Origin of the sequence: Pseudobacillus wudalianchiensis, assembly GCF_001685015.1 — a bacterium.
GTDB classification, from domain to species: domain Bacteria; phylum Bacillota; class Bacilli; order Bacillales; family Domibacillaceae; genus Pseudobacillus; species Pseudobacillus wudalianchiensis.
In genome coordinates, this window is record NZ_MAYT01000023.1 from 1 (window position 1) to 230,686 (window position 230,686).

Genomic DNA, 230,686 nt, shown 5'->3' on the forward strand with positions numbered 1-230,686 from the left:
TTCTCGCTTTGACTTTATCTCCAAACATATCCAAATGCCGGGAAGTAGGGCCGATAAAAATAATGCCTTCTTCCTCACAGCGTTTAGCAAATTCGATATTTTCTGATAAAAAACCATACCCTGGGTGAATCGCATCAACTTCTGCCTGTTTAGCAATCTCGATAATGTTTTCAATATCAAGATAAGCGTCAATCGGCTTCTTGCCTTTCCCCACAAGATAGGCTTCGTCCGCTTTGTAGCGGTGATAGGACCCTGAATCTTCCTTGGAATAAATCGCTACTGTCCGGATATGGAGCTCCGTACAGGCACGAAATACACGGATGGCAATTTCTCCCCTGTTAGCAACCAGCACTTTACTGATTTTTCGCATTTTCATCTCTCCCCTGTTGTACGAGTAAATATATATAAAAAGGTTCAGTTAACTGAACCTTTTTATGACTAAAGTAAGCATTACTTTTTGTACAGCTGTTCATATTTGGCAAACATAGAGATGTTAACAAGAATGCCAAGCGAAATAGCTAACAAAATGAGTGACGATCCTCCATAGCTAATGAACGGCAATGGAACCCCCGTGATTGGAATTAACCCTGTTACCCCGCCAAGGTTAATAGCTGACTGAATAGCAATCATGCTTGCAATCCCAACAGCCATCATCGTTCCAAACGGATCTCGACACTTGATCGCAATGTAAATGCCTCTTAAAACAATAAAGCATAGGCCTCCTACTACAATCGTGACCCCAAAGACACCTAGTTCTTCTGAAATAACCGAGATGATAAAATCTGTGTGCGGCTCTGGTAAATACCCCAATTTTTGCACGCTTTGCCCTAATCCTCTTCCTAAAACACCGCCTGAACCAATGGCTAGGTAGGAATTTACGAGTTGATATCCATCGCCTTCTTGATGTTCAAAAGGATCCAAATAGCCATTGATGCGGCTCATCTTTCCTTCCGTGAAAATGTCGTCTTTTTTATAAAGAATAAGCGGCGATAAAATTAAAGCAGCCATCATACCAAGAACGACAAGTTTCCACATGCTTTTAAATTTCATACCGGAAGAAATAATAATTGTACAGCCAATAAGAAAGATAATAAATGCTGTACCAAAGTCCGGCTCACTAGCGATGATCATACATAAAAAAACTAGTAAGATAACCGGCGGCGTAACCCCTTTATTGAATGAGTTAATATATTTTTGCTTTTTAGCATAGATAGCTGACATATAAATAATAATCACAAGCTTAGCAAATTCTGACGGTTGAAGTGAAAAACCTCCAATACGAATCCAGCTTCTTGCGTTATTTGAAATCGTTCCATAAAAAGATAGAATACCTAAAAGAGCAACAATACCTGCTACCATAAAAAATAAAAATTTACTATTTTTATAAGCCTTATACGGAAAGATAGCCGCTACGATGAAGAAAAAAGAGGCTATCATAATATGAATCTTTTGCTTGTTGTAAAAGTAATCGCTTGCTACTTCATAGCGTTGTACTGCTGTTACAGAGCTGGCACTGTAAACCATCATCAACCCAAACAAGCAAAGCAGAAAGAAAGCTGCTATGAGTGAGTAGTCGTATGATCTAATTATTTTTTTCCACATATTAATCTTCCTATCTCTTACATCTCAGTGCAAGCTAAATTTGGATCATTTTATGTAAAAAAAACTCAAACATCGATATAAGGTGTTTGAGTTTTTTGCCGTTTATTTTCGAGTAGACGCTTCATGGAGAGCTGATAATTCCCGTTCAAGCGAATCAATCAGTTCCTTTCCATCTTTTTCATCAACCAATCCTAAACGAATCGCAAAATCTATTTCACGGGATAAGCCAAACATCTGGGTGTCCAGCACCTCTTCATACAGAGGACACTGGGGCATCGTTAAGTTGTCCATTTGAACTTTTATGAGCCGCAAGATCTTTCCCGCATCTGCTTCTAATAGAGAGTAGGCTTTTTCCCTGTGATTGACTTTTAATTCAGATGCCATATCTAACTCCCCCTGTTCAGCGCAATAAATTGACTGTATCTTATAAAATTTTATCGTTAATTTGACTAATTTGCAAGGGATTTCGAATTTATCCCCTGACAAGAGAAGGTTCTAGCGTTATAATCTATTTGGAACATCAAATTAACTAAGGGGGAACCCCTATGAATACAACAATGTCTATCAAAGGAAACGTTAAGTTTCCCATCACTTTAGATTCAGGAGTTTGGATCTTTGATGACCGTCGCATTGACTTGGATACATACTTTGATATCGAGGAAGACAACAGCTTACATGCAGACGAGGAATATACAAAGAATGTATCTAAGTTTTGGGATAAAGAAATCCGCGAGGGAGCTGTATTCCCACCGACTATTAAATCTGAAAAAAAATATGAAAAGGAAAAAGTACTGACCGGTACATTTGGCATACCTTTTGATCCATTTTTAAAAAATGCCGAGCCCGCCGCAAATGCTCAATCTCTCGTGATCGAAACAACGGCTGAAGAGATCACACTGCCCCTAGAGAAAGCTAGCGAAATCATCCTCGCTTTCTCCAAAAAAGGTAAGCCTCTTCGTGAAGACGGGCCCGTCCACGTTCTTTTCAAAGATGGATCAAATCGGGAAAATCCGATTAAACACGTTGCCTCATTCCGAGTTGAATAGGCTCATCCCTTTCATAAGCTGAACAGCCAGACACCTTTAACGCAAACAAGGTGTCTGGCTTTTTTTCTTGAATTAGATCTTATTACAATATATCAGCCGCTAACTGAGCAAGCCCTGACCGCTCGCCTTTCAGCAATTTAATATGCCCTGCAACAGTCTGGTCTTTAAATTTTTCAATAGCGTATGTTAATCCGTTATTGTATTCATCTAAATACGGATGATCAATTTGGGCTGTATCTCCCATTAACACAATCTTGCTCCGTTCCCCCACTCTCGTAAGAATCGTTTTTACTTCATGCTTCGTTAAATTTTGGGCTTCATCAATGATAATATATTGTTCAGGAATGCTTCTTCCTCGTATATAAGTAAGAGCTTCAACTTCCACCGAGTGAAGTCCCGCTAGAATTTGGTCAATCTCCCCCGGCTTTTTCGTATTAAATAAGTATTCCAAATTATCATAGATTGGCTGGACCCATGGACGTAATTTTTCTTGCTTTTCACCGGGCAAATAACCAAGATCTTTTCCGACCGGAACAATCGGGCGGGCGACAAGCAGTTTTTTAAAGAGCTGCAAATCTTCTGTTTGCAAAAGCCCCGCCGCAAGTGCAATGAGCGTCTTCCCTGTCCCTGCTTTTCCTGCCATGGTTACAAGCGGAATATCGGGCCTCATTAAAAGTTCAATAGCCATCATTTGCTGGACATTTCTTGGCTTAATTCCCCAAATGATCTCTTCATTATATAAAAGCTTTTTCAAGCATTTCCCGCGCGTATCTACTATACCAACCGCAGATGCGGAACTGCCAAGGGCGTCTTTTAATACGAGGAATTGATTCGGATAAAAAGGATGATGGGCAATTTCCGAAAGTGGAAGCTCCCCTTTTTGATAAAACAAGTCAAGCGCTTGTTTGGATACATATATTTTCAAAAAGCCTTTATAGATATCACTCATTTCAATAACGCGGTCGCTTAAGAAGTCCTCCGCCTGTAATCCGAGTGCATCAGCCTTTACTCGTACAAGTGTATCCTTGCTTACCAAAATGACCGCATGGCCGTCCGCTTTCGCTTCTTCCTCAAGAGATAAATTCTTGGCTACCGCTAAAATACGGTTATCATTCGTATTCTCAACAAATATATCTTGAAGCTTTTGAAAAGAACGGTGATTCAGTTCAATTCTTAAACTTCCTCCGTTCTCTAATTTAACCCCCTCATGCAGCTTTCCGGTTTCCCGCATCTTATCGATTAACTTTGACACAAGCCTGGCGTTTCTTCCGATTTCATCCATATATCGTTTCTTTGAATCCAACTCTTCAAGTACTACTGCTGGGATGACAACTTCATTTTCTTCGAAGGAAAAAATAGCGTATGGATCCTGCAACAAGACATTGGTATCCAGCACATAAATTTTACTCAACGATACGCCTCCTGCTTTGTTCATCTTTTTTTATTATATGAGAATAAATGGTGCTGCGTTCAACGATTGAGCAAAGGCTGTTAAAAATATATGCCTGCATGAATAAGATTAGAAGAGAATCGCAAAATATAGAGAGCCATCTTATCCATTAATTAAAGAGGTGACAAACATGAAACCGATTCTCCCCTTCCTGGCGATTTTTCTTCTCTTTGGCTGTGCTCAAAAAGAAGGCGCAGGGGTAAATACAACAAGAAACACGAACGATGAAACTCCTTATAAGGCACAAGTAAATAATAGTGAACCAAATAACAGAGAACGTATTTCCATGAGAGAAGCTTCCCGCCGACTGGCAGCTACGGCACGTACGATGCCGGGAGTGAACGACGCAACAGCTGTAGCTTGGGGACGATACGCGATTGTCGGGATTGACGTAGATGCCGATTTAGATCGTTCTGAGGTTGGTTCAATCAAGTATACAGTCGCTGAAGGTCTCAAACACCAGCCATACGGAGCAGAGTCTATTGTCGTAGCGGACCCTGACTTATATGCTCGTCTAAAAGAAGTTGGCCAGGATATCGAAAATGGCCGGCCACTACAAGGTCTTGCTAACGAATTGGCCGATATTACTGGCCGGGCTATGCCTGAATTCCCTGGTCATTTAATAGAACCAGATCGCAACAAACCAACAGAACAACCAAAGAAAAACTTATCTCCATCTGAATCCCGTAATTTAGAAAAACAACAGGAAGAACAATCGAATCATCAAAAATAAAATGGATCATCTAAATAAAAACAGATCATCAAGTCCATATGCCTATTTTTAAAAAGGAGGCTGCCTATACATTAGCCTCCTTTTCTCAATGCTTCTAACACTTGACGATCCAGATTTTTAGCTGCTTGTTCATCATATGTTTTTTCATGCTTTGGTTCCGAAGTAATTTTCGACCCGTAAAACATCACATCCCGAATCTCCGTTACATGAATTTCGATGATCGCTGTTTGCACAGGTACATCAGCCGCTCTTTCAGTGAGGATTCTTCCGATACCAGATATCGAGTAAGCCGATTCATTTGCCAATAAGTGAATCGCTACTGCAGGGTTATGCTTCAGGTTTTCTACCATGCGCGACCGGCTATGGACGGCAATGCGCAGCAGTTTCTCATCCAATGCCCGTATCCAAGAAATGGCGTGAATAGCAGGGTTCCCGGATTCCCCATCAATCGTCGCAATCGTAACAAGACGATCCTCCTGCAAAGCTTCAAACAAAGCCGGTATTAAGTAAGTCTCTACTCTGTTAGCCAAATTCATCCCCTCCTTCTGTCTTTATTATACATAATCGAACGAGACCTGCCGAATTTGTAACTCTCCTTTTTCTCTCTGAGGAGACGCTATCCGATGATCCATGATATAATTGACAAAAAAGCTGGAGGTAGCTGAAGTGAGAGTTAAATGTATTTTATGCGAAAAAATTGAAAAAATTGATGATCAGCTCCCCATTGCCAAACGGTTAAGAAACAGACCAATTCACACGTATATGTGCGCTGATTGTAATGAAAGAATCGCTGAAAAAACAAAAGAGCGAATTGCTACCGGCAAGTTTCATATTTATCGTTCAGGCAAGGAGCAGGAAATTTTATAGCTGCAGATTTCAACACAAACAACTAAAAAGAACCGCTTAAGTAAATGGCACCTCTATTATGAAATAGAGGTGCCATTCATCTAGGCGGTTCTTTTAATTTTGATTCTCTTCCTTATGCATCTTGAGCCTGAATTTATATACACCGAGTACAAGCGCGGCTACAATCAAACTCTCTACAACAGGCAGCTGGTAAGACAGGATAAGCAAAAGCAGCGACCCAACAATGAGCGATACATAGACAACAATGTTTTTTCCTAAAGATAATTTCTTAGCAAAGCCGAGGTTGTAGACAAGAACACAAAGCAGTATAATGGCCAGCCAATAAATTCTTACCGCCCAATAGGCTCCTCCAACTCCCTTAATTAAGGCTCCTAGCAGCGGGCTGACGTGTTCTAATCCTTCCACTCCCTATCTCTCCCTTACAAGTTAAATTTCTTCATTTTTCTTCTTTTTGGCTGCCCGCTCCCGTTCATTTTTATCAAGAATTTTTTTGCGTAAACGAATAGACTGTGGTGTTAACTCGCAGTATTCATCATCATTTAAATACTCAAGCGCTTCTTCAAGCGACATAATGCGCGGTTTTTTCATCGTTGTCGTTTGATCTTTTGTGGCAGATCGCACGTTCGTAGCTTGTTTCACTTTTGTAATATTCACTGTCAAATCATTTTCACGCGTATGCTCCCCAACAATCATGCCACCATAAATTTCTGTTCCAGGCTCGACAAAAATCGTTCCACGGTCTTCTACTTGCATAATTCCGTACTGAGAAGCTTTTCCGGTTTCTATAGACACAAGCACACCTTGACGGCGGCCGCCTACACGCCCTGGCTGCATTGGTTGGTAGCTGTCAAATGTATGATTAATAATTCCGTAACCACGGGTCATCGTCAAGAATTCCGTAGTGTAGCCAATTAATCCACGGGCAGGAACCATGAAGATCAAACGTACTTGGCCGTTTCCATTATTAATCATATCAAGCATTTCACCTTTACGCGAGCCTAATGATTCAATAATAGCTCCTGTGTACTCTTCAGGCACGTCAATTTGTACACGTTCCACCGGTTCACAACGTACTCCATCGATTTCTTTCACAATAACTTGTGGTTTAGAAACTTGAATTTCAAAACCTTCACGACGCATATTTTCTAACAAAATCGATAAATGCAATTCACCGCGTCCGGAAACAATCCAGGCATCCGGCGAATCGGTATCCTCTACCCGAAGACTTACATCTGTTTCTAACTGAGCTTCAAGACGCTCTTGGATTTTTCTCGCTGTTACAAACTTTCCTTCACGACCGGCAAACGGACTATTATTCACGAGGAAAGTCATTTGTAAAGTCGGCTCGTCAATATGGAGAATCGGAAGAGCCTCTTGATAATCAACTGGACATACCGTTTCACCAACGTTAATGTCCTCCATCCCAGAAACGGCAATTAAGTCCCCAGCGCTCGCCTCTTGAATCTCAATTCTCTTCAATCCCATGAAACCAAATAGCTTCGTTACGCGAAATTGTTTAACTGTTCCATCTACTTTCATTAACGCTACTTGTTCGCCGACTTTAATCGCACCGCGAAATACACGTCCGATCCCGATACGGCCAACGTAGTCATTATAATCAAGCAGGGCCACTTGGAATTGAAGCGGTTCGCTGCTGTTGTCAATTGGTGCAGGAATATGCTCAATAATAGCATCAAACAAAGATTCCATATTCTCATCCTGCTTGTCAGGAGTTGTACTGGCTGTTCCGTTAATACCTGAAGCGTAAATAACCGGAAATTCAAGCTGTTCATCGTTCGCATCAAGCTCGATAAAAAGCTCAAGCACCTCATCTACTACTTCTTCTGGACGCGCGAAATCACGGTCAATCTTGTTCACCACAACGATTGGACGCAAATTTTGTTCAAGGGCTTTTTTCAACACGAACCTTGTTTGCGGCATACACCCTTCGTAAGCATCTACAACAAGCAAAACGCCGTCGACCATTTTCATAATACGTTCTACTTCACCGCCAAAATCCGCATGTCCTGGCGTGTCAAGAATGTTGATTTTTGTATCTTTATATTGAATGGCTGTATTTTTGGCTAAGATGGTAATACCACGTTCTCTCTCGATATCACCTGAATCCATCGCCCGTTCTTCTACATGCTCATTGCTTCTGAAGCTCCCTGATTGTTTGAGCAGCTGATCAACGAGAGTTGTTTTCCCGTGGTCAACGTGAGCGATGATCGCAATGTTTCTTAAATCATTTCTTGTATTCAAATTAGTTCCTCCTGACTAATAAAAAACCTCAAATCCATAAAATTCGCTTTTGTAACTGGATTATTATATCATAAGTTGGATTGAAATTCTAATTGATATTAAAGGTTTCTCTGTCTTTAAAAATCTTGTACAATAGAAAAAAAGGAGGCTCTTGTTGTGAAAGAAATTAAGTGGATTTTTGTACTCTTTGCTGTTGCTGCTGCTGCGTGCATGATTGGCATGGGAATTGCTATAGGAGAGCAAAGTATATTAGGCCTTATTTTATGTATTGTAGCTCTTATTGCTGTTATGGGATTCGGTTTCTCTACAAAAGCAAAAATGAGAAGAGCCGGAAAGCTATAGATCAAACTCACAATATGAAAATTGTTTTTCCATATATGTTTACAATGCCCTTAGGCTGATTGACATCTAGGTGCCAAACTCAACGAAGAGCAGACTAACCAATAGCTCTAAGCAACATGGTCAGACAAGCCATCCAGAAAGCGAGCACTTGTCAACAGCCTGAATCAAAAAAGGATGCGAATATACTCGCATCCTTTTTCATTTTCACTTTCTTACTAAAAAATCGTTTAATATTTGCCCATGAAGGACAGGAGCCCCAGCAAAAATGCTGTTCGTTTTCAGCAGATCCAATTCTTCTCCTGCTAAATTCGTCATAATGCCTCCTACTTCTTCCACTAAAATTTTTCCAGCAGCGAAATCCCACGGAGACAGCCTCATGGATAAATAACAATCTAATCGGCCTGATGCCACATAAGCAAGCTCGATTGCAGCCGAGCCATATGAACGGGTACCTCTTGCTCTTATCGCTAAGTCGACTAGCTTCTTTTCATCAAAATATTTGTTTTTTACCAGCCATGTAGCATTAACCGCAACGAGTGCCTTTTCTAGTCTAACCTCGGTTAAGGAAGGCAGCCTCACCCCGTTCATGTACGCCCCGTTCCCCCGTTCAGCATAGTATAACTCATCATGAGCCACGTCATAAACATAGCCTAGGCGCCCGACTCCATTTTCATAAATGCCAATCGAAATAGCAAAATGGCGCTGCTGATGAACAAAATTCATCGTTCCATCGATAGGATCGATCATCCATACGATTCCTTTAAGTGAAGTAAGGTCATCTCCCTGCCCTTCTTCCCCTAATATACTATGGCCGGGATATGCCTTTCGAATATTAGAAATAAAAAACCGCTCTGTTTCTTCGTCAATATTCGTTACTAAATCATTGGGGTTTGATTTTGTGTGAATGCTGAGGGAATGCTTAAAAGATTCACGAATAGAATCTCCTGCTTCCATAATCCACGTCTTTACTTGCTGATCTATTTCCGTCCAATTTGCCATAACTATTCCTCCACCGTGGAAAATTATGTAATATCCATCCATCTACATCAAATTATAGTATATCTATCTCTTTTTGCAAAATAAAAACGGCCCCGCTCCATATCGACAGCGAGCCCGTTCTTTATTCATCGTTCGTGTCCATCCCTTTCTTACTATTCTTCATTACGCTTCCATTTTCAGCATTTGTTCACGCAGAATATTGAGCTTCTCTTTAGATCTCTTCATCTGGGCATCATTCTTTTCCTTCATTGCTTCATAGAGTACCGCTAATTCATAATCCAGTTCTAAACGGATAACAGCCAATTTCTCCTTTGATGGCGTTTGTGTATACATTCCATTCATTACTTGTTTCATTCGTGAGCACTCCTTTTATTTTTCTAATTTTGGAATTATGGTGAACCTTAACCTCTCATTGAATGGGACTAGTTTGCTTTATTTGTTTCTACTGCATAGTATTTCTATTTACATATTTTTTTATGATAAACTATCCTCAAGTAAGAATTGGGAGGATACTTTATGAACTTTAATGGCTTTACTCAAGCTGATTTCGATGTTTTCCGAATCGACGGTTTAGATGAAAGAATGACCGCTTTGAAAGCATTGATTCGGCCAAAATTAGAATTTTTAGGCGATCATTTCGCCGGGGAGCTAAGCGTTTTAGCAGGAAATGAAATGTTTCCACATGTAGCTAAGCATGCCCGCCGGACAGTGAATCCGCCAAATGATACATGGGTTGCCTTTGCTGATAACAAACGCGGGTACAAAAAACACCCTCACTTTCAAATCGGATTATGGGAATCGCATTTGTTTATTTGGTATGCCGTGATAGATGAAGCTCCGAATAAAGCAGTTATTGGTTCTTTCCTCGAGAAAAAGATACCTTATTTGCGAAAAAACATCCCTAGCGAGTTCCTTTGGTCCGATGATCATAGAAAACCGGAAGCGACCAAGATGAAAGATTTGTCTGATGAGCAATTACTTCATTTGTTCCAGCGCCTCCAATCCGTAAAAAAATCGGAAATTCTTTGTGGTGTTCACTTACCGAGAGAAAAAGCCATCCAGCTAAATGGTCCCGATTTAGTGACGTTTATTTATGATGCGTTTGTAAAATTAATACCCCTATATAAATTGTCTTAAACAAAATAGCCCTTCCAAAATATGCTTTTGGAAGGGCTATTTTGTTTGGCTCTTTTCTGTTGTCCTGCTATCTTATTTCACTCTTATTTTTTCACCAGCAATGGTAGACTTCATCTGCTGTATCGCACGATAAGAAGAGTATCCACTTACTTCTTCAAATTCATTGCATAGCCGCTTTTCCTCTGATTTGCTCGGCACAATTTCTTTGAATCGCCGGTAAATGGCCATTAATTCCTCCCTATTTACTCCAGCTTCATATGCTCGCTCAATCGCTTCAAAAAATTTAATGACATCAATAACTTCTTCTGTTGACCAGTCTGGCGAAAAAGGGTATGAGTATTCCATCGGTTATCCTCCTCTTTTCATTCTGATTGCATATTACTTCGTGTGCTAGGCAAAGCTTTATGAACATGCTATAATTTCTTGTGTTTCTAAAGCTCTTGCACAAATAGATACGTTATATTAAATGAGGTGAAATGTAAATTGTCACAATTTGATACACCATTGTTCACTGGCTTAAAGGCCCATGCAGCAAAAAATCCGGTGCAATTTCATATTCCAGGCCACAAAAAAGGCAGCGGAATGGACCCTGAGTTTCGCCAATTCATTGGAGAAAATGCTCTTTCTATCGATCTAATTAATATATTGCCGCTCGATGACCTCCATCATCCTCAAGGTATGATCCAGCAGGCTCAAGATTTGGCGGCAGAGGCATTTGGAGCAGATCATACATTCTTCTCTGTTCAAGGCACAAGCGGAGCCATCATGACGATGGTGATGACGGTCTGCGGACCTGGAGATAAAGTTATCGTGCCCCGAAACGTCCACAAGTCTGTCATGACAGCCATTGTCTTTTCTGGTGCAGTACCCATTTTTATCCACCCCGAAATTGACCCAGAACTTGGGATTTCCCACGGTATTACGACAGATGCCGTTAGCCGGGCATTAAACGAACATCCAGATGCTAAAGGATTGCTCGTTATTAACCCAACCTATTTTGGTATTTCCGGCGATTTAAAACAAATTGTTGAAATCGCTCATTCATTTAATGTACCTGTTCTTGTTGATGAAGCACATGGTGTTCATATTCACTTTCACGGTGAACTTCCGATGTCTGCAATGCAAGCAGGAGCAGATATGGCAGCAACGAGTGTGCATAAGCTTGGCGGCTCTTTAACTCAAAGCTCAGTTCTAAATATGAAAGAGGGACTGATTTCACCAAAGCGCGTGCAAACTATCTTGAGTATGTTAACAACAACTTCTACCTCTTATCTTTTGCTTGCTTCTCTTGACGCTGCAAGAAGACGCCTTGCTATCGAGGGAGAGAAATTAATCGGAGAAGCTCTTTCACTTGCCCGCTCTATGCGTGAACAAATTAATGAAATTCCGAATCTTTACTGTGTGGGCCGAGAAATACTCGGTTCAAAAGCGACATATGACTACGATCCGACTAAACTAATTATTTCTGTAAAACAATTGGGGATTACAGGGCATGAGGCGGAAAATTGGCTAAGAGAAAATTATAATATTGAAGTAGAGCTTTCAGACTTATATAACATTCTCTGTATTGTGACACCAGGAGATACCGAAAGAGAGGCTGACCTTTTAATCCGCGCTCTTGCCCACATGGCGGATATGTTCGAAGGATCGGAAGCAAAGCTTCATAAAGAAGTGCTCCTCCCGGATATTCCACTGTTGGCGTTATCACCGCGAGATGCATTTTACGCTGATACAGAAGTGGTACCATTCGAAGAATCAGCAGGCCGAATTATTGCTGAATTCGTCATGGTATACCCGCCAGGCATTCCAATCTTTATTCCTGGAGAAATTATTACCGAAGAGAACCTCCTATACATTCAGAAAAACCAGGAAGCAGGATTGCCGGTCCAAGGACCGGAGGACTTTGAATTGAAGACATTAAGAGTAATCAAAGAACGAAAAGCGATTATATAATCTAACAAGAAACCCGGAAGCAGCCGCTTCCGGGTTTCTTGTATCTGCCATATGTTTATTTAATCAGTCGTCCAACTCAGTTTCTTCTTCACAGCCGCAATGTGAATAAGCAACAGAAACTTTTTCGTCCTCAAAATACTCAATTGTGTTCATACATGATTTACAAATAATTGTGCCCACATTACACATCCCTTTCCAATGATTTGTAAACGTTTTTATTATTTAATTATATAATAATATAACATAATTAGATTTTCAAGCTCTTATTGTATGACACATTTACCCTTTTTATAAAATTTAAGTTATCTTTCTCAAAGAAGAAAACAACTATTGTACAATTTCTAAGAATGACACTAGGATAAAACTTAAGGCTTACTATCATTTCTTAACTCCGAATAAATGAGAATATACTTTAGTTGTTTTGTCCAAATACATATTCAAACAGAATGAAAATACATTAGTTAAGAGTATATAAAATTACTTATATTTGAAATGAGGGAGAGTATGATACAGCTAGCAGGAGTCCCTTTTCAACAAAGTAGTATGTGGCCAATCGGCGGAGTCGAAGACATCATTGTTCAACGTATGAATGAAACTCCCGTTGTGTATTCTTACGACTCTATTGAGGAGTTAATCTTTGAGGTTACGTTACGAAAAAATATTATAGCCAGTGCACGAATGATGAACGAAGGAAATGCGCGCTTTGAAACGTTTGAAAAGTCCCGTTGCAACCCGCAATACTGGCAATTAACAAGAATCGGCGGCTTCCGGCTGAAACCTAATGTCCCCCCGTCCGAGGCGATCGAAGATATTTTTGAAAATAGCTCCATGTACGCATTTGAATGTGCAACTGCAAAAATAATTATCTATTATCATGCCGTTCTAAATAGTCTCGGTAAATATGTGTTTAATCGCTTATTCCAAAACCTTTATTTATACAGCTGGCATTTTGATCCTGATCTCGGCATTCACACGGTTGAGACAAACTATTTCTTGCCTGGAGATGTTGTTTATTTTGATAATCCTGACTTTAATCCTGACACCTCCTGGTGGAGAGGAGAAAATGCGGTTGTTCTTGAAGACGGGACCTATTTCGGACACGGAATAGGAATAGAGACCGCCCAACAAATCATTGTACATTTAAATAGAAGAAGAAAGCCCGGAGGTTATCGATCAGCCTATCTAAAAAATTCAGCTGCCCGACTAGATTTTAAACATTTGGCAAAACTCTCGGTCTTAACAAGAAGTTACCCGACTTATAAGCCGCGCCACTTTGTCATACGCCATAATAAGAGTTCCATTTCATTTAAGCAGTATGTTTTTTATTTATATAAGGTTTACACTCAAATGCACAGTTAAACCCATTCTCCATATGGAGAATGGGTTTAGTCATTTGGTGATAGAGTGTAATCGTCAAGGCCGACTGCACTTCCCTTCATTTTATTTGAATCGTCTTCGGGTCAATAATCTCATACCCTTTCCCACGAATTCCGCTCACGATATCACTTAAAGCTTCTTTCGTCCATTGTCTGTCGTGCATTAATAAACTGGCGCCGTTGATGAGGAATGGGGTATTCACCATTACATCGGATAAGCTTTCCTTCTTCTGATATTCCTTCTCCCAATCGTACCCGTATGTCCAATTCATAGGAATCATTTTCTCTTCTAAAATAACCTGTTTAGAGAAATCTGTGTAATGTCCAAACGGGGCACGGAAAAAGACAGGACGCTTGCCTGTGACTTTTTCCACCATTTCATTTACCTTTAAAATTTCTTCCTTCTGCTCCGCCTCTGGCAGGCTCTTTAAATCTTTGTGAGAATAAGTGTGATTGCCGATCTCAAACCCCATGTGGGCTATTTCTTCTAACATTCTTTTGTTGTCATCTTCCTCTAAAAATTTTCCATTAACGAAGAAAATAGCGGAAGCCTTTTCTTTTTTAAGTATTTTGGCCATTTCTAATGCATACTTTTCAGGCGCATCATCAATCGTGAGCAACACCGCTGCAGGATTGGCTTTTCCAATGGGTTCTATCGACCAATTCCTCTGGTTCACTCGATAAAGAGGAGCCTTTCTTTCTTTATCAGCCAATCTGTCGCCTTCCCCCTTATCCGTCTGTTGATTCAATGCTTTCTTTTCCGCTGGAGGGGCTGTCTCCTTTTTTTGTTCCTGAACGCCTTGATTACTGCAGCCGATCAAAAGTAAGAGCGTGAATAAAATGGTTAGTTTTCTCATCCTTTCCCTTCTTTCCACTTGTTTCTTCCAGTGTAACAAAGCTCAAAAGGAAGTAGAAAAGATATGAAACAGCTGATCAATAGCCAGCTTGCCTGTCCAATAAAAGATCAGAGTAGAAACCGTCATAAAAAAACCTTTCCGCTGTGAATGCAGTATCTTTTCAGCCGCTGTCATGCAAAGGTAGAAAAAAACAATAAATAAAAGTCCTCGAAACGTTTTCGAATCTCCATTTGACAGCCAGGCTGCCAGCGTATAAAAGCTCCAAATCATTAAGTGAAAGATAAACACAATATAATAGCTCATAGCTCCTCCGCCCATTCTTTTTGTTTGCTACTTTAGTTTATGGCTGTGGAGGATGATTCTTAACCAAATACAGCTAAAAAAGAGACTTTGTCTACACTCTCAAAAAAAAATAGAACTGCCCTTTGGACAGTTCTATTTTGGTTATTATTTTACAATATGGATAGGCGTGCCAAGAGCTACTTCAGCAGCTTCCATAGCAATTTCGCCTAATGTTGGATGGGCATGGATGGTCATCGCAATATCTTCTGCTGTCATGCCTGCTTCAATAGCAAGTCCAAGTTCAGCAATCATGTCAGATGCGCCAGATCCAGCAATTTGCGCACCAACAAGCAATCCGTCTTCCTTGCGTGTAACAAGCTTAACGAAGCCGTCTGTACTGTTAAGTGCTAATGCACGGCCGTTAGCTGCAAACGGGAATTTCGCTGCGATTACTTCGATTCCCTCTTCTTTCGCTTCTGCCTCTGTGTAGCCGACAACTGCTAATTCAGGCTCAGTGAAACACACAGCTGGGATTGCCATGTAATCAATTTCAGAACGCTCGCCTGCGATAGCTTCTGCTGCTATTTTTCCTTCATAAGAAGCTTTATGAGCCAATGGAGGACCTTGTACAATATCTCCAATAGCATAAATGTTAGATACACTTGTACGGCACTGTTTATCAATTTCAATTAAGCCGCGGTCTGTGATTTTCACGCCAGCCTGCTCAAGGCCTAATTCTTGTGTATTTGGCTTACGGCCAACCGTAACAAGTACATAATCCGCTTCGACTTTTTCTTCTTTGCCGTCTACTTCATAAGTAACTGTTACGCCGTTTTCTGTTTCCTCAGCAGCTTTTGCCATTGCCTTCGTAACAATTTTCACGCCTTTTTTCTTCAAGTTACGTTTAACAAGAGCAGACATTTGCTTTTCAAAACCATTTAAGATTTCGCTGGCACCTTCAAGAATCGTTACTTCTGTTCCGAAGTTTGCATAAGCTGTAGATAACTCAGCGCCAATATATCCGCCGCCAACTACTACCATTTTAGCTGGAACTTCTTTCAGTGCTAAAGCGCCTGTTGAGTTGATAACCCGCTCAGAAAATTTAAAGTTAGGAATTTCGATTGGATGAGAACCTGTTGCGACAATTGCATTTTTAAATTTATACGTTTGTGCAGAATTTTCATCCATTACACGGAGTGTATTCGCATCAGCAAAGTAAGCTTCACCACGAACAATTTCTACCTTATTTCCTTTTAAAAGTCCTTCTACTCCGCCAGTAAGCTTGTTAACAACACTAGCTTTCCATTCTTGAACTTTGTCAAAGTTAACTGTAACGTTTTCAGCTACAATTCCGATATCATCTGAATGTTTAGCTTGCTCATAACGATGAGCAGCTGTAATTAATGCCTTAGAAGGAATACAACCAACGTTTAAGCAGACACCGCCTAGTTCTCCTTTTTCAACGATGGTTACTTTTTGTCCAAGCTGCGCAGCACGGATTGCTGCTACATATCCACCTGGTCCTGCTCCGACGACAATCGTACCTGTTTCGATTGCGAAATCTCCTACTACCATTGCATTACGCCTCCATTAATAAAAGTTCTGGATCATTTAATAAACGCTTAATGTGATTAAGCGCATTTTGAGCTGTAGCACCGTCGATCATTCGATGGTCAAAGCTCAATGATAATGCTAACACAGGTGCGGCTATAATTTCACCATTTTTTACGATTGGTTTTTCTGCAATTCGACCAATGCCCAAAATAGCTACTTCCGGATGGTTAATAACCGGTGTGAACCATTGACCGCCGGCAGAGCCGATGTTTGTAATCGTGCAAGATGCGCCCTTCATTTCCGCCGGGGAAAGCTTGCCATCGCGCGCTTTATTTGCCAGTTCGTTAATTTCATTTGAGATGGCAAACATTGATTTACGGTCCGCATTTTTTACAACAGGAACAAGAAGGCCCTTGTCTGTGTCTGCAGCGATCCCAATATTGTAGTAATGCTTATGAATAATTTCGTCTGTATTATCGTCAAGCGATGTATTTAAAGCTGGATATTCGCGAAGGGCACTTGTTAATGCTTTTACCACATAAGGAAGGAAAGTTAACTTAATACCTTTTTCTTCAGCGACAGCTTTGAATTTTTTACGATGTGCCCAAAGTTTAGTTACCTCTACTTCATCCATCAATGTAACGTGCGGTGCTGTATGCTTAGAATTTACCATAGCCTTAGCGATAGCTTTGCGGATACCGCTCATTTTTTCGCGAGTTTCTGGGAATTCTCCTTCTGGAATAACAGGTGCAGCTGCACTTTCTGCTTTCTGTGCTGCCTGCCCTACAGCTGTTTCTTCCTGTTTAGCCGCTGGCTCTTCTGCTGCTTTCTGACCTCCCGTCATAAAGCTGTCAACGTCTTCTTTTAGTACGCGGCCATTCTTACCTGAACCAGCTACTTGACGAATATCCACTCCATTATCACGCGCATATTTACGAACAGACGGCATAGCTATAATACGGCGGTTTGGATCAACGTTCGTTTCTTGAACCGCCGGCTGTTCACCTGCTCCCGTTGCTCCTTCCGCCTTCTGCATAGGCGCCTCTTCTTTTTTGACGTCCTGGCCTGCTTCGGCTGTTGATTGTACTTGCGCCTCAGTTTTTTCTTCGCCGTCTCCATGTCCTTTAAACTGTAGATCTTCGTAGCCTGGAGCATCAATTCTAACAAGCACATCTCCTACGACAGCCACTGTTCCTTCGCTCACTAAAACCTCTTCTACCGTTCCTGTAACAGGAGAAGGAATTTCGACAACTGCTTTATCATTTTGCACTTCACAGAGGATATCATCCTCTTCAATTTTGTCGCCTGGCTTTACGAACCATTTTACGATTTCGCCTTCATGAATACCTTCACCGATATCCGGTAATCTAAATTCAAATGCCAAAGTCTTCACCCTCCTAATGTAAAAGTTCATCATCTTAAACAAGCGGTATATTAGGAGAGATCTCAGACCTATTCAACATAGGCCTGAGACCGTCTGCCTTATACTCTGCTTATTATTAAAAATCGAGTACTTTTTTCGCCGTTTCAATAACGTCCTTAAAGTTTGGAAGCCAAACAGGCTCTGCTTGCGAGAATGGGTACACTGTATCTGGAGCCGCTACACGCAATACCGGGGCATCCAGGCTCAAAATAGCGCGCTCATTAATTTCTGCTACGACATTAGCTGCAATTCCCGCTTGCTTTTGAGCTTCCTGAACAACAATCGCACGTCCTGTTTTTTCTACAGAAGCAATAATAGTGTCTATATCTAATGGCTGAATGGTACGAAGGTCAATCACTTCTACGGAATGTCCTTCTTTCTCCAACTCTTCGGCCGCCTTAATGGACTCATGAACCATTGCACCATAAGTAATGATAGAAAGGTCTGTTCCTTCACGTTTTACTTCTGCTTTTCCAAGAGGGATAGTATATTCTTCTTCCGGCACTTCTTGACGGAAAGAACGATATAATTTCATATGCTCTAGGAAAATAACTGGGTCATTGTCACGAATTGCAGAGATTAACAATCCTTTTGCATCATAAGGTGAAGATGGGATAACGACTTTCAAGCCTGGCTGCTGAGCAACAAGCCCTTCTAAGCTATCCGCATGCAGTTCTGGTGTATACACACCACCGCCAAACGGAGAGCGGATCGTTACCGGTGCAGAATAGCTGCCGCCTGAACGATAACGGAGACGGGCTAATTGACCACTGATAGAATCCATTACTTCATAAACGAAACCAAAAAATTGAATTTCAGGAACCGGACGGAATCCTTCGAGAGCAAGTCCCACAGCAAGCCCGCCGATTCCGGATTCAGCAAGCGGTGTATCAAATACACGGTCTTCACCAAATTCTTTTTGGAGACCTTCCGTCGCCCGGAAAACCCCTCCATTCACTCCAACGTCTTCCCCAAAGACCAATACATTTTCATCGTTCTTTAGTTCTGTGCGCAGAGCGTCCGTAATAGCTTGGATCATTGTCATTTGCGCCATGGCTTACTTCGACTCCTTCTCTTTGTAAATTTCATATTGCTCTTTTAAATTCGCAGGCATTTCTTCGTACATATGAGCCATTAAATCCGTCACCTTTTGCTTCGGTGTTTCGTCTGCTTTTTTAATTGCTTGTTTAATCTCTTCTTTTGCCCGTTCAATGACAGCTGTTTCCTTCTCTTCATTCCACAACCCTTTAGCCTCAAGGTACTTACGGAAACGAACAAGCGGATCTTTCTTTTCCCATTCATTGTCCATGTCGTTTGTACGATAACGCGTTGGATCGTCTCCTGCCATCGTATGCGGACCATAACGGTAACACATTGTTTCGATTAAAGTTGGACCTTCTCCATTTAGAGCACGCTCACGAGCTTGACGAGTAACCGCATAAACAGCTAATGGATCCATTCCGTCTACTAATACACTCGGCAGGCCAGCTGCCACCCCTTTTTGAGCAATTGTTTTGGCCGCTGTTTGTTTTTCACGCGGTGTTGAAATGGCGAACTGGTTATTTTGCACAATGAAAATAGCAGGAGCATTAAATGCACCAGCAAAGTTAATTCCTTCGTAGAAATCTCCCTGTGAAGAACCACCGTCTCCTGTGTATGTAACCGCTACCGCTTTTTTGTCACGTTTTTTCAAACCAAGTGCTACACCGGCATTTTGAATGTATTGTGCTCCAATAATAATCTGTGGCGCTAATACATTTAAGCCCTCAGGTACTTGATTTCCATGATAATGGCCACGCGAGAATAAAAAGGCTTGATATAAAGGAAGGCCATGCCAAACGATTTGTGGGACATCACGATAACCTGGCAAAATCCAATCTTCTTTTTCCAAAGCAAAGTGAGAAGCAATTTGAGAAGCTTCCTGTCCTGCTGTTGGTGCGTAGAAACCTAAGCGCCCTTGACGGTTTAAAGAGATAGAACGCTGGTCAAGAATACGCGTATACACCATACGAGTCATTAACTCTTCCAACTGTTCATCTGTTAATTCAGGCATTGCCTCTTCATTAACGACCTCGCCCTCTTCGTTTAAAATCTGAACCATTGTAAATTGGTCTTCAATCAATTCAAGTGTCTTTTTTGCATCGAACTGTGCCTTCTTTTTAGCACTCATGAAAGCCACCTATCCTTTCTTTTTTGTTGTGCGTAATCTTCCTACTTAATAAGCCATCCTTCAGTCTTCTGCCTTGCACATATTCTCCAGATGGAGTGATTTATCTTCAGCTCTGTACTACTATAAATATCATCTATACTAGTACAATCACTTGTTTACAGACATAAGTCTATAATAATGATTAGCCGAAAGTCAAATAAAATTAGCCTATCTAAAAGGGAGTTGTTGATTTTCCTCAATTCCCTCCATTAAAACTGTATTACTCCACGAAAAGTATCTGTACTATAAAAAAACTAATTTCTTTCAACTGTTATAGAGTAGTTTTGCACCGGGTAAATTTCCCTTTCTTGAATACATGTATATCCTTTCCCTTTGAAAAAGAAAAAAACCGGGTATTTTAGGTATCCCAGCTGCTTCTCTGCGATGAGGTAAAGGACGAACAAGCAACGCTAAAGTGTTTTTCCTAACGAAACGGCCTTTTATTTATTTCCCATTTATCAATTTCTCTAATAATTTTTTTTGTTTGTTCACCGTTTGTGTTAATTGGTTAAAGCGTTTATTAGCTGTTTTTAGCTTCTCACTATCTTGATTAATGTTAGTAATCCGCTCTTCAACTTTCCCTAAATTTGTTTTTTCCTTCCCAAGTATCGTATAAAGTTTTTTATTCTCCGCTAAAATCTTGTAATAAAGCTTTCCTATTTTCTGATGCTCTTCGTACCTCGCCTCCATGGTCCGAATCAATTCATTAAGCTGGCTCCTTACGCGTTTATTGTCCACTTGTTTTTTCAGCTCACGTATTTTGGAAAACTCATCTGCGGCGTTCTTCATGGCTTCCTGTTCTGCTGAAACTTTTTCTTTTCGCTCTTCCAAATTCTTTTTAGCTTTCTTTGTTAAAATCCCCCATTGCTTTTTATCTTTCTTACTAGGGGCCATCATTTCTTCATATATCTTTAACTCTTTGTTCTCAAGTTTTTTCAAGGGCTCCTGCTGTTTCACTGACTCCTCTTCTGTTTTTGCCGTTTTCTCAAAGATCGTGATCGCCTTTTCTTCAGGTGAGCCTCCACAGCCTGTTAACAAAACCGACACTGTCATAAAAGAGACAATCGACTTTTTCTTCATTTCTCCCTCCCTCTGCATTCACACTCTGCCTTTATGTATTACTCATCTGTTTTTCTTACATAGCCTAATTTGTCTCCGTTAAAACATTAGCCTGTTTCATTAACAACGACCTGTTTTTTTGATAAACTATTTCGTAGAGATTGTCTTAAAGAAAGAAGGTACGTATGATGATTACGATGAAAGATATTGTTCGGGAAGGTCATCCAGCTTTAAGGGAAAAAGCAGTGAATGTGGCTTTGCCGCCAAGTGAAGAAGATAAAAAGACCGCTAAACAATTACTCGAATATGTACAAAATAGCCAAGATCCGGAAACAGCCAAAAAATTCGGTTTACGGCCTGGTGTTGGACTGGCAGCTCCACAGATTGGCCTGACAAAACGCATCATTGCCATTCAAGTCCACGATGAACAAGGGAAACTGATCAGTCACGCTTTAATTAACCCAAAAATTGTAAGTCACTCTGTAGAAAAAGCTTATTTACTCTCTGGTGAAGGCTGTTTATCAGTAGATCGCGATGTTCCCGGATATGTACACAGATATGCGAGAGTAACGATAAAAGCCATTGATCTTGAAGGAAAAGAAATAAAGCTTCGCTTAAAGGGGATGCCCGCTATTGTAGCTCAACATGAAATTGACCATTTAAATGGCATTATGTTTTACGATCATATCGATCCGAAAAATCCTTTTTCAGTCGTTGAAGGCTCCGTGCCGATTGAACGTTAAAAGCCGGACCTATCTCTGTGCTTGAATGTCAATAAACCGCTAGCCGCAGGCCGTTGAACAACTAACGGCCTGCGGCTATGTGTGATAAAAGGTTATACTCTATAGAAGCTCCAGCTTTTTAAGAGCGAGGTAAATGCCGTCTTCCGCTACATCTGCTGTCACCATGTCTGCTGCTTCCTTTACAGGCGGAAGTGCATTGCCCATAGCTACCCCAGTACCTACAAGCTTTAGCATTTCAATGTCATTTAATCCGTCACCGAATGCATACACATCCTCCATCTTAAAATCAAGACGTTCCATCATTTTTTTTATTCCTTCTGCTTTCGATCCTCCTGCTGGAAGAATATCAAGAGAATAAGGATGCCAACGAATAAACGTGAATTCAGGGAAATCCTTCCGATACCTTTCTTCCTCTGCTTCTTCACAAAAAATGAGCGTTTGGTATAAATCATTTTCTTTGTGAAAATCCGGGCTGATCCCTGGATAAGGAAATTTCAACGTGGAGAGACTTTCCTTTACATATGTATCATCGGGACGATTTGCTTTCATCGCTTCTTCCGTCATATAAACAAGAGAATGCCCCTGCTCGCCTGCATATTGATTTAACCGGTCAAGTGAGTCAGCAGCCAGCGGATTCAGATAAATCACTTGATCTTCAAACACCACGTATTGGCCATTGAAACTAACGAATGAATGAATATCAAGCTCCTTCCGCAAATCCTCAAACATAAACGGTGCTCGTCCAGTAGCGATCGCTGTGTAAACCCCTTTATCTCTTAACTGTTGAACTGCTTCCTTTGTCTTTGCCGGCAACTGTTTATCATGATCCAGCAAGGTTCCATCTATATCAAAAAACACTATTTTTGTCATGCAAACAGCTCCTCGTCATATATTTTCCCCTCTCCACGCTACCTTAACTCCTTATCAAAGTCAACGAACCGGTATCTTTGGAGTTTATTACCACTCCTAATCAATGATCATTCTACCCATACTAACGAATAGGTGACGGACGGCTTCCCATTTCTCTTTTTATTTAAACAAATGTATGATAAAATAACCGTAAGGAGTGATCCACTATGTTAAAAAAGCTAAAAAAGAAGCTTGCCAAACAGTGGAGAGACATGCTCAGAAGAAAATCAATCGCATAATAAAGAATGGTGTAGCCCTTCCTTTATGAAGGGCTGTCTTTGTGTATAAATACGAAAATTTTCGTCTATTCCTATCTAAATAGAAGCAGGAATATGAAAAACATGAAAAAAAATCAAACATTCTTTATAATAAAGAAAAGCGGAAGGCGCTCGTCCAGCGCGATAGCGGATTGGGGCTCTGGACGAGAAGTCGTTTTTCAGACTTCGACAGAGAGAGCGAAATCAGCGTACGTGCTAGCGCCTGCAGCTAGACTTGAAAAGCGGAGCTAACTGCTCTGCCCCGACAAGCATAAGACGAAATGGAGAAGTGGCGTTTTCGGCTACACAGCCAGATCGGCTTATGACCTCGAGGGGCAAGGAGGCGGAGCTAGACATGAAAAGCGGAAGGCGCTCGCCCAGCGCGATAGGAGGTTGGAGGGCTCGACAAGGAGTCGTTCTTTGACTCCGACAAAGAGACCGGAACCGCCGTACGGGCTGGCCGTTGCAACGAAACATCAAAAGCGAAACAAACTGCCCAAAAGTGGTACTAAAAATGAGAGGAGCTGCCCTAGAATCTTTCTAGGTGTGCAGTTTTGATATATTAATCGGACAAGGAGAGAAACAAATGATTTTTAAAGTGTATTATCAAGAAAACAGAAGTGAAGTAACAATACGTGAAAACACGAAAACTCTTTACACAGAAGCTGCTTCAGAACGGGAAGTGCGTCAGTCACTGAAAAACCGCCCTTATAATATCGAATACGTCCAAGCAATTGAAGGACCGTACCTAGCTTATGAACAACAGTCGCCAAATTACCGATTGGAGAAGCTTTAATTTATGAAATCCGTTAAAAATGATCAAACAGCTGTTTTTGCCCTTGGCGGTTTGGGTGAAATCGGAAAAAACACCTATGCAGTACAATTTCAGGATGAGATCATTTTAATCGATGCCGGCATTAAATTCCCTGAAGACGAATTGCTTGGTATCGACTACGTCATTCCCGATTACACGTATTTAGAGAAAAACGCTGACAAAATCAAAGGATTATTTATTACCCATGGGCATGAAGACCATATCGGTGGTATTCCCTATCTACTTCGTCAAGTGAACGTTCCAATCTATGGTGGAAAATTGGCACTGGGCTTAATTAAAAACAAATTGGAAGAACATGGTTTATTGCGTCAAACGAGGATGCATGAAATTCATGAAGATGACGTCATCAAATTTAGAAAAACATCGGTCACTTTCTTCCGTACAACGCACAGTATTCCAGATTCCTATGGCATTGTCGTGAAGACACCTCCGGGAAACATTGTACACACGGGTGACTTTAAATTTGATTTTACACCGGTTGGAGAACCGGCTAACTTAACTAAAATGGCTGAAATCGGCAAGGAAGGCGTGCTTTGCCTCCTATCCGACAGCACAAATAGTGAAGTACCGAACTTTACAATGTCTGAACGCCGGGTCGGTGACAGCATTCAAGACATTTTCCGAAAAGTAGAAGGACGGATTATTTTCGCTACGTTTGCTTCTAACATTCATCGATTGCAGCAAGTGGTAGAAGCAGCTGTAGAAAATGGCCGGAAGGTAGCCGTATTTGGCCGAAGCATGGAAGCAGCCATTAATATCGGACAAGACTTAGGCTACATTCGCTGTCCAAAAGATACTTTCGTTGATAACCAGCAGCTCAACCGACTACCCGCTGATCAAGTAACCATTCTTTGTACAGGAAGTCAAGGAGAACCAATGGCTGCCCTGTCTAGGATCGCTAACGGTACTCACCGGCAAATTCAAATTCAGCCAGGCGATACAGTTGTATTTTCATCTTCGCCTATTCCCGGCAACACCATCAGTGTAAACCGGACCATTAACGCGCTTTTCCGTGCAGGGGCTGATGTTATTCACGGTTCATTAAGCAATATTCATACATCCGGCCATGGAAGCCAAGAAGAACAAAAACTTATGCTGCGCTTAATCAAACCTAAGTTTTTCATGCCGATTCACGGAGAATACAGAATGCAGAAAATGCACGCTCAACTCGCTGTTGACTGCGACGTCCCTGAAGATCACTGTTTTATTATGGACAATGGAGAAGTGTTGGCTCTTAGCAAAGATTCTGCTCAGCTCGCTGGCAAAATCCCTTCTGGTTCCGTCTATATTGATGGAAGCGGTATTGGCGATATCGGCAACATTGTTTTACGTGACCGCCGTATTCTATCCGAAGAAGGGCTCGTTATCGTTGTAGTGAGCATTAACATGGAAACCTATAAAGTAGAAGCAGGACCTGATATCATTTCACGCGGTTTCGTCTATATGCGCGAATCAGGCGATTTAATTTACGAGGCGCAAAGCATGTTAAACAAACACATCCATCGTATTCTCAGCCAGAAAACGACTCAATGGTCGGAGATTAAAAATGAAATCATCGACACACTCGCTCCTTTCCTTTACGAAAAAACAAAGCGTCGCCCGATGATCCTTCCAATCATTATGGAAGTTTAATTCAATCATCCACCGTCCAAGGCTGTCTCTCAAAGTGTGTCATACACGAGAGGCAGCCTTTTTATTTTTCCTATAAAAAAGATGCAGTACGCAGCTGCATCTTTAGGTTTCATCCAGGCTGAATAGCCGGAAGTTCTCTATAGGTAATATAATTTATACAAATGTAACGATTATATCGATACTTCTATTAAGCATTCATTACTTTTTGTTCGAAACGATTAATATCTGAGTCAGCACCGATGACGATCAAGATGTCTCCCTCGGCTATCTTTTCATCTGCTTGCGGAGACACAAAGATCTCTCTTCCTCTTTTAATCGCGACAATGTTAATGCCATATCGTGCACGGATATCTAAATCGATTAGCGAGTTTCCTGCCAACACTTTATTCGCTACAATTTCCATAATAGAATGCTCATCCGACAGCTCTAAGTAATCAAGTACATTATTAGAAATCATATTATGGGCAATTCTCCGCCCCATATCCCGCTCTGGATGGACAACGTGATCTGCTCCAATTTTTCTAAGTACTTTTTCGTGGTAATCATTTTGCGCTTTTGCGGTAACCTTTTTCACCCCAATTTCTTTTAACATTAACGTTGTTAAAATACTGGACTGAATATCATCACCAATCGCTACGATGACGTGATCAAAATTACGGATGCCAAGACTTTTTAACACCGATTCATCCGTTGTATCCGCTACAACGGCATGTGAGGCAATAGCAGCAAATTCATTGACTCGGTCCTCATCCACATCGATCGCCATTACTTCCATTCCTTGCTCTGAAAGCGCCCGGCATATGCTGCCGCCAAAACGACCGAGACCTATTACGACAAATTCTTTTTTCACGTACATTCCCCCACTAATTCATCGAAGTTTCATTACTTGACCATTCTAACATAGAAGATAACGCTATACGATACCTCTATTTATTGTTTTTTTCCTTTTATATAGTCCGCATCAAACAGGAATAGCTTCATCAACAAATAAAGAGATGGAATTAGCAGCAAGAGCCCTAATATGAAGACGATCACAAGCGCCATCGCCATTGTTTCGTTTGTGACACTCTCATGCAAGATAACATGCGGATATAAAATATAAGGCAAATGAGACGCACCATAACCAAAAAAAGCAAAGAAAAACTGCAGCATCACCATAATAAAAGCCGTCCCAAAATGTTTTCTTATATAAATTAAGTACGACGCCATCATAAAGCAAACAAGAGACATAGCGAACATCCACCAATACTCACTAACAGCCTTTTGAAAATGCTCAGGATTATGTTCCCGGAGCGACACAAATACGAGTAGACTCGCCAAGATTGTTGGAGGACTCCATAATAAAGCAAATTTACGAAGAATAGCTCTCGCTCCCCTATCGTTTGCCCGATCTGCGTAGTAAGTTAAGAAAGCGGCGCTAATAAACAGAACAGACACAATAGACAGCGCGACTACACTCCAAGAATAAGGGCTTGTAAACAGCTCCTTTGCCAAAAAGGTAACCTTGTTGCCTTCAACGTTTAGAAATCCACCTTCAGAAATTGTTAAGGCGGTCGAAAGCGAGGCGGGAATCAATAAACCCGTCGCTCCATATAAAAATAAGTAAACAATATTATTTTTCGAACCGTAATTGTTAAAAGCGTAGAAAGACCCGCGTATAGCCAGCAAAATGATCGCTATACTACCAGGAATAAGCAGGGCCGTTCCGAAATAATAGGCTGTACTAGGAAAAAAGCCAACTATTCCGACAAAGAAAAAGACAAAAAAGACGTTTGTTACTTCCCAGACCGGTGATAAATATCTGGAGATTAAGTCATTAATTAAATGGTCTTTTTTCGTTATTTTCCCATAATAAGCGAAAAAGCCAGCACCGAAATCAATGGACGCAACGATTAGATAACCATATAGAAACGTCCAGAGAACTGTAATGCCGAGAAGTTCTAAATTCATGCCTCTTATCCTCCTCTATTTACTCAAGGGTTTGGGAAACGTTTTTCCAGTTCAGCTTCTGCCGGCGTATTTTTAAACATCCGAATTAGTACGATGACACAAAGCACTCCAAGCACTAGATAAAGAAGAGCAAACAAAATAAACGTAAGCCCGACTCCGTCACCAGTCGTGGCCGCTTCCGATACTTTCATATATCCTCTCAATATCCATGGCTGACGTCCTACTTCCGCATAGATCCAACCGAATTCAATCGCAAGCATTGCAAGCGGGCCAGAGGCGGTAATCATCCATAGCAACGGTTTGTTTAACTCGTTAAACCGTTTAATTTTATCCATTAGAATATAAATACCTGAAACGGCGAGAACGAAGAAACCGATTGAAACCATCAGATCAAACATATAATGAATCCATAATGGCGGACGCTCATCTTCTGGAAATTCATTTAATCCAATGACTTTCGTATCGAACGAGCTGCCAGCTAAAAAGCTCAAAAATCCCGGGAGACGAATTTCATTTTTTATTTCATTGTTTTCGTCAAGCGTACCGAACAAAATTAAGTCGGCATTTTTTTCTGTCTCGAAATGCCATTCTGCAGCTGCCAGCTTCTCAGGCTGTTTTTCGGCCAAAAACTTAGCTGATATATCTCCAGCAACAGCAGTCAAGATAGAAAAGATAAAGGTACAAATCATCGTCAGCCGTAAAGCTTTTCTTTCATACTGACTGCGTTTTCCTTTCATAATAGCAAAAGCAGCAATGGCTGCCAGCACAGCAGCAGCAGTCATGTAAGACGTAGTTAATACGTGAAATACTTTAGATGGAGTAGCAGGATTAAACATTGCAGCAATCGGATCAATATTAACCGCTTTTCCACTTTTCAATTCAAATCCTTGGGGCGTGTTCATGAATGAGTTTACTGTCGTAATAAACAAAGCTGACGCAGAAGAGCCGATCATTACGGGAATCGTTAAAACCCAATGTGTCATACGGTTTTTAAACCGATCCCATGTGTACAAATAAATGCCAAGAAAGATCGCTTCAAAGAAAAAAGCGAATGTTTCCATAAATAAAGGCAAAGCAATGACCTGTCCAGCCACTTCCATGAAACTCGGCCAAAGGAGCGATAATTGAAGGCCAATAGCCGTTCCCGTTACAACGCCTACAGCGACTGTTATCGTGAAGCCCCGGGCCCAGCGCCGTGCTAACAATAAGTAATACGGGTCGTTTCTTTTGATCCCAATAAATTCAGCGATCGAAATCATGATCGGAACCCCTACACCAATCGTAGCGAAAATAATGTGAAATGCTAATGTCATTGAAGTCAACATCCGGCTGAGCATGACACTATCCAGTTCCATACAGAGCCCTCCTTATTTTTACATCTTCAGTTTATTTTTCCTATTCACTCTATTCTAAACGCTTGGCACGAGGAAAAGTCCCTTTCTTGATGAAGATTTTGTGACTTTTTTCACAAACTCACTTAATAAAAAAACCAGCTCATTAGCTGGCTTCTTTTATTATTGGGCATTTTTCTCCATTTCATCTAACACGCGATTTACACGTTTTTCGAGCATTTTCATGCCGCTGCCTCCAGCTTGGAAATGACGAAGATTGCCATCTTTATCAAATACGTAATAAGCAGGAACATACTGATTCTCAAATGCTTCTGTTAATTTATGCTCGCTGTCTACGAAAATTGGCTGTGTAATTTCATGTTCTGCTGCCACTGACTTAATTTCTTCTAAATTAAGGTCATCTTCAGAACGAGGCATATGTACAGCTACGACATTAAGCTTGTCACTGTATTCATCACGGAATTCATTTACTTTTGGCATTGCTTCTTTACATAGATGACAGCTGATAGACCAAAAATGGATAAGTGTTGGCTTTTCTCCGACTAGCTCATCCTTCGTTACTTCACCGTTCAACCAAGCAGTTGCACCTTGTAATTCTGGCATCGGTTCTCTAAGTTTCATTTGAATAGCCTCCTTATTTCTAAAAAAGGCCTAACAAGTAAGTTAGGCCTCTAGATTTGTTATGCTTAATGAAGTCTTCACAAAGAAAGATTATAGAGTTTTTTGGCCTGGCTTCCAGTTTGCAGGGCAAAGTCCGCCTGTTTGAAGCGCTTGAAGAACACGAAGTGTTTCATCTACATCACGGCCGATATTGTTGTGGTTTACTACTTGGTATTGAAGCTCGCCTTCTGGATTGATGATGAATAATCCACGAAGTGCAACTCCTTCTTCTTCAATCAATACGCCATATTCACGAGCTACAACATGATTTGTGTCAGCAGCTAATGGATATTTAAGATCGCCAAGACCGTTGTCTTTGCGGTCAGTGTTAATCCATGCTAAGTGAGTGTGAATAGTATCTGTAGAAACGCCGATTACTTCTGCATCAAGATCTTCGAACTCATCATAACGATCAGATAAAGCAGTAATTTCTGTTGGACATACGAAAGTAAAGTCCATTGGATAGAAGAATAATACTGTCCACTTGTCGTTTTTCATGTTTTCTTCAAGACTTACTTTTCCAAACTCCTTATTAGCCAATACTGCTTCCATTTCAAAACGTGGAGCTTGTTTTCCTACCATGCGTTCTGCCATCGCTAAAATCCCTCCAAAATTAAAATTCATTATAAATGAGAAAGTAAATGATTATTCTCAATTACTCCCCTGATCACAATTATTATTATAATAGATACAAGCATTATCGTCAACAGTTGTTTATAATAATTTTAAAAAAGAAATTAATACAAACGTTTAGTTGCCCTCACTTAAAAATGCCCTTTACTGTTATTCCCTGCTGTTCTATTTTTAAACGCTATCATTTATATCCAGTGTAACATGATCTTTCCGGACAACCAAATAATAACTTCTGCAGCTGCTTTGAAAGGAAAGAACTGTTCTGATTTTTCCAAAAGCAAGCAGCAGGTGAAATAAAACCGCTTACTTCCAGCCAGTTAAGAAAGTGTATGAAAATACCTCGTCAGCGCTTCAATGCCGACTGTAATCGCTTCTTCATTTGGATTTAGCTTAGCATGATGAAGACCATAATCAGAACCTACCCCAAGCCAAAACATTAACCCAGGGATTTCTTTTAGCATATAGCCAAAGTCTTCTCCCGTCATCGCTTCTTTGCAAATAACGAGCTGAATGTCTTCTTGATGCTCCATAAAAGATATAAAACGTTCTGAAACAGCAGGATCGTTATTTACTTGATAGTAATTACAGCCATAATCAATGGCAGCCGTGCATTCAAAGCCGACTTCAATCCCTTTTACAAGCGCTTCAATACGCTTTTTCACTTTTAACATAGATTCTGCAGATAACGTCCGAATCGTTCCTTCAAGGCGAGCGGTTTCAGCGATAATATTTTGAACCGTCCCTCCTGTTAGCTTGCCAATCGTGACAACTGCACTATCCAGCGGATTCGTATTTCGAGATACAACCGTTTGCAGCTGAGTAATTAAATGAGCAGCCACAACGACCATATCCTTTGTCTCGTGAGGAAAAGCCGCATGGCCTCCTTTTCCTGTTAAGTCAATAAATAATTCGGAGGTGTTAGCAAACAACATGCCTTCTTTTGTGGCAATCGTTCCTGCTGGATATTCAGGAGCAATATGCAGTGCGTATATTTCATCCGGCAACCACTCACTCATCTCTTTACTCTCTATCATCGGTTGTGCTCCGCCAGGCCCTTCTTCAGCCGGCTGAAAAATAAAAAGCAAATCGGGATCAATTTCATGATGGACAAAATGAGTCAGCACCCCTAAAGCGATGCTCATATGGACATCGTGACCACAGGCATGCATGAAGCCTGGATGGGAGGATTGAAAATCGAGGCCTGTCTGTTCCTCAATCGGCAGTCCGTCCATATCAGCACGATAGCCGATCGTACGCTGCCCTGTTTTGCCTTTTATTTTGACTAGAATGCCTGTTCTCCACGTTTTGACTTCCAATCGTTCCTGAGGAAGAGAACGCAAATATTCCAAAATATAGCTTTGTGTCTTATACTCTTTAAATCCAAGCTCAGGAATTTGATGAAGGTCTCTTCGGATACTTATAAACGGACTGTATTCCACTTTTCCCACTCACTTTCTTTAATAAAGAAGCACGGGCTGCAGCCCGTGCTTCTTTCGGTTTCTCTTCCATGCTGCTTACAGCTTGCGTAATTCCTGCATGATTTCTGTTTTTGACTTTGTCTTATCGTCAATTTGCTTAATCACTCTTGCTGGTGCCCCTACTGCTACTGAAAACGGCGGAATATCCTCTGTGACGATTGCACCTGCTGCCACGACAGATCCTTGTCCGATTCTTACCCCTTCTAATACGACAGCATTTGCACCGATTAACACATCATCTTCAAGAACAACCGGTTGTGCAGAAGGCGGCTCAATTACTCCCGCTAATACTGCGCCAGCGCCAACGTGGCAGTTTTTCCCTACTGTTGCGCGTCCTCCGAGCACAGCGTTCATATCAATCATCGTTCCTTCACCAATAACAGAACCAATGTTAATCGAAGCCCCCATCATGATGACAGCATTATCACCAATTTCTACTTGGTCACGAATAATCGCACCTGGCTCAATACGTGCCTTAATTCCTTTTAAATCAAGCAAAGGAATCGCTGAATTGCGACGATCGTTCTCTACAACATACTCTTCAATTTTGCCTTCGTTTTGTTTGATCGCTTCAGAAATTTCTGACCACTCGCCAAAGACAACACCTGAACGGCCTTCAATAAATGTTTTAGCAGAAGCGCCAAAATCAATTCCTTCAAGTTCACCTTTTACGTATACTTTAACTGGTGTTGATTTCGTGCTATTGCTAATAAAAGAAATAATTTCATGTGCATCCATCATTTTCATGCTATGTATTCCTCCCACTCTTCATCTATACTGCGAAAAGCTAAAAATTTTACTTCGCATTTCTTCTTAATTTATCAGAGTAAAGAACATTTCACAAGAATATTTTATCTTTACTTGCACTCTTCCACTACTTCAAGAAATGCCTGAACCTGCCTTAATTCAAAGGCAGAATCATATCCAAGGAGCCATGTATCCCGGCGAAGAGGACGCTGTTCCTCATCAAGCAAAGGCAGCTTATATACATCTCCCTCTACTTCATCCAGCGTGATGGCCGGCAAAATGGCATACCCAATTCCATTAAAAGCCATTTGTTTACACGTTTCTATTTGGTCAACAATAATAGACTGTTTAGGTGCCATTTGAAATTGCCGGTGCCACCATTCCTGTATTTCTTGAAAATAAGTGGAATCGCTCTTAAATTGAATAAATGGCTTGTCGGTTGTCAGGATTTCTTCAACATTCCGGATTTCTCTGTCTACTAAATAGAGACTATCTTCAAAAAGATGAATTTTCCGTCCTTTCCACTCTGGCATTCCGCGGATAATGCCAATATGCACTTCCCCCTCATAAAGTGCTTTAGAAATTTCACTGCTCCACCCCGTCATTAAGGATATTTTGGCGTAAGGATACTTTTTCACGAAGCGCTTTAATACTTTTGGCAGCCACTTTTGCCCGACAATGGAGGCACAGGCGATCTTTAATGTACCGTATACCTCTGATTCAAGAGCTTGAATATTTTCCTGTACCTTTTCTCTTTTTTCGACGACCTCTGCAGCAAACTGCACGATCATTTCTCCCGGCGGCGTTAAAGATAACCCTTTTGTCGACCTATTGAAAATCTTTGTGCCCCATTCTTTTTCAATTGTTTGTAGCCGCTGTGACAGTGCCGGCTGTGAAACGAACAGACGCTGAGCTGCTTTTCTCATATTCATTTCTTCCGCTAAAACCTTTAATAGTTGAAATTCCGAAAATATCATACCGCTTCCCTCCAAACTACGAGTGAATCACTCACCCTTTTTTAACAGTAATAGGAAGAGAAAAGAAAACACAGCGAAAATAAGCACCACTACATAAACGGAATGCAGTGAACTCGATAAGCCTTCCTGTAAAATATGAAACATCTCATCCGAAAGCTTGCTGCCTTCCCCGCCAAGCAGCTTATTAATCGAATCAATGGACAAAGACTGGATTTCTTCATTAGGCTGCCTGTCCAAGAAAGCCTGCAGCCGGCCATTTAAAACACCGCCAAGCAAAGCAGCCCCTACTGTGTTTCCTAAGTTTCTCATAAACATATTAGCCGCAGTCGCCGCCCCCCGCTGATTCCATTCTACCGAGTTTTGAATTGAAACGATGAAAGCAGTCGAAGTAAGACCCATACCGACACCGACGAAAAAGGAAGAAATAGCCGCCCACCAGGGTCCACTTTCCGCATTCATCAACACGAACAACGCACTGCCAAGAATCAGAGATATGCCGCCAATTATTGTCGTTTTGCGATAACCGATAGACAAAAGCATTTTCCCTGAAAGCGTTGAAGCAATAGGCCATCCGATTGACATAGCGGTTAGTGTAAATCCAGCAATCGTCGCATTCTCTTCCATTACGCCTTGTACATAAGTCGGTAAAAAACTCGAAATCCCGATCAGCATAACACCCGTTGTAAAAGACACGATATTAGCGATCAAGATAGAACGAACTTTCCAAAGATCAAAAGGCATCATAGGAGATGCAGTTCGCTTTTCTATCCAAATAAAAGAAATAAAAGCGATAGCTGTTGCAGCAAACAAAAGGGCGCTCTTCCCAGATAACCAAGGAAATTTTACTCCGCCCTCCACTAATAAAAACATGAGGCAAGAAATAGAAATTAAAAATACGAAAGTACCAGCATAGTCGATTTCCGGTTTTTTCTTTTCAATATTTTCATGTAAAAATAATAGTAAACCGGCAATAGCTAATAGACCTAGCGGTAAATTAATCCAAAACACAAAACGCCAACTGACGAATTCTACAAGCAATCCACCAAGAGCAGGACCCGTCACTGCTGAGATTCCCCAAACACTTGAAAGATATCCCTGTACTTTCGCCCGCTCTTCTGTCGTATAAATATCGCCTACAATCGTGCTGGCAATCGGCATTACAGCCCCTGCACCAAGACCTTGAATCAGACGGAAGAAAATGAGCTGTTCCATAGAAGTGGCCAGCCCGCACAAAAAGGAACCGATAAGAAAAATTAAAATGCCGATAATCAGCACAGGCTTGCGCCCAAAAATATCAGATAGCTTTCCGTAGATTAATACAGTGGCTGCATTCATTAATAAATATGAAGAAAATACCCAGCTATAAAGAGAAAAGCCGCCCAAATCTGCTACGATAGCAGGCATCGCCGTAGAAACGATCGTTGCTTCAATCGCCCCTATAAACATGGCCAGAATAACAGCGGCTAACACAAATGGGCGCTTCGTCACTTTCCTTTCCTTGTGAAGTGCATCGTTCAACTTCTATTTCCTCCCTGCAGACTACAAAAAAACCGGTCCATCATTAAAAGAAGCTCTCATCTTTCCCATGCTTCTCTTAATGAAGGGAATCCGGCCAAAAGTAAAAATTGTAGTTTATTTAAGCTGATCTACGTGATAGTTCAAATGTTTAAGAATGACTCTTCTCGTCAATATACCTTGAAATACACCTTCTTCATCTGTTACACACAAAAAAGGATGATTGATTAACAATCCGAGCGCTTTTCGAAAATGGTCATGGATCGTAAGCCATGGCTTATCAGTCGCCATCACTTCTTCCACTTTCATATGCTCTAGCTTTTCAAACTCAATTCTCTCTAATCCAAGAATCGCTTCCGTAATCATCGGTGAGCTAATTAATCCTTGAAGCCTGTATTTGGCATCTAATACTGGAATAGCTGTATATCCGCTCTTCGTTAAAATTAACAAAGCATGCTCTAAATTATTCCCTGGCTGCACGTGGGCAACTTTCTCGGCAGGAATAATATAATCCATAATATTCGTATGAAGGACATCTTTACTCTCGAAAGAAATCATCTGACTACTACCCCTTTACACTTTTCTGAGCGCTTTCTTCTTGTGGTTAGGCATCTCGCACTCCCCATTGTCTAAGGTACTTTCTTTGATTATAGCAAATCTTCCCCATACATTTCCATGACTCCCCAAAAGCCCCGCTTACGCTTCGTTGTAAGCAGGGCTAGAATATCATTATTACTGCTGTTTTTCTTCTTGAAGAAGTTCGAAGATTTCAATGGCAGTCATATCGATGTCATCGAAAGGATACTTATTGCCCTTTCCATCTTTATCGTATACTTCCAACTCAAATGTATCTTTTCCTGGAAAGAACTTAACCTGGCACAGCGTCTTGCCGTTTACTTCAAACAAGCGTTGCTGAACCTCTCCGTTTTCTCCGCCTTCTTGTAATGATTTCAATCGCTGAATAATGCCTGCTAATTGTGACATAAAATGATTGGCTCCTTTCACCTTGCTAATTCGATATTTATTTTGGTTTTGACTGTCCCGTATCTGTTTGTTATAAAATAAATAGGCAAAAGAAATATACCATACATCTATTTTATATCCAACTATTTTATTTTTTATATTATATTCAAGAAGAACAAAGGAGAAACCCAATGATGCCTGTTATTTTATATACCCAGCCTGAATGCCCCCCATGCCAAATCGTTAAACTATTTTTAAATGACCGCGGTGTTCGCTATGAAGAGAAAAATATTGCAGAGGACGAATCCGCAAAGCAAGAATGGAGAAATAAATGGAATGCTTCTTCTACTCCAACAGTAGTCGTTCAAGATGAAGCGGTGAGAGGCTTCGATCTTGAAGCTTTAATGAATTATTACAAAAAAATGGAATGTAGAACCGAAAGGATGGGCCATAAGATCTTTCTCTTCCATCCTTTTTTCTTGCCGTTACACAGCTGGCAGATAAGGTAAGGACAAAAGGTGAAATCAGGAAAACGCACTTTAAAGCAGGAACGATTAACCTGATGAGCCAATACAAAACAATTTATAAATATCTCTGTTTCCATTACTATTGATAATGTCCAACCCTATTTGAAAGAGTGAAAAATATGAAAGAAAAACTTTCTCGCCGGTCGTTTTTAAAACAATCCCTCACGTTCTTGCTTTCTCTTCTCGGACTGGCAGGAGGAGGGTATTCTTATGCGAGGTTCATTGAGCCAAAGCGCCTGCAAATCAATGAAGTGGCCGTTACGCATGAATTAATTCCACGCGCTTTTCATAATAAACGAATCGTTCAATTTAGTGATACTCATTTAGGTTTTCAATATACAGTAAAACAATTAAATGAACATGTGGAAAAGATCCATTCGCTTCGTCCAGATTTCATCTTCTTCACCGGTGACTTGCTGGATAGACCAGACACATATAGTCCAGCAGAAACAAAGACGGTTACCTCTATTCTCCAAAAATTGCAAGCTCCTTTAGGGAAATTCGCTGTTTATGGCAATCACGACCACGGCGGTTACGGAACAGACCTTTATAAATTTATTATGCAGGAATCTGGATTTCAACTTTTAAAAAACAAATCAGTTGAATTAAGACATTTGAACGAATCTATTTATTTGCTCGGTATTGATGATGCCTCACTCGGACAGCCTAGTTTCAGCCAGACTAAAAAGAAAGTAAAAGAAGGGCATTACCTTATCCTGCTTTCCCATGCACCTGATCTAGCAAAAGAGGCCGCAAATGCCGGTATTCATTTACAATTAAGCGGGCATTCCCATGGCGGCCAAATCCAACTCCCCTGGTATGGAGCCCTGTACACGCCACCCTATGCCGAAATCTATAAAGAGGGACAATATATAGTAGATGGAGAAACAAGATTAGCTCTTTATGTGAATCGCGGACTTGGCACAACAAGGCTGCCTTTTCGCTTTTTGTCCATTCCTGAAATCACGGTTTTTACGTTAAAATCTCCAAGCTAAGGAGAAAAGCGGCTTGAATAGATTCACCTGCCTTTTTAGAAAGGCTGTCTCAGCAGCCTTCTTTTTCGTTAGGTTTGTTACATTTGATTGTTGATTTTTGTTGCAGTCAGATACTTTTCACTCTAATTCCCTTATTAAACACCCATTCATCATTTAACAAAGCATTTAGTTAAAAAATTAAAATAATTCAGATACTTTTCAATCAACTAAAAAAAGGTTATAATGGGTTAAAATTAGTCTGAAAGGAGTCCTTTAATTGAGTACGCATAAAGAATCTCCTGCCCATTCTCCATCTACTTCAAACCTCGCTAAAGCAATCTTTACTGTCAATCGGCATGCTAAGACGGCTACGAATCCTAAATACCTTTATTTATTAAAAAAGAAAGCACTTTTGAAGATGATCCAGGAAGGACGGGCAGAAAAAGCCGGCCTTCACTTTTCGAATAATCCAAAGAACAGTCAGCAACAATCAGATGTTCTCGTCGTGTGCGGCGAGTACACTTTTCATATTCCGCCCTGTAAAGAAGACTTTGCCACGCTCCCTCATTTTGGCAGCTTAGATCAAAAAAAGCGAAATCCAAAGACATACATGAATTTAACTGAAGCAAAACGAATTTTACAATTATATACCGGATTTATTGAAAAGAGTGAACGTACTTTCCCTCAGAAAAAGCAATATCAAAAACCGGTATTTAAACCGCTCGGCCAATCCTATTAAAATAGATCGTTTCTCTTCTTAAGTCAGCTTTTTAAAGAGAATTTTTAAAAAACTGACTTGATTGGAATAACACTCTTTATAAAACTCTATAATTTGATCGTGCAAACAAAAAAAACACCGGTGCTTCCGGTGTTTTTTCGTTATGATCTTAGAGGACAAATTGATCAATATGCTTAATAAGCTCGGCAATCTCCGGCTTACTAACTTGAGCATTGGCTCCTACTTCATCCCCTTTGTGGCGTAGATCCTCCGTAATTAACGAGGAAAAGATCACAACTGGAAGATTCTTCAGTAAAGCATGTTCCTTTACTCGTTTCGTCAAATGATGTCCGTCCATCTGCGGCATTTCAATATCCGTGATTAAAAGCTGTGCTCCCTTTCCAGCTGCGACTTCGTCGGCCTGGTTTTCTAAGAACTCGAGCGCTTGTTTGCCATTCTCAAAGAATTCTACTGCATCGTAGCCCGCTTCCGCGAGTGTATCGCTAATTAATTTTCTTAACAGCGGAGAATCTTCGGCAACGATAAGACGCTTTTCTGACCGCTCTCTTTTGCCAAGCTGTTTAATTTGTCCTATGTGGATACCTGATTCGGGATTAATATCAACAATTACCTTTTCAAAGTCGAGCAGCAAAATCATTTCTCCGTTTATTTTAATTACTCCGATGACTTGACTGCTGCCTCCCTGGTACATATCAGATGGCTTTTCAATATCTTCCCAGGAAATTCGATGAATTCGTGTAACATTCTGAACGTGGAAAACGACCTTTTGTTTGTTAAACTCCGTAACGATGTATTTATCCGTCTCTCCTGTTTTGCCTCCTGGCAAGCCCAGCACCTTCGCCATATCCACTAATGGCAACACTTCCCCGCGCAACTGGATAATCCCTTCAATATGCTCATGAGCGTGCGGGATAAACGTGACAGCGACCGGCTGAATAATTTCTTTTACTTTAATAACATTAATTCCGTACTTGTTGCCACACACCTCGAATTCCACAATTTCTAATTCATTTGTTCCACTTTCCAGTAAGATCCCGTTATCATTATTCATTCATTTGTCCCCTTATCGATTCTATTTACCCTATCATTAATAATGTCGGTCTTTTTTAGAGAATATTTAGACTCGCTAGCATAACATGTTCATTTAGAATAAAGTTTCCTCCAAATATTAGCGTTCCCCTTCATTTATTGATAAATAGAAAGACTATATCGTGAAAAATGCTTAATCAATTTACTAAGCCTTCTTATTAAACATACCCGTCAGACTAATGAGAATATTTTTAAAAAACATCATTTTTATGTTCAATCAATAAGACGATTCCTATATAATACACTGTAAGAATTATTGATACAGAACTTATGTTAATGAGAAGGTGATCATAAAATGGAAAACTTTTATCTGTTTGTCCTTATGTGTGTTTTTTTTATTATTTTACCAGGCCCCGATACTGCCATTACTACAAAAAATACGATCACTGCTGGGAAGTCCGGGGGGCTTAAAACCGTTCTCGGCATTTGCTGTGCCCTTTCTATCCATACTTCTGCTGCCGTATTTGGACTCTCAGCTATCATTGTAAAATCAGCGTTATTATTTTCTGTCTTTAAATATGTAGGCGCTGTTTACTTACTTTACTTGGGGGTTAAGACATTATGGTCTTTAAAGAAAAAAGAAGAAGCAGCAAGCATTCAGGCAAACACAAAAAGCAAGTTTGGAAGCACCTCTTGCTTTAAACAAGGATTCTTTACAAACCTTCTGAACCCTAAAGTCGCGATTTTGTTCTTAACCTTTTTCCCTCAGTTCGTTGACCCTGGCAGTCATACTTTTTTACCGTTTCTCATGATGGGGATGACTTATACCGCACTGACTATCATATGGTCTTTGCTTTATGTTTATTTGATTCATCATATTAGTGCTTTTATGAAAAAACCTAAAACACAAAATATGATTGAAGGAATCACCGGAACCATCCTGATAGGATTTGGTGTAAAGCTAGTTCTTGAAAAGGCTCCTAATTAGATTATTCTTATGTATTAGGCAAGCCCCTTCGATTTCCCTAAATCGAAGGGGCTTATTTTTATAGCTATGTTCAACGAAAGTCCCTCACTGAAAGAAGCTAAAACCCCTTATTTCACTCCTGCTTTTTCTTATTGCGAAGCTGGAGCCAGCCTGCTTTTACAAACATAAAGAACATCCCGACGGCAATAACTGCCATCACAGCAAGAACAAGAAAATAGCCGTAAGAAGTGTGCAATTCCGGCATGTTATCGAAATTCATGCCATAGATTCCAGCAATAAACGTTAACGGCATAAAAATAGTGGTAATAATCGTTAACGTCATCATAATATTGTTCATTTTATCTGAGCTGACCGATAAGTAGCTATCACGGACATCTGAAGAAAATTCGCGATAGGATTCCAGCATTTCTACTAATTTCAATAGGTGGTCATGAATATCACCAAAATAAATATGGCGGTCTTCTATATATTCTAACCGGGTCGAATTCAACAGCCGGTAGAGCAGGTCTCTCATTGGGATAATGGTTCTTCTTAATTTAGACATATGGTGGCGGATATCAAATAGGCGGTCAATTAAGTTGTTTCGCGGATTTGTATCCAGTTCCTCGTCTATGCTGTTTAATGCATCCTCCACATGATAAACTAACGGAAAATACTCATCCACGAACCTGTCAATCAATCTATGTAAAATAGAAGCCGGACCTTGGCGCAGTCTTTCATTTTCTACTATACTTCTCCATACTTCATCTAATTCATTTACAGGCCGCTGATGAACTGTGACGATCATTTCTTTATTCATAAACACACCTACTTCTTTTCCTTCAAACTCCTTTTTATCAAGCGCATGAACAAGAAAAAAAGCATAATTCTCATAAAAATCCAGCTTAGGCCGGCCGCTTTGGTTATCAAGACAATCCTCTACCGCCAAAGGATGAAAATGAAAAAAACGCTTTAACAGCTTTGCCTCTTCTTCTTTCGGATTGAAGAAATCAACCCAGTACCATAGCGTATCTTTTGCTTTTGTCTCTTCTAAAGGAGCATCAAAAACTAATTGGCCATTTGTTTTTAACATGCAAATTTTAATCATTTTTTTCTCCATTGTTCTTCATTTTCACTACTGTCTGTCTATTTCAATGCTACAATATATCATATCCATATAGAAAGGCGGCAAACTCATTGGAACACTTGATCAATGAACAGGTAAAAAATATTCAGATTTCTGGTATTCGTAAATTTTTTAATCTAGTCGGCGGGATTGACGATATGGTCTCTCTTACAATCGGGCAGCCCGACTTCCTCACACCCGAGCATGTCAAAGAAGCAGGCAAAGAAGCGATTGAAAACAATTATACAACCTATACCCATAACGCTGGCTTCCTTGAACTGCGGAAAGCGGCGGCTGATTATGTACATACAAAATATCATTTAACATACTCTCCGGAGTCAGAAGTAATCGTAACAGTCGGAGCCAGCCAGGCCATTGACATTACCCTGCGCACACTTTTGTCACCAGGGGATGAAGTTATTTTACCAGGACCCGTGTATCCTGGCTATGAACCCATTATCCAAATGTGCCAGGCTAACGTACGTACCGTCGATACACGGACAAATGGATTTAAGCTGACAGCAGAATTAATCAGCGATGCGTTAACAGACAAAACGAAAGCTGTTATTTTGCCTTACCCGTCCAATCCAACAGGCGTCAGTCTGACAGAAGCTGAACTAAAAGCGATTGCGGACCTGTTAAAGGGAAAAGACGTCTTCGTGATCGCTGATGAAATCTATAGTGAACTGACGTTTGATGCGCCTCATGTATCGATTGCTTCCTTTCTCAGAGAGCAGACAATTGTCTTAAATGGCCTGTCTAAATCACATGCGATGACAGGATGGCGAATCGGCTTCTTATTTGCTCCTGAAACGATCGCCCAGCACATTTTAAAAGTACATCAATATAACGTGTCGTGCGCTTCTTCTGTTTCACAAATGGCGGCGTTAGAAGCTGTGTCAGCCGGTATAGATGACGCCCTTCCGATGCAAAGGGAATATAAGAAGCGACGGGATTATGTATTTGAGCGACTGTCTGCTATGGAAGCGGACGTAGTAAAACCAGACGGCGCCTTTTACTTCTTTGTAGCGATTCCCAACTGGGTTCACGAATCCTCTTTTGACTTCTGCTACAAACTTGCGATGGAACAGCGGGTAGCCGTCGTTCCTGGCAGCGCTTTTTCTGAATTTGGCGAAGGATATTTTCGACTTTCTTTTGCCTACTCCATGGAAGAGTTGCGCAAAGGGCTTGATCGCATTGAAAAGTTTTTAACTACTATGAAAAAGTAAAAGCACTTGGAGCCGGTTCAATCCAGCCGACTCCGAGCGCTTTTTTGTTTACTTCTCTTTTTGATTTTTGTCTGTATTGCGTTGTAAGATAGCACCTGCTATTGATATTCCGATTAAATAAGGAACAATAAGCATGCCATAACCTGTACCATACTCTGTAATGTCAGAAGTAAAATGGAGATACACTCCCCAGAGGATATAGACGCTATACCCTATGATGACCGTGATTAACCATTTCCACTTTTTAGTGAGAAGTGGAAAAAGCAGCGGGCCGCCGATGAAGATAAGTAAAATGATGATTTGCGAAAAACTAGTGGCCACCATATAGCCTCTTTCTAAACGTCCTATCTTGGGCGCTGCTTTGTAAACCCATGACCTTTCCTACCCCCATCTGAATCTTCCATTTATAACTAAGTTTTTAATATAATAATAAACTCAACACTCTTCTTTAGAAGAGCCTTCTTTAAAGCTAATTCCAATAGTTAAACAAAGCTTGCGTACCGCTCTCTTCCTCTCCTCGTGCAGCGAGCTCTTCATACATCTTTTTTGCAAGAGATAGCCCTGGTAATTCCAATCCCATTTTTTCTGCTTCTTCAATGGCAATTTTCATATCCTTTATAAAATGTTTAACATAGAAGCCCGGAGCAAAGTCTCCTTGAATCATTCTTGGTGCCAAATTAGATAGAGACCAGCTTCCTGCTGCCCCTGTAGAGATGCTTTTTAGCACGTTGTCTAAATCTAGTCCCGCTTTTTGCGCATATAGCAGGGCTTCACAAACCCCAATCATATTCGTTGCGATGGCAATTTGATTGCTCATTTTTGTATGCTGTCCTGCTCCGGCTTCTCCTTGATAGACGATATTGCTGCCAATCGTTTCGAAAAGCGGCAAGGCTTTTTCAAATGCCGCTTTGCTGCCGCCCACCATAATAGCCAGCGTTCCGTTTTTCGCCCCTGTGTCTCCACCGGATACAGGAGCATCTAGCGCTTCTACTCCTTTTTCGCGTGCTTTTTCATAAATATTTCGAGCAAGGCTTGGCTGAGATGTCGTCATGTCAATCACCATTTGCCCCTCACTGCTGCCTGCCAAAATCCCTTCCGCTCCTAAGTAGACTTCCTCTACATCATGCGGCTCGCCAACAATGGTAAACACAACCTCTGTTTGACAGGCTACTTCAGCAGGTGTTTTGCACCATACAGCGCCTTTATTTAATAGCTCTTCTGCCTTCTCTTGCGTACGTGTATAAAGAAATAATTGATGTCCTGCTTTCTGCAGATGTCCCGCCATGCTTTTTCCCATTACTCCTGTACCGATAAATCCAATTTTCATTTCCTTCACTACCTTCCCCACTTATATATAAAATAAGTTACTTTCCTCCGAACCTTTATGCAAACGCTCACTGAAAAAATTAAAAATAGACTTTGATTCTCATCTTTATGCTCTATTATGGTTCGTGCACACAAAAAAAAGACCTGCTTATCGGCAGGCCTCAAGAAAAGGGGGTTGTGAGTGAGAATCTCCAATTGATCATGCTTGGTTATATACTTCCCACTCTCTTGCCGAATTAAACCATAAAAAGAAACTTTTTTGTTTTTTCTCTATCATACTTGATTGTTGGTATTCACCATAGGTGGACGCCTTCCGTGAGAATCAACGACTAAAAACATCCTTCTCTCTTAACAGAGCCTTGTTTTTAAATAGAACGAATCATTCCGCCATCTACTAGAAAGCTGCTGCCTGTCATATATGTATTAGCGTCAGAAGCTAAAAAAGCAACCACATTAGCGAATTCTTCCGGTTGCCCATAACGGCCAAGCGGGATTCTTTTTTTAATTTGTTCATCCAATTGTTCCATAGAAATCCCCTGCTTTTCAGCGTTTATTTTATCAAGATACTTCAAACGGTCTGTCGCAATACGGCCAGGAGCTACTGTATTAACTAGAATTCCATACCGGGCAAACTCTTCCGCCAACGTTTTGGAAAGACCGACAATTCCAGTACGGAACGTATTTGACAAAATTAATCCTGAAATGGGCTCTTTAATAGAAGAAGAAGCGATATTGATAATCTTGCCGCCTTGTTTTTTTAGATGGGGCAAAGCTTCTCTTATCGACCGAATATAAGATAATAAATTTAGTTCAAAGGCTTGCTGCCATTGTTCATCACTCATATCTTCAAATGATCCGGCAGGCGGTCCTCCTGCATTATTGATTAAAATATGAATGGCCCCGAACTTTTCCACAGTGTTATGGACGACTGCCTTGATATCTTCCAAATTTGTAATATCACAAGCTGTATAATCGACTCTTCCCTGATTCTCTCTCTCTAGCTCCTGCTTTACTTCTTCTAGCTTGCTGCTATTTCTGCTGGCAAGCATCACATTTGCCCCTCCTGCTGCCAGTTTAGCTGCAATCGCTTTTCCGAGCCCTTGACTTGAAGCAAGAACGACGGCTGTTTTTCCTTGAAAAGTTTGATCCACTTTAACAACCTCCTTTTCCTTTATCTGCATATTATTATAGTATATTTAGAATTTTCCTTCACTTTTTATTTCTCTGCTTACTTAAGAAGTGGTTGAAGCCGCTCCATAAATAAAGGGGCTCTTATACTTAATTGTTAACTTCCGCTCTAATCAATTATTCAAAAAACAACTTCATCCTTAACAAAACCTAAATAAAAAAATCCGGACGATCACCGTCCGGATTCAAGTGGGGGAAAAATGAGAATGAAAAGGCTTAAGTAAATCTCATCATGTACTGTTACTTATTATTTACCGATAATCCCTTATTTAAACATTTTTTCATATTTTTATTTAAACAGCTTATAAAAACCTGCCTTCTTCTGTAACCGAGCTATTTAATAAAGAAACGTTCATTAGCTTCTCGGTTCCGCCATATAGTGATAGATAACAGAGCCGCCTCGCTGGGCAATTCCTCTAAAATGTTTAAAATCTTCTCTTTTCACCAATTCACGTTGAAAAATGAGGAAATGCTCTTTACTAACGTGACACTCATTAATTTCACCGTTTTTCAGTTGGTTCATTAGATTTTCTGCATCAGCTGCCGTCATAGCTATCCTTCTTTCTGAATTTTTTATCTTATCGGGCAAATCACTTTACTCTTTTTCAAAAATAAGGCAAACTGTAAAGTAATTCATTTTACCATTTATTATAACGCAAAAATGTTTTAAATCGATTCCTGTTAGGCCTTACTTTCCAAAGCTTAATATAAAAGCAATAAAGAAACAACAAGTAAAGCTGTGTGAATTTAAACTATGGAGGAGAGAGAAAAATGACAAAAGCAGAAGTGGGGAATGTGATTAGATTTAAAGGTGGACTGCAAGGAATTGTTGAAAAAGTGAATGAAAACTCGGTCATCGTTGACCTAACCATTATGGAGAATTTTAGAGAGTTGCAAATAGAAGAAAAAACGGTCGTCAACCACAAAAACTATACTATTATTCAGCCTTCTATCAATGCATAGTTTCATTACTCTAAAACTGCCGTGTATAAACCTCCTTTATACGCGGCAGTTTTTAATAGTTTGAGCATGTTACCTTCTCTGTTACAGCTTTGCTCTCATTCCTATTCGCCTAGTATTCCCTCTTTTCCTCATTATTAAGGGATTTCCATTCTATTTTTAATAGGCTTTTGTTAAAATAAGTGCTGTAATGAAAGAAAGGAGTTCAGAAAGATGGCACTTATTAAGGATTGGCGGCTGATTTTAAGTATCATCCTGGCGCATGTATTGCTCTACATGACGTTTTCAGATCGCGATATTTTTTGGTATTTATACACAGCTGCAAACCTTTTCTTCATCAGCTTTGCTATTATTAGCGAAAAAATAGATGATAAGCAGAAGACACGAAGTTATTTAAAATATGGTGTTCTATCAGGATTACTCTTATATGCACTCTTTTTCGCGGGTCACCTTCTTCTCCCCATCCTGCCTTTTTCCCTGGAAAAAGAAGTAGCGAGCATTTATCGGTGGTACTCTCCACAGTTCTCCTGGCACTATATCGTTTTGATACTTGTTTTTATCCCCGGAGAAGAATTATTCTGGCGTGGATTTATCCAAAAACGCCTTTCCATCTATTTCAATGACTTAACAGCGATTATTGCCGCTTCCGTGTTATACGCCTCTATCTTCCTTTACTCAGACAAATTTATCTGGGTACTTGCTGCTTTTATCGCTGGCTTATTCTGGGGATCATTGTACGTATGGAAACGCAGTGTACCAATGCTCATTATTTCTCATCTCGTATTTGATGTACTCTTAATCGTCCTGCTTCCGCTTTTCTAGGAAAATAAAACGAACCGTTGCGGTTCGTTTTATTTTTTCCAAAGTAATAGGAGAAACAATAAACTAATCATTCCAAACAACGGATATAGGAAACCAAGCAGCGTGCCATAGGAAACTTGGCTTAATAAAAATCCAGCAGAGAAAATAAGAAGAAACAAAAGAGAAGCTGGCCAGCGGATATGATTCTCAAGCTGCTGCTTCAAGCCATAGGCGTTCCCAATCACTGATGTAAAGATCTCTCCATAAATAAGAAAAGCATAAATGAAATGAAAGGCAGGAATCAGTTTTTCCACAATCTGAGCCATTGGGATATCATATTTCGCAACATCTGCTAATTGAATTAAACTGACATGACTCGCGATCATCAGGCATGTTAATACGACTCCTCCTAAAAAAGCCCCTTTTTTAATCGTCTGCCGATCCTTTATTTCAAATGCAAGCGGGACTAATACAGCTTGTGCCAAAGCTAAATTAAAAGCTGCATAACTAAATGGCGAAGTCCAGACCTTCCATGTATGATGAGATGTTTCTTTCATAAAAAGATTTTCTAGAAAATCAGGCTGTGCTATCGCTTCACTCGCAGTATACAAATGAAACACAATCATAAGCGGAACAACGAAAACATTGACAGCCAGCAACCCTGTTACCCCTTTTTTCATCACTAAAAAACCGATCACAATTGTTAACAGGATGCCGGCATTTGCCGGAATATGAAATCTTTCTGAAAATAAGGCTCCCGTCCCCGAAAGCATAACACCAGTAACTCCAATCAACATAAAAAATTGAATAAACGTAGCCGCTAGACCAAACCTTTCACCAAAGAGGTACGCGTTAAATTCCTCAAAAGACTTTGCTTGTACATCCATTGCAACCAGCATGATTTTCGCTCCAAGAAAAATAAACAAACAACCACTTATAATGATTCCAAACAGTCCATAAAAGCCGAATTGTGAAAAAAACTGAACGATTTCTTTTCCGGTCGCAAAACCTGCACCAATGATAGTTCCAACATAAACAGCCGCTATTTGGCAGGCTCCACCCCATGTCTTCAAAGCCATCCCCCGCTTTATACGTGTTAGTTCACCTTATGCTTGTCTTTCACTTTCAAGAAGAAAAAAATTTTTTGATAAAACACTTGAAAGTCAAAGAAGGTCAGAGTATAATGAAATCAAAGGTCAAAGTTAGTCAAAGTCAAAACTTAACCTACTAAACTATTGAATCTCTAAACATGAACGGAAAGGAATGAAGTGTATGTTGTGTCAAAACTGCCATCAACATCAAGCTAATGTTCAATTCCGTATGAATATTAACGGAAAAACAAAACAGCTTTATCTATGTTCAAATTGTTATCAAAAAAATAAACAACCAATGGGAGATGGTGCGATGAACTTTCAACAATTTGGAGGATTTCCTTTTGATGACCTAATGAAAGGCTTCGGTTTTTCTAATATGAACGGCCAAGCAGCTCCTTCCCCTAAAATGCAGCCGCAGCAAAACGGCGGCAATGGTGGAAACGGCTTTCTTGATCAATTCGGCCGCAGCTTAACCAATATGGCAAAAGCCGGTTTAATTGATCCAGTCATCGGCCGAGACAAAGAGATCAGCCGTATTATTGAAGTATTGAATCGCCGCAATAAAAACAATCCTGTCTTGATTGGTGAACCTGGTACAGGTAAAACAGCGATTGCAGAAGGCCTCGCTCTCAAAATTGCGGAAGGCGATGTACCTGCTAAACTTAAAGAAAAAGAAGTATACTTGCTGGATGTGGCATCCCTTGTGGCAAACACCGGCATTCGTGGTCAATTTGAAGAAAGAATGAAACAATTAATTACCGAATTGCAGCAACGTAAAAACGTCTTATTGTTTATTGACGAAATCCACCTAATTGTTGGCGCTGGCTCTGCTGAAGGCTCAATGGATGCCGGCAACATTTTGAAACCAGCACTTGCTCGCGGTGAATTGCAATTGATTGGTGCGACAACTTTAAAAGAATACCGCCAAATTGAAAAAGACGCCGCGTTAGAACGACGCTTCCAGCCCGTTCAAGTAAGCGAACCAACAGTAGCAGCAACGATCCAAATTTTAGCTGGCTTGCAAAAACGCTATGAGGACTTCCACGAAGTAGCCTTTACAACAGAAGCGCTTGAAGCTTGTGCGAAATTGTCTCACCGTTACATTCAGGATCGCTTCCTGCCTGACAAAGCGATCGACTTGCTCGATGAAGCCGGATCAAAACTGAATTTAACAATCGATACACAAGATAAAGAATCCATTAACGAACGTCTTGCTCAAATTTCAAAAGAAAAAGAAACAGCCTTGCAAGAAGAAAACTATGAAAAAGCAGCCAAACTGCGTGATGAGGAACTAAAATTAGAAGAAAAACTGCAAGGAACAGAGGAAACTGTTGAGCGCCCAGTCGTAACAGCAGAGCACATTCAACAATTAATTGAGGAAAAAACAGGTATCCCTGTCGGCAAACTTCAAGAAGACGAACAACAAGCGATGAAACACCTAGAAGAGAACTTAGCGAAAAAAGTTATTGGACAAGCAGAAGCTGTTCAAAAAGTGGCTAAAGCGATCCGTCGCAGCCGCGCCGGCTTGAAATCAAAAAATCGTCCAATCGGTTCCTTCTTATTCGTCGGCCCAACTGGTGTAGGGAAAACAGAACTAACAAAATCACTCGCTGAAGAATTATTCGGCTCTAAAGATGCGATGGTGCGTCTTGACATGAGCGAATTTATGGAAAAACACAGCGTCTCTAAATTAATCGGTTCACCTCCTGGATATGTAGGCCACGAAGAAGCCGGACAGCTAACAGAAAAAGTACGCCGCAATCCGTACAGCATTATTCTGCTTGATGAAATCGAAAAAGCCCATCCAGATGTGCAGCATATGTTTTTGCAAATTCTTGAAGATGGCCGTCTTACTGACAGTCAAGGACGGACAGTCAGCTTCAAAGACACCGTCATCATCATGACAAGCAATGCCGGAACAGCTACTAAAACGATTACTGTCGGTTTTGAGAAAAATAATGCTATCAAAGAAAGCTCTATCTTAGATTCTCTCGGCAGCTTCTTTAAGCCAGAATTCTTGAACCGCTTTGACAACATCATTGAATTTAAATCGCTCGAAAAAGCGGACTTACAGCAAATCGTTGAATTAATGCTTGCTGAATTGAATCACACTCTTACGGAGCAATCGATTGCACTTCACGTAACAGATAAAGTCAAAGAACGATTGGGTGAACTCGGCTACCATCCAGAATTCGGTGCCCGTCCGCTCCGCCGTGTTATTCAAGAACAGCTCGAGGATGGCATCGCTGACTTTATCCTCGATCACCCAGAAACAAAGCAATTAAAAGCTGTGTTAAAAGACAACGATATTCAGATTGTAGCTGCCTAACCATAATCCAGCGTCTGAACGCTTAGATTATAGAAAAAGTCTGCCTTATATATCATCAACGTTTGTCAACAGCCTGAAGCGTCTGAGAATAACTCAGACGCTTCTTTTTTATATTAATTTGCTTCCCGCTTGATCCAGCCACTGTTCAATCGGTTCAATGACCTTTCCAATGCAGTCTTCTGCAAATGGGGAAGCTAATCCAGCCAGCTTAACAATGTCTGTGAAAGACAAACTGCCGCCAACCCGGCAGATTTTCACATAATCCTCCCAGGCTTTCTCCCGATTTTCCTGCATCCGTTTCCAGAACTGCAGGGCACATACTTGAGCGAGGGTATAATCAATATAATAAAATGGCACTTCATAAATGTGCCCCTGACGCTGCCAGAAGCCCCCTGCTTCTAAATATGGGATGCCGTCGTAATCACGGTGAGGCAAGTATGTTTTTTCGATCTCTTTCCACACGGCTTTTCTTTCTGCCGGGGTTAACTCGGGTTCTTCATACACCCGATGCTGAAACTCATCTACCGCGGCTCCGTATGGAAGAAACAAAATGGCCTCGCTTAAGTGAGCATACTTGTATTTATCTGTATCCTCTTTAAAGAATAGCTCCATCCACGGCCACGTAAAAAACTCCATGCTCATCGAATGAATTTCGCACGCTTCATACGTCGGCCATAGATATTCAGGAACCGTGAAATCCCGGCTTGAGTACACTTGAAAGGCGTGCCCCGCTTCATGTGTGAGCACATCAATATCTCCTGATGTCCCGTTAAAATTAGAAAAGATAAATGGGGAACGGTATCCAGAAAGGTACGTGCAGTATCCCCCGCCTGCTTTTCCTTTTTTTGCTGTAAGGTCCATCAATTCGTGGTCAAGCATAAATTGAAAAAACTCGTTCGTTTCCTGGGAAAGCTCTTTATACATCTTCTGCCCATTTTCCACGATCCACTCTGCCGGCCCTTTCGGCTTCGCGTTGCCCGTCGTAAATTGATAGCCCTCGTCGTAAAACTTTAATTCCTGCAATCCAATTCGCTCTGCTTGAGTCTTTCTGAGCTTAGTCGCAAGCGGAACAATGTATTTCTTTATTTGTTCTCTGTATCCTTTGACCATCTTCGCATTATAATCCACCCGGTTTAAACGGCCATAACCAAGCTCAACAAAGTTTTGAAATCCGAGCTTACGGGCGATATCTGTACGAACTTTTACTAATTCATCATAAATAGCATCAAATTGTTCTTCGTGACGAGCAAAAAAAGCAAAGCGCGCTTCGGTTGCTTCCTTCCGTACAGAGCGGTCTGCCGACTCCGTGAAAGGCTCAATTTGAGCAAGCGTCAGCATTTCTCCCTGAAACTCAATTTGAGCAGAAGCCACGAGCTGTGTATATTGTGAGGAGAGCTTGTTTTCTTTCTCAAGCAGCGGCAGCACTTCTGGTGAAAAAGTTTTCACTTGAGCTTCCGCTAAGAGGAACAGCTGTGTGCCGAAATTCTTTTCAAGCTCCTCCCGAAAAGAAGAAGCTAACAGCGCTTCGTTGATCTGTGAAGCGATCCCTTCCATCCTTGGGGAAACTTCGTCCATGTAATCCTGCTCCTGCTTGTAAAACGAGTCATTCGTATCGATTGTATGCCGGATATGGCAAAGGTCCATCATCGTGCTTATCTGGCTGCGAATGTCATTCATCCTATTTAATGCATCCACTTGCTTTTCTACGCAATCCGCTTCCTTAAACTGCTTCAAACTTTGGCTAATCTCTCTTTCAGCCCGTTCTACATCCGGGCGCTCATACTTATATTCACTAAATTTCATTTAGATTCTCCTTTCTATCGGTTCACTCTTTTAATGTGATTCTGTTCACCATAAGGATTGGTTTTTCCTTCGGCCGCTTCTCTTTCCTTAAGTATTCGGCTTCCACTCCAATCCATCGCCCCAAATTTAATATATCACCTTCCAATTGTGATTAACCTCTGCTTTAACCGTTCCCTGTTTCTTTATGTAATCAGCGAGCAGTTCCGACATATCCGTCTGTATTTCTTTTATCACTTTCTTCCCTTTAAACATTAAGTAATCTCCCCCGCCTCCTGCACGGTAGTTATTTAACACAACCTGATAGAGACGTTTAGCTTCAACCGGTTCCCCATGATAGGTTAATTGCTCAATCCGGCTGCCTGGTGCCTTTTGAAGATTAATTGTATACTCAATCCCTTCCCACATATCATAGTTATAATGCTGGGGTTTAGGATAAGAAAACTTAGGGCTGACGCCGGGTCTTCCGTCTGGAAGCAGCGTAAAATAAGAGGCTGAACGCTCTAATGCCTTTTTCATTTCCTCGCCCGTAATTTCAATAACAGCTAATGAATTAGGATAGATATAGTTAGATACGATATCCCGCATCGTCACTTCAGCAGGGAGACCGCGCGAGCCGTTATGAAAAAGCGCTGTACAAGAAATGTCTGTCTGGGATGCTTCCATCTGTACTCGATTAATGAGTTCGATAAGCGGATGTTCTGTTAACCTGACTTGAAAAGGATCATTGATCTCCATATTTCCCTCTATCGTCCCAATGACTTCATCCAGCCATTTTTGCGTTTGCAGCTCTTCTTCTTTGACTAATTCAAGAATTTCTTTATCAGCTGTAAAGTGTTTAGCCTCTATTATGTCAACAGAAAGCTCACTCAGCTTCACCGACTCTTCTGACAAAGTAAACTCTGCTGTCACTTGTCCCATAGCTGCTCCGCTGAATCCAGGCTGAACAACGGCTACACCGTTTATAAACTCTGCTGCTATTCGGTGCTGGTGCCCAGTAAGCAGCACATCAATGCCTTCTACTTCCGTACATATCCGATAAGCTTGATTTTCCCCTTTTTCTTTTGTTTCGATTCTTTCTCCATTGGCGAGGTCAATTTCAAATCCACCATGATAAGAAACAATCATAATATCTGGTTTTTCTACTTCTCTAATGTAATGGACCCACCTTTGAGCCGCAGCGACCACATCGGTAAAAGACAATCCGTAAATATATTCCGGCTTTTCCCAGTTAGGAATGTAACTCGTCGTGATGCCAAGCACAGCAGCTTTAATTCCAGAAGTAAAATTCTTTATAAAGTAAGGACGTCCGAAATAAGGGGATTTTGATTCCTTATGTAGAATGTTGGCGCTTAAAAAGGGGAAATGAGCATCTTGTTCGGCTTTATTTAACATCTCCATTCCGTAATTAAATTCATGATTGCCAAGCACAGCCGCATCATATTGTAAATAGTTCATCGCTTTGATCATCGGATGGACGCCTTGACGGAGGGAGCGGTAATAAAAGCTCGCTAACGGTGTGCCTTGGAGAAAATCTCCATTGTCTACTAACAAGACATGATCATTCTCTTTCCGCACTTGTTTAATAGCCGTTGAAAGCCGAGCGAGACCATGATCAGCCGTCTTGTTCGTTCCGTAATGAATAGGAAATATCGCTCCGTGCACATCACTCGTTTCAAGGATGTTCAGCTTAATTTTTTTCATTCTTATCCCCCTATGCCAGTTATTAATTCTTTTTATTCAACTTACCACGTTTTTCCTCTGTTTTAAAAGAGCTTATCCAATGAAATTTTTCCTAAGTATACATACAAGGGAGAGAAAATAATAATAGTTTGCTATAATGAAACAGCAATGAATTTTTTAAAAGGACGAAACTAGATGAATAAACGTGAACGAGCGATCTATTTTTTCATTGTCGTGCTCCCTGCCATTCTAGCTATTTTTGGCTGTTATCATTTTCTTGCTGATCGTGCCGATGAACAGCAGCGTGAAAAATTAGAATGGGCAGCGACTCTTCATCGCAATCAATTAGATCAATTTATTAATGAAACAAAAGTCAGTATGGATATTCTAGCTGTAAGCACGGAAGAAGAAGTGCAAAGCTTGGGTAAAGATGGACACATCCCCAATGAAGTTCAGGCCATATTAAAAAAAATGGCCGGAAAAGATCCACGCTACGGGGGGATTTATATCCTCGACTTTGAAGGCAACTTACTTACCGGCACGAATGACTTATTGAAACAATATAACCTTAGAAACAAGCCCTATATTAAGGAAGCTCTCTTAACGAAAGACACAGCTGTTTCCGATGAAGCTGAAACATTATCTAACAATCAACCTGTTATAGCGATCGCTACACCTGTAATGAAAGATGAACATGTGGAAGCTGTTATCGTTTCACATATTCGATTAGATTACATGAAAAATATTATGAGGATGCTGACACCCGAATATTCTATCTCAGTTGAAAATGCCAAGCAGATACCGATTTTTTCTGTTAATGAAAAAGTAGACGCCGAAGAGAACCGGCATACTGTTGAATATCCTCTAGCTCAGCTTCCATGGAATTTAATCGTTACGGCTAGGCAATCCAGCCAAAATCATCTGCTTGCCCTTACCTTACTGTTTGGTATAGCTATTATTGTCCTTCTTCACATCGTTTTTCTACTCGTTAAATATATGATGCTAAAGAGGCAAACAAAGCTGGAGAGAATGCAGCAGGAGGCTCAAAAGCTTGAACTCATCGGAACGTTAGCCGCAAGTACAGCCCACGAAATACGCAACCCGCTAACCGGAATAAAGGGACTCGTCCAGCTATTAAATGAAAAATACAATCACCCGGAAGATAAATTTTATTTTAGTGTCATCAATAAAGAAATTGGACGTATCAATCAAATTGTTAGTGAATTTTTGATTTTAGGAAAACCGACTGCTCAAAAAATCCAAACGGTTGATATACGTGAAATTGTCTTTGATTTAAATCCGCTCATTCGTTCCGAAGCTAATTTATATTCTATTGAATATGAATTAACCCTTCCTGAACAAGAGATATGGGTTCGTGTCAACACCGATCAAATGAAACAAGTTTTATTAAACCTGACAAAAAATGCTTTCGAAGCGATGTGTGATGGCGGACAATTAAGCTTAAATGTTTTAAAAGGCGAAGAAAATTGTTATATTACCATTGCTGATACTGGCCCCGGCATCAAGAAAGAAGATCTGGACTTGATTTTCAAGCCATTCTTTACTTCCAAAGAACATGGAACGGGCCTTGGTCTAGTAGTATGCAAAAGAATTATAGAATCATTCGACGGCTCCATCGAAATAGATAGTGAACATGGTTTTGGTACTGTCGTCAGCATTACCCTTCCTCTTCAATTTCATGAGCCCGTTGAATAAATAGCAAAGACTGCTGTGAGCGCTCCTATATGTGCGTCTGCAGCAGTCTTTTATGATTGAATTCAGTTTTTAGGTTTAGTTTCTCCTTAAATAGGTTATATAACAGGAGGATGTCGTCTTTAGAAAAACAACTAGAGAGAAATAAAGGAGAAAGAAACATGGCTGATACAGTATGGAATGAAGCGGCACTAGAATGGCATACAGACTTTTTAAAAATTTATGATCCGTCTACTCGCACATATAGAAAAATAGCCTCTCTTACTGAGGCAAAAAGATTAATCAAACAATCATCAGAACCTTTTATTCGTACAGCCGCAGCTATTTATGCATTTTCATTGACTGCTGTACGCTCTCCCTATACAGAAATACAGATTTTTATCGCAAAACTCGAAAAAGAATCACGTCAGTTAAAACAATTGCTGGCCTATTCTCCGTTTTCCAAGGAATTGCTTGATCATCTATTGGAAGCCGGAAAAAAATCGCAGTCGATCAACGGGATCAAAACAGATATTTATCATGAAGCAATTCGCCTATCCATCAAAATTGAAGATTATTTCAATATAGGAGAAAGCTTAAAACGCCGGGCTTGACAGCCGGCGTTTTTTTAAAAAAATCTATAAGCGACGCACTTTACGCATCCCATTTTTACATAGAATCATGTTTTCCAGACGACGCTTCCTATTTTTGTATAATGGCGAGGTTGGCGGTTTTCCTGTATAATGTCATGTTGTGTTTAAAATAATACTGCAGCCAGTTGCTACATCATACTTTTAAGGTGAGGGTTTATGTCTAAAAGAGATTATTATTTTGATAACGCAAAGTTTATTTTAATTGTTTTCGTTGTATTCGGTCATTTTATTCGCTCGTATATCGGTGATAACCCTGTTATCTTTGCCTTGTATACAACCATTTACTTGTTTCATATGCCAGGGTTTATTTTAGTATCAGGTTTTTTTGCCAAAAGCTTTTATAAAAAAGGATACGTTAAAAAAACGGCTCAGAAAATTTTGCTGCCATTCTTTATTTTCCAAATTATTTATTCCTTTTTTTATTTTTATTTGTATGAAGATCAAGCACTGCATCTTGACTTGCTCGTGCCCCAATGGTCATTATGGTTTTTGCTCAGCTTGTTCTTCTGGAACTTATTGCTGGTCATTTCGGTTAAATGGCTAAAACTCAAACCAGTTGTCTTACTGACTGTTTCTTTCGCTATTGGAATTGCGATTGGCTGTATCGATCGTCAGTTAGATGTGTTAAGCTTTGCTCGTACGTTTATTTTCTTCCCATTTTTCTTAATTGGATATTATTTAAAAAAAGAGCATTTCAATTTGCTTGCTCATAAAACCGTTCGTATCGTCTTGTTCTTTAGCGCACTTGCTGTCTTTTACACGGCACTTAGCTTCCCTGATTTTGACCAGAGATGGCTGCTTGGCTCTTTCTCTTTTGCAGACTTAGGGGCTTCAAACTTCTCAGGAATAATCCACCGCACGGGCATTTATATGGTAAGCTTTATGATGATTGCTGCTTTTTTTGCTTTTGTACCGAAGAAAAAGTTCTTTTTTACCGATTGGGGCAGAAATACATTGTACGTTTATTTACTGCACGGCTTTGTCATTAAAACCTTCCGTGAAAGTGAAGTGAAAGACTCAGCTGAGTCAATTCTTCTCTTGTTGATTGCATCTTTATTTTTAACGATGATTCTTTCTTCGACGGTAGTGACAACGGTGGCTCAACCGTTCATCGAGACGAAATGGTCCAAGCTTAAAAAGCTCTTTTCCAATCGATATGAACAAGGCAAAATATCAGAAAAGCTATAAGGAGAAGTTGATTCATGAACGTCGTTCTCAGCACATTAAACGCTAAATATATTCATACCAATTTGGCTATCCGTTACTTAAGGGCTTTTGCAGAGCCGGATTATCAAGTAGACCTGGCCGAATATACGATTAAAGATCCTGCTATTAATATTGTAACGGACCTCTATAAACGCCAGCCAAATATACTAGGATTCAGCTGCTACATTTGGAATATCGAAGAAACACTTGCTGTCGTTAAAATGATGAAAAAGGTTCTTCCCGAAACAATCATTGTTCTCGGTGGCCCAGAAGTGACTTATGACGTTCCTTATTGGCTTGAACGAATTCCAGAGGCGGACTTTATCGTAATCGGCGAAGGAGAAGAAACGTTCAAGCAGCTGCTTGATGAAATAAAGGGTGAGCAGGATTGGAATAAAGTAAGCGGCATTGGTTATTTAGAAAATGGAAAGCCAAAAATCAACCCGCAACGAAACAAGTTAGACTTGCGCGAGCTGCCTTCGCCATTTCGATTTGATGAAGACAAAGCCCATTTGTCTAAAAGAATCACCTATATCGAAACGAGCCGCGGCTGTCCGTTCCGTTGTCAATTTTGCCTTTCTTCCATTGAGGTCGGTGTCCGCTACTTTAACCGGGAAGCCATTAAAGAAGATATCCGCTATCTAATGGCAAACGGTGCCAAGACGATTAAGTTTGTCGATCGGACGTTTAATATTAGCCGCAGCTATGCAATGGAAATGTTTCAATTTCTCATTGATGAGCACGTTCCTGGAACGGTTTTTCAATTTGAAATTACCGCGGACATCATGCGGCCGGAAGTTATTGATTTTCTCAACAAAAATGCACCTAAAGGATTGTTCCGCTTCGAAATTGGCGTACAATCAACAAATGACACGACAAATGAACTCGTTATGCGGAAACAAAATTGGTCGAAGCTTGTACGTACCGTTACAATGGTCAAGGAAGGCGGAAAAATCGATCAGCACCTTGATTTAATTGCCGGCTTACCGGAAGAGGATTATCATTCCTTCCGCAAAACGTTCAATGATGTTTTTGCGCTCCGTCCGGAAGAGCTTCAGCTTGGCTTTTTAAAAATGCTTCGCGGCACCGGCTTGCGTATACGTGCAGCGGAACATGACTACGTGTACATGGACCATGCACCGTACGAGATTTTAGGGAATAACCTTTTACCTTTTGCCGACATCGTAAAAATCAAACAAGTTGAAGATGTGCTTGAAAAGTATTGGAATGACCATCGGATGAATGAAACGATTGAATACATTGTCACTCATTGCTTTGAAACACCGTTTGACTTTTTCCAATCGTTCGGAGCTTATTGGGAAGAACAAGGCTGGGGCAGAATTGGTCATCAATTAGAGGACTTATTCAAACGTCTGCGAGAATTTTTACTTGCAGTCCGTCCTCATCAGTATCCAGAGATTGAAAGCATTATGAAGTACGATTATTTGCTGAATCAGCGGTACAAGCCGCGGAAGCCTTGGTGGGAACCTGTACTTACTAGACAAGAACGCTCTTCTTTATACCAAAACATTTTACAAAACCCTCTCCTTCTTGGTCAGGACTTTGTCAATCTTGGATTAACAGAAAGAGACGTCTATAAACACACGATGATCGAGCCATTAACGATGTCGTTTATAGAAGGCAGTTGGTTGAAACGCCCTACTTATCTTGTCGCCTACTTTGAGCCGGCAAGCGGGCATCCTACTTTCTTTTTCATGGAAAGTGAAGCAGCCGCAAACGCCATGTAACCTAAATACAAATAGGCTGATTTGTCCCTTAGCGGACGAATCAGCCTATTTTGATTTCTTCAAGAAGAGCCAACAATCTTTTTCCCTCTTGGCGCAGTGCTATACGGATCAGGCTCCACTGTAATGCCAATTTGATCGAATTGCGTATCGTGTGCAAGCTCGTACGTTAATGCTCCCTCGCCGCTTTTATTCGGTTTAAATATCCCGGCATTTTCTCTCTTTCCATTTCTTAACAACCACACTTGATAGACCTCCGAACCGTTCAGCTCCGGCAAATCATCTACTTGGACAACTAACCTTTTTTCTTCTCCTTGCTGCAACACAATCGCAGAGCCATCTGTATTTAAAGGATTCCCTAGCTCTGCAGCCTGCAAGGAAAAAGTGGAGACTACTTCGACAGGAAGGTTCCCTTGGATAGTTTCATGCCTCAGTTGATTATTAGAGATGGTTAAAGCGACCGAAACAACCATCAATAACAAAACCGTTATGCTCGCTACAGGAGAAAACTGTCTCGAAAGCCATCCCATCCATTGGCTGATACGAGCCAGCCAGGATGTCTTTTCGTATTTTTCCTGATCGTCAAAAACAAATGCCATCACTTCCGATTTTAACGTTTCCGGTACTTCTTTTTCTTCTATATCTAAGTATAAGGAATGCCAGATATCCGTCATAATTTTATACTCCTTTGAACAGTCAGGGCAATGATGTAAATGCTGTTCGAATTTCTTTTTAGCCCTTTGGTCTAAGTCATCCGCCATAAATGAAAGCAGGTGATCACATTCCCTGTCCATTTACAAATCCTCCACTTCTAAATACTTTTTTAATTGTTTTAAGGATTGATGCAGCCTGCTTTTCACTGTGCCTACTGGCTCATTCTCTATTTCAGCAATTTCTGTTAGAGAAAACCCTTTCCAATAAAATAAATCAATCAATCTCTTTTGTGCAGTACTTAACTTGCTTTTAGCAGCCAATACCGCATTAAGTGTTAACCTCTGTTCAATTTCGTCCACTGGATTGGTCAATTCAGCAGAAGCATGCTCCTGGATTTGTTCAGTATGTTTTACATGGAGACTATTTTTTCGAATATAATCCAAGCACACGTTTCGAGTAATGGTCAAAAGCCAATTAACAAATTTTCCTTTTGAAGAGTCATAGGAGCTTTTCGTTGTCCATAGTTTCAAAAACACTAACTGAACCATTTCCTTCGTTGAGTCTGCATCACCGTTTGCAAATTTAAAGGCAAAGCTATAAATCAATTTTATATAACGGTCATATAACTCTTCCAGGGCAGACCGGTGTTTTTTCATCACTAGTATGATTAACTCTTCATCACTTTTTTCCTTCAAACAGACCCGCCCTCCTTGCTATGATAATCCTTACATTTTAAGCTCTGTTATAGTTGATGATTGAAAAACAGCCTTCACCTTTAATGAAGCCAAATTCTATTCATTCCATAATAAAGAACCGCCACTATGGCGGTCGCAGAGTTATAGATAAAGTCTATAGTCTATTCCTCAGGCTAGTTGAAAACGGTTATCTTTCGAGGAGCGGAGTGACCATCAGGGTCATGAGCAACGAAGAAAGCGAGCGTTTCTCAACAGCCTGGGACCGCCACCATGGCGGTCGTTCCCTAAAAGAGTGATTTATTGAAAGGTTGTATTTTTATTTATAATATACCAAACACTTTTCACCCCTTGTCCCTTTAGATCCCCTTCTTGTTTATCACCGGCAAAGTAATACAGCGGATAACCCTTATACGTAACTTGTTGCTGGCCATTATCTTCCCTTGTAATGGTCCCAAAATCTTCTTTCTCGAATCCTGCTGGCACCTCAAAATTACTTTCTGTAAATGGAGGCCATTTCTCCAGGCATTCACCGCTGCAATGACTCTTTTCCTCTTCATCCTTCTTAAAATAATAAAGGGTCATTCCTTTAGAATCAGCAAGATATTCACCTGCTGATTGATCTTTGAGCAACTGCAAGTTCTGAGTTTCTTCAGCAGCGGTCTCGACCGCCGCATCCTTGCCTTTATCACTTGTCGGTTCAGCGGCATTGTCGCTCTTTCCACAGGCAGCTAAAAGAATAAGAGCTGAAAATAGAAAGACCATCCATCGTTTTTTATTCATCTTTGCTCACTCCCTTTTAAATCTATTGCCAACCCCATTTTTGAAACACTTGATGAGAGGTTCTCTTCTTCAAATATTGGATAAACATTTTTGCTTCTTTCTTGTTATCAGAATTGTTCGTTATACTAATCGGTGTGCCTCTGTACAGCTTGTCCTGAACGGGCAGCTGTACTAAATCCGTTACATCAGGCAGCCGATAATGCCACGACTCATAAGTAATCCAAGCATCATATTTAGAGTTCTTTTTCCAAAGATCAATGGCTTCGGCACTCGTTTTAACGGATAGGGCGATATTTCTTTCAATACCGGGAATCAGCCCTTTTCTTCCCGCTAGATCTTCCCACATTCCAAGCTGGCCTGCTCCATTTACATCAATAATCTTCACACCTTTTTTCGTTAAGTCCCCGAGCGATTGAATGTGTTTAGGGTTTCCTTTTCTAACTAGAATCCCCACTGGCCGCGCGTAAAGCTCAGTTCGTGTTTTTTCGTTAATGATCCCCGGATGTTGGATCGTAAAATTGGTCAGCATATACTCGGAACCGCCATAAATAAGATCAGCATCTTCTTTTGCTTGGGTAATCCATTTTTCTTCCGGTCCGCCTGTTACTTCCACTTTTATCCCTGTTTCTCTCGTGAACTGTTCCGCCAGCTCGTTCATTGGGGCAAGAGGGCCGCCGGGACCGTAAACCTTAATAGTGTCATCAGGATTCATCGCCTCCCCCTTCTGCAAAAAAACAGATGACAGCCCTCCAAATAACGCGACAATCATCACGAAGACTGCGGTTAACATTGTTTTCTTCTTCAATCCTCTTCACTCTCCTTGCTTTTTCACTCCGTCTATATTAAATAACGAACTCAACAAAGGAACGGTTTGAATCTTTTTACTTTTCTTTCTCTTCTGTACAAATGCCCCTCTAGCCCTATAGTCCGACAAGGGCAGTCATTCGCTTATATGATTCGCTTCTTATTCATACAATACGATAAAAACTTCTTATTTAAGCTCGTCAAAACACATTGATCTTTGGCAAAAAATAGCTATTATTAAATCTATGAGACTATTTTTGTGGAGGAGTTCATGAACGAACAACTTATTTTAATTGTAGAAGATGAAGTATCCATCCGGAAATTTATCGCTTTAAATTTAAAGAGGGCCAACTTTTCTACAAAGGAAGCTCCGAACGGAAAAGAGGCTTTATCGATCATTGATAAGGAAAGAATCAGCTTAGTCATTTTGGATTTAAATTTACCTGACATAGACGGTCTTGAAGTATGTGAAAAGCTGCGGGCTGCCCACCCCCATCTTCCTGTCATCATCTTATCTGCTCGCGGGCAGGATATGGATCGGATTACAGGCCTTGAACTTGGGGCTGATGACTATATTGTTAAGCCCTTTAATCCGCTTGAACTTGTGGCACGGATTCGTTCTGTTCTCAGACGTACAGAAAGTATACGAGAGCCTGAACCACTCTTAACATCGGGTCCCCTTGAGCTCAATTTAAAAGAGCAAACGCTCACCAAACATCAACAGCCTATTAAACTGACGATGCGGGAATTTCATTTACTAAAATTGTTCTTTTCAAAAATAAATGAACCGATCAGCAGAGATGAATTGCTAAATGAGGTGTGGGGCGAAAACTATTTTGGTGACACCAAAACAGTAGATGTTCATATTAGACGGCTCAGAGAAAAAATTGAAGATGATCCCTCCCATCCTGTTTTCATTGAAACCATTTGGGGCTGCGGCTATCGTTTTAAAAGGATCTATACATGAAACAAGGGATTAAAAGGAGGCTTACCTTAAGCTATTTCTTCATGATTCTCTTGACGGTCTTTATTTTTGAGGCCATTATTATTTTCTCCCTGCACTTCTACTATACGGACAGCGTGGAGCAAACATTAAGTGATCAAGGCATCGTATTTTCCAACTTTTATGACGATTATTTAGAAAGTCATAAGCTAGAAGATCATGCTCAAGAAATGCTTGACACGTATAACTTTCTTGTGAGTACAAGAACCCAAATCATTGGGCTGAACGGTCAAGTCCTGGCCGATAACTATGAACCCTCAGCCCAATGGATTCAGGATCCAGATGTCACAGCGGCGAAGAATGGACAAATTGGAGTATGGAAGACAAAACAAAATAAAGAAGCGATCATGTCTGTTTCGCAGCCGCTTAAAAAAAATGGACAAGCCGTCGGTATCATCAGGTTCACAACATCCTTAGAGCCTATGAAACACATCTTTTATAAAAACGTAGGCTTTCTTTCTCTTATCGGTGCCGTCGTTGTAGCGGTCTCTGCGGGGATTAGCTATTTTTTAGCAGGCTCTATTAAACGGCCGATCACGGAAATCACGTTAGCGGCTGAACAGATGGCGAGCGGTCGATTTTCCACAAGGGTTCATAAAAGGCAGGATGATGAAATCGGCAAGTTAGCCGATACACTAAATTACATGGCGAGCGAAGTAGAAAGACACGAACAGTTGAAAAATGAATTTATTGCTTCGATTTCACATGAGCTGCGTACTCCCCTGACTTCGATTAAAGGATGGGCGGTGACGCTCCAGGAGATCACAGATGATATAACAACAAAAGAAGGTCTTGAAATCATTTCAGCTGAGAGCGACCGGCTCACTCATCTCGTCGGCGATTTATTAGATTTATCCAGCCTGACATCAGGAAAAATCAAACTGACGATCGAACAAGCTTCTCTCGTTGACATTTGCCGGCAAGTGGTCCAACAAATGCAGCCTCGTGGAGAACGGCAGATGATCCAGCTGCAGCTTACTTATGAATCTTCTATTCCAAATAGTTCTCTAGATAAAAATCGAATGAAGCAAGTGCTGATCAACCTATTAGACAATTCATTTAAATTCACACCGCAAGGAGGAACGATCTCTGTTCACATCGGAATAGAGGATCAAAACATTAAAATCAGTGTTTCTGATACAGGATCGGGAATTTCTGCAGAAGAATTGGAATGGGTAAAAGATAAATTTTATAAAGGGCATTCAAAATCAGCTGGCAGCGGTCTCGGTTTAGCTATTTGCCAGGAAATTCTTCACTTACACGGCGGAGAAATAGAAATTGAAAGCAGACAAGTACAAGGAACGACAGTCCATTTGTTTCTTCCCTTGTAACGATTACGTAACTATTTTTAACCTTTTTATAACTATTTTTTCCTTTTTATGCGCTATAGTAAGAACATAAAGAAGCACCAAAAAAAGGAGGTGAGTGCCATTGATTATAAAAAAATAGCAAGCCTGTTCGTTCTCGCGGCTCTTCTTCTAAGCGGATGCAATCTCTTGCCTGATCCGGCCAGCCTGATTCAGGCACCGCAAGTTGCTAAAGCAGCAGAAGCTAATGAAAAAAATTTCTTTTCAATTGTAAAGCCCTTTTTACCCTCTGGAGCCGTTATTGTTACACCAACGGAGCCCGTGGGAAGCAAAGCGATTCAAACAATTGATATTGACAGAGACGGGACAGATGAGCTATTTGTTTTTTATAAATCAAAGTCCTCTCTTCCTTACTTGCTAGTGTTGCAGAAAAAGAATCATCGTTGGGAAAAGTTATGGGAAAAGAAAGGAAACGGCTATACGGTCAGCTGGGCCGCCGCCGCTGATGTAAATGGAGACGGGCAGGCTGAGCTGCTGGCAGGCTGGAAGATCGGTGAGTCAGCAGGAAACATTTTAGAAGTATACTCTTTTAAAAAGAAGGCTTTTTATAAAATGGGTTCCCTCAATTTCCATGAGCTCGATTTAATTACAACCAATGAACAGCATAAAAATAAAATTTATCTCGCTCTTTGGCAAAGACAAATGGCTGATATCTACCAAGTCACCATCCAAAGATGGCATCAGTCACACTTTGCGCCTGACAGCTCCATTGATCAGGAATACTTTCCGAGAGTGGCAGCTTACTATCAAGAGCGGGCTACAGAAGTTCCCAATGCTGCTTATTACTGGTTTTATTTAGCCGACTCTTTATTAAAATCAGGCAAAAGCCCTGAAGCCTTAAAAGCTATTAATAAAGGAATTGAAGCTCAGCCTGTTGAGCCAAGAATTGAGCATTTTGAAAAGCTCAAAAAAGAGATTGAGGAAAGCATCAAGAACAAACAAGAGCCTGCTTTCGAGTACTACAACAAAGCATTAGATTTTTCATTAAGCATCCCGCAAAAGCTTGAAGGAAAGATCGTTGCCGACGAGAATGAGGGGCTGACAGCGGAAAAACAAGTCAACATTTATGCTACTGCCGATCATATCCAGAAAGGTTTGCTATTTGCGATCGAAGTGTATCCGAAGGAAACCTGGCTGGGCTTAGGAAAAGATGCTCCTTTAATGAAACTGGCAGAGAAAGATGGCTTAGTCTATGCAGCAAGATTAACGAATGAACATCCTTTTTCCTCACAGCCGGATAGCACTTCTTATCAAGTCTACAATGAGTGTCTGGCTTATATGGATGAAATGATACAAAGCTTTGCTTTCGGCAAACAGGAAAAAGAGCTATCAAGCTTAAAAGAAGAAATGGTTAGAAAAAGCATGCAAGAGGCCAAGCGAAAATATTGGTATGTTATGGCTGGTGGAGAACCTGAAGCTTCTGAGGAACCAATCTATTCCTTCACCTATCATAACACTGATTATCGTTATTTAGGAAAAGATCTTGATACACAAAAAAAGCTTTTCTCCTACCTCGAAACTGATTTCACTTCAGAGGCGGTCAGCCAAATGATTGAGCGAGCCAGAATTGTTGAATATCACGGACGACTCGCTCAGCCAAACGCAGATAGCGGATCTTTAGCTAACTATAGTAAAGCGAGAATACAGTTAACAAAAGAATCAGAGACCGAGAAGGAATATGACGCCTATGTGCCTATAGGAGAAGGCCCAAACGTTGAAGTTGTTCATATTGTCTATAAAAAAACAAATAGTGGCTGGAAAATTCATACGGAGCCACAATTATTTTAAAATGGAGGAATTACAATGAAAAAGAAATTAATGGGATTAGGATTAGCAGCAATGATGGTATGCTCTGCAGGGACTTCTGTATTGGCGAAAGCTCCTGCTGCTCCGGTAAAACAAACAGCTCCACAACTTACGCCAGAGCAACAAATTAAAAACATTACAGATTATGCTCTCAAGCTCAAAGGTGTACCTTTTAAAGTTGGCGGAACGACTATTAAAGGATTTGATGCTTCTGGATATGTTCAACACGTATTTGGAAAATATGGCGTAAAGCTGCCACGCAACTCAGCCGAAATTTATAAAAAAGGTGTACCGGTTGCTAAAGATAAACTTAAAAAAGGCGACTTGGTTTTCTATAATACAACAGGCAAAAAAGGCAATACAGTCAGCTTTGTAGCGATCTATTTAGATAAAAACCAAATGATCGGCGTCTCTACAAAAAGCGGTGTCACGATTATTGATATGAACAATAACTATTGGAAAACAAAATTTGTAGGTGCGAAAAGAATCGTCAAGTAATTTAAAAAGCGCAGCAATCTGCTGCGCTTTTTGTATTATTCTGCCGGTACATTAACCGGCCCTTTTTTTCTAGCAAATAGGTAACCGCCAAGAGCAATAGCGACAAGCACAATCCAGAATGTTAATTTCCATGGTGTCGATTCAGGGAAATGCTCATCCAGAATATGAACTTTCGGGTGCGATAAAGTAAATACCGCTAATTTAACACCAACCCAACCGACAATCAGGAAGGCGGCTGTTTCTAAAGTTGGATAGCTTTGCAGCAATTTAACGAACCAAGTAGCAGCAAAACGCATGATGACAACACCAATTAATCCACCAAGGAACATAACGAGAAACTGGCCAGCGTCAATACCGCCGATATGGAACCAGCCGCTTGGCTGCAATGTAACCGCTAAAGCGACAGCTGCAAGCATCGAATCAATAGCAAAAGCGATATCCGCTATTTCTACCTTTAATACAGTCACCCAGAAAGAAGAGCCTTTCGATTCTTTGACTTCATGCTCCTCTACTCCATCATTTCCTTTATTCTTCCATGTTTTGTAAAGATGGTTAAACGAGATGAAGAATAAGTAAAGAGCGCCAATCGCTTGGACCTGCCACACTTTCACTAAAAACGTAATAAGGAACAAAGCGATAAAACGGAAAATAAAGGCCCCAAGCAATCCATAAAATAAAGCTTTCTTTTGTTGTTCTTTTGGCAAGTGCTTCACCATCACTGCCATAACGACGGCATTGTCAGCGGCAAGAATGCCCTCAAGTGCAATTAGCACGAGCAGCACCCAGCCATACTCTAGTAACATTGCTGCATCCATAAGTAAATCCCCTCCTGTAATCCTTTAGTATTTTTCTCCAAACTTACCAAATTTAAACAACAAAAAAGACCTCTGCCTATAATAGGCAAAGGTCTTGCTGGACATGCTTACACTCATGTCAACAAAGCCGATGGATACGATCCATGAATTGACGACTTTGTTTTAGGTAAAATACCTAACGCTACTCCCCTTTGACTTTCGTCATTGAAGATTCTGTTGTTTGTATCTTTAGTATAAATCTTCCTGCCCAGCTTGTAAACAATTTTTATCTACTTATTTACCTTTTTATTTATCTTTCGTGTCTCTTTATCAAAGAAGCTGTAGACGACAGGAATGACAAACAGCGTTAGAAACGTACTTGACAGCAGCCCGCCGATCACGGTGATCCCCATCGGCTGGTTAATTTCTGTTCCACCGCCAATACCGGCTGCGAGCGGTACGAGACCAAGAATGGTCGTTAAAGCGGTCATTAAAATGGGGCGAGCCCTGTCTTTAGCTGATTCGATGATCGCCTCATAACTGCTTAGACCGCTCCGTTTTCTTTGGATAATGTAATCCACGATCACGATCGCATTATTCACAACAATACCAGCAAGGATAAGGATACCGATTACAGCCGGTATGCTAATAGGCGTTCTCGTAATCGTCAGTGCAATTGCGACGCCGACGACCATCAATGGAACGGTGAACATAATGACAAATGGATATTTAAACGATTCATATTGAGCAGCCATCACAATATAAATCAAGACGATAGCCAAAACGAGCGCCAACATCATATCATCAATAGAGCTTTCCAGCAATTCCCGGTCGCCGCCAAACGTGATGGTCGTTTCCTCAGGCAAGTCGAGCGCAGCAAGCTTTTCATCTACCTTGTCAGAAACGGCTCCTAAATTCGTGTCGGATAGGTATTTTGTTGAGAACTGGACAGCTTCCTGTTGATTAATACGCTGAATAATGATCGGTCCTTGTTTCACTTCAATATCTGCCAATTGCTCAAGTGGATAAAAGTTGCCGGCCGGCGTTTTTATAAGTAATTTCTTTAATGCTTCTATCTTTTTTGTTACTCGTTCATCATAACGGACAACAACAGTTTGGACGGCTGAATTTTGACTAATAATTTGGGTAGCAGGCACCCCTCTTGTTGCATCGTTCACAATAGAAGCTACCTGCGCTGGAGCAAGACCGGCCGCGAGTGCTTGATCTCGTTTTACCTTTATTTGTACTTCTTTTACCGTTTCCTCTCTATTCGTTGACACCTCTGTTATTTCATCTATATCCTTAACTGCTTTCTCGACCTCTTGAACGATTTTATCCAAGCGTTCCGGATTAGCATCCCGTACGTTAAACGTTAACGTTTGTGGACTGGATCCAGAAGCTGACTGCATATTGAAGGTGACTTCCGCCGTAGGATTCACCTGATGGGCTGCCTTTTCGACATCCGGCTTTACATCATCAACAAACGCAAAGACAGAACGATTTCTCTTTTCAAGCGGCTTCAGCTTTACATATAACTCTGCTTTATTAGACGACCCGGTGCCTCTAAACGAATCTTCTTGAGTCGAACCGACAAGACTGACATATACATCTACGTCTTTTTCCTTTCTAAGCTCTTTCTCTACTGCTTTTACGACTTTATTCGTTTCCTTTAAAGAAGTACCGTGCTCGACGTCCAATCTAATGTTAAAAAAACCTTCATCGGTTGCTGGCAGAAATTGAGATCCAACCGTTGTCAATCCCCATCCCCCAGCAATCAGCATAACAAGGGATACGACAATAACGAGCGGCCGGTGATGCAATGACCAGCGGATCGCTGATTCATAACGCTGAGCAATCTTTGATTCTTTCTTTGCATGTCTTTGAGATTCAGGGAGTTTCAGCCAGCGGCTTGCCATCATCGGAATAACAGTTAAAGCAACGATTAAAGAAGCCGCGAGACTAAAAGAAATCGTTAAAGCGAATTCTTTAAATATTTGTCCGAGAATCCCCGAAATGAAGACAACCGGCAAAAAGACGGCTACTGTCGTTAAGGTGGAAGCGGTGATGGCTGCTCCTACTTCCTTGGCACCGTCTCGGGCTGCCTGCCGGGAATCTTTTCCCATCGATAAGTGACGGTAAATATTTTCAATGACGACGATCGCATTATCTACAAGCATTCCGATCCCTAATGCCAGCGCTCCGAGCGTCATAATATTTAAGTTAAAGTCAGCGAAATACATTAGTACAAACGTGACAATGACCGAATAAGGAATGGCGACCCCAATAATAAGAGGGCTTTTTACATTCCTTAAAAAGGCAAATAACACAAGCATCGCTAACAATCCGCCAAGAAGGAGCGAGCTGCCGATATTTCCAATCGCAAGACGAACGTAGTCCCCTTGGTCAAACAGAATATCTGACTGGATACTCTCATAGCGCTTTTCTTTCATCAATTCATCTAACTTCTTTTGAAACTGCTTGGACACTTCCGCGGTATTAGCATCCGCCTGCTGTAAGACACTCAAGAGAACAGCTGGACGCTCATTAGCCCTTGTTAAACTGCCGGTGTCTTTTCTTTTCGACTCCACTGCAGCTACATCGCCAATGATAATTTCTTCTCCGGTAAGCGGATTAACCGTCACTACTAGTTTCTTCACATTCTCTATACTTGTCAGCTGACTGACAATTCTCGTCGTTAAGGACATGCCGTCCGATTCAACAGGGCTTCCCGGAAGCGAAATATTGTTAGCCTGGACCAGTTGTACAATATCTGACTGGGCTAAGTTATACTGCTCCATCTTTTTCTCGTCAAGCTGAATCACAATTTCTTCTTCCAGCGTGCCGGAAACATTTACACTGGCGACTCCTTCTACCGTCATAAGATCTTTTTCTAATTGATCGGCTAACTTTTGTAATTCGCCTTCATTTTTAACAGACTGCAAAGACAATTGAATAATGGGGAATTGGGACGGATCAAACTTCAGAAATTGCGGCTTGCGTACATCCTTCGGAAGAGGTGTTTGATCAATTCGCTGGAGAACATCTGATTGAATATCATCAATTTTGGTACTCCAGGAAAATTCCATCAAAATGAAATTAGAGCCTTCCCTTGTTGTTGATGTAATATTTTTGATTCCTGGAAGCGTAGATAAACTTTCTTCTAGAGGTTTTGTTACTTTTTCAACGATCTCAACCGGACTAGCCCCTTCGTAAGAAGTGACAACAACAGCAACCGGGGGATTAATATCCGGTATCAATTTTAGCGGTATTTTTAATAAAGAGACCACACCGAGAATAATAACTAAAAACATCACCACTGTTGTAAAAACAGGCCTCTTAATAGAAAAGTTACTGATTCTCAAAATAAATCTCCTTTCACGGTTTTCTTCGCTTTGTTTACAGCTACCCTTTTAACTATAATGCACCGCTATGCGCTGTTCAACTTTAAACGGCAGAAAAAGGATTCCCTTCAAAGATCATAAAAAACTGCACCCAACTGTTGTGTCGGGTGCAGTTCATTCCATTGCATGCTCTTTTCCATAAAACTATTCTTTTTTCGTTAATGTCCACCCTGTTACTCCATATAAAATGGTGAGCAGCGGGCTTAGCAAACAGAAAAAGGCAAATGGCACATAAGCGATCGTGGCCACGCCAAGCATTTTTGTGATAAATACACCGCATACTCCCCAAGGAACGAGCGGGTTAATCACTGTACCAGCATCTTCTAGTGTTCTAGATAAATTTTTTCGAGCTAACCCGACTTTTTCAAACTGCCGCTGAAAAGCCTCTCCTGTCAGCAAGATCGATAAGTACTGTTCACCAATAACAAAATTAATGCCAATGGCGGAGAGGGCGGCGGCGGCTACAGTGCTGGCGACTTTTCTTAAATAATGTTCAATCGCTTCAAAAAGACGGGGCACGATACCAAGGGAGAATAGCAATCCACCGAGACCCAAAGATAACAAAACGAGTGAAACAGTAAACATCATGCTGTCCATTCCGCCCCTTGTGAGCAAAGCATCAACATCTGCGTTGCCTGTCTTAGAAACAAAGCCGGAAAACAAGATATTCCATATTTCAGCGAGCGTTCTATCAGAATGAAAAAAGGACAAAAGAACACCAAAGGCTGAACTTAAGGCAAGTGTCACAATCGGCGATACCTTCTTTATAGATAAGAAGAAAAGCAGCACGAGCGGCAGCCATGCATCCCAGTGAATTAAGTTCATTTCACTTAATGCGGCTTTAATCGCTTCTACTTTTGGAAACTGTGTCTGTTCAACTTCTGGCGAAACAATCCCGAATAAGACGAGCGTAATCAGAAAAGCCGGAACGGTTGTCCAACACATATTTCGAATATGTGTAAATAAATCAACGCCCACGATCGAAGCCGCCAGATTTGTTGTGTCTGACAACGGGGACATTTTATCACCGAAGAAAGCTCCAGACACAATCGCTCCGGCTGTAATAGCAGCTGAAGCGTCCACTGCCTGGCTTACCCCGATAAAAGCCACCCCTATCGTCGCCACCGTTGTTAAAGAGCTTCCAATCCCAAGTCCAACAATAGCCGTCACGATAAAAACAATGCTATAAAAAAAATTCGGTGTGACGAGACTGAAAGCAGTATAAATCATTGTAGGAATGGTTCCCGATATGATCCAGCTGCTAATCAATACGCCAATAAGAAAAAAGATGAAAACAGCCCCCATCCCACTTTTTGCCCCTTCAATCATTCCCTCTTCCATTGTCTTTAACGGAATTTTTTTCAGAGCACCGAATGATAACAGAACAAATATAGACAGCAAAATAGGAATATGGGGCACCGATTCGAGCTTTACAATTGAGAAGCTAATCAAGGCCACAATAACAGCTGTTAAAAAGAGTGCCGCTGGCAAAGAAGGCCTCACTCTTGGTTGAATCTTAAACATTATGTCCACCTCAATGTTGTCACTAACTTTTTTGCTTGAACGCTTTTATGCGTTGAAGTAACACTATTCATTATTAACGACGATGATTTTACTGTCAATCATTTTTTTAACATAACAACTTTTAGAAAAAACCAGTCTGTCCTAAAGACAAACTGGTTTTTAATAAAACGTTATAATTAATATGATTTTTCATCTAGTGGATGATAAAGTTTAATGTGTTCATTCTTATCCTGGAACCAGCGGAGCGCAAAGTCATTTTCAAATAAAAAGACGAGCTTTCCGTGCCGGTCTTTCACGAGCAAGCTGCGCGAGCTTGACAGGCTTTCCTTAACGTCCTCTTCATTCTCAATCCAACGGGCAATTTTAGAGCCCATCGGCTCCATAACGACTTCAGAATTATATTCACCTTTCATCCGATGTTCAAATACTTCAAACTGCAGCTGGCCAACTGCGCCGAGAATATAATTTTCCGTATGCAGCGTCTTGTATAGTTGGATGGCTCCCTCTTGCACTAATTGTTCAATTCCTTTATGAAAGCTTTTTTGCTTCATCACATTTTTAGCGCTCACTTTAACGAACAGCTCAGGGGCGAATTGCGGAAGCTTTTCATATTGAAAAAGTGGTTTTCCGCCTACAAGCGTGTCGCCAATCTGATAATTTCCTGTATCGTATAAACCAATGATGTCCCCACTAACCGCTTCATTTACCGTGCTGCGGTCGTCTGCTAAAAACTGTGTTGATTGAGATACTTTTGATGTTTTGCCCGTTCTTGTCAGCGTGACGCTCATGCCCCGTTCAAATTTTCCAGAGCAAATCCTGAAGAAGGCAATCCGGTCACGGTGAGCAGGATTCATGTTCGCTTGGATCTTAAAGATAAATCCAGAAAATTGTTCATTAACAGGATCAATTTCTCCTTGATCCGACTGTCGCGGCTGAGGAGGAGGAGCAAATTGCAAATACGTCTCTAAAAACGTCTGAACACCGAAGTTTGTCAACGCACTTCCAAAGAAGACAGGGGTCAACTCCCCTTCCGCAATTCTCTCTTTAGAAAATTCATTGCCTGCTTCCTCTAGCAGCATGATTTCCTCAAGCATCTGATCATACAAAGCAGATTTTTTAATCTCATGATTAACCGCTAATTCTCCCTCTTCATTAAGCGGAAGAAAGCGGTCTTCTTCTTTTTCCGTACGGAACTGTTCGATCCGTTCATTAAAACGGTCATAAATACCGAAAAACTCTTTTCCCATCCCAATCGGCCAGTTCATCGGATAAGATTCAATACCGAGCACTTCTTCAAGCTCAGCTAATAACTCAAGCGGCGGCTTTGCTTGACGGTCTAATTTATTAATAAACGTAAAAATCGGGATTCCTCGCATTTTACATACTTTAAATAATTTCTTTGTCTGTGCCTCGATCCCTTTTGCCGCATCAATGATCATGACGGCACTGTCTACCGCCATTAATGTCCGGTACGTATCTTCACTGAAATCCTCATGCCCTGGTGTGTCAAGGATATTAACGTGACAATCATGATAATGGAATTGCATAACAGAAGAGGTAACCGAAATCCCCCGTTGTTTTTCAATTTCCATCCAGTCTGATGTAGCGAACTTGCCAGTTTTTTTCCCTTTTACTGTACCCGCATCACGAATTGCTCCTCCGAATAGGAGAAGCTTCTCCGTTAATGTTGTTTTCCCCGCATCCGGGTGGGAGATAATTGCAAATGTTCTCCTGGAGAGAACCTCTTCTTTTAATGAAGCCATATGGCAGCCAATCCTTTCAAAAATAAAATCCGTTCGCCTGTCGTTTCACTTCCTCCAAGAAATTAATATAACGGAAAAAGTGCTATACGTCCATTACATTTCACATGTCCACTGATAGATACGATGAGCCATTTCAGAGGCAGCTTGTTCGTCCAAAGCTGTTCCATTCAAAGAAGCAGCCAGACGATCGATCAGCTTTTCTCCTGTCTCCTCATAAGTAAAAGAATTGGACCATTCAATAGAAGGAACTGCGACTACAAATGTTTCCTCCTTTTTATTTTCATAAATAAATACTTTGGTTTCCTCACCATCTGAATAGCTTTTTCTGATTTTCATGTTTAACCACCCTCAAGTAAGACTCTGCCCTATAGATTATATATAAGAAACTTAATGTTTTGACGGGCAAGTAAATTGCTGTTCATTCATTATTTCATTATAAACTATACACTTGCAGGGCTGACAAGAAAAGATGGCGGAAAAATAAATGATCCTCATGGTATTTTTTGGCATCCGTATTTCCTTCCAAAATGATCCGATCTGTATGATATACTCGGGTATACGAAAGAAATGAAAGAATACAGGTGTTTTTATGCATATTTTCCGACTTCCCGGCAGCCGGATCATTAAAACAGGGGCAGCTGTTTTCATTACTGCTCTCTTATGCGAAGCACTCGGCTGGCCGCCCGTTTTTGCCGTTATTACGGCAATCGTCACGATTGAGCCAACAGCAGCTGCTTCGATTCAAAAAGGCTTGATTCGCTTTCCCGCTTCTATTATTGGAGCCGGTTACGCTATGTTATTTACATACTTATTCGGGCATAGCGCTCTCACCTTTACATTAGCAGCCGTATTAACCATTTTTACGTGTTCAAAACTAAAACTGGACGCTGGTCTGCTTGTCGCTACCTTGTCAGCCATTGCAATGATTGAAGTAACAGAGGCCCACTTTGCCCATGCTTTCTTCACAAGATTAGGCACAACAAGTATTGGTCTGATCGTTTCTACGCTCGTAAATTTATTGATCATGCCGCCTAATTATTCAACAGAAATTGCAAAAAAGGTGGATATGCTCCATACGAGAACAGCACAGCTTTTAATAGATGTAACTCGTGCTCTTTTAGAGGAAAAAAGTGCCGATCAATTTAAGTTCATCTATCAGTCGGATCAGCATTTATTCGAAAAAGCAGAAACACTGTGCCACTTTCAAAGAGAAGAGTGGCGCTATCATCGTTTCACGCAGGAAGACAGGCGTAACGTTCATTTTAACTTCAAAAAACTGGAAACATTACAGCAAATTCATTTTCATCTGGGGAACATGATCTCTTTGGAGCCTGATCCTCTCTTTTGGAGTCCAGAGCAAAGAGATCGTATTCGACAATCTATACGGATGTTAGCTTCTTTTATTGAACATCCTGATAAAAAGGCGGACACCTCTTTACATGAAAGCATGAACCCTATTATGGAAGAATTTTGGTATGCGAAGGCAGAGGCAGGTATGGAATCCGGGGAAATGAACCGGCTTTTTTCTATTGAAATTTCTCTTCTTTATGAATGGCTCTCGATTTTTGAATTGGCAGAAGAATTACAATCTCATTCTACTTTCTTGCAAAAGCAGTCATCTCCTCCGTTATACGATTATAGAAAATAAATCCGTTGTTTCTTCCCACTTTGTGAAATAATAAACCATTTTTGGAAAAGTTTTTTATTTTTTTAGTTGACTTTCTGTGTTTTATATGCATCTATTCGGGAATAAATAAACCAAGCACGGAATAATAAAAAAAGTAAGGAGGAAACAAAATGGGCTTTATAATGTTTTTAATCGTTGGAGGAATTATCGGCTGGTTAGCCGGTCTAATCTTAGGTAAGGATATTCCTGGAGGTATTATTGGTAATATTATTGCTGGTATTATCGGTGCTTGGATCGGTGGTGCGCTTCTTGGCGATTGGGGTCCAGATATCGGCGGTATGGCGATTATCCCAGCGTTAATTGGTGCAATCATCCTTGTGTTTATTGTTAGCTTTATTATGAGAAGTATGAGCCGCGACCGTGCTTAATAATGTTAATAAAGTAAGGAGGAAACAAAATGGGCTTTATAATGTTTTTAATCGTTGGAGGAATTATCGGCTGGTTAGCTGGTCTAATCTTAGGTAAGGATATTCCTGGAGGTATTATTGGTAATATTATTGCTGGTATTATCGGTGCTTGGATCGGTGGTGCGCTTCTTGGCGATTGGGGTCCAGATATCGGCGGTATGGCGATTATCCCAGCGTTAATTGGTGCAATCATCCTTGTGTTTATTGTTAGCTTTATTATGAGAAGTATGAGCCGCGACCGTGCTTAATAATGTTAATAAAGTAAGGAGGAAACAAAATGGGCTTTATAATGTTTTTAATCGTTGGAGGAATTATCGGCTGGTTAGCTGGTCTAATCTTAGGTAAGGATATTCCTGGAGGTATTATTGGTAATATTATTGCTGGTATTATCGGTGCTTGGATCGGTGGTGCACTTCTTGGCGACTGGGGTCCAGATATCGGCGGTATGGCGATTATCCCAGCATTAATCGGTGCGATTATCCTTGTGTTTGTTGTTAGCTTTATTATGAGAAGTATGAGCCGTGACCGTGCTTAATGATTATAATAGAAAAAACCGGAAAGCCGATGCTTTCCGGTTTTTTCTATTATAACGAAACAGGTGATTCCACGGCTTTAAAGGCTTCTTCGAAATCAGCGATTAAATCTTCCACCGATTCCAAACCGACTGACAGCCTTAACAAGCCATCCGTAATTCCTCTTTTATATCGCTCTTCTCTTGGCATAGCCGCATGGGACATTTTTGCCGGATAAGATAAGATTGACTCTACCGCCCCGAGGCTCACCGCAAACACCGGGATTTTCACATGATTAACAAACTTCCGTACAGCCTCTTCGTCCTTTAATTCAAAGGAAAGGACAGCTCCCGGTCCAGTGGATTGATAGGAATGAACAACATGCCCTTCATGATCAGACAATCCAGGGTAATACACTTTTTCTACTAGCTCATGCTGTTGTAAAAATTCGGCCAAGACTTGTGCTGATTTAGAAGATTGCTCAAGACGCACGTGGAGAGTTTTTAATCCCCGAAGCACGAGCCAAGCATCTTGGACACCAAGTACAGCACCGAATGAGTTTTGCAAAGCGTACAAGCGGTCACCAAGCTCTTTATCCTTTGTGACGGCAAGCCCAGCTAGTACATCACTATGACCCGATAAGAACTTCGTCGCACTATGCAGAACAAGATCAACACCAAGATCAAGCGGACGCTGTAAAGCTGGTGTCAAAAATGTATTATCGACAAATGTCAGACAGTTGTTTGCTTTTGCCAATTTAACAATTCCTTTGATGTCCGTCACTTTTAACAAAGGGTTAGACGGTGTTTCCATGTAAATTAATTTTGTGTTTTCTTTTATATTGGAGGCGACTTCATGTAAATTGGTCATATCCACAAATGTATGGTCAATCCCAAAACGGTTGAGTACAGTTGTAACCATGCGATACGTACCGCCATACACATCCTCCGTAATCAATATATGATCTCCTTTAGAAAGCAAAAGGAAAGCGGTAGAAATCGCTGCCATGCCTGATGAAAAAGCAAATCCGCGCGTGCCGCCCTCTAGTTCAGCGATCGCTGTTTCCAGTGCTTCTCTTGTCGGGTTCCCAGAACGGCTGTAATCATAGCTGCCGAACCGATCGAAATCCTTTTGGTGAAAGGTAGAAGCATGCTGAATGGGTACACTAACCGCTCCCGTTCCTTCATCAAATTTATGGCTGTTGTGTAATAGTTTCGTTTGAAAAGAATACTGCTCACTCATCATCTTCACCCCTTCATTTTGTTAAACGCTTGTGTTAAATCAGCAATTAAATCCTCTGCATGTTCAATTCCTACTGAAAAACGAAGCAGCCGGTTACAGACACCGTTTTGAATCCGCACCTCTTCCGGGACATCCATGTGTGTCTGTGTCGCTGGATACGTAATAAAGCTCTCTACTCCACCGAGGCTTTCAGCAAACGTAATCAGATTCAAGCTTCTTAAAAAGTCATCCACCCACGCTTCCGACTCTAAGCGGAATGACAGCATTCCTCCTCGTCCTGGATAGAGAACATCTGTCACTTCCGGACAACATCGCAGAAATTCTGAGACCTGTTTTGCGTTCTGCTCGTGCTGCTTCATACGCAGGCTCAGTGTTTTCATACCGCGGATTAACAGCCAGGAATCAAGCGGTGCTAAAACAGCTCCAATAGCATTCTGCATTTCTCCTACCGACAAGGCCAGCTTTTCTCCTTTCACTGCAATCAAGCCGGCCAGCACATCATTGTGGCCGCCTAAATATTTCGTCGCACTGTGGATGACAATGTCAGCTCCTTGCGTTAACGGACGCTGCAAATATGGAGTGTAAAACGTATTATCCACAATGAGCAACAGCCCATGCTCTTTCGCTAATCCTGCCACTAACTCGATCTCTACCTCCTGCATGAGCGGATTAGTAGGTGTTTCAAGAAAGATGACTTTTGTCTTTTCTGTTATTTTCTTCCTCGCTTCGTTAATATCTTGAAAGCTGTCATAGACAAATGACAGTCCAAACTTTTTCCACCCTTTCTCAAATAAGCGATACGTCCCGCCATATAAATCGGCGGAAACAAGCCACTCATCCCCAGGTTCAGCCAATGCCAGCAGAGTTTGGATCGCCGCCATCCCCGATGAAAAAGCAAACCCAGCATCGCCGCCTTCCAAATCTGCAATGGCTTGCTCTACAATTTGCCGTGTTGGATTTCCTGTACGAATATAATCATAACCCGTTGAACGTCCAATTCCCTCATGACGGTAAGCTGTTGAAAAGTAAACGGGTGCATTGACTGTTCCTGTTGCTGTTTCACTGCGGTTTCCAATTTGTGCTAGCACTGTATCGATGTGTGTACGTGACATGTTCTTCTCTCCTTTATGTATGCCTAAAAATAAAAAGCCTTCTTAAGAAGAAGGCTTTTTAATATCTTCCTCTCATCTTTCGGGATGGATCCCGCTGGAATTAGCACCTTGACTTTACGCAGCCGGTTGCTGAAGCATCATCGGGCCAGTCCCTCCGCTTCTCTTGATAAGAACTTATAAAATTTTGACTTTTTTTAAATGTACAGTAAAAAGATCGAAATGACAAGAGTTTTTCTAATATTTTATTTTTTCGCAAATTGTTTATCGATCAATGCCGCGAAATCAGGCTGCTCTTTCAAGAATTTCAAGTCATAAGAAGAGTTAGCAAACTCTTGCACAACTTTTTCATTCACATCTGCTGTGTACGTAATTCTTTCCCATGCGCTATCGACAACGTCTTTTGCCAGTTCTTGCTTCGTATCCTTTTTAATCGCTGCAATCGTTAGCTTCTTCGCTTCTTCAGGATTGCTGTTAATAAAATCGATCGCTTTTTTATGAGCATCTACAATGTGCTGCACAAGCTCTGGATCCTCTTTAATTAATTTGCCGCTTGTCACAAGTACAGAGTTAGGCAGTGTTGTACCAAAAGAAATTTCGTCGCTATCTACAATAATTTTTGCTCCTTCTTCTTTCACGAGCAAAGAGCCCCAAGGTTCAGGAACAGCCGCAAGATCGACTTTACCTGATTCAAATAAACCGGCATATTGAGCTGGTTTTCCAGTCGTGTGCTTTAAGCTGCCGCCAATGCGATTTGATTCAAGCCCAAAATCTTTTATAAATGTTTCCATTTGCACGTCATGTGTACAACCAACACCAGGAGTGATAAATGTTTTACCGGCAAAGTCTTTAACTGAATTAATGCCGCTGTCTTTACGAGCAACGATGACCGTACCGCCTGAAGAGCTGCCAGCCACAATTTTCACGTCAGCTCCATTCGTAAAGTTATTCATAACCGGACCAGGCCCAACAAGCCCTGCCTGAACGTCTCCTGTTTTCAATGCCACCATAAAGGCTCCGCCATCTGGAAAAGATTTATATTCAACATCCACGTCTTTGCCAAGCGCTTCTTCGTAGTACCCTTTTTCTCTGGCGATCATAGCCGGTACATGGTCAAGGTTTGGAAAATAACCGATGACCACTTTCTTTTTGCCTTCTGATTTTCCCTCTTCTGCCGAGTTGCAGCCGGCTAATACGCCAACTAGCAAAAGCATAATGAAGCCAATATAGCCAAGCTTCTTCTTCATGTTGTTTCCCCCATTAACTAAAGATATTAATTTGTTTCAAGTCCCCAGCGCCGCATAACATTTTTCTCCACTCTTTGGAAAAATGCATAATCGACGATGCTTCCAATGACGCCAATTAAAATCATGACAGCGATCACGAGGCTCATGTCCCCGAAGTCAGAGGCATACTTTAACGTATAGCCTAGTCCTGGCCCTGTACTTAAAATTTCAGCAGCCATCAACGCCCGCCACGCAAATGCCCAGGCCAGCCTTATTCCAGTGACAGCATAAGGAATAGACGCCGGGAAGATCACTCTCATGAACAAGTCAATTCCGCGTGATCCCATCGTCTGCGCCGCCCGAATATAAAGCGGAGCTACACTCTTAATGCCCATTCGCATATTGATCGTCATCACGAGTGTACCGCCAAGAACGACAATGAAAATAACTGATTTTTCATTTAAGCCAAACCACATAATAGCAAGCGGCAGCCATACGATGCTCGGTACGCTTTGGAGAGCCAAAATAAGTGAACCAAGTGTTTCATCGGCGGTTTTTGATTTAGCTAATAAAATGCCGATGCCAATTCCCAATACGAGAGAAATAAGCAGCCCGACAAATAGACGCTCAAAGCTTGCTATTAAGTCATAAATTAATGTTTTGTCTTCAAATCCGCGAACGAGTGCCTGCCAAACATCTGTCGGCTTTGGCATGACATCCGGCGTCCAGCCGCCTGCCCGCACGATTCCTTCCCAAGCAATTAATAAAACGATAAAGAAAACAAGTTGTTTAATGATTCGCTGCATAGGCTAGTTCCTCTTTTACTACTTTGTCAATTTCATTTTTCAATAGCAAGCTGATTTTCTTTTCAAGCTGGATCACTTCTTTTTGATCAAACCTTCTCGGTCTTGGGATATCTACTGGAATATCCGCAATGGTTGTTCCTGGCTGTGTACCCATGACGATGATTCGGTCTGATAACTTAATAGACTCCGAGATGCTATGAGTAACAAATAAAATCGTTTTTCGTGTCTCAATCCAAATTTTTTCAAGCTCTGCATGCATGCGCGCCCGTGTCTGCTCATCTAATGCACCAAATGGTTCATCCATTAACAGTACCTTTGGGTTCATTGCCAGCGCTCTGGCAATGGCTACACGCTGCTGCATTCCTCCTGACAGCTCATGAGGATAATGGCCGGCGTAATGAGAAAGCTGCACCATTTGTAAAAATTTACGCGCCGTTTCTTTCGCCTCTTTTTTGCTCATTTCCTTTTTTAAAGGAAACATGACATTTTCTTCGACGTTCAGCCATGGGAATAAGGCGGCTTGTTGAAACACCATCCCCCGGTCTTTCCCCGGCTTTTTAATTGCTTTCCCTTCGAGCTTAATTTCACCGGAAGTCGCTTCACTTAAGCCCGCTACCATCGATAACAACGTTGACTTCCCACAGCCTGAAGGACCAAGTATCGAGACGAACTCCCCTTCATCTATCGTAGTGTTTACATCAACCAGTACATCATTAACTACTTTATTATTAACAAACTGCTTATTAATACCATCTATGTGTAAAAACATAAGATCACCGTCTTTTTAAATTAATCATATTTAACTAATCGGATTTATTTGTATTATATACTGTATGCATAGAAAGTCAATTGTTTACTAAAAATTTTTTACATTTAATTAAATTTTCTGATTTTTCCGTTGATTATCCTTTCGGGATGTTATAGAATAAAACACATTACTTCTTGAAACGAACTGAAAAACATCACGGCTTATTAATTAAGGAGAAGAGGAGATTATGAGAAATTTAAAAGAAGAAGCACTAGAAATTCATCGAAGCCATCAGGGAAAGCTGGAAACGAAGGCTAAATTAAACGTTAAAAATTTAAAGGATTTGAGCCTCGTTTATTCCCCTGGAGTCGCCGAGCCCTGTCTTGCCATTCAAACTAACAGCGAAACAATTTACGATTACACAATGAAAGCGAACACTGTTGCTGTAATTTCTGACGGTACTTCTGTATTGGGGCTTGGAGATATCGGAGCAGATGCTTCTTTGCCAGTTATGGAAGGAAAAGCCATTCTTCTAAAAAACTTTGCTGGTGTGGATGCCTTTCCTCTGTGCCTTGACACGCGCGACCCTGAAGAGTTCATTAAGGCAGTGAAGCTGCTCACCTCATCTTTTGGCGGAATTAACCTTGAAGATATAAAAGCACCTAACTGCTTTTTCATTGAACAGCGCTTGAAAGAAGAGTTGAACATTCCTGTGTTTCATGACGATCAGCACGGTACGGCCATTGTTACACTCGCTGGCTTGATTAATTCACTTAAACTCATTAACAAGTCTTTTAATGAGATTAAAGTGGTTATTAATGGAGCAGGCGCAGCTGGGATTGCTATTACCAAGCTGTTAAACAATTTCGGGGTAAAAGAAATCATCATGTGTGATACGAAAGGAGCCATTTATAAAGGACGCCCGTACGGAATGAATCCAATCAAAGAAGACGTAGCCGCCTTTACGAATCCTGACCGGACAGAGGGTACTTTAGAGGAAGTAGTGAAAAACAGTGATGTCTTTATCGGCGTTTCTGCCCCAGGAGTATTAACTCCTGACATGATTCGTACGATGAAAAGAGATCCAATTGTCTTTGCGATGGCGAATCCGAACCCAGAGATTACACCTGATGAAGCGAAGGCAGCGGGTGTAAAAGTGATTGGTACAGGCCGGTCAGACTTTCCGAATCAAGTAAACAATGTCCTTGCCTTCCCAGGCATTTTCAGAGGAGCACTTGATACGCGTGCCTCCGACATTAATGAAGAGATGAAAGTAGCGGCAGCCTATGCTATTGCCTCACTTATTTCTGACAATGAGTTGGCAGCAGATTATATTATTCCATCTGCTTTTGATGCCCGTGTTGCTCCTGAAGTAGCAGCGGCTGTGGCACGTGCCGCGATCGAATCAGGCGTTGCCCGCAAAAATATTGATATTGATTCCTTACGCACGAAAACGTATCAGCTTTCTGCTATTCAAGTTCAGCCAGCTGAAGTTGTTTTTTAATGGAACAAAGAAGCAGCCACAGTTCTGTTAGGTACAGAGCGCGGGCTGCTTCTTTTTTATCAATTTGCTGGCGGGCCAAACTTCCCTTCTTGATAATCCTGAAAAGCCTGACGAATTTCTTCGCGGGAATTCATCACGAATGGCCCATGTGCTACAATAGGATCACCATGTGCCTGACCAGAATAAAGAAGGACTCTCGTTCGCTCTAAAGCTTCTATTCGAAAAGCTGTTCCTTTTGTTAAATTAGCTGCTTGTCCTTGTTTGAGAATCACTTTTGTTTCGCCAAATGATGCCTGTCCCCCCAGCACGTATAGGAAAGCCGTGTCTTCATTCGGCAGCTCATGGGTATACGTTTCATTGGCGGGGAGGTTGATTTCCACCATAGAAAAAGGAACGAGCGGCTTCATTGGGCCTCCTTCTCCAGAAAAAAGACGAACAGCGGCAGATCCTATCTTTTTTACTGGCACGTCTTCTGCATAAATATCCTGATAGAATGGTTTCGACTCTTTCAGTTCAGCCGGCAAGTTCAGCCACAATTGCAGGGAATGAACAATATCGTCACCGACCGCTTCTTCAGCGTGCCGTGCTCCGGCCCCTGCATTCATATATTGAACATCACCCGGTCCAAGGATGCCTCTTCCACCTTTGTTATCAATATGTTCTAGCCGGCCATCGATCACATATGTCACCGTTTGAAACCCTTTATGTGGATGATCAGAGAATGTTCCTCTCTTAAACCAATCTTCAGCCAGCATAATAAAAGGATCCATTTCATACATTTTATCCGGCGGCAGAACGAAGGCCTGTTGAATATGCGGAAACCCTCTTTCGTTAAACTTTACCTTCCATGATTCAAATATATTGCGCATTGTATGCTCCTCCCTTCCTTTCTTTTAATATAAGGAGTTTGCTGGACTACCTTAAATAGTCGGCAATCAATCCTGCCAGCGTGTCCCCGCCATCCATTGCTTGAACAACCGCCTCTATGATCGCCACGCGAGGCTCTAGGCTGCCTATTTCATTTTGTACAAAAGTCAGCAGTTCACTTTGTTTCGGGGCAGCTTCCTTTTGCATCGAGCTGATTTGCTTCATAATGGCTCTCTTCTTTTTTTCCTTAGAAAGCGTGGATTCAGGAAACCATTTCTCAATGAAATGGATGCCAATCAAAATATCTTCATTCCTTTGCACGTCTTCTATTACTGTATCCATCCGACGCAATCCATAAGCGATAATCTCCCTGAGATCAATTAACTCATTCTTCGTGACCATCGATAAATGAATAATCTGCTGGATCATTCCTAAAAAAACAAGTGTAAGATCTAGAGAATACGGCTTCACTGCCTCACCGTAAAGCTCAATTACACGGCCTTGCATCCACTTCAATTCTTCTAAATAATGGCGCTTCACAAATTGTTTTAGCTCTTCCTCTTGAGAAGCGAACACCCCTTGATATAGGGCAAATAAATTATTCCGCTTATTTACTTCCATCGTAACAGCAAGTTGATCGCTGAACCCTTTACAGTCTGACACCGGCCGCCCCGCAAGTATGGCCATCCGGCGCTTTCTTATTTCGATTTTAATATTTTCAAAAATATCAATTAACAACTCACTTTTAGAAGTGAAATAATTGTAAAAAGTACCCTTGGATATATGACTTTCATCTAAAATGTCTTGAATAGAAGTAGCATTAAACCCTTTTTCTACAAAAAGTGCGTGAGCCGCTATCATAACTTGACGCTTACGATCATTCATTTCATCACCTGAATTTCTTTAGTTGTACTACCTGTATAATTCCATCGTATCTTATATGAATAAAAGAATCAAACCCTCTAATAAAGCAATATTTTTTATTGATTTTTTTGGACTATCGGTATATGATTGAAATCTGTTAGAACTATAGTTCAAAAATTATACACCTTGTATGGGAGGAAAATGTATGAATACACAAGGAGCCGTGGAAAAGCCTCCGTATGGCGTGATTGCCATTTTGTTTGTTGGTGCGTTCGTCTCTATTTTAAACGAGACTCTTTTGAACGTCGCGCTTCCATCTATTATGAAGGAGTTTGATGCATCAGCCTCAGCTGTTCAATGGCTGTCAACCGGTTACATGCTAGTGAACGGTGTCCTCATTCCAGCCAGTGCTTTTTTTGTTCAAAAATTTACAAATAGAAAACTCTTCATTTTAGCGATGAGCTTGTTTACAGTTGGAACCGTGCTTGCCTCTTTTGCTCCTTCGCTCGGCGTATTACTTGCCGCTAGAATGATTCAAGCATCGGGATCTGCCATCATGATGCCATTGTTAATGAATGTTATGCTGTTTAGTTTCCCTGTTGAACGCCGCGGAGCCGCTATGGGACTATTCGGACTTGTGATGATTACAGCACCAGCTATCGGCCCTACCTTGTCAGGCTGGCTGATTGAACACTATTCATGGCGCACCTTGTTTGATGTTGTCATCCCAATCGCAGCCATCACCCTATTGTTTTCTATCTTTAAATTGAAAAATGTTACTCCCCAGCGAAACATTAAACTTGATATTCTTTCATTAATTTTATCAAGTATTGGCTTTGGCGGACTATTGTATGGCTTTAGCTCCGCCGGGGAAAAAGGATGGGACTCTGTCTATGTTGACATTCCTATTGCTGTCGGTCTTATCGGCTTATTGCTGTTCATCTTCCGTCAGCTTCGCCTAGATGAACCGCTTTTGGAGTTTCGAATTTATCGCTATCCTATGTTTGCCCTTTCTTCAGCGATATCGGTCGTGCTATCCATGGCGATGTTCTCGGCCATGCTGTTAATGCCTATTTATGTACAGACATTGCGTGGAATCTCTCCGCTTCACTCTGGCATGCTTATGCTGCCGGGGGCGCTTGTGATGGGACTCATGTCTCCTATTACCGGTAAACTTTTTGATAAGTTTGGTGCGCGTATCTTAGCGGTATCCGGACTCATTGTCACAATTTACACCACTCACTTGTTCAGCAATCTAACTCTTGATACGTCCTATAGCTATTTAATGATACTCTACACGTTGCGGATGTTCGGTATGTCGATGGTAATGATGCCTGTCATGACGAATGGCTTAAATCAGCTTCCACAAAGTATGAATCCGCACGGCACAGCGATGAATAACACGCTTCAACAAGTTTCCGGTGCGGTAGGCTCCGCTTTTCTCGTCACACTGATGCAAAACCGAACGGAGTCAGAAGCTGAAAAGTTAGCTGAAGCAGCGATGAAAGAAATGCCTGCTGGGACCCAGCCAGATCCTGCTCAAATGGCTGAAATGAAAGCACACATTATGAATGAAGCGATGCTTCACGGCATTAACTTTTCTTTCACGATTTCCGTGTATATCGCTCTCGCGGCGCTCATTCTTGCCTTCTTTATGAAGCGTGTCAAACCAACAAAAGAGCCTCATAAAGAGCATTCTCTTGAAATGTAATAGAAACATAAAAAAGCATCCAGAAACCCTAACTTCTGGATGCTTTTTTATCGATTAATGTTAATAGCCAAGCCGTTTGGAAATCGCTTCTCCAGCCTGGATCATCCGCTTACTTAAAACTCCCAGTCTTTCATCTGTCATTCGCAGTGTCGGACCGGAAATACTGACAGCTGCTGCTACACTTCCTGTATGATCAAAAACAGGGGCTGCTATACAGCGAATGCCGATTTCATTCTCTTCCAGATCAAGCGCATATCCTCTTTCTTTCACCTTTGCCAGCTCATTTAAAAAAACTTCCTTTTCGACAATAGTGTGAGAAGTATGTGCCGGCAATCCTTTTCTCTCAATCGTAGACAGCACATCAGCCATTGGCAAATGAGAAAGGATAGCCTTGCCAACTGAAGTACAATGAACAGGTGCCCTCTTACCGACCTTAGAATGCATGCGTAGCGTTTCGTTACCATCCAGCTTCTCGATATATACCACTTCTCCCTGATCATATACAACTAGATGCACCACTTCATTTGTCTCCAGTTCAAGCTCCTTTAGTATAGGTTGTGCCTCAGCTCGGACATCAAGCGAGTCAAGCAATCTTGAACTGATATCAAGAAATTTATAACCAAGCCGGTATCTTCCGGTTTCCTCATTTTGTTCTATATAACCATACTGGCTTAAAGTCGCTAACGTACGAAAAACAGAGCTCTTATTAATATCGATTTGTTTGGAGATTTCTGTCACACCAAGCCCCTGTTTTGATCGACCTACAAGTTCGATAATATCAAGTGCCCGTGCAACCGACTTTACTACATTTTCTCTTTCCAATTGACAGGCTCCTTTCAATAAAAATAAAAAATGTTAATAACCCACTTTTATTCGCCAAAGAGGCTGGCCTCCAACAGGCCAGCCCCTTCTTATTATCTCTTATTCTTCCTAAATAATAAACCCTGCATACAGGAGATTTTATTGAGTAACACTATATTTCTCTTTTGCCTCAAGGCGACGCTGATGCAGGATAGGCTCTGTGTATCCATTCGGTTGCTCACAGCCTTTAAATACAAGATCGCATGCCGCCTGGAATGCTACGGACTCTTCGTAATTTGGCGCCATTGGACGGTAACTGGCATCTCCCTCGTTTTGCTTATCAACAACAAGGGCCATTCTCTTCATCGTTTCCATCACCTGCTCTTCTGTACAGATGCCATGACGCAGCCAGTTAGCAATATGCTGGCTGGAAATGCGGAGCGTAGCCCGGTCTTCCATTAAGCCAATATTATTAATATCCGGCACTTTCGAACAACCAATCCCTTGTTCAACCCAGCGGACTACGTAACCAAGAATGCCTTGTGCATTATTATCAATCTCTCGTTGAATCTCTTCTTTGCTCCAGCTTGGATTTTTCTCAAGCGGAATTTGTAGAATGTCATCTGTGTAATCTTGCTTCGTTTGTTTTACTTCATCTTGAACTTGTTTTACGTTGACTTGATGATAATGCAAGGCATGTAGTACAGCGGCTGTTGGCGAAGGAACCCATGCTGTATTGGCTCCTGCTTTTACATGGCTGATTTTTTGCTCCAGCATAGCAGCCATCATATCCGGCATAGCCCACATGCCTTTGCCAATCTGAGCATGGTTTTGCAAGCCTACTGCAAGCCCTTCAGCAACGTTGGACTTCTCATAAGCCGAAAGCCAGACAGAAGATTTAATATCTCCTTTGCAAATGACTGGTCCCGCTTCCATGGAAGTATGAATCTCATCTCCTGTTCGATCAAGGAAGCCTGTATTTATGAAAGCAATTCGGTCTTTAGATGCCCGAATACAGTTTCTCAAGTTCAGAGACGTCCGTCTCTCCTCGTCCATTACGCCGATTTTTAATGTGTTTCTTTCTAAGTCTAATAAATCTTCAATTCGATCGAATAATTCACAGGCAAACGCTACTTCCTCGGATCCATGCATTTTTGGCTTAACGATATAAATAGAGCCTTTGCGAGAATTGATTAACTTGGCGTTACCGCAAATAGAATGCTTAGCGATTGCACTTGTCACGATTCCGTCAAGAATGCCTTCAAATACTTCGTTGCCATTTTCATCAAGTACAGCATTAATCGTCATTAAGTGGCCGACATTGCGGACAAACATTAATGAACGGCCCGGAAGCTTGAAGGTACTTCCGTCTACTGCTGTATAACAACGGTCTTCATTCATTTGACGCGTCATGCTCTTGCCATTTTTCTCAAATGAAGTACTTAAATCACCTTTGGCTAACCCAAGCCAGTTACGATACACAAGCACTTTATCTTCTGCATCAACCGCCGTCACCGAATCTTCACAGTCCATAATAGTTGAAAGGGCCGCCTCCATGAGAATATCTTTTACGCCTGCTGCATCGGTTTTCCCAATCGGGTGATGTTGATCAATTTGAATTTCAAAATGAAGACCGTTATTTTTTAAGAGTACAGCAGAAGGAGCATCCGTTTGTCCACGGAAGCCTTGCAGTTGCTCCTTATTTTTTAATTTCGTTTCACTGCCGTCTTTTAACGTGATTACTAGCTCTCCATCTGTAATTGCATACTTAGCAGCTTCTTTATGGGAATTGCCCTCAAGCGGTGCGGCGTTGTCAAGAAAATCACGTGCAAATGCAATGACTCTTTCTCCTCTTACCGGATTGTAATTTCCTTTTTTCTCAGCGCCATCTTCCTCGGAGATCGCATCTGTTCCGTACAACGCATCGTATAAGCTTCCCCAACGAGCGTTGGCTGCATTAATCGCATAGCGGGCATTGTTCACGGGTACAACAAGCTGCGGTCCAGCCTGGAGAGCGATTTCTTCATCAACATTTTCTGTTGTTACTTGAAAATCCTCCCCATCTGGCTCAATGTAGCCAACTTCTTTTAAGAAAGCCTTATATTGATCTGACTGAAATGAATGGTCTTTATGCCACTGGTCAATTTTTCTCTGTAATTCATCTCGTTTCTCCAATAGCACCTGATTTTTTGGTGTTAGCTCAGCTACAATTTTACTGAAACCTTCCCAAAACTCTCCTGTTTCTACCCCTGTTCCTGGCAGTACCTCATTATTAATAAAGTGAAGCAACTGTTGATCAACTTGCAAGGACCCAACTTTTACGTAACTCATTTTCACACCGCTCCTNTATATTGATCTGACTGAAATGAATGGTCTTTATGCCACTGGTCAATTTTTCTCTGTAATTCATCTCGTTTCTCCAATAGCACCTGATTTTTTGGTGTTAGCTCAGCTACAATTTTACTGAAACCTTCCCAAAACTCTCCTGTTTCTACCCCTGTTCCTGGCAGTACCTCATTATTAATAAAGTGAAGCAACTGTTGATCAACTTGCAAGGACCCAACTTTTACGTAACTCATTTTCACACCGCTCCTTTGTTTCTTATTACGCAACAGCGTTTCTATAATTTTCTTTAAAGAAAGATTAGCATAGAAGTCTGAAAATTACAACTAGTTTTCTATAAACAGTGACTAAATAATCTGGAAAAGCCTGCCTCTGCCTTTCCATACCTCTTAATCAACAAAAATAGAAATTAAGCAAGAGATGAACAATAAAAACATAAAAAAAAGAAGCCACCCTTTTACAGGATAGCTTCCAACCAAAAACCTTATCGTACTCCTATCTTACCCATTGCTAAGCTAATTGAAACACCTTCCCGAAACCGACCAGTTGGTTTCTATGCAAAAACAATTTCTTTCGTCAACCTAAAGTCTCTTGGCGTTGCTCCAACAAACTTTTTAAATGTTGAACTAAAATAATTAGGTGTATTAAATCCCGTCATGTCGGCAATTTCCTCTATTGTATAACCTGTTTGTCTGAGCATTCGCACTCCGTTTCTTAATCTAACAAACGTAACATATTCTGAAAAATTATTTCCTGTTTCTTTTTTAAACAATCGGATAAAGTGGGAGTAGCTTAAATTTACGTGTCTTGCTACATCCCTTGCTGTCATTTCTTCACCAAAATGAGTATGAATAAAAACTGTGCTTTTTTTGATGTCCGGTTCCTTAGAAATTTCTTCGTAATAACGAAGGGAGACCTCATGGAAGGGCGGCAAGCTCCTGGCAATTTCCGCTTCTTTAAAAGAATGGTGAAGAAGATGAGGATCATTGTAAAGGGAACCGACACCTATATAAATTTGGATCCGATGCTTTGTTAATAGAATTTCTATAATTCTTTCGAATAACTTTCTTCCTTCCTGCCAGCCTTTTAAGGAACAAATGCTTTCGGGCTGCCGAAACAATACAAGCATAGATTTACGGAGGGGAATAAAATATAAACGCGATACTTTTCCAGTAAAAGCCTGATTGAAATAGGAGCAAATTAACTGACTAGAATGATTTTCATCAGCGGGGTCACAGTCTAAATGAGCAAAGCCCTCCACATAGCAGACAGCATTAGGAAATGTATTCTTCTTAAAAATAGAGAGGGCATCCATCATGACATTCTCAGATTGAATATTTTGATGTAAAAGCTGTCTCAGAACATAGTTCTCCAGCGGTTCATTTTCTACTGTATGACCTGCGGAAATGATTTTTTCTCCCTCTAATTGAAAATGTACAGCCGGCTTTTTCTTCAGCAGCTTTAATACATCATCCATGCTCCGAATAAAAGCTGATTTTTTTACGGGATTGAATACGAGAGAATGTGCTTGCAGCCGGATGGCTAATGGTGAAGTGTGCTGCCATCTTTGATCTAGTAATAGTATGTAAAAACAATTTTGCCGCTTCATTAGGCGATATACCTTCAGCCAATCGTTTAACTCGCTTATTTGGAAGATTTTAATATGTGTTGCTTTGCCGCTATAAGAGTCCGTCTGAATAAAAAATTGCTGTTCGTATTTTTCCTTAAGCCATTTTTTTAACAAAGGATAAGATGTTGAATCGACATTTTCAAGACAAACCGTGTATTTCATTCGCTATCTCCCTTCTCCCCCCACATTCTAGCATCCAATTTTATCAAGAACAAGCAATTTTTTATAATATTCAGACAACAAATTGTAAGGGGTTACATCCTTCTCCTTAGTATACTAATGGCAAGGAGGGATGCGTTTTGAATAAAGAATATGAAATGACAGATCAGCCGCTGGGAACAATGGATGCAGATAGCCTGCCGCCGCTTGATAAGGAAACGCGTCATATTATGAAGTCTGAACTTCGAACGGGAATCGGCCTTTCAACGATTTACTATGTGTTTATTTTTTTCATCCCCATCATTAACTGGTATTTAAAAGATTTTGCTTTTAGCCAGTTTTGGGGCGGCATGTCGGTTACGTGGTTTTTAACTACGATCGTCGGAATGGTGATGGCCTTTTTAATTGCTTATATTCATACAAAACGCTATGAAAAGAGACTCGCTCTTTACGATGCAGCTTCTCATCTAGAGGAGCCGGCAAACAATAGAGGAGGTACTAGCGCATGATATCGACTTTTCTGGAGCCAAAGTATTTTTTCACCTTCCTCTTAATGGGGACCATTGTGTACATTACCTACCTATCGAAGAAGAATTCAAGTGCCAGCGACTTTTTCGTCGGCGGCCGTTCCTTTGGCTGGTTCACAAATGGTTCGGCTATCGCCGGAGATTATTTAAGTGCCGCGACTTTCTTGGGGCTTGCCGGCTTAACCTTTTCCATCGGATATGATGGGGCTTTTTATACGTTCAGTTTTTCAATCGGTTTAACTCTTCTCGCTATTTTTGTTGCCGGACCGCTTAGACGATTTGGCGCTTACACAGTAGCCGATTTTGTTGCTTACCGTTTCCATAGTAAGCGCGCTCGGTTAGTAGCTGTTCTTGTTGTCCTGTCTATTTCTGGCTTTTATGCTGCTCCTCAGCTGCTTGGCGCTGCTCAAATTTTAAGCATGTTTTTTGGGACTTCCTATGAATTTGGCATTATTTTCACCTGCTCTGTAATGATCTTGTATGTCGGAGTCGGCGGAATGAAAGGAACAACTTTAAACCAGGCTCTCGAGCTGTGGATTCGTCTTGGCGCCTTTATTTTAATGGTCGGTGCAGCCATTTACGGAGGATTGCACTATGATAAAATCTTGTCTGCCATTACTAATTTCACCGGTTCAGTCGCTAACACAGCGGCTTTTACCGAAGATGGGAAAGACATAGCAGCAAACGGTCAGGCTTGGGCTACTTCCGGTGTATTAACACCTAACTTTCTGCATACGGTCTCTCTCATTATTGGTCTGTCGCTTGGAACGATTGGTCTTCCGCATATTTTATTGCGCTTCTACACAAACCCTAGTGCGAAAGCAGCGCGTAAATCCGCTCTCATGGCGATCGGGATTGCCAGTGTCTTCTTTTTATTTGCTGTTTATTTAGGTGTTGTCGGACGCGCGCTTTTCTTGGAAGGAAACTTAAATCCAGAAGTGATGAAAAACCTCGTAACAGGCGGCGACAACATGGTTGTACCGTCCATTGCCGAGGTGCTCGGCGGCAAGTGGCTGCTCGGTCTCGTTATTGCTGGCGCATTTGCAGCTATTTTCTCAAATCTTTCTGGATTATTTATCGCTAGTTCAGGTGCTCTGGCCCATGACTTATATGCTTCCTTTTCTAAAAAAGAATTAACACAAAAGCAGCGTGTCGCTGCCGGAAAAATGGCTATTTTAGTGTTAGGGGTTTTATACGGATTACTCGGCTTGCTAGTAAAAGAAGCTTCTATCGGACATCTTGTTGCTCTTGCCTTCACGGTAGCAGCTAGTACATTTACACCGATCTTTTTATTTGGCATTTGGTGGAGGGGAATGACAGAAAAAGGAGCGATTGCTGGACTTCTTGTCGGGCTTATAGTTTCCATGTTCATGATTTTCTTTGCCTCTTTCCTTCCGCCGGCCCTCCAATTTAAAGTACCTGGTATCATTACAGTACCAGTTGGCTTTCTAACCGTATACATTGTCTCGAAGCTTGATCGGAAAGTGCCAGCAGACGTAAATGCTTTTATGAAAAAAGTGCATTCTAAGGAAAGTGAAGTGGCTTAAGTTACATCATAAAAAAGGACTGTCCAACATCATCTATTTCGATGCTGTTGGCCTAGTCCTTTCTTGTTATCTTTTGAGCTCTCTGCCTGTAGCGCCTGGTGATATGTCCGTGTTGCCCTGGCCATTCGCCTGTTCATCGTTGATAGCCGGGCTTTCTTTTGTACTTCCTACGTATACTGATTTATGTTTTGCCTGCTGTTTTCTAAATGAATCAAAATTCCAATTAACCACTATTCTCGCCTCTCTCTTTCTTCTACGTAAGGGTCATGCTCAAATGCCGGCAAATCGCCAAAGGTCGTCATAATGTCTTCTTCATCTAGCTCTTCTTCATATTTTTCATGTTGTTCGTTTGGATAGACGGTAATATTTTTCCCCTCAATATCGACTCCAACGAAGTTTTCATAGTCTTCCACGTAGCCAATGTTTTCGTCTGATTCAATATACATGTCATTATAATGATCAGGCGGATCGATAAAATCGGATGGAGATTCAGATGTTCCCCATCTGGCTACTTCCTGCCACGAATCTTCTGCATCGAAAGCGACAGATTCATCGGCACTGTCGTCAAAATCAAACTTGCCAAACGGCGGCATAAGTACCCCTTCTTCTACCGGACGATCATGAGAGATGATTTTGTTCTGTGAATGATCAATACAGTAAGCGGTCGTAGGGATTGCTTCAAGACGCTCTAACGGGATTTCTTTTCCACAAACTTCACACTTTCCATATTCCCCTCGATCCATCGCTTCAAGTGCCCGCACAATGTTCTTTAATTGATTTTCCTCATGCTCATTTAGTGCTAGGTCTTTTCCTCTTTCATATAGCTCCGTTCCTTCATCAGCCGGATGATTATCATAGGATGACAACTCTCCCATTGATTCGTGAAAGTGGGCTCTTTCAAAACCAAAATGTTCATTGGTTGCAAAGCGTTCCTCCAGCTCTTGTTTTTCTCTTTCGAGCTGAAGACGCAGCTTAGATAACTGTTCTGCTGTCAGCATGTCGTACCCCCTTCTATAAAATGCTGATTCATTATGTAGTATGAGTAAAATTGATTTACTTCATCCTAAACGTTGAAGGAGAACAAAAAGGAAATAGCGTTTCAAAAAATCGGCACTGGGGCAAGAATAAAGATAAAACGTTCGTTCACTGAAAGGAGCATTCCGGATGCATGAAGCTTTCCTCCATTTGAAACACCGGCCGTTTCCGCTTCCTTCTTCTCCTTGGGTCATGACGCAAACGTGGGCTGATTTGCTGTTTATGCACTGGCCGATTCATCCTGAGGCTCTAAAACCCTTTCTTCCTGCCTCTCTGCAAATTGATGTATATGAGAGAAAAGCTTGGCTGGGGATTGTTCCGTTTACTGTATCCGATATGCGTTTTCGGGGATTGCCATCCCTTCCATTCTTACGCTCATTTCTTCAATTAAATGTTCGAACATATGTTATCTATAAGGGTGTTCCAGGTGTTTATTTTTTTAATCTAGATGTGAACCATTTGCCATCTGTTTTGGGTGCCCGGCTTTTTTATTCTTTACCTTTTCGCCAAACAAATATGGCAGCTGTCATGGATACCAGCTGCCACTTTCAGAGTTCTTATTCTTTTGGACAAAATCAAGAAGAATTAGATGTAGCTTACAAACCATCTTCCCTTCCGTATTTAGCAGATAGGGGAACGTTTGAGTATTGGGCAGCAGAGCGCTACTGCCTCTTTACTGAGAGGAGAAAAAAATTATACCGGGGAGATATTCACCATACGAAATGGGCATTACAAAAAGCAGAAGCCGTTATTTTTCATCATACAACAGCCGCTTTTCTGTCACGCGCTTATTTTCAACAAGAGCCAATTCTTCATTTTTCAAAAGAAAAACAGGCATTCTTTTGGCCGCTGCAAGAAATGTGAAAAAATAAAAAGGCGGAAGCCTTTATTCAGGCCCCTATTTATTGATCACTATGAGAAAACGGCAGAATTACGGTAGCAGTTGTGCCTTCTCCTTCCGTACTTGCAAATTGAATCGTGCCTTGGTGATTTTCAATGATTTTATAACACATCATTAAGCCCAGCCCTGTCCCTTTTTCTTTGTTTGAGTAAAACGGCTCACCTAGACGCTCTAATCGCTCAGTTGACATACCAGCTCCCTCATCTCTCACTTCAATAGCCGCTTGTTCATTATCAATCATGCCTGTCTTTAAGTAAATATTCCCTCCTGCAGACATCGCGTCAATCGCATTCTTTATTAAATTAATAATCACCTGCTTAATCTGCTTAGATTCACAATACACTAAAGGCAGAGACTCATCAAAATGCATATGAATATCGACACCGTATAAAAGTGCTTCCGGCCTCATAAACTCTACAATTTCCCTTAGCACTTCATTCATATTGCTTAGCTTCATCTGTATATCCTGGTGTGGTTTGGCCAGCACTAGAAATTCATTCATAATAAACTCGATTCTTTCCAATTCTGATAAAATAATATCCGTGTATTTATTATTCGTTTCCTGGGCTAGGAGCTGCATAAATCCTTTCACTGACGTAAGAGGATTTCTAACTTCATGGGCAATCCCTGCTGCTAATTGGCCAACAGCACTTAACTTATCCCACTTTCTGATCATGAGTTCTCTTTTCTTTAAGTCTGTGACATCTCTGCTGATGTTAATCCAGCGACTGATCGTTCCATCTTCATCCCAAATCGGGGTGATTTTAGTATGTAACCATCCTGGCTCTCCCTCTTTATTCCGTAATACTCGATATTCAAGCTCTTTTACTTCATTGGTCGGCTGACAGAGGAACTTCACCACCCCCTCATAGTCCTCCGGATGACAATTTTCCAGAATGATTCCAGGATTCTCATATAACTTTTTGAGAGGCGTATTAAAAAACCGTTCATAGGACGGGCTGATGTAAAGAAATTTATTCAATTTCAAATCAAACAGACTAATCATTTCTGTAATGTTTTCTGTAATATCTAACAACAGTTTTTCTCGCTCAGCAATTACTTTATTTTGTTGTTCGACTAAAAGTTTTGTTTCGAAATATTCAGTTAAATCTTTCGTTAAAGCTAGACATAAGAAAACGCGGCCAGTTCGCTCGTAAATAGGAGATAATGTGACAGATACTGGAAAGGTAGTTCCATCTCTTTTTGTCCTTATCGTTTGAAACGTAATAGGCTTTTTGCTTTGGCATACGCTTTCAATCTTATCAAACCATTCTTGTCTGCACTCATCCGGTACAATCGGAGAAATTTTGCCAATTACATCATTCTTCTTCCACCCATATAACTGTTCAAATGATTCATTTATGAGGATAACTCGTCCGCGTAAATCAACTATATATCCCGGATCTTCGGTATGATTCGCGATAAAATGCAACCAGCTTCCTTCCTTCTGGCAGTCTCTGTTGTTTTCTTGAATTGACTCAGCCATCACTTGTATCCATCCTTCTTTTGTTTTTTCAGCTTGTTGCCAAAATAAATGTCCGTATCTTCCACTATCACGGCGAAGTCGGCTCGTAAATGGTGCAAACGGCAAATCTTCATCAAAAAGCAAAAGGCGCTTTCTCACCTCTTCTTTATCTTCCTCGTGGATAAAATGAAAAAGAGACTGGTCGGTGTGAGTGGCATAAGGAATTGTCATAAGCTGTCTAAAAACTCGATTGGCGTACTTTATCTTCCCCTGTTCATCTAATAGCAGCAATATCGTTCTTGCCTTATCCGCAAACCACTTCGCGGCAGCCTGTTCCGCACACATTTCAACCATCACCGTTCCCTTTTTTCTTTATTATGTAGGAGTTGGTATCTGATATCAGCAAAAATTATTCGACAAAATTATACATAGGCGTCGAGCCTCTCCTAAAAAAAACTGCTTTGAATAAGGAAAACTCTTTACTCAAAGCAGTGATATGATTTATTTACTTTTTTCTAAAACAACTTTTTTTAGTTGTGCTGCTACCTCTTTTGGAGATACCGCTTGGCTAATCGCTGTAATAATAGACACGCCGTCCGCTCCACTTTCGATTACCTTCGCAGCGTTTCCTGCATGAATACCTCCAATTCCAACAATTGGAATGGATAGAGAGGTTGACCTGATTTCCTCGACTAGTTTTGTTCCCTGTACGGGCTTCGTATCTGTTTTAGTTAAAGTCGGAAAGATAGGTCCGATTCCTACATAATCAGCCCCTTCTCGGATTGCCGTTTTCACTTCTTCCATCGTGTGGGCTGATAGGCCAATAATCTTTCCAGGCATTTTTTCACGAACGACACGGAGAGCTTCATCATCTTGACCAATATGTACACCGTCTGCTTCTAATTTGATGGCTAATTCTATATCGTCATTTACGATAAACGGGATCGAATGATCACGGCAAATCTCTTGAAGTTCGGAAGCCAGCTTTGTTTTTTCCTCGCCCTTCAAAGCACCAGTGCCTTTTTCCCGAAACTGAAAAAATGTAATACCACCTGCAATTGCTTCTTCAAGAGTGAGAATGGGATCTTTTAAACAATTAGGACTTCCCATAATGAAATACACTTGCAGCAGTTCTTTTAGTTTTTTTTCATTTGTATATGGCATCAGCTGCTGCCTCTTTTCTTTTAAATGCCCAATGATTTGTAGGGCCGTGTCCCTTTCCGATCTGTAGATCCATTTCAATCGCCGCATGTACATAGTTTACTGCCAATTCGACCGCCTCCTTCACACCCTGCCCTTTAGCCAGCTCAGCTGTGACAGCAGCAGCGAATGTACAGCCTGTTCCGTGGGTATTTTTAGTCGGAATTCTTCTGCTCGTGAAATAAAGAAAGTCTCTTCCATCGTAAAGCAAGTCGATCAATGTCTCCTCATTATCAGAATGGCCTCCTTTAATGACGACATTCTTCACACCTAGCTCATATAATTTCTTGGCTGCACGTTTACGATCATCAATTGATTGAATAAGCATGTTTGTCAGCACTTCTGCCTCAGGAATATTAGGGGTAATGACCATCGCTAGCGGCAGTAAAAATTCTTTCATCGCTCTAATCGCTTCTTCCCGGAGCAATGAAGCGCCGCCTTTAGCAACCATCACAGGATCAATGACAACCTTTTTCCAGCCAAATTCTTCAATTTTTTTCGCTACAGACTGTATAATCTCCCCACTAAACAACATACCTGTTTTTAAAGCATCCGTTCCCATATCTTGTCCAATTGCTTCTATTTGTGCCTCCACGGCTGCGGCAGTCATGGGATAGACTCCATGCACACCAAGTGTATTCTGAGCTGTTACAGCTGTTAGAGCGGACATTCCAAATACACCAAGCTCCTGAAAAGTTTTTAAATCTGCTTGAATTCCGGCCCCTCCGCCGCTGTCGGAACCGGCAATCGTCAACGCCTTCCTTACTTTCATTTTCTCCACCTCCATTAATTAAATGTTTCTACCCTAGCAAAGGCTTCAATATTCCTGGCGTCTACTTTGGACAACTGATTTAGAAACTCTACTTGAAAGCTGCCCGGTCCCTCCTCACCGCTCATTTTCATGGCAGCCTCTGCTGCTATGCCGTAAACTGCTGCCGCACTTGCTGCTGCTAGTACCGTATTTTGTTCTATTGCACAAAACGCACCGATGACGGCACTTAATAAACAACCAGTCCCTGTCACTTTTGTCAGCATCGGATGGCCATTGTGAATAAGGATCAATGAATCTTCACTAGCAATGACATCCTCTTCGCCCGTAATAACGGTCGTCATTTGTCCTCTCCTAGCTGCTTCTTTTGCGAGTTCTCTCGTATTTCCGGCGCCGCTTCCAGCGTCTACCCCTTTAATCTCCCATTGCTTTCCAGTTACATTGGCTATTTCCGCAGCGTTTCCTCTCAATACGTCAACCTTCACTTCGTTCATAATTCTAGCGGCGGCCTCTGTCCGGTAAGCTGTTGCCCCCGCGCCAACCGGATCAAAGATCACTGGCACTCCCGCCTCATTAGCCGCTTTTCCTGCTAAAATCATAGAGGTTACTTTTTCCTCGTCTAACGTGCCAATATTTAATACGAGCGCTCCCGCAATCCTGGCCATGTCTGCCACTTCTTCTTTTGCGTAAGCCATAACGGGGGAAGCACCTAGCGCAAGCAATCCGTTTGCTGTAAAATTAGTAACAACCACGTTGGTAATATTGTGTACAAGCGGACGCTGTCTTCTTACTTGTATAAGTGTTTGAGTAATCGTTTCGGTATTCATTTCCTCCACTCCTTTCAAAATAGCCTCCTTAAAAATACATAAAAGAGCACGGGACCGGCGCACGTGCTCTTTTCATCGTCACATTCCCTGCGCTGGCATTATCCAACAGGTTCGCACGGTCTGCAGCGGCATTGCTGCACTCTCAGCCGACATCCGCCAGCTCCCGATTTATCATCTATTTTTAGTTACTTTTCACTTTGATAATACTTGGATAACTCCATAATCATCGCACCCATTCTCTCAAGCTCTGGTATGATCATTCGGGTAACCCCTTCTTCTGTCAGCGCCTCGGCTGTTACCTTCCCTACTGCACCAGCTACCGTATTGGAGGCAAAGGCAGCGAGAAGTTCTTCCTGACGATTTTCTTTTCTCGCATACTCAAATAGTGAACGAACCTGGATGGCTGTTGTAAAGCACACAGCGTCTACTTCTTTGTTCACCATTTCATCTAGTAATGTTTCTACCATTGCTTCATCTGGTGCATGGTGGCGATAAGGCAGCAAGTAGTGGATACTAGCTCCTTTTTCGTTTAGAAACGCTGTTAACGCCGGAGCCTTTTCCCCATGAAGCTGTATCGCTACTCGTTTATTGATAAAGCTCTCTTTTTCTAACGCCCGAATCAGGCCAGCCGTCGTGCCATCATCATCCACAGCGTCGGGAGTGATGCCCAGCTTCTTTAAAGCAGCGATGGTTTTATACCCTCTAACGGCTATCTTGGCTTGCTCGATAACTTGCAAAAATTCTTTCTTTATTTCAAGTTCCTCGGCAGCATTTACTAACGCTTCTGTCCCAATCCCAGTCGTGAAAATCATCCAATCAACCGGCTGGCTAATCAGCTCTTTTATCTCGGCTCCGACTTCTTCTTCCGCTAAAAATACTGTTCCCTGGAGCGGACGAACAAGTGGCAGCCCGCCTTGTTTTTCAATAATCAAGCTCATTTCTTCTGTTTTTCTAGAGCCTGCAATCACGATGCGTTTGCCTTCTAACCCTTTTCCCACTTCATATTCCCCTTTCAAACTTGCCATTTTCTTTATCCTAACATAAAAAACCCACTAAATCGCTAGACTTTTATGTTTTTAGGGGAAGGCTTTGATTAGTCAGCAATATTGACAAACACCTCTTCTAGTTTAGGCTCTTTCTTAATGAGTCCTGAAGCCTTCATCCACTCGGCTGTTTCTATCCACGATTCTTTCGTTTGGCTGCCGAACCCTTTCTCTGACTTCATTTTCGGAAGAAGAATGTCCAGACTTTGTTTCTCTACCTCCTCTATCAGTGGAAAATTCGCTTCATCTTGCTTGCTTAATAAGATGCTTAACGCTTCATCAGGGTGTTGTTCCGTGAAATCAAAGCCTTTTTCTGCAGCCCGCCAAAATGCTTTAATCGTATCCTGCTGCTTTTCCCACGTTTCATCACTTGTCACCGCTACCAGTTCATAGAAATTAGGTACACCATATTTTGTTGGATCAAAATTACGCGTTTCATGGCCTTCATGTTTTAACAGCGGGACTTCATGATTAATATAAGCTCCGACGACAGCATCTGCCTTTTTCGTTACGACAGCTGAATTTAATTCAAATCCTACGTCAATCATATTTACCTTTTTGGGATTTCCTTTATCTTTGGCGACCATCGTTTCAATAATTGCTTCATTTAACGGAATTCCAGTAAAACCAACTGTTTTTCCTTCTAAATCTTTAGGTCTTTGAATAGGGCTGTCCTTTAAAAACATGACTCGATTTAATGGAGAGCGAACAATGGCTCCTACCGATTTCACTTTTACTCCCTGGTCCGTTCGTGCCATAATGACATCGGGCTGATAAGAAATTCCTAATGTCACTTTTCCAGCAGCAGCAAGCTGAATCGGATCAGTCGGATTTGCTGGAAACTGAATGTCCACATCGATTCCTTCAGCATCAAAATAGCCTTTTTCCTCCGCTACGTACAGGAAGCTATGGACAGCATTGGGATACCAATCGAGCATAATCGTCACTTTTTCTTTCTTCTTTTCTTTCCCTTCTGCCGTCTGCGCTTTTTCGCTGGCACTATTTGTATTACAGCCCGCAAGTAGCAGAGCAAGCAATAGGAATAACCATTTCTTCATGATGACTTCCTCCATTTTAATGATTTATTTTCGATCCATTTTACAATCACAAATAAGATGATTCCGATCAGCGACAACAACACAATCGGGGCAAAAACGGCCGCTCCATCAAATTGAGTCATCATGCGCCTGCTAAAATAACCGAGACCGGCCTGTGCGCCAAGCCATTCACCAATGGCCGCTCCAATGACACTTAACGTAACCGCCACTTTCAATCCTGAATAAAAATGGGGCAAGGCGGAGGGAACGAGCAGCTTAAAAAAGATTTCCTTTTTCCCCGCCCCCATCGTGAGCATCAGCTCTTTCAATTCCTGGCTGCCCGATCGCAGCCCGTCATATGTATTCACCGTAATGGGGAAGAACGTAATTAAAACTGTCACAACAACCTTGCTCCAAATCGAATAACCGAACCAAAGAACAAAAATAGGTGCCAAAGCAATGATCGGGATCATTTGCGAAGAAATAATAATCGGATAAATGGCTTTTTCAGCAGAAGGACTTACACTCATCCAAACAGCGATTCCGACTCCTAATAAAATAGAAATGACTAAACCGATGATAATGGTGGACAAGGTTACAGGCAAATGTTCGATCAATAAAGGCCCTTTTAGTTCCCATAGCTTTTCGATAATACCGGTCGGCGGCGGCAGAATAAAGATCATATTAACGGCGCGCGCTGCCGCTTCCCAAATAATCAAGAAGGCTAAAATGAATAAGCCTGCTGAAAGCGATCCCTTGCGATTGTTCATCCCATCACCTTCCCTCTTAACTGTTCAAGCAACTGATCCTTTAATTCAATAAGAGAAGGTTGATTCAAGTCTTTTAAGCTCCTTGGCCTTCCAAGCGGCACATCCACTTCCTGCAGAGTGCGGATAGGCTTTTCCCCAAAAACAAAGATACGGTCAGACAAAAAAAGCGCCTCGTTCACATCGTGGGTAATGAACACCACAGTCGTTTTTTGTTTTTCCCACTGCTCCATTAGCCATTCCTGCATGGAAAGCCTTGTGATCGCATCAAGGGCACTAAAAGGTTCATCGAGCAGCAGGATGTTTGATCCGCTTAACGTGGCACGTAAGAAAGAAACCCGCTGCCTCATCCCGCCTGATAACTCATGGGGAAAACGGTTCTCCATTCCCTCGAGCCCAAACTCTTCGAGGAGAGGGAGAACCCGTTTATAGGCTTCTTCTTTTCGAACCCTTTTTAATTCAATAGGAAGAGCAGCATTCTCTTGAATGGTTCGCCAAGGCAGCAGTAAATCTTGCTGGGGCATGTAGCCTACCTTTCCGAGCCGATGTTCCTCTGCTTCTCCATTCAATAAAATATGACCCTCATCCGGATTTTCCAATCCTGTAATCAACCGAAAAAGCGTGCTTTTACCGGATCCGCTTGCCCCGATAATCGTAATAAACTCTCGTTCATAAATAGCCGTATTTACCCTTTGGAGAATAGGTGTAGATTCTGTTTGTTGTTTATCTTTATAAGAAAATGTCACATTTTGAAACTCTAGAACTTTTTTACGCTTCTCCTGGCCACATTTGCTCATTATATGCCATCTCCCAGAACATGTACTCGTAGCGGGTCGTATTTAAGAAAATCTCTTCCAATTTTGCAAGCTCTCTTTCACTTTTCTCGGCTGTGTGCTCATCTAAAAGGTCGATGCACCAAGTGGCGAGCTCGCCGAACTCTTTAGAAGAATACATTTTAATCCAGTCTCCATATAGTCCATGTTCACTGGCTCCTGGAATCTCATTTAATTCTTTGCCGATCTCCCAATAGCTCCATGCGCATGGGAGAAGGGCGGCAATCAGTTCTGCAAGCGTACCGTTCTGGCTGGCATGAAGCATGTAATGCGTATAAGCAAGTGTAATCGGGGAAGGCTTTGCTTGTTCCAGCTCCTCCTCTGAAATGCCGAAACGCGCTGCATACTGACGGTGAAGGGACATCTCAAAATTAAGTGTTTCATTCAGCAGCGAAGCGAATTTCCCCATCGTCTCCACATCATTTGCTTTTACAGCCCCGAGAGCAAATACCTTGGAATAATCGATTAAATACAAATAATCCTGAATCATGTAAAAGCGAAACTTTTGTTGATCTAACGTGCCATCCCCAATACCTCTAACAAAAGGATGATTATGATTTTCCCGCCAGATCGGCTGTAATTTTTCATATAACCTTTCGCTGAATTTCACTTTTATTCCACTCGTTTTCATGGATACATCACTCCTTAACAGATAGTAGACGCCTATTTCAATGGGCTGGCAGTTGTCGAGATTTCTAGAACATCTTTCACCACTTGCCCTTCATTGCTTGCATATTCTGATTTTGGTGTATGACACCAGCGATAGATAAAGGATAAAAGCACTTTTGTGTAACTTACGAGTTGTTCGATGGACAACTGCTCATTGACAGAATGGGCATTGTTTAAATCCCCCGGTCCATAAATAACAGTCGGAATGCCAGCGTCAGCGAGCCAGCCTCCGTCTGTCACGGTTGGCGATACGTCGACAACGGGCGGCTTGTGTAAAATAGTTGTGTGAGAATGAATAAGGGTCTGCACAGCAGCATGGTTTTCTTCCACCTCAAAGGAAGGAAAAATTTCTCCTTTATCCTCAATCATTGATGAGCCTCCCCAGTTAAACAGTGGCGGGTTGTTCCTTAGCCATATGTCTCCGTTCGCAATGCTACGGATATGCTCTTCTACCTCTTTCGCTGCCTGTTCATATGTTTCATTCGGATAATAATGCACCGTAATCCAAAGCCGGCATTCATCTGCAATGAAAGCCGCGTGTCTGCCGCCTTCAATTACAGCCGGATTAATCGTGTTCGTCCCCGGTAAAAATCCAGGGTAACATTTGGCGACGGCCCAGTGGCGCTCTAGTTCCTGCAGCCCTTCTATCACTTTCATCATCTTCTCGATGGCACTAGCTCCAAACAACTTTCCGCCTGCATGAATCATGTTTTTCCGCGTGGCATCGTGATATGTCTGGCTGCTCTTGATCGTGATCCATCCGGTAATCACTCCGCCTTGTCCTTGTATATGTAAATCGCTCGTATCTACTACTATCGCAAAATCTGCTTTATATCCCTGTCTGCAACATTCAAGCGTTCCGGCCTCCCCTACTTCTTCACCAATCACCGATTGAAAAATCACATCTCCTGGAAGGGAAATGCCTGCTTCATGGAGAAGCCGCAGCGCAAACAAAGCGCCAGCCAGTCCGCCCTTCATATCCGCTGCTCCACGGCCAATAATAGAACCGTTCTTTATAACAGCCTGAAACGGATCGATGTCCCACTTCTCGTCTTCCTGCACTTCCGCCACATCGATGTGCCCGTTAATAATTAAGCTTTGAAATGTCTCAGAATCCGTTCCACTCCATTTCCCGACCACATTTGGATCATTTGGATATACGTCCCACATATCAATAGAAAAACCTAGATCCTTTAAAAAATCCGCTACAAATGACTGAGCCTCTTTTGTATTCCGTGCAGGTGGAGCAGGTGTTTGAAAAGCAATGAGCTCTTTTACTAAATGAATGAGCTCCTCCTGCCGATGCTCTACTTCTTGCAAAATCGTATTCAATTCTTTGACCATCATCTTCTCCCTCCCTTAGTAGATACATGTAAAAAAGCCGCTTCTCCAAAGAGAAGCGGCTGTATAAGCTTTCATTTGGCTGCAATAATAAAAAAGATTGCAGCTTAGCACCATTATACGACCTCTTCCCTACGCTGGCATTATCCAGTTCAGGTGATAAGGGTTAAGGTAATCTACCTCTCTCAGCTTTTGCAAGCACCCCCAAGGACAAATTATTCAATTAGTCTTTCATTCTAGTTGTAACATACTTAGCAGAATTCAGCAATACAATTCAGAATTTTTAAACAAATATAATCCGGTATTTATTTTTTAAAAAACCGTATATTGATAAAAAGCTTCTATTTGGAAGGAGGAGAGCTGTCTTGTATCATCCTGACCCATTTAAACGGCTTTATGCTATTCCTCTTACTGGCTACCCATTCGTTCAGCCACAGGTTTTAACCCGGCCTCCGTCCTACAGGCCTTACCCTAAAGTGAACGTTACTTTATTTAAACAATCTGCTCAATCCATTAAACAGCTCGTACATGAGAGTAATTTGCTGCTCAATAAATTAACAGATAACAGCGACTTTGCCTTTCGATTAATGACGGCTGCCCAAGCGGCAAATCATCGGGAGGTAGAACGGCTTGTCCGATCAACGGGAATATCTGGAAAAGCGATTGTTTCCTTTACCCCTGATGTTTTTCGGATTGAACTGAGAACCACCACAGCAAATGCAGAGTGCTGCAAGCTCGCGATTTCGCTCCGCTGGCGTTAATGATCTAGACGGTATTTCCATGTTTTTAATTTAATAAGCCGTCTTACGAGCAGGAGACCGATGATGGATCCAGACAAGCTGCTAACGAGAAAAGCAGGCAAAAAGAAGAAAGCACCTGCAGCCGTCCCCATTAAAACTTTCGCATAAGGTACGGCTAATAAAGGAGCCACGATCCCCGAGCCTGCCACTTCTCCAATAGAAGCGCTCCACGAACGGCTCGTTTTTTGATACATATAACCAGCAAGAAAAGCGCCAATCATTCCTCCTGGAAACGCTAATAATGACCCTGTTCCCAATAAATTCCTTAGAAGTCCGGTCACAAACGCAATGACGACAGCCGGACCCGGGCCAAGCAGAACCCCAGCCATAACGTTCACGGCATGCTGAACAGGATACGCTTTTGCTGCCCCGGCAGGAAACCAGATCAGCGATGAGCCAAATGTTGCAACGGCTGTAAATAAAGCCATATACGCCAGCTTTTGTACTTGATTCATTTCCTCTTCCTCCAATGCAAAAAAGCCGAATCCTCATCTGGATACGGCTAATGTAAGTAAAATAGTCAATAAACGCTCTACTTTCCTACGCTGGTATCAACCAGATCAGGTTCAAAGAGTTGAAAAGCCCTGTGCTTTTCTCTCAGCCTGTAACAGGCACCTCTAGTAGCTTTTTATTAAATTTACTTTCCATTATAGAGGGAAACCGGTTAAATGGGAAGCACCTGTCTATGCAGCTTTTTACTCATTTGTTCCCCGCCAGACGAAATCCCTCTCCTTTTGCTTCTTGGAAACGTCTATTCACCTCATCCCAACAAACAATATTCCACCAATTATTAATATAATCTGCCCGCTTATTTTGATATTTTAAATAATAAGCGTGTTCCCATACATCAAGTACAAGCAGCGGTACAACATCCCACTGGCTTAAATTTTGATGCTTTTCCGCTTGTAATATTTCCAGCCGCTGGGCTTGAGGTGCCCATACAAGAATCGACCATCCTCCGCCCTCCACGTTCTCGGCTGCCTTTGAAAAATGGTTTTTAAACTGGTCGAAGCTGCCAAACGAACGTGCAATCTCACGGTTTAATTCTCCTGATGGTTTTCCCCCTCCGTGCGGACACATGACTTTCCAAAAGATAGAATGCAAATAATGACCGGCACCGTTAAAGGCAAGCTCTCTTTCCCAATGCTTTACGAGCCGAAAGTCATTGTTATTTCTTGCTTTTTGCAGTTCCAGCTCTGCCCTGTTCAATCCGTCTACATAACCTTTGTGATGCCGATCATGATGAAGCCTCATAGTGGCTTCGTCAATGTAAGGTTCCAATGCATTATACGCATAAGGAAGAGGCGGAAGCTGGTGTCCTCCAATTGGAACCTGCTCCGCTCTTTCCTGTTCACCCTCTTTCTCTTCTATGTTTTTTTCAGCAAACAAGCGCTCGTGAAGCTGCCACCACTCCTGATCCAATGCTTGAATCTCTTCCTGAATCGAGTGAACTTCCTCTTCATCTTCCACCTTTAATAGGCGGTTATTGATCCTTTCGACTCGTTCTTTCCACTTTTCTACTTGGTTAAGATCCAGGTTTTCATGCTGCAGCGCGCACAACGCGTCACACCATTTTTTTGCTTCTTTCAAATAGCTGAAATATTTCTCCATTCCCGCTCCCCCTTTCAGCTGCTCATTTCAACATATGCATGCTTTTGGTTTACGTTCTTATTCCAAACGCTCGTCTTATCACGTAAAAGAAAGAATAAAGAAGACAAGGATTAGATGAGATTAAAACGTTTTCGCTAGTTTGCTTACACAAAAAGGCTGTCCAGCAGCTAAAGTCTCCTTAACTGCTGAACAGCTCTCCTATCAACTAGATATTTCTATTCTGCTTTGGAGCGGCTTCTTAAACTTAAACCATGCCACAATTACGCCAATAATTAAAATTAAACCGAGATAACCTACAATTGGATAGAGAGTACCGACTAATTTGACAAACCCTACGAAGCTCGCAAGAAAAGCGACTAATGTAGAGACGATAACGGTTGGTGTAAAAGATTTGCCGCTTGCCGGAACGATTCTAGCCGCAAAAGCATAGATCATACCGACAGATGTATTGTAAATCATCGCCAACAAAACAAACGACATGAAGTATCCGGTAATCGGCGAAATTTCATTGGCAATGTGTACAATAGGCATAGCGGCTTGTTGACTAGCCTCAAAATCCAAAAGCATCGTAAGGTTAATGAATAAAATTAATAAGCCGAGACCGATTCCTCCTAAAATCCCTCCGAGGCCAGCTGTTTTTTCACTCTTCTCTGCTCCGCCCATTAAAGTTAAAATAGCTCCGCCGGCCGCAATATTGTAGGAGACATATAATATGGCCCCTATCAGCCAATGGGAGGCTGCCGTGTTTTCTGTCTTTCTTAGTTGTAAAATATCAGATAGGTTTCCTTCATATTGAACGACTGAATACATAAAGACAATAAAAATCATAAAAAATAAGAATGGTGTCATGAAACTAATTGCTGAAATCACTTTTTGAAAATTGAAACATAAAGTGACAGCCGTAAGGACAGTCATTACCATGCTTCCATATAAAGGCGCTATGCCAAATTGCTGCTCAAAAATGGACCCGCTGCCTGCAATCATAACGGCTGCTACTCCAAACAAGAAAAAAGTAATCAGTCCATCTACAAAAACCCCGACCCATTTTCCACAGATCAAATAAATAACATTTTTATGGGAATCTGTTTGAATGCGAGAACCAATTTGCAGCAACTGCATCCCTAAAAAAGCAAATAAAACAGTGGCTAGGCATGTCCCTACAATACTAAGCCAGCCAAAACTCGTAAAAAACTGAAGAATTTCCTGCCCAGAAGCAAATCCTGCTCCCACGATTACGCCAATATAAGCACCTGCAATTTGAAAAGCTTTTCTCATCATTTCTTCCTCTTCCGTTTGAATATTCTGAACTCATGATGTATAGGAGAGAAAACCCGATATTTCCGGGTTTTCTCTAAAACTGATATTGCTCTATTTACAATGAATACACTTTTTCTTTTAAAGTAAATTTCTTAACAGCTTCGAGATCGATATCGTAGCCGATTCCCGGTTTATCTGGAACTTGGATCACGCCATCCTGCACCGTTACTTCTGGTGTAATGATATCTTGCTCCCAATAACGCGAGGACGCAGCCGTATCACCTGGAAGCGTAAAGTTACTTAGCGTTGTTAAAGCAACATTATGGGCTCGTCCAACGCCTGCTTCAATCATTCCGCCGCACCAAACAGGGATATTGTGTTCCTTACATAAATCGTGAATTCGTTTAGATTCCGTTAATCCGCCGACGCGGCCAATTTTAATGTTAATGATTTTACAGCTGCCGAGCTGCAAAGCTTTTCGCGCGTCTTCATAAGAATGGATACTTTCATCTAAACAAACAGGTGTTTTCAATTCTTTTTGGATAACAGCATGGTCAACAATATCATCCGAGGCAAGCGGCTGTTCAATCATCGTTAAGTTGAATTCATCAAGCTTCTTTAACTGCGGAAGATCTTCTAAACGATAAGCTGAATTGGCATCCGCCATCAGCTGGATATCTGGGAAAGAACGGCGAATTTCTCTCATAACCTCAACATCCCAGCCCGGCTTGATTTTCACTTTGATTCGTTTATATCCTTCTTCGACATGCTTTTTGATAATGGCTAAAAGATCTTCTACTGTGTCTTGAATTCCAATGCTGATCCCGACATCAATAGTTGTATTTTCCCCACCAAGCGCCTGGTAGAGTGGCACTCCCTCCCGTTTCGCATATAAATCCCATACCGCTCCTTCAATCGCTGATTTTGCCATATTGTTTTTGCGAATCGGTTCAAATATAGCCGAAACGTCATCCGGATGAGTGATCTCTTTGCCTTTCAATAAAGGAATTAAGAAATCCTCTATCATATGCCAGTTTGTTTTTAATGTTTCTTCATTATAAGTGGGAGAGGTAAAAGCAACAGACTCTCCCCAGCCGGATCTTCCCTCTTCGTCCTTTACTTCTACTAAAATGAACTCTTTATCTTGGATCGTTCCGAAGCTAGTAGTGAATGGAAACTTCATTTTCATCTGCAAGTGCCGTAAAATAATTTCTTTCAATTTCATTCTTTCTCTTCCTTTCCTATATCGCTAATTGAGAGCTTTTAACAAACAAATAATGATTCGCTGGTTCATCGGGACGTTGAATCAGCTTAACAGCCGTATAACCATTCGTAAATAGCTGTAAAAAGATCGTGCGTATATCCATCCGCCAGTCTAAAGCTAAATTGAAGGAATACTTTTTTATCTCCTGAAATTTTTTAGGAACCGGAACAAGCAGCGCTTCTTCCCCCTCTAAATACTCTGAATGATGAAGAGATATCTTTGGAAACCCTTCTTTTGTCTTTTCATATTCTGCGAACACTTTTGCCTTCTCTTCTGAAAAGACGAAAGAATGGTTCACGTAGTCACTTTGAATCCACCAGTCTACTTTTAAACGGTCCGTTGGAAGGCCGGCATTTAACCCATCCTCCATTTTACCGTAACAGTTTACTTCATATGTGGAACAAACCGCTTTTAATTTTGTTAAATTCAAATAAGCATTGACACTTTCAAGCGGATCAAATGTCCATGTGACCTGCTCATAGCCAAGGCGTGCCGCTTCTTGCTTTTGAGCCTGTTTCAGCGCTTCACCAATTCCTTGCTTTTGATAGTCAGGATGAATGCCGAGCATGTGAGAACATAAATACGCAGATCCGTTCGCAAAGCCGGCAAACCCATAGCTAAATCCAATTAAGCGGCCTTCCTGGAAAGCCCCCAGCAATAAACCGCCATTTTTATGCGCAGTCAGTGTTTGGTGAATAGGGAGTGGCTCCATGCCCCACGTATCCTTTTCAAGCTGCTGCATTTTTTCAAAGTCTGTACGGTCGTTAAATAGCCGAATTTGATAATCGTGCACGCTGCCTCACCCTTTCCTCTGTTCAAATGTTTGGATAATGGTTTCTGTTAAAATTTCAATTCCTGAATAAAGCGCCTCTAATTGAAATGTCATGTCAGGATGGTGCAAGCCTGGCTTCAAATCGCAGCCAAGCCCAAGCATAGCCGCCTTCACTTTCGGTCTTTTTACTGTGTAAAAATGAAAATCCTCTCCGCCAGTTGTGACAATGGGTGAAACGACATGTTTTTCTCCCAATACTTTGCTGATAGCTGCTTTCATGATCGCAGAGGCTTCGTCTGAAATAATGGCGGCAGCTGTTTCAGCTTTTGTTTCAAGATGAACCGTTGCTCCGTGGATCATTTCAATTCCTTTGCACGCCTGCACAATTTTCTCCGTTAACGCCGTCATGACTTCGTTTGTTTGCGCCCGAACGTCAATTGAAAACGTTGCTTTTGCCGGAATAATATTGCTGGACTCCCCTCCACTTTGAAACTTCGTCATTTTCACTGAATAAGGAATTGATGGGTCCATATGGATTTGCTGCAAAGCTTGGATAAGAGACGACCCAATTTCAATCGCATTTTTACCAAGATGCGGCCTTGCTCCATGAGCTTCTTCTCCGATAATTTCTCCAGCGATAAACTTGGCTGCCCCATGCTGGATTCCTGCTGACGCTTGACCGAAGGAGAGTTCCTGAATAGGCCGTAAATGAACGCCATACAAAAAGTCCAAGTCGTCAATAATCCCTTTTTCGATCATTTTCAATGCGCCCGTTCCTTTTTCCTCAGCTGGCTGAAAAATAACCATTAACCGGCCCGGAAATTGATAACCTAAACTTTTTAATAACAGCAAAGTCCCAACAGCCATCGTCATATGAGCATCATGCCCACAAGAATGATTAGCTTGAAACTCACCGTTTACTTCTTGCCAAAGAGCGTCAATGTCACACCGCAATCCAACCGCTGGATCTCCCTCGCCCATTTCTACAATAAGTCCTGTACAATCGTCAAAGGTCTTAACCACAAATCCTTCTTCTGTTAAATAATTCGCTAAAAAAGCGGTCGTATTGACTTCCTGCCAGCTAATTTCAGGATGTGCGTGCAGATAATGATAAAGTTGCTGAATAGCTGGTTTCAATTGTTCAAGTTGCTTTTTCATGGAAAGACTTCCTTTCTGCCAAGATGCAAAACAATGAAGATTCTGTCTTTTTTACATATGTCGAATCATTAAAAATAAAACAAATGGTCCGCATTCACCTGTTCATATTGCTGCTGCCGCTCATTCACTTTCTCTGGATATTGAATATACAAGCTAGCCATCATCGCATTAAGCAAAGAAAAAAGCGGCGGAAAAACATCCAGTGTAGATTTCTCTTGACTGCCAATCGCAAAAGTAATATCACTATATTCCGTAATGGGGGCTAAAGGTGAATCGGTTAAACTAATAACAAAGGCACCTCGGTCCTTTGCCATTTTGGCAAGCTGTACAGTTTCTTTTACATATCGGTGGAATGTAATGGCAATAAAAACGGAGCTTTCATTTATATTTTGCAAAATAGCTACTAGGTCATCAATTCCTGGCTGTACTAATCTTACTTCGTTACGCACAAGTCCTAGTGTAAAAGCCAACCATTGAGCAGGGGCAAACGAAGTTCTCATTCCTGCTAAAAAAACGTTGTTTGCTTTCATCATTTTGTCTACAGTCTGCTGAAGATTCCCTTCATCGATCGTGTCAATGACCCGCTGAATATTCTCTGCATCTTTCTCCATTACTTGAGCAAAAAAATGTGGTTTCTGTGCCATTTCTATTTTAGAAGAGTAGTAACGATTCAAACTGCTTTTATGTTGAATTAAATATTCACGGATAATGGACTGCAAATGAGCATAGCCGTTTAATTCGAGCGAATAGCAAAAACGAATCACAGTCGTTTCACTTACTGAAATTTGTCTTCCCACTTCTCCCGCGGATAGCAGAGCGACCTTTTCAGGAAAGTCGAGAACATATTTCCCTACCCTTTGCTGCCCTTTTGATAATGAAGCATACTTTTCTTTTACTTTATCTAATAGTTCCATGTTTCTTTCTCCTTAATATGAAGTAAATACAACATATTACAATTAAATGAAGTTTCAACTTCATAATAGAATATAAATTATCATAATCTTTAATCATTAGCAAGATATTTTTTCTGACTATTCCGTAAAAAGCTATTTAATAAATGTAAATGCTAGAAGCTTAATTTTTCGCAATCGGGGAAAAGAAAGAGTAAGGAGCTTAGTTGGAAAGGAGAGAGACTATGCAATCAAAATGGGCTAAACTTGCAGCAGCTCCCTTTTTCGTTGCCATGATTCTTGGAGCATGTGCTAGTAATGACTCAGAGAAAGAGGAGAAACCCGTTATGGAGGAACCAACAGATAAAGTAAAGGAAGACGAAGATAATCAAGGTGGTTCCACAGAAAAAAATGCCGAAAATGATGGCAATCCTTCAGAAGAAAATAAAGAAGAAGACCCAGGCATTGATAAAGAAGATACTAAAATGGATAGCCAGTAATGTATAAAGCGTTGCACGATGTTTTCATAAAAACATCGTGCAGCGCTTTTTTAGTATAAAAAGGAGAAGGTAAGAAAAACTAGCCAAAAGATTTCCTACTAAATGACTCTAAAGGTGGTTCTATGCAAAAAGCCGATTCCATTACTCCTTTTCAACTTATTTTACTGGCCATGACGGCGATCGGTTTAAAGAATCATGTATTTGCTATTTCTCCTTTAATTCAAACAGCAGGCCGTGATGCCTGGATAGCTGTTCTAATTACGATGATACTGGCTTTTTTATGGATTCCGCTCTTTTTATACGTACAGAAAAAAACGAATAGGCAACCATTACTTCAGTGGTTAAGAGCGACAATTGGCGATAAAGCGACGATTGTTTTGGCATTTGTGTTGATCGGTTACTTAATCGTCATGGCAGCCGTAACTCTGCGAGAAACAATCACATGGGCCAATGTCATGTTTTTGCCGGAAACACCTGCTTTTTTTCTCGTCATTCTTTTTATCTTTGTTTGTTGGGTAATGGGGACGACTAATTTGAGAACATTAAGCATCCTTAATATCTTTTTATTGTTCTTCATCATTATTTTTGGGTTCTTTGTTGCTATCGCCAACATCCAATATAAAAATTATTTTTTATTGCTGCCAATTTTAGAGCACGGCTATGCTCCTATTATGAAAAGCCTCATCTTCCAAGCATCAGGGGTTGCTGAGATTTTTATTTTTTTATTGCTGCAGCATAAACTAGATGCCTCTCTCCGCGTACGCCATTATGCGGCCATGATTATCATCTTAACGGTGCTTACGACCGGACCGCTTATTGGGGCGATTGTTGAATTCGGCCCTATAGAGGCTGCGAAACAGCGATTTCCTGCCTATGAAGAATGGGGACTTGTATCCCTAGGCTCATTTATCGAACATCTGGATTTTTTATCGATCTACCAATGGATGTCTGGCGCGTTTATTCGGATATCGCTCATTTTAATTTTAATGAAAGAACTCCTGCTGATCAAAACAGAAAGAAAGAAAAATATAACGCTCACCTTTCTTTCTCTTGGTATTGCCGGTCTTGTGCTTATTCCTATCACTGATTTTACTTTTTCAAAGTGGCTGACGACCATCTTTTTACCAGCCAGTTTCTGGTTTTTTTCCGCAGCTATTATTTTGTTCGTCATACTTGCCATTTTTTATGGAAGAAAAAAACGGGGGTCTACGAATGAAAATAAAAAAGATCCAATTAAAGAAAGCTGAAAAATTAGAAAAACAGAAAAAAAGAACATCCTTAATTAAACGTTCTTCCCTGTCTATTGATGCTTTAAAAGATTTATTTCAAAAGAATGGAGACGTTCAATTCACGGAATTAGCATTTAACGATCATTTGATTACACTCGTTTATTGCAGCGGGTTAGTAAACGTTGACCTGCTTAAATCAACGATCCCGAAACGATTAGAAAAGTTTTTTCAAACTCATCATGAGGCAACAAAGGAAAACATCCTTTCTTTGCAAGTCCCTTCTCTACAATTGGTGACGAAAAAAGAAAAAGTGATAGAAGATATTTTTTCAGGGATGCTTGTTATCATTTTTCCTATTGAGAATATCGCTGTTTCTGTGGATATCGCGGACCGGCCGCAGCGTAAACCAGAAGAAACGAATACAGAAGTAAGCATCAAAGGGCCTAGAGATAACTTTATTGAAGACATTACTATTAATTATGCTTTAATCAGGAAAAGATTAAGAACCGTTTCGCTCGTAAGCGAGTCATTTGAAATTGGCAGAAGGTCCAAAACAAAAGTTGCCCTTTTGTATATGGAGGATATCTCCAATAAAGATACCTTAAAGCAAATCAAGCAACAGTTATCCACGATCGATATCGATGCCTTAATAAGCGGCACACAGCTTGGAGAGTTAATGACTGGAAGTCCTTATGCTATCTTTCCGCGCCACTCCTACACAGGAAGACCTGACTTTGCTGTTCAGTCCTTAATGCAAGGAAGGTTTATTATTTTAATTGACGGAGTCGCTTATGCCTACATCACACCAGTCAATTTGTTCTTTTTATTAAAAAGCGCAGAGGACAAAGAATATCCTTATGCTTTCAATTCATTTGAGCGGCTTATCAGGGTCGCTGGTATATCCATCGCTACCTTCCTGCCCGGTTTTTGGGTAGCTCTTACCGCCTTTCATCAAAACCAGCTTCCTTTAACACTATTGGCGACCGTCGTAGAGTCACGAAAAGGGGTGCCCTTTCCGACATCCTTGGAAGCCATTTTAATGATGCTCTTATTTGAATTATTCCGAGAAGCGGGCTTACGAATGCCCTTGGCGATCGGACAGACACTCAGCGTTGTCGGCGGCTTGATTATTGGGGATGCAGCCATTCGCGCGGGATTAACAAGCCCCTCCATGCTCGTGATTATCGCTGGCTCCTTTGTCGCCATGACTACGCTTGTGAATCAATCGTTTATGGGAGCTATATCACTTATTCGTTTCTTTGTTATTATCCTCGTTGCCCTATTCGGCTTCTTCGGTTTTTTTGCTTCTATCTTTCTTGTTGGGATTTCCGTCGCAAGAATTCGCATCTTTGGTGTCCCTTACTTAGAATTAGCGGCTCGTTTACATTGGGGGAACATTCTCAAAGCCGTGATCCGTTTGCCCGCTCAGAAAGAAACGAAACGGGCAAGTATGCTGAACCCAATCGATGGAACGAAAGAGGACAGATCAAAATGAACAAAAAAATAAAGTCTTTTTTCTGCGTCATAGTAATGGCCTTCCCTCTTCTTTTGCTTTCAGGCTGCTGGGATTCCTACGAGCCTGACCGCATGGTGTATGTACATGGGGTAGGGGTCGATTACAAGGATGGCTATTATACCGTTTATCTCCAGCTAATTAACTTAGGAATGCTCGCTAAACAAGAATCTGGAGGAGGAACAGAGGAAACAAAAGTAGAGGTTGGAAAAGCGTCTGGAAAAACAGTGGACGAGGCCATCTTTAATTTATATCGCTCTTCTCAGCGCCGGATTTTCTGGGGGCATTTAGCCATTATTATTTTCACGGAAGAAGCCCTGCGTGCCCAAGGCTTAAGCCATGCTGTTGATTTATTTGACAGATACCGCGAGACCCGCTATCGCATGTGGATGTATGCCACAAAAGAACCGCTCGACAAATTATTGACAGCTGTACCGGTGATGGAGCTTTCTACTGCCCTTTCTAGGTTAAGCGATCCCTATGCTACTTATGACCAGCGTTCCTTATTCAAACCAGTAGATCTGAGAGAGCTCCTCATATTTTTAAATGAACCGCCGCATGAAGCTGTTATTCCATTGGTCGGCATCGATGAAAAGGACTGGAGAACAAATAGCGGAAAACGAAATACAATCCAATGGAAAGGGGCAGCAGTTGTGACCGCAAATTCATTTAAACAACGCTTATCCCCTAAGGAGACAGCAGGTTTAAAATGGATAAACAAGGACTTAAACAGAGAAGATTTGCGGGTAAAAAAGGGGAAACACAAGGATACGAGTGTATTAATTTATGATCTGAATGTACATATTAAACCCATTGTCAGAAAAGAAGACATTCGTTTTGAAGTACAAGTAAAAGCAAAAGCCAGTTTGCGAGAGCTGAGCCACTCTGTCAATTTGAGAGAAATTTCTCAAGAAGCAGAAAAAATAATGGCACGAGAAATAGAGAACACCTTTAAAACAGGATTGAAGGCGAACGCAGATTTGCTGCGTTTATCAGAAACACTTTATCGCAAAAATGTACAAGCATGGAAAAAAGTCCAACAGCAAGGCTCCATTCCATTAACAGAACAATCACTTCAGACAGTAAATGTCCACGTTAAAATTGTTGAAGGAGAAAAGCAGCGAAAAGAGCCTACCTTGAATTAATATTTATTTGCTTAAGCAAAAAGCTGCTATAAAGCCAGAGATTAGCAAGCATTATAGCAGCCTTTTTGTTATTGTACCATTGATCCTTGTTGTCCTACTTCCTTAATTACAACACCCCTTTTTGCCATTTCTTGAATATAGAGATCACCAGGAACAATTTGCTCCGGCGGATAAACACCTGTTTGCCTAATCGTCCCATTTGCAATCATCTGTGCCACGACTGAAATTGTGTTCGCTGTCGCTCTCGCCATGGCCGTTACATGATGAATCGTATCTTTATAGGTGATCATTTCATATGCATAGCTTGCTTTACTTCCCGCTTTTTCCCCTTCTGTTTCTACTCTTAGCAGAACGACATCCTCTTTCTCTCTTAAGTCAACGATAGGATCAAGCGCTTTTAATAACACATCCCTCGGCCTTACCTGGACACCATTCACCTCAATAAAGTAATCAGAGCGGGTTAAGTTAAGATCGACAAGCAGCTTGAATTTTTCTGCATGGCCTGGATAACGAATGGTTTTATACTCCAGGCAATCAAGATCAGGATAAGAATACGAAAGCGTCGATGTTCCTCCTGCAGTATGGAAGGCTTCAAGCGGCCCGAATTTCTCAAAATGAATCGTTTCGATTTCTGATAAAGATGGGATTTCTTGTTTTTTCCCATTTCTAACAATAAAAGAAGGATCAGTATAATGATCAAACACGCCTTCCATTGAAAATACATGGTTATATTCAAGCGGCGGCTCCGGACGAAGCGGGATCCCCCCGACGTATAGCTTAATCGAATTTACTGTATCGAGTTTGCTTGCACCATGTCCCGCTAAAATATTAATCATGCCCGGCGCCACACCAAGATCAGGAATCAGTGTAACCTTTGCTTTCTTCGCTTCTTCCATCATTTCCAGCACTCGGTCCGTCGCCTGGCCAATATGGCCGCCAAGATCTACCGAGTGCACCCCCGCTGTAATAGCTGCTTTTGCGACAGCTACGTTAAATGAATAAAATAAGGCATTGATGACTACATCATGTTCTTTCATTAACTGAATAAGCTGCTCTTTATTGGAGGCGTCTACAAAAGCTGCGGTTAATTTTAAAGATTGTAAAATGTTACACGTCTGTTTTGCTTTTTTAAGATCATAATCAGCCAGTGTTACTTTCACGACCTCTTTACATTGTACCAAGTCCCTTGCCGCTTCTTTTCCCATTAGCCCAGACCCTAGTACTAAGACGCGCATGTTGCTTCCCTCCTCATTGTTTACTTTTACATAAAAGTATATGAGGCAAAAGCGGATTTCTTGATTTAAAACAACAGAATTATTCAACCATATCTGAGTTTATGACTCGATTATCTGCTGTGGTGATCTGGGGCTTTTGCTTTCTCAAAATAAGGACAAGGGCGAGCAACTCAACAGCAATCGTTAAGATTCCGAGAAAAACACTCTCTGTTAATCCAAGAACAACATACCAATTCCCGTAAAAACGGCCGCCAAAAGAGCATATGGCAGCTGTGTCATGACGTGATCAATATGATTGCAGCCTGCTCCTGTTGAAGAAAGAATCGTTGTATCAGATATAGGAGAACAATGGTCCCCAAACACTGCTCCGCCAAGTACAGCCGCCATCATAGGCAATAATAAATTAAGATCAGTGACTGCAGCTATTTCCCCGGCAATAGGCAGCAATATGCCAAAAGACCCCCAAAGTTCCTGTTGTATTCTCCGTTTTATAAGTAATCTGACGAAAAAAGAGAGCATGCTGTCATGCTCTCCATGCGTGTTCTATTTTTCAGGGGAAAGATCACAGCTTTCATCCGTACAAACGGCTTCATTCTTGTCCCCTTCGGATAATATCTTTACTACTGGACCGTCATTTTCCTCTTCCCATACTTTTTGCAAAGCGGCTGCGAAAGCTTCCACTGGCTGGGCTCCGGACACAGCATATTTGTTATTGAATACAAAGAACGGAACTCCTTGGACACCAATTTGACGCGCTTCTGCCTCATCCGCTCTCACTTCTTCAGTTAAACGGTTTTCTTTTAGAAACGACCGTACCTCTTCCTTGTTCAATCCGACTGTTCCGGCAATTTCTGTTAATGTATCAGCATCACTTATTGGCAATGAATCGGTGAAATATGCTTTCAACAACCTTTCCGTCAACTCTGCTCCCTTGCCTTTTTCGACAGCGAATTTAGCGAGACGATGAGCATCCAGCGTATTTGCCGGCTTCATATTTTCAAAATTGAATGTTAACCCGACAGTTTTTGCCTGTTCAGCGACGTTTGCGTTTGCGGCCTTCGCTTGTTGAATGCTCATTCCGTATTTTTCAGCAAGCGCTTCATGAATAGTTTTAGAGGTTTCTTTCGGTGCATCTGGTGCAAGCTCAAAGCTTTTAAAGCGAATCGTTACTTTCTCTTTATATGGAAACTTGTCCAAAGCTTCTTCCAATCGGCGTTTTCCAATATAACAAAACGGACAAACAAAATCTGACCATATGCTAATTTCCATTTTCCTCACTCCCTCTAGATCAGCTTTTCAGTCCCTATCATACCTAACAAATGTGACAATAAAAAGCGTAACCCTTTATTTTCCTCTATTTTTAATTTCTTCTTGGCAAACTGTAAAAAATCAATTATTATTTTATTTTGGAATTCTTCTACTAATCTCTTACTAAAAATGACAGTTAGAGTAAATCTTTTTATTTGCGTGGAACGAATTATTGATGTAACGCCCAACCTCAAAACGATGAATAAGAAATAGTTTGATTGGAATAGAAGAGCATAAATACTTCAGGCAGGCTAACAATGAAGACACTGATTTTTTCATCAACAACCTGAAAGAAGGAATTTTTTTAATGACATTATCTTTAAAAAGGTTAATCCTATTCGTTGCCCTTATCGCTGTACTGTTTACTCTTTCTATCAGCCTGTATGCCGGCTATCAAATGGAAAGAGAAACCCTGATGGAGAACACACTTGAAACGAACCGATCGTATGCTGAAAAGTTGGCAAGCACGACCGAAGACTATTTAAATTCTACTTTGCAAACTCTGCGTACTAGCGCTCAAACTGTCGCTCCTGCAATGAATACAAATGAAGAAGTGCTCCTAAACGAAGTTAATCGTTTAAAAAATCACTCAAATATATTTAACTCCGTCGCTGTAGTCGATCATACTGGAAAAATTTTGGCTGTTTCACCTGAACATCTCAATCTAAAAGATAAAATGTTTTCATCTTCAGGTTCGATTCAAGCATTGAAGGCGAAGAAGCCGCTTATTTCTAAACCGTTTATCTCTATTACTGGACGGCTCATCATTATGATTTCCTATCCCATTTTTAGTGAGCAAGATGAGTACCTTGGCTTTGTAGCTGGAACGATTTATTTAAGAGAAAGAAGCATCTTAAATCAGCTGCTAGGGGAACACTTTTACCATGATGGGTCCTATGTTTATGTTGTAGATGAAGATGGACGGATCATTTACCATCAATCCTCCAACCGGATTAACGACGTTGTTTCTGAGAATCCCGTCGTTCAAAAATTGATGAAAGGACAAAATGGAGCCCAACGCCTCATCAATACACAAGGAAAGGATATGCTGGCGGGATATGCTACAATTCCTGTGGCTCATTGGGGAGTTGTTTCACAACGCCCTACTTCTAACGCCCTTGCTCCTTCGAATGCGATGATCGAACGAATGCTTTGGACTTCTTTGCCGCTCATTCTTATTTCGTTCGTCATCATCTGGCTTATCTTAACAAAAATTACCCAGCCTTTACAGCAGCTTGCTCATTTAGCTGAGAATAGTTCAGAGAACAATCGGCAGCAAGATATTAAAAACATCCACGCTTGGTATTATGAAGCTATTCAGCTAAAAAAGGCCCTAATGACGAGCTTTCATATTCTTCATGAGCGAGTAAACGACTTTCAGCAGCAATCATCCACCGATCCGCTGACCGGGCTGCATAACCGCCGATCTATGAATGACTGTCTTGCACAGCTTGTTTCAAATGAGTCACCATTCTCTATCATTCTCTTTGATATCGATCATTTCAAAAAAGTGAATGACACGTATGGCCATGCAGCTGGAGATGAAGTCCTTATTTTTCTTGCCAATTTGATGGAAGAAACAACTCGAGAAGAAGACATTTGCTGCCGTTACGGCGGAGAAGAATTTCTAATTATTCTCCCGCAGGCTGAACTTCCATTAGCTCAACACATAGCCGAGAAATTAAGAAGGCGTTTAGAGAAAACAATAAGTCCCACTGGCAAAGCTATTACCATTTCCGCGGGGGCAGCCTCATTCCCTGATGATGCAGCTGTTTCAGATCAACTCCTTCATCTAGCTGACCAGTGTCTTTACAAAGCTAAACAAACAGGAAGAAATAAAGTAGTCATTTCTCATACACCGAGTTAAACAAAAGGAATTAGTCTGTAGATGAGGGTCTCTGTTTCTTTTTTCGCGATTCGGGTATACACAAAGCAACGATTATTTAGGAGGTGCTTTTTATGCCACATACAGGAGAAACACCAGGAAAAGGCGACTATAAATGTGAAGAATGCGGACAAGTTCTTACTCTTGATGAGGATAAAGATCGTCTTCCTCCTTGTCCGGAATGTCATAAGACTCAATACGAAGCCGTGTAAGCTTAAAAAGGGCGTTCTAAAATTTATATTTTTAGAACGCCCTTTTTCATATTGTTCTTATCGCTTTTTAAATACTTCTTATGCTTGCTTAGATTGAATCGGCGTTTTCACTTCCATTAGTTGATCAAGTGCTTGCTGTAAGTCTTCCCAAATGTCTTGTTTAGCCTCAAGTCCGACAGACAAGCGGATCAGCTTGTCTGAAATCCCCATTTGCACTCTTTTCTGCTCAGGAACGCCTGAATGAGTCATCGTTGCCGGATGCTGGATAAGCGTTTCCGCGTCACCAAGACTGACGGCAATTTTGATAAGCGATAGACGATTAAGAAGCTGCTGGGCATGTTGCTTGCTGCCATTAATTTCAAAGGAAATGAGCCCTCCGCCTTTTTTCATTTGCTTCTGCATGATCTCATAGTCCCCGCCTGTTGCGTCACCGGGATAAAACACTTGCTGCACAGCCGGATGTTGTTTCAATTGCTCCACAATATATTCTGCATTCTCACAATGACGATCCATGCGCACTGGAAGCGTTTTCATCCCTCGCAGCAATAACCATGCATCAAAAGGAGACATTACACCTCCGACATCCTTTAATGTCGTCATGGCAATCGTATGAATCAATTCTTTTTTTCCAGCTGCAAGTCCAGCAATAACATCTCCGTGCCCGCCGATATATTTGGTTGCACTATGGAGTACAATATCGCATCCGGCCTTTAAAGGCTGCTGCAAATAAGGGGATGAAAATGTATTATCCACAACAACCGGAATGCCATGTTTTTTAGCTATTTTAGCAACTAGTTCCAAATCAATTAATTTCATCGTTGGATTAATGGGCGTTTCCACATAAATACAGGCAGTCTCTGGACGAATCAATGTCTCTAGCTGCTCTTCTGTTTCCATGCTGCAAAAATCATGCGTGATTTGATATTTTTCCTCCATTAACTGCAGAAGACCAAACGTACACCCGTACACACCTTGTGAACATAAGATATGGTCACCGCTCTTTGTTAAAGCCATTAGTATAGCTGATACAGCAGCCATGCCTGAACCGAATGCAAGCCCAGCTTCTGCTCCTTCTAGTTCAGCAATCCTTTCTTCCAAAGCCTTTACCGTGGGGTTGCCAAGCCTTGAATAAATAAAACCATCCTCTTCTCCAGCAAAACGCCTCTCCCCTTGCTCAGCGCTTTCGAAGGTAAAAGTAGAAGTTTGAAAAATAGGGGTAGCTAAGCTGCCTAGATGCTCTTTTGCATCATAGCCTGAATGGATAACCGCTGTCTCCATGTTTGTAAACTTTTCCTTCACTTTTTCCACTCCCTTCATTACAATCGTATACTTTTTAAATGTCACTCCCTATTATTTTATAATAAATCAAGATTTTTGACAGCGATTTCCACATAATAAAAAGAGGAAGATTTCATTCAAACTATTTAAATAGAAAAGCAGCACATTGACTGTGCTGCTTACTGACTGGTCGCTTTTACTTTTTCCTGAACTTCTGCGATGTTTCTCATTTTATTGTCCCAGCAAGCCTGACTTAAATCCACGGGGTATTCTTCCGGATTGAGAGAACGTTTATGTTCTTTCCATAGAAGTTGAAGGTTTTCTTTAGCAAATGCCCGTATTTCCTGGACATCCGGCTGTGCGTAAACGAGCTTGCCTTCCTGGAAAATAGGTTCGTGCAGCTCGCGCGCTTCAAAATTAGTCACAAATTTACTGATGAACGTATGCACAGGATGAAACATTTTCAGCCGTTCTTCCTCTGCCGGATTTTCATACTCCATTGCTAAATAATCCCCTTCTGACTTGCCGTTTTGCTTGTTAATAATCCGATACAAGCGTTTCAAGCCGGGGGTTGTTACCTTTTCTGGGTTTCCTGAAATTTTAATGGTATCTTCCATGACACCTTCTTCATTTTCGATGGAAACAAGCTTATAGACAGCTCCTAAAGCAGCCTGGTCAAACGCAGTGATTAATTTTGTGCCAATGCCCCAGCTATCAATTTTAGCGCCTTGTGCTTTTAGATTCATGATCGTATATTCATCTAAATCATTTGATGCGATAATTTTTGTATCGTGGAATCCGGCCTCGTCCAGCATCTTTCTCGCTTTTTTTGATAAATAAGCCAAGTCGCCGCTATCAAGTCGGATACCGATAAAATTAATACGATCGCCTAGTTCCTTTGCTACTTTAATAGCTGTCGGCACCCCTGACTTGAGCGTATCATAGGTATCGACTAAAAACACACAGTTTTTATGGCGTTCAGCATATTTATGGAAAGCCGTATATTCATCTTTGTACGTCTGGACAAGTGAATGAGCATGCGTGCCGGAAACGGGAATACCGAATAATTTACCGGCTCGCACATTGCTTGTACTATCAAATCCCCCAATGTAAGCTGCTCTCGTTCCCCAAGTCGCAGCGTCTAGCTCATGAGCCCGCCGACCGCCAAATTCCATTGCTGGCTCTTCACCGACAACTTGTTTAATCCGAGAAGCTTTTGTCGCAATAAGGGTCTGGTAGTTAACAATGTTCAACAAAGCCGTTTCGACAATTTGTGCTTCCGCGAGCGGAGCCTCTAATCTTAAAATCGGCTCATTGCCAAAAACCACCTCTCCTTCACGCATTGCTTTCAACGTGCCGGTGAACGTCATTCCTTTTAAATAAGCTAGAAAGTCTTCTTTATATCCCAGCTCATGACGTAAATACTCAATATCACTTTCTGTGAATCGAAAGTTTTTTAGATAATCAATAATTCTTTCTAAGCCTGCGAAGATCGCATACCCATTGCCAAACGGAATTTTTCTAAAGTAAAGTTCAAAGACGGCTTTTTTGTTATGGATGCCATCATACCAATAGGTTTCAGCCATGTTAATTTGATAGAGATCTGTATGCAAGGCCATTCCATCATCTTCAAAACGCTTTTTCATGTCTGTTCGTTCCCTCCACAATTAAATCACTTTTGCAGCTAAGCAATCTTGAAAATGACGCAAGGCCCATTCATGCCCCGCCTGATTAAAGCTTGCAACCGCATTTTGGTGAATGACAATTGAATACCCCTTGTTATATGCATCAACAGCCGTATGCAATACACAAATGTCTGTGCAAACACCAACTAAGTGAATTTCAGTAATTCCTCGTTCCCGAAGTTTAATGTCCAGATCCGTTCCCGCAAAAGCGGAATAACGAGTTTTATCCATATAGTAAAGCTGCTCGTTTTCCTTATTTTGCTGATAAACCGTTTCGAGCCGCCCATACAGCCGCCTTCCTTCCGTTTCAGCAATATTATGAGGCGGAAATAATTTTGTTTCCGGATGATAAGGGTCCTCTTTCATATGTACATCAATAGCTAGTATAACGTAATCTCCGTTTTCCAGAAACTCCTCCGTTAACGAAGTGATAGCCTCTTCAATTTCGATTGCCGGCTCGCCAACAGGCAGTGCCCCATTCACAAAATCTATTGTGTAATCAACATTAATTAACGCTTTTTTGACCATGTTTCCTCATTCCTCCTCATGTGATATTTTTCACTTATAAATGCTCTTAATTGGATTGTAATCATTAAACCGATAAAGCGTTGTTTTGAACTTTGAATTTCTTTGTGTTGTTTTTGGACTACCATCTTCGTTAAGCGCTTTTTCAAGGAAAGGAAACTTTGGTGCTTTACGCCAAAAAAATGGTTCGGACTTCACAACCTCTTCGACTAAATCTCCTGATACACATAGAATGATATGCCTAAGCTCAGATAATGTAAATTCCTTTGGCAAAAATTCCTTCGCAAGTGTTGTCTGTAACATCTCAAGCTGAACTTTTCTCAACGCATCTTTAATTATTATTTTATGATCAAAAGCTAACGGCAATTCAAGGGCCTCTGTGACGTTGAATAATTGCACATCTATCGCATCATCACCGGCTTTTCTTTTTTCTAATAAATATTCAGGCACCGCAGCATAATAGGCATTCGAGATCATCCATCCTCTCGGGTCCCGGCCTTCTTTATCGTATACAGCGTAGTGCTTTAAATAAATGCTGCTTAAACCTGTTTCTTCTTCCAACTCTCTCATAGCTGCTTCATCAGCCGTTTCATGCGGTGCTACAAACCCACCGGGCAATGCCCACTTACCGCCTTCTACATTTGACTGGCCTTCGCTGTTTTTCATTGATCTTTTAATAAGAAGAAGATGAAGAGAGCCAGAAAATTCCGCTTTTTCGTCTTGTTTAATTGTAAAAATGACAATATCGCTCGTATAACCATCTGGAGTACGATACTTCTTACTATCATACTCCTCTAACGCCTCTTTGTGGGAAACAAATTTAACCACTCTCGCTTTTCACCCCGATAATAGTTTGCAAATTATTAATGATTAATTAATCGTTAATCAAAATATACACGAAATAAACAGCCGTCACAACCCTTATTTTCCTAAAAAGAACCAAAAAAAAACGAGGCTCTCCTGCCCCTGATATTGTCGTTTGCTTTATGCACCTTTTTTTACTTTCGGACGTTGACTGATAGCCTTTAATATAGACATCTTATCTTGAGCGGTTAACATTCTCCAACTTTTCACTTTTATTTTCATGTTGAATCCCACCTTTATATGATGTTAAATTATTTTTAACGTTCCATTAAGTACTCTCTGGCTACTCGACTATTATTTCATTCTCTTATTCTATAATTACCGTTTTTCAGTAAAAATAAAACAAAATTCGTTCCCCAAAAAATGACCAAAATCCGCAAAAAATTTATTTTTAAAATAGGTTTATAATAAAAAACACCGGGTAAATAAAAAACACAAGGCGGAACTACCAAAAGAAGGGACTGGTAAACATGCGTTTACAAGCGACTTCAAAGGATGAATTGCACGGCCTTGGCGGAAAATTTGCTTTACTGACGAAAGGCACACTCGTCGGGAACCGATATATTTAGGTTCCATTAGCAAGTGTTGAATCAGTAAGTGTAGTTTTTTGCGAAAGTGCAAGTGGAGTGCAGGTTAATGGGAATCCACCGAAGCGGATAGTAAACAACGGTTTGCAAACACCTTCACCGGATGAACAAACTGCATCGGTAATGTAAGTTGATCTGACGATGAGTCTTCTCGTCGGGATGAACAAATTTTAAAGACTGTTCAATGGATAAAATTTTCCGCGTGCAACTCCCTGTCATGGGGACGAGAAAAGCATGTTCCAAATGGGGCGTGCTTTTTTCGTTTGTCGATATTTGTAACTAATTAGAAGAATTTTTTGTAAATATTCCCCCTATATTCTCGTCTTCTCTCCCGCCCACTTGCCAATCATCATACTTTTTCTTTCTAACGCATAAGATAAGTCAAATTTTAAAATAGGAGGAGTGATTATGCCCTCTATTATTAATATTTACAGCTTAAAAATTAACAATGTTTCTAATAATGGCTCCATTAATATTGGCGATGCCCTCCATAACGCCCACACAGCTAACACAAAAGCGCAAGGATCAAATTCATCCTATGGCGACATTTCTCCTACAGAAGCTAACATGGAAAATGTCTTTATTGATCCTGATGTAAATGATATGGGAGATATTGCGAACCCAGCTAATGTTAATTCCGCTCAAATGTAAAAAATGGCCTTTAAATAGGAAAGCTTGCTGAAGTGACTAAAAAATCAAGCGTATGCCTATAATCTGTACCTCTTTCCGTTTTATCTCATATAGTATTTAGTAGAGCGCCAAAGGAGGAAAATCGATGCCTTTCGTTATTAACATCTTTAACATCAAAACAAACGGGGTAACTCAAAATGGCAATATTGATGTCGGCGGCGTTGTCCATAATAGCCATACGGCCAATACTAAATTTGTTGGCGGCAATATATCATTAGGCGATTTTTCACCTTCTTCTTCTTGCATGGGTAACGGGATGCTCGACAGTGATATAAGCGATCAAGATCAAATCGCCAACCCTTCCATGCCTGTGACGAATCAATTTTAATTAAAAGAAAGGGGTACGGCTATGTTTCCTTTTCAATCATCCTTCCCTTCTGTGAATGATTGGCAGAAATGGCTCAAGCATCTACACGAGCGCGACGTAGAGAAATATGTTCAAAACGTTTTATCATCTTCTTTGCCTCCATCATGGCAGATGAATGAAAACGAAGGTGATCGAGCAAAAAATGAACCTAGGCAACAGAATATCTCACCTCCAGTGGAAGAACCTGTTTCATTGCAGTCCTCTGTCTTTGAAACACATGAAGCCGTATATGTAAGGATTCCGATTTCCGATCCTTCTCTCTTTAAGAATTTAAAGGTTTTTCATACGTCCAACCAAGCTATATTGGAAGGCTTGCCCGGATCTGCGTCCGAAAAAGTCATCATTCTGCCAGCCATTGTAAAGAAAAAAGGAGCAACAGCCCATTATAAAGATGGGGTTTTACAAATTATGATTCCTAAAGAAGTTGACTTCCAATATACCGAGATCGACATTCGTCATTTAGATTAGCGTTCTCGTTTGATCCTTTATTTTAAACAAGGGGGAGGCTGCTTTGGATTTTGACAAATTTAAACAATGGATGGAATTTGCCCAAAATTATCAAACGGGAGAATTTTGGAATTCTGTTTTTGACCCGTCCAAGGCAGAATTGATGAACAGAGATCTTCCTGCGAAACAATCGAAACAGCCATTTCCGCCTGTTGACATGTTCATTGATGAATCTAGAGTGATATTGGTGATTGAACTGCCTGGATTTACAAAAGAAGAAGTACATTTGCTCGTTTCCGGAAATACACTTACGATTCAAGGGACTTCCTCTGCTCCTTTTGAGATGCAGCATACGATGAAAGAACGCTATTACGGTGAATTTAAAAGAACGATCCAGCTTCCTGAGCCAGTTGAAGGCAGAAATGTCTCTGCTAGATTTCATAACGGACTGCTTTTTCTAAGCTACTTTCGTGTCAAGATACAAGAAGAAAGAGTGTTTATTGAATAGTTACTTTTAATTAAGGAGCTTTTAAGATAGCTTTTACTATAAGAAAAGTGTGGGGATTCCATGTGACAAATATACCTCATGAACTTTCAACAATCATTAACTGGCTTGATCAACGAATACAGCATGTCACAAATCAAGTGAATAAGATCAAACAACAAACAACTGATCCAATTATTGTTTCCAACTCCCTTCCTGACGGCTGGGAAAAAATAGTTGCAGCTAGAATAGAAAATAGATTACTGGAAAAAAATCAGCTACTGATCCAACAGTTAAAAGAAGCCCAACAAAAATTAGAAGAATTAGAATCCGTAAAAATCCCCCACCTCCAAAATCAAATAAAGCAGCTGGAAGACAAAATTACCTTCCTTCAAAAACATGGTGTGCCAAACGTTCCTACCTCTCATCCCATCGTTTTCCAAGAGTTTTCTATTGAAAAGGTATTTTTAGATAAATATGAACAGACCACTAATTTGGGACAATTAGGAATTAAAGAGGTAACCGGCAAGCTACATATTGGCAATGCTTATACTACGGCTTCCGATCTTACACATTCTGAAGAAAAACCCAAAAATAGTGGACAATCTGAAGACCTACAAGAACACGAAGACCCTGAAAAATGACTGACCAGCCCCATTGCTTAGCTTAATTAAACAAATATCACTCTTCTAGGGCTGTAAAATAAGCTTTTCTTTCAATTCCTAGGCAGGACGATAAAGATATACTGTTTTATTTAAATGAAACAGGGTAATTTAATGATGACAAGAATTAAACTTATTTGCTAGTTCGGCAAATCGTATATCAACTATTAATAGGTAAGGAGCTTAAAGTTATGTCCCTCACACCCGAGCAGCGTGTTGAATTGCACGGTTTTAACAACTTAACGAAGACATTGAGCTTTAATATGTATGACATTTGTTACACCACTACAGAAGAAGAACGCAATGCTTACATTGAATATATTGATGAACAATATAATGCAGAGCGTTTAACGAATATTTTAAAAACGGTCGCCAATATGATCGGTGCCCACGTATTAAATATTGCCAAGCAAGATTATGTTCCTCAAGGAGCGAGCGTCACTTTGCTCGTCTCGGAAGGACCAGTCGTTGAAGTGCCGGCAGAATCACTCGATGAATCTCCGGGACCGCTGCCTAACTCTGTTGCTATGCATCTTGATAAAAGTCACATTACGGTGCACACTTATCCTGAATTTCACCCCTATGAAGGCATTAGTACATTTCGAGCGGATATTGATGTTTCTACATGCGGTGAGATTTCACCACTTAAAGCATTAAATTATTTAATTCATTCTTTTGATACAGACATCATGACGATTGATTACCGGGTGCGTGGTTTTACCCGTGATAAAAGTGGTCATAAACTATTCATTGACCATGATATTAACTCGATCCAAAATTATATCCCTGACGAAGTCAAACAACAATATGATATGATCGATGTGAACGTTTATCAGCAGAATATCTTCCATACAAAATGTAAACTGAGAGAGTTTGATTTAGACAATTATTTATTTGGACACTCTCCGGACGAACTTTCCAAACAGGAGATAAAAGAAATTACCGATAAGTTAAAGATTGAAATGGATGAAATCTTTTATGGGCAAAATATCCCCCAGCCATAATAAAAACAAGCCGCCACTTCTTAGAATGAAGCAGCGGCTTGTTTAATATGGAAGCACCTATTTACGTATATAACTTAAAAACAACCTGGCCTTTCACTACGATTTTCTCACCCTGATTAACGGCTATTACTTCAAAATACAGTTTATCCTGCACTCTCTTCAGTAATGTTGCTTTTAGTGTGAGAACATCGTCTAAACGTACAAGGTCTCTGAAGCGAATAGAATATTCCTCAATGAATCCTTCGTCGTAATAAGGGGTGAATAGCTTTGATAGGTTGCCCATCGTCCACATGCCGTGAGCAATAATACCGGGCAGCCCAGCTTTTTCTGCTTCTTCATCAATCGTATGAATCGGGTTAAAATCTCCTGAAGCACCGGCATACTGAATAAGGTCCAGCCTCGTAACAGGGGCGAGCTGTATATCTGTAAGATTCCCGTTAAGTGAATAATCAGCTATCGGTTTCAAGCGAGCATCTCCCTTCTGACAGCTTCATTAAGGATAATAATTTGTTTAGCGGAAAAAAGAAGCTTTCCAGAGGCATTTTCACCATGCTTCGTTAAAAATAAAAACCCTAGCTTTTCGTTATTCCCTCTTTTTTCTACATAGTTATTTACTTCCATCCAGCAATAGACTTCCTCATTCACAAGAAGCGGGCGTTCATAGCGAAAAGTTTGTTCTCCATGAATCAGCCCCTTATCAGGTAACCGTAAGTCGGCAATAGTTCCATAATCAAATGTGATAGGAAAAGTAGGAGGTGCTATATTTTCACGATACCTCGATTGCTTCCCGTATGCCTTATCCAGGTAAAGGGGATGCAAATCTTTGATCGCTTCAGCAAACTTTCTAACTGCTCCTCTTTCCACATAATTTTTTATCTTTTCTGACTGCTTGCCAATATATTCACGCAACATTCTGTTATCCCCTTTTTAATTTTTTGGTCCGCCCGCTACATAAAGCACTTGTCCGTTAATAAAGGAAGAACGCTCATCCGCAAAAAAAGTAACAGCGTGGGCAATGTCTTCGGGCTTTCCAATTCTGCCAACTGGAATTTGTTTGCTGGTGGCTTCCGCTAATTCTTCAAACGGAATTCCCATTCGATCGGCTGTTGCTTTTGTCATCGCGGTTTCCGTAAATCCTGGTGCTACTGCATTAGCTGTAATACCGAACTTTCCAAGCTCAATAGCCAATGTTTTGGTCAGCCCCTGAATTCCAGCTTTCGCCGTTGCATAGTTAGCCTGCCCCCTATTGCCGAGAGCAGAAGTAGAAGATATATTGACAATTCGTCCATAATGCTGCTCAACCATATACTTCTGGACAGCACGACAAGCGTAAAAGACCCCTTTCAAATGAACATCCATCACTGTCAGCCAATCGTCATCTGTCATTTTAAATAATAAATTGTCTCTAAGCACCCCCGCATTATTAACGAGAATATCAAGAGAGCCAAACGCTTCATAAGCCTCCTGCATAGCCTGCTCTAGTTGATCGCGTTCCGTCACGCTCCCTGCCTTTGCAAAAATAGGAAACCCTTGCTCTGTCAGATCGTTTTTTATTTCACTCACTGCTTGTTCATTCACGTCAATTATGGCAACATTGGCCCCTTCTTTTGCAAACTGCTGAACGATTTCTTTGCCAATTCCACGGCTTCCGCCGGTGATAAAAGCCGTTCTCCCTATAAATCTCCCTGTCATCTCTTCTCCCCCTTATCCGTATTAGCAGGATAAATCAACTTAAATGTCCCTGTTCCCTTTGCGACTAACTTTCCCTCTTGATCTGTAATTGTTCCTTCAACCAATGCTGTTTTGTACCCCTTTGATATAATCTCTGCTTCAGCAAACAGGACGCCTTCCGTTACCGGAGCTATATAGTGAACCGTCGAAGTAGTGGTTACACAACGAGTCTTCGTCACGGAACGCAACTGCATACTCTGAATAAAATCTAAAACAGCCGCATATACACCGCCGTGTAAAGTCTCATTTGTATTTAACAAGCAGCCTTTCATACTGAGTTTAATGCGAACGTCCCCTTCTTCGAATCGTATTACTTCTAACCCAAGATGGTGAAGAAAAGGGCATTCCTCAAACTCATTTACAATTTCCTCAAGCAGCAACCTGCTCCCCCCTTCATGAAATCTAGCAAAATAAAAAATTGACTATATTCTATTGACAGTACTTTGCTTTTCCTCCTCATAGTACCTGATTTTTCTGGAAATTAAAAACATCTAGCTGAATCTTAAGCAAATAAAAAACGTACCCTATCGCGAAACAGGATACGCTTTCTTTTAAAGTACTTTACTTAAAAATGCTTTCGTCCGCTCATGCTGCGGATTAGAAAACAACTCAACTGGTTCATTTTCTTCCACAATATAACCGTTATCCATAAAAATCACCCGGTCACCAACTTCACGGGCAAATCCCATTTCATGAGTCACCACAATCATCGTCATGCCATCTTTTGCCAACTGCTTCATCACTTCAAGAACTTCGCCGACCATTTCCGGATCGAGAGCGGATGTGGGCTCATCAAACAGCATGACTTTCGGTTCCATTGCTAAAGCACGGGCAATCGCCACCCGCTGCTTTTGACCGCCGGATAAAGAATCTGGATAAGCCTTAGCTTTATCAGCGAGACCGACCTTTTTCAAGAGCACCATTGCTTTTTCTTCGGCCTCTTGTTTCTTTATCCCTCTTACGTTCATCGGAGCAAGCGTTATGTTTTCAAGAATGGTCTTATGAGGAAATAAATTAAAATGCTGAAATACCATACCGACTTCTTTACGGATTTCATTAATGTTTGTTTTTTTGTCTGTTAAATCTTTTCCTGTTACATACACGTGACCGCCTGTAACAGATTCCAGCAGGTTCAAACAACGGATAAAAGTTGATTTCCCTGAACCGGATGGGCCAATGACGACTACCACTTCTTGGGGCTTTACTTCGAGAGAAATATCTTTCAATACTTCATTGTCACCAAATGACTTTTTAAGATTTTTGACGGAGATCATTCTGTTTTCATTCTCCTTTCAACGTAGTTCATTAAATAGGTTAGCGACAACGTTAAGACAAGATAAATAGCTGCCACCGTGATGTACGGCTCCCATACTCTAATATACTGCCCTTGAGCGGCACGGCCCCAATACATTAATTCTGGAGCGGCAATAATAGCAGCAAGAGATGAATCTTTTAATAAAACGATAAATTCATTGCCGAGCGGCGGGATCATCCGTTTTACAGCCTGTGGCAAAATAACGAGCTTCATAGCCTGAACGTGGCTCATACCGAGTGAACGTGCTGCCTCCATTTGTCCTTTATCAATGGATTGGATACCTGCTCGAAAAATTTCTGCAATGTAAGCAGATGCATTTAGTGAAAGGGCGATAATCGCCGATACAATCGGGTTAGATGGTGACATGAATAGCGGCACTATCCCAAAGTGAATGAGCAAAATCTGCACGAGTAACGGCGTTCCTCTGAAAAAGTTCACATACCAGACAAAGGGAAACCGCACTAACTTGTTTGTTGACATTTTCCCTAATCCAATTAGTAACCCCAAAATAAGTCCGATAAAAATTCCGGCTAGGGACAACCCTAGTGTTAAAAGGGTTCCTTTAATAAAAAATGGCATATAATCTACGATGATATCTGTACGAAAATCCAATTTATTTCCCCCTTTCTGGGACAAAAACGACTGTCCAGAGGCTCAGGCCTATGTGGACAGCCGCATTTTTCCTTATTGTTTAGCTGCTTCTTTTAATGTTTCTACGTTTGGCTCTTTACCAAACCACTTTTTATAAATTTCTGTATACTTGCCATTGTCATACAACTCATTCAATGCTTTATCAAAATCTTCTTTATACTTGCTGCCTTTAGGGAATACAATGCCGTAATACTCTGGCTTGAATTGCTTGTCATCCCCAACCGTTTTAATACCGCTATCCGGGTTATTCTTCACATATTCAAGAGCTACTGCAATATCGGTAACCGCTGTCTCTACATCACCGCTCTGTAAAGCCTGGAACATGAGTGCCGCTGTTTCATATTTAGAAATAGAAGATGAGTTCTTTCCAACAACCGCTTCCGCAGCGAATTGTCCAGTCGTTCCGTTTTGAACGCCGACTTTCTTGCCTTTTAAGTCTTCGGCACCTTTAATTTTTGTTCCTTCTTTAAAAGCAATCATGCTTGTAGATTCGAAATAAGGGACAGAGAAATCATAGGATTTCTTTCGCTCATCATTAATCGTTACCCCAGCCATACCAATATCGAGCTGTTTGCTTTGAAGTCCGGCAAACATAGCATCCCAGCCGGTATTTTCGATATTCACTTCATAACCAGCTTCTTCAGCCGTTGCATTTAAAAGATCCACATCAAAACCGCTTACCTTCCCTTTATCCATAAATTCAAACGGAGCAAAGGTTGCTTCTGTTCCTACTTGTAAAACCTTTTTGTCTTCTGATTTTTCTTTGCCAGCTGAATCTTCCTGTCCTCCTCCGCATGCGGATAATAAAAGTGCGCAACCCGCCACGACCGATAGAAGAGATTTTTTGAATGAAATTTCCATGTTGCCAACCCCCTGAGTCATTTTTCCTTTTTTTCTTTCAACAATAAACCAAAACTAGTATTTTACTCCGTCAACTTTCTCTTTATCTAGTAAAATAATAGCGTTTACAATGACAATTTTCAATCTATTTTTACATTTTCATTCTTTCTAATAATTATATTAACACAACTTAACGTATTTTTATACATTTTATTTAAATAATAATAATTTTGTATATTCAATTTCCTTTAGTAGATTATTGGATAAACAACTTCAAATAATCTTATATATGAATAATAATACAAATGTTTTTTCAATTTTTAATATTTTTTATTTTTTATCTCTTGCACAGTTTGTTGGAATTTGCTTAACGATTCGTTTGCACAGAAAGGTGCATGCCCGCTTACAAAATAATTCCACTAAAAAGAGACTACCCAACAAAATTGCGTAGTCTCTTCTTCATTACCTGTTTATACTTATAAAAAACGGGTTTTTACAAAATTCTCTACTTCCTCGGCTGTGTCCATGTATAATACTTGTTCGATGCTCTCGCTGAGTTCTTTTTTAGATAAACGGGAGATAATGCTTCTGGCTGGCAGAATAGAGGAAGCACTCATGCTAAATTCATCAAGGCCTAAACCGAGCAAAATCGGAATAGCCCCTTCCGTTCCTGCCATTTCTCCACACATTCCTGCCCATTTGCCTTCTTTGTGGGCCGCGTCAATCACCGTTTTAATCAAACGGAGGATCGCTGGGTTATAAGGTTGGTACAGATAAGATACTCGTTCATTCATTCTATCAGCTGCCAATGTGTACTGGATTAAGTCATTTGTTCCAATCGAAAAGAAATCGACTTCCTTGGCAAATGTATCTGCCATCACAGCAGATGACGGAATTTCAACCATCATTCCCACTTCAACGTTAGAAGAAACGGCTGCCCCCTCTTGCTGCAGCTTTTCTTTTTCTTCTAGTAAAATAGCTTTCGCCTGGCGAAATTCCTCTAGCGTCGCAATCATTGGAAACATGATTTTTAGATTGCCATAAGCACTTGCACGAAGCAGTGCGCGCAGCTGAGTGCGGAACATGTCCTGCATTTCGAGACATAAGCGAATGGCCCGAAAGCCTAAAAATGGATTCATTTCTTCTGGAAGAGTTAAATAAGGCAGCTTTTTATCCCCGCCGATATCAAGCGTCCGAACAACGACCGGTTTCCCTTCCATCCGTTCCAGCACTTTTTTGTAGGCTGCAAACTGTTCTTCTTCTGTTGGCAGCTGATCGCGGCCCATATAAAGAAACTCTGTACGGTACAGGCCAACGCCTTCACCGCCATTTTGAAGAACTCCCTCTACATCCTCAGGTGTACCGATATTAGCCACTAGCTCTACACGGCAACCATCTTCTGTAACCGTTGGCTTGTCTACAAGTTTAGCAAGCTCTGCCTTATGTGTTTCATAGGCGTCCTTTTTCTCCTCATATTCTTTCACAACAGCAGGCTCAGGATTCACAATGACTTTTCCCTCCTGACCGTCAATAATAAGAGGCACGCCATTTTCAATATCTTTTAATGCTGTTTTCGTGCCAACCACTGCCGGGATTTCCAAGGAACGTGCCATAATGGCCGAATGGGAAGTTCGCCCGCCAATGTTCGTTGTAAATCCCTTGACAAACCGTCGATTTAATTGAGCAGTATCTGAGGGTGTTAAATCTTCGGCGACAATGATCACTTCTTCGGAGATGAGACTCGGATTTGGTATGTCTACTCCAAGCAAGTGCCCAATCACTCGCTTCGTTACATCACGAATATCTGCCGCACGCTCCCTCATGTATTCATTATCCATTGATTCAAACATGGAAATAAACATATCTGCTACTTCTTTCATCGCAAATTCGGCGTTTGAGCCTTCTTGAATAATTTTATCCTTTACCGGATTAATGAGCTCAGGATCACTTAAAACGAGGGAGTGCGCTTCGAAAATAGCTGCTTTATCTTTGCCAAGCGCTTTTGCAGCATGTTCTTTAATTTTCTCGAGTTCCTCTGTTGATTGTTCAATTGCACGATCGAAGCGCTGATTTTCCGCCTCTCGATCAACTACCTCTTTCTTTTCAACTGTAAGATTGGGTTCTTCCAATCGAAAAGCCTTTGCAATCGCAATTCCTGCAGAGGCCCCGATTCCTGTCAATAGCTGACTCATTTAGCGAGTCCTTCTTTTTCCAATACTTCTGTTACTTTTTGGATTGCTTCATTTTCATCTTCACCAGATGCCGTTACTTTAATTTCAGCACCTGAAGGGATCCCAAGAGACATAATGCCTAAGATCGATTTTAAGTTAACTGTTTTACCTTTATATTCAAGATTGACATCTGCAGAGAATTTGCTGACCGCCTGGACTAAAATGCTGGCTGGACGAGCGTGAATTCCTGCTTCATCTATAATTGTGAATGTTTTTTCCATCATGTCATCAATCTCCTTTATACATATAATGTAACTTAAATCATATCACTTTTTATAGTTTGTCCAAACTATAAGCACTTGCGCAAAACCTTTTTCTCCGTTGTAAAAACTGCTTCTATATGTATTCCCTATCATCTAAAAATCATGCCGGATGGTCTGTTACCATCCGGCATGAGCCTACCTTTATTTTTGTTGTTCAGCTGTTACGATCGTAGACATTGTTCTCCGCCTGCGTCCGGGAGCCGGTTCATTTTGAATTAACTTCATCATTTCCTGTCCCAACACGGTCAGGAAATGTTTAAATTCTTCATCACTCGCATAAAACATTGCTTGCCGGTAACCCGCCCCGTCTTTTAAGAAATCGAATGAATCTTGGTTTACATAGCTCTCAAAGTCTGCCAGTACTGTTGCCATAAACTTAATAAAATAGCTTACGTGCTCTTCCTTGCTTAAGCTCAAGAATTCTTCTGGTGCCATCGCCTGCGAGGTTTCTGGAAGGGCATATACTTTCTCGACCGTGCCGCGCACTTGGTTTTCCTCTGCTATTATGACTAAATCTGCTTCAACTAGCTTTTTTAAATGCCTGTAAAGAGAAGCCTGAGGGACATCCGGCAGCTTCTCTCCCATTTGCTGTACCGTTAATTTCCGGCCATTAACAAGCGTTTGCACAATTTTCATACGAACTGGATGAAGCAGTACCTCCCCTTTCGATTCCTTCACGATCATTCATTCCTTTCTCATTTAAACCGCAATTTTAATTGTCGAATAATATAAATAGATAGCAAGGCGAATGCAGCTACAAACACTTCAATCACCCATAGGCTTTTAATCGTGCCAATTTGATAAAGCGCTGCGAAAAAATCCATCAAAAAGTGAAGACCGATCGCGTATAACACGTATTTGAACTTTCTGCTCCTCACTCCAAGCAGGACCATGACAGAAAACATCACCTGCATAATTATGGCTCCTGTTCGTTCGATTCCAGCCAGCAGATAAGAGCCGAAGCCGGATTCCATGATCCGTATTTTTAACTGGCTTACCTGTTCCGAAGGCAGAGCGCTAAGATTTGTTTCAAAGGTACCGTTGCGAATCATGATGGCGTACACCAAGATATTGACTGCTCCAAGCGCACCAACCAATATGGCCTCGATTCCTCCATGCCCAATGCCGAGCGACACGCCGTCGCCAAATTCCCGTCTGCGCTTCAATAATAACAAAAAAACAACATAACGGCCTAATTCTTCAAACAATGCAGCCGCCAGCGCTCCATACAACGCATAGGCTAAGAGATTATCGGTCATTTTTAATGATGGGCCTGCGGGATCAATCATGACAGCATGCAGTCCGCTCTCAAGCACTTGTGAAAACAAGATAAATACCCCGACTCCTGCCCAACATACTTTCCAAGAGAAATTCCCTTTCTTCCGCCAATAAATAATAGCAGCTACCGGCAGCAAGATTGAAATGAAAAACTGAAACCCCATCCCCGAAAACGCTGACGATTCAACCATTTATTCCACCCCTGTTTTATTATCATTATTGATAATGATAATAAAATAACTTTCTTGAAAAGTCAATCCTCTTTTTAACCTTAAAGAAACAGGCGCCTTCTTTAGCAGCGCCTGTTTCTTAATTACAATGATCTCCTTCACAAGGATAATCAGAAAAATCAATTTGAATCGTCGTATGTTCAATGTGAAACTCATCGTGCAGCTTTTTTTCAATCACTCTGAGCAGCTGTTGCCCATCTGTTTCTGGTTCAATGACGACATGGCAGCTTAACGCGGGAAAATCAGAAGTAATCGCCCACACGTGTAAGTCATGAACACCGTTCACACCAGGCAAACTTAGCAAGGCCTCCCGTACTCGTAAAACATTAATGTTCGCTGGCACTCCTTCCATCAGAATATGAAAAGAGTCTCTTGTCACCCGAATACCGCTAATAATAATCAAGATGGCTACGATCACACTAGCAATTGGATCCGCTAAATTCCAACCGAAAAACATGATCAGCAAGGCGGCTGCGATGGCTCCAACGGAACCGAGTAAATCACCGAGAACATGCAAAAAAGCGCTGCGGACATTTAAGTTTTCATCTTTATCTCCCCGCATTAAGATGTAAGCGGCCGCGACGTTAACGAGTAAACCAATAATCGAAACAGTCAGCATTCCGATACTCATTACTTCAGGGGGAGCCATGATCCTTCTGTACGCTTCTACAAAAATGTAAACGGAGATGGCGAGTAAAGTAAGTCCGTTAATAAAAGCAGCCAGGATTTCAAATCGTTTATAACCAAACGTTTTCGATAAAGTAGCTTCTTTTTCCCCAAAGCTTAAAGCAAAATAACTCAGACCAAGCGCTGCCGCATCACTTAGCATATGCCCCGCGTCCGACAGCAATGCCAAGCTGTTCGTTAAAATTCCGCCTACTACTTCTACGACCATATAAGTCGCAATTAAAATAAATGATAATTTTAGTGCTTGTTTGTTGCTCGAATGATGATGGTGGCCATGCCCGTGATCATGGCTGTGTGAATGTCCCATTGTCTCTTCTCCTTTATATGAATATATGCTCATATATTTATATTATTTCAGATGCTCCCCTTCTGTTCAAGTTTTTTTGTAAAAATATTCAAACACTTTTACACTATTTTTCCTCCCTTTCTTTTAGGAAAGTATTTTCCCCTCCGTGTCTCCTCCATAAACAGGGTTGAAGACGCTTTTTAAGGGAAGAATATACACTAAAAAGGAGGTTGGTTTCGTTGAAGGATGAAGACAAACAAACGTCAGAAGGGCTAAATCAAATTTTAGAAATTATTAATGCCAAAGGCGATGAAGGAGAATTAAAAAGAATCGTAAATCAGGGGCATGAAGACAGCTTAGTATGCAGCGATGAGCTGTTTCATAAAGATTTAAGAGCGATCGTTGATGATACGATGCGTGAAGAAGAATAAAGAAAAACCGGACACTGCACTAGCTGTCCGGACAAGAACATAAACAAAGTATATTCCTAATCCCCAGGTTCATTGAAAACGTGTGTCAATAGCCTGGGCCTCTTCCTTAACTGATTTGAAAACTGGACCCATCAATGATATCGATCCCCTCTTTTTCTTTTAATGTTTCCATTAAAGAGAATAACGCATCGTCCTTTCGTTTCGCTTCAATCATGATATCGATTTGCGGAACACTTCCGCTCACTTCCTTCAAAAACTTTAGCAATTCCTTTTCATCAATAAAATCGGCATGAGCCTTAAAGTCTTTCTCGGACCTCGGACTGGAAATATGCATTTTCAAAGGCAATTTTGCATTTATCCAAGTATGGATCACTCTTTGCCACTCTTCTTCCCAGCTTTCTCTTTCCTCGTGGTTAGCAAGGTAATGATGATAATCAAATACGAGCGGGATTCCTATTTTTTCGCAAAGATATAACGTGTCTTTTACAGTAAAAGTCGTATCGTCATTTTCCAGCATAATCATCTTCTGAAGCGCTTCGGGAATCAGCCCCCAATTCTGAATAAATTGCTCGAGTGCTTTTTCTTTGTCTTTATAGCCGCCTCCTACGTGAAGAACGCAGCGATGCTCAGGATCAATCCCCATTCCTTTTAATAATTTTTTATGCATCACAAGTGTCTTTAAAGCCATGTGGAAGGCTTCTGTATTGTGTGTATTTAACACAACAAAATGTTCGGGATGGAAGTCGACCCGCATAGATGGATGCTTTTCTAAATAAGCGCGGATGGCAGACAGTTCTTCTTTTAAAGGATCAATAAAATTCCAATCCGGTAATTCAGGGTGATTAGCAAGCGGGATTAATTTCGAGCTAAGCCGAAAGAAGTGGATGTCATGAGCGGCGTTATGCCGTAAAAGCCGCAAGCAATTTTTCAAGTTAGAAGCAGCAATTCTTTCGAGCTTTCTAATGGCTGCTTCCCTGTCTTTGATTTTTTCAAATTGCGTGTAGGTCATCGTTTGTGAAGGAGAGCCGTTTTTTACATTCATGCTCATCGCTGCATACCCAAGACGAATCAATGTCATTTGCTGCACCTCAACGTTTTAATATTTTGGATGTACTTTTCGTAAACTGAGCTGGAATGGTTGTTTTTATACTTCAATTTCCCGACTTTGGGTAACATACTTAATATAGTGAGGTGAAAGCAATGTACAAATTATTATCACATAATGATCTAGACGGTGTTAGCTGCGGCATTCTCGCTAAGCTTGCGCTTGGAAAGCAAGTACAGGTACGCTATAACTCCGTTTCTGGCCTTGATTATGAGGTCTCATGGTTTTTAGAAAATCAAGATAAAAAAACCACTTTATGGATCACTGATTTATCTGTTAATGACGAAAACAAAGAAAAACTCAACGAATTCCATCTTGCCGGCGGAAACGTGCAGCTGATTGACCATCACAAGACAGCTTTGCATTTTAACGACTATGAATGGGGACATGTCATTGTTGAAGACGAAGAAGGAAAGCTGACATCTGCCACTTCTTTGCTTTATGACTATTTGCTGACACAGGAATTAATTGAACCGTCTAATGCCATCGCTGAATTTGTAGAGCTTGTCAGGCAATATGATACGTGGGAATGGGAAAAAAATGATAACCAGGAAGCCCGCAGACTAAATGCCCTCTTCTTCTTAGTCTCAATAGAAGAGTTTGAAGAACGGATGATGAGTCGCCTTCGTTATCATGATCATTTCTTTTTCGATGAGTTAGAAGAGAAAATATTAGATATGGAAGATGATAAAATCGCCCGCTACATCCGGCGGAAAAGACGAGAGCTCGTACAGGCCAAAGTGGGCGAGCGATTAGCCGGAGTTGTCTATGCTGAATCTTATCATTCTGAGCTTGGCAATGAACTAGGGAAAGAAAACCCTCATCTTGACTATATCGCGATTTTGAATATTGGCGGGAAGCGCTTAGGATTCCGCACGATACATGATCATATAGATGTATCCGAGGTAGCCGCCTATTACGGCGGCGGCGGACATGCCAAAGCGGCTGGCGCCTCTATGACAGAAGATGCCTATCGACACTTTGTCACGGAAACGTTTCACTTAATGCCGCTGCAGGAGGATGCCAAAAGAAATCGCTATAACATGAAAGAATCCTCATTCGGCACGCTGTATCAAAATCGGTCAGGCGAAACCTTTCTTCTCTATTCGCCGACCGAAGAGCAATGGGCCGTTAACCGTAATAGCACCCTGCTGCCCGAGACGTTCTCAAGCTTTCAAGAAGGAGAAAACTTTCTGAAGAGAACCTTCGAGGCGGCGCTTGCTAAAGATGATATATTTGTTCGTTATCTGCAGGAATTAGTAGGAAAAATTAAATAAAATTGACGCAATGAACAAAGGAATAGTGGCTTTTCCTGTCATTTATGGTACGCTTTAAAGAAGAATAGGAGCGATTGCAAATGATAAAAATTGAAGTACCACAACCAGACCTTACGATTGTAAAAAAGAATGCAGAAGGAGATACGAGTGAAGCGGCCATTGCCAGACAATACGGCTTCATTGACTACCACAAAATTGCCCGCGATAAAGGCGGCATTTATATGTATTATGATGCTCATGATGAATTAATGTTCGTCGGGAAAGCGCGAAAATTAAGAATGCGCATCCGTAAAAGCTTTGAGGACGCTGCTTCCCCAATTAAGCTGTATCGGGATGATGTCTATAAGATTGAAGTCTGCTACGTCGAGGACCCAATGGAACGAGAAATTTATGAAACCTACATCATTAATAAATTCCAATCAAAGTATAATATCGACAAAGCATTTTTTAGATAATATTAACGAAAACAGCCATAGGCTTTAACCCCTATGGCTGTTTTCTTTGCGGCAGCTACCCAAGCCGCTCGTGTTTATGAATTTGCGGTCAGTATTCTAAAGTTTATGGCGAGTACATACTGCTTACTGGCGTGTATCATGAAGATTAGCTATTAATAATCTTTTTGATAGCCGGCAAGAGGATAGGCTGGAATTTCCTGCCAACGATTAGGATCTACACTGTTCACTTTCCCAGAGGCAATGCCTTCAAGAATAGCCTTTAATCCAAGATAATTTTGCTTTGTCAAATAGCCATTCGATTTTTGTCCAAGATTCCCTTCGCGTGTGTTTCCTTTTGTTTCAAAGAAAATCGCCGGATTGCTATGATGTGTCGGATTAAGATTGTTGTAATTCAAACCGAGCATCATGGCCGAAACAACTCCGCCTTTAATGTCAATTTCATACCTCTTCTCACCGCTTCCGACTTGGTAGCGGTCAATGTGCATATAGCCGTAGTCTTTTAATGCATCATAGACATATACTTGCATTTGACGGGTAACGTCATTGTAGTTTTTCACAGAAGGCAACGTTGGGCCGTTTGGAGCAAGTGAGACTCCAAGTGACATCGTAGTAGATTCATTCGTGCCGTATACTGTTTTAAAGCCTTGATGGTGCAGATCGACGGCATAATCAGGCTTTACATCAGCCCAGTACTTATAAAAAACAAGTGATTCTTTTGCTTTAAAGCCCTTCTCCGCCCAGTCGCGGTTTAAATCAATTGTTAACGACTTGCCGTTAGATCCAAGCTTTGGCTCTCCATTTTCATACAGTGTCGTTGATCTTGTATTCATAATGCTACCATCCGGATTATACATTGGGATCGCATAGATGGTTACATTCTTTAAAATAGCTTCTACATCTTTTGAGCCGCTGCTGCCAAATGTTTTCAGCAAGTCTAAAACAGCACGTGTTGTTAATTTTTCGTCTCCGTGAATTTGCGCTTGTATCCACACTTTAATTGGGCCTGTCCCAACCTTCGCTGCATAGAAGCTGCGATCCTGCTCGCTTTTCCCATATTGATCTAACGTGAAGACCTCAACCTTGCCTTTGCTCGTTTGCTCAATATCCTTCAACATTTTGATCATATCCTCATATGTAACAAGGCTGTCATAACTTAGCTGTCCATTTGTCGAAGGCCCTCCAGGTACCGTTTCAGCTGCCATTCCAGAAGTTGAAAAGCCTGCAGAAAACAACAAAGTGAAACCTAAAGCGCACGTAATGACTTTCTTCACACCCATCCCCCCAATTGTTATTTACATACGCTATCATTATAAATTGTTAGAATATTTAAATAAATAAGGCGAATAGCTGATTTATTCTTGCTTATTTGCTAAAAAAGATAGGAAAAAAGTTTGGAATGCTGTGAAACCGAAAGCTTTTTCGACAATTTCTTCTTTAAATATAACGACTTGGCGAATACTGTCGGCAAGTTATTCCCTCCTTTTGTTGCCTTCTTTTACAGCATCTGTTATCGTTAAGGAGAATTATTTTTGTTCGAAGAAAAAGATTAAGCGAAACTACCTTTCGTCTAATGGATTTGAGCAAGGATAGTACTATAAGTGTGCTGTGCACATAAGAGGAGGAAGTAAGATGGAACAAGGTAAAGTAAAATGGTTTAATGCAGAAAAAGGGTTCGGATTCATCGAGCGTGAAGGCGGAGATGACGTATTCGTTCACTTCTCAGCTATCCAAGGTGACGGCTATAAAACTTTAGACGAAGGTCAAAACGTTACATTCGAAACAGAACAAGGCCAACGCGGCTTGCAAGCAACTAACGTTCAAAAAGCATAATCATATAAAGAATGTAGATAAAGTTTAGCTCAGGGCTCTCAAGCTGATTGAAAAGGATGATCCTTCGAGATGCGAAGCCTGGTGAAGATCTGAATGACCGCGATCGTCATAAGCACTTCAGACAGGCGAACAACGAAGAAGTCCCGTGCTTGTCAACAGCCTATTATATAACACCACTAACTTAATGAAGTTGGGATAGCGAAGGCTATTCTAGACAAGCGGCAACTCACCTTCAACTTTCTATTGAACGTGCAGTTGCTTTTTTTGTGTGCTTCCGATAACTCTTCATTACTTTTTAAGAGGTGATCCATTTGTTTAATTTGATACTAATCGTTCATATTTTCACAGGCTTTATTTGTTTGATCACGGGACTGATTGCTGGCTTTTCCAAGAAGAAAAAAGGAAAGCACACACTCACAGGTCAAATATATTTCTGGTCTTATTCACTCGTTTTTCTTTCCGCTGTCATCATGGCTATTACACATTGGCAGGAAAGCGCCTATCTTTTTTATATCGCTCTTTTTTCTTTCGCCTTTGCTTTGCTCGGCTACGTGTCTGTAAAGAAAAAGAGAAAAAATTGGCTAAGTCAGCATATTGCAGGAATGCTCGGTTCTTATATTGGCATCGTCACAGCTACCCTTGTCGTGAATAGTCCGAAGATTCCACTTTTAAATGAGGTGCCTATACTCGCCATTTGGCTATTGCCGACCATTATCGGCACCCCGATCATCTTCAAAATCGGAAATAAATATGCTCCAAAACAAAAAAAGATAGCCAGTTAACGATGAACAGCCTTTCCCACTCGGGAAAGGCTGTCAATCTGTTATTGAGCGCTTATCGCTCCGCATGCAATACGTGATCCAGCGTCACCCGCTGGTTGAGATTTGCCATCATCTGCTTTTTCATGAATGACAAGAGCAGATCCATCTTGATCCAACAAAGAATGATCTTCCCCACTGTTAAGTGTGACCTCTTTTGCGATCATTTCCGCTTTAACTGTCCCATCTTTTCCTACGTTCAGGTTTGGCAAGTCACCAGCATGAGGACCTTTTTCATGGTTCATTCCATGGCTGGCATTCGTTGGATTAAAGTGACCACCTGCTGATTCAAAATCCGGCCCGTCACATTTTCCCGTTTCATGAATATGAAATCCATGCTCACCAGGCGGTAGTTCTAAAGCATCTACTTTAATGGCTACTCCTTCTGCTGTTTGTTTCAGTTCAGCTGTCCCCACTTTTTTACCTTCATCATTTTTTAAATCAATGACCGTAGCATCATTATCTTCTCCCTCTCCAGCAACTGGTGTATCTGGAGATGCAGGAGCCTGCTCCTCTGTTGAAGTTTCCTCACTTGGCTGTTTTTCTGTTGCTGTAGCATCGTTCTCAGCAGTCGTTTCTTTAGTTTTCTGTTCATCCGCTTCTTTGTTATCTCCGCCGCCACAAGCACTGATGACTAGCATTACAGCTAAGATAAATGTGAAAAATAATAGTTTTCTCATAATCATCCTCCCCTTCCAGAAATTATGTACATATACACTCACTTTACACCGTTCAAAACTTCTTTAAACACTTTTAGCGAATTTCACTTCATTCGACCTAGTGAAGCCATAAAAAAAGAAAGATTGCTTGCCCTCTATCCTAAATCCTTTCGCACATTTCCCGCTTCTATTTGCTAAGGGAACTGTCATCGCCTTGTTTGTAAAAGAAGAAATAAAAAAGTGCCGTTTACAAATTATTCATCCTCTTCTTTCAGCAGAGGTAATTCCCTTGTTAACGGCAACTATTCTATTTTTATTCTTTCATTAAAGAATATTTTTTCAAAAATAAGGTAAAGGTAACGTGAGGTGATAAAGCGTGCAGCAAACACAAAATTTAAGTGAGTTGACAGAGTTAGTGAAATCTGAAAAAGGAAACATACAATTATGTATCTCCCAACAGGAAAAGAGTTCCTCTGGCATATCACTTGGAGATGAAGATACAGGAGGAGCGGACCAGGAGATAGAAGTAAAAATCCTAATGGAAGCCGCTAAAAAAGCGATTGTCTTTGAGAAGGTGTATAATCAGTCAATCGAGTATGAAGAAGCTATTAAACAAATAAAAGCCTTGGAGCAAGCATTTCCATTACAAAAAATGAGTGTTGAAGAAATAGAGAAGAGAATACAAACGATCGATCAAGGCTAACTATAATAAATTGATGAAGTGTTTTACCCGATAGGAAAGAGGTTAAAGTAGAGAAAGAGAGAATTTTATATTATAAGAGATAAGGAGGACATCACATGCATCCTGTTGTTTTATTTGATGGTGAATGTAATTTTTGTGATTCAAGCGTTCAGTTTATTATAAAGAATGATCCTAAAGGAATGTTTCATTTTGCTTCTTTGCAAAGTGAAACGGGGCAGGAATTACTAAAGAAGCATCACGTTCCTTCGGATATCGACAGTATGATCTTGATTGAAGGCGATAAAGTGTATTATAAATCGGCGGCGGCCCTTCGAATTTGCAGGCATTTAAAAGGCGCTTGGAAATTACTATATGCTTTTATCATCGTTCCTCGCCCAATCCGAAACATCGCCTATGATTTCATTGCTAAAAATCGTTATAAGTGGTTTGGAAAAAAAGAAAGCTGTATGCTCCCATCGCCAAGCGTGCGAGCACGATTTATATAAAAAAGGAAAAGCACTTCTGCTTTTCCTTTTTTATTTGAAATTAGACACACGCCAAAATTGATCAGCCATAGTAGCAGACAACCATTCGAGACCCTTGCTTTCAGCCTGATGAATAGGCTGCCAAGAAGTATAATTATTCTTCAAATACACCTCTTGATGCGGAGATTGGTCATGCACTCCACTAATATCATAAAATCCATTCTTGTAAAGGCGGACATGCATTTTATAGTCGATGGCCGGTGAAGCAACGAGGGGATTTCCTACAGAATGGATAAGCTGAATGGAGGCTTCTTTATTTGTTACATTTGACTTCTTTAACTGAATTCCTTCCGCTGAGGCAGTCTCTTCTTCTTTAAATCTTCTTGTCCACCCGTAAGCTTTTGTTTTACCAACATCTTTCACTAAACGAACATTAGGGCTTCGCCCGTCAAAATTGATTAAGATATCTGCTCTCGTACGATAATTAGGGGCTTCTGGATCAAATCCCCGCCCATCTCCTTCAAAATAACGAAGAGTAGAAAAGAAGTTTGGATTCTTTAGCCACTTATTTGTTAAAAATGTAGTGTACCGAATCGCCCACTCTGTCCGGTCAGAAGTCTGCTCCCTTGGCCTTAACACACTTTCAACCATTCCAATTTGTTTAGTTAAGCTAAACCTCTCCAATACCGCTTCTTTCTCTGAGGTGTCCTTTTTAAAAAAGCCGATGATTCCCGCAATAGCAAACTTTTCCTCGCTCATTGTTTTTTCAGAGAGCGCAAGTGGACGAGTCGCCTTAATGGAATAATGATAGTCTTTGTCGCTCTCGATCATATCATCGATAAATTGGCAATCCTTGACCTTCGCTATTTTTTCTCCATTACGGTAAACTATATACTCTTTAACACCTTCAATAGGCTCCCATTCCATGCTGATCACTGAATGGGTTACAATCGTCGTAACAATTAAGTTTTGCAATACGTTCGCAGGGTTTTGATCCTTCGTTACAGTAGAGGTTTGTATTTTTATCGTATTAGCGAGTTGGTTGGCAGGACCCATCTTTTTCACTGTATATAGATAGGTTTTTCCCGGAACGAGTCCTGTATCCGTTATCTCTTGATCGGTTCCTGAATAAATCAGCTCATCCTCTCTGTATACTTTATAAGCTCCCTTCCCTTCCATCCAATGAAAGGTAATCTCATTTTCTTTCTGTTTAATGGATTTGATCATCAGGCTATTAATGCGGGCTAATCTCTGCTGTCGCCTTTTTCTCCAAGACAATAAAATGCTTCCCGCTAAACCCAATGCAGCTATAGAATAACGATACATCGCTTTTGCCACCCCGCTTTTTTACATTTAAAGAACTATTAGTACTAGGAAACACCTTTTGTTATACCCTGATCGGATATTTTCCACACCTTCTGCCAATCGTTCACAAATTGTCTTCATTCTTCATTAAAGTGGCGTATGACCTGGGTTTTCATACATTAGACAAGTTAGCATGAGTCATGATTACATAAAAAAGCCGTGCTAAAAGCAGCACGACCTACTGTTGTTCTACATCATATCCTTGTTCTTCAATTTCATCCGTAATATCTTTTATAGAGACAACGTTTGGATCAAAAGACACGTCCACCGTGTTTTCCTCTAAATGTACTTTCACAGATTCGACTCCATTTAATTTTCCAACGTTGCTTTCAACTGCATGAACACAATGATCGCAAGACATTCCTTGTACATACAATGTGACTTGTTCCATTGTCCTTCCTCCTCCATTTTATTGCTTTATGACGATCTACCTTGTTACAGGGATGGGATGTGCTGCTTCTTATTTATTCACTCTTCTTTATTGGAATAAACACACGCTTTATTCATATACAGGAAGAAGATCTTCTGCAAGGAATCAATGGGCGGAAAGAAAAAACATGGTCTAACCACGAAAGTCCCATAAAAAAGATCGCCTTCTCTGGCAGCTGCGATTAGGCTTTTTGATGAGTCTTTCCATGTTTATTTAAAAGTTCAGCTGTATCTGAAATTCTCTCTACCATTGAGTGGAACTCTTGAGTACTAGCCGATTGTTCTTCTGTTTGAGCGGCAATTTCCTGAATAGAGGCATTTATTTTTGAAATTTCTTTTTGTGTTAATTCCAGTTGCTGTTGAATATCCTCAGCGGCTGAATTACTATTTGCAGCCATTTTTCGGATTTCATTCGCTACAACTGAAAAGCCTCTTCCAAATTCTCCAGAGCGAGCAGCTTCGATCGAGGCATTTAATCCCAAAATATTCGATCTCGAGGAGATTTCCTTCACTTGTTGAATTATTCTTTCTACACTCTTCATATTATTCTTCATGGCCTCGGATTGCTGAGACAACTCTTGAAGCTTATCTGCTGAAGAATTGGTAATGGCAGCTATTTCTTCCGAGAAAGCCGTCATTTGACTAATAACGGAACTAAGCTTTTCTGCTCCTTTACGCAGGTCTTCCATCTTTTGATTGGAAACTACAGCGGCAAAGGCTCCAATAACTTGTCCGTTTTGCTTAATCGGTGTGCATGTGGATATATAAGGAACACCAAGCATATCAGCTGGTATTTCTTCACGAATTTTTTCCCCTGTCTGCAGGACTCTATAAGTAGCAGACTTTTTGTATTTTGACATGCTTTCTCCGACTTTTAATTTTAAGTCGATTGCTTCTCCTGGAAGATAGCCAATGATTTTTTCTTTGTCACTTAAAATTAAACATGTATCTTCCGGATAGGACTGTTGAATAATTGGCAAGTTTTCAGCTATCTCTCGTAATTGATGAGTCATTGCTCTCCCCCCTTGCTTATTATGTAAATATTATCACTATTCAACCAACAAATCTATGAAATTCGTTATAAGTAAATAGACCTATTTTTCAGCAAAAAGAAGATATAACCTTGATGTGTAAACAGCTCATGAGGCAAACGAAGAAAGGGATTAAATAGCATTAACTCCTTCATCCGTATGCCCAGCCACCTTTATGTACACTAAATAACACGACAACGGGCATTAGAACATTCTTTCAGTATTACAGTTACAAGTCGGACGTAAAAAAAAGCTTTTACTTACATAAAGCAAAGATACCCAATGATACCTGACAGCTCCCCCGCCGTAATGGCAGGGGAATTTATTTTAGCGCTTCGTGTTACTATGTTTTGCTCTCTCTTCAAGCTGTGATTTAGGGCTTGTATCTCCTTTGCCGCCCCCTGCATATCCTTGAGGATTGACCCCGCTAAACGCCTTATTGCCTCGATTTCGATTCTTGCTCATTTAAAACACCTCCTTTCTTTACTATTTGCGTAAAGAGCAAGCTGTAGTATGGAAAAATGTCACATGGCCACTTAATGCCTTTTCAAACTTTGGCTTTGATAATCGGAAATAAAAAAGGTAAAACTACAACCGACGACAAGTTTTTAATTATTGTCGCAAGGAGAGGATCGATATGGCAACAAGACAATCCGTTGATGAATGCTTGGAAAGATGCCAAAGTGCTATTAACCATGCGGAAGAACAATACAAGGAAGCAGCGAGACAAGAACATGATAACGACGGAAACTTTTCTGGGTCCCAATTCATGTTGGAAGATGCGTACAACGAGTTGGATAAGCTGCTGCTTAGCGCAAATGCCCAACAAAGAGAGCAGCTCCATCGCATGAGACTGCAGCTGCAGCAAGTACAAAACAGCATGATTTTATTAGACCATTAACACATAGCTGGCCCACCACAACTGGGCCAGCCCTTGAGGTGATGACGATGAATATAAACGAGATGATGGATCAGGCCAAACAGACAGTCGGACGGGCTACCGCCTATATCAAAGAAAAAACATTTAACTTATTAGGTACTCCTGCTGCTTCTATTACAGAATTAGCCGCCTTCATTCCGACTCATCATGATACAAAAAAAGCAACGAAAACTTTTTTAGGAAAAACTTTTACCTTTTATGACCTTGAAACGATGGGCATCCGTTACTATTTAGAAATGAAGGGCCCGCATATTTTGCAATTAGATGCCCAGACAAAAGACCGGAGTATCGTCGCTTATCGTTCCTATAGGGATCATCATAAATTAGACATTCCTATTCGGTTTCCTTAATCACCTCCTTTTTACAAGAAAAGACCATCGCTTCCCTTTAGAGGAATGATGGTCTTTTCTTAACCTATTGTATACTGCTTACTTCCTTTTCTACTCTTCTTTTTTCTTCCGGGATAACCAAGTTGAGAAGAACCGTTGCCAATGCCCCGACCGTAATGCCAGAAGACAAAATGTAGTTAGCCCAGTCAGGCACACTGCTTAATACTTCCTTCGGTAAAATAGTGACAGCAATAGTTAATAAAATTGGGATACCGATCACAATCATATTTCGATCATCAATAATAATGGGCTGAATCACCTTCATGCCATTTGTAACAATGGCGACACAAACGATACCAAAAATTCCGTTAATAACAGGCTCAGGGATACACGTAATCGCTGTGGATAATTTAGGAATTAGGCCAAGAAAGACAAGAATCAATCCGCTCGCCATAATGACCATTCTGCTTGCTACGCCAGTAATGGCTAAGAGGCCGGCATTCGATGAATAACCTGTCATCGGCGTGCTGCCAAACAAAGCTCCAATAAAACAGCCAAGTCCTTCTCCAACAGAGGCACGGTTCAAACGCTTTTCGTCCAATTCTTTCCCTGTTACTGTGGATACAACGAACCAGGTACCTGTTGTTTCCATTAAAATAATGAAATAGACAAACACCATCGTAACAATGGCACCGGCATCAAATACCGGCTTTCCAAATGGGAATACGGTTGGCAGTGCAAACCAGCTCGCTTCTTTTACTGGAGAAAAGTCAACTGTACCAAAAAAGCTGGCTGTGACTGTGCCGACGACAATCGCGATAATAACAGATACTAAGCGCAAAAACGTACTAAAACCATTCTTTTTGCGGCCAAGCAGCATACAAATAACGAGTACTAAAGCCGAGACAGCCGCGATCAGAATATTATTTCCAATGTTTCCTTCTGAAATAAATACGTTGTTCAGTCCAACAGGCATTAAAGCGATGCCGACAATAATGATAACAGTGCCGCCGACGAGCGGCGGAACAATCCTTCTGACCACTTTAGCAAACCATTTTAATGGATATCCAAGAAGAGCAATAATAAGAGCACCCGGGATGAGGCTGCCAGCGATCGCTCCAAGACCGAGCTTTCCGCCAATCGCCGCAATCGCACCAATTGGCACGTAAGAGGGACCTTGTACAACCGGAAGTTTAATCCCGGCACCTGTTTGAATCAATGTCGCGAGTCCTGTTGCTAAGAAGCACATTTGGATAAAGAAAGACGTATTTTCTGTACTCAGCGCAAGCAGGCCTGCGATAACGATGGGGGCAATATATAAGTCCATAGCCAGCACGTGCTGTAAGCCAAGGACGAACGCTTTACCAGGGCTGACCTTATCATCTACTCCAATAATAATGTTATTTCCTGACTTATTCTCCACTGCAACCCTTCCTTTTATTCGTATTTTCTTTGTTTTCAAGTGGATTATATATAAAAAAATCTTTTTTGTATATAAAAAACGAACATTTTTCTAAAATAATATATTTTAATTCGTATTTCTGTTGACCAACTGCCATCCTCTTATTAAAATAAAGACATGATATTGATTCGGAGGGATACAAACTATGATACGAGACGAAGTATTACAGCAAGATTGGATCGTGGCTTGTCGTTCAGAAGATGTAAAGGAAAAGCCCATTCAAGTTATTCTTATGGGAGAACGACTAGCTATTTTCAGAAATAGTGAGGGTGTACATGCTTTTAAAGATTTGTGTATTCATAGAGGAGCCGCTTTGTCACTTGGCGAAGTGAAAAATGACTGTCTCGTCTGCCCTTACCACGCTTGGGAATATAACGACAAAGGGGATTGCGTAAAGATCCCTCAGCTCCCAGAAGGAAGAGCTATTCCAAAGAAAGCAAAAGCAGCCTCCTATGCCTGTGTAGAAAAGTATGGTTTTATCTGGGTGAATTTAGCGAACAATCAACCGGAATTCTTTCGTTACGAAGAAATGGAAGGGACCGAATTTCATAATGTGATCTGGGGACCGCAAGAAGTACAAGCAAAACCGCCGCGTATCGTTGAAAACTTCCTGGACGTTGGCCATCTGGCTGTTGTGCATCAAGGCTATCTTGGATCAGAGGAACACCGCGAAATTGGGGATTATGCAGTTCATTGGGAAGATGGGCGCATCTATTCTGATGAGATCGCGATTTACCAGCCGGATCCTGATGGTTCTGGTGTACCAAAATATGTCTACTATACGTATGAAATCATTCGGCCATTAACTGTAAAATTCACGAAGAAAGATCGCGAAAATGATACATTGATGACCATTCTCTTAACAGTCCGTCCTGTTACTGAAACGACCTCCATTGCTTATGGCATTCTTTCCTTTAACTACGACACTGGACTAACAGACCAACAGCTGATTGAGTTCCAAGACGAAATTTTCTCTCAGGACAAACCGGTTGTTGAAAACCAAAAACCAGAAGAGCTGCCGCTTGATCTGCAGGTCGAGCTTTCCCTTATCTCTGACCGGGTGAGCATTGCCTATCGCCAATACTTGAAAAAACTCGGCGTGACGTTAGGAACATCTTAATAACCAACCAAAAAAATCGGGCGATTTGCCCGATTTTTTGTTTGGGTTGTTATATTACATTATACAGAGCGCAGTCTTACTGTATCCCTCTTCTAAAATCAACCCACTGTATGCCTTCACGATTTTCCATGCGGAATCCTTTCCACCCTTGCTTAAACAGCTCTTGCTGCCCAGTCGTATCGTCCATTCGGCTTGTTGCGAATTCCCACTCTTTTTCGGTGCGGTCTTCTCTTAGTTCCTTCACAAAAACATAACGAAGCCGACTGCCGTATTTTTCTTTTAACGTTGCCATTTCCATTCCTTGAGCAAATTTGTCTTTTAAACTTGGGATATTAAATGGTGCCACGGTGCAGCAAACATACTTATACTGTTGGTCAAGTGTCTCTAATTCTTTCATAATGCATTGAGCTAAAAGCTTTTGCAGGCCATTGCCGCGATAATGAGGGTGGACATTCGAAATTTCTTGGTAAATCACACTTGACAGTTCTTCCTCTGTTAAGCCAATATCTCTCCCTAAATGCTCTTCATCAAGAGGCGGCACCAGCAAAGCCCGGAAAGCGATGAGTTTTTTGTCTGCAAATGTCCCGACCATCAATCCTTTCCCCTCGAGAATATACTGAAATTCTTCATAGGAAAGCGGCTGTAATATGTCTTTATTTTCTAACGTTTCAATGACTACTTGCTGTAATTCTAGAATAAGATCGATATGCTCCATCGATAATCGTACAATAGTAAATGCTTGATTGTTCGTACTTAATCTTCCTTCATGAATGACTCTCATAAAAATTCTCCCTTCCGTTAACGGATGGCTGCTTCGAAAACTGTCAGCTCCGCCAATGTTTTTTCATCCACGTCTACACCAAGCCCCGGCTGTTCCGTTAATCTAATAAATGGAACGTCATAATGAAGGTTTCCAACGTCTTTTGAAAATTTTAAAGGTCCTGTTAATTCAACACTTGTGATGACTTTTTTTGAAAAAGCCACGTGGAATCCAGCAGCAGAACCAATAGACGATTCAACCATCGAACCAACTTGGCATTCAAGCCCTGCCATTTCCGCCTGATGAGCTAATTTTACCGCAGGATAAATCCCTCCGCACTTCATTAATTTAATATTCACTTTATCAGCGGCTTGTTTTTCGATGACTTCGCGCATTTCCCGAGGACCTTTTAATCCTTCATCGACCATTAAAGGAATGTCCGTCTTTGATCGAATAAATGCCATTCCATTTATATCGTCCGCCAATACCGGCTGCTCCAGCCAATCAAGATTGACTTCTCGAAGAGCCCGCAACGCCGTTAACGTTGTGGCGCTATTTGTCCATCCTTGATTGACGTCCACCCGAATCGCGATCCCCTCTCCTACTCTTGCCCGCACCGCTTTTATCCGTTCGACATCTTTTCTCACATCGTTGCCGACCTTCATTTTAAAGGAACGATAACCTTGATCGACCATAGTCGCAGCCTCTTCCGCCATATAGTCAGGTTCAGCAATGCTTAATACGTGTGTAATCGGAAATTCATCATGGTAACGGCCGCCGATCAGCTGGTAAACAGGCTGTTTCAGCTTTTTGCCGAGAATATCAAAACAGGCGATGTCGATAGCCGCTTTTGCAGCGGGTGCTCCATAAACGGCCTTATTCATGATATCGTGTATTTTTTCAATTTCTAATGGATTTTTTCCTAACACAGCAGGCGCTAGTGTATTCTTTAAAGTATAAAAAGCACCTTCCCATGTTTCACCTGTTACATGCTCATCGGCTACAGTTTCTCCATATCCGGTGATGCCTTCATCTGTTTCTACCTTTACAATAATAGATGGCATATAATCATACGTATGGTAACTTACAATAAACGGAGTGTGCAAAGGGAAATGTGCAGCGTATAAATGAATGGCTGTAATCTTCATCAATTTTTCTTCCTTTCAGTTTACAATTGTTTTTTATATTTGTTATAGTTATCGTTAAATAGTCGTTAAATAGCTAAACTTTTATCTTTGTATAGGAGCTGGAACCATGACCATTAAGATTGCTGTAATCGGTTCAGCGGATTTTATCCGTACGATTCTCTCTGTCGCACCTCAAGTCGGAGAAATTGACATTGAGCCTTATGTATATGATCGGCCGGAAGAAGCCGCCGAGCTGGTCAAACATTTAAAACCTTGCGATGTTTTGTTTTTTTCAGGAGCCTTACCTTACTATTTTTCTAAAGAAGTACATGAGCCAATGCCGATTCCCTCTCTTTATCTAGAACAGGATGAAACAGCGATTGCCATTTCTCTTCTTTCTCTTATTTCTCATCAACATATTCCATTAGAGCGGATTTCAATTGATTTGACTGAATCTTCATTTATTCAAAACATTCTTGCCGATATCGGCTTTCACGACGTCCCTCTTTATATAATGGATTACGCGGATAAATTGCCAAATAAATTTGATATTAATGGTATTGTTGATTTCCACTATTCTCTCTTTCAAGCAGGGAAAATTGATAGAGTGTTAACAAGTATCCATGCTGTGTATGACAAGCTTCAGCAGCTTGATGTTCCTGCCCAGAGGATGATCGATCCAGTCAAATCGTTGATACATGGCTTACAAGATGCAAAAGCACAAGCAGAACTAACGAAAAGCCACTCGGCTACAATCGCAGCCGGCTATATTTCTCTAAAGCAGACAGAAGCTATTCAGAAAGAGCATTTAAATACATTCGCCCGCAAAATGAACGCTACCATTCAGCAATCGTCGGAAACTGCTTTTTTACTGTACAGCACCCGTGGTGATATCGAAATCGTTATGAACAGTAATGATTTCCACGAGTTTCTTCTCCATTGGCAAGAGCCTGTTGCTGTCGGCTTTGGCTATGGATTTACCGCCGCCGAAGCCAATCAAAACGCGAAAATTGCAGGCAGTTTTGCGGCCCATCATGAACATGAAAGCTGCGGTTATATCTTAACAGAAGACAAAGAACTGCTCGGTCCTTTTCCAAAAGAAAAGAAAACACAACGGTTAAAAAATGATCATCCCGAATGGCTGCAAATTGCCAAAGAAACAAAGCTTAGCCCTGCAAATATATCAAAAATTATTCAATTTGGTAAGTCTCGGCAATCCCTTCAATTTACAGCTGTCGATCTCTCGGACTACTTGCAGGTCACACGCCGATCAACTGAGCGGATCTTAAAAAAGCTCGTCGATCATGGATTTGTTAAAATTGTTGGTGAAGAAATGACGTATCAACAAGGACGCCCTCGTTCTATTTATGAATTAAATATGCCTATTTACTAATGAGGAAAGAAAAAGTTCGCTTTACAGAACTTTTTCTTTCCTTTTTTAAAGTGTAGAGAGAGTCTTACTTGCCATGCACCAGGCCAAGCGAAAATATTTGCCTTACCTGTCCTTACTTCTTATTGATTTAATGTAGCTTCCTCTTGCTGTGCTAGTGCCAATCTTTCTTCGTCTGTCAGTTTTACAATAGAGAATCCAGTTAAGGCATAAATGATAGAAAGAATCGGCACGATGAAATTTAATACTGCATATGGAGCATAATCAAATGTATGAACACCGAGTGTTCCGAGTATAAACACTCCGCACGTATTCCATGGAACGAACACAGACGTTAATGTTCCTCCATCTTCAAGGGCACGAGACAGGTTTTTCGAATGAAGCCCCTTTTCCTGATAGGCTTTTGCATACATTCTCGACGGAATAACGATCGAAATGTATTGTTCTGAACAAGAAGCGTTTGTTGCAAAGCAAGAAACAACCGTTGAGGCAACGAGCGTTTTTCCTGTTCTCGCCAGCTTCAAAATTTGTTTGACAATCGCTTCCAGCATTCCCGTATACTCCAGAATGCCGCCAAAGGTCATTGCCACAATCGTCATGGAAACGGTATACATCATAGAATCCAAACCGCCGCGGTTAAATAAGTTATCAACCATTTCATTTCCTGTATCAATAACGAAGCCGCTTTGCAGAGCAGCAATCGCTCCTGTATAAGAGCCTCCTTGAATAAAGACCTGAGAGGCAAAGCCAAGAATAATTCCGATAATCAACGCCGGAATAGCCGGAACCTTTTTAGCTACTAACACGATGACCAGCAATGGAATAATCAGTAAAAATGGTGAGATTACAAAATTATCTTGCAGTACATTCATTGTTTGTTGAATGTCTGCCGTATCAATTCCGTTTTTGCCAAAGTCTTTTCCTAAAAACGCATATACAGCTAACGTAATGATTAATCCTGGGATCGTCGTATAGAGCATATGGCGAATATGGACAAATAAATCCGTATTTGTTAATCCTGCAGCCAAGTTCGTTGTATCTGAAAGCGGTGACATTTTATCCCCGAAATAAGAGCCTGAAATAACAGCCCCAGCAATCATCGGTGCAGGAATTCCCATGCTCATGCCAATTCCCATACCCGCTACCCCAATCGTCCCCATTGTAGACCAGGAGCTTCCGATCGCTAAAGATACGATAGCGCAAATGATCGTAATCGATACTAAGAATAATGACGGTGTAATAATTTCCAATCCATAATAGATCATCGTGGCGACAATGCCGCCGCCGATCCAAGCACCAATCGTTAAACCGACAAGCATAATAATAACGACAGCCGGAAGTGCGAGCCGTATCCCTTTATACATCGCCTCTTCAATTTCTTCCCACTTAAACCCTGAACGCCAGGCGACAAGTGCAGCTGCCGTTGTACCCACAATCAATGGAATGTGCGGTCCTTGCTCTAAAACTACTACAGTTACAGCCATGACAGCAATCATGACAGCCAGCGGAATAATGGCTACCCAAAAAGACATCTCTTTTTTCATTCTCTTACCCCATTCCTTCTTTTTTCGAAAACTTTTAATTGTCGCATAATGGACGTTAATAGGGTAATAATAACTGGTCAATGGCTGTACGTCAATCTGATCTTTTGCTTTTTTTGCAAAAAATTTTATCCTACTAAGCTCTTTTAAGCGCTTCTGCTAAAACTTTTGCACCCGTATTCAATACGGATTGGTTAAATGTCATATGGGGATGATGCAGTCCTGGCACTAAACCCGCTCCTACGCCGATCATTGTTGCTTTTACTTCCGGATGCTTAATCGTATAAAAATGAAAATCATCACTTCCAGAAGTAACAACCGACGGTGCAACAGCCTCTTCTCCTGCTACATAACGGATAGCTTCTTCGGCAACGGCGGCCGCTTCCTCTGATACTTCCGCTCCTGGAGTATAGTCAATCCAATTTAATTCTATCTCAACCCCGTAGAGATTCTTCAATCCTTCCAAGCCTTCTGTTAAACGTTCTTGCAGAACTCGCAATGTGTCATTTTTCTGAGCGCGTACATCGACAGAGAACTCAACTGTTCCTGGAATAATATTGACACTCTCTCCCCCAGCTAAAATTTTTGTCAGCTTAGCTGAATAGGTTTCGAATGGTGACAGATAAATTGACTTGATCCATTGGTGAAAAGCAACAATCACATCAATAGCATTTTTTCCTTGATGAGGACGTGCTCCATGGGCATCTACCCCTATAATTTTTCCTTCCAAGAAAATACCGGCTCCATGATGAATAGCTGGTGCAAAGTGTCCAAATGAAAGTTCTTCTTCCGGACGTACGTGCACACCAAAAAGATGGGTCACCCCTTCCATTGCCCCCCGTTCAATCATAGCGACCGAACCATTTCCTTTTTCCTCAGCCGGCTGAAAAATAAAGCGAACTTTCTTATTGAGTGGTTCATTTTGCAAATAAAGCAAGGCGCCTAACACTATCGACATGTGAGCATCATGACCACATGAATGATTGGCTTGGAACACCCCATCCACTTCCTGCCACAACGCATCAATATCGGCACGGACAGCCACTGTTTGATCGCCCTCGCCAATTTCCGCAATGACTCCCGTTACGTCAGGAAAGCGGCGATAAGAGACACCCAGCTCATCTAGGATTTCCGTAATTTTTTGCGTGGTCCCTTCCTCTTGCCAGCTCACTTCAGGGTGCTGGTGAAAATAATCAAACCATTGCAGCACTTGCTCTTCCACTTTTATTGTCATACAGAACTCTCCTTTTCCATGTCACTTTTACATAACTCAAAATCAACGCTTCTCAAAATGTATACTCACTTCCCACCGCCTTTCAAAGTTATTTAGATAGTACCACTTTTTCATGCGCGTATCTTAGCCTGATTGATAATTTTTTTATAAAAAATGTGCTTATGTCTTTTTACTTAGACTCTGTTAAAGGAGAATGTTGTTGCTCACTAATGGATGGCAGCGGAAATCAACAACCCAATATAACAAAGCTTCCGCATAAGAGAAAAATATTTTTACAGTCTTACAGTTCATTTTTTATTTTTCCCTACTTTATAACACTCAAAAAAAATACCCTCTCCTACTTTAGAAGAGGGAGAGAGTGTAGACAAAGTCTATTTTCAATACTGTAGGCTAGTTGAAAACGTTTATCTTTCGAGGCGCGAAGTCTGGCGAGCAACGAAGAAAGCGAGCGTTTGTCAACAGTCTAGTATTCATTCATTTAGTTATTAATGCTCCAACATTAATGGGGGTTTTGGTATTCCATGAACAAGCTTCCTCAAGCTGCCCAGCAAGCCTAAAAAGAGTCGCTTCATCAGCAAAACGGCCAGCAAACTGCATTCCAATCGGAAGACCGGAAGCGCTCCAGCCAAGAGGCAAGGAAACAGCTGGCTGTCCAGTCGTATTAAATAACCGGGTAAAAGGAAAATAACGAAATATCTTTTTGCCAAATCCCTTCATATCACTGTCCGGTGCATCCATATTTAGTTCACCTATAACTGGAGGAAGCTGAGCAGCTGTTGGGGTTAACAATACATCATAATGCGTGAAAAACTCTCCCACTGATCTTGAAATTCTGTTTTGAATATCAAAAGCTTCCAAAAGTTCAGCAGCTTTTAAGCTTTGCCCAATTTGATAGGCGGACCAAATAGCTGTTTCAAGATTTTCTTCAGAAGGAGTACGTTTTAACCTAGCAGAAGCCTTATTAATCGCAGCTGTCGTATAAGCTGCCTTTATACGCAACGCAGCAAGAGAATGCCATTCTTCGTCAACGACTGGAGCGGCTTCAATGACTTCATGTCCTAGCTCTTCGCAAAGCTTTACTGTCTGATGAAGAACACGGACCACCTCTTCATTAACAGGGGCCTGGTTTTGCGGCTGCGCCGACCATGCAATCCGAAGACGACCGGGTGCCCTCAAAGCTTCTTCCTTATACGGAAGCTTCGGCCTCTCTGCCCATGCATAACAGCCAACATCAGGCCCGCTTACACAATCAAGCAATGCAGCCGTATCCCGGACACTGCGAGTAATGGCAAAACTGGACGAGCGGCCATATGCCGGTTCGCTTGTATTAGGACCAGTGGGCACACGCCCTCGTGTCGGTTTAAATCCAATTAATCCGTTGTACGAAGCAGGAACACGAACGGAACCCGCTCCATCATTTGCATGTGCAATTGGTACAATTCCAGCTGCTACTGCAGCGGCAGAGCCACCGCTTGAACCACCTGCACTCCGTTCTATATTCCAGGGATTGCGTGTAGGGCCATGAAGAACGGATTCAGTGGTGAAGTTATATCCGAATTCAGGTGTTGTCGTTGTGCCAACAGTTAGTAAGCCAGATTTCCGAAACCTCGTCATTAGTTCATCATCAGTCGGCGTCACCAAACCAGCAAGCAAACGGCTGCCGCTGCTTATGGACACACCTGCAGCTTGTATGCCCAATTCCTTAATGAGAAAAGGCACTCCCGTAAAAGGTCCGTCATGCAATCCCCTCTCTATCTCCTTATCGACTTGTTTATCTAAAATCTGCACAACCGCATTAATCGCCGGATTTACCTTTTCAATCCCTTTAAAAGCAGCTTCCGCCAATTCCTTTGGAGTTACTTCTTTCTTCTTCACTAATTCGGCCAACCCTACAGCATCGTAAATCGAATACTCTGAAAACTTCATTTTGATCACCCCTTTATCTATTACAACAATTCAAAAAGCAATCTTCTTTACTAATTAGCTTCTGCCTGTTTATTGACTAGCGTCGAGGCTTTTATTGTTTCTTTATCGGGATTAGTAAAGATTAAGAAAATCAAACTAAATACTAATAAAATTGAAGCTGCTAGCAACACAGAATAATTGAAGCCAAGAACTTCATTGTTATCTGCCATTTGAACAACAAAACCAGTCGCAAGCGGGCCGACAATTCCTGCTAAATTCGCTAACCCTATTAACGTGCCAGATGCCAATCCTTTTCTTTCTGGCAATAAATGATTAGCAATTTGGGGGGCAATAGAAAACATTGTATTAACAAATGTTAGCCCCAACCCTAATGCGATAATAGCCCCTGCTGTGGATTGAATGATTGTTGTTGAAAAAAAGGCTGCAGCTCCTAGAATTAAAGAAATACCAGCCACTACCACACGAGACTTTCGAAAGCTTTTTGTTTTCTTTAGTAAATAATCGGAAAACGCTGCAACGATCACTGAACCAAGCCCCGTGAAAATTCCAATCCCCCCCAAGATATATCCCATCTGTATTGGTGATAAGTGAACCACTTTAGTTAAATAGGTCGGCATCCAAACGAACGCCCATGATAAAACCCAAAAAGCAGAGAAGAAAGCGAGCGTCGTCAAAATAAAGTTAGCTGAAAGGAAAACCTTAGAAACGTCTTTCCATTTAACTTTTGGCAGCTTTTCTTGAGACTCATCCAGTGTTATAGGATTTTTAGGCTTTTCTCGGCCAAACAAAATCCATAATATGCACCATATCAAACTAAGAGATCCTAAAAAGCCGAAGCCCACTCTCCAGCTATAGCTATGGATAATAAAAACTAAAAGCGGAGCCATCAATTTAGCTCCCATACTCCCACAGTTTACAAGTGAAATAGCAAACGCCCGTCGCTCCGGCGGAAACCATTTACTTACATGGCTGATAGCTGTTGCATAGTAAGGGCCCTCAAACGCTCCAAGAAGTACCCGTGAAAAAATTAATAACGGCAAGCTGTAAATAGCGAATGCGCCCACCTGGGAAATTGTCCAGACTATTGCCATAATAGTAAGCATTTTTTTTGTTCCAACTTTATCAGATAAGGCAGCACCAATAATGCCAGCTATTGAGAACAACCAATAAAAACTACTCCCAACCATTCCCCACTGGGCATATGTGAGATTTAAATCTTCCATAATGGGAACCGCAGCATATCCTACAATGGCTTTATCTGCATAATTAATGATGTATAGAAAAAATAAAAAAACAACAATAACCCAACGCATAAAAATCCCCCTTTGTTCATCACTTTAACCACCTGCAACGCTTTCCTATCGCTATTCTCTATAGCCTTCCTAAAGTTTTTCTTCATGCTTTATTAGATGGATGCTTAGGAATAGATAAATGACAAAATAATTATAAATATTCAGTCTCTTTCAGATGAAACATGCTTTCGTTTTCAAATAGTAAATCTCTTATTTGAGTATACTCTTTTGCAGCTTAGGGTTATCTTTATCGTGATGTATATTGATCGGTGAAGATGTGGGGTCTAAGATGAGGAATCAATTTCTTTGAAATGCTAAACAATAGGCCGGTTTAAACAAGTGATTTAGATGAAGATAACAAATAAACAATCGATCGCTCCAACAAATTCTCTCTCTTTATTTGCGCTTTCATCTGTCCCTTGCCAACACTTAAGATGTAGTGGTCCATGCTTACGGAGAGACCACCCATTCTGCATTTAATTTAGTTCTTTTTGCATGAAGCATTGGTGCTTTATATTTCTGTCATCACTCTCCCTCCTTTTTCAATATTTAGATGCAAGTTCCACTCCCATCTCTTTGTAGTTCATATTGTTAGATTAATGTTATTGTAAATGTTTTCTCCATTTCAGTCAAAAGTTTTCTTGTAATTAAACACATTTTTCTTATTTTTCTGTATATTTTCTTTTTATTTTCAAAACATTTAACTTTTTTGGTTTAATCTTCACCTCTATTTCTTTTGAAAAACTAGACAGAAGTTAATGGTAGAACCATTTCAGATAGAAGGGTTATAATGTTTTTAAAGCGAGAAAACCGGAGGACAAAAAATGCTAAAACAACTCACAGGACCTTTATCCCAAAAAGAAAAAAGCTTAAAGGAATTATATAGTTTGATCATAGAGCACGGTCCTGTTTCCAAAAGTGATTTAATTAAGTACACAGGGATGAGACAAACGACGTGTTCTCGATTGATTGATGAATTGTTGGATATGAGCCTTATCGTTGAAAGCGGGTATGGAGAATCCAGCGGCGGACGCAAGCCGCTCATGTACGACATAAAGGAAGATGCCAGTTACGTGATCGGCATTGATGTATCTAGAACGTATACGAAAGTATTATTAATGAACCTTCGACTTACGGTGTTAGATGAAGCGAACCTCAGAATGAACGAAACATCTACTCCTGCTTTTACAACTGACTTCATCTCTTCTCAGATTCAACACATGCTGAATAAGTTCCAGCTGACGCCTGATCAAATACTAGGAGCTGGCATCGGGACAATCGGGCCATTAGATCGTGAAAAGGGAATGATTTTAAACCCTATCCAGTTCCCATCTAGCGGTTGGCAAAATGTGCCGATCACCGAATTATTAAGTGAAAAACTACAGTTGCATACGCAGCTCGACTACGGCGCGAACACGGCGCTTCTGGCAGAGTACCATCAAGAACCATTTAAAAAATATAAAAATGTTGTACATGTCATTAAAGGAACCGGCACCCGGACAGCTATGATTATGGACGGCCGGCTCATACGCGGGACAGATAAGGTAGGCATGCTGGGACAAGGACATATGATTGTGGATCTGCACGGCAGGAAGTGTATTTGCGGCAGCAATGGCTGCGTTAATGCCTATTCCTCTATTGTTGCAATGAAAGAAGATATCCTTGCTAGTCTCGGACAGGGGGCTCCTTCTATCATCACTGAATGGACTAAAGATTCTAAAGACATAGATTTTGAGGATATCTGCCGGGCAGTAAATGAACATGATCCTCTCGTTACGCGTATTGTTAAAAATGCTGCCTACTATGCCGGTGTTGGACTTACGAACCTAGCTCGTGTCCTCTTTCCTGACGTTATTATTCTAAGTGGGCCTACGTACACAAGGATGAACTTATTTTATGAAGTAGTGACCGAAACGGCAGCCAACCGTTGTAAAAACCTTTATTCTGATCAAGAAATCATTTTCACCCGCGGACAGCTTGGGGAAAACGCCAGCGCAATTGGAGCCGGCCGCATGGTCATTGACCACTATTTAACCGATCACACGATGGCGTAATGGATGACTTTACACTCTCAGAGCTCTCTTATTGTCAAGGGAGCTCTTTTCTATTCTTTATTGCTCGCTGAACTCGGCGAAATAAAAATCATTCCAAAAATGACTAGATCTCTTGTTCGCAGCACTCTCTTGAGACTTTGGTCTCCTTGATTCATTACACTCATTGCTTCCCCCTCATAAAAAGCAACCCAAAGAATAAAGTCGTTCATTTGTCGTTTCCTTTGGAATTGCTTGATTTCTTAAAGTTCACATGGCTTTGTTACCTATGAATTTTTTTATCCTTTTCAACATTTGAGGTGAACAATCAAGATGAGTCTCATACCGTTTTTTCAATTGCCATTAATGATGGACGGATACAGTATTGGTTACTGGAATCACTTGAAGGTCTCTGCTAACGATGATCTCTCCAGCAAATACGGCAGCTGCCTCCTGCTTTGTCTCTTCCTCGATAATGTTGGGAAGAAAATGAGTTAGAACGAGCGTTTTCACTCCGGCTTCCTTGCCAATTCTGCCTGCCTGTTCTGGTGTACAATGTTCTTTTTGCAAGTTATCCCAAATCTCCTTCAGTTCTGCGCTGTCTGTGTGGCGATACACACTAGTGGGTGCCAGACAAGCATCCATAACGAGAAGGTCAGCATCTTTTGAAAGTTTTACGAGGTCTGATGTAGGAGCCGTATCTCCTGACAGGACGACTGTTTTTTCTCCTACTTCAAAACGATAGCCATACGTCAGTACGTTGTGAAGCATCTCAGCAGTCGTAATCTTCCATGGCAGCCCACAATAAATTTCCCCCGGCTCATCAATTTCGATAATGTTCACATCTAACACGCCGTTCCCTGGTCTGCCGAGTGATGTACGGTAGGAAATGTCTTCTTCAAACAAATGAAGAATCGTTTCGTGAAAATGCTTCATTCCCTTTGGGCCAACGATGGTAAGCTTGCGTCGTCCAAGCCCCCATCCACCCAGCAAAAACTGCCCATACCCGAATACATGATCAGAATGAAGGTGGGTCATAAACAAATAATGAATCTTTTCTGGCGCAATGCCTGCTTTCATTAGCTGAGCAGTCGTTCCTTCGCCGCAGTCCACTAAAATATGTGTATCTCCAACGGTTAAAACTTGTGCTGGACCTGAACGTTCGAGTTCTGGTCTCGGACTCCCCGTCCCCAGCATCGTTACTTTTACTTCTGTCATTTCTTTGTGCCTCCCTCTTCAAGTTCCTATGTGTAAGATTCTTATTTTCCTTATGATGACGGTAGTTTTCTGAGCTGTATCAGCTGTTTTTCATGCTCTCGGTCTCAGTACTTTCCTTCTCCTCGCCCCTTTTCTGAATCTTTCATTTATTGTTACTATCTTAAACATTTTAACCATTTCAGTCAAAAGATTTATTTAAATATTCAAAATCTATATTATTAATATTAATTTTTATACTTTTTTCATATATCTTTAATTATTTAAACACAAAAGTAGTTTATACTTATTTAAGGATCCCTTTGTTTTTCTACTTATATTGTCTAAAGTAGTTGTATTATTCTATTGGATCACCTATTTTTTCGACTTCATTAAAGAATCAAAAAACTTATTACCAAAACGGATCAAAGAGTGCTATACTATAGAGACTGCTACAGAAGAAACACAAAGAGGTGTTCAAATGAATAAAAAGTGGAAGCTGTTGGCGGAGATATTTTTCACCTTTTTTAAGATCGGCCCCGTTACGTTCGGGGGTGGCTATGCGATGATCCCTCTCATTGAAAAAGAGGTAGTGACTAAGAAGAAGTGGATGCAAACAAATGATATAACGGATGTCGTAGCGCTGGCAGGTTCTGCTCCCGGTGCGATGGCGATTAACTCAGCTACTTTTGTAGGTTACCGAATCGCTGGTGTCAGCGGGGCCATCGCAGCTATGATCGGCATCCTGCTCCCTACCTTTCTCATTGTGGTGGGGCTCAGTATTTTCTATCTTTATTTCAACGATAACCCGAAGATTGAAGCAGCCTTTCATGGCATTGGCCCAGCTGTTGTGGCTCTAATCTGCTTAGCCGCTTATAAACTTGCCCCAACAGCGATTATTGACAAAACAACACTTGTGATCGCTAGTATCGCTGTTCTTCTGTTATTTTTCCTTCATATTCATCCTGTTGTGATGATTCTTGGAGGAATTGCTGCCGGGATTTGTCTCGTTAAAATTAGAACATGGCTTGGCTACAAAACAAAGCTTGATGGACTCAAGCAAAAAGTGGGGTGAGCACAGTTCATGATGTTACTCGAACTATTTAAGACCTTTTTTATTATTGGGTTTATTTCATTTGGAGGAGGATATGCAACAATCCCGATCATTGAGATGGAAGTGACCGCTCATCAATGGATGACGACCGAGGAGTTTACTGACATTATCGGCATTGCCGGCATGTCACCTGGACCAATCGCTACAAATTGCGCTGTTTTCGTTGGCTATCAAACAGCCGGCTTTGCCGGTGCCGTTGCTTCGACAGCAGGTGTCATTTTGCCTTCACTTATTGTTATTCTAATTTTGGCTGTTTTCTTTTACCGGGCAAACAAAAACCCTATCGTCCAGTCCGCTTTTTACGGGCTTCGCCCAATTATCGTTAGCTTGATTGTATATGCAGCCATTAAATTTGCCTTTTCCAGCGGCATGGTTACCACCTTATCTAACGAATCATTCAGCCTTTTACTAATATTTATTTTTTCGTTGCTGGCATTAACGAAATTCCACTTACACCCAGCAGTTGTCATTATTCTTTCCGGTCTAGCTGGAGTGGCCCTGTATACCTAGCAGCAGTAATGGCTCCCTCGCTAGCCGTTCTGCATAATACTTAGCGGATGAACGACAACACACCTGTCGCACCGTCGTGTTAATGACCCGTACACTAAATAAAAGAGGTCTATCTGCACACCTTTTTATTTATAAAGGAAACAGAGTTACTTCACTATCCTTTGTTCTTTCGCTGCGAACGCTTCAGGATATCCACAGCTGCCATGCTCACTTAAGTCCAGACCCACCAGCTCTTCTTCTACCGTTACCCGTAGTCCGTTCATTAATTTTTTCATAATAACTAAAGCAGCGAATAAACCAGTTGATAGCGTCCCCCACACACCGGCCATTCCATGAACAGAGAGCGCAAAGATGGGGTCATCCACTTTTATCCTCTCAAAAAATTTCACGCTATAAAACACAATGACTCCAGCTACTAGGCCGCAGCCCACTTTTCTACAAAAGCACAGGATGCTGTTATAGCAACAAGCCCGGCCAGTGCTCCGTTTAACATGGTCGGTACATCAGCCTTCCCGCATACAACCCAAGAAATGGTTAACGCACTAAACGTTCCAGCTGCCGCAGCCACATTCGTATTTAAAGCAACAAACCAAAAAAACCATCTCCCACCCCTAACGTACTTCCCGCATTAAATCCGAACCAGCCCACCCATAAAATCAATACCCCTAGAGCGGTGAATACTTGATTATGACCAGATAAATTATTTGCGGTGCCATCTTTATTGTACTTACCCACCCTTGGCTTCAAGAGAATAGTAGCTGCAAAAGCCGCCATCGCTCCCGTTAAGTGAACGACTGTAGAACCCGCAAAGTCCTGCTTGTCATGAGCAGCCAGCCCCCTCCCCATATCCAATGGGCTATGACAGGATAAATAATCGCTGAAAAAATAAGAGCAAAAACAAGATAAACTGAAAATTTGGCCCGCTCGGCGAATCCTCCGAAAGCAATAGTTAGGGAGATTCCTGCAAATGCCAGCTGACACATGAAAAACACAGCAGCTGAGTAGCTTGTCTCTTCTACTTTATCACTAGAATAGAAAAACTCAGATAACCTAACAAAAAAGTTAGCGTTGTCTCCAAAGATAAAGCCGTAACCCGCCGCCCAAAACACGATCGAAGCAATCCCAAACGTAAAAACCGTCTTTCCAGCAATATGCCCGGCATTTTTCATTCGTGTTGACCCAGCCTCCAGCAAGATAAAGCCACCTTGCATTAAAACCACCAAAATTGTCCCTACCATAATCCATATACTATTTAATAAATACAAATCATCCATTTGCATTCCTCCACTTTTATTGCAGGCCAGTTCACCACTGCGACCTTATAGTAACGCAGTGGGAACTCACCCCTGATGTTTAGTTATCTAGAATATTAATGTTGTACTGTTCGAACCATTCATTGATCTGTACAAGATGGGCAATAAGCTGCACACCTGTCATAAGCTGGCCAAACCAAGGCACTTTAAAGGAAGAGCCATTTGAGCGAATAATATCTGTTACTTTTGTTTTGGAGAGTAACTCAAGAATAGGAGATGAGGGATTGTTCATAATGTTCGTTAACTGTTTCTTTACTCTTACGGTATAGGCTGGATGATAGGTTTTGGGATAAGGACTTTTTTTTCGGTAAAGCACATCATGAGGCAAAACTCCTTCCAGAGCCTGACGCAAAATTCCTTTTTCCCTTCCATGGAGCATTTTCATGTCCCATGGGATATTCCAGGCGTACTCCACAATCCGATGATCAGCAAATGGAACTCTCACCTCCAAGCTCGCTCCCATACTCATTCGATCTTTGCGCTCAAGCAATGTCGTCATAAACCAAATCATATTCAAATAAAACATTTCCCGGCGACGCGCTTCCAACGGGCTTTCCCCATCTAATTGAGGTGTTTCCCGGACAGTCCCTTCGTATCGGTCTCGTACATATGCTGCGAGATCGAGCCGCTGCTGCCAGTGCGGAAGAAGCAATTGCTGTCTTTCCTCTTGAGATTTCATCCAAGGAAAACTTTCATCCTTTAACAGCTCTTCTCGATAAAACCACGGATAGCCCCCAAAAATTTCATCTGCACACTCGCCAGATAAAGCGACGGTAAAGTGAGGTTTAATCTGTTCGCAAAACCACAACAAGGAAGAGTCAACATCTGCCATTCCCGGCAAATCTCTCACTTTTACAGCTTCCTTTAAGTAATCGGCCAGCTCATCGTTTTGAATAATAGCCGCATGATGGACCGTTCCTAAATGCTGCTGCATCTTTTCGATCCACGGTCTATCTTCATCAGGCTGGAAAGTGCTTGCTTGGAAGTATTGATTATTATGGACATAATCAATAGAGTACGTATGAAGCGGTCCATGGCCTTTTTCTTTAAAAAAATCAGATGCAAACTGGCTGATCGCGCTCGAATCGACTCCTCCCGATAAAAACGTGCAGACCGGCACATCAGCTGTCACTTGCCGTTCAACTGCATCCTTCATAAGAAATCTGACTTGTTCCACAGTTTCCTCTAGTGAGTGATTATGTTTCTTACTCTTCACATTCCAATATCTCCAAATTTTCAATCCACTCCGGGAGTAGGTAAGTGCATGAGCCGGCCTAAGCTCGTTGATCCCCCGGAAAACTCCATGGCCCGGAGTGTGAGACGGCCCTAATCCAAATACTTCTTGGAGCCCTTCTCTTCCTACCTCCCTCTTCACCTTAGGATGAGATAGAATAGCTTTTAATTCAGAAGCAAATAAAATGGATCTATTTCCTTCCTTGTAGAAAAGCGGTTTAACGCCAAGACGGTCTCTTGCGATAAAAAGCTGTTCTTTCCTCTCATCCCAAACCGCAAAGGCAAAAATCCCATTTAGATAGTCTACACATTTCTCTCCCCATTCTATATAAGCTGTCAACAAGACTTCCGTGTCAGAATGAGAACGAAAAACATGCCCTGCCTTTACTAACTCTTTGCGAAGATCTTCCGTGTTATAAAGCTCTCCATTATACACAATCGTATAAGTCTGCTTATTTACTTCTTTTGCCATCGGCTGGGTTCCGCCAGCCGGATCTACAACAATGAGTCGAGTGTGACCAAAAGACACGTGACGGCTGCTCCATACATTTGAAGCATCTGGACCGCGTCTCGCTAATGTATGCGCCATTTTTTCCACGATGAATGCCTGAGTTGTCAAATCCTGCTGCCAATCAATCCACCCTGTTATTCCGCACACTCGTCATCACTCTTTTCTATTAAATTTTTAAAACAATCCCCGTTTTAATATTGCGTAATATACTGCTCACGCTCCCACGGATGAACTTGCGTGCGGAATAAATCCCATTCAATTATTTTCGCTTCAATAAAACGTTCACACAAGTGAGGGCCTAAAGCCCGTGTCATGACTTCATCTCCTTGAAAATTTTTGATCGCCTGAGCAAGAGTAGCTGGCAAATCAACGATGCTGTTGTCCTCCCGCTCTTGTTTAGACATGACGTAAATATTTTGATCGACCGCTTTCGGCGGTGTTAATTGATTTTTAATGCCATCCAATCCGGCAGCGAGCTGGACAGCCATCGCCATATATGGATTAGCCGAAGGATCCACACTACGCACCTCCACTCGTGTACTCATCCCTCGAGAAGCCGGAATGCGGATCAGGGGACTTCTGTTTCTCGCTGACCAAGCTACATAACAAGGAGCTTCGTATCCTGGAACTAACCTTTTATATGAATTCACTGTCGGATTGGTAATCGCAGTGAAGTTCGGAGCATGCTTCAAAATACCGGCTACAAACTGTCTAGCCGTATCACTCAGCTCCAGATCTCCATCTTTGTCATAAAAAACATTCTCCCCATCCCTGAATAAGGACAAGTTACAATGCATACCGGAGCCGTTCACGCCGAACAGCGGTTTTGGCATAAAGGTCGCATGCAGGCCGTGCTTACGAGCAATTGTTTTCACGACTAGTTTAAATGTTTGGATGTCATCGCATGCTTTCACAGCATCTGTATATTTAAAATCAATTTCGTGCTGACCAGGTGCTACCTCATGATGAGAAGCTTCAATTTCAAATCCCATTTCTTCTAATTCCAATACGATGTCACGCCGGCAGTTTTCACCTAGATCTGTAGGAGCAAGATCAAAGTAACCGCCACTATCGTTTAATTCAAGTGTCGGCTCTCCTTTTTCATTCAGCTTAAATAGAAAGAATGCCGGTTCAGGCCCAACATTGAAATTCGTGAATCCTAATTCCTTCATTTCATTTAACATTCTCTTCAAATTACTGCGAGGGTCTCCTTCAAAAGGCGTGCCATCTGGATGATAAATATCACAAATAAATCTGGCAACTTTTCCTTTTTCGGCCGTCCAAGGGAAAATCACGAATGTATCTAGATCTGGATACAAGTACATATCTGACTCTTCAATCCGGACAAACCCCTCAATAGAGGAACCATCAAACATCATCTTATTGCTCAACGCTTTCTCCAGTTGTGATGCCGGGATCTCAACGTTTTTAATCGTTCCTAAAATATCCGTAAATTGCAGCCGGATAAATCTCACATTCTCTTCCCGAACTAATCTAAAAATCTCTTCTTTATTAAACTGCGTCATACTCTCCTCTCCCTCCCATTGTTTTTTATTTATAATAGTGATTCCTTCTTCATAAACATTTCCGGACGGCACTACCCTCTTCCTAGACGGCCCAAACGACCAAACTTTGGCCTCTGCACACATCACCAGCTGCAATGAACACAAACTGCGCCGGCCAATCAAATCCTTCTCTCATCAGCAGTCCTGTCATTCAATGTGCTTTTGTGTAATCTCTGCTTCTGAGTCTCTTGCGGCAAAGAGAGTATTTCAACACCATACTCCTCTTTGCATGGTATGCTCAGTTGTGAACAAGCTGTTTGAAAAAATTGATGAGGAAGCTGAACCATGACCCCGGCTCCATCTCCTGTAAGCAGATCACTTCCCTGGCCGCCACGATGATTCAGATAAACCTTGTTTAACAACACTGCGGGAAGCTGCTCCTTTAACACGGGCAACAAATCCGGTGCCGCACGCACCACGTTCAAAGGTTGGATCATAAAGTCCTTGTTTTTGCGGGAGCATGGTCCCCTTCATCCTTTCTGCTGTTTAGTATTTTATTTTCTTTTTAGCTAAATTATTTCAAGCAGCCATTAAAAATATTGGGTGTCCTCTTGCTAGTTATTGTATGATTCAAGAATTAATCCAAACAATATATTGTTTGGATTTAAATAATCTATTTTTGAGAACAATTAACCGAAAGCGTTTTCTACAAAACATTTTAAATGATTAAAAAAGACCTCTCACTTCAGATAGAGCCTATAATTTTGACATGTTAGCGTTGAATTTCAGCAAATACTTCGATTCAATAAATAAACAGAAAAATTTTTCTGATAATCTATTAGGAAAACGGGAATAAGGATAAAAAGTGAGGAGGTTATCGCATATGAAAAAAAATAAATTGGTTGAAAAAGTGAAGGATACGTTTAGCCAGGCGGCAGATTATGTGAAAGAAAAAGCAATAGAGTTGGCTAATCCGCCTTCTACCTCTATCGCTAAACTAGATGAGTATATTTCAACCCATCCTGACACGAAAATGGCGGCTACAACATGGCTAGGAACAACGTTCATCTTCTATACATTAGAGGATAAGGAGGTCTCCTACTACATGGAGAAAAGGGGTTCTTATCTCCTGCAACTGGATGTCACTAATCAGAATGGGGAACTCATCTCCTATCGCTCGTATAAAGATCGGCCATCTTTAAACACCCCTATCCCTTCTATTTCTCAAACCATTCGTTTAAAAAATAATAAAGCAGGCTCATTAGCACAATGAGCCTGCTTTATCTTTTTTCTATTTAAATTTATCGATTATGCATCCCAGCAGTCAAAGAACCCTTTCAATATAAGTTATTTTATATTGATAACGGTGAGTAAATGGTATTCTTTTTGCAACAGTACCCTTTTACGTCAAAGCCGTATTTTTTTAACTGACGGACGCTTAAATTAAGCAGTACTTTATCGGATACGATCACAATGACTTCTTTATTAGAAATTTCGTTATGCTGTCTCGCCAAGTAAGGCAAAGGAATATGAACGGCAGACGAAACCGGATTTCGGCTGGCTTCATGAAAATCGCGAACATCAACCAATGAGACATTCTCGTTATTATGGCACCCCTGAATCTCTTCTGTTCCGACAACCGGTACGTAACGCTTATATAACATAGGCAATATCAACAGTACGATCACGCCTAAAAGAATAAACATAGTTCCCTCCAACTAAATCAAATAGATGTCCAAGGCATATTGGCTATAAATCTAACATACCCCCTTGTGTATATTAAATCAAATTCATTGCCCAGTCAATATTTTTTTGGAAGGTTTTCTTCTAACAATCTCTTATAACACTAAGATAAAATAAACTCCCAGCAGTAAGACCAATACACTGACAGCGATCGTGACAACTGCAATCATGATAGCCGATGATCGAAAAGACGTTTCATTGATTTCTCTTCGCTTCACAAAATAGCTAATCGCCCCCGTAACTAAAATGGAAAGACCGACAATCAGAGCAAAGATCATCATCAGCAAGGAGATTTTGTCCGTTACTTCACTAACCTTTGACCCGTAATTAAAATGCAGCGTTACCGCTAAAAAACCGATCCCCACCACAGCAATACCCGTGCGCAGCCATGCAAGAAAAGTTCGTTCATTTGCTAAGTGCTGTTGAATGTATTTGGATTCATCTACTTTTTCTTTTTTCATTATCGTACCTCTCGTTCTTGGGCTTCCTTAGTATCTTCCCCCTTTTTTTCTACCCTCATTTTACACATAAGAACATAACGCGCAAATTCTCTGCTTACTCTTTCCTATTCCTTCTAAATAAAAAGACGGCATTCCACCAAAAAACGCACAGAACAAATAATCATTTTGGACATAAAAAAAGCTCTTCTAAAATGAGCTGATTCACTCACTTTTCGAAAAGCTTTCTTACTGCTGTTTATTCAATGCCAACTGCTGTTTTAACATAGGCAGAAATAGCATCAACGGACAACTGCAGGTTATTCGTTAATAAACTATTCTTTATATAAGATAGCTTATTCCCTTCAACCGCGTAAGACTGGATATTTAAAATATTGTCAATATAAAGTATGCCCTTGTTCGTAATCATCGGCTGCGTGATTTTGTCTCCGCCGTTCTCTATTGGAGCCGAAGGAATAACCTCTGTACCATTGAGCAGCCCTTCTTTTGTTAACTGCTCCATTCGTGCTGGATAAGAAGGCATTCCCTCCATCATTAGTTTATGAAGTTCAGCTATATGGTTGGGATCATTCCCAAGATAATATTGAACATAATAAGCAAGGATGACTTGTTCTCTTTCTGTTAATGTTTCCATTTTTGCTTCCTCCTTTGTTCTTCATATATTTCGACAAAAAGAGAAACATTCCTGCTAGAACTCTACATACCTTTTGCTCTATATTGAATTAGGTCAAAAGGCAGAAAAAGAGACTGCTGCGCGGGTTTCTCTATCCACCTCTAGTTATGTTTCACATTTTTTCTTATTTAACCGTCCGTCGTATGATGTTCCTTTTGCAATACTAACTGCTCTGCTGCCGCTTGCTTGTGCAGCTGTGTCGATAGGCCGAAAGCTAAAAGCAACAAAAGACTACAAAGCATAAAAGAGGAAGGGATTCCACCAACGTGGTCAATCATCCATCCTCCAAGGCCCGGTCCAAGCAATTGTCCAGAAGCAAAGTATACCGTCACATACCCTAAGGCAATAGGGGCATAGGATGGATGAATTTGCTCTGTCGATAAAGCTTGAATGAGTGACAGCATGCCAACGACCGTGATTCCCCAAAGAAGCTGGCTAGCGATAAACCCTGCATTCACCGGGAATACAATAGGTATAGCCATTGAAATGGCTCCAATAAAAAGGGTAATCAGCAAGGACTTCTTCCGGCCAATCCGGTCTGAAATAGTCCCCCACAGCGGTCCGCTGAAAATAGACAACAAGCCTCCAAACGCCATAATTTGTCCAGCTGCATAACGTGTGATGTGGGACTCTAACATAAAGCTGAATAAGAAGCTTTGAGGGATTAAGTAGGCGAAGCCGATCAGCCCATAGATAAGGGCGACAAGCAGGACTCGTTTATGCAAATAAACTTCTTGAAATAATGATTCTCGCTCCTCCATATTTTTGCGGGCAGGAACGGGCGGATCATGCAGCACTAAATGGGCGGTAAGGGCAGACAATAAGGAGAGTGCTCCATATACAACCCAGAGATAGCGCCAGCCGTTTAAAGAAAACCAATCAGTAAAAAATGGAATCAATGCGCTTGAAATCAATGTACCTAATCCAAGGCCACTGACGAGAAAGCCAATCATCATTCCGCGCTGTTTTGGAAACCAGCCGACGACGATATTAACAAGCGGAGTATACGTAAAAGCGGTGCCGATACCAAGAAGAATCATCCCCAGCATGCAAGAAAGAAAACTTTGTACAAAAGATAAGTAAAATAGACCCGCGGCAACAAGCAATGTGCCAATGACGACTAATCGTTTTGATCCCCATCTCGCTGCCATAATACCAGCAAACAGGACGAGGCCTAAATATCCCACCGAGGTGGCTGTACCAAGTACGCCCGCTTGTTCGTATGTAAGTGCCAAGTCCTCTTTCATAAACGGCATTAAAATGCCATAAGACATGCGGCCAAATCCAAGCGTACTAATCGTTACCATCACGCATGTAAAAGCATATTTCCATATTGGCTGCTCTTGTCCCATACACTCCCTCCTCCGCTGTTGCTCCCCTTTATTTTCAAGCTAGCTTGGATAGTTAAACATCAATCGTATAAATCCTCCAACGCTTGCTGCAGCGTTGCTTTTGTTTGAATAGATTTGAAATCAATTCCAATTGACACGAGTGTATGAGAAATTTCTGGCTGTATACCGGTTATGATTGTTTCTACCCCGAGAAGCTTTAAAGCGTTGACCACTTTAAAAATCTGATCGGCCACCATCGTATCGACAGTTAGAACGCCCGATAAGTCTAATATGAGGTGAGATAGTTGTAATTTTTTTGCTGAAGTTAATGTAGTCTCCATTAAGAACTGCGCACGCTCTGCATCAACATTTCCAATCAATGGAAGAATGGCAATCTCTTTCGTTACAGGAACAACAGGTGCTGATACTTCGATGAAGGCCTTTTTGGCTTCATTTAGCATGCGCTCATGAAATTCCACAAACGTTAAACTGAAGTAGTAAACCGCTTCGTCCAAGAGAGCGTCGATGATAGAACTGGCATCGAAAACAGTATCTATCGTCATCTCAGTTTTTTTCACTTCTTCTCTGATCGCCTTCCAGATAAACATCCGATAAAACCGGGTATCCTTTAACGCCTCATCAAGCGGAACACCTAGCTGAAAAATTGCTTCGCCTGTTTCTTTTCCCCATTTGGCGATACTTTCATGTACAAACTCTTCATTAGCATGTTTAAGAAGAGCTTCACCAAACAAATGAATGAATTCAGCTCTCATTTCCAAAATTCCCGCTTCCACAACGGCTAATTGTTCTTTCTCTCTTGCACTTATTCCCTTCAGCCTTTCATTATGTATCTCTTCAGCGAGTTGAACTTTCTTTTCGATAATTTTCTTTCCTAGAAGTTGAAGCTCATTTTTCATTTTTCTGCCTCCAAAAGCTGCAAACTTTCATTAAACGCTGTTTTTGCGCTTCTCATTCAGTTCTTAGCGATATGAATTTCGAGGAATTCTCTCATTAGTGTACCATAACAATTGTCTAAATTGTTAAAAAAGACCTCCAATCTTCTTTCATCAAAAAAGGCTGTGTTGGCATCTCCAACACAGCCTTCTTGCGTGCTTACAGCGAACGCAGGCACTCTTTTACTGTTTGTACGATAAAGTTAAAGTCTTCTTCTGTAATGCTCAATGGAGGTGCGAGCTGTAGTATATTATTGTAACCAGCTACGGTGTCACCATTCTTGCCGATAATCAGTTTTTTCTCCTTATAATTCGTGTGTCTTACACGAGCAAAAAGGATCTGCTATTTATTATGGTCCAATCGAATAACAAGTTCTACGAAATATGGAATAAAAATTTTTCCTAAGACCCCTTCTATGTTTCGGAACAAATTGTGTACAGCAAATAAATCACAACATAGACTAACTAATCACCGTAAGTGAATGAAGATCAGCTCTAAGGAGTAATCCTTAGAACCTTTTTTAAGACAGCCATAGATACAGCTTACTTAACAGCTTCTTTTAGCTCTTTGCCTGGTTTAAAAGCAGGAACTTTAGGAGCAGCAACCCGTATCTCTTCTCCAGTTTGTGGGTTGCGGCCTGTTCGGGCTGCACGTCCACGGACCTCAAACGTTCCAAGCCCAACAACTGGGTTTTTTCTTCCTTAGCAAGCTTATTAGAAATCGTTTCAAATAACACATTCAATGCTTTAGTAGCATCCTGTTTGCTTAATTCAGCTTTCTCCCCAACAACATTCACTAATTATTCCTTACTCTGTTAAAAACATCTGCTCAATGGCAGATGTTATGACAGGTTATTCCTATATGCTTGTATCTCCTAAAATAATTTCTATTTCACTTTCCACTAAGCTCTTTCTTACGGCTATGCTCATCGTTCCCATTGTATTCAATGCGACAACTGCCATATAGCCTTCCTGTAGGTAACAAACTATTTATTTTCCTTAGAGGCAAGTGAGTTCATCGTTAGTTTCCATTGATCCAGCCACTTGGCTTCACATCAAGATTGATATTGACCTGTTTCACTTCCAAATATTCGGAGAATCCATAAGTCCCTAATTCTCTTCCTATTCCGCTTTGTTTATATCCTCCCCAAGGTGCTTCATTATAAGTTGCATGATAAGTATTAATCCAAGTGATCCCAGCACGGAGCTTGCGTATAACTCGCATAGCTCTGGCAGCATCGGATGTAAATACAGCTCCCGCTAAACCATATGGTGTATCATTCGCCAGTTTAACTGCTTCTTCTTCCGTTTTAAACGTCTGGATCACGAGGACTGGTCCGAAAATTTCTTCCTTGACAATACGCATGTCTGGAGTCGTGTCAGTAAAAATGGTAGGTTCAAGGAAGTACCCTCTTCTATTAATACGGTTCCCTCCACATAATAGAGTCGCTCCCTCTTGTTTTCCAATTTCAATGTATTCTAATACTCGTTGTAGATGCTCTTCTGTAATTAATGGCCCCATAACTGTTTCTGGTTCTTTTCCAGATCCAACCCTTATATCTTGCGCCTTTTTCACCAAAGCGGGAACAAACCGATCGTAAAGTGCTTCATCTAGTAATAATCGAGATCCTGCAGAACAAACCTGCCCCTGGTTGGCGAATATAGCATATAAGGCATAATCAAGCGCTGTCTCAAAGTCTGCATCAGCAAAGACGATATTAGGTGACTTTCCTCCTAATTCAAGACCAATCTTTTTTATAGAATCAGCCGCGGCTTTCATAATAAGTTTTCCGGTTTTTGATCCGCCCGTAAAAGAGACTTTATCTACCGATGGATTACTGGCCAGTTCTTCTCCCACTGTTTGCCCCGCCCCAAGTACGAGATTTACCACTCCAGGGGGAAACCCTGCTTCACCGATAATTTCAAACAATTTGATAACGGAAAGTGGTGTTTGTTCAGCTGGCTTAATGACTACCGTACAGCCAGCTGCCAGAGCAGGAGCCATTTTTTGTGTTGCCATTACCAATGGATAATTCCATGGAACAATTTGACTAACCACCCCTACAGGTTCAGCGATGACCATAGCCTGCATGTGATCTGGAACATCATATATCTGCCCGTGCGGTTTTGTCGCTAGTCCTGCGTAATAACGAAATTGGTCAGCAGCATCCAACACGTCATGGCGCGCTTCACGCAGTGTCTTTCCATTGTTTAAAGTCTCTACTACCGCTATCTCTTCCAAACGCTCCTCTAGCTTATCGGCGATGCGAGTCAGGAGGACAGCTCGCTCTCTTGCTGAGCTGTCCTGCCAGCCGTCTTCATAAAATGCTCTCCTAGCTGCTTCAATTGCTTGCTTTGCATCTTCTGCATCGCCCTCTGAAACTACAGCAATTACTTCTTCTGTAGCCGGATTAATAATCTGGCGGGTTTTGCCACTGCCACTGTCTTTCCATTGACCATCGATATACATTGGTTCAGAATAAATTGTATATGCTGAGTTAGCACCCATACTCTGCTCCTCCTTGAATTCTTGTAAGCTATTTTATTACTAATCGTTTCGTTCAATTTAAAAGATATGTCTCGCACATAGAAAATGTTGAGATCAGTTATTGTTCTTCCATTTTAAATAAAACATGTAGCCCATTCCTATAACAATCCAAGCTATACCGAGCAGCTTAGCTAACGCTGCTAAACTGTACCATACATACCCGATAATAATTAAGCCGATGATCGGAAAAAAAAGATGATTCAGATAATCACGACTTTTTCTATGGCGGATGTAATAGTTGATCACTGAAATGTGTAACAAGATAAATCCTGTTAAAGCTCCAAAGTTTACTATAGAGGTTAAGCTGCCCATTTGGGATGAGAAAAGAGTGGCAACAGCCAACGAAATTACGGCTACAAGAATGGTACTTATATAAGGCGTCTTATATTTCGGATGTACCTTAGCCAAGACTGAAGGCAATTTTTTATCTCTGGCCATACTGAACAACAGTCTAGATATTGCCGCTTGGAACACTAAGGCGTCCGCCACTCCGAAAGCAATCGCTATTGCCAAGGCAGTAATCCACTTTAACCATGGACCTCCAGCGATCTCAGCAATTTCATAAAAAGCAGTATCTATGTTGCTAAAGCTCTGATAATCAGGATAAATAAGCGCTGCGATCCACGTTTGAACAACAAAGAGAACTCCTACTGCCAATAAAGAGAAAATAATCGCTTTTCCAATGACTTTATTTTCTCCTTTTGATTCCTCTGCCATTGTCGAAACGGCATCAAACCCTAAAAAGCTTAATACTGCAATTGAAACTGCACTCATTACCATTTCTATACTGAAACTACTAGAATCAAATAATGGTTTGAACGAAAACTCAGCCCCATTTACTCCGTTCATAATAGCGAAAATACCAGATACTACAAATACAGCTAAAACGATAAGTATGAGATAGGTGATAACCTTTATGGCTTTGGCAGTGACTTTTACCCCCACTATGTTAAGAACAGTGTTACTCCCAATGAAAAGGACCAACCAAGCAGTAGTAGGAACTCCCGGCAAAATGCCTTCAAGAGCTGCTGCTGCAACTAAATATATGAGTGTAGGCACAAAAATATAGTCAAGCAGGATAATCCATCCAGCCAGAAAACCAATAAAGTCGTTAATTCCTCGCTGTGCATAAGAATAGACAGATCCGGCAATCGGAAAAGCCTCTGACATCCGTGCGTAACTTAGAGCGGTAAAAATCATCCCGACCATTCCAATTAAGTAGGCAAGAGAAACCATTCCATTTGAAGCTTGAGCTACATATCCATAGATAGCAAACGGAGCGATCGGCACCATTAAAGACAACCCGTAGATTAACAAATCCCAAAATGTCAATGAACGCTGGAGCTCCTGTTTATATCCAAATTTCTCGATTTCATCTGCTCCTTGATTGACTTCTTTCTCAACTTTCAACCTATCCTCCATTCCCCTAACCCCCTCCTACTGCAATGCTTTTTATTTGGATTGTTTTAATATAGTTGCCTCCACATCAATACAGCCGTCTTTAATCACTACTCCATAAACCTTCTCTGCAGCTTCAAGACTTATTTTTCCTTCTCGAACATCTTTAATCGTTCTTTGTACATCGCGCAGTACCGGATATCCATATCCTCCTCCGCCAGATGTTTCTATGATAATACGATCTCCTGGCTGAGCTTGAAAATATCCTTTTCGCATTTCAACCTCTTGGCCATCTTTTCTAACGTGCCTGATCTTAGCAGACGAACCTGCTTTTCCACCCTTTAATCCCCAAGGAGCGAAGTCTGGATTAGACTGTTCTGTATATACTAATCCTTGATGCTCCTGCTCAAGTATCTCGTACTCTCTTTTAATCCCAAGTCCCCCTCGCCATGTACCTGGACCGCCTGAATCCGGAATCAACTCGGTCGACCGAACGCGAATTTGATAAGATAACTCGCATACCTCTGCCGGTAAGATTGCCACGTTCCCGCAATGAGTATCGACTGCATCAATGCCATCTCCATTTGGATGGGCTCCCATCCCTCCTCCGAGATCGTCCTGTATGACTCTTGGGTTCCCATGAATAGGATGCCAGCTATCAATGGCTAAGCTGGAGAATCCAACAAATGTTCCGGCCGCTGTACGCTCTGGATACAACTCAGAAAGGGCGCGTAAAATAGTATCAGCTATTCGTTGAACAGCAAGATGACGCAGACTAACAGCTGCAGGAAAGTGTGGATTAACAATACTGCCTTCAGGCAGCCGTACTTTTATAGGACGGAAGCATCCTTGATTTTGTGGTGTTGATGGATCGACTACACACTTTATGGCATACAATACAGCTGAAGTAGCTGCAGCTGGCGGAACGTTCATTCCTCCCTCCATTTGCGGACCAGTACCTGTAAAGTCAACCTCAATATCCCGTCCTCTCTTCATCACTTTGATGCGTATTTCGACAGGAGGACCGCCAACGCCATCGTCATCAAGCCATCCACTAGCCGTTGCCTCCGTATCCTTCATCGCGGCTAACTCTGTCCGCATACGCAATTCAGAATAATCCATCGACTTCTTCATCACTTCTAGTAAAGTGTCCACTCCATAACGGTTCGCTAACTCCTTCAGACGCCCTTCTCCATAACGGCATGCAGCAATTTGAGCACGCAAATCCCCCATCGTGGCTCTGGGCTCGCGAACATTGCCAGCAATAATGGTTGTAACAGCTTCATTAATTTGTTCTGCTGTCGCCAGTTTTACAGGAGGAATACGTAAGCCCTCTTCAAATATAGATTTGTTATCAAAGCCTTCAGTACCTGGGTTTTTTCCTCCCATATCTGCATGGTGAGCAATCGTACCGCATATTCCAATCAACTGTCCTTCAAGGAATGCTGGCGTAAACACATGCAAATCCGGCGTATGTTGTCCACCGCGATATGGATCATTAACTAAAAACGCATCTCCAGGCTGAAACGTATCTAGAGGAAAATCATTGAAAAGATCCCGCAAGGCCGTGCCCATTGAACCTAGGTGAGCTGGAATGTTTTCTGCTTGTGCAATCAGATTGCCCTTATTATCAAAAATCCCACAAGAGTAATCAATCATCTCTCTAATAATGGGTGAATAGGCACTTCTTCCAAGCACGCCACTCATCTCATCGGCGGCGGCGAGCAGGCCGCTATAGACTACCTCTAATGTAATAGCATCGATTTTTGATTCTGTTTCTGGTTTCTCTATTGACAGCTGCGATTGTTTTCTCATGCTCTCCCCTCCAATGACACAATCAAGTTTCCTTGCTCGTCTACTCTAACAGTTTGCTGTGGCTCTACAATCATTGTCGTATCCATTTGAACAATAATGGCTGGTCCTGCAATTTCAGTATCTAAGCTAAAACCGCCGCGATGATAAATTGGTGTATCCATCCATCCGTACTCATTAAAGTATACTGAGCGATGATTAATAGGCGTGTTCGCATTTAGACCAACTTCTTGCTTTACCACTTGTTCGTCGTCTAAACGCTCAATTTCTCCAATCGCCGATAATCTTAAATTTACAACTTCTACAGGCTCATTTTCTGCAGCATGGCCATATGTGTTCTTGTGAACTTCATGAAAGCTGCCAGCTGCTTCCTGAAGCAACTCCCTTGTGACCTCTCCCTCAACCGGGACGTTCAAATAATATTCCTGCCCTTTATAACGAAGATCCAATGACCGCTTCAAATGTATGCACTCAGACGGTACTCCTTCTCCCTTTAGACGTGCAGCCCCCCGCTCGCCTAACTCCACAAAGCTTCTCTCCAAGCTCGCTGAATCAGCGATGTCAAGAGCCACAACTTCTGTATGGGTAAAATCATGCCGCATATCACTTAAAAGCAATCCCTGTGCACATAGTACACCTGCTGAAGAAGGAATAATGACGGTTTTAATGCCTAGTTCTCTTGCTAATGCAGTGGCATGCAGTGGACCCGCTCCGCCAAAGGCAATCAGTGCGAAGTCCCGCGGGTCATATCCCCGGCGGCTAGATACAACACGAAGCGCTCCAGCCATGCTAGCGTTGGCAACCTCCAATATTCCGGAAGCGACACGTTCCACATCAAGGTCCAATTCCTTTGCGAGTTTTTCTAATGCTGCATAGGACTTTTCAGGGTAAACTGTAAATTCGCCACCTAGATAGTTTTCTGGATCAAGGCGGCCAAGAAAGAGGTTTGCATCTGTTACTGTCGGCTCCGTTCCCCCTTTTCCATAACAAGCAGGTCCTGGCACAGCGCCTGCACTTTTAGGCCCCACTTTCAATGCTCCGCCTTTATCTTTCCATCCGATGCTGCCTCCACCCGCTCCAATCGTGTGGATGTCAACAGTTGGCACTTGCAATGGATAAACGTCATTTACCGAAGTGCCTTGAACAACTTGCGGTTTCCCATCAATAATAATGCCAATATCCGAACTCGTACCTCCCATGTCAAAAGTTAAGGCATTAGGGAAATTAGCCTTGCGGGCAATCTCAGCCGCTGCCACTGCTCCACCGGCAGGTCCGCTAAGGATGAGATTATGCGAGGAAACCTCCGCTTCTTTTCCTGAGACGATTCCTCCATTTGACTGCATGATATTCAATTTTTCTCCAATGCCTCTTGATTGTAGTTCCTCACGTAAATACCGGATATAACGGCGTACAACAGGAGCCAGCGCCCCGTTGATTACAGTTGTGGATGTCCGTGGGTATTCACGAAACTCAGGGCTGACTTCTGAAGAAATGCACACATACAATTCCGGATCAAGCTCCGCCGCTGCCTCTCGAACCAGTGCCTCATGCTCTGAATTGGCATAAGAGAACAGAAAAGAAACCGCAAGACTTTCAATATCCTCAGAAAGGAGTTTCTTTAATGCTTCATAGACCTCTTCCTTATTCAGCTCGTCGACTACTTTTCCTTGGGGATCAATCCGCTCTGTTACTTCCATTCGCAAATGACGCGGTACAATTGGCGCCGTTTTTTTCTGCTGAAGCTGATAAAGCTCAGGCCGCATTTGTGTGCCAATTTCTAATGTATCCCGAAAACCTTTAGTCGTAATAAGGCCGACTTTAGCCCATTGCTCCTGTAGCATGGCGTTTGTAGCCACTGTGGTCCCATGGGCAAGAAGGTCGACTTCCTCGACCGGAATTCCTGCAAGGTCACAAAGACGTTGTAAGCCGTTTATAATGGCTTCCGCCGGGTTTTGCGGTGTGGAAGGCACCTTAACAACTATTGGCTGCTTTTCATTCTGCCATAAAACACAGTCCGTAAAGGTTCCGCCCGTATCGATTCCTACCCGTACTTTATTTAATACATTTCCAGTTACACTCATAGTTTTTACCTCTCATCACGTAGTTTTTTACTTAGACTATTAGTTTCATTTTCATGAAAGATAAATAAAATTTTAATATTCTGTGTTTTATTGACAAATACTTACTTTAGGCTTTATACAAAAATAGCTTGATCTTTTTTAGTTTCACTATGCGTAATGTTTACTTCAACACTTTTCTCACGTAGATAAGCTAAAAACTTTTTCGGATCAATGCATTTCTCTGGCGGTTTAACCCCTTTCTCTGTCACTTCACCATTCAGAAGCATTTGAGCAACGATAGATGCTGGAATAGCTGTCGCGTACTGAGTGGCGCTGACATTCCATTTCGGCTGGTAATCTGTTACTAACTCTAACTTGATAGATGTTTTATTGCCATTCTTCATTCCTTTTACTTCTACTAACAAGGCATCTTTCCCCCAGATAGGTTCTTCCTTTTTAGCTAACACTGTTTGCAGCAATGATACCGTTTGGCGTCTAGGTGAAACGCTATTGCCTGCAATTTCTACAGGATCTGTTTCTAAAAGCCCTAAAGAGGTTAAGGTTTTTATTTTTTCAATCGTTTCCGGATCCCAAGTATCTTTGTATGTTATCTGTTTAACGCTAGGAAAGCTGGTTGGCAATGTTGCTAATTCAGAATGAATGATGGAATATGTTTTTTGAATACCAATGTCTTCATGAAAAACTGTGTATTCTTCATCCGCCAACGGTGGAATCTCAAGCAGTTTTCCATCTTTTACAACTAAGGCATTCTTTATAGCTTCATCAATAATCGTATCAACGGCAAAAGCAAAGGTAACCCCTGAAGTGGTTGATCCGTAACGAATATGGATTTCTTCCGCTTCATCCAGCATTTCCACACCATAACGGCTGAAAATGTTAGAAGTACCAGGATCAGACCCCATTCCAACAATTGATAAAATACCCGCAGCCTTCATTTCTGCATCTAGTTTTAGCTGTTCATTGGTACGTTTGAAAAGACCTCCTAAATCAAGTACACTCACTCCTGCAGCCGCAGCAGCTTTCATAACATCCAAATTAAAAATGTAATTAGATGCGTTTACACATACTGCGCCTTGGCTGAGAACCTCCTGTGCTCGTTGTTCATCTTTAATGTTTAAGGAAACAACCGAAATTTTATTATTTACCCAGCTTTTTAATTCCTCTAATTTATTCATATCTAAATCCGCCGCAACTACCTCCACGCCGCTCTCAACTAAGTCCCTTACAATCACTCGACCAATTGTGCCTGCCGCACCTAAAACAACAACTTTTTTCACATTGATGCCTCCCTAAATATTAATTTGCTATGTATAGCTTGTTTAATATATAGCAAGAATGATGCCAAACATTTTGTTGGCAGGAGTACTGTTATATCAACAATTTTCAGAAATATTTGTTTATCTTGATGGCATCCTGCATCAAAAAGAGATGTTCATGTGCATCTAGACAATTATTTTTAAGATATTTAACGTATTAACCTTCTTCTATCTCGTTAGGACTCTTTTATTAATTTATACTTTTGGAGTTTTCGTACAATAGTAGACTGATTGACTCCAAGGGACTTCGCCATCTCTCTTGTCGTGTTGCATTTCCTCATCGTTTTCAGCAAAAGCTGCTTTTCAACGCTTTCTAAAAACTCAAATAGATTAGCCACTTCCTCTTCTCCTTTTTCAATACTCGCAAGGGATATGGGGGCTGCTTCCTTCTCTCTAAAGAAAATGGATTTTTCCATTACTACAAATCTTTCTACTACATTTTCCAACTCTCTAACATTCCCTGGCCAAGAATAACTTAATAGTTGCTCTAGTTGCAGGGAGCCAAAGTTGACATTTTTTTTGTATTTCAGATTAAATTTTTGAAGAAAATGAAAAGCAAGCGCTTGTATGTCCTCTCTTCTCTCTCTAAGGCTGGGAATATGAATAGGTACTACGTTAATACGGTAATAGAGGTCTTCACGAAAAGTGCCTGCTTTGACCATTTGGCTGAGATCCTTGTTTGTAGCCGTGATAATTCTTACATCTATCTTTTTTTCTTTTGTTCCTCCTACTTTCATAATCACTTTCTCCTGTAAAACTCGCAACAACTTTACTTGTAGAGCCAGAGACATTTCTCCAATTTCATCTAAAAAAAGAGTGCCGTTATTAGCAATCTCAAAAATCCCCAACTTTCCTCCTTTTCTTGTACCTGAGAAAGCACCTTCTTCATATCCAAAGAGTTCAGATTCTAATAAATTCTCCGGTATAGCTCCGCAATTGATCGTGATAAATGGCTTGTCATTTCTATCACTTAATAAATGAATTTGATTAGCCACCATTTGTTTTCCTACGCCTGTTTCACCTAAAACAAGAACTGAGGCATCGACCGCTGCCACTGACTTGATAAGTTCAAATAAATCTTCCATTTTTTTACTCGTATAAATAAAAGGTTTATCTTCATATTTCTCTTGCTGAATTCGCGCTACCTCTCTTTGGTAGTTATCCAATAAAAGCCTTGACTCTTCTAGTCTGTTTTTGAGTTGATTTACCTCTGAAGAATTTTTTGTTATAGAGACAACTCGGACAATTTTGCCTTGCTCATTTTTAACGGGAATGGATTCTATATCAAAAATCTCACCTGTGTTTGTATATTGCAATCCATTCTCTCTCTTTCCTGATTTAAAGACCTTGGCTGTAATGGATGGATAAAAGATTTTTCTTTTCTCCAGATCAAACACATTTTTCCCCAGGTATTGCTGGTCATCCTCCGATGTTACACGAATAACTTTTCCTTTTTCATCTGTGACGAGAACACTCCTATAGTATTCATCAAAGACAGTTTGGAACTCTTTCATAAGCCATTCATCGCCCGTCATGACATTACGTAAGTTATCATCAAGCTCCCAATCAAGCACACCTTGAATCTCATTGTTTTTATCCTTAATGACTACTATTTTATTCTCTTCGTACATGAGTTGATTTTGATCTCCGCTATATGAAACTGAAGCTTCTATCACTACATCTTCGATTGATATCGCTTTCATTGCCGCTAAGCCAAAGTTTTCAATTTTTTCAGCTATTGCCTCTCTCCTTACGCATCCTATAATATTTTCAGAAGTATATAATATAAACCATTTGCAGCTTGATTTAATTGCAGCCATAACAAGTTCTTCAAAAGTTGTCGGCCAAGGAATACATGCAGATTCTTTAATCAGATACTCTTCAATCTTCATTCCGGATCCTCCTTGAATTATTAGCCCTATCACTCTGTTTGTCCTAAGTTAAATAGTTCTCTTCATTTTAAGAAACCCCTTTTAACGAAACGAGAAAAAGACTGCCCTAGTATTTCCAAAGCAGTCTCTTAATTTCAAATTATATAGAGCTTAGACACTCTTTTAATGTTTGTACGATAAAGGTAAAGTCTTCTTCTGTAATGCTCAATGGAGGTGCAAGCTGTAGTATATTATTGTAACCAGCTACGGTGTCACCATTCTTGCCGATAATCAGTTTTTTCTCCTTACAAAGGCCGATCACTTTATTGATTAATTCAGCCTTTGCCGGCTTCTTCGTCTGTTTGTCTTCTACTAGTTCAATGCCAATCAACAGACCTTTTCCACGGATGTCCCCAACAAATGGGAGGCTTTTTAGCTCTTCCAATTCTTTGAGCATACGCTCTCCAAGCTGCTGTGAACGCTCAATCAGCTTTTCATTTTCGTAAATTTCTAAATTTTTCAACGCTAAAGCGCAAGCTGCTGGATTTCCCCCGAATGTATTGACATGACGAAGCCGGTCGTATTGATCATTGCCGCAATAAGCTTCGTAAATCTCCCTTTTGACAGCTGTCGCTGACAATGGAAGGTAGGCGCTCGTAATCCCTTTCGCCATTGTGATAATATCAGGCTTCACATCATAATGCATAAATCCAAATGGTTTGCCTGTCCGGCCGAAGCCACAGATGACCTCATCACAAATTAGGAGGGCTCCATGTTTTTCACAAATTTCTTTTACTTTCTTCATGTAGTTTTGTGGAGGAATCAGACAGCCTCCTCCTGTAATAATAGGCTCCATAATCATCGCTGCTACTGTTTGGCTTAACTCCCAGGTCATCACTCGATCTACTTCTTCTGCACTCTCAAGCGTCTGCTCATCATCAGGACGGCGATACATATCCGGCGGATTCACGTGAATGAATCCGGGAGCGAGCGGCTCATACTTATATTTTCGTTCAGCTTGGCCTGTAGCCGAGAGAGCTCCCATTGAGTTACCGTGATAAGCACGATAGCGGGAAATAAACTTGTATCGGCTGTGATCTCCCTTTTGTTGATGATATTGGCGAACGATTTTGAAAGCTGTTTCGTTTGCCTCTGAACCGCTATTTGAGAAAAAGATAACGTAATCGCCGCCAAGCCATTCATTTAGCTTTTCGGCTAGCTTAATCGCAGGAATATGACTTTGAGCTAAAGGAAAGTAAGGCATTTCCAGCAGTTGCTCATAAGCAGCTTCTGCCAGTTCTTTTCTTCCGTAGCCAGTATTCACGCACCAAAGACCTGACAGCCCATCCAAATACTTGTTGCCGTCTATATCTGTTATCCAAGCCCCTTCTGCTTTCTGTGCAATAATGTTTCCGACAGCTGGCGCTGATCCCCTCATCGCGTGCCAAACATAACGCTCATCCCTTTTTTGCAGATCCTGCTCTTTTTTCGTTACCTGCATCATCGTTCCCCTCCATTTTTGATTCTCTTAATAACGGCCAGTCAACATCTTTTTGCGCGTATAAAACTCTACGCCGTCTTTACCGTTCGCATGAAGGTCGCCATAGAAGGAGTTTTTATAACCTGAGAACGGAAAAAATGCCATTGGAGCTGGTACACCTAGATTAATGCCGAGCATTCCTGCATCAATTTCTTCACGGAATTCCCGGATCGCTTTTGCACTGTCTGTATAGAGGCAAGCCCCGTTTGCAAACTCGGATTCATTTGTTATCTCAATCGCCTCTTGCAAGCTTTCAGCCCGTACAATAGAAAGTACTGGAGCAAAAATTTCATCCTGCCAAATTTTCATATTTGTTTTCACATGATCAAAGATCGTCGGGCCGACAAAATAACCTTTTTCATTTTCCCCTTCTCTTCTGCCGTCACGGACAAGCACAGCCCCTTCTTTTTCACCGCTGTCAATATAGCCAATGGTCCGTTCCTTATGAGCTTCGCGGATAACCGGTCCAAGAAACACTTCCTTTTCCATGCCATTGCCCATTTTAATATCATCCGCTTTTTGTTTAAGAAGGCTCACTAATTGATCTGCAATATCTCCAACAGCCACTACGACAGAGGCTGCCATACAGCGTTCACCAGCTGATCCGAAAGCAGCGCTCGTAATGTTAGCGGCTGCGTTTTCTAAATCGGCATCCGGCAATACGATAGAATGATTTTTAGCTCCTGCCAACGCTTGTACTCTCTTGCCATTCGCAGCAGCCGTTTTGTAAATATATTCCGCAACAGGTTGAGAACCTACGAAGGAAATCGCTTTTACATCTTTGTGCTCCAACATTCCATTGACGACGTCGTGGGCTCCGTGAACAATGTTCAACACGCCATCAGGAAGTCCAGCTTCTTTAAATAGCTCTGCCAAACGATTCGCTAAAAGCGGCGTACGTTCAGATGGCTTCAAGATAAAAGTGTTTCCACAAGCAATAGCAAGCGGGAACATCCAGCATGGAACCATCATCGGAAAATTAAATGGCGTGATGCCGCCGACGACTCCGAGAGGATAACGGTACATGCCCGATTCAATGCCTGGAGAAATATCTGGAAGCTGGCTCCCCATCATTAAAGTCGGCGCACCCGCAGCAAACTCGACACATTCAATGCCGCGCTGCACTTCGCCGTAGGCTTCGTTATAGCTTTTTCCATTCTCAAGCGTCACAATTTCGGCGAGTTCTTTCCAGTTTTCCACTAACAACTGCTGATAACGAAATAAAATGCGAGCACGCTGAGGTACTGCTACCTTCTTCCATGATTGAAACGCTTCCTCCGCTGCTGCTACTGCCTGATCCACATCTTCCTTTGTAGAAACAGTTAGTCTAGCAATCACTTCACCTGTTGCCGGGTTCGGGATCTCTTCTATCTTTTCACTAGATGACTCTGTCCATTGTCCATTAATAAAGTTCTTCACTGTTTTCACATCTTTTGTCACTACCATCATAAACCCTCCTGCACTAATTTAAACTGTTTGATAGCTTCATTATAGTTTCATTGGAGAACCCTTTCATTAGACAAATCGTAAAATATTCAGAAAATTTTTTCTACATTTTGGCCAATTACAGTTTATTTCCTTACCTTTTGTCGTTTATGAAAAGTCTTGGCCAATCGCCTTGAAATACTCATATGCCGAAACGGCAAACTCAATCGCCTGCCGTTTTGGCGGTTCCATAAAGTCCTCTCCTAGTAATTCATATAGTTTTTCGAGCCGATGATAGAGCGTTTGTCTTACAATATAAAGCCGTTCTGCCGTTTCCTTTTTTGAACCATTACATGCTAAATAAGTTTTTAACGTGCTCATCAACTTAGCATGATGATACTCATCATATGCGAGGACAGTGCTTAAATAGTCCGAAACAAATTCCTGAAGCACCCCTTGTTCATGGACAGCATAAATCAATCTATAAATATGCAAATCTTCATAAAAATAACTTTTCATTTCGCAGGAAACCTTTTCCCTAATAGTCGCTACGATCGTTGCTTTTTCATAACTTGATTTTATGTGAGTCAATTTATCAACAATCGTTCCTGCACTAATTTTTCCAGGCAAAGAAGAGTAATTTTTAACGTAGTCTGACTTTTTAATCTGGTTTATGGCTGCTTTGATTCGTTGCTTACAAGTATCTTCTTTTCTTTTATCCAGCAAAATAAAAATGATTTCGTTTTTAGAGATCGTTGATAAAAGAAAAAATCCTTGTTCTTGAAAAATAGACCGAAGCAGCATCTTTAAATAGGTTAAATCAGAGTTTTCTATATCAGATTGATCCACTTGTAACAGAAAGACGACTGCCCGTTTCGGTTTCAATTTTGGCTCTATTTCTTTTAGGAACTGATTGATCTGCTCTTCCGTATGCTCTCCCTGCAGCCACTTTTGAACCCAATCGGCCTCTTTTGCCTTTCTTCTTTCTTCAATCCATAACTCTCGCAAAATAACCTGCGCAAGCGCTGTAGTCGTACGGTCTAAAATCAATGTTTCAAATTCTGTTATTTCTCCTCTCTCTGAGATAATGATTAACTCCGCAAAGCTTTGACTCCATATATGAATAGGCTGGCGGGCAATATGGCAATTTTTTTCTAGCTTATTTTGATTTAAATCAGCAAGAAGCTGTTGCTCTTCTCTAGTTGATTTATTTGAAACAATCTCTGCACGCCCCTCCCTCGGAAGATAAATGACCGGCAGCTGAATTTGTTGATGCATCATTTTCAGTACTTTCTCTCTTGGAGCTGTTTCTAACAATATTTCATTGATTCGACGAGAGTAGTCTTCTAAATCAGCAATCATTTGATATTGTTTTTTTATAATTAAGGTATGAACGCTTTCTGTAATATCAACAAAGCGAACCTCCTCGTAAAAGACGATAATGGGAAAGTCATGACGGTCGGCAAGCTGAAGGATTTCAATTGGAATTTCATTCATATATTTTCCCAGCTCGATACAAAGCCCTGCTGCCTGACAATCAATTAATTGCTGTACAAGCAATAAGAGCGTTTCTTTTCCTGCTTTCCACCCTACCCCTGTGGAAAGAATCAGCTCATCGCCGTTGAGAAGGTTGCTTACGTCAGAGACCTCCATTACATGCACCCATTTTACTGCCCGATGCCGGCCATTTTTTCCCGCTACGACTTCTGCCTGTTGAAAATAGTCAAGGTCTAACACTTCCTGAACTGATAATTTCATCTCTTTCTTCACGTATCCACCCCCGCACCCTCTAACCTCATTCTATTTATATCAAGTTTAATATCAAATCTAGTATCATTCAATTATATGGAAAAAGCAAAAAAACTTAAAAAAGAACACTCCCAAAAGCTTAGCTTTGGGAGCGTCCTCGTCTTTTGCAGGAAGAAAATTTTACAGAATGATCTCCTACAGATTGAATTGTTCTAATAAATCGTTTAGTTCTTCAGAAAGGTCCGCTAACTTCTCTGCATAATTTTTAACTTGTTCCATGGAGCTATTTGCTTCTTGGGCTGCAGCAGCTGTTTCTTCAACACCAGCAGCAGATTGTTCAGAGATTAAAGCGATGCTCTCGACCGTTGATCCAATGCTTTCTGTTTCTCCATTAAGTTGGGTTAAGTGTGTGGTAATCACACGAATCTTTTGAGCAAGAGTTGAAATGGTCCCTGTTATTTCGTCAAAAGTCATACCTGTCATTTGAATTTGTTCTGCGCCTGCTTCTACTTTCTCAAAGCTCGATTGCAAGGATCCCGTTACCTCTCTCGAACCTTGTTGAATCCCATTCACCATTTCCGTAATACCGCTAATCGAGTCAGCCACCTGCTCTGATAACTTACGAACCTCTCCTGCGACTACAGCAAAGCCTGTTCCATGTTCTCCCGCTCTAGCTGCTTCAATCGCGGCATTGAGTGCTAATAAGTTTGTCTGCTCTGCAATATCCCGAATCACCTTTATCATTCCTGAAATGTGCTTCGCTTGCTCGTCTAAATCCTTCACTTGATTCATCGATGCTTTCACAATTTCATGCATCGTGCTCATATCTTGAATTGAGGCATCCATTAAGGCCTTTCCTTTATTCGTTAAATCTAATACATGATCGGTTGTAGCCGACATATCTTTTCCATGGTCATAAGCAGCCTGAATGTTTTTAGAAAAAACTCCTACTTTTTCTACTAATTTTAACGATGAGCCCGCTTGTGTCTCTACACCTGCTGAGAGCTCATTCATAGTAGAGGCAATCTGTTGGCTCCCTTCGTTAATTTCGTTAGAGGATTGTTTTAGAACACTGCTTTGTTTGGCAACAATCTTTGAAGTATCAGCAATTCGCTCTACCATCTCTTTAACATTATTCTGCATCATGAAAATCGACTCTGTTAACAGCCCGATTTCATCATTCCTCTTTTTGCCTTCAAATATTGTATTTAATTTGCCTCTCGCAAATTCGTCCATAAAATAGGCTGCTTTTTTAATAGGTTCCGAAATGGAACGGCTAAATAAAAGCGAAGCAATAATCAAACACAACAGTGTGACCCCGCCAACGATGAAGGTTAACAGCGTCATCTTATGATCCGCTTTTACGATAACTGAAATATCTTGTGAAATCTCCACTATGCCAATGACTTCCGTTTTCGTAGGATCAAACATCGGTATGTATGTTTGTAAAAACTCTCCCTTTTCAATAGAAGCTTCCTTGCCCGTTAGCACTTTATTGATAACAGCTGTATCATCCAGTTGTTTTCCAACATTTTCTGGAGTAGAAGAAACCATGACTTCACCAGATGGATTGTATAGGTTAAGCTGCACGCCTTGAACGGTCTCCGCCAAACCCTTTAAAAAATCTTGATCAATCCCCATCTGCAGTGTTCCGATCACCTTGTTATTCGCTTCTAAAGGCATGAATGCTCTCACTGCTAATCCACTGTTTCCGAATTCAAACCCTGCTGCCCCTTTTCCTTCTAAGGCGTCTTGGATAGCAGGAAGCTCACTTTTGTCATCTCCGTATTTTTGAGGGTTATGCCCTCTTAGAAAGACGGTCCCATCTGTCTCGCCAAATTCAAATACGCTAATATGGTGTTCTTCTTGTAAGCGTTCAAAGATCGGCCGTATTTTTGCCAATAGCTGCTCCCGATTATTTGTTTGAAAAGCACGAACGAGTTCTTTATCATGACTATACTTTTTTGCTAAATCTAACAATTCAGTTGAAGATCGTTCTAGACTCTGGACGACTGATTGCTTAGTGGATTGCTGGCTTTGCTGGGTAAGCGCTGAAAAAGCCTGATCGGTGTTATACAGTAGAATGATGCTTAAAATCAATAACGGAATAATCGAAGTTGCCAACAGAATAATGAACAATTTGTTGCTTAATGTTTTAAGCCTAAACAAAACTTTTCCCTCGCCCTCAACTAGTAACATTTTACTACTTATATAAATCAAACACATTATAGCTTACGGGTTAGGAGTTTTATACATTTAGGCCTTTTTATTTACAAAATCTTAATAAAAAAACGCTAACAACAGACATAATTCTACATAAATAAGGAGCTGTAAGAACAGCTCCCCGGTGCATAACAGAAAACTTTAAACGCTACCATTTTTTAATAAATATTATAAACATTTTCACACTCTTCACCTGTTGGCTGGTAAAAACAATGAAGTTTGTAACGTGCTACAAGCGGCTGGTCGTACCATGTCGACGGACAGTTTCCTTCTGGTCTAAAGTACCATAACGCATATTTTGAAGGCCAGATCCTTTCTCCATTAACCGACCGACGAGCCAGCCTTCGCTCACGTTCCCGTGGTCTTTGATAAAAGTATCCTTTCTGTACAGCCTCAAAAGCATGCGGCTGATACACCATTTGGGGAATCGTGCGCAGTCCCTTAAAATCAGAACAGTTTGCCCTAATTCTATTAATTCCAACGTTGCCCACCATTAACATCCCCTGTGTTCCTTCACCTTCTGCTTCTGCCCTCAGCAGCCTTGCCAGCAAGTCAATATCCGATGCCCTATGTTTTACGACTGCCATTTTTTCACCTCCGTGAAATCTCTCTTTTAGTATATTCTTTACCATCTAAATGATGAGACACAGTTATAAGATCATCTGTTTATCCAAACAATCAGAAATCAACTTTCCCTCTCAGATCTCTAACTTTCTATTTCTATGATTACTAAAGTGACAGGATATTTTGAACACTTTTATACTCAAATAAAGAGCGAAAGAATGCGCCAATCAAAACCTTCGAAAAAAGAAAAGATTTTAATAAAGCCACCCTGTGGGGGAGCAGTGACTGTTCAATTTGGCAACGAACTTGCATCCTTTCCCAAAGCAGAGGGAACCTAATTAAAGCATGTAAAACCACACGGCGCGCTTTACAACCAAGCTGTGGTTAGCAAAGAAATTTCCCAGGCAATCGTTGCCGCTGTCGAATCCTCTCTTATTTTGTACGGATTTGCAGGGAATGAATGAAGGCAGGAAAAGCAGCTGGATTAGTAACAGCAAGTGAAGTATCCGCTGACCAAACCTATACGCCAGACGGCACACTAACGCCTTCTCTTATCCAAAAAAGTCAGACTGCCTTCTGAAGCAGTCTGACTTTTTTATTTGCTTATACGATCTGTTTTCAATTCGCGGACAATCTCTTTTCCAAAGTGGCCAAGCTTCCCCTCACTATAGGAACGCATCACTTCTGGAGCGAGTGATCTAAGCGCTCTCTCGATGTAGTCAGCAGCCAATCCCTGTTCTGTAAAATGGCTCTCCAATTCTAACGCCGCTTTCACCGCATAATAAGTGGCTAGTTTATTTACTTGCAATAGTTTCTCTTCACTATCTATCTTGATTCTTCCAAGGTCATGAAATACTTCAGTTATTTCAGCTGGCAAAGGAGATTCTGTAATAAACAAACCATCTCCCCGTTCCAATAAATCTCTCGCATGCCCCATAAATTTCATTCCCCAAATAGAAAGGTGAGGAAATTGGCTTTTCACTTCTTTCGTATAAAGTGTTGTCGCCATGTTGATAATCCGCGTCTCGGTTAATGGAATCCCTTTGTCCATGCATTCATTTAGAAACGGGACAATCTCTTGTGCCGGAAGAGCTAATATGATCATATCCAATGTTGAAAGTTCTTTCTCGTTCAATATGTACCCGCTTGGATAATGTTGAATAAACGTTTCCACTTTTGTTCTTTCCGGATGATAAATACCAACGGCCCGGCCTTTGAAAGACCAATGCTCCATCATGGCTCTCCCTAGTTTTCCAATCCCCACTAAACCAACTTTCATCTTTTTCGCCCCTATTCTATTCTTTTACTCTGTATAGACAGACAAATGATATCTGTTATTGTTTTTGCAAGATTGATAACCGTATAAAGCCGTGTATTATTCAAGGTTTGCGCGGGTGTCAGTGGATCTAAATAATTTACGATCGCTCGTAAATGGACATCTCCGACTTCAGAAAACCCTTTATTAAGAGCTTTCCCAGGAATAAAAGGCGTCTCCTCAAAAAGAATAAGGCCTACCCTCTGTTTCTCCCCTAAACAAGCATCAATACCAAATATCAGCGGATTCTCGTACTTCTTGTAAATGTTCTGTATCATCTCTTCTAAATTTAATGCGTGAACAGGCTGCTCTAACGTACCATAAACATCGTATGGAATCGTCTTTTCTTTTAGCATCGTTCCAACGAGAGGACCAAGCGAATCTCCTGTCGAGCGGTCCGTGCCAACACATAGAAAAACAATCTCTTTTTTCACTGATTTTTCTAATGCGTCTTTTATTTTTTCGACAATAACCTCTGTCTCCATCTTCTCTATTTTAGCTTTTTCTGTTACGTAACAATTGATCGTCCCCTTTGTTCTCCGCTTTTTTCTTCTCAGAAACCAGATGCTCATCTTACCCCTCCCCTGTTCAGCTAATCATATAGAAGCCCCTATCTCCTATTTCAATAACTAGACGGGGCTCTTTACATTGTTTCTACTTTACTATGCTTAATCCATTAACTTCATTGTAATGGAATAACAAGGAAGCAGGCTTGTTATTTTGCGAATATTTATTACTAACTTTTCAGCTTTTGTAATGCTTGCTCCTCCGCAGGAATTCGCACATACAGTAAAAGTAGAGCATTGGCAACCGAAAAAACTAAAGCTGTTCTCCAAGCTCCAAAAATAAGAGGAAAGGTGGCAATCTCAGTCGCCACGACGACATAGTTAGGATGAGGAATCCAGCGATAAGGACCGCGGTTTACTCGTGATGCGCCGGGAAGGACGAGAATTTTTGTATTCCAGAACGGCCCCAAGGAAGCAAGAGACCAAACACGAAGCACTTGGGCAAGCAGGAAAATGATAGAGAACCATTGCCAGCCTGAGGCTAGGCCCAATTTCAAATAAAGGACTTCTCCTAAAAGAGAAATAAAAAATAAAATATGTAATAAAACAATCCATTTATAATGATCAGAACCTACTTCGATCGCCCCCTGCTCCCGCATTCGTTTCTCATTAGAGCGAGCATAGACGACCTCTAATAGCCGCTGTGCCACAACAAAGACAAATAAAATAAAGAAAAAAGTCATTGGTTCATCTCTCCCCATTCAAGCCAGACCATCTCCGAGCTAAAGCCGGGACCAAGTGCTGTCAGCAGCCCTTGCTCACCAGAAGAAGGCTGGCGATTGATCACTTCCTTTAATACATATAATACTGTTGGAGAAGACATGTTTCCTTGAGAAGCTAATACTTTTCGAGAAGGAGTCGTTTTTTCACTGCTAAATCCTAATGATTCTTCATAGGCATCAACTACTTTTTTTCCACCTGGATGAGCAACAAAGTAATCGATCTCATCTAATTTTTTGCCCATCCGCTCTAAAAAAAGTTCCACATTAGGCTTTAACCAACTTTCAATGATACTCGGGATGTCTCGAGAGAAAATGACATGCAGCCCTCCATCCTTCACATCCCACCCCATTACGTCTTCGGAATCGGGCATCAATGTAGACTGTGTGCCTTTTGTAAAAAATCCGGCACCCGTAATTTGAGCTTCTTCGCCCGTTACTAAAGCGCACGCTGCCCCATCGGCAAATAAAGACGTACCAATCAAATTACTTTTTGACATGTCAGCGTGCTGAAAGGTTAAGCTGCATAATTCGATGCAGAGCACAAGCACTTTTGCTTTTGGATAAGCGAGACAATAATCATGCGCCCTACTCATGCCGGCTGCTCCGCCTGCACAGCCAAGCCCCCAAAGCGGAATCCGCTTTACGTGAGCGGGAAATTTTAATTCATTCATCACTCGGACATCGATAGTCGGAGTCGCCATTCCTGAACTGGAAACGAAAATAAAAGCGTCAATCTCTTCCTCATTAACCCCTGCTTCTTGCAAGCACTTTGTCACCGCTTCTCTTCCAAGCCGGACGGATTCCTCAATATATTTGTCATTTTTCTCCTTTAATCCCTGCTCCTTTTCAAACCATGACAACGGAGCCGCAAAATAACGGCTTTCAATTTGTCCATTGCCAAATACCCGCAATAGGCGCTCAATATCGTTATAATGCCCCCCAAATAAACTCCGGACTACCTCAACCACCTCTTTCTGATCAAAGCGATAGGATGGATTCTCAGTCACTACACTTCTAATAAACGGCATCTCTTTCTTCATCCCTTCTGCCAACTAAATAATTTACTGATATCTTTCCCTCTTTAAATAGCTCATACACCCAATCGATACTTTATTTTCCAGTTCCTTGGATCTTTTCTCGTTCTAATAAGGAACTTTAAACATAACACTTTATTTACGACCGTTTATTCAACTATGATGCAGGAAATGTCCAATGAGCTGGCGAATAGTGTATGTATCAGTTTGAAAGCGCTTATATACATAGGGGGATCGAGACAAATGATTAAAACCATCAACTTGAATGAAGTCATTCGCGGGGAGAGTTTGCCACCAGCATGCGATACGACGCTCGGTGTAAAAGTGTTAGAAGCAGGTGAGGGCTATGCAAAAGGAATTTGGACGATCGAAGACCACTTATTAAATGGAAATGGGGTCATTATGGGCGGCTTTGTGGCAGCTGCTGCTGATATTATGATGGCCTACGCCATTACTCCGCTAATAAACGAAAACCAAACGTTCGCTTCTATTAATTTGCAGACCACTTTTCACCGCCCAACCTTTACTGGCGAAGTTGACATTGACGTAAAGGTTGAAAGGCTCGGGCGCACGGTTTCTTATTTGACAGCAGACTTAAAACAAAATGGCAAATTAACGGCAAGCGTAACCTCTTCTATTATGATTATGGATAAAAAATAACCATATCCTTCTCATCCTTTGTGGAGAAGCTATGAGACAGCTTCGAACAAAATAAAACACCCCTAGTCAAAAGGGGTGTTGAGATTGTAGACAAAATCTACTTTATATGCTGTCAGGCTGATTGCAAGCGTTTGTCTTTCGAGACGCGAAACCTGACGAGGAGCGGAGTGACCATCAGGGTCATCAGCACCACAGGCAGGCGAGCAACGAAGAAAGTGAGCGTTTGCCAACAGCCTGAACATCCCTAGTCGAAAGGGGTGTTTTTAGTTTATAAAGAAAGATTACATCCGATCCATGTAAACGGTCTTCACTTGTGTGTAAAATTCAATGGCTGTTTTCCCTTGTTCGCGTGATCCCGTACTGGATGCTTTGCAGCCGCCAAATGGAACTTGCGGTTCAGCGCCCGCTGTTTCTGAGTTCACATGAACAATCCCCGCTTCAATGTCGTCAACAAAACGATTGGCTAACGTAAGGTTATTTGTACAAATAGCTGCACTTAATCCATATTCTGTATCATTGGCCATTTCAATGGCTTCCTCGTAGCTGCCTACCTTGAATAAGGCAATGACAGGACCAAAAATTTCTTCTCTGGCAATTCTGGCATTACAAGATACGTTTTCAAACACGGTCGGCTTTATGTAAAAACCGTTTGCCAAGTCGGCCTCTGCCGGCACTTCTCCTCCGCAAAGAAGAGTCGCTTCTGCCTTGCCAGCTTTAATCATAGCCAACACTCCATCCTGCTGGCTTTTCGATACTGCTGGCCCCATGAATGAATCTGCTTCAAGCGGATTTCCTACTTTTAGTTCCTTTGTACGTTCCACTAACCGATCACGGAAGGCTTCGTAAATTCCTTCTTCTACGATCACACGGCTTGTTGCTGTACACTTTTGGCCAGTGGATTTAAAAGCACCGTTGATGGCGATATTTACTGCCTTTTCTACTTCGGCACCAGCTAGCACAATCAATGGGTTTTTCCCGCCCATTTCTAACTGTACCTTTTTGCCATTCGCTGTAGCCTGGTTTTGAATTTGAAGACCAACCTGATTGGAACCAGTAAAAGAAATCGCTTTAATAGCTGGATTTTCTACAAGTTCATTGCCGACTACCGAACCTCTTCCGAACACACAGTTCACGACACCGGCCGGCATGCCTGCTTCATCAAAAGCTTTCATAACGTGATATACCGACTTCGGTGTGAGGTCTGCTGGTTTAATGACAATGGTGTTTCCGTAGATCAGAGCCGGTGCAAGCTTCCAAACTGGAATAGCAATCGGGAAATTCCAAGGAGTGATTAATCCAATTGGACCAAGCGGCACGCGGTTCGTATATAATAATGTTTCTGCATTAGCAGACGGGATCACATCACCAATTGGCTGCAATCCTTCTGCTGCATAATATTCTAGAATGCTGATCGCACGCTGCGTTTCCCCAACTGCTTCTGCGAGTGTTTTGCCTTCTTCAAGTGCCAAGTCCCGACCTACTTCTTCCACATTGGCTTTTAAGATCGCTGCAGCTTTACGAAGATAAGAGGCTCGCTCTTGGAATGAGCATTTTTTCCATGACAAAAACGCCTTCTTTGCAGCAGCTGCTGCTTCTTGAACATCTTCTTTTGCACTAGAAGGAAATTCCCCTAGGTTCTCTCCATTGTGGGGACTGTGATTTTCTTTGTACTCCCCTGTCGTTGGTTCTTTCCACTGTCCATTGATGTAATTTAAATAACGCATTGTTTCTCCTCCTCTTACAACAATAATCACTTATACTGCTTATAAAAAAGCAGTTGGGCATAAGTTCCTATTAGCTTATCTATCTGTACTTCACTCGCAAATGAGTGGCAGTTTTTCCCCTGACTATGCCGAAAAGTGAGCGGAAATGCGAATTCTACATTTGGTAAAAGTGTCGTGAATAGTGGAACTTTTTTTATTTTAGCATATTTTCAGTTAATAAAAATAGCGAAATTGCGCTTTTACTAGCAGGGATTTCTGTCTGTTTGGGTACTCTGGCTTGATAACTTTACTTAGAAAATCTGTATCATCCCGCTAATTAGTATAAAACTTCTGTCGCCTGGAAAAATATTTATATTATCAGGACTTGTAATGAGAACTTCTCATTCTCTATCTCTGATTGATTCGCACTAAACAAGTGAGGGTCGTTGTAATAATTAGAGCTGTCTTTGTATCTTGATCATGATCTATTTTATGATCAAGTATTTTTATAGATTCATCGTAATGAACGAAGTCTTCCTATTTCTCCAGCCCTCTAGAACGGCAAATTAGAATAAAGGATAATCATCCCATTCAATGAGAATCATGTTCTCTCTTAAATAGACAGCATAAAAAAAACCAGAGTTTTACATTCCACTGGCTTTTTTATTTCGCTTCACTTTCTTGTGCTGATTCTAATCTGCTGCACCACATATTAACAAAAGAGAATGTCTATCCCCTTAATTAACAGCAGCTAAGCTCATCGCTTTCTTTCTCAGGGCCGCCTTATCGATTTCCCCCTGTGTTAGCGGTATGTCCTTCAGAACAAAAAACTGATCTGGAACCTTGAAGCTAGCTAATCTTTCTCTGCAGTAAGTATGAATATCTTTTAACTGTATTTCTTCTTTGTTCACGATGAAGGCGACCACTTGCTCGCCTAATACAGAATGGGGCACACCTAAAACTACGGCTTTTTCCACCACTTCAATTTCTGTTAAGAGTTGTTCAATTTCACTTGGGATCACTTGTTGCCCTGCTTTTTTGATCATATCTTTTTTTCGGCCCACAATTTGTATAGTCTGTTCATTCGTCACTTTTGCTAGGTCTCCTGTGCTGAACCAACTGCCGCCATAAATCTCTTTCATCAATTGAGGATGTTTATAATAACCGAGAAAGTCACAAGGTGTTTTAAAGCATAATTCTCCTACTCCTTCAGGAGACCGGTTTGCCAATTTGAATTCTACTTCAGGTGATAATGTCCATTCTATTCCTTCTCGGATATCCGTCTTTGTGTACATCATAACTCCTAACTCTGAAAGCCCGTATAGGCTGGTAATCTTGCAGCCTTTTAAAGGGGGAATCCCTTCAAGAAATTCATCTGAGATCATTTCTCCCGCAAGATACACGGCTGATAATGGTTTAAGTACGGATACATCATTAATATTATCGAACATGCATAGAGCTTTGAATAGCCAAGGACTTGCTACCAATTTACTAGTGGGATTCCATTTCATTAGTTTTATAATATGAGGAAAACTAAATGATTCAGTAGCCACCACGGAAACTTGCGAATGAATCCCTGACAGCAGCCAACAAAGTCCGTATAACCCTGATATCGGTACCATTAAAAAGATTTTGTCTTTTTTTGATAGATCAGCAGCCGCAGTTAACGATCTTTGAGCAAACTTAAAAAATCCCCGATCAACCCTTATTCCTTTAGGCAGCCCTGTACTGCCGGATGTACAGGCTATTACATAAGGGGTTGGATCTTTTTCAGATATTTTCTCCTCTCCATCAATCATCTTAGTTTCCCAGTAGAAACCGTCCTCTGACTGAATAATGATGGCTTCTTCATTTGAAGATTCGGCCCACATTTGCACAGCATTCTCCAAGCTAAAACTATTGTGTTGTTTAATGGTAAAAATAACATGCGGATTAATATAGGACAGAATTTGATTTAACTCTTCTTTCTTCAAAAGTGGATTAATTGGGATAACGGTCCCTCCTAATTTATTTACCGCCAGTACAATGTTTAGGAAACTCACTACTCCCGGCATAATGATAGCGACTCTTTTCCCCTTTAAATCTTCTAGTTCTTCCAAGAGGTGACAATACTTTTTTACATTTTGCTTTAGATCCCCTAGAGTGTAAGTGCCTGCTTGTGTTGTTAAAGCTCTCTTCGATAAATCTGCTTCTTCATTAAAAATCCAATCATATAAATAAGACATTTCTGTATTCCTTTCTTAAAAGTTTCTCACGTACATAAAACATCTTCAGAAACTCCTGTATATATGCTGATGACACAAAAGGTTAGATCCTTTATTTAAAAGGACGTAAAGAATCTACTCTAAGGCTATCCCTTCTCCTGTACAGATACTTTGTTATCTTTAATAAAAGGAAGGCAAGAGGAAAATGATACTTCAAGAAGAATATTCAGAGGGTGTCGCAAAAAAGCTTATCTAATCGCCTCCTTGCTGAATCCCCTTATAGAAATCTAAAGATGGCACAATGATATTTCCGTCAACATAAGCTCCTGAGGATTAATGGATAAAGTATAGTAAATGTTGAACTGTATAATGAACTAAAAGGAAATCATCTCTGAGAGACCTACTTTGTTTTCCTAATAATTCCTAGAAAGCAAAAATTCACACAAAAAAGCCCACCAAAAGATTGGTGAGCATAGGTAGACGGGGATTACCTCTATCGTAAGGTAATCCTCACTATATCCAACCTCTTTCGGTAACCCGGCGATCATAGTTATTACATAACCTTAGATCCGTAGCTTTGCGTCCTTATCTTTCAATAAGTTTGCCATTATCGTGTATGGTAGATTGATTTATAAATAGATCATCCAAATAGTTATTACTTTAGACATAGGTATTTATGACTTATATCATAACCCACTGACTAAAATTTGTAAATAACAATGTATATTTTTGTCTTGTTATCACTTTTTTTGTCGAAAATTAAGGTGGTTTAATACCAAACCTACATTTTTATCATTTTGTATTCACACTTTTCTTTTTGAAAAAAAAAGAGGGATAGCTCTACTTAAAAAGGAGCATCGAAGTTATTCCTCTAGCAGTTGAATCAAAAAACATAGAAAAATAAAAAAGAAAACGGGCACTTAAGCGCCTGTTTTCCCTAAACAGCCCACTAGTTGGTTACAATTGAACAACATCTTGAGGCTTCTCTTCTTTTTTTCCCTTTACTTTATCAATCTTATCAATAAACATTTGAAACACTTTTTTCTTTTCTTCCAAGTCTGTAATCTCTTCCTTTAACTGATTAAATCGCTTTTCAAAAGGAGTATGATAAAGCTCGCGAATGTTGCGGATAATATCTTCATTAATCGTTGACTGAATAACTTGCTTCGTAATGCTAAATTTATAAGAATATACCTGCAGCTCGCGCTTAATTTCTTCATATTCCTTATCGATGTCATTTAACAATTCACTAATTTCCTGTTTCCATTCTTCTAAAGATTTTTTTACATGCTCCTCCATGTCGAAACTCCTTTTATTCGTTGTGATATGTATCTCATTTAATTGCTTACCTTTCATTGTATCAATTGAACTTTTCGTCTAGATGTCTATGAAATTACATGAAAATAAAAAATAAGTAACAGCCTGCCCGTTATGTTTAGTATTTGGTGCACCGGTGATATAATCACTACTAAAAGGAGAGTTTTGGAAATGGGACTAGGCTTTAGAAAAAGCTTTAAAATAGCGCCAGGCGTCCGGGTAAATGTGTCAAAAAGAGGTGTTGGTGTCAGTGCAGGCGTGAGAGGATTGCGCTACTCTATTAACTCGAGCGGACAGCGAAGAACGACAGCCAGTCTACCAGGCACTGGCATTTCTTACACGCACACCTCCGGCTCAGGAAGGAAGTATAAAAGCTCTGCGCAGCAGCAAAGACAAAGACTTGTGCAGCAACAAAAAGAAATAGCTAAACAACAAGAACTAGAGCGCGCTAGGTATGAAGTGGAAGTATACGAAAATAAGCTTGATCTCATTCGCTCGATTCACAAGGAATGTGATGATACATTTGATTGGGAGGAAATTAGCCGCTCTACTCATCCTCATCAAAAAAATGACAAGGGGCAATTTAAAATCGAAGCTCAACAGGAATTGGATTCCTTTCAACCAACTCTTTTTCAAAAGCTTTTGAAAACCGGTGGCAAGAAAGAAGAAGAACTAAGGGCAGCTGTTATTCAAGCTAGACAGAAGGATGCCGCAGAATGCAGAGAACTAGAGAGAACGATCAGCATCGCTAATCGAATTCTGAATAAAGATGTTGATGCTTATTTTGAAGTAATAGAGGAATTAGCGCCGCTTGATGACTTATTGGAATTCGGAAGCGGCTTTGAATTTTTTATAGAAGAGCCCGATGCATTAGAAGTTGAATTTCTCGTTCATTCTAAAAATGTAGTGCCAACGCAAATCAAAACCTTAACGAAAACTGGCAAACTCTCTGTAAAAAACATGCCTAAAACGAAGTATTTCGATATTCAGCAGGATTATGTCTGCAGCTGTGTCATCCGAATTGCCCGAGATATGTTTGCAATTTTACCGTTCAATACGGTTACAGTGCATGCGATGGATGAAGTACTTGATACATCAACAGGGCGACCGAATCTCGTTCCGATTTTATCGGTAAAGTTTAATAAAGAAAAGCTCAATCAGCTAAACTTTGATGCGATCGATTGCTCGGATGCTATGATTAATTTCGAGCATCGAATGGACTTCAAGAAAACACAGGGCTTTAAACCTGTAGAAAAACTATGATTCTGTCTTATTTAATAAAAACCGGCAGTCTGATGAGACCGCCGGTTTGTTACTATTTATTTGCGAGCATTAAACTCACTTACGGACACGGCAGCTCGCTTCACGTCTTTTTTATCAAATAAGAACGGCTTAAACTTCCAGTTAGCATAGAGGCTGAGCTGGTCTTCATAATGCTCGCTGAGTGTCCCATCCTTATGAATAAAGCCAATCTGTCCTGGCGGTGTGACGTTAAAACCTTCCGGCTGTTTTGGTGTCATTTCAATATAGTGATTTTCACTTCCACGATTCATTTCGATTATTTCTGTTTTTGATCCGTATCCATGTGGAATAGCAATTAACGATTTTGCACCAAATGTCATGGTTTTAATTGGCGCACGCCACTTATCTGCTTCTTCTCCCTTTTCTTTATAAAGCTTAGCAAGTGCTTCATCGGTACTTTCCAACATAATTTTTTCTGCCTCTTCTTTTGACTTCCATTGATAATTTGTTGGCTCCCCGCTTAATACTTTATAAGCGAGTGTCGCTCCCATACGGTGATCTGTGATTTCTCTCGTTAAATCAGAGACACTGCCTAATGAATCATTGAACAACTTATCATGGGTGTTATTCCACCACTCATCAAAGAAAGCGACGACTCCGGCATCATAGTAGCCATCATGATTTTTATCTTCTTTTAAATTGTTCCATTTTCTCAGCTGCTCAACTAAATAAGCATACTCTTTATTTTCAGATTGGTATTTCTCAAGCGTTTTTATTAATAATGGCTTGAAATAATGAGTGCGCAGCTGCGCGAAACTTGCTGTGTAATTGATTTCATTTAAGTCTTTTAAATCCACCTTGCCTCTTGCTTCTATTCCATTGATAAACTGTTGAACGCGGTTATCTTTTCCCCAAACAATGCTGTATTCACCATTTCTCCAATACTTAGACGGTTTATTGTTCCAATTGACGACATATCCTTTTTTCGGATTGATAGCTTGCGGGTTTTTAGCAAATGACTGGAATCCCTTCCACTCGTATTCCCCTGTGCCTGGTGTTGGGAATCTGTCATCGATTTCATTGCTTCGGATCGGGTATTTACCAACGTGATAATAGGCAATGTTGCCTTTTTTATCAGCATAGTACCAGTTTAATGACATCGTGAACTCGCTGGCTGCCTGCTGAAACTCTTTTACGTTTTTCGCCCAGTTAGCCTTCATATAAGCCTGGATGCTCTTGGCTTCTGCGCCGCGGAATGACCATGATTTACTGTAAGCTACGTTCTTTTCTTTATCGAGGCTGATGACAGGACCGTGAACAGTGTGGAAGAATGTCTCTTCTATCTTCTTTGACTTTCCATCTTCTCCACGGACGATGAATGTTTCTTTCCGCTTCTCCATGTTTCTCCATTTTCCTTTATAGAAATATTGTGTTGGATCAGCCGGGTTTAGTTTTTCTTCAAAGATATCCGTAACATTGCCATAACCAGCAGTAGCCGTTAAAGCTAAATGTTGATTAGCGCCAAACATGATAAAAGGATAGCCGATAAATCCTGATCCCTCCATATCAAAGCCAGGAGAATGCAATCCTACTTCATACAGGAAGCCAGGTGCCACGAAGCCAACTTGCGGACCGCTGAACAATAAAGCGTTGCCTGATTTAGACTTTTTCGCCCCCACAATCATCGCATTGCTGCCGATTTTCAAAGGCAATCCTAATTCTTCTGATGACTGAACAAACTTGTCTCTTTCTTTTACAATTTTCTTTGAGGCATCGATCACGGCCGATGAAAACGGCTGGATGGAAGCTTTTCCTTCCTTTTTAATGTCTGTTTGATCATCTGATTGAATACTTGTAGGCGCTTCCAAATCATTTTTCCAAACAAGGTCATCAAACATTTTTACCGCTTGCTCTTTTCCATATGTACGTTCAAGCCGTACTAGAATTTCTGCATTTTTCAATTCCTGATGGTTGTCCATAAAATAAGTCATCGACACCATGTAGAGACGGACAACATCTGTTGCTTTCCACTTTCTCGGTAAAAAGCCATAGTCATGAAATTCCTTTGAAAGCTTTTGATCAGGCGCTTTCACTGCTTCATTCACATAGGCTGTGATACCTTCAGCAAACTGTTCAATTAACTGCTTCGTTTCACGATCAAGACCGTTCAGCATTTTTTGAATCTCTTGGTCGCTATAACCGTCTCGTCTTGACTGCTCATCTTTCGTTACATATTCTTCACCAAAGATTTCTGAAACGGTTCCTTCATTTCCCCGTCTGAACATTTCTAGTTGGAACAGACGATCTTGTGCCATTACGTAGCCATATGCCTTATACAAATCCTTTTTATTTTTGGCATATAGATGCGGAACTCCATATGAATCACGAATAATCGTCACATTCTCCACTTTCTTTTGGTCTTTAGCCAATGCAAAGTTTTGTGGAAGAACGAGCACGAACACCATCATAATGACCATGAGCCACTTTTTCTTCATCCCTTATTCCTCCTGTTCTTCATTACATTTACAAAACGAATTATAATTTCACCGTTATGCAATAGCAATCAAATTTTTAAATGTTTAGAATATTTAGTTAAATAGTCAGGTGTTGACTTACAATTTTTTCTTTATATCTCCAACTAATGAGGTGGAAAGTTCATAAATGAATGACCTATCTTTTGTTCTAGAGAAAAATAAAATAGCACTGCTCACATTTCGAGCAGTGCATTCCATGTAAACTACAGCTTCTTCTCATTACGTTTAAAATACCGGTATACCTCATCGTCAGACCAGGCGAGCCGCTTTTGCAAAACGGCTATGTATAACATTAAAAGAATCGGCCCATCCGAATTACTTTGAAATTCGATTCCTCGCGTCTGAAAAGCTTCCATCAATGGATAAGCAAAGTCCATTCGATCATTTCGGTAATAAAAGTCTGCTTCTGCATGTACTTCTTTGACAAACTCCAAAAGCCCGGCCTTTTCTAAAAGTGGAATTTTCTCCTCTATTATTTGGTAAGATACATCAAATAACAAATCAATGGTTTCGTTTGTCAGCTTTTCTCTGCCGATGAATAGCCGGTTCACTTCACTTTCCAAATCACGAATCAGCTTAAACTCTCCTCTGCGCGCTTTGAGCTGCTTTAGAATATTCGAGTAATACCAATGCTGATTACTTTTTCCCTGGTTAAAATGCTCCCAGGCTTTCGCTCCCTCTGTCTCTACTGACTCATAAATGCTGCGAATATTATGCAGCTTATCACATACAATCACTTGAAGTGCTTCCTTCGTAACGAACGGCAGCGCTTCGATCGTCGCTCGTTTTCTTTCTTCCCAAGGTAAAGTCTTATCTTGTTCAGACGCCGCTTGCACAATATCTGCTGCCTGTCTGCCAAACTCCGTGACAAGCTGATCATAAGTGGCTTCTGTATCTTCTAACGTATCGTGAAGAATACCTGCTGCGATTACCTCATCAGCGCATCCCGCTTTTTGCAGCATCATTCCAACGGCAAATGGATGAGCAATGTATGGAATATCAGCCACTTTCCGGACTTGTCTCTTATGTGCTATTGCAGCGAAGTTAATTGCTTTTTCAATTAAGTTCATAGTGTTTCATCCTTTTTTGAAAGATTTTGTTTTAAGCCCTCTCACCTTTTTCCTCTATACCCAATTGTGCGCATATTTTTCGATCATCTTTGTGTAATTGATATTTCTATCCGTTAAAAGACTTGAAAACCATACTATTAACTTCATTCTTCTCCACAGTGCATTAATCCTTGTTTTCCATTATGACATGGAAAATTAAAAAAGAGGAAAGCTAGTGACTCTGCAGGAGCAAAACAAAAATGGTCATGGCAGGATGAAAAAAGTTTTCACCTTGCCATGACCGTTTGATCGATAGCTAATTTTGAACTGTCATTCAAAAATTTTCACTTTTATTTCATTCAAGTAGAAACACTCCACCTTAGAGAGTCGAAGGTTTCAAATCTTTTGGGCCTTTATAGCGAGTAATTTGGTCTGGCGTCTTTGCATGAGGAAAAGAAAGATTCTTATATACTTCTGCATTCTCGATACCATCTTCATAACACTCATCTACGTTGCATCCAGCTTCTTTAAATTCCTTAAGCATTTTTAAAAAGCCGAACATTCCGCAGGAACCATTTTCTCTTACACGTCGAACTTCTTCTAAGTTTAAATGTACGAAAGTAAAAGACTCCGCAATGCCTAACTCTTCAATAATTCTTCCTTCTGGGTCAACCGCTACCGAATTTCCCATTCCAATCGGTGACGGATGGTTAATGCTGACGACAAAGCATTGGTTTTCAATCGCCCGGGTAATCGCTACAGGAGTATGATTTCTCAGTCCGCCAATCCATTCTCCTTGAAGAGTTGGTTTTATAATAACTTCCGCCCCTTTCAATGCAAGATTACGGGCAGCCTCCGGGTAATGGCCATCCGCACAAATTAAAAAGCCAACCTTTCCGATATTCGGGATTTCAAAAACAGGAAATTCATTTCCTGGAGTAGATGGCTCTAATGGATAAGGGATAAATACTTTTCGATATTTAAGGACGATCTCTCCTTGAGGAGAAATTAAGATAGCGGTATTGTATACGCTTCCATTTTCGCCTAATTCAAAAAAAGAACCTGGTACCAGCCATTTGTTAATCTGTTTTGCTTTCTCTATCAACTCTTGTACCATCGGCCCATTTGGTATAGGTTCCGCCATTTCCTTCCAATAGACCGCTTCGAGTCCGTTCAGGTATAGTTCTGGAAAAGCAATCAGGTCAATGGTCGGGTTCACAAAACAAACCTGGTCGATGTACTCCATCATTTTTTCTAGGTTTTTTTCCTTCCTTTGCTCTAGATCCTGGCTCATACTAGGTGATGCCACTTGAACAATCGCCATATTTAAATAACTCATTCTATCCTCTCCCTTCTTTTTTATTATAAAATAGAGGGAATAGTATGAAAATTATCCGAAAGTGTAATATTCTTATTCCTATATCAACAAATTATTTTCATGATGTTAAACATACACGATTTAACGAGGTGAGAGCATGAAAGAGATACCGTTCAATACTTATAAAGAGCTGCTTCTTCAGTTAGATGACTTACATACCCTCTCAGAATTTCGGGAACAGGTGTTATACTTGTTCGAAAAACACTTTGGGCTTGAACGCTCGATTTTCTGGCTATGTAGGGATAAAGGAGAAATTTATAGTCCCGTTACTAGAAATACACCAGAGAAATCCCTTCATCAATACATTCATCATTACCATGACGAGGATTTTTTGCTGCCAATACGTGTATCTTCTCTGTTATCCAATACGAGAGTATTACGGATAGAAGATATTATATCTAAACAAGAGTATGAAGACAGCCTGTTTTACAATGGTTTTATGAAGCCTCATCATCATTATCATGAAATGGGCGTTTATTTAATAAGCCAAAATAAATTAATTGGCGGAATCTCCTTCTTAGGTGAACAAGGGAGTGCCAGCTTTAATGATAAAGCAGCTAACAGCATCGACCTTCTTTCTCATTTTATCTCGCTTAAGCTTCAGTACATTCTCAAGCATTCACCCAATAATAGCCAAATAGAAGATTTAAAGTTAACTCCTAGTGAAGAAAAAATTTGTGAATTGTTACAATTCGGACTCACTAATCAAGAAATGGCTGATCATTTATTCGTCAGCTTACACACCATAAAAAAGCATTTGCAGAATATCTATAAAAAATTAGGGGTGACGAATAGAACTGGCTTGTTGTCACGAATGATGCAGATAAACGCCAGCTCTTAAATCATTCTCCACGCTAGTACATTGACCAACTATATATTTCCAGCCTTTGTCTTCTCTTATGTTGTGTTTATTTTTGGTTAGCCATTATAGTAAGGCTTGCTTTCACAAGCGCCTAATAAACACAACATAGAATTACACTTTAAATCTCGTAATCAACTGCTGCAGCTCTTCTGATATCTTCGCTAGAGTAGCGGAAGCTGTGGAAATCTCGTCCATCGACACTAGCTGTTCTTTTGTCGCAAGGGATACACTTTCATTGCTTGCGGCTGATTCTTCTGCTACATCTTTTACGACGTTCATAGAAGTGGCTACTTGTACGGTGCCTGAAGACAATTCATTAATGGCGTTAGCCACGTCTTTGATCTGGACCACTACTTCGTGAATAGAGCGTTCAATTTTCTCAAAGGAGTCTCCGGCTTCTTGCACCACCGTTAAACCGGCTTCTACTTCTGTTGTGGCTGACTTCATGGATTGCAGCGTCTGGCCTGTATTGTTCTGAATGACTTCAATTAAATTTGTGATTTGTTCTGCTGAGGCTGCTGATTGTTCGGCAAGTTTTCTCACCTCATCAGCTACTACGGCGAACCCTTTGCCCGCTTCTCCCGCTCTTGCTGCCTCAATAGCGGCATTTAGTGCCAGCAGGTTGGTTTGAGCCGCGATTGCTGTAATAACCTCGTTAATTCTTCCAATTTCAATTGAACTTTCACCGAGTTCTTTTATAGAGATTCCTAAGCCTGTCACGTTTTCGTTTATAGAATTCATCTGCTTTACGACTTTTTCAATAGACTGCTTTCCTTCAGATGACATATCAGATGTTTGGGCCACCTTTTGGGCTGCTTGCTCTGCATTTAAAGTGATTTTTTCAGCATAGCCTGCCATCTCATTGATAATTTTAGTGCTTTCCTCGACGCTTTGTAATTGCCTGCTTGATCCTTTAGCTAATTCTTGAATATTGCTAGAAACGCTTTCTCCCGCTTGGCTGCTTTGCTCAGCACTTGCACTTAACTCTTCAGAAGAAGCGGCAACGAGCTCGGAGGTTTCACTAACAGTTTTAATGATTTGTTTCAAGCCGTTAATCATATTATTAAAAGAGGAAACAAGCTGCCCAATTTCGTCTTTAGAACGGTAGCTTCCTTGGATTGTAAAGTCACCATCTTCTGCTCGGGACATTAAAGATTGAATTTGCCTGATTGGGTTCACAATGCTCCGTGTTATCACGAGTCCAATTAAAATGGAAATAGCGATTCCTGCTAAACTAACTGTTATTAAAATGGAGGTAGCTGTCTTTAATTTCTCATTGTTTCTCTCTTTAATTTTGTTCGCTAACTGTTCATTATACTCTTGCAAATCATTGATCGCCTTGTTAATTTGCGTGCGTTTTTCAGATGCGGATTGAACATAAAGGGCGTATGCCTCATCCTTTTTATTTTGTTTAGCTAAATCGAGCACTTGTTGTCTCACTTCCGAAAACTGAAGTAACGTTGTTTGAAAAACTTCTAATGTCTTCTCTTCTTCGGAAGACAAATTTGTTTTTTTATACTTCTTCATGTTCTCATTATTTTCTTTTATCGCATTACTAATATTCGCCATTAACTCATTGTATCTAGCTGGATCTTTAGTAATTAATGCCTCTAACGTAAAAGAATCAATCGCACGGTTATTAGCATTAATCCGCCCAAGCCAATCGATTGGTTGTACATTTTCCTTATACATGGTTTCTGATCCAGAAGCCATGTCTCTCATATTCTTGTACCCCACCATACCAACAGTGCTTCCCATCACTGCAAAAAGAATAATTAGCATTAATAACTTTTGAGCTGTTTTCAAATTATTTAAAATCGTCATTTTATTCCCTCTTTTGCGAAGTTTTTATTAAGTTATATCGGACGTTTAACCCAGATTATGTAGTACTTATTTCGCTTAACAAAAATTTTTTTCTCAAATTTTCCTCACACCACAAACTTAGTAAAGAAAGAAAAAGCAAACAAAAAACGCGACTAAAAAAGTCGCGTTTCATATTTTATGGTTTCAATGCCATCCAGCCGTGTAAGGAATGGATGGAAAAGCCATTGAAACTAGAAAGTTGTTCATAATAAGATCTAGTGCTATTTAATTGTTCCCACATATAGCTTTCTCCTTCTTCATAGAAAGAGACGAAACTTGCTTCTGCGGAAGGAGTTGTTTCCACTCCAATCGATACCTTTTTATGTTTCAACGCAGCATCGTTCATTTCGTTGCGCACGAGCTCAATAATACCGTTCGCTCCAGCAGCGGTGTCGCGATAAGCCATGATTGTAATGGCATCTGTATTGGAAATGACCCATTCTGATAACTTTCCTTTTCCTAAAGTATTGCTGTAAGACTGTCCATCAAACCAGAATGGAATGTCTACTGCAAGAGGCAAACCTAAACGCTGAGAAGACTGCCGAGCTTCTAGTAAAAGTGTTTGATAAGCTAAAACTGTTTTCTTATACTGACTGTTCCAGCCTGCATATAAATAAGGTTCCACGTCTAAATGGATGCCTGTAAACTGTTCTTCCGGCAATGCCTTTGATTGATAATTTGTTACCCATGAGAAAAAGCTGCGCTGCTGGGAAAGCCCCTGGCTGGATACCCAAGATGGAGCGCCATCTAATGCATGTACTTGTATGCCCTTCAGCCGTGCTTGTTTAATAAACTCTTTGTAACGATCTATTGAAATACTGCCATTAATTTGCAAATATACTTGACTAACTTGATGCTCTTGCATGAAAGTGAGTAATTGATCTTTATTTGTGACAATTTGTTGCGTATCCCATAGCCATGTGGAACGAGGCCCGCTTCCTTCGCTTGCCGCCGCTCTGTCATTCACCATTAGGAATGCCATCAATAACACAACCATTAGCAAAAACATCTTTCTTACTTTGCCCATCCTCTTTTCCTCCTCATGATTGAATGGCCATTGCTCTTCAATTATGAGGAGAATGGCAGCTCGGCGGCCATACAGTCTTCACTGCTTAGGTCCGTAGCTTTGCGTCCCCGACTTTCGCCAAGTTTGCCTTTTACACTTTTTTTATCGGAGGAAACGTAGCAATTGTTTAAACATTTATAAAAAAATAGCTGAAGTGAATTGTGTCTTTTTAAATAAGGCCTGTCTCAATCGAAGGCTGTTGTTGATAAGGTGCCTCATCCTTCTTTTTCACACTTTGATCCGTTCCTATTTGGCGTTCTACCTCATGGAAAATATCTTCTAGTGAAGTGACGACTCCTTTGTCGTCCTTATGCATCACATGTTTCGGTTCAAAATGAATAGGCGAATCGATACCCGCGGCGGCAGAAAGACGGAACAGCCCTCGTCGAAGCGTGATTAAGTAATTCGCTGTCCGGTACTTCTTTTCGTCAATAACGAGTGCTTTTTGCAAATCAGGGTCAGTAGTGGCCACTCCTACGGGGCAAATATTGGATTGGCATTTCAACGTCTGAATACATCCGACCGTAATCATAAACCCGCGTGCAATATTAACAAGATCCGCTCCCATCGCTAAAGCAATCGCGATCCGGTCAGGGGTAAATAGCTTGCCGGAAGCGATAATTTTTACCCGTTCACGTACTCCGTATTTCTGAAGAGTCGCTACAAGAATAGGCAAAGCCGATTTAATCGGCAATCCAACACTGTCAATTAGCTCTTGGTAAGAAGCTCCTGTTCCGCCTTCTCCCCCGTCCACCGTAATAAAGTCAGGGCCTTTTCCAGTTTCCTTCATATACTTAGCCAATTCTTCTACACTATCATTGCTGCCGACTACGATTTTCATCCCGACTGGCTTTCCAGTCTGATTGCGAATTTTCTCCATAAACTCGCATATGGCCGGTACATCACTAAAATCTCGAAAGCGATTAGGGCTGTCAATAGATTTATATGGCTCCACTTTTCGTATCGCCGCGATTTCTGGAGTTACCTTTTCCGCATCAATGTGCCCGCCGCGTGCCTTAGCACCTTGAGCCAGCTTAATTTCAAATGCTCTTATTTGGGGGATTTCGCTTTTTCGTTTTAATTCTTCCCAATCGACGTTGCCTTGCTTATCACGAATCCCAAATAAGCCTGGACCGATCTGCATAATAATATCGACGCCGCCTTTTAAATGATAAGGAGACAATCCACCCTCTCCTGTATTCATCCACGATCCCTTCGCCAAGGCCAATCCTTCTGATAAGGCTGTAATGGCCCGATCGCCTAGCGAACCGTAGCTCATTGCTGACATGCCAATCAATCCTTTAACAATGAAAGGCTGCTCTGTAGTAGGGCCAATCACTACTGCGTCTTCATCATGCAATAAATATGCGAGCGCTTCATTGTCCTCCCGTTTTTCCTCTCTTTGCATGAAAAGAGGATCTTTTAATAAAATATATCTTTGCGTTAATGCCTTTGCCTCCTTATCCATTTTGAGTTCCTCTGTTAACTTCGGAAACATATCATTCCGTATAAAAAAACCTTCCTCTTCAAAATCGCGCTTTGATCCAAACCCAACAACATCACGGCTATATTTAGCACTTTTAACGATATGTTCGTAATCCTCTCTAGAAAAAGGCCGTCCTTCAGTGTCGCTGTTGAACCAATATTGCCGCATCTCCGGTCCGATCTTTTCAAAGAAATAACGGACTCGCCCAAGCAGCGGGTAATTTCTTAGAATCGAATGGCTTTTCTGATTGCGGTCAAATAAAACCATATAGACTAGAAAAGCAACAAGGATAATGAAAACAATGGCCAACACAACAGCGCCCATAATAATCAAGAAATCTGCAACGTTCATGATTACCCCTCCAAGTCATACAATTCAACTTCTCTTAATTTGTACGTAGATAAAAGAATGTATGCAATAAAGAGAGTTGAGACAGAAGCACATCATCTTAATAAATAAAAAGAGCTTCCGAAAAGTGTATCATCCTACACTTTTTTCGAAAGCTCTTTTAGTTACTCGTGACTATTTCGCACTAACAGTGTGTTTATTTAAAAACGCAGAACCCGCAATACCCGGCTCAGTCATTTCAAAAGGATTTAAAATAAGATCTATTTCTTCCTCTGTTAGAACTCCTTGCTGCAAGCACAATTCACGAACTGACTTACCGCTTGCGATCGCCTCTTTCGCGATTTGAGCAGCCGCCTCATATCCAATATGAGGATTAACCGCTGTAATAATTCCTACGCTTTTTTCTACATACTCTTTCATGCGGTCTACGTTCGCTTCAATGCCAGAAAGACAACGCTCTGTAAAAGTGCGGAATCCATTATTCATGATATTGATAGATTGAAGTAAATTAAACACTAATACAGGCTCCATCACGTTCAACTCAAACTGCCCTGCTTCAGAAGCTAAACAAATCGTATGGTCATTTCCGATTACTTGAAAAGCAATTTGGTTGATCACTTCTGCCATGACCGGATTGACTTTTCCAGGCATGATGGATGAGCCAGGCTGGCGTGCCGGCAAGCTAATTTCAGCAAGTCCTGCGCGCGGACCGGAAGCCATTAACCGGAGATCATTAGCGATCTTAGACATATTAATCATACAAATTTTTAAAGCCGCAGACACTTCAGTGTACGCATCTGTGTTCTGAGTCGCGTCAACGAGGTGTCTCGCACTCACTAGAGGAAACCCACTTAATGCAGCTAAATGGTTAGTCGCACTCTTAATATAGGCCGGATCAGCATTCAATCCTGTTCCGACAGCTGTTGCTCCGATATTAACTTCGTACAAATGAGTACGTGATCGCTGAATTCGCTCCATGTCGCGCTCTACGACATTGCTATACGCAGCAAATTCCTGACCTAGACGGATCGGAACGGCATCCTGAAGATGAGTACGGCCCATCTTAATTACATGGTCAAACTCCGCCGCTTTTTCCTTAAAGACTTTGTGCATCTCGTTCATCGTCGCAAGCAAGCTTTCTAGCGATGCAAGTACGGCAATGTGAATAGCAGTAGGAAAAGCGTCATTCGTAGACTGTGACATATTCACATGATTATTAGGGCTTAAATAACGATAATTACCTTTTTCGTGCTCTAATAATTCGAGTGCGCGATTCGCAATTACTTCATTCGCATTCATATTTATTGAAGTACCAGCCCCGCCTTGAATTGGATCGACAATAAACTGGTTATTCCATTTTCCCTCTATTACTTCTTCTGAGGCCTGGACAATGGCCTCAGCAAGCTCTTTATGTAAACGGCCAGTCTCCATATTTGCCAATGCCGCTGCTTTTTTCACTATTCCCAATGCTTTGATTAACGACTCATGAATGCGGTAACCAGTAATAGGAAAGTTTTCAGAAGCGCGCATTGTTTGGATGCCATAGTATGCATCTGAAGCAATCTCTTTTTCACCTAAAAAATCTTTTTCAATTCTCACTTTATCTTTGATCATTGTAAATCCATTCCTTTCAGAAACATTTCTCTCTGACATGCTGTACCTAGAACAATTCTTATTATTGACTCTAAAAAATGTCTGAAAATCAACTATACATTCTTTACATCATAAACAACCTTCTTTTTTACAGCACTTGATCCAAATCCATTTTTAGGAATTATTCCTAAAATATACTCAATTAAGAATACAACTGGACTGTGTGTAAGTCAATGTTACTAGAAGAATATTTTTTTCTGTCACAAAAATTCCTCTCCATATCCAACTATAGCACATTCTCATCTATCTATAGCATTTTTTGAAAATATAAAAAGAAGGAGCTGGCCACTTACAGTTACCTGCTCCCTTTAAAAATAATATTATCTATTAGCTGCTTCGCTGAATACTTGGGTACCATTCTTCTCCGTCATGTTTTTTGATAACTCCCGGTCAATAGTCATAAGGCTTTTCAACATCAAGTTTCCCGCTTTTTCGATGTCTTCAGGAAGACTGATCTCTTCTGGACAATGACTTTTCCCATCGACGCTTTTTACAAAGATCATCGCTGATTTCGTGACAGCCGCCATGTGGGCAGCGTCGTGAACTGCCATGCTGGCAAAGGTTCTGTATGGCTCCTTCATTTCCTCAGCCGTACGCTGCAAGATGCTAACGATTTCTTGATCGAGGTCAATAGGGTCTTGCCGCAAAAAGATTTCTTCCTCGACTTCTACTTGTCTTTTTTGAGCGATGGTTTTCCAACTCTCTCGGATAAGATCCACGACTTTGTAAATTCGGCCGCCATCTTCCCCTCTCACCTCAAGATTAAATTCAACCTGACCTGGGATGATATTAGTAGCATTAGGAAAAACATTTAATTTGCCGACAGTACCGACTAAATCTGTCTCGTCTTCACGGCAATGGCGTTCTATTTCGAGAATGATTTCAGCAGCAGCGGTTAACGCATCCTGACGATGTTCCATCATCGTTGTCCCTGAATGATTCGCCTGTCCGCTTACTCGGACGGTACTACGGTACATGCCGACAAATTTATTAATAACCGCTACTGAAAGATTGCGGCTCTCTAACCGCTTCCCTTGTTCAATATGAAGCTCAATAAACGCCTTTTTCTCTTCTGCCATTTGGTCCATTGCCGGAAATTTCTCTAAACCGCCGCCGACTTCTTCTAATTCTGTTTTAATAAGATTTCCTTTGTAATCATGAACGGTCTCCAACATTTCTGCCGTTAATTTGCCGGCGAATGACCGGCTCCCGAATGTAGATAAATTAAAGTCATTCGATTCTTCAGCTGTAAAGGAAACAATTTCAAGATCATGGTCTAGCATAATATCATGTTCTATTAATGTTTTGATAATTTCTTTTGCTGTCAAAACCCCTAATGGCCCATCATACTTGCCGCCATTTGGAACAGAATCCAAATGAGAACCAATGACAATTGTTCCTTCTTGTTTTCCTGTTCCTTTTTTTCTTCCCCAAATGTTAGCGGCTCCGTCAATTGTAACGTTTAGCCCCAACTCCTCTAGTTCTTCGATAAACAACGCTCTTACTTCATGGTCAGCCTTAGAAAAACTAGGCCTTGTAATGCCTCCATTGTTGTTTTTTCCATACTCGGCATATTTTTCGATATCTCGTACTAACCGATCTAGATTTATTTGCACGGCTCGTTCCGCTCCTCTCTTTTTACTTAAAGGCCCTGTTATACTTGGTTGTTGATTTCCGCTTCAGGCGGACGCTTTCCGCGGGCGGTCCGTGAGCTTCCTCGTCGCGTGCGCTCCTGCGGGACCTCACCAGGACACGCTTTTCCCGCTGGAGTCGCCGCCTTCCGCTCCAATCAACTATATTAAAAAACAACATTTACCTTTAACAGAGCTTACTTAAAATGAATATGTAAAAACTCCATATTATAAGAGGCCTTCACTCACTTACGACACAACTCTTTTTCCTTAACTTTGCTGCAATCGGAGCAGCCTGCTCGTAATAACGTACGATCATTTCAACCATTTTTTCTTTACTTTCTGTTAAAGAAGCTAAATTGAGTTCAACCGCCGAACTGTTGAACATATGCTCTCCATTTGGTTTTGAGTATTGATAAGCTGGCTCACAGCCAATCAATTTTCCCCAATTTAAAGAACGAAGCTCCTCAGCCACCTGCTGATACTCATCTTCAAGCAAGTGAAACCCTACCGTATAAGTGAGCGGCCATTTCCCGTAATTAAGCAAGGTCCCAATGTGTACGCGCTGAGGCTCTTGATCTGCAAAAGACATCGCTACCCAGCCAACGATAGGTGCCTCTCCATATTCTTCTTCGAACCTCGCAATCACATCGGGCAATCTCGCCAACTGATATTTATACTCTACTCCATCAAAACAAAAAGAAAGACGGCGCTTTGCTTCTTCCCCAACAGATAAGAATAGTTGTTTAGCAAAGGCCTGGAATTCCTTAATAGATTCTACATGAGATTGAATTTGCTCTACATTTACCGTTTGTATTAAGTTCATGTGATAGCTCCTTAATTATTTGCTCATTATTTTCGTTAGCGAGAAAATAAACGACTGCCTGATGCCTCATCTTTTATAGAAAAAAGAAACCGCAAACCCCTATATTTTAGAGTATTGCGGTTTCTTCCGTACTAGCCATTCACGACAAGCCTACTGCCTTAATCCTCTTCATTTCCTTCACTAATAACAGCCTCAATATCAATTTCCATTAACATTTCCGGCATAGCAAAACCACTTACAATCAACCCAGTGCTACAAGGATACACATCTTTAAAATGCTCTGCTAAAACCGGGTAAACCTTGCTGCGATCTTCTCTGTTCAGTAAATATACAGTCATTTTACAGATATCCTTGACTGTGCCGCCCGCTTCTTCAATCAGCTGCTTCACACATTTACATGCCTGATCTGCTTGCTTTGCTACATCCCCGATTCCGTGAAAATTGCCATCTAAATCAAAACCAGTTTGTCCTCGTAAAAAGATGCGATTTCCTGCCCGTACCGCCATACTTAGCTCATTCTTAATATGATGTTCTGGTTTTCCTAAACTTGAAGGATAGTATTCATCCGTTTTAAACTTTCTAATTCTTTTAATAGCTGGACTTTTCACTTCGCCTTGTACTGTCATCGTCTTTCATTCCTCCTAAATAAATATTTTTGTAACTTCTAATTAAGGAACTTATCCTTAATTATTCTTTAATAGAAATATACAATCATTCGTTTTGTAAGTCAACAATATTATTGAATATTTTAAAAATTCTGTTGAAACGACTCTTCTTTCTTCTGTCAATCAGTTTTCCAACAAACAACTTTATTTATATACTCACATCTTCTTTTAACTCGTCAGCAGAATCTCTCGGTGCGGTACTTGTCGTTTCAATTAATTCTTCTAAAGGGATCGTTTGGAAGATCCCCTTCTTCATAACAAACTTAACCCAGAGAGCAGCGTAAATGACGGTTAATCCTAAGAACCATAACGAGTACTTATAAATTTCTGTTCTTAAAGCCGCATCAGGCGACATATTAAACATGACATAGAGAATGCCAATCATCCCTATAATCTGGAAGGTAAATCCTAAAGGAGATTTAAACGTTCTTTTCACATTTGGATATTTATAACGCAAAATAACGACATTCAAATGGGCAATAAAATACGTCACCAGCCAACAGAAGCAGCCTGCTAAAATAAACGTGACAATTGATGCGCTATTTGTAAGGCCTACCAGCAAAAATACAACAAACAAAGCACACATAAGCACCACAGCGGCCCAAGGAGAACCATATCGGTTTGTTTTCCCAAAGACCTTAGGCATCTGCCCCTCTAGTCCCATCGAATAAACCATCCGGGCGATCGCACATATCAACGTATTTAACGTACTAACTGTTGCAAGGATGGTGACAATCCCCATCCACGTTTGCCCTGTTTTCCCTAAAATAGCACCTGCTGCCTCAACATGCGGGGAGGCTGATTCACCTAACAGCTGCAGGGGAGCATATTTAATCGCTGCAAATCCGAAAAGTGCATCAGCTAGTAAAATGATGACTAAACTTAGAATCATAGCTAAAGGTACGTAGATCTTTGGCTTTTTTATTTCCTCGGCCATCGGCGTTACAAATTCGACCCCTACAAATAGCCAAATGGCTAGCGCCGTAAAACCAAATACGCCCCAGCCAGACGGATTGAATTCCAAAGTAGTTGGCACAGGTGTTCCTGTAGCCCCTATCCCAGTTAATCCAATAATCCCCAGAATAACAGTAGAAGCAATTAATAGTGTGGTTAAGATAATTTGGATGGTGCTATACACTTCTACCCCTAATACATTTACCATGCCAAGCAAGATAACAAGGGCAAGCGAAATAATCATCGGATTGATTCCTGGAGCAAACACGTCACGAAATACAATTCCAGCAATTCCTGCCTCAGCGCTTCCTGCAAAGATCGTAACGAGTACATAGCCGCTAATGACAGCAACCATTCCCATAAAAGGTCCAAGCGCAGGAAGTGTAAAATGATTGATTCCCCCGGCACGAGGGATAATGCTTGAAAGCTCAGCAAAGGAGAAAGCCACACAAAGATTTAGAAACAAAGCAACTCCCATTGCTAATATAAATCCCGGTCCTGCCGCACCAAATCCTTGCCCCAGCGATACTAGCGCACTAGAGCTTACAACAATCCCCACTCCTGTAGCAACAGCTGCCCATAACCCTAACCTTCTCTTTAATTGTTTAGTCACTTATTTTTAACCCTCCCGTTTCTGAATAAAATTTTATGAAGCAGAACTGTTCACACTGGGTTATACCACAAATCGAGAACAAAAAAGCTGTCCAAAAGTCAGATATCCACTGATTTAAGGACAGCCTGTTAACGTCTGCCAATACAAGTTTAGCTTTCTTTTAAAAAGAGTAAGAAACAAAACTGGCTTCTAGTCTAAGTTTACCCACACACTCTTTACTTCCGTATAATTTTCTAAAGCATAAGATCCCATCTCTCTTCCAAAGCCAGATTCTTTGTAGCCGCCAAATGGAGAAGCTGGATCGATGGCATCGTAGCAATTAATCCACACACTACCGGATTTTAACTGGTTTGCTATATTGTGAGCAGTCTTTAGATTTTCTGTCCATATCCCTGCTCCTAATCCGTACAATGAGCTATTGGCCCGTTCAATCACTTCTTCTACCGTATCATAAGGCATCACTACTACAACCGGTCCGAAAATTTCTTCTTTCGCGATCGTCATATGCTCTTCGACATCAATAAAGATTGTTGGTTCTATAAAGAATCCTTCATCTAATTTTCCTCCGCCTGTCGCCAGCTTCGCTCCTTCCTTTATTCCAATATTGATATACTCAAATACACGATCCTGCTGTTTCTTTGATACTAGGGGACCCATCGTTGTTTCGGCATCTAGTCCGTTTCCGAGCTTCACTTCTTTAGCCAACTCGACCATGCCGGCCACTACTTCCTCATATTGGCTTTTATGAACGTATACTCTCGAACCTGCACTGCAAATTTCTCCCTGATTAAACATAATGCCAGTGAACACGCCTGGGATAGCTTTTGAAAGGTCAGCATCTGGAAGAATAATATTAGGAGACTTACCACCTAACTCTAGCGTTATTCGCTTCATCGTATCAGCAGCCTGCTTCATCAATTTTTTCCCTACAATAGTAGAGCCCGTAAAAGCAATCTTATTCACATCCGGATGTTCTACAAGCGCTTGTCCAGCTACTGGTCCGAATCCTGGAACGATATTCACTACGCCAGGAGGGAATCCCGCTTTTTCAACAAGCTCCGCAAAATAAAGAGCGGAAAGCGGTGTTTGCTCAGCAGGCTTCAACACGACCGTACAGCCAGCAGCCAATGCCGGAGCTACTTTCCACGAGAGCATGCTAATAGGAAAATTCCACGGGATAATTTGCCCTACCACTCCAACTGGTTCATGACGTGTATAATTTAGGAAATTGCCAGAAACAGGAATGGTCTGCCCCATATTCTTCGTGGCCCATCCCGCAAAATAACGGAATTCCTCAATGGCATTCGGCACATCAAGAGCACGGGATTCACTAATTGGCTTGCCATTATCTAAAGTATCCAGCTGCGCTAATTCTTCTTGATGCTCCTCAATAAGATCTGTTAGTTTAAAAATCAGTTTAGCCTTTTCAGCGCCACTCATCTTTGACCATGGGCCTTGCTCGAACGCCCTTTTTGCCGCTCTTACGGCAAGGTCAATATCTGTTTCTTCTGCTTCATAGATTGTCGCTAATATTTCCTCTGTCGCCGGATTAATCGTTTGGAACGTTTTAGAAGAAGCAGATGCAACAAATTTCCCATCAATATATAGCTTTTTTGTCCCTTTTAAAAACTCACTTACTTTACTGCTTAATTCAAGTGTTTGATTAGCCATTTCTTATTTTTCCTCCTTTAATTTAAATAAAATAAGCATGCCAGAGAGCTAGCTGCTAAGCCTGTATAGTCCCTGACATGCTGTCATAACGTATTACTTCACTGTTTTTTCGAATTCAGTCATTGCCGCATCAATGATATTAATCATTTCGGAAATTTCTTCTTTATTAATGATAAGAGGCGGAGCAATCGCTACGATATCTTTTCCTTTTTCAAAATCAGCCGCTCTTAAGATCAAATTGCGCTTGAAGCATTGCTCTACAACGAAGGTGGCTGGTCTGACCGTTTCTGCAAATGGCAAGTCTGCCTCTCGATCCTGTTGAAGTTCAAATCCAGCGAGCAAGCCTACTGCTCTCGATTTCGTGAAATAACGATATTTATCCGTTAAATAGGCAAATCCCTTTTTCAATTCTTTCTCCATGTTGTTAACGTTTTCAAGAATGTTGTCACGCTCAAGAATCTCAATCGTTTTTAAGCCTATCGCACAAGCTGTTGGATGGCCGCTATACGTAAAGCCATGACCTAAAATTTTGTCATATTGAACGATCGTATCCCTTATTTCCTTACTTATTAAAACGCCGCCAAGCTGCGCGTAGCCACCTGTAATGCCCTTCGCCACACTCATAATGTCAGGCACAACATTCCAATTATCCACACCGAACATTTTACCTGTGCGGCCGAACCCGCAAATGACTTCATCGGCAATCAAGAGAATATTATTTTCTTCACAAAGTGCTTTAACTGCTTGTAAATATCCATCTGGTGAAACATGAACTCCGCCTGCCCCTTGTATCGGTTCAAGGATCACGGCAGCAATCGTGTCTGCCCCTTCTTTCTCAATCACATCACGAATGCAACCTTCATAATTCGGATCATTTCTGTCTCCCAGCTCACAATTTGTTAAATGAGATTTGGCTCTTACCATATCGGGATCTTTTGAGCCGGAAAAACTATGGAATCCCTCAATACGTGTAGCTGTTCCGGCTGAAACAGTAGCTCCATGATAACTGCGGCTGATAGAAATTACTTTTTTCTTTGTCGGCCGCCCTTTTAAATCCCAATAAAAACGTGCTAATTTAAAGGCTGTATCGTTTGATTCTGATCCACCGGATGTAAAGAAAATTGCGCTTAAGTCTCCTGGTGCGATAGATACCACTTTTTCTGCAAGACGCACAGCTTTTTCATTAGAGTAGCCATAGAAGGAAGAACTGTAAGCAATCGTTGTCATTTGGTCATAAGCTGCCTGTGCAAGCTCCTTGTTCCCATGCCCTAAATTCACATTCCAAAGCATAGAAGCGCCATCAATATAAGACTTGCCTTGTACATCCGTTACACGAACCCCTTCGCCTTTTGCAAAAATAATTTTAGGTCCATTTTCAACAAATAATTTAGGTACTGTTGTTGGGTGAAGGTAGTGCTTTTTATCGGCTTCAATTAACTCTGCAATGTTTAGTGCTGTTTGAGATACAACCATTTTCTTTACCTCCAGATTTTAATAGTGGATGAACGTCCAGGAATGTCATTCTATCCTGATCTCTCATTTCGTTAAATAGGAATAATTAGAGATATTTTCCTTAATTGTAAATATACTTAATTTTTAGAATATTGTCAACACTGTTTATACAACTTTATTATTTTCTTACACTACTTCTTTAATAGGCTTGGATTCAGTTTTGTTCTTCACTTTTTCAAAGTTATAATACAAGCCAAAAGCAACAACGATCCCTACTAACCAGGCAATATCCAATCCATTCAACATTTTAGATACCGGCCCTTGATAGATCCCATTGTTGATAAAAGGGATTTGGCAACAGACAGTTAAAAGATAAATAGCCAATGAACTGACACGCAGCTTGCCAAAGGCTCCATTCTTATTCATAAATTCTTCTGGAGCATGTTTTTGGCGGCCCAACACATAAAAGTCTGTTAAGTTAATGACACTCCAAGGAACGATAAAGAACAAGATAAACCCTAAATAGATTTGAAAATTACTCATGAAGTTGCCTGCACCTACAGTAGCTGCCAGAGCAAGGAGAATCCCCACCATCGCAGAGGTGAGCACGCGTATTTTTATCGTTGTAGCAAACTTGAAGAAGTTACTTGCTATGGATAAAACGATAATTCCAGCTCCATAAATATTTAATGAATTAATGACAATCAACCCAAGGGAGAGCAAAATAACAATCGCTGTTCCGGCACCGTGGCCCATTTCTTTTATTTGTGCCATTACATTGCCGTCTGCAACCATACTAGCTAAAGCGGCTCCTAAGAGCATTAACCAGACAGAACTCAAAAAGCTTCCTAAATAAGTGTAGATAAATGTTTTTTTAGATTCAGTTGGGTGCATATATCTTGAGTGATCAGATACATACGGCCCATAAGTAATCTGCCAAGTAACCGAGATAGAGGTAGCTAAAATGAACTGGCTGAGCGAGAAGCCTCCCCGATTAAGCATTTCCATGGATACTTGACTAACTACGAGCAGAGTAAGTACCAAAAAGATCACTGTGTAAGAAATCGTATACAGTTTCATCGACTTCTGTATCAAGCCTTGGCCATAAATAGCTAGCAATACCATTGGAATTAAGCTAATGATAACCGTTACATTAAGATTAATTCCCAGTGTTTCATATATTCCCTGGCCGACCAATACAGTGTTGCTTGCCCCATATCCTAAATACATCGTGAAAATAATGAGCATGGGCAAGATAACCCCGAAATATCCAAACTGCGCCCTGCTCTGCATAACTTGAGGAATGCCTAGCTTCGGTCCCTGAGCAGAATGAAGCGCCATAACCGCTGCTCCAATCCCATGCCCTAAAATAATTGACAAGCTCGCCCACCAAAAATTTAAACCGATGATAACTGCTAGTGCTCCGGTTATAAGAGTAGTAGAGACCGTGTTCGCAGCAAACCAAACAAAAAACAGCTCTTTTGGATTCCCTCTTCTTTCTTCTAAGGAGATGTACTCATAACTTTTTTGCTCAATGGAATTAGAGCGATGATTCTCACTCATTTAATCTTGCCCCTCTCTATTTTTGAATAGCTGAATATACATGCAGCTTTTTATTAATACGTTCACTCCCAGCTGACATTAAGATCATTCTTTATTCAACCAAAATACAAAAGTCTCCAAACAAACTCGTCAGATAAATGTCTAGAAGCAAGGGGCTTGAGGAGAGCCTGGCACTGTTCATCATTTAGTATTGAACTTATCTAATTCAACATTCCAGCAAACTCTCCTTCTTAGGGATGGATGAAAAAATGAATCTATATACCTAACATTTCCTAGTAAATTAAACTTGAACCCGTAAGGTGCTCCAGAACTCTGATTGAATGTTGATCACCTGTTCAATAACTTCTTTTTGATGATCATACACCTTATCGGGATATCCATTTGACCCTGAAGCGAATGGATCTTCTACATCCGTTTGAATTTCACTTAATGTCTCAATAATCCGAAGTGTACAAAATGGAACGTAGGCGTTGCTGTAACCACCTTCATGACACATAACCAACTTCTTACCGCAATGTTTCTGAGCAATTTCTTTCATGATTTTAGTCATTTCTCCAAACCCTTCTGCTGTGACCCGCATTCTTCCTAACGGATCGAATATCCCTGGATCCTGACCAGCTGATACAATAACTAATTCCGGCTTAAATTCATCTGCTAGAGGGCGGATGACAGATTCAAAAGCATGTAAGTAGCCCGCATTTCCTGTGCCTGGCGGCAATGGGATATTGACATTATAACCGCGCCCTTCTCCCTCTCCTACGTCATTAGCAAAGCCTGTATTATTAGGGAAGTTTAAGTCTTCATGAATAGAGATAAATAAAACATTAGGATCATTGTAAAATGCTTTTTCCGTTCCATTCCCATGGTGTACATCCCAATCTACAATCATAATTCTTTCTAATCCGTACTTTTCCCTGGCATATCTAGCAGCGATCGCGACATTATTAAAGATACAAAATCCGATCCCCATGTCTGCCTCTGCATGGTGTCCAGGCGGACGGGTAAGTGCATATACGTTTTCGGCTTCTCCTGCCATAACGGCATCAACAGCCGTTATGGCCCCTCCTGTAGAAAGCAAAGCGATCTCATAAGACCCTCTTCCAACG

At 41.1% G+C, this 230,686-nt stretch carries 222 protein-coding genes, 4 pseudogenes and 6 riboswitches (1 of these 232 cut by a window edge); of the genes and pseudogenes, 68 read left to right on the forward strand and 158 right to left on the reverse strand.

The window, feature by feature from the left end:
- The 3 genes from A8F95_RS10565 to A8F95_RS10575 all read right to left on the reverse strand — a co-directional run.
- The coding region (locus tag A8F95_RS10565) for a biotin carboxylase N-terminal domain-containing protein (protein WP_281181766.1) at nt 1–376 on the reverse strand (376 nt) is incomplete at its 3' end.
- A gap of 74 nt (nt 377–450) precedes the next feature.
- Nucleotides 451–1,602 carry a putative lipid II flippase FtsW gene (ftsW, locus tag A8F95_RS10570; RefSeq protein ID WP_065410483.1) on the reverse strand — a complete coding sequence of 384 codons (1,152 nt, stop codon included), beginning with the start codon at nt 1,600–1,602 and terminating at the stop codon, nt 451–453.
- Between the two features lie 102 nt (nt 1,603–1,704).
- The gene (locus A8F95_RS10575) at nt 1,705–1,986 is read right to left on the reverse strand and encodes an Fpa/YlaN family protein (RefSeq protein WP_049661321.1); all 282 of its coding nucleotides are present in this window, start codon (nt 1,984–1,986) and stop codon (nt 1,705–1,707) included.
- Nucleotides 1,987–2,147: 161 nt separating this feature from the next.
- Here A8F95_RS10575 and A8F95_RS10580 point away from each other — a divergent pair, with 161 nt between their 5' ends.
- Entirely contained in the window at nt 2,148–2,648 is a 501-nt protein-coding gene (locus A8F95_RS10580) for a hypothetical protein (protein ID WP_065410484.1), read from the forward strand.
- An 82-nt stretch (nt 2,649–2,730) separates the two neighbouring features.
- Here A8F95_RS10580 and A8F95_RS10585 read toward each other — a convergent pair whose 3' ends face one another.
- Nucleotides 2,731–4,059 (reverse strand): PhoH family protein, encoded by a 1,329-nt coding sequence (locus A8F95_RS10585; RefSeq protein ID WP_049661318.1) that lies wholly within the window; start codon nt 4,057–4,059, stop codon nt 2,731–2,733.
- Between the two features lie 169 nt (nt 4,060–4,228).
- On the opposite strand from A8F95_RS10585, the gene A8F95_RS10590 reads away from it, so the two are divergent.
- Nucleotides 4,229–4,831, forward strand: a complete 603-nt coding sequence (locus tag A8F95_RS10590; protein WP_065410485.1) for a YhcN/YlaJ family sporulation lipoprotein — start codon at nt 4,229–4,231, stop codon at nt 4,829–4,831.
- A 71-nt stretch (nt 4,832–4,902) separates the two neighbouring features.
- Here the strand turns inward: A8F95_RS10590 and A8F95_RS10595 are convergent, their stop codons facing one another.
- A complete protein-coding gene (locus tag A8F95_RS10595; protein ID WP_425414992.1) occupies nt 4,903–5,367 on the reverse strand; it encodes a pyridoxamine 5'-phosphate oxidase family protein in 465 nt (154 codons plus the stop codon).
- A 130-nt stretch (nt 5,368–5,497) separates the two neighbouring features.
- On the opposite strand from A8F95_RS10595, the gene A8F95_RS10600 reads away from it, so the two are divergent.
- Nucleotides 5,498–5,698 (forward strand): YlaI family protein, encoded by a 201-nt coding sequence (locus A8F95_RS10600; protein ID WP_065410893.1) that lies wholly within the window; start codon nt 5,498–5,500, stop codon nt 5,696–5,698.
- A gap of 93 nt (nt 5,699–5,791) precedes the next feature.
- Here A8F95_RS10600 and A8F95_RS10605 read toward each other — a convergent pair whose 3' ends face one another.
- Together A8F95_RS10605 and typA are read right to left on the reverse strand one after the other, a co-directional pair.
- The gene (locus A8F95_RS10605) at nt 5,792–6,103 is read right to left on the reverse strand and encodes a YlaH-like family protein (RefSeq protein ID WP_077247321.1); all 312 of its coding nucleotides are present in this window, start codon (nt 6,101–6,103) and stop codon (nt 5,792–5,794) included.
- A gap of 21 nt (nt 6,104–6,124) precedes the next feature.
- Nucleotides 6,125–7,960: a translational GTPase TypA gene (gene typA, locus A8F95_RS10610; RefSeq protein ID WP_065410487.1), complete on the reverse strand. Its 1,836-nt coding sequence runs from the start codon at nt 7,958–7,960 to the stop codon at nt 6,125–6,127.
- A 156-nt stretch (nt 7,961–8,116) separates the two neighbouring features.
- Here typA and A8F95_RS10615 point away from each other — a divergent pair, with 156 nt between their 5' ends.
- Complete coding sequence (locus A8F95_RS10615; protein WP_049661311.1) at nt 8,117–8,302, forward strand: YlaF family protein; 186 nt, start codon at nt 8,117–8,119, stop codon at nt 8,300–8,302.
- A gap of 204 nt (nt 8,303–8,506) precedes the next feature.
- On the opposite strand, the gene A8F95_RS10620 is transcribed toward A8F95_RS10615, so the two are convergent.
- Nucleotides 8,507–9,301: an inositol monophosphatase family protein gene (locus A8F95_RS10620; protein WP_065410488.1), complete on the reverse strand. Its 795-nt coding sequence runs from the start codon at nt 9,299–9,301 to the stop codon at nt 8,507–8,509.
- A gap of 162 nt (nt 9,302–9,463) precedes the next feature.
- Nucleotides 9,464–9,655, reverse strand: a complete 192-nt coding sequence (locus tag A8F95_RS10625; RefSeq protein ID WP_065410489.1) for a hypothetical protein — start codon at nt 9,653–9,655, stop codon at nt 9,464–9,466.
- Nucleotides 9,656–9,817: 162 nt separating this feature from the next.
- Between A8F95_RS10625 and A8F95_RS10630 the strand changes: the two genes are divergently transcribed.
- Nucleotides 9,818–10,438 carry a YktB family protein gene (locus tag A8F95_RS10630; RefSeq protein WP_065410490.1) on the forward strand — a complete coding sequence of 207 codons (621 nt, stop codon included), beginning with the start codon at nt 9,818–9,820 and terminating at the stop codon, nt 10,436–10,438.
- A gap of 72 nt (nt 10,439–10,510) precedes the next feature.
- On the opposite strand, the gene A8F95_RS10635 is transcribed toward A8F95_RS10630, so the two are convergent.
- A complete protein-coding gene (locus tag A8F95_RS10635; RefSeq protein ID WP_065410491.1) occupies nt 10,511–10,783 on the reverse strand; it encodes a UPF0223 family protein in 273 nt (90 codons plus the stop codon).
- 138 nt (nt 10,784–10,921) lie between these two features.
- On the opposite strand from A8F95_RS10635, the gene A8F95_RS10640 reads away from it, so the two are divergent.
- Nucleotides 10,922–12,391, forward strand: a complete 1,470-nt coding sequence (locus tag A8F95_RS10640) for an aminotransferase class I/II-fold pyridoxal phosphate-dependent enzyme (protein WP_065410492.1) — start codon at nt 10,922–10,924, stop codon at nt 12,389–12,391.
- A gap of 63 nt (nt 12,392–12,454) precedes the next feature.
- Here A8F95_RS10640 and A8F95_RS21710 read toward each other — a convergent pair whose 3' ends face one another.
- On the reverse strand, nt 12,455–12,580 hold the full coding sequence (locus A8F95_RS21710; RefSeq protein ID WP_425414993.1) for a GapA-binding peptide SR1P: 126 nt from the start codon (nt 12,578–12,580) through the stop codon (nt 12,455–12,457).
- Nucleotides 12,581–12,895: 315 nt separating this feature from the next.
- Between A8F95_RS21710 and A8F95_RS10645 the strand changes: the two genes are divergently transcribed.
- Complete coding sequence (locus A8F95_RS10645; protein ID WP_065410493.1) at nt 12,896–13,750, forward strand: protein-glutamine gamma-glutamyltransferase; 855 nt, start codon at nt 12,896–12,898, stop codon at nt 13,748–13,750.
- A gap of 76 nt (nt 13,751–13,826) precedes the next feature.
- Here A8F95_RS10645 and A8F95_RS10650 read toward each other — a convergent pair whose 3' ends face one another.
- The 7 genes from A8F95_RS10650 to A8F95_RS10680 form a co-directional block, all read right to left on the reverse strand.
- Nucleotides 13,827–14,624, reverse strand: a complete 798-nt coding sequence (locus tag A8F95_RS10650) for a polysaccharide deacetylase family protein (RefSeq protein WP_065410494.1) — start codon at nt 14,622–14,624, stop codon at nt 13,827–13,829.
- 42 nt (nt 14,625–14,666) lie between these two features.
- The gene (locus tag A8F95_RS10655) at nt 14,667–14,927 is read right to left on the reverse strand and encodes a hypothetical protein (protein ID WP_065410495.1); all 261 of its coding nucleotides are present in this window, start codon (nt 14,925–14,927) and stop codon (nt 14,667–14,669) included.
- Between the two features lie 144 nt (nt 14,928–15,071).
- Complete coding sequence (gene lpdA / locus A8F95_RS10660) at nt 15,072–16,481, reverse strand: dihydrolipoyl dehydrogenase (RefSeq protein ID WP_065410496.1); 1,410 nt, start codon at nt 16,479–16,481, stop codon at nt 15,072–15,074.
- Between the two features lie 4 nt (nt 16,482–16,485).
- Nucleotides 16,486–17,844, reverse strand: coding sequence for a dihydrolipoamide acetyltransferase family protein (locus tag A8F95_RS10665; RefSeq protein ID WP_065410497.1), 1,359 nt, complete (start codon nt 17,842–17,844; stop codon nt 16,486–16,488).
- A gap of 115 nt (nt 17,845–17,959) precedes the next feature.
- Nucleotides 17,960–18,937: an alpha-ketoacid dehydrogenase subunit beta gene (locus A8F95_RS10670; RefSeq protein ID WP_065410498.1), complete on the reverse strand. Its 978-nt coding sequence runs from the start codon at nt 18,935–18,937 to the stop codon at nt 17,960–17,962.
- Between the two features lie 3 nt (nt 18,938–18,940).
- Nucleotides 18,941–20,053 (reverse strand): pyruvate dehydrogenase (acetyl-transferring) E1 component subunit alpha, encoded by a 1,113-nt coding sequence (pdhA, locus tag A8F95_RS10675; RefSeq protein ID WP_065410499.1) that lies wholly within the window; start codon nt 20,051–20,053, stop codon nt 18,941–18,943.
- A gap of 483 nt (nt 20,054–20,536) precedes the next feature.
- Nucleotides 20,537–21,172: a YkyA family protein gene (locus A8F95_RS10680; protein ID WP_065410500.1), complete on the reverse strand. Its 636-nt coding sequence runs from the start codon at nt 21,170–21,172 to the stop codon at nt 20,537–20,539.
- A gap of 167 nt (nt 21,173–21,339) precedes the next feature.
- Between A8F95_RS10680 and def the strand changes: the two genes are divergently transcribed.
- Nucleotides 21,340–21,894, forward strand: coding sequence for a peptide deformylase (def, locus tag A8F95_RS10685; protein WP_065410501.1), 555 nt, complete (start codon nt 21,340–21,342; stop codon nt 21,892–21,894).
- Between the two features lie 99 nt (nt 21,895–21,993).
- On the opposite strand, the gene A8F95_RS10690 is transcribed toward def, so the two are convergent.
- The gene (locus A8F95_RS10690; RefSeq protein WP_065410502.1) at nt 21,994–22,764 is read right to left on the reverse strand and encodes a Cof-type HAD-IIB family hydrolase; all 771 of its coding nucleotides are present in this window, start codon (nt 22,762–22,764) and stop codon (nt 21,994–21,996) included.
- Between the two features lie 380 nt (nt 22,765–23,144).
- Between A8F95_RS10690 and A8F95_RS22465 the strand changes: the two genes are divergently transcribed.
- The 3 genes from A8F95_RS22465 (at nt 23,145) to rnjA (ending at nt 25,527) form a co-directional block, all read left to right on the forward strand.
- Nucleotides 23,145–23,312 carry a hypothetical protein gene (locus A8F95_RS22465; protein WP_176713671.1) on the forward strand — a complete coding sequence of 56 codons (168 nt, stop codon included), beginning with the start codon at nt 23,145–23,147 and terminating at the stop codon, nt 23,310–23,312.
- Between the two features lie 334 nt (nt 23,313–23,646).
- Complete coding sequence (locus tag A8F95_RS10695; protein ID WP_065410503.1) at nt 23,647–23,856, forward strand: DNA-dependent RNA polymerase subunit epsilon; 210 nt, start codon at nt 23,647–23,649, stop codon at nt 23,854–23,856.
- A gap of 3 nt (nt 23,857–23,859) precedes the next feature.
- Nucleotides 23,860–25,527, forward strand: a complete 1,668-nt coding sequence (rnjA, locus tag A8F95_RS10700; protein WP_065410504.1) for a ribonuclease J1 — start codon at nt 23,860–23,862, stop codon at nt 25,525–25,527.
- A 187-nt stretch (nt 25,528–25,714) separates the two neighbouring features.
- On the opposite strand, the gene A8F95_RS10705 is transcribed toward rnjA, so the two are convergent.
- The 11 genes from A8F95_RS10705 to A8F95_RS10755 form a co-directional block, all read right to left on the reverse strand.
- Nucleotides 25,715–26,377 carry a potassium channel family protein gene (locus A8F95_RS10705; RefSeq protein WP_077247324.1) on the reverse strand — a complete coding sequence of 221 codons (663 nt, stop codon included), beginning with the start codon at nt 26,375–26,377 and terminating at the stop codon, nt 25,715–25,717.
- An 80-nt stretch (nt 26,378–26,457) separates the two neighbouring features.
- Nucleotides 26,458–27,477 carry a cytochrome d ubiquinol oxidase subunit II gene (locus A8F95_RS10710; protein ID WP_065410505.1) on the reverse strand — a complete coding sequence of 340 codons (1,020 nt, stop codon included), beginning with the start codon at nt 27,475–27,477 and terminating at the stop codon, nt 26,458–26,460.
- Between the two features lie 23 nt (nt 27,478–27,500).
- Nucleotides 27,501–28,832 carry a cytochrome ubiquinol oxidase subunit I gene (locus tag A8F95_RS10715; protein ID WP_065410506.1) on the reverse strand — a complete coding sequence of 444 codons (1,332 nt, stop codon included), beginning with the start codon at nt 28,830–28,832 and terminating at the stop codon, nt 27,501–27,503.
- A 159-nt stretch (nt 28,833–28,991) separates the two neighbouring features.
- A complete protein-coding gene (locus tag A8F95_RS10720) occupies nt 28,992–29,450 on the reverse strand; it encodes a TlpA family protein disulfide reductase (RefSeq protein ID WP_065410507.1) in 459 nt (152 codons plus the stop codon).
- A gap of 90 nt (nt 29,451–29,540) precedes the next feature.
- On the reverse strand, nt 29,541–30,083 hold the full coding sequence (gene ahpA / locus A8F95_RS10725; protein WP_049661274.1) for a biofilm-specific peroxidase AhpA: 543 nt from the start codon (nt 30,081–30,083) through the stop codon (nt 29,541–29,543).
- 356 nt (nt 30,084–30,439) lie between these two features.
- Entirely contained in the window at nt 30,440–31,561 is a 1,122-nt protein-coding gene (locus tag A8F95_RS10730; protein WP_065410508.1) for an N-acetyldiaminopimelate deacetylase, read from the reverse strand.
- A gap of 75 nt (nt 31,562–31,636) precedes the next feature.
- Nucleotides 31,637–32,347 (reverse strand): 2,3,4,5-tetrahydropyridine-2,6-dicarboxylate N-acetyltransferase, encoded by a 711-nt coding sequence (gene dapD / locus A8F95_RS10735; protein WP_049661270.1) that lies wholly within the window; start codon nt 32,345–32,347, stop codon nt 31,637–31,639.
- Between the two features lie 110 nt (nt 32,348–32,457).
- Nucleotides 32,458–33,324 (reverse strand): transcriptional regulator CcpC, encoded by an 867-nt coding sequence (locus tag A8F95_RS10740; RefSeq protein ID WP_065410509.1) that lies wholly within the window; start codon nt 33,322–33,324, stop codon nt 32,458–32,460.
- A 27-nt stretch (nt 33,325–33,351) separates the two neighbouring features.
- Nucleotides 33,352–34,770 (reverse strand): MDR family MFS transporter, encoded by a 1,419-nt coding sequence (locus A8F95_RS10745; RefSeq protein ID WP_077247354.1) that lies wholly within the window; start codon nt 34,768–34,770, stop codon nt 33,352–33,354.
- A 186-nt stretch (nt 34,771–34,956) separates the two neighbouring features.
- A complete protein-coding gene (gene cbpB, locus A8F95_RS10750) occupies nt 34,957–35,397 on the reverse strand; it encodes a cyclic-di-AMP-binding protein CbpB (RefSeq protein ID WP_049661264.1) in 441 nt (146 codons plus the stop codon).
- 174 nt (nt 35,398–35,571) lie between these two features.
- Nucleotides 35,572–35,823, reverse strand: a complete 252-nt coding sequence (locus A8F95_RS10755; protein WP_065410894.1) for a YkuJ family protein — start codon at nt 35,821–35,823, stop codon at nt 35,572–35,574.
- Between the two features lie 170 nt (nt 35,824–35,993).
- On the opposite strand from A8F95_RS10755, the gene A8F95_RS10760 reads away from it, so the two are divergent.
- From A8F95_RS10760 to A8F95_RS10770, 3 genes are all read left to right on the forward strand, one after another.
- Entirely contained in the window at nt 35,994–36,311 is a 318-nt protein-coding gene (locus tag A8F95_RS10760; RefSeq protein ID WP_065410511.1) for a glutaredoxin family protein, read from the forward strand.
- Nucleotides 36,312–36,448: 137 nt separating this feature from the next.
- Nucleotides 36,449–37,324, forward strand: a complete 876-nt coding sequence (locus tag A8F95_RS10765) for a metallophosphoesterase (protein ID WP_065410512.1) — start codon at nt 36,449–36,451, stop codon at nt 37,322–37,324.
- Between the two features lie 256 nt (nt 37,325–37,580).
- Complete coding sequence (locus A8F95_RS10770; RefSeq protein WP_049661258.1) at nt 37,581–38,042, forward strand: YkyB family protein; 462 nt, start codon at nt 37,581–37,583, stop codon at nt 38,040–38,042.
- 148 nt (nt 38,043–38,190) lie between these two features.
- Here A8F95_RS10770 and A8F95_RS10775 read toward each other — a convergent pair whose 3' ends face one another.
- Nucleotides 38,191–39,093 (reverse strand): chemotaxis protein, encoded by a 903-nt coding sequence (locus tag A8F95_RS10775; RefSeq protein ID WP_049661256.1) that lies wholly within the window; start codon nt 39,091–39,093, stop codon nt 38,191–38,193.
- A 333-nt stretch (nt 39,094–39,426) separates the two neighbouring features.
- Between A8F95_RS10775 and A8F95_RS10780 the strand changes: the two genes are divergently transcribed.
- Nucleotides 39,427–40,059, forward strand: a complete 633-nt coding sequence (locus A8F95_RS10780; protein ID WP_065410513.1) for a LysE family translocator — start codon at nt 39,427–39,429, stop codon at nt 40,057–40,059.
- A gap of 112 nt (nt 40,060–40,171) precedes the next feature.
- On the opposite strand, the gene corA is transcribed toward A8F95_RS10780, so the two are convergent.
- On the reverse strand, nt 40,172–41,131 hold the full coding sequence (gene corA / locus A8F95_RS10785) for a magnesium/cobalt transporter CorA (RefSeq protein ID WP_245671258.1): 960 nt from the start codon (nt 41,129–41,131) through the stop codon (nt 40,172–40,174).
- Between the two features lie 104 nt (nt 41,132–41,235).
- Between corA and A8F95_RS10790 the strand changes: the two genes are divergently transcribed.
- The gene (locus tag A8F95_RS10790; protein ID WP_065410515.1) at nt 41,236–42,393 is read left to right on the forward strand and encodes an aminotransferase A; all 1,158 of its coding nucleotides are present in this window, start codon (nt 41,236–41,238) and stop codon (nt 42,391–42,393) included.
- 48 nt (nt 42,394–42,441) lie between these two features.
- Here the strand turns inward: A8F95_RS10790 and A8F95_RS10795 are convergent, their stop codons facing one another.
- The 4 genes from A8F95_RS10795 to A8F95_RS10810 all read right to left on the reverse strand — a co-directional run bounded on the left by A8F95_RS10795 (nt 42,442) and on the right by A8F95_RS10810 (nt 45,457).
- Nucleotides 42,442–42,717, reverse strand: coding sequence for a hypothetical protein (locus A8F95_RS10795; RefSeq protein ID WP_141676261.1), 276 nt, complete (start codon nt 42,715–42,717; stop codon nt 42,442–42,444).
- A gap of 145 nt (nt 42,718–42,862) precedes the next feature.
- The gene (locus A8F95_RS10800) at nt 42,863–43,720 is read right to left on the reverse strand and encodes an NAD(P)-dependent oxidoreductase (protein WP_065410895.1); all 858 of its coding nucleotides are present in this window, start codon (nt 43,718–43,720) and stop codon (nt 42,863–42,865) included.
- A 364-nt stretch (nt 43,721–44,084) separates the two neighbouring features.
- Entirely contained in the window at nt 44,085–44,870 is a 786-nt protein-coding gene (locus A8F95_RS10805) for an SDR family oxidoreductase (protein ID WP_245671260.1), read from the reverse strand.
- Nucleotides 44,871–45,262: 392 nt separating this feature from the next.
- Nucleotides 45,263–45,457 (reverse strand): hypothetical protein, encoded by a 195-nt coding sequence (locus A8F95_RS10810; protein ID WP_065410518.1) that lies wholly within the window; start codon nt 45,455–45,457, stop codon nt 45,263–45,265.
- Nucleotides 45,458–45,678: 221 nt separating this feature from the next.
- Between A8F95_RS10810 and A8F95_RS10815 the strand changes: the two genes are divergently transcribed.
- Both A8F95_RS10815 and A8F95_RS10820 read left to right on the forward strand, forming a co-directional pair.
- Nucleotides 45,679–45,870, forward strand: a complete 192-nt coding sequence (locus A8F95_RS10815; RefSeq protein WP_065410519.1) for a YkvS family protein — start codon at nt 45,679–45,681, stop codon at nt 45,868–45,870.
- Nucleotides 45,871–46,080: 210 nt separating this feature from the next.
- Nucleotides 46,081–46,689, forward strand: coding sequence for a CPBP family intramembrane glutamic endopeptidase (locus tag A8F95_RS10820; protein ID WP_065410520.1), 609 nt, complete (start codon nt 46,081–46,083; stop codon nt 46,687–46,689).
- A 29-nt stretch (nt 46,690–46,718) separates the two neighbouring features.
- On the opposite strand, the gene A8F95_RS10825 is transcribed toward A8F95_RS10820, so the two are convergent.
- Nucleotides 46,719–47,747: a YkvI family membrane protein gene (locus A8F95_RS10825; RefSeq protein WP_342669953.1), complete on the reverse strand. Its 1,029-nt coding sequence runs from the start codon at nt 47,745–47,747 to the stop codon at nt 46,719–46,721.
- Nucleotides 47,748–47,940: 193 nt separating this feature from the next.
- Between A8F95_RS10825 and A8F95_RS10830 the strand changes: the two genes are divergently transcribed.
- Nucleotides 47,941–50,091 (forward strand): ATP-dependent Clp protease ATP-binding subunit, encoded by a 2,151-nt coding sequence (locus A8F95_RS10830; RefSeq protein ID WP_065410522.1) that lies wholly within the window; start codon nt 47,941–47,943, stop codon nt 50,089–50,091.
- A 108-nt stretch (nt 50,092–50,199) separates the two neighbouring features.
- Here A8F95_RS10830 and A8F95_RS10835 read toward each other — a convergent pair whose 3' ends face one another.
- Both A8F95_RS10835 and A8F95_RS10840 read right to left on the reverse strand, forming a co-directional pair.
- Nucleotides 50,200–51,894 (reverse strand): M3 family oligoendopeptidase, encoded by a 1,695-nt coding sequence (locus A8F95_RS10835; protein ID WP_065410523.1) that lies wholly within the window; start codon nt 51,892–51,894, stop codon nt 50,200–50,202.
- A 126-nt stretch (nt 51,895–52,020) separates the two neighbouring features.
- Nucleotides 52,021–53,595 (reverse strand): bifunctional metallophosphatase/5'-nucleotidase, encoded by a 1,575-nt coding sequence (locus tag A8F95_RS10840; protein ID WP_065410524.1) that lies wholly within the window; start codon nt 53,593–53,595, stop codon nt 52,021–52,023.
- A gap of 174 nt (nt 53,596–53,769) precedes the next feature.
- On the opposite strand from A8F95_RS10840, the gene A8F95_RS10845 reads away from it, so the two are divergent.
- From A8F95_RS10845 to A8F95_RS10860, 4 genes are all read left to right on the forward strand, one after another.
- A complete protein-coding gene (locus A8F95_RS10845; RefSeq protein WP_065410525.1) occupies nt 53,770–55,290 on the forward strand; it encodes a PAS domain-containing sensor histidine kinase in 1,521 nt (506 codons plus the stop codon).
- A 158-nt stretch (nt 55,291–55,448) separates the two neighbouring features.
- Nucleotides 55,449–55,880, forward strand: a complete 432-nt coding sequence (locus tag A8F95_RS10850) for a hypothetical protein (RefSeq protein ID WP_141676262.1) — start codon at nt 55,449–55,451, stop codon at nt 55,878–55,880.
- A 195-nt stretch (nt 55,881–56,075) separates the two neighbouring features.
- Entirely contained in the window at nt 56,076–57,107 is a 1,032-nt protein-coding gene (locus A8F95_RS10855; protein ID WP_065410527.1) for an acyltransferase family protein, read from the forward strand.
- Between the two features lie 14 nt (nt 57,108–57,121).
- On the forward strand, nt 57,122–58,873 hold the full coding sequence (locus A8F95_RS10860; RefSeq protein ID WP_065410528.1) for a B12-binding domain-containing radical SAM protein: 1,752 nt from the start codon (nt 57,122–57,124) through the stop codon (nt 58,871–58,873).
- 59 nt (nt 58,874–58,932) lie between these two features.
- Here the strand turns inward: A8F95_RS10860 and A8F95_RS10865 are convergent, their stop codons facing one another.
- From A8F95_RS10865 to A8F95_RS10880, 4 genes are all read right to left on the reverse strand, one after another.
- Nucleotides 58,933–59,664: an anti-sigma factor gene (locus A8F95_RS10865; protein WP_065410529.1), complete on the reverse strand. Its 732-nt coding sequence runs from the start codon at nt 59,662–59,664 to the stop codon at nt 58,933–58,935.
- Nucleotides 59,665–60,219: an RNA polymerase sigma factor gene (locus tag A8F95_RS10870; RefSeq protein ID WP_065410530.1), complete on the reverse strand. Its 555-nt coding sequence runs from the start codon at nt 60,217–60,219 to the stop codon at nt 59,665–59,667.
- Nucleotides 60,220–60,516: 297 nt separating this feature from the next.
- On the reverse strand, nt 60,517–60,999 hold the full coding sequence (locus A8F95_RS10875; protein WP_065410531.1) for a COG4315 family predicted lipoprotein: 483 nt from the start codon (nt 60,997–60,999) through the stop codon (nt 60,517–60,519).
- Nucleotides 61,000–61,021: 22 nt separating this feature from the next.
- A complete protein-coding gene (locus tag A8F95_RS10880; protein ID WP_077247325.1) occupies nt 61,022–61,804 on the reverse strand; it encodes an extracellular solute-binding protein in 783 nt (260 codons plus the stop codon).
- Between the two features lie 270 nt (nt 61,805–62,074).
- On the opposite strand from A8F95_RS10880, the gene A8F95_RS10885 reads away from it, so the two are divergent.
- The 4 genes from A8F95_RS10885 to A8F95_RS10900 all read left to right on the forward strand — a co-directional run bounded on the left by A8F95_RS10885 (nt 62,075) and on the right by A8F95_RS10900 (nt 66,477).
- Nucleotides 62,075–62,770: a response regulator transcription factor gene (locus A8F95_RS10885; RefSeq protein ID WP_065410532.1), complete on the forward strand. Its 696-nt coding sequence runs from the start codon at nt 62,075–62,077 to the stop codon at nt 62,768–62,770.
- Between the two features lie 41 nt (nt 62,771–62,811).
- Nucleotides 62,812–64,137, forward strand: a complete 1,326-nt coding sequence (locus A8F95_RS10890; protein ID WP_176713672.1) for a sensor histidine kinase — start codon at nt 62,812–62,814, stop codon at nt 64,135–64,137.
- Nucleotides 64,138–64,227: 90 nt separating this feature from the next.
- On the forward strand, nt 64,228–65,961 hold the full coding sequence (locus A8F95_RS10895) for a DL-endopeptidase inhibitor IseA family protein (protein WP_176713673.1): 1,734 nt from the start codon (nt 64,228–64,230) through the stop codon (nt 65,959–65,961).
- Nucleotides 65,962–65,976: 15 nt separating this feature from the next.
- Nucleotides 65,977–66,477 carry a C40 family peptidase gene (locus tag A8F95_RS10900; protein ID WP_065410535.1) on the forward strand — a complete coding sequence of 167 codons (501 nt, stop codon included), beginning with the start codon at nt 65,977–65,979 and terminating at the stop codon, nt 66,475–66,477.
- Between the two features lie 35 nt (nt 66,478–66,512).
- Here the strand turns inward: A8F95_RS10900 and A8F95_RS10905 are convergent, their stop codons facing one another.
- The 5 genes from A8F95_RS10905 to A8F95_RS10925 form a co-directional block, all read right to left on the reverse strand.
- Nucleotides 66,513–67,292 carry a TerC family protein gene (locus A8F95_RS10905; RefSeq protein ID WP_065410536.1) on the reverse strand — a complete coding sequence of 260 codons (780 nt, stop codon included), beginning with the start codon at nt 67,290–67,292 and terminating at the stop codon, nt 66,513–66,515.
- A gap of 39 nt (nt 67,293–67,331) precedes the next feature.
- Nucleotides 67,332–67,494: riboswitch (yybP-ykoY riboswitch) on the reverse strand.
- Nucleotides 67,495–67,561: 67 nt separating this feature from the next.
- On the reverse strand, nt 67,562–70,633 hold the full coding sequence (locus tag A8F95_RS10910; RefSeq protein WP_065410537.1) for an efflux RND transporter permease subunit: 3,072 nt from the start codon (nt 70,631–70,633) through the stop codon (nt 67,562–67,564).
- Between the two features lie 183 nt (nt 70,634–70,816).
- Nucleotides 70,817–72,196 carry a Na+/H+ antiporter NhaC gene (gene nhaC, locus A8F95_RS10915; RefSeq protein WP_065410538.1) on the reverse strand — a complete coding sequence of 460 codons (1,380 nt, stop codon included), beginning with the start codon at nt 72,194–72,196 and terminating at the stop codon, nt 70,817–70,819.
- Nucleotides 72,197–72,372: 176 nt separating this feature from the next.
- Nucleotides 72,373–73,959, reverse strand: a complete 1,587-nt coding sequence (locus tag A8F95_RS10920) for a peptide chain release factor 3 (protein WP_065410539.1) — start codon at nt 73,957–73,959, stop codon at nt 72,373–72,375.
- Between the two features lie 93 nt (nt 73,960–74,052).
- A complete protein-coding gene (locus tag A8F95_RS10925) occupies nt 74,053–74,295 on the reverse strand; it encodes a YueH family protein (RefSeq protein ID WP_065410540.1) in 243 nt (80 codons plus the stop codon).
- A 253-nt stretch (nt 74,296–74,548) separates the two neighbouring features.
- On the opposite strand from A8F95_RS10925, the gene A8F95_RS10930 reads away from it, so the two are divergent.
- The 4 genes from A8F95_RS10930 (at nt 74,549) to A8F95_RS10945 (ending at nt 76,588) form a co-directional block, all read left to right on the forward strand.
- Nucleotides 74,549–75,607, forward strand: coding sequence for an FUSC family protein (locus tag A8F95_RS10930; RefSeq protein ID WP_065410541.1), 1,059 nt, complete (start codon nt 74,549–74,551; stop codon nt 75,605–75,607).
- Nucleotides 75,608–75,756: 149 nt separating this feature from the next.
- Nucleotides 75,757–76,014, forward strand: coding sequence for a GlsB/YeaQ/YmgE family stress response membrane protein (locus A8F95_RS10935; RefSeq protein WP_049661203.1), 258 nt, complete (start codon nt 75,757–75,759; stop codon nt 76,012–76,014).
- Nucleotides 76,015–76,043: 29 nt separating this feature from the next.
- Nucleotides 76,044–76,301, forward strand: coding sequence for a GlsB/YeaQ/YmgE family stress response membrane protein (locus A8F95_RS10940; RefSeq protein WP_049661203.1), 258 nt, complete (start codon nt 76,044–76,046; stop codon nt 76,299–76,301).
- A gap of 29 nt (nt 76,302–76,330) precedes the next feature.
- The gene (locus A8F95_RS10945; RefSeq protein ID WP_049661200.1) at nt 76,331–76,588 is read left to right on the forward strand and encodes a GlsB/YeaQ/YmgE family stress response membrane protein; all 258 of its coding nucleotides are present in this window, start codon (nt 76,331–76,333) and stop codon (nt 76,586–76,588) included.
- A 49-nt stretch (nt 76,589–76,637) separates the two neighbouring features.
- Here the strand turns inward: A8F95_RS10945 and metC are convergent, their stop codons facing one another.
- The 5 genes from metC to A8F95_RS10970 form a co-directional block, all read right to left on the reverse strand.
- Nucleotides 76,638–77,807: a cystathionine beta-lyase gene (gene metC / locus A8F95_RS10950; RefSeq protein ID WP_065410897.1), complete on the reverse strand. Its 1,170-nt coding sequence runs from the start codon at nt 77,805–77,807 to the stop codon at nt 76,638–76,640.
- A gap of 5 nt (nt 77,808–77,812) precedes the next feature.
- Nucleotides 77,813–78,919, reverse strand: a complete 1,107-nt coding sequence (locus tag A8F95_RS10955; RefSeq protein WP_065410542.1) for a methionine biosynthesis PLP-dependent protein — start codon at nt 78,917–78,919, stop codon at nt 77,813–77,815.
- A gap of 69 nt (nt 78,920–78,988) precedes the next feature.
- Nucleotides 78,989–79,092, reverse strand: a riboswitch (SAM riboswitch).
- A 69-nt stretch (nt 79,093–79,161) separates the two neighbouring features.
- A complete protein-coding gene (locus tag A8F95_RS10960; protein WP_065410543.1) occupies nt 79,162–80,163 on the reverse strand; it encodes an aliphatic sulfonate ABC transporter substrate-binding protein in 1,002 nt (333 codons plus the stop codon).
- Nucleotides 80,164–80,189: 26 nt separating this feature from the next.
- Entirely contained in the window at nt 80,190–80,948 is a 759-nt protein-coding gene (locus A8F95_RS10965) for an ABC transporter permease (protein WP_049661189.1), read from the reverse strand.
- Nucleotides 80,932–81,717: an ABC transporter ATP-binding protein gene (locus A8F95_RS10970; RefSeq protein ID WP_065410544.1), complete on the reverse strand. Its 786-nt coding sequence runs from the start codon at nt 81,715–81,717 to the stop codon at nt 80,932–80,934. Before A8F95_RS10970 ends, A8F95_RS10965 begins: the two co-directional genes overlap by 17 nt.
- 226 nt (nt 81,718–81,943) lie before the next feature.
- On the opposite strand from A8F95_RS10970, the gene A8F95_RS10975 reads away from it, so the two are divergent.
- The gene (locus A8F95_RS10975; RefSeq protein WP_065410545.1) at nt 81,944–83,200 is read left to right on the forward strand and encodes an NAD(P)-dependent malic enzyme; all 1,257 of its coding nucleotides are present in this window, start codon (nt 81,944–81,946) and stop codon (nt 83,198–83,200) included.
- Nucleotides 83,201–83,259: 59 nt separating this feature from the next.
- Here the strand turns inward: A8F95_RS10975 and A8F95_RS10980 are convergent, their stop codons facing one another.
- Entirely contained in the window at nt 83,260–84,069 is an 810-nt protein-coding gene (locus tag A8F95_RS10980) for a pirin family protein (RefSeq protein WP_065410546.1), read from the reverse strand.
- Between the two features lie 46 nt (nt 84,070–84,115).
- On the reverse strand, nt 84,116–84,952 hold the full coding sequence (locus A8F95_RS10985) for a TetR/AcrR family transcriptional regulator (RefSeq protein WP_065410547.1): 837 nt from the start codon (nt 84,950–84,952) through the stop codon (nt 84,116–84,118).
- Nucleotides 84,953–85,136: 184 nt separating this feature from the next.
- Between A8F95_RS10985 and A8F95_RS10990 the strand changes: the two genes are divergently transcribed.
- On the forward strand, nt 85,137–86,642 hold the full coding sequence (locus tag A8F95_RS10990; protein ID WP_095407465.1) for a DHA2 family efflux MFS transporter permease subunit: 1,506 nt from the start codon (nt 85,137–85,139) through the stop codon (nt 86,640–86,642).
- Nucleotides 86,643–86,702: 60 nt separating this feature from the next.
- Here A8F95_RS10990 and A8F95_RS10995 read toward each other — a convergent pair whose 3' ends face one another.
- From A8F95_RS10995 to A8F95_RS11010, 4 genes are all read right to left on the reverse strand, one after another.
- Entirely contained in the window at nt 86,703–87,464 is a 762-nt protein-coding gene (locus tag A8F95_RS10995; RefSeq protein ID WP_065410549.1) for an IclR family transcriptional regulator, read from the reverse strand.
- Nucleotides 87,465–87,602: 138 nt separating this feature from the next.
- Entirely contained in the window at nt 87,603–89,774 is a 2,172-nt protein-coding gene (locus A8F95_RS11000) for a malate synthase G (RefSeq protein ID WP_065410550.1), read from the reverse strand.
- 2 nt (nt 89,775–89,776) lie between these two features.
- Nucleotides 89,777–90,022 carry a hypothetical protein gene (locus A8F95_RS11005; protein WP_065410551.1) on the reverse strand — a complete coding sequence of 82 codons (246 nt, stop codon included), beginning with the start codon at nt 90,020–90,022 and terminating at the stop codon, nt 89,777–89,779.
- A gap of 317 nt (nt 90,023–90,339) precedes the next feature.
- Nucleotides 90,340–91,578, reverse strand: coding sequence for a helix-turn-helix domain-containing protein (locus A8F95_RS11010; protein WP_065410552.1), 1,239 nt, complete (start codon nt 91,576–91,578; stop codon nt 90,340–90,342).
- Between the two features lie 137 nt (nt 91,579–91,715).
- Here A8F95_RS11010 and A8F95_RS11015 point away from each other — a divergent pair, with 137 nt between their 5' ends.
- Both A8F95_RS11015 and A8F95_RS11020 read left to right on the forward strand, forming a co-directional pair.
- Entirely contained in the window at nt 91,716–92,084 is a 369-nt protein-coding gene (locus tag A8F95_RS11015; protein ID WP_245671262.1) for a hypothetical protein, read from the forward strand.
- Nucleotides 92,081–93,649 (forward strand): sodium/solute symporter, encoded by a 1,569-nt coding sequence (locus A8F95_RS11020; protein WP_065410553.1) that lies wholly within the window; start codon nt 92,081–92,083, stop codon nt 93,647–93,649. Before A8F95_RS11015 ends, A8F95_RS11020 begins: the two co-directional genes overlap by 4 nt.
- Before the next feature lie 66 nt (nt 93,650–93,715).
- Here A8F95_RS11020 and A8F95_RS22470 read toward each other — a convergent pair whose 3' ends face one another.
- The gene (locus A8F95_RS22470; RefSeq protein WP_176713674.1) at nt 93,716–93,880 is read right to left on the reverse strand and encodes a hypothetical protein; all 165 of its coding nucleotides are present in this window, start codon (nt 93,878–93,880) and stop codon (nt 93,716–93,718) included.
- Nucleotides 93,880–94,647: a TraR/DksA C4-type zinc finger protein gene (locus tag A8F95_RS11025; protein WP_065410554.1), complete on the reverse strand. Its 768-nt coding sequence runs from the start codon at nt 94,645–94,647 to the stop codon at nt 93,880–93,882. Before A8F95_RS11025 ends, A8F95_RS22470 begins: the two co-directional genes overlap by 1 nt.
- A 166-nt stretch (nt 94,648–94,813) precedes the next feature.
- On the opposite strand from A8F95_RS11025, the gene A8F95_RS11030 reads away from it, so the two are divergent.
- Nucleotides 94,814–95,548 carry a YqjF family protein gene (locus A8F95_RS11030; protein WP_065410555.1) on the forward strand — a complete coding sequence of 245 codons (735 nt, stop codon included), beginning with the start codon at nt 94,814–94,816 and terminating at the stop codon, nt 95,546–95,548.
- A gap of 38 nt (nt 95,549–95,586) precedes the next feature.
- Here the strand turns inward: A8F95_RS11030 and A8F95_RS11035 are convergent, their stop codons facing one another.
- The 10 genes from A8F95_RS11035 to A8F95_RS11080 form a co-directional block, all read right to left on the reverse strand.
- On the reverse strand, nt 95,587–97,404 hold the full coding sequence (locus A8F95_RS11035) for a PAS domain S-box protein (protein ID WP_065410556.1): 1,818 nt from the start codon (nt 97,402–97,404) through the stop codon (nt 95,587–95,589).
- Between the two features lie 147 nt (nt 97,405–97,551).
- Nucleotides 97,552–98,214, reverse strand: coding sequence for a thiamine phosphate synthase (thiE, locus tag A8F95_RS11040; protein WP_065410557.1), 663 nt, complete (start codon nt 98,212–98,214; stop codon nt 97,552–97,554).
- Nucleotides 98,198–99,022, reverse strand: coding sequence for a bifunctional hydroxymethylpyrimidine kinase/phosphomethylpyrimidine kinase (gene thiD, locus A8F95_RS11045; RefSeq protein ID WP_065410558.1), 825 nt, complete (start codon nt 99,020–99,022; stop codon nt 98,198–98,200). The genes thiE and thiD overlap by 17 nt, the downstream gene beginning before the upstream one ends.
- 14 nt (nt 99,023–99,036) lie before the next feature.
- Entirely contained in the window at nt 99,037–99,846 is an 810-nt protein-coding gene (gene thiM / locus A8F95_RS11050) for a hydroxyethylthiazole kinase (RefSeq protein WP_065410899.1), read from the reverse strand.
- Nucleotides 99,847–100,031: 185 nt separating this feature from the next.
- Complete coding sequence (locus tag A8F95_RS11055) at nt 100,032–100,844, reverse strand: uroporphyrinogen-III synthase (RefSeq protein WP_065410900.1); 813 nt, start codon at nt 100,842–100,844, stop codon at nt 100,032–100,034.
- A 95-nt stretch (nt 100,845–100,939) separates the two neighbouring features.
- Nucleotides 100,940–101,947 carry an ABC transporter substrate-binding protein gene (locus tag A8F95_RS11060; RefSeq protein ID WP_065410559.1) on the reverse strand — a complete coding sequence of 336 codons (1,008 nt, stop codon included), beginning with the start codon at nt 101,945–101,947 and terminating at the stop codon, nt 100,940–100,942.
- Nucleotides 101,944–102,696 (reverse strand): ABC transporter permease, encoded by a 753-nt coding sequence (locus A8F95_RS11065; protein WP_065410560.1) that lies wholly within the window; start codon nt 102,694–102,696, stop codon nt 101,944–101,946. The genes A8F95_RS11060 and A8F95_RS11065 overlap by 4 nt, the downstream gene beginning before the upstream one ends.
- Nucleotides 102,693–103,490, reverse strand: a complete 798-nt coding sequence (locus A8F95_RS11070; protein ID WP_065410561.1) for an ABC transporter ATP-binding protein — start codon at nt 103,488–103,490, stop codon at nt 102,693–102,695. Before A8F95_RS11070 ends, A8F95_RS11065 begins: the two co-directional genes overlap by 4 nt.
- Nucleotides 103,462–104,136 carry a thiaminase II gene (tenA, locus tag A8F95_RS11075; protein WP_065410901.1) on the reverse strand — a complete coding sequence of 225 codons (675 nt, stop codon included), beginning with the start codon at nt 104,134–104,136 and terminating at the stop codon, nt 103,462–103,464. Before tenA ends, A8F95_RS11070 begins: the two co-directional genes overlap by 29 nt.
- Nucleotides 104,137–104,189: 53 nt before the next feature.
- The gene (locus A8F95_RS11080) at nt 104,190–105,539 is read right to left on the reverse strand and encodes an acetylornithine deacetylase (RefSeq protein ID WP_077247356.1); all 1,350 of its coding nucleotides are present in this window, start codon (nt 105,537–105,539) and stop codon (nt 104,190–104,192) included.
- A gap of 108 nt (nt 105,540–105,647) precedes the next feature.
- Nucleotides 105,648–105,752: riboswitch (TPP riboswitch) on the reverse strand.
- Nucleotides 105,753–105,901: 149 nt separating this feature from the next.
- Between A8F95_RS11080 and A8F95_RS11085 the strand changes: the two genes are divergently transcribed.
- Nucleotides 105,902–106,297 carry a YuzC family spore coat inner layer protein gene (locus A8F95_RS11085; protein WP_077247327.1) on the forward strand — a complete coding sequence of 132 codons (396 nt, stop codon included), beginning with the start codon at nt 105,902–105,904 and terminating at the stop codon, nt 106,295–106,297.
- Here A8F95_RS11085 and thiW read toward each other — a convergent pair.
- From thiW to A8F95_RS11120, 7 genes are all read right to left on the reverse strand, one after another.
- Complete coding sequence (thiW, locus tag A8F95_RS11090) at nt 106,294–106,791, reverse strand: energy coupling factor transporter S component ThiW (RefSeq protein ID WP_065410562.1); 498 nt, start codon at nt 106,789–106,791, stop codon at nt 106,294–106,296. The genes A8F95_RS11085 and thiW overlap by 4 nt on opposite strands.
- Before the next feature lie 65 nt (nt 106,792–106,856).
- A riboswitch (TPP riboswitch) is annotated at nt 106,857–106,965 on the reverse strand.
- Between the two features lie 70 nt (nt 106,966–107,035).
- The gene (locus A8F95_RS11095) at nt 107,036–107,947 is read right to left on the reverse strand and encodes a superoxide dismutase (RefSeq protein WP_065410563.1); all 912 of its coding nucleotides are present in this window, start codon (nt 107,945–107,947) and stop codon (nt 107,036–107,038) included.
- Between the two features lie 201 nt (nt 107,948–108,148).
- Nucleotides 108,149–109,225, reverse strand: a complete 1,077-nt coding sequence (locus tag A8F95_RS11100) for a YkvI family membrane protein (protein ID WP_342669954.1) — start codon at nt 109,223–109,225, stop codon at nt 108,149–108,151.
- Nucleotides 109,226–109,319: 94 nt separating this feature from the next.
- Nucleotides 109,320–110,429 (reverse strand): o-succinylbenzoate synthase, encoded by a 1,110-nt coding sequence (gene menC / locus A8F95_RS11105; protein WP_065410565.1) that lies wholly within the window; start codon nt 110,427–110,429, stop codon nt 109,320–109,322.
- Nucleotides 110,430–110,445: 16 nt separating this feature from the next.
- On the reverse strand, nt 110,446–111,261 hold the full coding sequence (locus A8F95_RS11110) for a GNAT family N-acetyltransferase (RefSeq protein WP_245671264.1): 816 nt from the start codon (nt 111,259–111,261) through the stop codon (nt 110,446–110,448).
- Nucleotides 111,262–111,267: 6 nt separating this feature from the next.
- Complete coding sequence (locus A8F95_RS11115) at nt 111,268–112,398, reverse strand: M20 peptidase aminoacylase family protein (protein ID WP_065410566.1); 1,131 nt, start codon at nt 112,396–112,398, stop codon at nt 111,268–111,270.
- A 68-nt stretch (nt 112,399–112,466) separates the two neighbouring features.
- Nucleotides 112,467–113,312 (reverse strand): MurR/RpiR family transcriptional regulator, encoded by an 846-nt coding sequence (locus A8F95_RS11120; protein ID WP_065410567.1) that lies wholly within the window; start codon nt 113,310–113,312, stop codon nt 112,467–112,469.
- 221 nt (nt 113,313–113,533) lie between these two features.
- Between A8F95_RS11120 and A8F95_RS11125 the strand changes: the two genes are divergently transcribed.
- The 4 genes from A8F95_RS11125 (at nt 113,534) to A8F95_RS11140 (ending at nt 117,675) form a co-directional block, all read left to right on the forward strand.
- The gene (locus A8F95_RS11125) at nt 113,534–113,788 is read left to right on the forward strand and encodes a hypothetical protein (RefSeq protein WP_065410568.1); all 255 of its coding nucleotides are present in this window, start codon (nt 113,534–113,536) and stop codon (nt 113,786–113,788) included.
- Nucleotides 113,789–113,910: 122 nt separating this feature from the next.
- Nucleotides 113,911–115,035: a GerAB/ArcD/ProY family transporter gene (locus A8F95_RS11130; RefSeq protein WP_065410569.1), complete on the forward strand. Its 1,125-nt coding sequence runs from the start codon at nt 113,911–113,913 to the stop codon at nt 115,033–115,035.
- Complete coding sequence (locus tag A8F95_RS11135; RefSeq protein WP_077247328.1) at nt 115,001–116,512, forward strand: spore germination protein; 1,512 nt, start codon at nt 115,001–115,003, stop codon at nt 116,510–116,512. The genes A8F95_RS11130 and A8F95_RS11135 overlap by 35 nt, the downstream gene beginning before the upstream one ends.
- A complete protein-coding gene (locus A8F95_RS11140; RefSeq protein ID WP_245671273.1) occupies nt 116,509–117,675 on the forward strand; it encodes a Ger(x)C family spore germination protein in 1,167 nt (388 codons plus the stop codon). Before A8F95_RS11135 ends, A8F95_RS11140 begins: the two co-directional genes overlap by 4 nt.
- A 68-nt stretch (nt 117,676–117,743) precedes the next feature.
- On the opposite strand, the gene A8F95_RS11145 is transcribed toward A8F95_RS11140, so the two are convergent.
- The 3 genes and pseudogenes from A8F95_RS11145 to A8F95_RS11155 form a co-directional block, all read right to left on the reverse strand.
- Nucleotides 117,744–118,910: a saccharopine dehydrogenase family protein gene (locus A8F95_RS11145; RefSeq protein ID WP_065410570.1), complete on the reverse strand. Its 1,167-nt coding sequence runs from the start codon at nt 118,908–118,910 to the stop codon at nt 117,744–117,746.
- A gap of 79 nt (nt 118,911–118,989) precedes the next feature.
- Nucleotides 118,990–119,375, reverse strand: a pseudogene (locus tag A8F95_RS11150) (Na+/H+ antiporter NhaC family protein); the annotation flags it as partial.
- 78 nt (nt 119,376–119,453) lie between these two features.
- A complete protein-coding gene (locus A8F95_RS11155) occupies nt 119,454–120,179 on the reverse strand; it encodes a DsbA family oxidoreductase (protein ID WP_065410572.1) in 726 nt (241 codons plus the stop codon).
- A 346-nt stretch (nt 120,180–120,525) separates the two neighbouring features.
- On the opposite strand from A8F95_RS11155, the gene A8F95_RS11160 reads away from it, so the two are divergent.
- Together A8F95_RS11160 and A8F95_RS11165 are read left to right on the forward strand one after the other, a co-directional pair.
- Complete coding sequence (locus A8F95_RS11160) at nt 120,526–122,085, forward strand: sensor domain-containing diguanylate cyclase (RefSeq protein WP_065410573.1); 1,560 nt, start codon at nt 120,526–120,528, stop codon at nt 122,083–122,085.
- Between the two features lie 92 nt (nt 122,086–122,177).
- A complete protein-coding gene (locus tag A8F95_RS11165) occupies nt 122,178–122,315 on the forward strand; it encodes a zinc ribbon-containing protein (RefSeq protein WP_065410574.1) in 138 nt (45 codons plus the stop codon).
- Between the two features lie 78 nt (nt 122,316–122,393).
- Here the strand turns inward: A8F95_RS11165 and megL are convergent, their stop codons facing one another.
- The 4 genes from megL to A8F95_RS11185 all read right to left on the reverse strand — a co-directional run bounded on the left by megL (nt 122,394) and on the right by A8F95_RS11185 (nt 126,631).
- Nucleotides 122,394–123,593 (reverse strand): methionine gamma-lyase, encoded by a 1,200-nt coding sequence (megL, locus tag A8F95_RS11170; RefSeq protein WP_425414999.1) that lies wholly within the window; start codon nt 123,591–123,593, stop codon nt 122,394–122,396.
- 179 nt (nt 123,594–123,772) lie between these two features.
- Complete coding sequence (locus tag A8F95_RS11175) at nt 123,773–125,239, reverse strand: nicotinate phosphoribosyltransferase (protein WP_065410576.1); 1,467 nt, start codon at nt 125,237–125,239, stop codon at nt 123,773–123,775.
- A 21-nt stretch (nt 125,240–125,260) separates the two neighbouring features.
- Nucleotides 125,261–125,806, reverse strand: coding sequence for a cysteine hydrolase family protein (locus A8F95_RS11180; protein WP_065410577.1), 546 nt, complete (start codon nt 125,804–125,806; stop codon nt 125,261–125,263).
- A gap of 30 nt (nt 125,807–125,836) precedes the next feature.
- A complete protein-coding gene (locus tag A8F95_RS11185) occupies nt 125,837–126,631 on the reverse strand; it encodes an NUDIX domain-containing protein (RefSeq protein WP_065410578.1) in 795 nt (264 codons plus the stop codon).
- A gap of 1,031 nt (nt 126,632–127,662) precedes the next feature.
- Between A8F95_RS11185 and A8F95_RS11190 the strand changes: the two genes are divergently transcribed.
- The 6 genes from A8F95_RS11190 (at nt 127,663) to speD (ending at nt 130,908) form a co-directional block, all read left to right on the forward strand.
- On the forward strand, nt 127,663–127,905 hold the full coding sequence (locus A8F95_RS11190; RefSeq protein WP_049661069.1) for a spore germination protein: 243 nt from the start codon (nt 127,663–127,665) through the stop codon (nt 127,903–127,905).
- Between the two features lie 124 nt (nt 127,906–128,029).
- On the forward strand, nt 128,030–128,272 hold the full coding sequence (locus A8F95_RS11195; protein WP_065410579.1) for a spore germination protein: 243 nt from the start codon (nt 128,030–128,032) through the stop codon (nt 128,270–128,272).
- A gap of 21 nt (nt 128,273–128,293) precedes the next feature.
- Entirely contained in the window at nt 128,294–128,779 is a 486-nt protein-coding gene (locus tag A8F95_RS11200; protein ID WP_065410580.1) for an Hsp20/alpha crystallin family protein, read from the forward strand.
- 43 nt (nt 128,780–128,822) lie between these two features.
- Nucleotides 128,823–129,266 carry an Hsp20/alpha crystallin family protein gene (locus tag A8F95_RS11205; RefSeq protein WP_065410581.1) on the forward strand — a complete coding sequence of 148 codons (444 nt, stop codon included), beginning with the start codon at nt 128,823–128,825 and terminating at the stop codon, nt 129,264–129,266.
- Nucleotides 129,267–129,328: 62 nt separating this feature from the next.
- The gene (locus A8F95_RS11210) at nt 129,329–129,886 is read left to right on the forward strand and encodes a hypothetical protein (protein WP_065410582.1); all 558 of its coding nucleotides are present in this window, start codon (nt 129,329–129,331) and stop codon (nt 129,884–129,886) included.
- Nucleotides 129,887–130,095: 209 nt separating this feature from the next.
- Nucleotides 130,096–130,908: an adenosylmethionine decarboxylase gene (speD, locus tag A8F95_RS11215; protein ID WP_065410583.1), complete on the forward strand. Its 813-nt coding sequence runs from the start codon at nt 130,096–130,098 to the stop codon at nt 130,906–130,908.
- Between the two features lie 61 nt (nt 130,909–130,969).
- Here the strand turns inward: speD and A8F95_RS11220 are convergent, their stop codons facing one another.
- The 12 genes from A8F95_RS11220 to A8F95_RS11275 form a co-directional block, all read right to left on the reverse strand.
- The gene (locus A8F95_RS11220) at nt 130,970–131,374 is read right to left on the reverse strand and encodes a MaoC/PaaZ C-terminal domain-containing protein (protein WP_065410584.1); all 405 of its coding nucleotides are present in this window, start codon (nt 131,372–131,374) and stop codon (nt 130,970–130,972) included.
- Nucleotides 131,371–131,820 (reverse strand): MaoC family dehydratase N-terminal domain-containing protein, encoded by a 450-nt coding sequence (locus A8F95_RS11225; protein WP_065410585.1) that lies wholly within the window; start codon nt 131,818–131,820, stop codon nt 131,371–131,373. The genes A8F95_RS11220 and A8F95_RS11225 overlap by 4 nt, the downstream gene beginning before the upstream one ends.
- Before the next feature lie 15 nt (nt 131,821–131,835).
- Nucleotides 131,836–132,600 carry a 3-oxoacyl-ACP reductase FabG gene (fabG, locus tag A8F95_RS11230; RefSeq protein ID WP_065410586.1) on the reverse strand — a complete coding sequence of 255 codons (765 nt, stop codon included), beginning with the start codon at nt 132,598–132,600 and terminating at the stop codon, nt 131,836–131,838.
- Nucleotides 132,597–133,019 (reverse strand): PaaI family thioesterase, encoded by a 423-nt coding sequence (locus tag A8F95_RS11235; protein WP_065410587.1) that lies wholly within the window; start codon nt 133,017–133,019, stop codon nt 132,597–132,599. The genes fabG and A8F95_RS11235 overlap by 4 nt, the downstream gene beginning before the upstream one ends.
- 171 nt (nt 133,020–133,190) lie before the next feature.
- Nucleotides 133,191–133,913 (reverse strand): amino acid ABC transporter ATP-binding protein, encoded by a 723-nt coding sequence (locus tag A8F95_RS11240; protein ID WP_065410588.1) that lies wholly within the window; start codon nt 133,911–133,913, stop codon nt 133,191–133,193.
- Nucleotides 133,910–134,566: an amino acid ABC transporter permease gene (locus A8F95_RS11245; protein WP_049661037.1), complete on the reverse strand. Its 657-nt coding sequence runs from the start codon at nt 134,564–134,566 to the stop codon at nt 133,910–133,912. Before A8F95_RS11245 ends, A8F95_RS11240 begins: the two co-directional genes overlap by 4 nt.
- A gap of 72 nt (nt 134,567–134,638) precedes the next feature.
- Nucleotides 134,639–135,466 carry a basic amino acid ABC transporter substrate-binding protein gene (locus A8F95_RS11250; RefSeq protein ID WP_065410589.1) on the reverse strand — a complete coding sequence of 276 codons (828 nt, stop codon included), beginning with the start codon at nt 135,464–135,466 and terminating at the stop codon, nt 134,639–134,641.
- A gap of 455 nt (nt 135,467–135,921) precedes the next feature.
- On the reverse strand, nt 135,922–137,637 hold the full coding sequence (gene ptsP, locus A8F95_RS11255; protein ID WP_065410590.1) for a phosphoenolpyruvate--protein phosphotransferase: 1,716 nt from the start codon (nt 137,635–137,637) through the stop codon (nt 135,922–135,924).
- Complete coding sequence (locus A8F95_RS11260; RefSeq protein WP_049661026.1) at nt 137,634–137,900, reverse strand: phosphocarrier protein HPr; 267 nt, start codon at nt 137,898–137,900, stop codon at nt 137,634–137,636. The genes ptsP and A8F95_RS11260 overlap by 4 nt, the downstream gene beginning before the upstream one ends.
- Nucleotides 137,901–138,080: 180 nt before the next feature.
- Complete coding sequence (locus A8F95_RS11265) at nt 138,081–138,623, reverse strand: helix-turn-helix domain-containing protein (protein ID WP_065410591.1); 543 nt, start codon at nt 138,621–138,623, stop codon at nt 138,081–138,083.
- Between the two features lie 11 nt (nt 138,624–138,634).
- Nucleotides 138,635–139,408, reverse strand: coding sequence for a YhfC family intramembrane metalloprotease (locus A8F95_RS11270; protein WP_065410592.1), 774 nt, complete (start codon nt 139,406–139,408; stop codon nt 138,635–138,637).
- Between the two features lie 118 nt (nt 139,409–139,526).
- Nucleotides 139,527–140,441: a cation diffusion facilitator family transporter gene (locus tag A8F95_RS11275; RefSeq protein ID WP_065410593.1), complete on the reverse strand. Its 915-nt coding sequence runs from the start codon at nt 140,439–140,441 to the stop codon at nt 139,527–139,529.
- 218 nt (nt 140,442–140,659) lie between these two features.
- Here A8F95_RS11275 and A8F95_RS11280 point away from each other — a divergent pair, with 218 nt between their 5' ends.
- Nucleotides 140,660–140,851 (forward strand): hypothetical protein, encoded by a 192-nt coding sequence (locus A8F95_RS11280; RefSeq protein WP_049661020.1) that lies wholly within the window; start codon nt 140,660–140,662, stop codon nt 140,849–140,851.
- Nucleotides 140,852–140,957: 106 nt separating this feature from the next.
- On the opposite strand, the gene uvsE is transcribed toward A8F95_RS11280, so the two are convergent.
- Nucleotides 140,958–141,929: a UV DNA damage repair endonuclease UvsE gene (gene uvsE, locus A8F95_RS11285; RefSeq protein ID WP_065410594.1), complete on the reverse strand. Its 972-nt coding sequence runs from the start codon at nt 141,927–141,929 to the stop codon at nt 140,958–140,960.
- A gap of 122 nt (nt 141,930–142,051) precedes the next feature.
- Here uvsE and A8F95_RS11290 point away from each other — a divergent pair, with 122 nt between their 5' ends.
- A complete protein-coding gene (locus tag A8F95_RS11290; RefSeq protein ID WP_065410595.1) occupies nt 142,052–143,233 on the forward strand; it encodes a DHH family phosphoesterase in 1,182 nt (393 codons plus the stop codon).
- An 80-nt stretch (nt 143,234–143,313) separates the two neighbouring features.
- Entirely contained in the window at nt 143,314–143,688 is a 375-nt protein-coding gene (locus A8F95_RS11295) for a nucleotide excision repair endonuclease (protein ID WP_065410596.1), read from the forward strand.
- A gap of 152 nt (nt 143,689–143,840) precedes the next feature.
- On the opposite strand, the gene A8F95_RS11300 is transcribed toward A8F95_RS11295, so the two are convergent.
- On the reverse strand, nt 143,841–144,959 hold the full coding sequence (locus A8F95_RS11300; protein ID WP_245671274.1) for a M14 family zinc carboxypeptidase: 1,119 nt from the start codon (nt 144,957–144,959) through the stop codon (nt 143,841–143,843).
- A 358-nt stretch (nt 144,960–145,317) separates the two neighbouring features.
- Here A8F95_RS11300 and A8F95_RS11305 point away from each other — a divergent pair, with 358 nt between their 5' ends.
- Both A8F95_RS11305 and A8F95_RS11310 read left to right on the forward strand, forming a co-directional pair.
- Nucleotides 145,318–145,518, forward strand: a complete 201-nt coding sequence (locus A8F95_RS11305; protein ID WP_049661009.1) for a cold-shock protein — start codon at nt 145,318–145,320, stop codon at nt 145,516–145,518.
- Nucleotides 145,519–145,823: 305 nt separating this feature from the next.
- Complete coding sequence (locus tag A8F95_RS11310; protein WP_065410906.1) at nt 145,824–146,300, forward strand: DUF2306 domain-containing protein; 477 nt, start codon at nt 145,824–145,826, stop codon at nt 146,298–146,300.
- Between the two features lie 41 nt (nt 146,301–146,341).
- Here the strand turns inward: A8F95_RS11310 and A8F95_RS11315 are convergent, their stop codons facing one another.
- Nucleotides 146,342–147,016: a superoxide dismutase family protein gene (locus tag A8F95_RS11315; RefSeq protein ID WP_065410598.1), complete on the reverse strand. Its 675-nt coding sequence runs from the start codon at nt 147,014–147,016 to the stop codon at nt 146,342–146,344.
- Between the two features lie 355 nt (nt 147,017–147,371).
- On the opposite strand from A8F95_RS11315, the gene A8F95_RS11320 reads away from it, so the two are divergent.
- Together A8F95_RS11320 and A8F95_RS11325 are read left to right on the forward strand one after the other, a co-directional pair.
- Entirely contained in the window at nt 147,372–147,698 is a 327-nt protein-coding gene (locus tag A8F95_RS11320) for a hypothetical protein (protein ID WP_065410599.1), read from the forward strand.
- A gap of 95 nt (nt 147,699–147,793) precedes the next feature.
- Entirely contained in the window at nt 147,794–148,183 is a 390-nt protein-coding gene (locus A8F95_RS11325; RefSeq protein ID WP_065410600.1) for a thiol-disulfide oxidoreductase DCC family protein, read from the forward strand.
- A gap of 30 nt (nt 148,184–148,213) precedes the next feature.
- On the opposite strand, the gene A8F95_RS11330 is transcribed toward A8F95_RS11325, so the two are convergent.
- The 4 genes from A8F95_RS11330 to A8F95_RS21925 form a co-directional block, all read right to left on the reverse strand.
- A complete protein-coding gene (locus A8F95_RS11330) occupies nt 148,214–149,500 on the reverse strand; it encodes a DUF3238 domain-containing protein (protein WP_141676263.1) in 1,287 nt (428 codons plus the stop codon).
- Between the two features lie 205 nt (nt 149,501–149,705).
- On the reverse strand, nt 149,706–149,918 hold the full coding sequence (gene copZ, locus A8F95_RS11335; protein WP_065410602.1) for a copper chaperone CopZ: 213 nt from the start codon (nt 149,916–149,918) through the stop codon (nt 149,706–149,708).
- 220 nt (nt 149,919–150,138) lie between these two features.
- Entirely contained in the window at nt 150,139–150,969 is an 831-nt protein-coding gene (locus tag A8F95_RS11340) for a methyl-accepting chemotaxis protein (RefSeq protein WP_065410603.1), read from the reverse strand.
- Nucleotides 150,970–151,314: 345 nt separating this feature from the next.
- The gene (locus tag A8F95_RS21925) at nt 151,315–151,452 is read right to left on the reverse strand and encodes a small, acid-soluble spore protein L (protein WP_095407466.1); all 138 of its coding nucleotides are present in this window, start codon (nt 151,450–151,452) and stop codon (nt 151,315–151,317) included.
- Between the two features lie 172 nt (nt 151,453–151,624).
- Here A8F95_RS21925 and A8F95_RS11345 point away from each other — a divergent pair, with 172 nt between their 5' ends.
- Nucleotides 151,625–151,888: a YtzC family protein gene (locus A8F95_RS11345; protein WP_049660999.1), complete on the forward strand. Its 264-nt coding sequence runs from the start codon at nt 151,625–151,627 to the stop codon at nt 151,886–151,888.
- A gap of 47 nt (nt 151,889–151,935) precedes the next feature.
- A complete protein-coding gene (locus A8F95_RS11350) occupies nt 151,936–152,277 on the forward strand; it encodes a hypothetical protein (protein WP_065410604.1) in 342 nt (113 codons plus the stop codon).
- A gap of 64 nt (nt 152,278–152,341) precedes the next feature.
- Here A8F95_RS11350 and A8F95_RS11355 read toward each other — a convergent pair whose 3' ends face one another.
- On the reverse strand, nt 152,342–153,679 hold the full coding sequence (locus A8F95_RS11355) for a uracil-xanthine permease family protein (protein WP_065410605.1): 1,338 nt from the start codon (nt 153,677–153,679) through the stop codon (nt 152,342–152,344).
- A gap of 184 nt (nt 153,680–153,863) precedes the next feature.
- Between A8F95_RS11355 and A8F95_RS11360 the strand changes: the two genes are divergently transcribed.
- Nucleotides 153,864–154,838 (forward strand): aromatic ring-hydroxylating oxygenase subunit alpha, encoded by a 975-nt coding sequence (locus A8F95_RS11360; RefSeq protein ID WP_065410606.1) that lies wholly within the window; start codon nt 153,864–153,866, stop codon nt 154,836–154,838.
- A 76-nt stretch (nt 154,839–154,914) separates the two neighbouring features.
- Here the strand turns inward: A8F95_RS11360 and A8F95_RS11365 are convergent, their stop codons facing one another.
- Nucleotides 154,915–155,619, reverse strand: a complete 705-nt coding sequence (locus A8F95_RS11365) for a GNAT family N-acetyltransferase (protein WP_065410607.1) — start codon at nt 155,617–155,619, stop codon at nt 154,915–154,917.
- A gap of 17 nt (nt 155,620–155,636) precedes the next feature.
- On the reverse strand, nt 155,637–156,746 hold the full coding sequence (locus A8F95_RS11370; RefSeq protein ID WP_065410608.1) for a mandelate racemase/muconate lactonizing enzyme family protein: 1,110 nt from the start codon (nt 156,744–156,746) through the stop codon (nt 155,637–155,639).
- 106 nt (nt 156,747–156,852) lie between these two features.
- Between A8F95_RS11370 and A8F95_RS11375 the strand changes: the two genes are divergently transcribed.
- A complete protein-coding gene (locus A8F95_RS11375) occupies nt 156,853–158,118 on the forward strand; it encodes a transcriptional regulator (protein WP_065410609.1) in 1,266 nt (421 codons plus the stop codon).
- 119 nt (nt 158,119–158,237) lie between these two features.
- Here the strand turns inward: A8F95_RS11375 and nhaC (A8F95_RS11380) are convergent, their stop codons facing one another.
- The 4 genes from nhaC (A8F95_RS11380) to A8F95_RS11395 all read right to left on the reverse strand — a co-directional run bounded on the left by nhaC (A8F95_RS11380) (nt 158,238) and on the right by A8F95_RS11395 (nt 164,129).
- A complete protein-coding gene (gene nhaC, locus A8F95_RS11380; protein ID WP_065410610.1) occupies nt 158,238–159,659 on the reverse strand; it encodes a Na+/H+ antiporter NhaC in 1,422 nt (473 codons plus the stop codon).
- A 133-nt stretch (nt 159,660–159,792) separates the two neighbouring features.
- Nucleotides 159,793–160,890 (reverse strand): amidohydrolase, encoded by a 1,098-nt coding sequence (locus A8F95_RS11385; protein ID WP_065410611.1) that lies wholly within the window; start codon nt 160,888–160,890, stop codon nt 159,793–159,795.
- A 474-nt stretch (nt 160,891–161,364) separates the two neighbouring features.
- Nucleotides 161,365–162,816, reverse strand: coding sequence for an amidase (locus A8F95_RS11390; RefSeq protein ID WP_065410612.1), 1,452 nt, complete (start codon nt 162,814–162,816; stop codon nt 161,365–161,367).
- Between the two features lie 50 nt (nt 162,817–162,866).
- Nucleotides 162,867–164,129 carry an MFS transporter gene (locus tag A8F95_RS11395; RefSeq protein ID WP_065410613.1) on the reverse strand — a complete coding sequence of 421 codons (1,263 nt, stop codon included), beginning with the start codon at nt 164,127–164,129 and terminating at the stop codon, nt 162,867–162,869.
- 803 nt (nt 164,130–164,932) lie between these two features.
- On the opposite strand from A8F95_RS11395, the gene A8F95_RS11400 reads away from it, so the two are divergent.
- Entirely contained in the window at nt 164,933–166,162 is a 1,230-nt protein-coding gene (locus tag A8F95_RS11400; RefSeq protein ID WP_065410614.1) for an ROK family protein, read from the forward strand.
- Nucleotides 166,163–166,212: 50 nt separating this feature from the next.
- Here the strand turns inward: A8F95_RS11400 and A8F95_RS22475 are convergent, their stop codons facing one another.
- Together A8F95_RS22475 and A8F95_RS11405 are read right to left on the reverse strand one after the other, a co-directional pair.
- On the reverse strand, nt 166,213–166,371 hold the full coding sequence (locus tag A8F95_RS22475; protein ID WP_176713675.1) for a hypothetical protein: 159 nt from the start codon (nt 166,369–166,371) through the stop codon (nt 166,213–166,215).
- 130 nt (nt 166,372–166,501) lie between these two features.
- Nucleotides 166,502–167,356, reverse strand: coding sequence for an MBL fold metallo-hydrolase (locus A8F95_RS11405; RefSeq protein WP_065410615.1), 855 nt, complete (start codon nt 167,354–167,356; stop codon nt 166,502–166,504).
- A 457-nt stretch (nt 167,357–167,813) separates the two neighbouring features.
- Between A8F95_RS11405 and A8F95_RS11410 the strand changes: the two genes are divergently transcribed.
- Together A8F95_RS11410 and A8F95_RS11415 are read left to right on the forward strand one after the other, a co-directional pair.
- Nucleotides 167,814–168,407, forward strand: a complete 594-nt coding sequence (locus tag A8F95_RS11410) for a chromate transporter (RefSeq protein WP_065410616.1) — start codon at nt 167,814–167,816, stop codon at nt 168,405–168,407.
- 9 nt (nt 168,408–168,416) lie between these two features.
- Nucleotides 168,417–168,956, forward strand: a complete 540-nt coding sequence (locus tag A8F95_RS11415) for a chromate transporter (RefSeq protein WP_077247330.1) — start codon at nt 168,417–168,419, stop codon at nt 168,954–168,956.
- Between the two features lie 146 nt (nt 168,957–169,102).
- Here the strand turns inward: A8F95_RS11415 and A8F95_RS11420 are convergent.
- From A8F95_RS11420 to A8F95_RS23045, 5 genes and pseudogenes are all read right to left on the reverse strand, one after another.
- Nucleotides 169,103–170,230 (reverse strand): annotated as a pseudogene (locus A8F95_RS11420) (ammonium transporter).
- Nucleotides 170,231–170,309: 79 nt separating this feature from the next.
- Nucleotides 170,310–172,160, reverse strand: a complete 1,851-nt coding sequence (gene asnB / locus A8F95_RS11425) for an asparagine synthase (glutamine-hydrolyzing) (RefSeq protein WP_065410617.1) — start codon at nt 172,158–172,160, stop codon at nt 170,310–170,312.
- Nucleotides 172,161–172,204: 44 nt separating this feature from the next.
- Nucleotides 172,205–173,539, reverse strand: a complete 1,335-nt coding sequence (glnA, locus tag A8F95_RS11430; RefSeq protein WP_065410908.1) for a type I glutamate--ammonia ligase — start codon at nt 173,537–173,539, stop codon at nt 172,205–172,207.
- A gap of 158 nt (nt 173,540–173,697) precedes the next feature.
- A complete protein-coding gene (locus A8F95_RS23040; protein WP_245671308.1) occupies nt 173,698–173,865 on the reverse strand; it encodes a hypothetical protein in 168 nt (55 codons plus the stop codon).
- Between the two features lie 28 nt (nt 173,866–173,893).
- Nucleotides 173,894–174,052, reverse strand: coding sequence for a hypothetical protein (locus tag A8F95_RS23045; RefSeq protein WP_245671313.1), 159 nt, complete (start codon nt 174,050–174,052; stop codon nt 173,894–173,896).
- 349 nt (nt 174,053–174,401) lie between these two features.
- Between A8F95_RS23045 and A8F95_RS11440 the strand changes: the two genes are divergently transcribed.
- Nucleotides 174,402–174,791, forward strand: a complete 390-nt coding sequence (locus A8F95_RS11440; protein WP_065410619.1) for a hypothetical protein — start codon at nt 174,402–174,404, stop codon at nt 174,789–174,791.
- A 79-nt stretch (nt 174,792–174,870) separates the two neighbouring features.
- On the opposite strand, the gene A8F95_RS11445 is transcribed toward A8F95_RS11440, so the two are convergent.
- The 18 genes and pseudogenes from A8F95_RS11445 to A8F95_RS11525 all read right to left on the reverse strand — a co-directional run bounded on the left by A8F95_RS11445 (nt 174,871) and on the right by A8F95_RS11525 (nt 197,226).
- Complete coding sequence (locus tag A8F95_RS11445) at nt 174,871–175,224, reverse strand: rhodanese-like domain-containing protein (RefSeq protein ID WP_065410620.1); 354 nt, start codon at nt 175,222–175,224, stop codon at nt 174,871–174,873.
- 132 nt (nt 175,225–175,356) lie between these two features.
- Entirely contained in the window at nt 175,357–175,722 is a 366-nt protein-coding gene (locus A8F95_RS11450; protein WP_077247331.1) for a YidH family protein, read from the reverse strand.
- A 235-nt stretch (nt 175,723–175,957) separates the two neighbouring features.
- Nucleotides 175,958–176,353: a hypothetical protein gene (locus tag A8F95_RS11455; RefSeq protein ID WP_065410622.1), complete on the reverse strand. Its 396-nt coding sequence runs from the start codon at nt 176,351–176,353 to the stop codon at nt 175,958–175,960.
- Between the two features lie 167 nt (nt 176,354–176,520).
- On the reverse strand, nt 176,521–177,744 hold the full coding sequence (locus tag A8F95_RS11460) for a YbfB/YjiJ family MFS transporter (protein ID WP_065410623.1): 1,224 nt from the start codon (nt 177,742–177,744) through the stop codon (nt 176,521–176,523).
- Between the two features lie 59 nt (nt 177,745–177,803).
- On the reverse strand, nt 177,804–178,640 hold the full coding sequence (locus A8F95_RS11465) for an STAS domain-containing protein (protein WP_065410624.1): 837 nt from the start codon (nt 178,638–178,640) through the stop codon (nt 177,804–177,806).
- 196 nt (nt 178,641–178,836) lie between these two features.
- Nucleotides 178,837–178,983 (reverse strand): annotated as a pseudogene (locus A8F95_RS21715) (aspartate aminotransferase family protein); the annotation flags it as partial.
- 236 nt (nt 178,984–179,219) lie between these two features.
- A pseudogene (locus tag A8F95_RS11470) lies at nt 179,220–179,419 on the reverse strand (HU family DNA-binding protein).
- Between the two features lie 278 nt (nt 179,420–179,697).
- Complete coding sequence (locus A8F95_RS11475; RefSeq protein ID WP_065410625.1) at nt 179,698–181,185, reverse strand: aldehyde dehydrogenase family protein; 1,488 nt, start codon at nt 181,183–181,185, stop codon at nt 179,698–179,700.
- Between the two features lie 93 nt (nt 181,186–181,278).
- A complete protein-coding gene (locus A8F95_RS11480) occupies nt 181,279–182,646 on the reverse strand; it encodes an APC family permease (protein WP_065410626.1) in 1,368 nt (455 codons plus the stop codon).
- Nucleotides 182,647–182,676: 30 nt separating this feature from the next.
- On the reverse strand, nt 182,677–184,437 hold the full coding sequence (locus tag A8F95_RS11485; RefSeq protein ID WP_065410627.1) for a hydantoinase B/oxoprolinase family protein: 1,761 nt from the start codon (nt 184,435–184,437) through the stop codon (nt 182,677–182,679).
- Nucleotides 184,434–186,515, reverse strand: coding sequence for a hydantoinase/oxoprolinase family protein (locus A8F95_RS11490; RefSeq protein ID WP_065410628.1), 2,082 nt, complete (start codon nt 186,513–186,515; stop codon nt 184,434–184,436). The genes A8F95_RS11485 and A8F95_RS11490 overlap by 4 nt, the downstream gene beginning before the upstream one ends.
- Before the next feature lie 113 nt (nt 186,516–186,628).
- A complete protein-coding gene (locus A8F95_RS11495; RefSeq protein WP_065410629.1) occupies nt 186,629–187,792 on the reverse strand; it encodes a saccharopine dehydrogenase family protein in 1,164 nt (387 codons plus the stop codon).
- Between the two features lie 215 nt (nt 187,793–188,007).
- On the reverse strand, nt 188,008–189,723 hold the full coding sequence (locus A8F95_RS11500; RefSeq protein ID WP_077247332.1) for a sigma-54 interaction domain-containing protein: 1,716 nt from the start codon (nt 189,721–189,723) through the stop codon (nt 188,008–188,010).
- 139 nt (nt 189,724–189,862) lie between these two features.
- Entirely contained in the window at nt 189,863–191,203 is a 1,341-nt protein-coding gene (locus tag A8F95_RS11505; RefSeq protein WP_065410910.1) for an aspartate aminotransferase family protein, read from the reverse strand.
- Between the two features lie 27 nt (nt 191,204–191,230).
- A complete protein-coding gene (locus A8F95_RS11510) occupies nt 191,231–192,688 on the reverse strand; it encodes a CoA-acylating methylmalonate-semialdehyde dehydrogenase (protein ID WP_065410630.1) in 1,458 nt (485 codons plus the stop codon).
- 147 nt (nt 192,689–192,835) lie between these two features.
- Nucleotides 192,836–194,437 carry a PucR family transcriptional regulator gene (locus A8F95_RS11515; protein ID WP_077247333.1) on the reverse strand — a complete coding sequence of 534 codons (1,602 nt, stop codon included), beginning with the start codon at nt 194,435–194,437 and terminating at the stop codon, nt 192,836–192,838.
- Between the two features lie 174 nt (nt 194,438–194,611).
- Nucleotides 194,612–196,585 carry a methyl-accepting chemotaxis protein gene (locus tag A8F95_RS11520; protein ID WP_176713676.1) on the reverse strand — a complete coding sequence of 658 codons (1,974 nt, stop codon included), beginning with the start codon at nt 196,583–196,585 and terminating at the stop codon, nt 194,612–194,614.
- A gap of 212 nt (nt 196,586–196,797) precedes the next feature.
- On the reverse strand, nt 196,798–197,226 hold the full coding sequence (locus A8F95_RS11525; protein WP_065410632.1) for a cell wall hydrolase: 429 nt from the start codon (nt 197,224–197,226) through the stop codon (nt 196,798–196,800).
- 357 nt (nt 197,227–197,583) lie between these two features.
- Between A8F95_RS11525 and A8F95_RS23400 the strand changes: the two genes are divergently transcribed.
- The gene (locus A8F95_RS23400) at nt 197,584–197,667 is read left to right on the forward strand and encodes a hypothetical protein (RefSeq protein ID WP_425415000.1); all 84 of its coding nucleotides are present in this window, start codon (nt 197,584–197,586) and stop codon (nt 197,665–197,667) included.
- Between the two features lie 131 nt (nt 197,668–197,798).
- On the opposite strand, the gene A8F95_RS11530 is transcribed toward A8F95_RS23400, so the two are convergent.
- From A8F95_RS11530 to A8F95_RS11545, 4 genes are all read right to left on the reverse strand, one after another.
- On the reverse strand, nt 197,799–198,482 hold the full coding sequence (locus tag A8F95_RS11530; protein ID WP_065410633.1) for an NAD(P)-binding domain-containing protein: 684 nt from the start codon (nt 198,480–198,482) through the stop codon (nt 197,799–197,801).
- 11 nt (nt 198,483–198,493) lie between these two features.
- On the reverse strand, nt 198,494–199,090 hold the full coding sequence (gene yyaC / locus A8F95_RS11535) for a spore protease YyaC (protein ID WP_245671276.1): 597 nt from the start codon (nt 199,088–199,090) through the stop codon (nt 198,494–198,496).
- Between the two features lie 164 nt (nt 199,091–199,254).
- The gene (locus tag A8F95_RS11540) at nt 199,255–199,767 is read right to left on the reverse strand and encodes an isoprenylcysteine carboxyl methyltransferase family protein (RefSeq protein ID WP_065410634.1); all 513 of its coding nucleotides are present in this window, start codon (nt 199,765–199,767) and stop codon (nt 199,255–199,257) included.
- Nucleotides 199,764–200,834 carry a type III polyketide synthase gene (locus A8F95_RS11545; protein ID WP_065410913.1) on the reverse strand — a complete coding sequence of 357 codons (1,071 nt, stop codon included), beginning with the start codon at nt 200,832–200,834 and terminating at the stop codon, nt 199,764–199,766. The genes A8F95_RS11540 and A8F95_RS11545 overlap by 4 nt, the downstream gene beginning before the upstream one ends.
- Nucleotides 200,835–201,083: 249 nt before the next feature.
- Between A8F95_RS11545 and A8F95_RS11550 the strand changes: the two genes are divergently transcribed.
- Nucleotides 201,084–201,500 carry a PaaI family thioesterase gene (locus A8F95_RS11550; RefSeq protein ID WP_065410635.1) on the forward strand — a complete coding sequence of 139 codons (417 nt, stop codon included), beginning with the start codon at nt 201,084–201,086 and terminating at the stop codon, nt 201,498–201,500.
- A gap of 281 nt (nt 201,501–201,781) precedes the next feature.
- Here A8F95_RS11550 and A8F95_RS11555 read toward each other — a convergent pair whose 3' ends face one another.
- The 3 genes from A8F95_RS11555 to A8F95_RS11565 form a co-directional block, all read right to left on the reverse strand.
- Nucleotides 201,782–203,224 (reverse strand): aldehyde dehydrogenase family protein, encoded by a 1,443-nt coding sequence (locus A8F95_RS11555; RefSeq protein ID WP_065410636.1) that lies wholly within the window; start codon nt 203,222–203,224, stop codon nt 201,782–201,784.
- Nucleotides 203,225–203,940: 716 nt separating this feature from the next.
- On the reverse strand, nt 203,941–205,428 hold the full coding sequence (locus A8F95_RS11560; protein ID WP_065410637.1) for a class I adenylate-forming enzyme family protein: 1,488 nt from the start codon (nt 205,426–205,428) through the stop codon (nt 203,941–203,943).
- A 507-nt stretch (nt 205,429–205,935) separates the two neighbouring features.
- Nucleotides 205,936–206,023: riboswitch (cyclic di-GMP riboswitch) on the reverse strand.
- 341 nt (nt 206,024–206,364) lie between these two features.
- On the reverse strand, nt 206,365–206,706 hold the full coding sequence (locus A8F95_RS11565) for a hypothetical protein (protein ID WP_065410638.1): 342 nt from the start codon (nt 206,704–206,706) through the stop codon (nt 206,365–206,367).
- Nucleotides 206,707–206,895: 189 nt separating this feature from the next.
- Between A8F95_RS11565 and A8F95_RS11570 the strand changes: the two genes are divergently transcribed.
- Complete coding sequence (locus A8F95_RS11570) at nt 206,896–207,987, forward strand: DUF4236 domain-containing protein (protein ID WP_065410639.1); 1,092 nt, start codon at nt 206,896–206,898, stop codon at nt 207,985–207,987.
- Between the two features lie 56 nt (nt 207,988–208,043).
- Here A8F95_RS11570 and A8F95_RS11575 read toward each other — a convergent pair whose 3' ends face one another.
- From A8F95_RS11575 to A8F95_RS11585, 3 genes are all read right to left on the reverse strand, one after another.
- A complete protein-coding gene (locus A8F95_RS11575; RefSeq protein ID WP_065410640.1) occupies nt 208,044–210,461 on the reverse strand; it encodes a penicillin acylase family protein in 2,418 nt (805 codons plus the stop codon).
- 242 nt (nt 210,462–210,703) lie between these two features.
- Nucleotides 210,704–211,570: an HD domain-containing protein gene (locus A8F95_RS11580; protein WP_065410641.1), complete on the reverse strand. Its 867-nt coding sequence runs from the start codon at nt 211,568–211,570 to the stop codon at nt 210,704–210,706.
- A gap of 358 nt (nt 211,571–211,928) precedes the next feature.
- Entirely contained in the window at nt 211,929–212,888 is a 960-nt protein-coding gene (locus tag A8F95_RS11585; RefSeq protein WP_065410642.1) for a carbon-nitrogen hydrolase family protein, read from the reverse strand.
- A 136-nt stretch (nt 212,889–213,024) separates the two neighbouring features.
- Between A8F95_RS11585 and A8F95_RS11590 the strand changes: the two genes are divergently transcribed.
- Complete coding sequence (locus tag A8F95_RS11590; protein ID WP_065410643.1) at nt 213,025–213,768, forward strand: helix-turn-helix transcriptional regulator; 744 nt, start codon at nt 213,025–213,027, stop codon at nt 213,766–213,768.
- A gap of 132 nt (nt 213,769–213,900) precedes the next feature.
- Here the strand turns inward: A8F95_RS11590 and A8F95_RS11595 are convergent, their stop codons facing one another.
- From A8F95_RS11595 to A8F95_RS11650, 12 genes are all read right to left on the reverse strand, one after another.
- Nucleotides 213,901–215,613, reverse strand: a complete 1,713-nt coding sequence (locus tag A8F95_RS11595; protein ID WP_065410644.1) for a methyl-accepting chemotaxis protein — start codon at nt 215,611–215,613, stop codon at nt 213,901–213,903.
- 175 nt (nt 215,614–215,788) lie between these two features.
- Nucleotides 215,789–216,679 (reverse strand): hypothetical protein, encoded by an 891-nt coding sequence (locus A8F95_RS11600; RefSeq protein ID WP_077247335.1) that lies wholly within the window; start codon nt 216,677–216,679, stop codon nt 215,789–215,791.
- Between the two features lie 51 nt (nt 216,680–216,730).
- A riboswitch (cyclic di-GMP riboswitch) is annotated at nt 216,731–216,817 on the reverse strand.
- A 70-nt stretch (nt 216,818–216,887) separates the two neighbouring features.
- A complete protein-coding gene (locus tag A8F95_RS11605) occupies nt 216,888–218,555 on the reverse strand; it encodes an FMN-binding glutamate synthase family protein (protein WP_065410645.1) in 1,668 nt (555 codons plus the stop codon).
- A gap of 171 nt (nt 218,556–218,726) precedes the next feature.
- Nucleotides 218,727–220,166, reverse strand: coding sequence for an aspartate ammonia-lyase (aspA, locus tag A8F95_RS11610; protein WP_065410646.1), 1,440 nt, complete (start codon nt 220,164–220,166; stop codon nt 218,727–218,729).
- Between the two features lie 359 nt (nt 220,167–220,525).
- The gene (locus A8F95_RS11615) at nt 220,526–221,821 is read right to left on the reverse strand and encodes a Zn-dependent hydrolase (protein ID WP_077247336.1); all 1,296 of its coding nucleotides are present in this window, start codon (nt 221,819–221,821) and stop codon (nt 220,526–220,528) included.
- A 256-nt stretch (nt 221,822–222,077) separates the two neighbouring features.
- Entirely contained in the window at nt 222,078–222,662 is a 585-nt protein-coding gene (locus tag A8F95_RS11620) for a hypothetical protein (RefSeq protein ID WP_065410648.1), read from the reverse strand.
- A 158-nt stretch (nt 222,663–222,820) separates the two neighbouring features.
- Entirely contained in the window at nt 222,821–223,288 is a 468-nt protein-coding gene (locus A8F95_RS11625) for a RidA family protein (RefSeq protein WP_065410649.1), read from the reverse strand.
- Nucleotides 223,289–223,475: 187 nt separating this feature from the next.
- A complete protein-coding gene (locus A8F95_RS11630) occupies nt 223,476–224,894 on the reverse strand; it encodes an APC family permease (protein WP_065410650.1) in 1,419 nt (472 codons plus the stop codon).
- 189 nt (nt 224,895–225,083) lie between these two features.
- Nucleotides 225,084–226,565 (reverse strand): aldehyde dehydrogenase family protein, encoded by a 1,482-nt coding sequence (locus A8F95_RS11635; RefSeq protein ID WP_065410651.1) that lies wholly within the window; start codon nt 226,563–226,565, stop codon nt 225,084–225,086.
- A 93-nt stretch (nt 226,566–226,658) separates the two neighbouring features.
- Nucleotides 226,659–228,038: an aminotransferase family protein gene (locus tag A8F95_RS11640; RefSeq protein WP_065410652.1), complete on the reverse strand. Its 1,380-nt coding sequence runs from the start codon at nt 228,036–228,038 to the stop codon at nt 226,659–226,661.
- A 165-nt stretch (nt 228,039–228,203) separates the two neighbouring features.
- Nucleotides 228,204–229,580: a purine-cytosine permease family protein gene (locus A8F95_RS11645; RefSeq protein ID WP_065410653.1), complete on the reverse strand. Its 1,377-nt coding sequence runs from the start codon at nt 229,578–229,580 to the stop codon at nt 228,204–228,206.
- Nucleotides 229,581–229,860: 280 nt separating this feature from the next.
- On the reverse strand, nt 229,861–230,686 hold the 3' portion of the coding sequence (locus tag A8F95_RS11650; protein WP_065410654.1) for a class II histone deacetylase. It continues 293 nt past the right edge of the window; the window shows 826 of its 1,119 coding nt (coding positions 294–1,119); the start codon falls outside the window, past its right edge — the gene reads right to left on this strand; its stop codon occupies nt 229,861–229,863.

Bases quoted from the DNA above. Each gene is read 5' to 3' on its own strand.
- ftsW (WP_065410483.1), bottom strand. From the start codon at position 1,602: ATGTGGAAAAAAATAATTAGATCATACGACTACTCACTCATAGCAGCT.
- A8F95_RS10575 (WP_049661321.1), bottom strand. From the start codon at position 1,986: ATGGCATCTGAATTAAAAGTCAATCACAGGGAAAAAGCCTACTCTCTA.
- A8F95_RS10580 (WP_065410484.1), top strand. From the start codon at position 2,148: ATGAATACAACAATGTCTATCAAAGGAAACGTTAAGTTTCCCATCACT.
- A8F95_RS10590 (WP_065410485.1), top strand. From the start codon at position 4,229: ATGAAACCGATTCTCCCCTTCCTGGCGATTTTTCTTCTCTTTGGCTGT.
- A8F95_RS10595 (WP_425414992.1), bottom strand. From the start codon at position 5,367: ATGAATTTGGCTAACAGAGTAGAGACTTACTTAATACCGGCTTTGTTT.
- A8F95_RS10620 (WP_065410488.1), bottom strand. From the start codon at position 9,301: ATGGCAAATTGGACGGAAATAGATCAGCAAGTAAAGACGTGGATTATG.
- A8F95_RS10625 (WP_065410489.1), bottom strand. From the start codon at position 9,655: ATGAAACAAGTAATGAATGGAATGTATACACAAACGCCATCAAAGGAG.
- A8F95_RS10630 (WP_065410490.1), top strand. From the start codon at position 9,818: ATGAACTTTAATGGCTTTACTCAAGCTGATTTCGATGTTTTCCGAATC.
- A8F95_RS10635 (WP_065410491.1), bottom strand. From the start codon at position 10,783: ATGGAATACTCATACCCTTTTTCGCCAGACTGGTCAACAGAAGAAGTT.
- A8F95_RS21710 (WP_425414993.1), bottom strand. From the start codon at position 12,580: ATGTGTAATGTGGGCACAATTATTTGTAAATCATGTATGAACACAATT.
- A8F95_RS10645 (WP_065410493.1), top strand. From the start codon at position 12,896: ATGATACAGCTAGCAGGAGTCCCTTTTCAACAAAGTAGTATGTGGCCA.
- A8F95_RS10650 (WP_065410494.1), bottom strand. From the start codon at position 14,624: ATGAGAAAACTAACCATTTTATTCACGCTCTTACTTTTGATCGGCTGC.
- A8F95_RS10655 (WP_065410495.1), bottom strand. From the start codon at position 14,927: ATGAGCTATTATATTGTGTTTATCTTTCACTTAATGATTTGGAGCTTT.
- lpdA (WP_065410496.1), bottom strand. From the start codon at position 16,481: ATGGTAGTAGGAGATTTCGCAATCGAAACAGGTACGATTGTCGTCGGA.
- A8F95_RS10670 (WP_065410498.1), bottom strand. From the start codon at position 18,937: ATGGCGCAAATGACAATGATCCAAGCTATTACGGACGCTCTGCGCACA.
- pdhA (WP_065410499.1), bottom strand. From the start codon at position 20,053: ATGAGTGCTAAAAAGAAGGCACAGTTCGATGCAAAAAAGACACTTGAA.
- A8F95_RS10680 (WP_065410500.1), bottom strand. From the start codon at position 21,172: ATGAAGAAAAAGTCGATTGTCTCTTTTATGACAGTGTCGGTTTTGTTA.
- def (WP_065410501.1), top strand. From the start codon at position 21,340: ATGATTACGATGAAAGATATTGTTCGGGAAGGTCATCCAGCTTTAAGG.
- A8F95_RS10690 (WP_065410502.1), bottom strand. From the start codon at position 22,764: ATGACAAAAATAGTGTTTTTTGATATAGATGGAACCTTGCTGGATCAT.
- A8F95_RS22465 (WP_176713671.1), top strand. From the start codon at position 23,145: ATGAAAAAAAATCAAACATTCTTTATAATAAAGAAAAGCGGAAGGCGC.
- A8F95_RS10695 (WP_065410503.1), top strand. From the start codon at position 23,647: ATGATTTTTAAAGTGTATTATCAAGAAAACAGAAGTGAAGTAACAATA.
- rnjA (WP_065410504.1), top strand. From the start codon at position 23,860: ATGAAATCCGTTAAAAATGATCAAACAGCTGTTTTTGCCCTTGGCGGT.
- A8F95_RS10710 (WP_065410505.1), bottom strand. From the start codon at position 27,477: ATGAATTTAGAACTTCTCGGCATTACAGTTCTCTGGACGTTTCTATAT.
- A8F95_RS10715 (WP_065410506.1), bottom strand. From the start codon at position 28,832: ATGGAACTGGATAGTGTCATGCTCAGCCGGATGTTGACTTCAATGACA.
- A8F95_RS10720 (WP_065410507.1), bottom strand. From the start codon at position 29,450: ATGAAACTTAGAGAACCGATGCCAGAATTACAAGGTGCAACTGCTTGG.
- ahpA (WP_049661274.1), bottom strand. From the start codon at position 30,083: ATGGCAGAACGCATGGTAGGAAAACAAGCTCCACGTTTTGAAATGGAA.
- dapD (WP_049661270.1), bottom strand. From the start codon at position 32,347: ATGAAAATGATGGATGCACATGAAATTATTTCTTTTATTAGCAATAGC.
- A8F95_RS10740 (WP_065410509.1), bottom strand. From the start codon at position 33,324: ATGATATTTTCGGAATTTCAACTATTAAAGGTTTTAGCGGAAGAAATG.
- A8F95_RS10745 (WP_077247354.1), bottom strand. From the start codon at position 34,770: ATGTTTATAGGGGCGATTGAAGCAACGATCGTTTCTACGGCGATGCCT.
- cbpB (WP_049661264.1), bottom strand. From the start codon at position 35,397: ATGATTTCTTTCGAGAGTAAAGATGTCCTTCATACGAATATTATGGAT.
- A8F95_RS10755 (WP_065410894.1), bottom strand. From the start codon at position 35,823: ATGTCACAATTAGCAGGCATTATTCAGCGATTGAAATCATTACAAGAA.
- A8F95_RS10760 (WP_065410511.1), top strand. From the start codon at position 35,994: ATGATGCCTGTTATTTTATATACCCAGCCTGAATGCCCCCCATGCCAA.
- A8F95_RS10765 (WP_065410512.1), top strand. From the start codon at position 36,449: ATGAAAGAAAAACTTTCTCGCCGGTCGTTTTTAAAACAATCCCTCACG.
- A8F95_RS10775 (WP_049661256.1), bottom strand. From the start codon at position 39,093: ATGAATAATGATAACGGGATCTTACTGGAAAGTGGAACAAATGAATTA.
- A8F95_RS10780 (WP_065410513.1), top strand. From the start codon at position 39,427: ATGGAAAACTTTTATCTGTTTGTCCTTATGTGTGTTTTTTTTATTATT.
- corA (WP_245671258.1), bottom strand. From the start codon at position 41,131: ATGTTAAAAACAAATGGCCAATTAGTTTTTGATGCTCCTTTAGAAGAG.
- A8F95_RS10795 (WP_141676261.1), bottom strand. From the start codon at position 42,717: ATGGTGGCCACTAGTTTTTCGCAAATCATCATTTTACTTATCTTCATC.
- A8F95_RS10800 (WP_065410895.1), bottom strand. From the start codon at position 43,720: ATGAAAATTGGATTTATCGGTACAGGAGTAATGGGAAAAAGCATGGCG.
- A8F95_RS10810 (WP_065410518.1), bottom strand. From the start codon at position 45,457: ATGACGGCAGCTGATGCAGAAAATCTAATGAACCAACTGAAAAACGGT.
- A8F95_RS10815 (WP_065410519.1), top strand. From the start codon at position 45,679: ATGACAAAAGCAGAAGTGGGGAATGTGATTAGATTTAAAGGTGGACTG.
- A8F95_RS10820 (WP_065410520.1), top strand. From the start codon at position 46,081: ATGGCACTTATTAAGGATTGGCGGCTGATTTTAAGTATCATCCTGGCG.
- A8F95_RS10825 (WP_342669953.1), bottom strand. From the start codon at position 47,747: ATGGCTTTGAAGACATGGGGTGGAGCCTGCCAAATAGCGGCTGTTTAT.
- A8F95_RS10830 (WP_065410522.1), top strand. From the start codon at position 47,941: ATGTTGTGTCAAAACTGCCATCAACATCAAGCTAATGTTCAATTCCGT.
- A8F95_RS10835 (WP_065410523.1), bottom strand. From the start codon at position 51,894: ATGAAATTTAGTGAATATAAGTATGAGCGCCCGGATGTAGAACGGGCT.
- A8F95_RS10840 (WP_065410524.1), bottom strand. From the start codon at position 53,595: ATGAAAAAAATTAAGCTGAACATCCTTGAAACGAGTGATGTGCACGGA.
- A8F95_RS10845 (WP_065410525.1), top strand. From the start codon at position 53,770: ATGAATAAACGTGAACGAGCGATCTATTTTTTCATTGTCGTGCTCCCT.
- A8F95_RS10850 (WP_141676262.1), top strand. From the start codon at position 55,449: ATGGCTGATACAGTATGGAATGAAGCGGCACTAGAATGGCATACAGAC.
- A8F95_RS10855 (WP_065410527.1), top strand. From the start codon at position 56,076: ATGTCTAAAAGAGATTATTATTTTGATAACGCAAAGTTTATTTTAATT.
- A8F95_RS10860 (WP_065410528.1), top strand. From the start codon at position 57,122: ATGAACGTCGTTCTCAGCACATTAAACGCTAAATATATTCATACCAAT.
- A8F95_RS10865 (WP_065410529.1), bottom strand. From the start codon at position 59,664: ATGGACAGGGAATGTGATCACCTGCTTTCATTTATGGCGGATGACTTA.
- A8F95_RS10875 (WP_065410531.1), bottom strand. From the start codon at position 60,999: ATGAATAAAAAACGATGGATGGTCTTTCTATTTTCAGCTCTTATTCTT.
- A8F95_RS10885 (WP_065410532.1), top strand. From the start codon at position 62,075: ATGAACGAACAACTTATTTTAATTGTAGAAGATGAAGTATCCATCCGG.
- A8F95_RS10890 (WP_176713672.1), top strand. From the start codon at position 62,812: ATGATTCTCTTGACGGTCTTTATTTTTGAGGCCATTATTATTTTCTCC.
- A8F95_RS10900 (WP_065410535.1), top strand. From the start codon at position 65,977: ATGAAAAAGAAATTAATGGGATTAGGATTAGCAGCAATGATGGTATGC.
- A8F95_RS10905 (WP_065410536.1), bottom strand. From the start codon at position 67,292: ATGGATGCAGCAATGTTACTAGAGTATGGCTGGGTGCTGCTCGTGCTA.
- nhaC (WP_065410538.1), bottom strand. From the start codon at position 72,196: ATGTTTAAGATTCAACCAAGAGTGAGGCCTTCTTTGCCAGCGGCACTC.
- A8F95_RS10920 (WP_065410539.1), bottom strand. From the start codon at position 73,959: ATGGCTTCATTAAAAGAAGAGGTTCTCTCCAGGAGAACATTTGCAATT.
- A8F95_RS10925 (WP_065410540.1), bottom strand. From the start codon at position 74,295: ATGAAAATCAGAAAAAGCTATTCAGATGGTGAGGAAACCAAAGTATTT.
- A8F95_RS10930 (WP_065410541.1), top strand. From the start codon at position 74,549: ATGCATATTTTCCGACTTCCCGGCAGCCGGATCATTAAAACAGGGGCA.
- A8F95_RS10935 (WP_049661203.1), top strand. From the start codon at position 75,757: ATGGGCTTTATAATGTTTTTAATCGTTGGAGGAATTATCGGCTGGTTA.
- A8F95_RS10940 (WP_049661203.1), top strand. From the start codon at position 76,044: ATGGGCTTTATAATGTTTTTAATCGTTGGAGGAATTATCGGCTGGTTA.
- A8F95_RS10945 (WP_049661200.1), top strand. From the start codon at position 76,331: ATGGGCTTTATAATGTTTTTAATCGTTGGAGGAATTATCGGCTGGTTA.
- metC (WP_065410897.1), bottom strand. From the start codon at position 77,807: ATGAGTGAGCAGTATTCTTTTCAAACGAAACTATTACACAACAGCCAT.
- A8F95_RS10955 (WP_065410542.1), bottom strand. From the start codon at position 78,919: ATGTCACGTACACACATCGATACAGTGCTAGCACAAATTGGAAACCGC.
- A8F95_RS10960 (WP_065410543.1), bottom strand. From the start codon at position 80,163: ATGAAGAAGAAGCTTGGCTATATTGGCTTCATTATGCTTTTGCTAGTT.
- A8F95_RS10965 (WP_049661189.1), bottom strand. From the start codon at position 80,948: ATGCAGCGAATCATTAAACAACTTGTTTTCTTTATCGTTTTATTAATT.
- A8F95_RS10970 (WP_065410544.1), bottom strand. From the start codon at position 81,717: ATGTTTTTACACATAGATGGTATTAATAAGCAGTTTGTTAATAATAAA.
- A8F95_RS10975 (WP_065410545.1), top strand. From the start codon at position 81,944: ATGAGAAATTTAAAAGAAGAAGCACTAGAAATTCATCGAAGCCATCAG.
- A8F95_RS10980 (WP_065410546.1), bottom strand. From the start codon at position 84,069: ATGCGCAATATATTTGAATCATGGAAGGTAAAGTTTAACGAAAGAGGG.
- A8F95_RS10985 (WP_065410547.1), bottom strand. From the start codon at position 84,952: ATGAATGATCGTAAGCGTCAAGTTATGATAGCGGCTCACGCACTTTTT.
- A8F95_RS10990 (WP_095407465.1), top strand. From the start codon at position 85,137: ATGAATACACAAGGAGCCGTGGAAAAGCCTCCGTATGGCGTGATTGCC.
- A8F95_RS11000 (WP_065410550.1), bottom strand. From the start codon at position 89,774: ATGAGTTACGTAAAAGTTGGGTCCTTGCAAGTTGATCAACAGTTGCTT.
- A8F95_RS11010 (WP_065410552.1), bottom strand. From the start codon at position 91,578: ATGAAATACACGGTTTGTCTTGAAAATGTCGATTCAACATCTTATCCT.
- A8F95_RS11020 (WP_065410553.1), top strand. From the start codon at position 92,081: ATGATATCGACTTTTCTGGAGCCAAAGTATTTTTTCACCTTCCTCTTA.
- A8F95_RS11025 (WP_065410554.1), bottom strand. From the start codon at position 94,647: ATGCTGACAGCAGAACAGTTATCTAAGCTGCGTCTTCAGCTCGAAAGA.
- A8F95_RS11030 (WP_065410555.1), top strand. From the start codon at position 94,814: ATGCATGAAGCTTTCCTCCATTTGAAACACCGGCCGTTTCCGCTTCCT.
- A8F95_RS11035 (WP_065410556.1), bottom strand. From the start codon at position 97,404: ATGGTTGAAATGTGTGCGGAACAGGCTGCCGCGAAGTGGTTTGCGGAT.
- thiE (WP_065410557.1), bottom strand. From the start codon at position 98,214: ATGCCATATACAAATGAAAAAAAACTAAAAGAACTGCTGCAAGTGTAT.
- thiD (WP_065410558.1), bottom strand. From the start codon at position 99,022: ATGAAAGTAAGGAAGGCGTTGACGATTGCCGGTTCCGACAGCGGCGGA.
- thiM (WP_065410899.1), bottom strand. From the start codon at position 99,846: ATGAATACCGAAACGATTACTCAAACACTTATACAAGTAAGAAGACAG.
- A8F95_RS11060 (WP_065410559.1), bottom strand. From the start codon at position 101,947: ATGAAGAAATGGTTATTCCTATTGCTTGCTCTGCTACTTGCGGGCTGT.
- A8F95_RS11065 (WP_065410560.1), bottom strand. From the start codon at position 102,696: ATGAACAATCGCAAGGGATCGCTTTCAGCAGGCTTATTCATTTTAGCC.
- A8F95_RS11070 (WP_065410561.1), bottom strand. From the start codon at position 103,490: ATGAGCAAATGTGGCCAGGAGAAGCGTAAAAAAGTTCTAGAGTTTCAA.
- A8F95_RS11080 (WP_077247356.1), bottom strand. From the start codon at position 105,539: ATGGTCAAAGAATTGAATACGATTTTGCAAGAAGTAGAGCATCGGCAG.
- thiW (WP_065410562.1), bottom strand. From the start codon at position 106,791: ATGAATCAAGTACAAAAGCTGGCGTATATGGCTTTATTTACAGCCGTT.
- A8F95_RS11095 (WP_065410563.1), bottom strand. From the start codon at position 107,947: ATGGAGAAATATTTCAGCTATTTGAAAGAAGCAAAAAAATGGTGTGAC.
- A8F95_RS11100 (WP_342669954.1), bottom strand. From the start codon at position 109,225: ATGATGAGAAAAGCTTTTCAAATTGCAGGTGCTTATATTGGCGTAATC.
- menC (WP_065410565.1), bottom strand. From the start codon at position 110,429: ATGAAATTGAAAGAAATTATTTTACGGCACTTGCAGATGAAAATGAAG.
- A8F95_RS11115 (WP_065410566.1), bottom strand. From the start codon at position 112,398: ATGAAAAAGCAACTTGAACAATTGAAACCAGCTATTCAGCAACTTTAT.
- A8F95_RS11120 (WP_065410567.1), bottom strand. From the start codon at position 113,312: ATGGAACTATTAGATAAAGTAAAAGAAAAGTATGCTTCATTATCAAAA.
- A8F95_RS11125 (WP_065410568.1), top strand. From the start codon at position 113,534: ATGCAATCAAAATGGGCTAAACTTGCAGCAGCTCCCTTTTTCGTTGCC.
- A8F95_RS11130 (WP_065410569.1), top strand. From the start codon at position 113,911: ATGCAAAAAGCCGATTCCATTACTCCTTTTCAACTTATTTTACTGGCC.
- A8F95_RS11135 (WP_077247328.1), top strand. From the start codon at position 115,001: ATGAAAATAAAAAAGATCCAATTAAAGAAAGCTGAAAAATTAGAAAAA.
- A8F95_RS11140 (WP_245671273.1), top strand. From the start codon at position 116,509: ATGAACAAAAAAATAAAGTCTTTTTTCTGCGTCATAGTAATGGCCTTC.
- A8F95_RS11145 (WP_065410570.1), bottom strand. From the start codon at position 118,910: ATGCGCGTCTTAGTACTAGGGTCTGGGCTAATGGGAAAAGAAGCGGCA.
- A8F95_RS11155 (WP_065410572.1), bottom strand. From the start codon at position 120,179: ATGGAAATTAGCATATGGTCAGATTTTGTTTGTCCGTTTTGTTATATT.
- A8F95_RS11160 (WP_065410573.1), top strand. From the start codon at position 120,526: ATGACATTATCTTTAAAAAGGTTAATCCTATTCGTTGCCCTTATCGCT.
- A8F95_RS11165 (WP_065410574.1), top strand. From the start codon at position 122,178: ATGCCACATACAGGAGAAACACCAGGAAAAGGCGACTATAAATGTGAA.
- megL (WP_425414999.1), bottom strand. From the start codon at position 123,593: ATGGAGACAGCGGTTATCCATTCAGGCTATGATGCAAAAGAGCATCTA.
- A8F95_RS11175 (WP_065410576.1), bottom strand. From the start codon at position 125,239: ATGAAAAAGCGTTTTGAAGATGATGGAATGGCCTTGCATACAGATCTC.
- A8F95_RS11180 (WP_065410577.1), bottom strand. From the start codon at position 125,806: ATGGTCAAAAAAGCGTTAATTAATGTTGATTACACAATAGATTTTGTG.
- A8F95_RS11190 (WP_049661069.1), top strand. From the start codon at position 127,663: ATGCCCTCTATTATTAATATTTACAGCTTAAAAATTAACAATGTTTCT.
- A8F95_RS11195 (WP_065410579.1), top strand. From the start codon at position 128,030: ATGCCTTTCGTTATTAACATCTTTAACATCAAAACAAACGGGGTAACT.
- A8F95_RS11200 (WP_065410580.1), top strand. From the start codon at position 128,294: ATGTTTCCTTTTCAATCATCCTTCCCTTCTGTGAATGATTGGCAGAAA.
- speD (WP_065410583.1), top strand. From the start codon at position 130,096: ATGTCCCTCACACCCGAGCAGCGTGTTGAATTGCACGGTTTTAACAAC.
- A8F95_RS11225 (WP_065410585.1), bottom strand. From the start codon at position 131,820: ATGTTGCGTGAATATATTGGCAAGCAGTCAGAAAAGATAAAAAATTAT.
- fabG (WP_065410586.1), bottom strand. From the start codon at position 132,600: ATGACAGGGAGATTTATAGGGAGAACGGCTTTTATCACCGGCGGAAGC.
- A8F95_RS11240 (WP_065410588.1), bottom strand. From the start codon at position 133,913: ATGATCTCCGTCAAAAATCTTAAAAAGTCATTTGGTGACAATGAAGTA.
- A8F95_RS11250 (WP_065410589.1), bottom strand. From the start codon at position 135,466: ATGGAAATTTCATTCAAAAAATCTCTTCTATCGGTCGTGGCGGGTTGC.
- ptsP (WP_065410590.1), bottom strand. From the start codon at position 137,637: ATGAGTCAGCTATTGACAGGAATCGGGGCCTCTGCAGGAATTGCGATT.
- A8F95_RS11260 (WP_049661026.1), bottom strand. From the start codon at position 137,900: ATGATGGAAAAAACATTCACAATTATAGATGAAGCAGGAATTCACGCT.
- A8F95_RS11265 (WP_065410591.1), bottom strand. From the start codon at position 138,623: ATGATCGTGAAGGAATCGAAAGGGGAGGTACTGCTTCATCCAGTTCGT.
- A8F95_RS11270 (WP_065410592.1), bottom strand. From the start codon at position 139,408: ATGGTTGAATCGTCAGCGTTTTCGGGGATGGGGTTTCAGTTTTTCATT.
- A8F95_RS11275 (WP_065410593.1), bottom strand. From the start codon at position 140,441: ATGGGACATTCACACAGCCATGATCACGGGCATGGCCACCATCATCAT.
- uvsE (WP_065410594.1), bottom strand. From the start codon at position 141,929: ATGACATTGATTCGTCTTGGGTATGCAGCGATGAGCATGAATGTAAAA.
- A8F95_RS11290 (WP_065410595.1), top strand. From the start codon at position 142,052: ATGTACAAATTATTATCACATAATGATCTAGACGGTGTTAGCTGCGGC.
- A8F95_RS11295 (WP_065410596.1), top strand. From the start codon at position 143,314: ATGATAAAAATTGAAGTACCACAACCAGACCTTACGATTGTAAAAAAG.
- A8F95_RS11305 (WP_049661009.1), top strand. From the start codon at position 145,318: ATGGAACAAGGTAAAGTAAAATGGTTTAATGCAGAAAAAGGGTTCGGA.
- A8F95_RS11315 (WP_065410598.1), bottom strand. From the start codon at position 147,016: ATGAGAAAACTATTATTTTTCACATTTATCTTAGCTGTAATGCTAGTC.
- A8F95_RS11325 (WP_065410600.1), top strand. From the start codon at position 147,794: ATGCATCCTGTTGTTTTATTTGATGGTGAATGTAATTTTTGTGATTCA.
- copZ (WP_065410602.1), bottom strand. From the start codon at position 149,918: ATGGAACAAGTCACATTGTATGTACAAGGAATGTCTTGCGATCATTGT.
- A8F95_RS11340 (WP_065410603.1), bottom strand. From the start codon at position 150,969: ATGACTCATCAATTACGAGAGATAGCTGAAAACTTGCCAATTATTCAA.
- A8F95_RS21925 (WP_095407466.1), bottom strand. From the start codon at position 151,452: ATGAGCAAGAATCGAAATCGAGGCAATAAGGCGTTTAGCGGGGTCAAT.
- A8F95_RS11345 (WP_049660999.1), top strand. From the start codon at position 151,625: ATGGCAACAAGACAATCCGTTGATGAATGCTTGGAAAGATGCCAAAGT.
- A8F95_RS11350 (WP_065410604.1), top strand. From the start codon at position 151,936: ATGAATATAAACGAGATGATGGATCAGGCCAAACAGACAGTCGGACGG.
- A8F95_RS11360 (WP_065410606.1), top strand. From the start codon at position 153,864: ATGATACGAGACGAAGTATTACAGCAAGATTGGATCGTGGCTTGTCGT.
- A8F95_RS11365 (WP_065410607.1), bottom strand. From the start codon at position 155,619: ATGAGAGTCATTCATGAAGGAAGATTAAGTACGAACAATCAAGCATTT.
- A8F95_RS11370 (WP_065410608.1), bottom strand. From the start codon at position 156,746: ATGAAGATTACAGCCATTCATTTATACGCTGCACATTTCCCTTTGCAC.
- A8F95_RS11375 (WP_065410609.1), top strand. From the start codon at position 156,853: ATGACCATTAAGATTGCTGTAATCGGTTCAGCGGATTTTATCCGTACG.
- nhaC (WP_065410610.1), bottom strand. From the start codon at position 159,659: ATGAAAAAAGAGATGTCTTTTTGGGTAGCCATTATTCCGCTGGCTGTC.
- A8F95_RS11385 (WP_065410611.1), bottom strand. From the start codon at position 160,890: ATGACAATAAAAGTGGAAGAGCAAGTGCTGCAATGGTTTGATTATTTT.
- A8F95_RS11390 (WP_065410612.1), bottom strand. From the start codon at position 162,816: ATGAAGTTTTCAGAGTATTCGATTTACGATGCTGTAGGGTTGGCCGAA.
- A8F95_RS11395 (WP_065410613.1), bottom strand. From the start codon at position 164,129: ATGCGTTGGGTTATTGTTGTTTTTTTATTTTTTCTATACATCATTAAT.
- A8F95_RS11400 (WP_065410614.1), top strand. From the start codon at position 164,933: ATGCTAAAACAACTCACAGGACCTTTATCCCAAAAAGAAAAAAGCTTA.
- A8F95_RS22475 (WP_176713675.1), bottom strand. From the start codon at position 166,371: ATGAACGACTTTATTCTTTGGGTTGCTTTTTATGAGGGGGAAGCAATG.
- A8F95_RS11405 (WP_065410615.1), bottom strand. From the start codon at position 167,356: ATGACAGAAGTAAAAGTAACGATGCTGGGGACGGGGAGTCCGAGACCA.
- A8F95_RS11410 (WP_065410616.1), top strand. From the start codon at position 167,814: ATGAATAAAAAGTGGAAGCTGTTGGCGGAGATATTTTTCACCTTTTTT.
- A8F95_RS11415 (WP_077247330.1), top strand. From the start codon at position 168,417: ATGATGTTACTCGAACTATTTAAGACCTTTTTTATTATTGGGTTTATT.
- glnA (WP_065410908.1), bottom strand. From the start codon at position 173,539: ATGACGCAGTTTAATAAAGAAGAGATTTTTAGATTAGTTCGGGAAGAG.
- A8F95_RS23040 (WP_245671308.1), bottom strand. From the start codon at position 173,865: ATGGTTCAGCTTCCTCATCAATTTTTTCAAACAGCTTGTTCACAACTG.
- A8F95_RS23045 (WP_245671313.1), bottom strand. From the start codon at position 174,052: ATGAAGGGGACCATGCTCCCGCAAAAACAAGGACTTTATGATCCAACC.
- A8F95_RS11440 (WP_065410619.1), top strand. From the start codon at position 174,402: ATGAAAAAAAATAAATTGGTTGAAAAAGTGAAGGATACGTTTAGCCAG.
- A8F95_RS11445 (WP_065410620.1), bottom strand. From the start codon at position 175,224: ATGTTTATTCTTTTAGGCGTGATCGTACTGTTGATATTGCCTATGTTA.
- A8F95_RS11450 (WP_077247331.1), bottom strand. From the start codon at position 175,722: ATGAAAAAAGAAAAAGTAGATGAATCCAAATACATTCAACAGCACTTA.
- A8F95_RS11455 (WP_065410622.1), bottom strand. From the start codon at position 176,353: ATGGAAACATTAACAGAAAGAGAACAAGTCATCCTTGCTTATTATGTT.
- A8F95_RS11460 (WP_065410623.1), bottom strand. From the start codon at position 177,744: ATGGGACAAGAGCAGCCAATATGGAAATATGCTTTTACATGCGTGATG.
- A8F95_RS11465 (WP_065410624.1), bottom strand. From the start codon at position 178,640: ATGAAAAATGAGCTTCAACTTCTAGGAAAGAAAATTATCGAAAAGAAA.
- A8F95_RS11475 (WP_065410625.1), bottom strand. From the start codon at position 181,185: ATGGGTGCTAACTCAGCATATACAATTTATTCTGAACCAATGTATATC.
- A8F95_RS11480 (WP_065410626.1), bottom strand. From the start codon at position 182,646: ATGGAGGATAGGTTGAAAGTTGAGAAAGAAGTCAATCAAGGAGCAGAT.
- A8F95_RS11485 (WP_065410627.1), bottom strand. From the start codon at position 184,437: ATGAGAAAACAATCGCAGCTGTCAATAGAGAAACCAGAAACAGAATCA.
- A8F95_RS11490 (WP_065410628.1), bottom strand. From the start codon at position 186,515: ATGAGTGTAACTGGAAATGTATTAAATAAAGTACGGGTAGGAATCGAT.
- A8F95_RS11500 (WP_077247332.1), bottom strand. From the start codon at position 189,723: ATGAAGATTGAAGAGTATCTGATTAAAGAATCTGCATGTATTCCTTGG.
- A8F95_RS11505 (WP_065410910.1), bottom strand. From the start codon at position 191,203: ATGCAGGTAACGAAAAAAGAGCAGGATCTGCAAAAAAGGGATGAGCGT.
- A8F95_RS11510 (WP_065410630.1), bottom strand. From the start codon at position 192,688: ATGGTAGTGACAAAAGATGTGAAAACAGTGAAGAACTTTATTAATGGA.
- A8F95_RS11525 (WP_065410632.1), bottom strand. From the start codon at position 197,226: ATGGCAGTCGTAAAACATAGGGCATCGGATATTGACTTGCTGGCAAGG.
- A8F95_RS11530 (WP_065410633.1), bottom strand. From the start codon at position 198,482: ATGAAAGTTGGTTTAGTGGGGATTGGAAAACTAGGGAGAGCCATGATG.
- yyaC (WP_245671276.1), bottom strand. From the start codon at position 199,090: ATGAGCATCTGGTTTCTGAGAAGAAAAAAGCGGAGAACAAAGGGGACG.
- A8F95_RS11540 (WP_065410634.1), bottom strand. From the start codon at position 199,767: ATGACTTTTTTCTTTATTTTATTTGTCTTTGTTGTGGCACAGCGGCTA.
- A8F95_RS11545 (WP_065410913.1), bottom strand. From the start codon at position 200,834: ATGCCGTTTATTAGAAGTGTAGTGACTGAGAATCCATCCTATCGCTTT.
- A8F95_RS11550 (WP_065410635.1), top strand. From the start codon at position 201,084: ATGATTAAAACCATCAACTTGAATGAAGTCATTCGCGGGGAGAGTTTG.
- A8F95_RS11555 (WP_065410636.1), bottom strand. From the start codon at position 203,224: ATGCGTTATTTAAATTACATCAATGGACAGTGGAAAGAACCAACGACA.
- A8F95_RS11560 (WP_065410637.1), bottom strand. From the start codon at position 205,428: ATGTCTTATTTATATGATTGGATTTTTAATGAAGAAGCAGATTTATCG.
- A8F95_RS11565 (WP_065410638.1), bottom strand. From the start codon at position 206,706: ATGGAGGAGCATGTAAAAAAATCTTTAGAAGAATGGAAACAGGAAATT.
- A8F95_RS11570 (WP_065410639.1), top strand. From the start codon at position 206,896: ATGGGACTAGGCTTTAGAAAAAGCTTTAAAATAGCGCCAGGCGTCCGG.
- A8F95_RS11575 (WP_065410640.1), bottom strand. From the start codon at position 210,461: ATGAAGAAAAAGTGGCTCATGGTCATTATGATGGTGTTCGTGCTCGTT.
- A8F95_RS11580 (WP_065410641.1), bottom strand. From the start codon at position 211,570: ATGAACTTAATTGAAAAAGCAATTAACTTCGCTGCAATAGCACATAAG.
- A8F95_RS11585 (WP_065410642.1), bottom strand. From the start codon at position 212,888: ATGAGTTATTTAAATATGGCGATTGTTCAAGTGGCATCACCTAGTATG.
- A8F95_RS11590 (WP_065410643.1), top strand. From the start codon at position 213,025: ATGAAAGAGATACCGTTCAATACTTATAAAGAGCTGCTTCTTCAGTTA.
- A8F95_RS11595 (WP_065410644.1), bottom strand. From the start codon at position 215,613: ATGACGATTTTAAATAATTTGAAAACAGCTCAAAAGTTATTAATGCTA.
- A8F95_RS11600 (WP_077247335.1), bottom strand. From the start codon at position 216,679: ATGGGCAAAGTAAGAAAGATGTTTTTGCTAATGGTTGTGTTATTGATG.
- A8F95_RS11605 (WP_065410645.1), bottom strand. From the start codon at position 218,555: ATGAACGTTGCAGATTTCTTGATTATTATGGGCGCTGTTGTGTTGGCC.
- aspA (WP_065410646.1), bottom strand. From the start codon at position 220,166: ATGATCAAAGATAAAGTGAGAATTGAAAAAGATTTTTTAGGTGAAAAA.
- A8F95_RS11620 (WP_065410648.1), bottom strand. From the start codon at position 222,662: ATGAACTTAATACAAACGGTAAATGTAGAGCAAATTCAATCTCATGTA.
- A8F95_RS11625 (WP_065410649.1), bottom strand. From the start codon at position 223,288: ATGACAGTACAAGGCGAAGTGAAAAGTCCAGCTATTAAAAGAATTAGA.
- A8F95_RS11635 (WP_065410651.1), bottom strand. From the start codon at position 226,565: ATGGCTAATCAAACACTTGAATTAAGCAGTAAAGTAAGTGAGTTTTTA.
- A8F95_RS11640 (WP_065410652.1), bottom strand. From the start codon at position 228,038: ATGGTTGTATCTCAAACAGCACTAAACATTGCAGAGTTAATTGAAGCC.
- A8F95_RS11645 (WP_065410653.1), bottom strand. From the start codon at position 229,580: ATGAGTGAGAATCATCGCTCTAATTCCATTGAGCAAAAAAGTTATGAG.